The sequence below is a fragment of the Pantoea sp. SGAir0184 genome (assembly GCF_043544755.1).
Window position 1 is genome coordinate 3,365,534 of the sequence record NZ_CP028050.1, and the last position, 230,686, is coordinate 3,596,219.

Annotated in this window: 201 protein-coding genes, 1 tRNA gene and 1 riboswitch (2 of these 203 cut by a window edge); of the genes, 93 read left to right on the forward strand and 109 right to left on the reverse strand. The window is 58.2% G+C overall.

Annotated elements, in window-relative coordinates; all coding sequences use genetic code 11:
- The 3 genes from tilS to C1N60_RS16090 form a co-directional block, all read right to left on the reverse strand.
- Positions 1 to 528, reverse strand: partial view of a tRNA lysidine(34) synthetase TilS gene (tilS, locus tag C1N60_RS16080; protein ID WP_394521087.1) — the 5' end (the start) only. 771 nt of this gene lie to the left of the window's left edge; the window shows 528 of its 1,299 coding nt (coding positions 1–528); it begins with the start codon at positions 526 to 528; its stop codon lies beyond the left edge, outside the window.
- 54 nt (positions 529 to 582) lie between these two features.
- Entirely contained in the window at positions 583 to 972 is a 390-nt protein-coding gene (locus tag C1N60_RS16085) for a VOC family protein (RefSeq protein WP_058770579.1), read from the reverse strand.
- A 75-nt stretch (positions 973 to 1,047) separates the two neighbouring features.
- A complete protein-coding gene (locus C1N60_RS16090; protein ID WP_394521088.1) occupies positions 1,048 to 3,198 on the reverse strand; it encodes a lysine decarboxylase LdcC in 2,151 nt (716 codons plus the stop codon).
- Between the two features lie 348 nt (positions 3,199 to 3,546).
- Here C1N60_RS16090 and C1N60_RS16095 point away from each other — a divergent pair, with 348 nt between their 5' ends.
- Complete coding sequence (locus C1N60_RS16095; RefSeq protein ID WP_394521089.1) at positions 3,547 to 4,509, forward strand: IS110 family RNA-guided transposase; 963 nt, start codon at positions 3,547 to 3,549, stop codon at positions 4,507 to 4,509.
- 163 nt (positions 4,510 to 4,672) lie between these two features.
- Here C1N60_RS16095 and accA read toward each other — a convergent pair whose 3' ends face one another.
- The 17 genes from accA to rpsB form a co-directional block, all read right to left on the reverse strand.
- Positions 4,673 to 5,632 carry an acetyl-CoA carboxylase carboxyl transferase subunit alpha gene (gene accA / locus C1N60_RS16100; protein WP_021507476.1) on the reverse strand — a complete coding sequence of 320 codons (960 nt, stop codon included), beginning with the start codon at positions 5,630 to 5,632 and terminating at the stop codon, positions 4,673 to 4,675.
- A gap of 12 nt (positions 5,633 to 5,644) precedes the next feature.
- Positions 5,645 to 9,127: a DNA polymerase III subunit alpha gene (gene dnaE, locus C1N60_RS16105; protein ID WP_058770581.1), complete on the reverse strand. Its 3,483-nt coding sequence runs from the start codon at positions 9,125 to 9,127 to the stop codon at positions 5,645 to 5,647.
- Between the two features lie 31 nt (positions 9,128 to 9,158).
- Positions 9,159 to 9,785, reverse strand: coding sequence for a ribonuclease HII (gene rnhB / locus C1N60_RS16110; RefSeq protein ID WP_058759533.1), 627 nt, complete (start codon positions 9,783 to 9,785; stop codon positions 9,159 to 9,161).
- Positions 9,778 to 10,926, reverse strand: a complete 1,149-nt coding sequence (gene lpxB, locus C1N60_RS16115; RefSeq protein WP_058759532.1) for a lipid-A-disaccharide synthase — start codon at positions 10,924 to 10,926, stop codon at positions 9,778 to 9,780. Before lpxB ends, rnhB begins: the two co-directional genes overlap by 8 nt.
- Before the next feature lie 3 nt (positions 10,927 to 10,929).
- On the reverse strand, positions 10,930 to 11,718 hold the full coding sequence (gene lpxA, locus C1N60_RS16120; protein WP_021507480.1) for an acyl-ACP--UDP-N-acetylglucosamine O-acyltransferase: 789 nt from the start codon (positions 11,716 to 11,718) through the stop codon (positions 10,930 to 10,932).
- A gap of 3 nt (positions 11,719 to 11,721) precedes the next feature.
- Positions 11,722 to 12,177 carry a 3-hydroxyacyl-ACP dehydratase FabZ gene (fabZ, locus tag C1N60_RS16125; RefSeq protein WP_013507953.1) on the reverse strand — a complete coding sequence of 152 codons (456 nt, stop codon included), beginning with the start codon at positions 12,175 to 12,177 and terminating at the stop codon, positions 11,722 to 11,724.
- Positions 12,178 to 12,371: 194 nt separating this feature from the next.
- Complete coding sequence (gene lpxD, locus C1N60_RS16130) at positions 12,372 to 13,397, reverse strand: UDP-3-O-(3-hydroxymyristoyl)glucosamine N-acyltransferase (protein ID WP_104188147.1); 1,026 nt, start codon at positions 13,395 to 13,397, stop codon at positions 12,372 to 12,374.
- Between the two features lie 3 nt (positions 13,398 to 13,400).
- Positions 13,401 to 13,898: a molecular chaperone Skp gene (skp, locus tag C1N60_RS16135; protein ID WP_021507482.1), complete on the reverse strand. Its 498-nt coding sequence runs from the start codon at positions 13,896 to 13,898 to the stop codon at positions 13,401 to 13,403.
- A gap of 113 nt (positions 13,899 to 14,011) precedes the next feature.
- Positions 14,012 to 16,423: an outer membrane protein assembly factor BamA gene (bamA, locus tag C1N60_RS16140; protein ID WP_021507483.1), complete on the reverse strand. Its 2,412-nt coding sequence runs from the start codon at positions 16,421 to 16,423 to the stop codon at positions 14,012 to 14,014.
- A gap of 51 nt (positions 16,424 to 16,474) precedes the next feature.
- Positions 16,475 to 17,824: a sigma E protease regulator RseP gene (rseP, locus tag C1N60_RS16145; protein WP_058759530.1), complete on the reverse strand. Its 1,350-nt coding sequence runs from the start codon at positions 17,822 to 17,824 to the stop codon at positions 16,475 to 16,477.
- A 12-nt stretch (positions 17,825 to 17,836) separates the two neighbouring features.
- Positions 17,837 to 18,694: a phosphatidate cytidylyltransferase gene (cdsA, locus tag C1N60_RS16150; protein ID WP_010616187.1), complete on the reverse strand. Its 858-nt coding sequence runs from the start codon at positions 18,692 to 18,694 to the stop codon at positions 17,837 to 17,839.
- Between the two features lie 18 nt (positions 18,695 to 18,712).
- On the reverse strand, positions 18,713 to 19,465 hold the full coding sequence (gene ispU, locus C1N60_RS16155; protein ID WP_021507486.1) for a (2E,6E)-farnesyl-diphosphate-specific ditrans,polycis-undecaprenyl-diphosphate synthase: 753 nt from the start codon (positions 19,463 to 19,465) through the stop codon (positions 18,713 to 18,715).
- A 165-nt stretch (positions 19,466 to 19,630) separates the two neighbouring features.
- Complete coding sequence (gene ispC / locus C1N60_RS16160; protein ID WP_058774798.1) at positions 19,631 to 20,833, reverse strand: 1-deoxy-D-xylulose-5-phosphate reductoisomerase; 1,203 nt, start codon at positions 20,831 to 20,833, stop codon at positions 19,631 to 19,633.
- A gap of 115 nt (positions 20,834 to 20,948) precedes the next feature.
- Positions 20,949 to 21,506 carry a ribosome recycling factor gene (frr, locus tag C1N60_RS16165; protein ID WP_021507488.1) on the reverse strand — a complete coding sequence of 186 codons (558 nt, stop codon included), beginning with the start codon at positions 21,504 to 21,506 and terminating at the stop codon, positions 20,949 to 20,951.
- Between the two features lie 148 nt (positions 21,507 to 21,654).
- Positions 21,655 to 22,380, reverse strand: coding sequence for a UMP kinase (gene pyrH / locus C1N60_RS16170; RefSeq protein ID WP_010616191.1), 726 nt, complete (start codon positions 22,378 to 22,380; stop codon positions 21,655 to 21,657).
- A 153-nt stretch (positions 22,381 to 22,533) separates the two neighbouring features.
- Positions 22,534 to 23,385 carry a translation elongation factor Ts gene (tsf, locus tag C1N60_RS16175; protein ID WP_058780470.1) on the reverse strand — a complete coding sequence of 284 codons (852 nt, stop codon included), beginning with the start codon at positions 23,383 to 23,385 and terminating at the stop codon, positions 22,534 to 22,536.
- 180 nt (positions 23,386 to 23,565) lie between these two features.
- Entirely contained in the window at positions 23,566 to 24,285 is a 720-nt protein-coding gene (rpsB, locus tag C1N60_RS16180; protein WP_031279692.1) for a 30S ribosomal protein S2, read from the reverse strand.
- A 317-nt stretch (positions 24,286 to 24,602) separates the two neighbouring features.
- On the opposite strand from rpsB, the gene map reads away from it, so the two are divergent.
- The 4 genes from map (at position 24,603) to C1N60_RS16200 (ending at position 29,933) form a co-directional block, all read left to right on the forward strand.
- Positions 24,603 to 25,397, forward strand: a complete 795-nt coding sequence (gene map, locus C1N60_RS16185) for a type I methionyl aminopeptidase (RefSeq protein ID WP_282954711.1) — start codon at positions 24,603 to 24,605, stop codon at positions 25,395 to 25,397.
- 197 nt (positions 25,398 to 25,594) lie between these two features.
- Positions 25,595 to 28,249: a bifunctional uridylyltransferase/uridylyl-removing protein GlnD gene (gene glnD / locus C1N60_RS16190; RefSeq protein ID WP_021507492.1), complete on the forward strand. Its 2,655-nt coding sequence runs from the start codon at positions 25,595 to 25,597 to the stop codon at positions 28,247 to 28,249.
- Between the two features lie 172 nt (positions 28,250 to 28,421).
- Complete coding sequence (gene dapD / locus C1N60_RS16195) at positions 28,422 to 29,246, forward strand: 2,3,4,5-tetrahydropyridine-2,6-dicarboxylate N-succinyltransferase (protein WP_021507493.1); 825 nt, start codon at positions 28,422 to 28,424, stop codon at positions 29,244 to 29,246.
- Between the two features lie 294 nt (positions 29,247 to 29,540).
- The gene (locus C1N60_RS16200; protein WP_010616197.1) at positions 29,541 to 29,933 is read left to right on the forward strand and encodes a DUF3461 family protein; all 393 of its coding nucleotides are present in this window, start codon (positions 29,541 to 29,543) and stop codon (positions 29,931 to 29,933) included.
- 38 nt (positions 29,934 to 29,971) lie between these two features.
- Here C1N60_RS16200 and C1N60_RS16205 read toward each other — a convergent pair whose 3' ends face one another.
- From C1N60_RS16205 to dgt, 3 genes are all read right to left on the reverse strand, one after another.
- Positions 29,972 to 31,129: a CdaR family transcriptional regulator gene (locus C1N60_RS16205; protein ID WP_021507495.1), complete on the reverse strand. Its 1,158-nt coding sequence runs from the start codon at positions 31,127 to 31,129 to the stop codon at positions 29,972 to 29,974.
- A 201-nt stretch (positions 31,130 to 31,330) separates the two neighbouring features.
- Positions 31,331 to 32,770, reverse strand: coding sequence for a serine endoprotease DegP (gene degP, locus C1N60_RS16210; RefSeq protein ID WP_058759526.1), 1,440 nt, complete (start codon positions 32,768 to 32,770; stop codon positions 31,331 to 31,333).
- A gap of 136 nt (positions 32,771 to 32,906) precedes the next feature.
- Positions 32,907 to 34,400, reverse strand: a complete 1,494-nt coding sequence (dgt, locus tag C1N60_RS16215) for a dGTPase (RefSeq protein ID WP_021507497.1) — start codon at positions 34,398 to 34,400, stop codon at positions 32,907 to 32,909.
- 98 nt (positions 34,401 to 34,498) lie between these two features.
- Between dgt and mtnN the strand changes: the two genes are divergently transcribed.
- The 3 genes from mtnN to C1N60_RS16230 all read left to right on the forward strand — a co-directional run bounded on the left by mtnN (position 34,499) and on the right by C1N60_RS16230 (position 36,354).
- Complete coding sequence (gene mtnN / locus C1N60_RS16220) at positions 34,499 to 35,197, forward strand: 5'-methylthioadenosine/S-adenosylhomocysteine nucleosidase (protein ID WP_021507498.1); 699 nt, start codon at positions 34,499 to 34,501, stop codon at positions 35,195 to 35,197.
- On the forward strand, positions 35,190 to 35,996 hold the full coding sequence (gene btuF, locus C1N60_RS16225; RefSeq protein WP_058774800.1) for a vitamin B12 ABC transporter substrate-binding protein BtuF: 807 nt from the start codon (positions 35,190 to 35,192) through the stop codon (positions 35,994 to 35,996). Before mtnN ends, btuF begins: the two co-directional genes overlap by 8 nt.
- 106 nt (positions 35,997 to 36,102) lie before the next feature.
- Positions 36,103 to 36,354, forward strand: coding sequence for a hypothetical protein (locus C1N60_RS16230; protein ID WP_058780468.1), 252 nt, complete (start codon positions 36,103 to 36,105; stop codon positions 36,352 to 36,354).
- A 33-nt stretch (positions 36,355 to 36,387) separates the two neighbouring features.
- On the opposite strand, the gene erpA is transcribed toward C1N60_RS16230, so the two are convergent.
- A complete protein-coding gene (gene erpA, locus C1N60_RS16235) occupies positions 36,388 to 36,735 on the reverse strand; it encodes an iron-sulfur cluster insertion protein ErpA (RefSeq protein ID WP_021507501.1) in 348 nt (115 codons plus the stop codon).
- Between the two features lie 221 nt (positions 36,736 to 36,956).
- Between erpA and hemL the strand changes: the two genes are divergently transcribed.
- Entirely contained in the window at positions 36,957 to 38,237 is a 1,281-nt protein-coding gene (gene hemL, locus C1N60_RS16240; protein WP_021507502.1) for a glutamate-1-semialdehyde 2,1-aminomutase, read from the forward strand.
- Positions 38,238 to 38,272: 35 nt separating this feature from the next.
- On the opposite strand, the gene fhuB is transcribed toward hemL, so the two are convergent.
- From fhuB to hrpB, 6 genes are all read right to left on the reverse strand, one after another.
- Complete coding sequence (gene fhuB, locus C1N60_RS16245; protein WP_166719870.1) at positions 38,273 to 40,249, reverse strand: Fe(3+)-hydroxamate ABC transporter permease FhuB; 1,977 nt, start codon at positions 40,247 to 40,249, stop codon at positions 38,273 to 38,275.
- Complete coding sequence (gene fhuD, locus C1N60_RS16250; RefSeq protein ID WP_394521090.1) at positions 40,249 to 41,127, reverse strand: Fe(3+)-hydroxamate ABC transporter substrate-binding protein FhuD; 879 nt, start codon at positions 41,125 to 41,127, stop codon at positions 40,249 to 40,251. The genes fhuB and fhuD overlap by 1 nt, the downstream gene beginning before the upstream one ends.
- Before the next feature lie 9 nt (positions 41,128 to 41,136).
- Positions 41,137 to 41,931, reverse strand: coding sequence for a Fe3+-hydroxamate ABC transporter ATP-binding protein FhuC (gene fhuC, locus C1N60_RS16255; RefSeq protein WP_088516628.1), 795 nt, complete (start codon positions 41,929 to 41,931; stop codon positions 41,137 to 41,139).
- A 43-nt stretch (positions 41,932 to 41,974) separates the two neighbouring features.
- Entirely contained in the window at positions 41,975 to 44,188 is a 2,214-nt protein-coding gene (fhuA, locus tag C1N60_RS16260) for a ferrichrome porin FhuA (protein WP_394521091.1), read from the reverse strand.
- A gap of 328 nt (positions 44,189 to 44,516) precedes the next feature.
- On the reverse strand, positions 44,517 to 47,042 hold the full coding sequence (gene mrcB, locus C1N60_RS16265; RefSeq protein WP_394521092.1) for a bifunctional glycosyl transferase/transpeptidase: 2,526 nt from the start codon (positions 47,040 to 47,042) through the stop codon (positions 44,517 to 44,519).
- 98 nt (positions 47,043 to 47,140) lie between these two features.
- A complete protein-coding gene (gene hrpB / locus C1N60_RS16270) occupies positions 47,141 to 49,618 on the reverse strand; it encodes an ATP-dependent helicase HrpB (protein ID WP_394521093.1) in 2,478 nt (825 codons plus the stop codon).
- 35 nt (positions 49,619 to 49,653) lie between these two features.
- On the opposite strand from hrpB, the gene thpR reads away from it, so the two are divergent.
- The 9 genes from thpR to panD all read left to right on the forward strand — a co-directional run bounded on the left by thpR (position 49,654) and on the right by panD (position 56,760).
- A complete protein-coding gene (gene thpR / locus C1N60_RS16275; protein WP_058780461.1) occupies positions 49,654 to 50,193 on the forward strand; it encodes an RNA 2',3'-cyclic phosphodiesterase in 540 nt (179 codons plus the stop codon).
- The gene (gene sfsA / locus C1N60_RS16280) at positions 50,194 to 50,910 is read left to right on the forward strand and encodes a DNA/RNA nuclease SfsA (RefSeq protein ID WP_021507511.1); all 717 of its coding nucleotides are present in this window, start codon (positions 50,194 to 50,196) and stop codon (positions 50,908 to 50,910) included. It begins immediately after the preceding gene.
- Positions 50,911 to 51,149: 239 nt separating this feature from the next.
- Entirely contained in the window at positions 51,150 to 51,605 is a 456-nt protein-coding gene (dksA, locus tag C1N60_RS16285; protein ID WP_021507512.1) for an RNA polymerase-binding protein DksA, read from the forward strand.
- 70 nt (positions 51,606 to 51,675) lie between these two features.
- Positions 51,676 to 52,611 (forward strand): tRNA glutamyl-Q(34) synthetase GluQRS, encoded by a 936-nt coding sequence (gene gluQRS / locus C1N60_RS16290; RefSeq protein ID WP_394521094.1) that lies wholly within the window; start codon positions 51,676 to 51,678, stop codon positions 52,609 to 52,611.
- A 38-nt stretch (positions 52,612 to 52,649) separates the two neighbouring features.
- Positions 52,650 to 54,065, forward strand: a complete 1,416-nt coding sequence (gene pcnB, locus C1N60_RS16295) for a polynucleotide adenylyltransferase PcnB (RefSeq protein WP_206099480.1) — start codon at positions 52,650 to 52,652, stop codon at positions 54,063 to 54,065.
- The gene (folK, locus tag C1N60_RS16300) at positions 54,062 to 54,547 is read left to right on the forward strand and encodes a 2-amino-4-hydroxy-6-hydroxymethyldihydropteridine diphosphokinase (RefSeq protein WP_058780459.1); all 486 of its coding nucleotides are present in this window, start codon (positions 54,062 to 54,064) and stop codon (positions 54,545 to 54,547) included. Before pcnB ends, folK begins: the two co-directional genes overlap by 4 nt.
- Before the next feature lie 82 nt (positions 54,548 to 54,629).
- Positions 54,630 to 55,424, forward strand: coding sequence for a 3-methyl-2-oxobutanoate hydroxymethyltransferase (gene panB, locus C1N60_RS16305; RefSeq protein WP_088516660.1), 795 nt, complete (start codon positions 54,630 to 54,632; stop codon positions 55,422 to 55,424).
- A 15-nt stretch (positions 55,425 to 55,439) separates the two neighbouring features.
- Entirely contained in the window at positions 55,440 to 56,294 is an 855-nt protein-coding gene (gene panC / locus C1N60_RS16310; protein WP_021507517.1) for a pantoate--beta-alanine ligase, read from the forward strand.
- Positions 56,295 to 56,379: 85 nt separating this feature from the next.
- Positions 56,380 to 56,760: an aspartate 1-decarboxylase gene (panD, locus tag C1N60_RS16315; protein WP_021507518.1), complete on the forward strand. Its 381-nt coding sequence runs from the start codon at positions 56,380 to 56,382 to the stop codon at positions 56,758 to 56,760.
- A gap of 36 nt (positions 56,761 to 56,796) precedes the next feature.
- Here panD and C1N60_RS16320 read toward each other — a convergent pair whose 3' ends face one another.
- The 4 genes from C1N60_RS16320 to hpt form a co-directional block, all read right to left on the reverse strand.
- On the reverse strand, positions 56,797 to 57,804 hold the full coding sequence (locus C1N60_RS16320; protein ID WP_058780458.1) for an acyltransferase family protein: 1,008 nt from the start codon (positions 57,802 to 57,804) through the stop codon (positions 56,797 to 56,799).
- A gap of 150 nt (positions 57,805 to 57,954) precedes the next feature.
- Positions 57,955 to 58,725, reverse strand: coding sequence for an ABC transporter permease (locus C1N60_RS16325; protein ID WP_021507520.1), 771 nt, complete (start codon positions 58,723 to 58,725; stop codon positions 57,955 to 57,957).
- The gene (locus tag C1N60_RS16330; RefSeq protein ID WP_021507521.1) at positions 58,722 to 59,648 is read right to left on the reverse strand and encodes an ABC transporter ATP-binding protein; all 927 of its coding nucleotides are present in this window, start codon (positions 59,646 to 59,648) and stop codon (positions 58,722 to 58,724) included. Before C1N60_RS16330 ends, C1N60_RS16325 begins: the two co-directional genes overlap by 4 nt.
- 245 nt (positions 59,649 to 59,893) lie before the next feature.
- Positions 59,894 to 60,430: a hypoxanthine phosphoribosyltransferase gene (hpt, locus tag C1N60_RS16335; RefSeq protein WP_021507522.1), complete on the reverse strand. Its 537-nt coding sequence runs from the start codon at positions 60,428 to 60,430 to the stop codon at positions 59,894 to 59,896.
- Between the two features lie 154 nt (positions 60,431 to 60,584).
- On the opposite strand from hpt, the gene C1N60_RS16340 reads away from it, so the two are divergent.
- Positions 60,585 to 61,880, forward strand: coding sequence for a cystathionine gamma-synthase family protein (locus tag C1N60_RS16340; RefSeq protein WP_394521095.1), 1,296 nt, complete (start codon positions 60,585 to 60,587; stop codon positions 61,878 to 61,880).
- Here C1N60_RS16340 and cueO read toward each other — a convergent pair.
- Positions 61,867 to 63,480: a multicopper oxidase CueO gene (gene cueO, locus C1N60_RS16345; RefSeq protein ID WP_394521096.1), complete on the reverse strand. Its 1,614-nt coding sequence runs from the start codon at positions 63,478 to 63,480 to the stop codon at positions 61,867 to 61,869. The genes C1N60_RS16340 and cueO overlap by 14 nt on opposite strands.
- A 177-nt stretch (positions 63,481 to 63,657) precedes the next feature.
- Between cueO and C1N60_RS16350 the strand changes: the two genes are divergently transcribed.
- The 3 genes from C1N60_RS16350 to speD all read left to right on the forward strand — a co-directional run bounded on the left by C1N60_RS16350 (position 63,658) and on the right by speD (position 65,798).
- The gene (locus tag C1N60_RS16350) at positions 63,658 to 64,005 is read left to right on the forward strand and encodes a YacC family pilotin-like protein (protein WP_021507525.1); all 348 of its coding nucleotides are present in this window, start codon (positions 63,658 to 63,660) and stop codon (positions 64,003 to 64,005) included.
- A 109-nt stretch (positions 64,006 to 64,114) separates the two neighbouring features.
- A complete protein-coding gene (gene speE / locus C1N60_RS16355; RefSeq protein ID WP_394521097.1) occupies positions 64,115 to 64,969 on the forward strand; it encodes a polyamine aminopropyltransferase in 855 nt (284 codons plus the stop codon).
- Between the two features lie 19 nt (positions 64,970 to 64,988).
- Entirely contained in the window at positions 64,989 to 65,798 is an 810-nt protein-coding gene (speD, locus tag C1N60_RS16360; RefSeq protein WP_394521098.1) for an adenosylmethionine decarboxylase, read from the forward strand.
- A 78-nt stretch (positions 65,799 to 65,876) separates the two neighbouring features.
- Here the strand turns inward: speD and C1N60_RS16365 are convergent, their stop codons facing one another.
- Genes C1N60_RS16365 through C1N60_RS16375 form a run of 3 tightly spaced genes read right to left on the reverse strand, consistent with a single transcriptional unit; the run spans position 65,877 to position 68,889 of the window.
- Entirely contained in the window at positions 65,877 to 66,638 is a 762-nt protein-coding gene (locus C1N60_RS16365; RefSeq protein WP_022547144.1) for a DeoR/GlpR family DNA-binding transcription regulator, read from the reverse strand.
- A gap of 6 nt (positions 66,639 to 66,644) precedes the next feature.
- Positions 66,645 to 67,673 (reverse strand): D-threonate 4-phosphate dehydrogenase, encoded by a 1,029-nt coding sequence (locus C1N60_RS16370; protein ID WP_394521099.1) that lies wholly within the window; start codon positions 67,671 to 67,673, stop codon positions 66,645 to 66,647.
- The gene (locus tag C1N60_RS16375) at positions 67,618 to 68,889 is read right to left on the reverse strand and encodes a D-threonate kinase (RefSeq protein WP_394521100.1); all 1,272 of its coding nucleotides are present in this window, start codon (positions 68,887 to 68,889) and stop codon (positions 67,618 to 67,620) included. Before C1N60_RS16375 ends, C1N60_RS16370 begins: the two co-directional genes overlap by 56 nt.
- 188 nt (positions 68,890 to 69,077) lie before the next feature.
- On the opposite strand from C1N60_RS16375, the gene C1N60_RS16380 reads away from it, so the two are divergent.
- The 4 genes from C1N60_RS16380 (at position 69,078) to C1N60_RS16395 (ending at position 73,614) form a co-directional block, all read left to right on the forward strand.
- A complete protein-coding gene (locus C1N60_RS16380; protein WP_262264616.1) occupies positions 69,078 to 70,232 on the forward strand; it encodes an iron-containing alcohol dehydrogenase in 1,155 nt (384 codons plus the stop codon).
- An 11-nt stretch (positions 70,233 to 70,243) separates the two neighbouring features.
- Positions 70,244 to 71,128 (forward strand): dihydrodipicolinate synthase family protein, encoded by an 885-nt coding sequence (locus C1N60_RS16385; protein ID WP_394521101.1) that lies wholly within the window; start codon positions 70,244 to 70,246, stop codon positions 71,126 to 71,128.
- 171 nt (positions 71,129 to 71,299) lie between these two features.
- Positions 71,300 to 72,253 carry a phosphoglycerate dehydrogenase gene (locus C1N60_RS16390; RefSeq protein WP_141496258.1) on the forward strand — a complete coding sequence of 318 codons (954 nt, stop codon included), beginning with the start codon at positions 71,300 to 71,302 and terminating at the stop codon, positions 72,251 to 72,253.
- Between the two features lie 41 nt (positions 72,254 to 72,294).
- Positions 72,295 to 73,614 (forward strand): MFS transporter, encoded by a 1,320-nt coding sequence (locus C1N60_RS16395; RefSeq protein WP_058780450.1) that lies wholly within the window; start codon positions 72,295 to 72,297, stop codon positions 73,612 to 73,614.
- A gap of 39 nt (positions 73,615 to 73,653) precedes the next feature.
- On the opposite strand, the gene yacL is transcribed toward C1N60_RS16395, so the two are convergent.
- A complete protein-coding gene (yacL, locus tag C1N60_RS16400) occupies positions 73,654 to 74,016 on the reverse strand; it encodes a protein YacL (protein ID WP_058774816.1) in 363 nt (120 codons plus the stop codon).
- 168 nt (positions 74,017 to 74,184) lie between these two features.
- On the reverse strand, positions 74,185 to 76,782 hold the full coding sequence (gene acnB / locus C1N60_RS16405; RefSeq protein ID WP_088516643.1) for a bifunctional aconitate hydratase 2/2-methylisocitrate dehydratase: 2,598 nt from the start codon (positions 76,780 to 76,782) through the stop codon (positions 74,185 to 74,187).
- 766 nt (positions 76,783 to 77,548) lie between these two features.
- On the opposite strand from acnB, the gene C1N60_RS16410 reads away from it, so the two are divergent.
- Positions 77,549 to 77,695 (forward strand): Hok/Gef family protein, encoded by a 147-nt coding sequence (locus tag C1N60_RS16410; protein ID WP_021314460.1) that lies wholly within the window; start codon positions 77,549 to 77,551, stop codon positions 77,693 to 77,695.
- A gap of 148 nt (positions 77,696 to 77,843) precedes the next feature.
- On the opposite strand, the gene lpdA is transcribed toward C1N60_RS16410, so the two are convergent.
- From lpdA to pdhR, 4 genes are all read right to left on the reverse strand, one after another.
- A complete protein-coding gene (gene lpdA / locus C1N60_RS16415) occupies positions 77,844 to 79,268 on the reverse strand; it encodes a dihydrolipoyl dehydrogenase (RefSeq protein WP_021507536.1) in 1,425 nt (474 codons plus the stop codon).
- Positions 79,269 to 79,442: 174 nt separating this feature from the next.
- The gene (gene aceF, locus C1N60_RS16420; RefSeq protein WP_058770609.1) at positions 79,443 to 81,335 is read right to left on the reverse strand and encodes a pyruvate dehydrogenase complex dihydrolipoyllysine-residue acetyltransferase; all 1,893 of its coding nucleotides are present in this window, start codon (positions 81,333 to 81,335) and stop codon (positions 79,443 to 79,445) included.
- A 14-nt stretch (positions 81,336 to 81,349) separates the two neighbouring features.
- Positions 81,350 to 84,016, reverse strand: coding sequence for a pyruvate dehydrogenase (acetyl-transferring), homodimeric type (aceE, locus tag C1N60_RS16425; protein WP_021507538.1), 2,667 nt, complete (start codon positions 84,014 to 84,016; stop codon positions 81,350 to 81,352).
- 126 nt (positions 84,017 to 84,142) lie between these two features.
- The gene (gene pdhR / locus C1N60_RS16430) at positions 84,143 to 84,907 is read right to left on the reverse strand and encodes a pyruvate dehydrogenase complex transcriptional repressor PdhR (RefSeq protein ID WP_021507539.1); all 765 of its coding nucleotides are present in this window, start codon (positions 84,905 to 84,907) and stop codon (positions 84,143 to 84,145) included.
- A gap of 512 nt (positions 84,908 to 85,419) precedes the next feature.
- Here pdhR and aroP point away from each other — a divergent pair.
- From aroP to C1N60_RS16445, 3 genes are all read left to right on the forward strand, one after another.
- Positions 85,420 to 86,775, forward strand: coding sequence for an aromatic amino acid transporter AroP (aroP, locus tag C1N60_RS16435; protein WP_021507540.1), 1,356 nt, complete (start codon positions 85,420 to 85,422; stop codon positions 86,773 to 86,775).
- A gap of 154 nt (positions 86,776 to 86,929) precedes the next feature.
- Complete coding sequence (locus C1N60_RS16440) at positions 86,930 to 88,336, forward strand: glycoside-pentoside-hexuronide (GPH):cation symporter (protein WP_031279699.1); 1,407 nt, start codon at positions 86,930 to 86,932, stop codon at positions 88,334 to 88,336.
- Positions 88,333 to 89,286 (forward strand): glycoside hydrolase family 43 protein, encoded by a 954-nt coding sequence (locus tag C1N60_RS16445; RefSeq protein ID WP_211726681.1) that lies wholly within the window; start codon positions 88,333 to 88,335, stop codon positions 89,284 to 89,286. Before C1N60_RS16440 ends, C1N60_RS16445 begins: the two co-directional genes overlap by 4 nt.
- On the opposite strand, the gene ampE is transcribed toward C1N60_RS16445, so the two are convergent.
- Positions 89,268 to 90,122: a beta-lactamase regulator AmpE gene (gene ampE, locus C1N60_RS16450; protein WP_031279700.1), complete on the reverse strand. Its 855-nt coding sequence runs from the start codon at positions 90,120 to 90,122 to the stop codon at positions 89,268 to 89,270. The two genes, C1N60_RS16445 and ampE, sit on opposite strands and share 19 nt — an antisense overlap.
- A gap of 16 nt (positions 90,123 to 90,138) precedes the next feature.
- Positions 90,139 to 90,690 carry a 1,6-anhydro-N-acetylmuramyl-L-alanine amidase AmpD gene (gene ampD / locus C1N60_RS16455; RefSeq protein ID WP_394521102.1) on the reverse strand — a complete coding sequence of 184 codons (552 nt, stop codon included), beginning with the start codon at positions 90,688 to 90,690 and terminating at the stop codon, positions 90,139 to 90,141.
- A gap of 182 nt (positions 90,691 to 90,872) precedes the next feature.
- On the opposite strand from ampD, the gene nadC reads away from it, so the two are divergent.
- The 4 genes from nadC (at position 90,873) to hofC (ending at position 94,968) form a co-directional block, all read left to right on the forward strand.
- Complete coding sequence (gene nadC / locus C1N60_RS16460) at positions 90,873 to 91,769, forward strand: carboxylating nicotinate-nucleotide diphosphorylase (protein ID WP_021507544.1); 897 nt, start codon at positions 90,873 to 90,875, stop codon at positions 91,767 to 91,769.
- Between the two features lie 176 nt (positions 91,770 to 91,945).
- The gene (ppdD, locus tag C1N60_RS16465) at positions 91,946 to 92,395 is read left to right on the forward strand and encodes a prepilin peptidase-dependent pilin (protein WP_021507545.1); all 450 of its coding nucleotides are present in this window, start codon (positions 91,946 to 91,948) and stop codon (positions 92,393 to 92,395) included.
- Positions 92,388 to 93,776 carry a type II secretion system protein GspE gene (gene gspE / locus C1N60_RS16470; protein WP_394521103.1) on the forward strand — a complete coding sequence of 463 codons (1,389 nt, stop codon included), beginning with the start codon at positions 92,388 to 92,390 and terminating at the stop codon, positions 93,774 to 93,776. The genes ppdD and gspE overlap by 8 nt, the downstream gene beginning before the upstream one ends.
- Positions 93,769 to 94,968, forward strand: a complete 1,200-nt coding sequence (gene hofC / locus C1N60_RS16475; RefSeq protein WP_394521104.1) for a protein transport protein HofC — start codon at positions 93,769 to 93,771, stop codon at positions 94,966 to 94,968. The genes gspE and hofC overlap by 8 nt, the downstream gene beginning before the upstream one ends.
- A gap of 30 nt (positions 94,969 to 94,998) precedes the next feature.
- On the opposite strand, the gene C1N60_RS16480 is transcribed toward hofC, so the two are convergent.
- Positions 94,999 to 96,039 carry a GMP reductase gene (locus tag C1N60_RS16480; RefSeq protein WP_262256407.1) on the reverse strand — a complete coding sequence of 347 codons (1,041 nt, stop codon included), beginning with the start codon at positions 96,037 to 96,039 and terminating at the stop codon, positions 94,999 to 95,001.
- Between the two features lie 208 nt (positions 96,040 to 96,247).
- Here C1N60_RS16480 and coaE point away from each other — a divergent pair, with 208 nt between their 5' ends.
- The 3 genes from coaE to yacG are packed head-to-tail and all read left to right on the forward strand — an operon-like array spanning position 96,248 to position 97,810.
- On the forward strand, positions 96,248 to 96,856 hold the full coding sequence (gene coaE / locus C1N60_RS16485; RefSeq protein WP_058780442.1) for a dephospho-CoA kinase: 609 nt from the start codon (positions 96,248 to 96,250) through the stop codon (positions 96,854 to 96,856).
- 4 nt (positions 96,857 to 96,860) lie between these two features.
- Positions 96,861 to 97,604 (forward strand): cell division protein ZapD, encoded by a 744-nt coding sequence (zapD, locus tag C1N60_RS16490; protein WP_058759493.1) that lies wholly within the window; start codon positions 96,861 to 96,863, stop codon positions 97,602 to 97,604.
- A gap of 8 nt (positions 97,605 to 97,612) precedes the next feature.
- Complete coding sequence (yacG, locus tag C1N60_RS16495) at positions 97,613 to 97,810, forward strand: DNA gyrase inhibitor YacG (RefSeq protein WP_058770616.1); 198 nt, start codon at positions 97,613 to 97,615, stop codon at positions 97,808 to 97,810.
- Between the two features lie 26 nt (positions 97,811 to 97,836).
- On the opposite strand, the gene mutT is transcribed toward yacG, so the two are convergent.
- Positions 97,837 to 98,232, reverse strand: a complete 396-nt coding sequence (gene mutT / locus C1N60_RS16500; RefSeq protein ID WP_058774821.1) for an 8-oxo-dGTP diphosphatase MutT — start codon at positions 98,230 to 98,232, stop codon at positions 97,837 to 97,839.
- A 185-nt stretch (positions 98,233 to 98,417) separates the two neighbouring features.
- Here mutT and C1N60_RS16505 point away from each other — a divergent pair, with 185 nt between their 5' ends.
- Positions 98,418 to 98,804 carry a winged helix-turn-helix domain-containing protein gene (locus C1N60_RS16505; protein WP_021507552.1) on the forward strand — a complete coding sequence of 129 codons (387 nt, stop codon included), beginning with the start codon at positions 98,418 to 98,420 and terminating at the stop codon, positions 98,802 to 98,804.
- Between the two features lie 40 nt (positions 98,805 to 98,844).
- Here the strand turns inward: C1N60_RS16505 and secA are convergent, their stop codons facing one another.
- From secA to C1N60_RS16615, 22 genes are all read right to left on the reverse strand, one after another.
- Entirely contained in the window at positions 98,845 to 101,550 is a 2,706-nt protein-coding gene (gene secA, locus C1N60_RS16510) for a preprotein translocase subunit SecA (protein ID WP_059010287.1), read from the reverse strand.
- 77 nt (positions 101,551 to 101,627) lie between these two features.
- Positions 101,628 to 102,128, reverse strand: a complete 501-nt coding sequence (secM, locus tag C1N60_RS16515) for a secA translation cis-regulator SecM (RefSeq protein ID WP_041387019.1) — start codon at positions 102,126 to 102,128, stop codon at positions 101,628 to 101,630.
- 270 nt (positions 102,129 to 102,398) lie between these two features.
- Complete coding sequence (lpxC, locus tag C1N60_RS16520) at positions 102,399 to 103,316, reverse strand: UDP-3-O-acyl-N-acetylglucosamine deacetylase (RefSeq protein WP_127833677.1); 918 nt, start codon at positions 103,314 to 103,316, stop codon at positions 102,399 to 102,401.
- A 101-nt stretch (positions 103,317 to 103,417) separates the two neighbouring features.
- A complete protein-coding gene (gene ftsZ / locus C1N60_RS16525) occupies positions 103,418 to 104,572 on the reverse strand; it encodes a cell division protein FtsZ (RefSeq protein ID WP_021507556.1) in 1,155 nt (384 codons plus the stop codon).
- Positions 104,573 to 104,643: 71 nt separating this feature from the next.
- Positions 104,644 to 105,900 (reverse strand): cell division protein FtsA, encoded by a 1,257-nt coding sequence (gene ftsA, locus C1N60_RS16530; RefSeq protein ID WP_013507861.1) that lies wholly within the window; start codon positions 105,898 to 105,900, stop codon positions 104,644 to 104,646.
- On the reverse strand, positions 105,897 to 106,736 hold the full coding sequence (ftsQ, locus tag C1N60_RS16535) for a cell division protein FtsQ (RefSeq protein ID WP_058780440.1): 840 nt from the start codon (positions 106,734 to 106,736) through the stop codon (positions 105,897 to 105,899). Before ftsQ ends, ftsA begins: the two co-directional genes overlap by 4 nt.
- A gap of 1 nt (position 106,737) precedes the next feature.
- A complete protein-coding gene (locus C1N60_RS16540; protein ID WP_104188113.1) occupies positions 106,738 to 107,658 on the reverse strand; it encodes a D-alanine--D-alanine ligase in 921 nt (306 codons plus the stop codon).
- Positions 107,651 to 109,126 carry a UDP-N-acetylmuramate--L-alanine ligase gene (gene murC / locus C1N60_RS16545; RefSeq protein WP_031279704.1) on the reverse strand — a complete coding sequence of 492 codons (1,476 nt, stop codon included), beginning with the start codon at positions 109,124 to 109,126 and terminating at the stop codon, positions 107,651 to 107,653. Before murC ends, C1N60_RS16540 begins: the two co-directional genes overlap by 8 nt.
- Positions 109,127 to 109,196: 70 nt before the next feature.
- Positions 109,197 to 110,255 (reverse strand): undecaprenyldiphospho-muramoylpentapeptide beta-N-acetylglucosaminyltransferase, encoded by a 1,059-nt coding sequence (gene murG / locus C1N60_RS16550; protein WP_059010288.1) that lies wholly within the window; start codon positions 110,253 to 110,255, stop codon positions 109,197 to 109,199.
- Entirely contained in the window at positions 110,252 to 111,466 is a 1,215-nt protein-coding gene (ftsW, locus tag C1N60_RS16555; RefSeq protein ID WP_021507561.1) for a cell division protein FtsW, read from the reverse strand. Before ftsW ends, murG begins: the two co-directional genes overlap by 4 nt.
- Complete coding sequence (gene murD, locus C1N60_RS16560) at positions 111,466 to 112,782, reverse strand: UDP-N-acetylmuramoyl-L-alanine--D-glutamate ligase (RefSeq protein ID WP_059010290.1); 1,317 nt, start codon at positions 112,780 to 112,782, stop codon at positions 111,466 to 111,468. The genes ftsW and murD overlap by 1 nt, the downstream gene beginning before the upstream one ends.
- A 2-nt stretch (positions 112,783 to 112,784) precedes the next feature.
- Complete coding sequence (gene mraY, locus C1N60_RS16565; RefSeq protein ID WP_021507563.1) at positions 112,785 to 113,867, reverse strand: phospho-N-acetylmuramoyl-pentapeptide-transferase; 1,083 nt, start codon at positions 113,865 to 113,867, stop codon at positions 112,785 to 112,787.
- On the reverse strand, positions 113,861 to 115,222 hold the full coding sequence (gene murF, locus C1N60_RS16570) for a UDP-N-acetylmuramoyl-tripeptide--D-alanyl-D-alanine ligase (protein WP_394521105.1): 1,362 nt from the start codon (positions 115,220 to 115,222) through the stop codon (positions 113,861 to 113,863). The genes mraY and murF overlap by 7 nt, the downstream gene beginning before the upstream one ends.
- On the reverse strand, positions 115,219 to 116,706 hold the full coding sequence (gene murE, locus C1N60_RS16575) for a UDP-N-acetylmuramoyl-L-alanyl-D-glutamate--2,6-diaminopimelate ligase (RefSeq protein ID WP_394521106.1): 1,488 nt from the start codon (positions 116,704 to 116,706) through the stop codon (positions 115,219 to 115,221). Before murE ends, murF begins: the two co-directional genes overlap by 4 nt.
- The gene (locus C1N60_RS16580) at positions 116,693 to 118,462 is read right to left on the reverse strand and encodes a peptidoglycan glycosyltransferase FtsI (protein WP_088516656.1); all 1,770 of its coding nucleotides are present in this window, start codon (positions 118,460 to 118,462) and stop codon (positions 116,693 to 116,695) included. Before C1N60_RS16580 ends, murE begins: the two co-directional genes overlap by 14 nt.
- A gap of 16 nt (positions 118,463 to 118,478) precedes the next feature.
- Entirely contained in the window at positions 118,479 to 118,799 is a 321-nt protein-coding gene (gene ftsL, locus C1N60_RS16585; protein ID WP_021507567.1) for a cell division protein FtsL, read from the reverse strand.
- Positions 118,796 to 119,737 carry a 16S rRNA (cytosine(1402)-N(4))-methyltransferase RsmH gene (gene rsmH, locus C1N60_RS16590; protein ID WP_211724840.1) on the reverse strand — a complete coding sequence of 314 codons (942 nt, stop codon included), beginning with the start codon at positions 119,735 to 119,737 and terminating at the stop codon, positions 118,796 to 118,798. The genes ftsL and rsmH overlap by 4 nt, the downstream gene beginning before the upstream one ends.
- A 2-nt stretch (positions 119,738 to 119,739) precedes the next feature.
- The gene (gene mraZ / locus C1N60_RS16595) at positions 119,740 to 120,198 is read right to left on the reverse strand and encodes a division/cell wall cluster transcriptional repressor MraZ (RefSeq protein ID WP_021507569.1); all 459 of its coding nucleotides are present in this window, start codon (positions 120,196 to 120,198) and stop codon (positions 119,740 to 119,742) included.
- A 492-nt stretch (positions 120,199 to 120,690) separates the two neighbouring features.
- The gene (gene cra, locus C1N60_RS16600) at positions 120,691 to 121,701 is read right to left on the reverse strand and encodes a catabolite repressor/activator (RefSeq protein ID WP_010615604.1); all 1,011 of its coding nucleotides are present in this window, start codon (positions 121,699 to 121,701) and stop codon (positions 120,691 to 120,693) included.
- 197 nt (positions 121,702 to 121,898) lie between these two features.
- Positions 121,899 to 122,390 carry an acetolactate synthase small subunit gene (ilvN, locus tag C1N60_RS16605; RefSeq protein WP_010615603.1) on the reverse strand — a complete coding sequence of 164 codons (492 nt, stop codon included), beginning with the start codon at positions 122,388 to 122,390 and terminating at the stop codon, positions 121,899 to 121,901.
- A 2-nt stretch (positions 122,391 to 122,392) separates the two neighbouring features.
- Positions 122,393 to 124,117, reverse strand: coding sequence for an acetolactate synthase 3 large subunit (gene ilvI, locus C1N60_RS16610; protein WP_031279705.1), 1,725 nt, complete (start codon positions 124,115 to 124,117; stop codon positions 122,393 to 122,395).
- 419 nt (positions 124,118 to 124,536) lie between these two features.
- Complete coding sequence (locus C1N60_RS16615) at positions 124,537 to 124,776, reverse strand: hypothetical protein (protein WP_282954734.1); 240 nt, start codon at positions 124,774 to 124,776, stop codon at positions 124,537 to 124,539.
- Between the two features lie 72 nt (positions 124,777 to 124,848).
- Between C1N60_RS16615 and leuL the strand changes: the two genes are divergently transcribed.
- The 5 genes from leuL (at position 124,849) to leuD (ending at position 129,702) form a co-directional block, all read left to right on the forward strand.
- Positions 124,849 to 124,932 (forward strand): leu operon leader peptide, encoded by an 84-nt coding sequence (leuL, locus tag C1N60_RS16620; protein WP_125308910.1) that lies wholly within the window; start codon positions 124,849 to 124,851, stop codon positions 124,930 to 124,932.
- A gap of 93 nt (positions 124,933 to 125,025) precedes the next feature.
- Complete coding sequence (gene leuA, locus C1N60_RS16625) at positions 125,026 to 126,588, forward strand: 2-isopropylmalate synthase (RefSeq protein WP_021507571.1); 1,563 nt, start codon at positions 125,026 to 125,028, stop codon at positions 126,586 to 126,588.
- 2 nt (positions 126,589 to 126,590) lie between these two features.
- A complete protein-coding gene (gene leuB / locus C1N60_RS16630) occupies positions 126,591 to 127,682 on the forward strand; it encodes a 3-isopropylmalate dehydrogenase (protein WP_058759633.1) in 1,092 nt (363 codons plus the stop codon).
- A 4-nt stretch (positions 127,683 to 127,686) separates the two neighbouring features.
- On the forward strand, positions 127,687 to 129,093 hold the full coding sequence (gene leuC, locus C1N60_RS16635) for a 3-isopropylmalate dehydratase large subunit (RefSeq protein ID WP_127833668.1): 1,407 nt from the start codon (positions 127,687 to 127,689) through the stop codon (positions 129,091 to 129,093).
- 3 nt (positions 129,094 to 129,096) lie between these two features.
- Positions 129,097 to 129,702 carry a 3-isopropylmalate dehydratase small subunit gene (leuD, locus tag C1N60_RS16640; protein WP_058759635.1) on the forward strand — a complete coding sequence of 202 codons (606 nt, stop codon included), beginning with the start codon at positions 129,097 to 129,099 and terminating at the stop codon, positions 129,700 to 129,702.
- A 92-nt stretch (positions 129,703 to 129,794) separates the two neighbouring features.
- Here the strand turns inward: leuD and C1N60_RS16645 are convergent, their stop codons facing one another.
- A complete protein-coding gene (locus tag C1N60_RS16645; protein ID WP_394521107.1) occupies positions 129,795 to 130,976 on the reverse strand; it encodes an MFS transporter in 1,182 nt (393 codons plus the stop codon).
- 254 nt (positions 130,977 to 131,230) lie between these two features.
- Here C1N60_RS16645 and sgrR point away from each other — a divergent pair, with 254 nt between their 5' ends.
- The 4 genes from sgrR to thiQ all read left to right on the forward strand — a co-directional run bounded on the left by sgrR (position 131,231) and on the right by thiQ (position 136,360).
- On the forward strand, positions 131,231 to 132,892 hold the full coding sequence (gene sgrR, locus C1N60_RS16650; protein ID WP_394521108.1) for an HTH-type transcriptional regulator SgrR: 1,662 nt from the start codon (positions 131,231 to 131,233) through the stop codon (positions 132,890 to 132,892).
- A 70-nt stretch (positions 132,893 to 132,962) separates the two neighbouring features.
- A riboswitch (TPP riboswitch) is annotated at positions 132,963 to 133,056 on the forward strand.
- A 46-nt stretch (positions 133,057 to 133,102) separates the two neighbouring features.
- Positions 133,103 to 134,089, forward strand: a complete 987-nt coding sequence (gene thiB / locus C1N60_RS16655; RefSeq protein WP_394521109.1) for a thiamine ABC transporter substrate binding subunit — start codon at positions 133,103 to 133,105, stop codon at positions 134,087 to 134,089.
- Positions 134,065 to 135,675 (forward strand): thiamine/thiamine pyrophosphate ABC transporter permease ThiP, encoded by a 1,611-nt coding sequence (thiP, locus tag C1N60_RS16660; protein ID WP_394521110.1) that lies wholly within the window; start codon positions 134,065 to 134,067, stop codon positions 135,673 to 135,675. Before thiB ends, thiP begins: the two co-directional genes overlap by 25 nt.
- The gene (thiQ, locus tag C1N60_RS16665; protein WP_394521111.1) at positions 135,659 to 136,360 is read left to right on the forward strand and encodes a thiamine ABC transporter ATP-binding protein ThiQ; all 702 of its coding nucleotides are present in this window, start codon (positions 135,659 to 135,661) and stop codon (positions 136,358 to 136,360) included. Before thiP ends, thiQ begins: the two co-directional genes overlap by 17 nt.
- On the opposite strand, the gene C1N60_RS16670 is transcribed toward thiQ, so the two are convergent.
- Positions 136,357 to 137,121: a DedA family protein gene (locus tag C1N60_RS16670; RefSeq protein ID WP_021507580.1), complete on the reverse strand. Its 765-nt coding sequence runs from the start codon at positions 137,119 to 137,121 to the stop codon at positions 136,357 to 136,359. The genes thiQ and C1N60_RS16670 overlap by 4 nt on opposite strands.
- 169 nt (positions 137,122 to 137,290) lie before the next feature.
- On the opposite strand from C1N60_RS16670, the gene polB reads away from it, so the two are divergent.
- The 3 genes from polB to rluA all read left to right on the forward strand — a co-directional run bounded on the left by polB (position 137,291) and on the right by rluA (position 143,390).
- A complete protein-coding gene (polB, locus tag C1N60_RS16675; protein ID WP_088517914.1) occupies positions 137,291 to 139,651 on the forward strand; it encodes a DNA polymerase II in 2,361 nt (786 codons plus the stop codon).
- 151 nt (positions 139,652 to 139,802) lie between these two features.
- Positions 139,803 to 142,709 carry an RNA polymerase-associated protein RapA gene (gene rapA / locus C1N60_RS16680; protein ID WP_394521112.1) on the forward strand — a complete coding sequence of 969 codons (2,907 nt, stop codon included), beginning with the start codon at positions 139,803 to 139,805 and terminating at the stop codon, positions 142,707 to 142,709.
- Between the two features lie 21 nt (positions 142,710 to 142,730).
- On the forward strand, positions 142,731 to 143,390 hold the full coding sequence (rluA, locus tag C1N60_RS16685) for a bifunctional tRNA pseudouridine(32) synthase/23S rRNA pseudouridine(746) synthase RluA (protein ID WP_150059238.1): 660 nt from the start codon (positions 142,731 to 142,733) through the stop codon (positions 143,388 to 143,390).
- 14 nt (positions 143,391 to 143,404) lie between these two features.
- Here rluA and djlA read toward each other — a convergent pair whose 3' ends face one another.
- Positions 143,405 to 144,217: a co-chaperone DjlA gene (gene djlA / locus C1N60_RS16690; RefSeq protein ID WP_021312869.1), complete on the reverse strand. Its 813-nt coding sequence runs from the start codon at positions 144,215 to 144,217 to the stop codon at positions 143,405 to 143,407.
- Positions 144,218 to 144,399: 182 nt separating this feature from the next.
- Between djlA and lptD the strand changes: the two genes are divergently transcribed.
- The 6 genes from lptD to apaH are packed head-to-tail and all read left to right on the forward strand — an operon-like array spanning position 144,400 to position 151,225.
- Positions 144,400 to 146,772, forward strand: a complete 2,373-nt coding sequence (gene lptD / locus C1N60_RS16695) for an LPS assembly protein LptD (protein WP_230857095.1) — start codon at positions 144,400 to 144,402, stop codon at positions 146,770 to 146,772.
- A 54-nt stretch (positions 146,773 to 146,826) separates the two neighbouring features.
- Complete coding sequence (surA, locus tag C1N60_RS16700; protein WP_031279707.1) at positions 146,827 to 148,122, forward strand: peptidylprolyl isomerase SurA; 1,296 nt, start codon at positions 146,827 to 146,829, stop codon at positions 148,120 to 148,122.
- Complete coding sequence (gene pdxA / locus C1N60_RS16705) at positions 148,112 to 149,104, forward strand: 4-hydroxythreonine-4-phosphate dehydrogenase PdxA (RefSeq protein ID WP_394521113.1); 993 nt, start codon at positions 148,112 to 148,114, stop codon at positions 149,102 to 149,104. Before surA ends, pdxA begins: the two co-directional genes overlap by 11 nt.
- Positions 149,097 to 149,921 carry a 16S rRNA (adenine(1518)-N(6)/adenine(1519)-N(6))-dimethyltransferase RsmA gene (gene rsmA / locus C1N60_RS16710; protein ID WP_021507587.1) on the forward strand — a complete coding sequence of 275 codons (825 nt, stop codon included), beginning with the start codon at positions 149,097 to 149,099 and terminating at the stop codon, positions 149,919 to 149,921. Before pdxA ends, rsmA begins: the two co-directional genes overlap by 8 nt.
- A 4-nt stretch (positions 149,922 to 149,925) precedes the next feature.
- Complete coding sequence (gene apaG / locus C1N60_RS16715; RefSeq protein WP_021507588.1) at positions 149,926 to 150,303, forward strand: Co2+/Mg2+ efflux protein ApaG; 378 nt, start codon at positions 149,926 to 149,928, stop codon at positions 150,301 to 150,303.
- Between the two features lie 52 nt (positions 150,304 to 150,355).
- Positions 150,356 to 151,225, forward strand: coding sequence for a bis(5'-nucleosyl)-tetraphosphatase (symmetrical) ApaH (apaH, locus tag C1N60_RS16720; RefSeq protein WP_394521114.1), 870 nt, complete (start codon positions 150,356 to 150,358; stop codon positions 151,223 to 151,225).
- A 234-nt stretch (positions 151,226 to 151,459) separates the two neighbouring features.
- On the opposite strand, the gene folA is transcribed toward apaH, so the two are convergent.
- The 10 genes from folA to ribF all read right to left on the reverse strand — a co-directional run bounded on the left by folA (position 151,460) and on the right by ribF (position 165,202).
- Complete coding sequence (gene folA / locus C1N60_RS16725; protein ID WP_031279709.1) at positions 151,460 to 151,942, reverse strand: type 3 dihydrofolate reductase; 483 nt, start codon at positions 151,940 to 151,942, stop codon at positions 151,460 to 151,462.
- A gap of 286 nt (positions 151,943 to 152,228) precedes the next feature.
- Positions 152,229 to 153,371 carry a porin gene (locus tag C1N60_RS16730; RefSeq protein ID WP_058774843.1) on the reverse strand — a complete coding sequence of 381 codons (1,143 nt, stop codon included), beginning with the start codon at positions 153,369 to 153,371 and terminating at the stop codon, positions 152,229 to 152,231.
- A 235-nt stretch (positions 153,372 to 153,606) separates the two neighbouring features.
- Positions 153,607 to 156,831 (reverse strand): carbamoyl-phosphate synthase large subunit, encoded by a 3,225-nt coding sequence (carB, locus tag C1N60_RS16735; RefSeq protein ID WP_021507592.1) that lies wholly within the window; start codon positions 156,829 to 156,831, stop codon positions 153,607 to 153,609.
- A gap of 13 nt (positions 156,832 to 156,844) precedes the next feature.
- Entirely contained in the window at positions 156,845 to 157,993 is a 1,149-nt protein-coding gene (gene carA / locus C1N60_RS16740; RefSeq protein WP_394521115.1) for a glutamine-hydrolyzing carbamoyl-phosphate synthase small subunit, read from the reverse strand.
- A 470-nt stretch (positions 157,994 to 158,463) separates the two neighbouring features.
- Positions 158,464 to 159,279 carry a 4-hydroxy-tetrahydrodipicolinate reductase gene (gene dapB / locus C1N60_RS16745; RefSeq protein ID WP_021507594.1) on the reverse strand — a complete coding sequence of 272 codons (816 nt, stop codon included), beginning with the start codon at positions 159,277 to 159,279 and terminating at the stop codon, positions 158,464 to 158,466.
- A 223-nt stretch (positions 159,280 to 159,502) separates the two neighbouring features.
- Positions 159,503 to 160,456, reverse strand: a complete 954-nt coding sequence (gene ispH, locus C1N60_RS16750; RefSeq protein ID WP_021507596.1) for a 4-hydroxy-3-methylbut-2-enyl diphosphate reductase — start codon at positions 160,454 to 160,456, stop codon at positions 159,503 to 159,505.
- Positions 160,437 to 160,907, reverse strand: a complete 471-nt coding sequence (gene fkpB / locus C1N60_RS16755; RefSeq protein ID WP_021507597.1) for an FKBP-type peptidyl-prolyl cis-trans isomerase — start codon at positions 160,905 to 160,907, stop codon at positions 160,437 to 160,439. Before fkpB ends, ispH begins: the two co-directional genes overlap by 20 nt.
- A gap of 9 nt (positions 160,908 to 160,916) precedes the next feature.
- Positions 160,917 to 161,417 carry a signal peptidase II gene (gene lspA, locus C1N60_RS16760; protein ID WP_021507598.1) on the reverse strand — a complete coding sequence of 167 codons (501 nt, stop codon included), beginning with the start codon at positions 161,415 to 161,417 and terminating at the stop codon, positions 160,917 to 160,919.
- Positions 161,417 to 164,236, reverse strand: a complete 2,820-nt coding sequence (gene ileS, locus C1N60_RS16765; RefSeq protein ID WP_088516070.1) for an isoleucine--tRNA ligase — start codon at positions 164,234 to 164,236, stop codon at positions 161,417 to 161,419. Before ileS ends, lspA begins: the two co-directional genes overlap by 1 nt.
- 27 nt (positions 164,237 to 164,263) lie before the next feature.
- Positions 164,264 to 165,202, reverse strand: a complete 939-nt coding sequence (ribF, locus tag C1N60_RS16770) for a bifunctional riboflavin kinase/FAD synthetase (RefSeq protein WP_058774845.1) — start codon at positions 165,200 to 165,202, stop codon at positions 164,264 to 164,266.
- A 319-nt stretch (positions 165,203 to 165,521) separates the two neighbouring features.
- On the opposite strand from ribF, the gene rpsT reads away from it, so the two are divergent.
- Entirely contained in the window at positions 165,522 to 165,785 is a 264-nt protein-coding gene (gene rpsT, locus C1N60_RS16775; protein WP_013507813.1) for a 30S ribosomal protein S20, read from the forward strand.
- A 51-nt stretch (positions 165,786 to 165,836) separates the two neighbouring features.
- Here rpsT and nhaR read toward each other — a convergent pair whose 3' ends face one another.
- The 7 genes from nhaR to C1N60_RS16810 all read right to left on the reverse strand — a co-directional run bounded on the left by nhaR (position 165,837) and on the right by C1N60_RS16810 (position 172,294).
- Positions 165,837 to 166,739: a transcriptional activator NhaR gene (nhaR, locus tag C1N60_RS16780; protein ID WP_104188083.1), complete on the reverse strand. Its 903-nt coding sequence runs from the start codon at positions 166,737 to 166,739 to the stop codon at positions 165,837 to 165,839.
- Positions 166,740 to 166,768: 29 nt separating this feature from the next.
- The gene (gene nhaA / locus C1N60_RS16785; protein ID WP_031279712.1) at positions 166,769 to 167,947 is read right to left on the reverse strand and encodes a Na+/H+ antiporter NhaA; all 1,179 of its coding nucleotides are present in this window, start codon (positions 167,945 to 167,947) and stop codon (positions 166,769 to 166,771) included.
- A gap of 189 nt (positions 167,948 to 168,136) precedes the next feature.
- Complete coding sequence (locus tag C1N60_RS16790; RefSeq protein ID WP_164861030.1) at positions 168,137 to 168,280, reverse strand: hypothetical protein; 144 nt, start codon at positions 168,278 to 168,280, stop codon at positions 168,137 to 168,139.
- Between the two features lie 251 nt (positions 168,281 to 168,531).
- The gene (locus C1N60_RS16795) at positions 168,532 to 169,398 is read right to left on the reverse strand and encodes a helix-turn-helix domain-containing protein (protein WP_394521116.1); all 867 of its coding nucleotides are present in this window, start codon (positions 169,396 to 169,398) and stop codon (positions 168,532 to 168,534) included.
- Positions 169,399 to 169,695: 297 nt separating this feature from the next.
- Entirely contained in the window at positions 169,696 to 169,863 is a 168-nt protein-coding gene (locus tag C1N60_RS16800) for a DUF2474 domain-containing protein (protein ID WP_064511421.1), read from the reverse strand.
- Between the two features lies 1 nt (position 169,864).
- Positions 169,865 to 170,869, reverse strand: coding sequence for a cytochrome d ubiquinol oxidase subunit II (gene cydB, locus C1N60_RS16805; RefSeq protein ID WP_058759654.1), 1,005 nt, complete (start codon positions 170,867 to 170,869; stop codon positions 169,865 to 169,867).
- On the reverse strand, positions 170,870 to 172,294 hold the full coding sequence (locus C1N60_RS16810; protein ID WP_058759655.1) for a cytochrome ubiquinol oxidase subunit I: 1,425 nt from the start codon (positions 172,292 to 172,294) through the stop codon (positions 170,870 to 170,872).
- A 568-nt stretch (positions 172,295 to 172,862) separates the two neighbouring features.
- Here C1N60_RS16810 and yghX point away from each other — a divergent pair.
- Positions 172,863 to 173,753: a YghX family hydrolase gene (yghX, locus tag C1N60_RS16815; RefSeq protein ID WP_058759656.1), complete on the forward strand. Its 891-nt coding sequence runs from the start codon at positions 172,863 to 172,865 to the stop codon at positions 173,751 to 173,753.
- Between the two features lie 22 nt (positions 173,754 to 173,775).
- On the opposite strand, the gene C1N60_RS16820 is transcribed toward yghX, so the two are convergent.
- Positions 173,776 to 174,147 (reverse strand): winged helix-turn-helix transcriptional regulator, encoded by a 372-nt coding sequence (locus C1N60_RS16820; protein WP_021507610.1) that lies wholly within the window; start codon positions 174,145 to 174,147, stop codon positions 173,776 to 173,778.
- Between the two features lie 101 nt (positions 174,148 to 174,248).
- On the opposite strand from C1N60_RS16820, the gene C1N60_RS16825 reads away from it, so the two are divergent.
- Together C1N60_RS16825 and treF are read left to right on the forward strand one after the other, a co-directional pair.
- Entirely contained in the window at positions 174,249 to 175,103 is an 855-nt protein-coding gene (locus tag C1N60_RS16825; RefSeq protein WP_058770640.1) for an SDR family oxidoreductase, read from the forward strand.
- 348 nt (positions 175,104 to 175,451) lie between these two features.
- Positions 175,452 to 177,110: an alpha,alpha-trehalase TreF gene (treF, locus tag C1N60_RS16830; protein ID WP_394521763.1), complete on the forward strand. Its 1,659-nt coding sequence runs from the start codon at positions 175,452 to 175,454 to the stop codon at positions 177,108 to 177,110.
- A 199-nt stretch (positions 177,111 to 177,309) separates the two neighbouring features.
- Here the strand turns inward: treF and C1N60_RS16835 are convergent, their stop codons facing one another.
- A complete protein-coding gene (locus tag C1N60_RS16835) occupies positions 177,310 to 178,131 on the reverse strand; it encodes an alpha/beta fold hydrolase (protein ID WP_059012169.1) in 822 nt (273 codons plus the stop codon).
- Between the two features lie 215 nt (positions 178,132 to 178,346).
- On the opposite strand from C1N60_RS16835, the gene C1N60_RS16840 reads away from it, so the two are divergent.
- Positions 178,347 to 179,936, forward strand: coding sequence for an MFS transporter (locus tag C1N60_RS16840; RefSeq protein WP_104188077.1), 1,590 nt, complete (start codon positions 178,347 to 178,349; stop codon positions 179,934 to 179,936).
- Here C1N60_RS16840 and C1N60_RS16845 read toward each other — a convergent pair whose 3' ends face one another.
- Positions 179,937 to 180,845 (reverse strand): LysR family transcriptional regulator, encoded by a 909-nt coding sequence (locus C1N60_RS16845; protein WP_021507614.1) that lies wholly within the window; start codon positions 180,843 to 180,845, stop codon positions 179,937 to 179,939.
- 162 nt (positions 180,846 to 181,007) lie between these two features.
- Here C1N60_RS16845 and C1N60_RS16850 point away from each other — a divergent pair, with 162 nt between their 5' ends.
- Positions 181,008 to 182,876: an amidohydrolase gene (locus tag C1N60_RS16850; protein WP_021507615.1), complete on the forward strand. Its 1,869-nt coding sequence runs from the start codon at positions 181,008 to 181,010 to the stop codon at positions 182,874 to 182,876.
- A 27-nt stretch (positions 182,877 to 182,903) separates the two neighbouring features.
- On the opposite strand, the gene C1N60_RS16855 is transcribed toward C1N60_RS16850, so the two are convergent.
- The gene (locus C1N60_RS16855; RefSeq protein WP_394521117.1) at positions 182,904 to 183,866 is read right to left on the reverse strand and encodes a diguanylate cyclase domain-containing protein; all 963 of its coding nucleotides are present in this window, start codon (positions 183,864 to 183,866) and stop codon (positions 182,904 to 182,906) included.
- 370 nt (positions 183,867 to 184,236) lie between these two features.
- On the opposite strand from C1N60_RS16855, the gene C1N60_RS16860 reads away from it, so the two are divergent.
- The 3 genes from C1N60_RS16860 (at position 184,237) to uxuA (ending at position 189,389) form a co-directional block, all read left to right on the forward strand.
- A complete protein-coding gene (locus tag C1N60_RS16860; protein WP_394521118.1) occupies positions 184,237 to 187,488 on the forward strand; it encodes a transporter substrate-binding domain-containing protein in 3,252 nt (1,083 codons plus the stop codon).
- Entirely contained in the window at positions 187,488 to 188,192 is a 705-nt protein-coding gene (locus C1N60_RS16865) for a response regulator (RefSeq protein WP_394521119.1), read from the forward strand. Before C1N60_RS16860 ends, C1N60_RS16865 begins: the two co-directional genes overlap by 1 nt.
- A gap of 132 nt (positions 188,193 to 188,324) precedes the next feature.
- On the forward strand, positions 188,325 to 189,389 hold the full coding sequence (gene uxuA, locus C1N60_RS16870; protein WP_166719824.1) for a mannonate dehydratase: 1,065 nt from the start codon (positions 188,325 to 188,327) through the stop codon (positions 189,387 to 189,389).
- Positions 189,390 to 189,407: 18 nt separating this feature from the next.
- Here the strand turns inward: uxuA and C1N60_RS16875 are convergent, their stop codons facing one another.
- From C1N60_RS16875 to C1N60_RS16890, 4 genes are all read right to left on the reverse strand, one after another.
- The gene (locus C1N60_RS16875) at positions 189,408 to 190,964 is read right to left on the reverse strand and encodes a DHA2 family efflux MFS transporter permease subunit (protein ID WP_394521120.1); all 1,557 of its coding nucleotides are present in this window, start codon (positions 190,962 to 190,964) and stop codon (positions 189,408 to 189,410) included.
- Positions 190,961 to 192,001: an HlyD family secretion protein gene (locus C1N60_RS16880; protein ID WP_394521121.1), complete on the reverse strand. Its 1,041-nt coding sequence runs from the start codon at positions 191,999 to 192,001 to the stop codon at positions 190,961 to 190,963. The genes C1N60_RS16875 and C1N60_RS16880 overlap by 4 nt, the downstream gene beginning before the upstream one ends.
- Complete coding sequence (locus C1N60_RS16885) at positions 191,998 to 192,543, reverse strand: winged helix-turn-helix transcriptional regulator (RefSeq protein ID WP_058780409.1); 546 nt, start codon at positions 192,541 to 192,543, stop codon at positions 191,998 to 192,000. The genes C1N60_RS16880 and C1N60_RS16885 overlap by 4 nt, the downstream gene beginning before the upstream one ends.
- Positions 192,544 to 192,661: 118 nt before the next feature.
- Positions 192,662 to 193,570 (reverse strand): LysR family transcriptional regulator, encoded by a 909-nt coding sequence (locus tag C1N60_RS16890; RefSeq protein WP_125311508.1) that lies wholly within the window; start codon positions 193,568 to 193,570, stop codon positions 192,662 to 192,664.
- A gap of 130 nt (positions 193,571 to 193,700) precedes the next feature.
- On the opposite strand from C1N60_RS16890, the gene C1N60_RS16895 reads away from it, so the two are divergent.
- Both C1N60_RS16895 and C1N60_RS16900 read left to right on the forward strand, forming a co-directional pair.
- The gene (locus C1N60_RS16895) at positions 193,701 to 195,011 is read left to right on the forward strand and encodes an MFS transporter (RefSeq protein ID WP_394521122.1); all 1,311 of its coding nucleotides are present in this window, start codon (positions 193,701 to 193,703) and stop codon (positions 195,009 to 195,011) included.
- A 16-nt stretch (positions 195,012 to 195,027) separates the two neighbouring features.
- Complete coding sequence (locus C1N60_RS16900) at positions 195,028 to 196,116, forward strand: tartrate dehydrogenase (protein ID WP_125311512.1); 1,089 nt, start codon at positions 195,028 to 195,030, stop codon at positions 196,114 to 196,116.
- 16 nt (positions 196,117 to 196,132) lie between these two features.
- On the opposite strand, the gene C1N60_RS16905 is transcribed toward C1N60_RS16900, so the two are convergent.
- Positions 196,133 to 197,077 (reverse strand): MurR/RpiR family transcriptional regulator, encoded by a 945-nt coding sequence (locus C1N60_RS16905; protein WP_282995918.1) that lies wholly within the window; start codon positions 197,075 to 197,077, stop codon positions 196,133 to 196,135.
- Positions 197,078 to 197,368: 291 nt separating this feature from the next.
- Between C1N60_RS16905 and C1N60_RS16910 the strand changes: the two genes are divergently transcribed.
- From C1N60_RS16910 to C1N60_RS16935, 6 genes are all read left to right on the forward strand, one after another.
- On the forward strand, positions 197,369 to 197,674 hold the full coding sequence (locus tag C1N60_RS16910) for a PTS sugar transporter subunit IIB (protein ID WP_021507627.1): 306 nt from the start codon (positions 197,369 to 197,371) through the stop codon (positions 197,672 to 197,674).
- A gap of 59 nt (positions 197,675 to 197,733) precedes the next feature.
- Positions 197,734 to 198,078: a PTS lactose/cellobiose transporter subunit IIA gene (locus C1N60_RS16915; RefSeq protein ID WP_223815702.1), complete on the forward strand. Its 345-nt coding sequence runs from the start codon at positions 197,734 to 197,736 to the stop codon at positions 198,076 to 198,078.
- Complete coding sequence (locus C1N60_RS16920) at positions 198,071 to 199,378, forward strand: 6-phospho-beta-glucosidase (protein ID WP_104188061.1); 1,308 nt, start codon at positions 198,071 to 198,073, stop codon at positions 199,376 to 199,378. Before C1N60_RS16915 ends, C1N60_RS16920 begins: the two co-directional genes overlap by 8 nt.
- A 153-nt stretch (positions 199,379 to 199,531) precedes the next feature.
- Positions 199,532 to 200,887, forward strand: a complete 1,356-nt coding sequence (gene celB / locus C1N60_RS16925; RefSeq protein WP_275026443.1) for a PTS cellobiose transporter subunit IIC — start codon at positions 199,532 to 199,534, stop codon at positions 200,885 to 200,887.
- A gap of 162 nt (positions 200,888 to 201,049) precedes the next feature.
- Positions 201,050 to 201,661 carry a glutathione S-transferase family protein gene (locus C1N60_RS16930; RefSeq protein ID WP_058759678.1) on the forward strand — a complete coding sequence of 204 codons (612 nt, stop codon included), beginning with the start codon at positions 201,050 to 201,052 and terminating at the stop codon, positions 201,659 to 201,661.
- A gap of 14 nt (positions 201,662 to 201,675) precedes the next feature.
- A complete protein-coding gene (locus tag C1N60_RS16935; RefSeq protein ID WP_394521123.1) occupies positions 201,676 to 203,733 on the forward strand; it encodes a 2Fe-2S iron-sulfur cluster-binding protein in 2,058 nt (685 codons plus the stop codon).
- 27 nt (positions 203,734 to 203,760) lie between these two features.
- Here the strand turns inward: C1N60_RS16935 and C1N60_RS16940 are convergent, their stop codons facing one another.
- A complete protein-coding gene (locus C1N60_RS16940) occupies positions 203,761 to 203,979 on the reverse strand; it encodes a hypothetical protein (RefSeq protein ID WP_348879964.1) in 219 nt (72 codons plus the stop codon).
- Between the two features lie 29 nt (positions 203,980 to 204,008).
- Between C1N60_RS16940 and C1N60_RS16945 the strand changes: the two genes are divergently transcribed.
- The 14 genes from C1N60_RS16945 to C1N60_RS17010 all read left to right on the forward strand — a co-directional run bounded on the left by C1N60_RS16945 (position 204,009) and on the right by C1N60_RS17010 (position 216,374).
- Positions 204,009 to 204,809 carry a winged helix-turn-helix domain-containing protein gene (locus C1N60_RS16945; protein WP_394521124.1) on the forward strand — a complete coding sequence of 267 codons (801 nt, stop codon included), beginning with the start codon at positions 204,009 to 204,011 and terminating at the stop codon, positions 204,807 to 204,809.
- Positions 204,806 to 205,306, forward strand: coding sequence for a FidL-like protein (locus tag C1N60_RS16950; RefSeq protein ID WP_348879961.1), 501 nt, complete (start codon positions 204,806 to 204,808; stop codon positions 205,304 to 205,306). Before C1N60_RS16945 ends, C1N60_RS16950 begins: the two co-directional genes overlap by 4 nt.
- A gap of 438 nt (positions 205,307 to 205,744) precedes the next feature.
- Positions 205,745 to 206,029: a BMC domain-containing protein gene (locus tag C1N60_RS16955; protein WP_041143877.1), complete on the forward strand. Its 285-nt coding sequence runs from the start codon at positions 205,745 to 205,747 to the stop codon at positions 206,027 to 206,029.
- Positions 206,030 to 206,043: 14 nt separating this feature from the next.
- Entirely contained in the window at positions 206,044 to 206,322 is a 279-nt protein-coding gene (locus tag C1N60_RS16960; RefSeq protein WP_034933889.1) for a BMC domain-containing protein, read from the forward strand.
- A 53-nt stretch (positions 206,323 to 206,375) separates the two neighbouring features.
- Entirely contained in the window at positions 206,376 to 207,965 is a 1,590-nt protein-coding gene (locus tag C1N60_RS16965; protein WP_394521125.1) for an acetaldehyde dehydrogenase (acetylating), read from the forward strand.
- 23 nt (positions 207,966 to 207,988) lie between these two features.
- Positions 207,989 to 208,246 carry a EutN/CcmL family microcompartment protein gene (locus tag C1N60_RS16970; RefSeq protein WP_127833643.1) on the forward strand — a complete coding sequence of 86 codons (258 nt, stop codon included), beginning with the start codon at positions 207,989 to 207,991 and terminating at the stop codon, positions 208,244 to 208,246.
- A gap of 14 nt (positions 208,247 to 208,260) precedes the next feature.
- Positions 208,261 to 209,415 carry a 1-propanol dehydrogenase PduQ gene (locus C1N60_RS16975; protein ID WP_394521126.1) on the forward strand — a complete coding sequence of 385 codons (1,155 nt, stop codon included), beginning with the start codon at positions 208,261 to 208,263 and terminating at the stop codon, positions 209,413 to 209,415.
- Positions 209,416 to 209,440: 25 nt separating this feature from the next.
- The gene (cutC, locus tag C1N60_RS16980) at positions 209,441 to 212,827 is read left to right on the forward strand and encodes a choline trimethylamine-lyase (protein ID WP_394521127.1); all 3,387 of its coding nucleotides are present in this window, start codon (positions 209,441 to 209,443) and stop codon (positions 212,825 to 212,827) included.
- A gap of 54 nt (positions 212,828 to 212,881) precedes the next feature.
- Positions 212,882 to 213,829 carry a choline TMA-lyase-activating enzyme gene (gene cutD / locus C1N60_RS16985; RefSeq protein WP_394521128.1) on the forward strand — a complete coding sequence of 316 codons (948 nt, stop codon included), beginning with the start codon at positions 212,882 to 212,884 and terminating at the stop codon, positions 213,827 to 213,829.
- A gap of 12 nt (positions 213,830 to 213,841) precedes the next feature.
- Positions 213,842 to 214,279: a BMC domain-containing protein gene (locus tag C1N60_RS16990; protein ID WP_394521129.1), complete on the forward strand. Its 438-nt coding sequence runs from the start codon at positions 213,842 to 213,844 to the stop codon at positions 214,277 to 214,279.
- Positions 214,276 to 214,896 carry a phosphate propanoyltransferase gene (locus C1N60_RS16995; protein WP_394521130.1) on the forward strand — a complete coding sequence of 207 codons (621 nt, stop codon included), beginning with the start codon at positions 214,276 to 214,278 and terminating at the stop codon, positions 214,894 to 214,896. Before C1N60_RS16990 ends, C1N60_RS16995 begins: the two co-directional genes overlap by 4 nt.
- A 12-nt stretch (positions 214,897 to 214,908) precedes the next feature.
- Positions 214,909 to 215,610, forward strand: a complete 702-nt coding sequence (locus tag C1N60_RS17000; RefSeq protein ID WP_394521131.1) for a hypothetical protein — start codon at positions 214,909 to 214,911, stop codon at positions 215,608 to 215,610.
- Between the two features lie 3 nt (positions 215,611 to 215,613).
- Positions 215,614 to 216,027, forward strand: a complete 414-nt coding sequence (locus tag C1N60_RS17005; RefSeq protein WP_394521132.1) for a DMT family transporter — start codon at positions 215,614 to 215,616, stop codon at positions 216,025 to 216,027.
- A gap of 17 nt (positions 216,028 to 216,044) precedes the next feature.
- Complete coding sequence (locus tag C1N60_RS17010; protein ID WP_127833635.1) at positions 216,045 to 216,374, forward strand: DMT family transporter; 330 nt, start codon at positions 216,045 to 216,047, stop codon at positions 216,372 to 216,374.
- A gap of 169 nt (positions 216,375 to 216,543) precedes the next feature.
- Here the strand turns inward: C1N60_RS17010 and C1N60_RS17015 are convergent, their stop codons facing one another.
- From C1N60_RS17015 to C1N60_RS17035, 5 genes are all read right to left on the reverse strand, one after another.
- The gene (locus C1N60_RS17015; protein ID WP_394521133.1) at positions 216,544 to 217,197 is read right to left on the reverse strand and encodes an RES family NAD+ phosphorylase; all 654 of its coding nucleotides are present in this window, start codon (positions 217,195 to 217,197) and stop codon (positions 216,544 to 216,546) included.
- The gene (locus tag C1N60_RS17020; protein ID WP_394521134.1) at positions 217,190 to 217,903 is read right to left on the reverse strand and encodes a hypothetical protein; all 714 of its coding nucleotides are present in this window, start codon (positions 217,901 to 217,903) and stop codon (positions 217,190 to 217,192) included. The genes C1N60_RS17015 and C1N60_RS17020 overlap by 8 nt, the downstream gene beginning before the upstream one ends.
- 584 nt (positions 217,904 to 218,487) lie before the next feature.
- Positions 218,488 to 218,907 (reverse strand): hypothetical protein, encoded by a 420-nt coding sequence (locus C1N60_RS17025; protein WP_159377333.1) that lies wholly within the window; start codon positions 218,905 to 218,907, stop codon positions 218,488 to 218,490.
- A 14-nt stretch (positions 218,908 to 218,921) separates the two neighbouring features.
- Positions 218,922 to 219,641, reverse strand: coding sequence for a hypothetical protein (locus C1N60_RS17030; RefSeq protein WP_394521135.1), 720 nt, complete (start codon positions 219,639 to 219,641; stop codon positions 218,922 to 218,924).
- 504 nt (positions 219,642 to 220,145) lie between these two features.
- Positions 220,146 to 220,221 (reverse strand) — tRNA-Phe (locus C1N60_RS17035).
- Positions 220,222 to 220,414: 193 nt separating this feature from the next.
- Between C1N60_RS17035 and C1N60_RS17040 the strand changes: the two genes are divergently transcribed.
- From C1N60_RS17040 to C1N60_RS17060, 5 genes are all read left to right on the forward strand, one after another.
- On the forward strand, positions 220,415 to 221,740 hold the full coding sequence (locus C1N60_RS17040; RefSeq protein WP_058759546.1) for a methyl-accepting chemotaxis protein: 1,326 nt from the start codon (positions 220,415 to 220,417) through the stop codon (positions 221,738 to 221,740).
- 93 nt (positions 221,741 to 221,833) lie between these two features.
- On the forward strand, positions 221,834 to 223,057 hold the full coding sequence (locus tag C1N60_RS17045) for a SpoIIE family protein phosphatase (RefSeq protein ID WP_262256433.1): 1,224 nt from the start codon (positions 221,834 to 221,836) through the stop codon (positions 223,055 to 223,057).
- Positions 223,058 to 223,067: 10 nt separating this feature from the next.
- Positions 223,068 to 223,619, forward strand: coding sequence for a SiaB family protein kinase (locus C1N60_RS17050; RefSeq protein WP_394521136.1), 552 nt, complete (start codon positions 223,068 to 223,070; stop codon positions 223,617 to 223,619).
- 6 nt (positions 223,620 to 223,625) lie between these two features.
- Positions 223,626 to 224,012: a DUF1987 domain-containing protein gene (locus tag C1N60_RS17055; protein WP_278707850.1), complete on the forward strand. Its 387-nt coding sequence runs from the start codon at positions 223,626 to 223,628 to the stop codon at positions 224,010 to 224,012.
- Positions 224,009 to 224,719 (forward strand): GGDEF domain-containing protein, encoded by a 711-nt coding sequence (locus C1N60_RS17060; RefSeq protein ID WP_394521137.1) that lies wholly within the window; start codon positions 224,009 to 224,011, stop codon positions 224,717 to 224,719. Before C1N60_RS17055 ends, C1N60_RS17060 begins: the two co-directional genes overlap by 4 nt.
- Here C1N60_RS17060 and mrdA read toward each other — a convergent pair whose 3' ends face one another.
- Entirely contained in the window at positions 224,720 to 226,609 is a 1,890-nt protein-coding gene (gene mrdA, locus C1N60_RS17065; RefSeq protein ID WP_394521138.1) for a penicillin-binding protein 2, read from the reverse strand.
- Between the two features lie 262 nt (positions 226,610 to 226,871).
- Here mrdA and C1N60_RS17070 point away from each other — a divergent pair, with 262 nt between their 5' ends.
- The gene (locus C1N60_RS17070) at positions 226,872 to 228,026 is read left to right on the forward strand and encodes an IS481 family transposase (protein ID WP_082678720.1); all 1,155 of its coding nucleotides are present in this window, start codon (positions 226,872 to 226,874) and stop codon (positions 228,024 to 228,026) included.
- A 99-nt stretch (positions 228,027 to 228,125) separates the two neighbouring features.
- Here the strand turns inward: C1N60_RS17070 and deoD are convergent, their stop codons facing one another.
- The 3 genes from deoD to deoA form a co-directional block, all read right to left on the reverse strand.
- Positions 228,126 to 228,839, reverse strand: a complete 714-nt coding sequence (gene deoD / locus C1N60_RS17075; protein ID WP_021507654.1) for a purine-nucleoside phosphorylase — start codon at positions 228,837 to 228,839, stop codon at positions 228,126 to 228,128.
- 34 nt (positions 228,840 to 228,873) lie between these two features.
- Positions 228,874 to 230,097, reverse strand: coding sequence for a phosphopentomutase (deoB, locus tag C1N60_RS17080; RefSeq protein ID WP_021507655.1), 1,224 nt, complete (start codon positions 230,095 to 230,097; stop codon positions 228,874 to 228,876).
- A gap of 94 nt (positions 230,098 to 230,191) precedes the next feature.
- Positions 230,192 to 230,686: the 3' portion of a thymidine phosphorylase gene (deoA, locus tag C1N60_RS17085; RefSeq protein WP_394521139.1), read on the reverse strand. The gene runs 828 nt beyond the window's last position; 495 of the gene's 1,323 nt are visible here — the last part of the coding sequence; the start codon falls outside the window, past its right edge — the gene reads right to left on this strand; the stop codon is at positions 230,192 to 230,194.

A 230,686-nucleotide genomic window follows, 5' to 3' on the forward strand; every position in this document is an offset into this window, starting at 1 on the left:
AATCCAGTCCAGCTGGTGCCCGACAGCGTAAGCTTCCAGCTGCTGACGGCTGAGGTTAAGCAACGGGCGCAGATGCCAGTGGCCGTTAACCTGCCGCTGCTGCGGCATCGCCGCCAGACCAGCCGGACCACTGCCGCGTTTCAGCGCCAGCAGCAGCGTTTCAGCCTGGTCATCGAGGTGCTGAGCAGTAAGTAAGTACTCACCGGGTTGCAGGTGAGTGAATAACGCCTGATAGCGCGCCGTGCGGGCTGCGGCTTCGATACCGCCGGCGCGAGCGTCCACCTGAACGCACAGCACATCGCAGGGAATGTGCCACTGCTGACACTGCTGCTGGCAGTGCGCCGCCCAGCGATCGGCGTTGGGGCTTAAACCATGATGCACATGTAATGCGCGCACGCGCAGCTGCGGCTGCTGGCGTTGCCAGCTCACTAACTGATGCAGCAGGACGCTGGAATCGAGCCCGCCGCTGAATGCCAGCACGCAGCGGGCATCGGCTGGCAGCAGCGCAGCAAGATGAGAAAAGGACATGCACGCATTCCGTTGAGGTGAACCGCCGGATTGCGGCTCACTGCGCGCGCTATTTTACGCCTGATACAGCTCCAGCGGCAAACCGTCCGGATCGGGGAAGAAGGTGCAGGCTTTACCGGTGAGAGCATCGATGCGGATCGGCTCGCACACCACGCCCTTTTCTGCCAGCGCGGCAACCGACTGTTCGACATCATCCACACAAAACGCCAGATGGCGCAGCCCGCACGCTTCCGGCCCGCTGACGCGCGGCGGCGGCGCAGGAAACGAGAACAGCTCAATGGTATAGACGCCATTAAGGCCAAGGTCGCCTTTCCATGAGTCGCGCTCAGCGCGATAGTATTCGCCCAGCAGCTCAAAGCCCAGCACGTCGCAGTAAAACGCCTTACTGCGCTGATAATCGGTGGCAATAATGGCGATGTGGTGGATCTGTTTTATCTGCAGCATAGCGGCTCCGAAAGTATTCTGAGCCGCTTAGCCTACGTGCCCGGCGCGGCGCTGAAAAGAGGCAATTATCTGAAGTTAGCGCGCAGGCTCGTCGCGCAGCACGCGCACCAGATAGCGACCGTCGTCGGTGAGCGTGGCACCGTGAATATCCGTTTCAAAGCCGGGATAGTGCCGCCCGATGGTACAGAGCATCAGCAGGAAATCCAGCACCGCCCGGCTCTGTTCGGTAATCATCTCGCCCGGCATCACCAGCGGCACGCCTGGCGGATAAGGCAGGATCATGTTGGCTGAAATCCGCCCGACCAGCTCGCGAATGTCCACGGTTTCCACCTGTCCCTGCACCTGCCGCTGAAACGCCTGGTGCGGCGTCATCTTCATCTCCGGCAGAACGTCAAATGCCCGCAGCATCAGACGCGGCAAATCGTGCTGCAGGATCAGCTGATGAATGCCCTGCGCCAGCGTCTGGATGCGCATATTACGGTAGAAGTCAGGATCTTCAGCATACAGATCCGGCAGCATGTTTTTTACCCGCAGGTTGAGATCGTAGGCGCGTTTGAACTCCGTCAGTCCGCGCAGCACGCTCATCGCTTTGGTTTTATCAATGCCTATGCTGAACAGGAACAGCAGGTTATACGGTCCGGTCTTCTCCACCACGATGCCACGCTGGTCGAGAAATTTCGCCACCAGCGCGGCCGGAATGCCCTCTTCCGCCATCTGGCCCAGTTCGCTCATGCCCGGCGTGAGAATGGTGACTTTGATGGGATCGAGATACATATGATCGCGATCGGCGTGGGTAAAGCCGTGCCACGCCTCGTCGCCCGGCTGAATCGGCCAGCATTCGGCTTCATCCACCTGCTCCGGCTGCCAGATATCAAAGAACCAGCCGTCAGACTCTTCGCGCAGCCGCTGGATCTCGCGGCGAAAATGCAGCGCGCGCTCCACCGAGCGATTAATCAGCCGCCGGCCCGGATTACCGCGCAGCATCGCCGCCGCGGTCTCAATCGAAGAGACGATCGCGTAGCCCGGCGAGGTGGTGGTGTGCATCATGTAGGCTTCGTTGAAGGTGTCGTGATCGTAATCGCCCTTGATGTGAATCAGCGACGCCTGTGAGAACGCCGCCAGCAGTTTGTGGGTCGACTGGGTTTCATAGATCACTTTGCCGGGAATGCGCTCGCCGCTCATGCCGCTTTTGCCGCTGTAGATAGGGTGAAAATTGGTGTACGGCACCCAGGCGGAATCGAAATGGATGGACGGCACGTCCAGCGTCTGTTTGATGTACTGCGTGTTATACAGCAGACCGTCGTAGGTTGAGTTGGTGATCACCGCATGCACCGGCCAGCGGGCGCGCGGGGTAGCGTTAACTTTCTGCTGGATGCTGTCGCGGGTGAATTCGCGCTGAGGGATGCCACCCAAAATGCCCAGCGCGTTGCGCGTCGGTTTGAGCCAGATGGGGATGATGTCGCTCATCATCAGCAGATGGGTCAGCGATTTGTGGCAGTTGCGGTCAATCAGCACCGTGCTGCCGGCCGGTGCGGCGTACATTCCGACGATTTTATTCGAGGTCGACGTGCCGTTGGTGACCATATAGCTCTGTTCAGCGCCAAAGGTGCGCGCCACATACTCTTCTGCTTCGAGGTGCGGACCGGTGTGATCGAGCAGCGAGCCCAGTTCAGTGACCGAGATCGAAACATCCGCTTTCAGCGTGTTGGCGCCGAAGAAATCATAGAACAGGCTGCCGACCGGGCTTTTCTGAAACGCCGTGCCGCCCATGTGGCCCGGCGTGCAGAAGGTGTATTTCCCCTCTTTGACGTAGGTGAACAGCGCTTTGGTCAGCGGCGGCATAATTTTGTCGATGTACTCATCGGTGTACTGCCGGATATGCAGTGCGATATCGTCAGCGGCGTTGAGCGCGTATTCGAAGAAGTGCAGCGCCATGCGCATTTCATTAATGCTGACATCCATCTGCGAATGGGTGTTGATGAAGGCATACAGCGGCAGTGATTCGTTAAGCTGATTGATGTCGCTGCACAGCGCCAGGCTGTAGTCGTCCCAGTCAAATATCACCCCGCAGACGCGCGGGTTGTGTTCAATCAGTTTCAGCAGGTCGCTGGCATTGTTGGGATAAACGGTCTGGAAACCCTGCAGCTTCAGCGCCGCGTCCAGTTCGCGAATCGGTTCATCTTTGTAGAACGCGCCGTGCGGTCCCATGATCGCAATAATATTCAATGCTCACCTCCTGTGGTGTTGTGGCACGGAATAAGGATAGCGAAAAGTGGCGGGTGAATGTTCCGGAATAGCGCCATTGTTGGCCTGATGTTTGCCAGCGATGCATCTCAGGTCGCCATGAATGGCGCCCCTTATATCCCGATCATTCTCCTCCGGGTATGATGATCCCCGACTGATCATCGGGAAGTTGCTGGTGAGATGGGGGCGCCCCCTGGGCATAAAGCCTGCTTCGTAGATTTATCCCCGGCAACTTAACTCCCGCCTTCAAGACCGGACGGTATCCTGTGCCCCGAGCACGCATCCATAAGGATGGTCATGGCGGTTTCCCTGTGCTGTTAAGGAGAATCTATGCAAACCCGTATGCCTGTCGGCATTGATATTGCCTCCGGAAAGTTTGATGTGGCCGTCTGGAAAGGCGACACGTCTTACAAAACCAAAGTCTTTCCCAACACCCCTAAGGGCTTTATCGCCCTGAAAAAATGGCTGGAGCCGTTCGGCTGCTGCCATATCTGCATGGAGGCTACCGGCGCGTACAGTGAGCCGCTGGCCACCTTCCTGCACGACGAAGGCTATGATGTCAGCGTGGAAAATCCCGCGCGCATCAGGCGCTTCGGACAGGCGGAGCTGAGCCGTAACAAGACGGATAAAGACGATGCGCGCATGATAGCGCGCTACTGTAAACTGCACGGCCCGTCGCTGTGGCAGCCGGCGCCGCTGAATGAACGCAGGCTGAAGGCGCTGGTGAAGCGCCTGACGAATCTTCAGGAAATGCGGCAGATGGAAGAGAACCGGCTGGAGGTCTCGGATGCGGTGGTGCAGCCCTCAATCCGCGTGGTCATTGCGGCGCTGGATGCGCAGATAGACGAAACGAAGCGGGCAATAAACGACCATATCGACAATGACCCGGGCCTTAAAAAGAACAGGGAACTGCTGGAGTCCATCCCGGGCATCGCGGGCGTGCTGAGCAGCACGATGCTGGCGTATCTGGGGGACATGTCGAGGTTCAGCAGCAGCAAGGCGCTTGTGGCGTGGGTGGGTCTGAATCCGATGCGGCAGGAGTCCGGTGAGTGGAAGGGCAAAAGCAGGATATTGAAGATGGGCAACAGCGCGATGCGCAAGGCCCTGTACATGCCTGCGATAGTGGCGATGAAGTGGAATCCGGCGGTGAGTGCGCTGAAGAAACGGCTGGATGCGGGTAAGAAAACGGGAAAAGTCGTGGTGTGCGCGGCGATGAAGAAGCTGCTGCAGCTGGCTTATGGCGTGCTGAAATCGGGTCGTCCGTTCGATGCCGAAATATGTCTTGCCAGGTAACCGGCAAGACGGTATCTACAGGATTACTGCCCGGTTTTTCCCAGGGTGCGCATTAATGCGCACCGCCATAATTGGCTACCCAGCGAGGAACTCAAGCCTGATCGTGGAAAACAGGCATAAAAAAAGCGGACCGGGGTCCGCTTCTGTGAAGGCTTTTCGGCGCTTACGCGTAGCCGTAGCTCATCAGACGCTGATAGCGGCGGTTAAGCAGCTCTTCCGTGCTCAGCACATCGAGATCGGCCAGATCGGCCAGCAGCTGCTGCTTGAGCGCTGCCGCCATGTCCACCGGATGACGGTGCGCGCCGCCCAGCGGTTCCGGGATGATCGAATCGATCAGCTTCAGCTCTTTCAGACGCCCGGCGGTGATGCCCATCGCTTCTGCGGCCAGTGGCGCTTTGTCGGCGCTTTTCCACAGAATCGACGCACAGCCTTCCGGTGAGATCACCGAATAGGTGCTGTACTGCAGCATATTCACTTTATCGCCAACGCCAATCGCCAGCGCGCCGCCGGAGCCGCCTTCGCCGATCACGGTACAGATCACCGGGATCTTCAAACCGGACATCTCGCGCAGGTTGCGGGCAATCGCTTCAGACTGACCGCGCTCTTCCGCGCCCACGCCCGGATATGCACCCGGCGTGTCGATGAAGGTGATCAGTGGCATCTTAAAGCGCTCGGCCATCTCCATCAGACGCAGCGCTTTACGGTAGCCCTCGGGTGCTGGCATACCAAAGTTACGCCGGATTTTCTCTTTGGTTTCGCGGCCTTTCTGATGGCCAATGACCATCACCGGACGCCCATCCAGACGAGCGATGCCGCCGACAATGGCTTTATCATCGGCATAGGCGCGGTCACCGGCCAGCTCGTCAAAATCGTCAAACGCATTGCGGACATAGTCCAGCGTATAAGGACGCAGTGGATGGCGCGCCAGCTGCGCAACCTGCCATGCACCCAAATCGGAGAAGATTTTACGGGTCAGCTCGACGCTTTTCTCGCGCAGACGCTGCACTTCTTCATCCAGATTAATATCGTGTTTCTCATCCGAACGACCAATCGATTTCAGCGAGTCGATTTTCGCTTCCAGTTCAGCGATTGGCTGTTCAAAATCCAGGTAATTAAGACTCATAATGTTCCTGTTTTAGTCAAACTCCAGTTCCACCTGCTCCGACCCTACTAACGACCGCAAATCGTTGAGTAAACGATCGCTGGGCGAAATACGCCACGCTGCACCAAAGCGCAGCTTCGCCCGCGCATCTGCTCTCTGATAATAGAGATGCACCGGAATGGTCCCGGAGCGATGAGGCTCCAGAGACTGGCGGAGACGGTTTAAAAGCTGGTCATCAATTTGCCTGTCCGTCAGCGAGATAGCAAGTCCGCGCGCGTATTTTTCCCGCGCTTCGTCGATGTCCATGACTTCCCGGGCGGTCATTTTAAGCCCACCGCTAAAGTCATCAAAGCTGACCTGTCCGCTGACGATCAGGATACGGTCCTTCTCCAGCAGCTGCTGGTATTTATCTAACGCATCGGTAAATAACATCACCTCGAGACGGCCAGAGCGGTCGTCAAGAGTACAGATACCAATTCGGTTGCCGCGCTTGGTGACCATGACGCGGGCGGCAATCACCAGCCCGGCCGCAACGGTCACTTTACCACGTTCTGTTGGATGCATGTCTTTCAGGCGCATGCCGCCAACGTAGCGCTCAATTTCTTTCAGATACTGATTGATCGGATGACCGGTGAGATACAGACCGAGCGTCTCACGCTCGCCATCCAGCTGCACCTGCTCCGGCCACGGCGTAATGGCCGCGTAAGATTGCTCAACCTGCTCGGGCTCTTCCGCCAGCACGCCGAACATATCCGCCTGTCCCGTCGCTTCGGCTTTGGCATGCTGATCCGCCGCTTTCAGGGCGTCACCCAGCGCGCTCATCAGCGCCGCGCGGTGCGGGCCAAGACGATCAAACGCGCCGGACATGATCAGTTTTTCCATCACGCGACGGTTGATCTTTTTGGTGTCGGTGCGGGCGCAGAGATCAAACAGCTCTTTAAAGTAGCCGCCCTGATTACGCGCTTCGAGGATCGCTTCGATCGGCCCCTCACCCACGCCTTTGATGGCGCCGATGCCGTACACGATCTCCCCGTCATCGTTGACGTGGAACGGATAGAGCCCGGAGTTAATGTCTGGCGGCAGCACTTTCAGCCCCATGCGCCAGCACTCATCCACCAGTCCAACCACCTTCTCGGTGTTATCCATATCGGCAGTCATCACCGCCGCCATGAACTCGGCCGGATAGTGCGCTTTCAGCCACAGCGTCTGATAGGAGACCAGCGCATAAGCAGCAGAGTGCGACTTGTTAAAGCCGTAGCCTGCGAACTTCTCCACCAGATCGAAGATTTTCATCGACAGTTCGCCGTTGATGCCCATCTTCTCAGCACCGTCCTGGAACACCGAACGCTGCTTGGCCATCTCCTCCGGCTTCTTTTTACCCATGGCACGACGCAGCATATCCGCGCCGCCCAGCGTATAGCCGGACAGCACCTGGGCAATCTGCATCACCTGTTCCTGATAGAGGATGATGCCGTAGGTCGGCTCCAGCACCGGCTTCAGGCTCTCATGCTGCCACTGAATGTCCGGGTAGGAGATGGCTTCACGGCCGTGCTTACGGTCAATAAAGTTATCGACCATGCCCGACTGCAGAGGCCCCGGACGGAACAGAGCCACCAGTGCGATCATATCTTCGAAGCAGTCCGGCTTCAGGCGCTTGATCAGATCTTTCATGCCGCGCGATTCAAGCTGGAACACCGCGGTGGTTTCCGAGCGCTGCAGCATGTCGAAGCTTTTTTTGTCATCCAGCGGGATGGCGGCGATATCGATCGGCGGTAAACCCTGCTTTTCGCGCCGCGGGTTGATCATCTTCAGCGCCCAGTCGATGATGGTCAGCGTGCGCAGGCCGAGGAAGTCAAACTTCACCAGTCCGGCGTATTCCACGTCGTTTTTATCGAACTGGGTGACCGGGAACTGGCCGTTCTCATCGCAGTACAGCGGCGCAAAATCGGTGATTTTGGTCGGCGCAATGACCACGCCACCGGCGTGCTTGCCGGCGTTACGCGTGACCCCTTCCAGCTTGCGCGCCATGTCGATCAGCGCTTTGACCTCTTCGTCAGCTTCGTAGATCTCCGGCAGCTGCGGTTCCGCCTGGAACGCTTTTTCCAGCGTCATGCCGGGATCCGGCGGAATCAGTTTCGAGATGCGATCAACAAAGCCGTACGGATGCCCCAGCACCCGGCCGACGTCGCGAATCACCGCTTTCGCCGCCATGGTACCAAAGGTGATAATCTGCGACACCGCATCGCGGCCGTACATCTCAGCCACGTGATCGATCACCTGGTCACGTTTTTCCATGCAGAAGTCGACGTCAAAGTCGGGCATCGAGACACGTTCCGGGTTAAGGAAACGTTCGAACAGCAGGTCAAACTCCAGCGGATCGAGATCGGTAATTTTCAGCGCATAGGCCACCAGTGAACCGGCACCGGAACCACGCCCCGGCCCGACCGGAATGCCGTTGTCCTTCGACCACTGGATAAACTCCATCACGATCAGGAAGTAGCCGGGGAAGCCCATCTGGTTAATGACGTTGAGCTCGATGTCGAGACGCTCGTCATACTCCGGCCGGCGTTCGGCACGTACCTGCTCATCCGGGAAGAGAAACGCCAGGCGCTCCTCCAGCCCTTCGCGCGACTTCATCACCAGGAAATCTTCGGTCGACATGTCGCCGGTCGGGAACTGCGGCAGGAAATATTCGCCGAGGCGCACCGTGACGTTACAACGCTTAGCAATCTCTACGCTGTTTTCCAGCGCTTCCGGGATGTCCGAGAACAGCTCGCACATCTCCTCTTCGCTGCGCATATATTGCTGAGGACTGTAGTTGCGCGGACGTTTAGGATCGTCCAGCGTGTAGCCGTCGTGAATCGCCACGCGGATTTCATGGGCATCAAAATCTTCTTCGTTGAGGAAGCAGACTTCATTGGTGGCCACCACCGGCACCGATTCAGCAATCGCCAGCTCAACCGCGGCGTGCAGATAGGCCTCTTCATCTGGCCGGCCGGTACGCGTCAGTTCCAGATAGTAGCGGTTAGGGAAATGCTGCTGATAGAAGCTCAGGCACTGCGCCACCAGCGCGTTATTGCCGCGCAGCAGGCTGCGACCGACGTCGCCGCGCCGTCCGCCCGACAGCAGAATCAACCCTTCGCCCAGCTCCAGGAGCCAGTCGCGATCGATAATCGGTCCGGCGATACCGTAACCGCGCTGGTAAGCGCGCGAAATCAGCAGCGTCAGATTCTGGTAACCGGTGTTATTAGCGGCCAGCACGGTGAGCTGCGTCAGCTCATCGCCCATCAAATCGCTGGCCACCTGGAAGTCGGCCCCGACGATCGGTTTAATACCGGCGCTGTGCGCGCTGCCATAAAAGCGCACCAGCCCGCACAGGTTGATGTAGTCGGTGATGGCAATGGCTGGCATGCCGAGCGCGGCCGCCTTTTTTACCAGCGGCCCGGTCTTGGCCAGACCATCGACCATGGAGTAATCGCTGTGTACGCGCAGATGTATAAAACGAGGTTCAGCCATATCAGTTTCCGGTTAAAACAGCGTCAGGCTATTAAAGCGTAGTCGGCTGGCGCGCGGCCAGCACATCAGCATCAATCAGGGCGTTACGCACCGGCGCAAAGCTGCGGCGGTGGTGAGGTGTGGCACCAAACTGCGTCAGTTTTTCCATGTGCAGCGCGGTCGGATAGCCTTTGTGCTGGGCGAAACCGTACTGCGGAAACAGCAGGTCCAGCTCGGCCATTTCGCGGTCGCGCGTGACTTTGGCGATGATCGAGGCGGCGCTGATTTCCCGCACCAGACTATCGCCCTTCACCACCGCCTGCGACGGCATCGGCAGCGCCGGACAGCGGTTGCCATCAATCAGGACAAAATCCGGTGCAATATGCAGACCGGCAACCGCGCGCTGCATCGCCAGCATGGTGGCGTGCAGGATGTTCAGCTGATCAATCTCTTCCGGTTCAGCGCGGCCCAGGCTCCACGCCAGCGCTTTCTCTTTGATTTCATCAAACAGCGCAAGGCGGCGCTTTTCAGACAGCTTTTTGGAATCTGCCAGGCCGGCAATCGGCCGCGCCGGATCGAGGATCACGGCGGCGGTCACCACGGCACCGACCAGCGGGCCACGTCCGACTTCATCAACGCCGGCAATCAGCCGGGCGTCAGGATAGATAAATTCAGCCATTGGCAATCTCCAGTACCGCATCCGCCGCCTGTTCGTCGGCGTTCCAGCGAATCTGCTGATGCAATTGGGTGAAAGTGGCCAGCAGCGCGTCACGCTCCGGACCGGCATGCAGCAGCGGCTCCAGCGCCGCGGCTAACGCTGCAGGCTGGCACTCCTCCTGCAGCAGCTCCTGCACCAGCTCACGGCCGGCCAGCAGGTTAGGCAGCGAAACGTACGGGGTTTTCACCAGCCGCTTCGCCAGCCAGAAGGTGAACGGCTTCATACGATAGCCCACCACCATCGGGCATTTCGCCAGCATGCACTCCAGCGCTGCAGTGCCGGAAGCCAGAATCGCTGCGTCGCTGGCGATCATCGCCTGGCGCCCTTTGCCATCCAGCAGGTGCATTGGCAATTCCGGCGCGACGCTGGCTTTGATCTGCTCGAACTGCGCGCGCCGCTTCGCGTTAACCAGCGGCACCACGATCTCCAGCGCCGGATAGCGCTGGCGCAGCAGCTGTGCAGCGCGCAGGAAATCGGCGCTGAGCATCTCCACTTCCGCGCCGCGGCTGCCCGGCAGCAGGCCAAGGCACAGCGCATCGTCAGCGATGCCTAGTTCACGGCGCGCGGCCAGTTTGTCCGGCTGCAGCGGCATCGCATCGGCCATGGTGTGCCCGATGAAGCGGCACGGCACGTTGTAGCGATCGTAAAACGCTTTTTCAAAAGGCAGAAACGCCAGCACCAGATCGGTGTTGCGGCCAATTTTGAACACGCGCTTTTGTCGCCAGGCCCACACGGAGGGACTGACGTAATGAATGGTGCGAATGCCGGCACGCTTGAGGTTGCCTTCCAGCGTGATGTTGAAATCCGGGGCATCGATGCCGACGAAGACATCCGGCCGCAGCTCGGTAAAGCGCTGGGTTAAATCCTTGCGGATGTGCAGCAAACGGCGCAGGCGGCCAAGCACCTCAACGATGCCCATTACCGCCAGCTCTTCCATCTCGTACCAGGCTTCGCAGCCTTCGGCCTGCATCAGCGGACCGGCAACGCCAACGAAGCGCGCGTCAGGATGGCGCGCTTTCAGCGCACGAATCAATCCGGCACCAAGAATATCGCCGGAGGTTTCTCCGGCGACCAGGGCAATCGTTAAGGGACGCACTGACATGAATTAACGAATCAATCCACGGGTAGAACGGGCAAAGAAGTCGTAGAAAGGCTGCACTTCGCTATGAAGTTTGGCCAGTTCTTCAATCTCCGGCTTCACTTCATCCAGCGTTTTACCGCTGCGGTACAGCAGCTTGTACGCGTTACGAATGGCGTGCAGTGCTTCTTTGCTGAAGCCACGACGCTTCAGGCCTTCGATATTGACACCGAACGGCGTGGCATGGTTGCCCTGCGCAATCACGTACGGCGGCACGTCCTGCGCGACGCCGGAACAACCGCCTACCATCACGTGGGCACCAATGGTGCACCACTGGTGCACCGCCGTCACGCCGCCGATGATGGCAAAATCATCCACGGTAACGTGGCCGCCCAGCGTTACGTTGTTGGCCAGAATACAGCGATTGCCGATCACGCAGTCATGGGCAATGTGCGCATTGACCATCAGCAGGTTGTCGCTGCCGACTTTGGTCAGGCCGCCACCCTGCGTGGTGCCACGATGAATGGTGACGCTCTCGCGGATGCGGTTGCGATCGCCGACTTCAACGCGGGTCGGTTCACCGGCATATTTCAGATCCTGATTCACTTCGCCAATCGAAACGAACTGGTAGATCTGGTTATCTTTACCGATACGCGTGTGGCCATTCACCACCACGTGCGATTTCAGCACCGTGCCTTCGCCAATTTCCACGTTCGCTCCGACAACACAAAACGGACCGATTTGGACGTTGGCGCCGATCACCGCACCTTCTTCAATGATGGACGTTGGATGGATGCTGGCGGTTGAATCAATCACTAATTATGCCTCCCGGCTACGGGCACACATCATGGTCGCTTCACAGACAATCTTACCGTCTACGGTTGCCACGCCTTTGAAGCGCGTCAGGCCACGGCGGGTCTTCTCGAAGGTAACTTCCATGATCATCTGGTCGCCCGGCACTACCGGACGCTTGAAACGGGCTTCGTCGATACCGGCGAAATAGTACAGCTCGCCCGGTTCCAGTTTTCCAACGCTTTTAAACGCCAGAATACCGGTCGCCTGCGCCATCGCTTCCAGGATCAGAACGCCTGGGAAAATCGGTTTACCAGGGAAGTGTCCCTGGAAAAACGGTTCATTAACAGAAACGTTCTTTACCGCACGCAGATATTTATGCTCTTCAAATTCCAGCACGCGGTCAACCAGCAAAAACGGATAGCGGTGCGGCAGCAGTTCTAAAATCTCTTCAATTTTCAGAGTATGCGTTTCAGTTGTCAAAATACTCTTCCTGTCCTAAAAAATCTGATGGCAACAATAACACGGCCTGCACCGATCAAAATGATCTTTCGCAGGCCGCAAATCAGTTCAGTGGCGTTTCGCTTACCATGATACCTGCTGCCGCACTCTGGTTAACCCCGAGGTGAAAGAAGGTACGCTGCTTTATTATGAAAGCGGGTAGAGCCGGGATGTGCTCAGTCGTCTTTGCCGACCTTGCGTTCGATGGCTTTTAAGCGTTTGCTCATGTCATCGATGTTCATCACCAGCGCTGCCGTTTTACGCCAGGTTTTGTTGGGTTGCAGCGGGATACCCGATGAGTATACCCCAGGCTCTGTGATGGGACGCATGACCATGCCCATGCCGGTTACCGTCACTTTGTCACAGATTTCCATATGGCCGTTAATGACGCTGGCTCCGCCAATCATACAGTAACGCCCAATCTTCAGACTACCCGCCATGATCACACCACCGGCAACCGCGGTGTTATCACCAATCACGACGTTATGCGCAATCTGACACTGGTTGTCTATGATAACACCATTGCCGATCAGAGTGTTATCCAGCGCACCGCGATCGATCGTAGTACAGGCACCAATTTCTACCCGATCGCCAATCACCACGGTGCCCAGCTGAGGAATTTTCACCCAGTTGCCGCGGTCGTTAGCATAACCGAAACCATCGGCACCAATCACGGTGCCAGACTGAATCAGACAATCCTGACCAATCTGAATCTCATGATAAATCGTAACGTTGGCCCACAGACGGGAACCACGGCCAATGCGCGAGCGCTTGCCGACAAAGCAGCCGGCGCCAATCACCACGTCATCACCCAACTCAACGCCGGACTCGATGACCGCGTTAGCGCCCACCGAGACATTGTTCCCCAGCTTCGCGCTCGGATCGATCACGGCGCTGGGCGCGATATTTTGCGCGGGCTGCGGCGTGGTGTCCAGCAGTTGTGCCATGCGGGCATAAGTCAGGTAAGGGTTTTTCACCACCAGCGCGGCGGTTTTACACCACTCCAGATCCGCTTCCGTCAGCACCACGGCTGAGGCCTGAACCTGTGCGAGCTGCTCGCGGTAGCGGCTGTTGGCAAGAAAAGTGATTTGACCAGGGGTGGCGGATTGCATAGAAGCAATGCCGGAGATGGCGATATCGCCATCTCCGTGCAATTCTGCATCCAACTGCTGGGCTAAATCAGCCAGTCGAATTGATGACATCGATTATTTAACCTGTTTCAGCACGTCAGCAGTAATGTCTTTCGCGTTAGAAGCATAGGCAACGGCATTGGCGTCGATTACCACGTCATACCCTTCGCTGTCCGCCACTTTCTTCACTGCGTCCTGAATACGGCTCAGCAGTTTGTTACGCTCTTCCATCTGACGACGGCGGTTATCCTGATCGAAAGCCTGCGCTTTCGTCGAGAACGCTTCGCGCTGTGACATGATGTCTTTTTCCATGCGGCTGCGGTCGCTGGCCTTCATGGTTGAACCATCACGCTGCAGTTTCTGCATTTTAGTCTGCAGATCGCGCTCCTGGCTCTGCAGTTCAGTAGCACGGCCCTTGAATTCGTTTTCCAGCTGTTTAGCAACGGTCGCACGTTGCGGTAACTGTTGGAAAATGCTGGACACGTTTACCACTGCAATTTTGTCAGCAGCCTGAACGCCCGCGGAAACCGCTAAAGCAAGACCCAGACCTGCGGCACACAACAACTTTTTCACTATAAACTCCTTACCATCAACGTTTGTGTCAGCGACACAGTGTTGGCATCGTCCGGCTCCCGTCTGGCGCCGGCGCGATGCCGTACTACGACTCTGCTTCCGTGCTCAGAACCTTACCAGGTTTTACCGATGTTAAACTGGAACTGTTCTGCTTTGTCTCCCTCGACTTTCTTCACTGGCTGTGCGTAGGAGAACACCAGTGGTCCAAGTGGCGACATCCACTGCAGCGCAAGACCGGCAGAGACGCGAATGTTGTTCGGGTCGCTGTAGTCCGGAATGCCTGCCGCGCGGGTTTCCGCGGTGTTCTGCCACTTGGTATCCCAGACGGTACCGGCATCCATAAATACCGAGGTACGTACTGAGTTTGCATATTTCTCGCTCAGGAACGGCGTTGGCGTAATCAGCTCAAGGCTGGCGATCGCCATGGCGTTACCGCCCACCGCATCGTCAGACTTACAGATGCCGTCCGGATCGGTCAGATTACAGCTCGACGAACGATCGTTCAGGTAAGCGGCTTTCGGACCAATGGTGTTGGACTGGAAGCCACGCACGGTGCTGGAACCGCCGGCGTAGAAGTTCTCATAGAACGGCATCTCTTTGCCACCGAGTCCGTCACCGTAGCCAACACGGCCACGACCCAGCACCACCCAGGTGCCATCACGGTTCAGCGGCACGTACTGCTGGGTGTCCAGCGTCGCTTTGTAGAACGAGTTATCAGAGCCCGGGATGGTCACTTTACCGTTCAGGTTGGTACGGTTACCGCGCGTCGGGAAGAAACCACGATCGAGCGTGTTGTACGTCCAGCCGTAGTTGAAGGTGAAGTCATCCGCAGAGAAATCACCGTCATCATTCAGCCCCTGATGACGACCCACCGAGTCAAGGTAACGCCACATCGCCACCTGCGGACGCATGTTGGACAGGTCGTTGTGCACATAACCTAAGCCGACGCGCAGCGTGTTGTTTTCGTTAACCGGGAAGCCGAGCGTACCGTCCACACCGTAACTTTTGTTGGTGTAGTCGGAGAGATCAGCATCATCCGCTTTAAAGTCGTTGTAGAAGAGGCGACCGCCGAGGCTCACACCGTCCACCGTGAAGTATGGATCGGTGAGTGAGAATTCTGCGTAGGTCTGGTAGTCGTTCTTGGTACCGCTGATGCCGACGGTATTACCGGTGCCGAGCCAGTTCTCCTGGGTCACGCCGACCTGGAAGCTGACGCCACTCTCCGTACCGTAACCCACACCAAAGTTGAAGGTACCGGTGTTACGCTCTTTGACTTTGTAAACCACGTCAACCTGGTCTGGCGAGCCCGGAACGCGCTGGGTATCAACGTCCACGGTTTCGAAGTAACCGGTACGGTTCAGGCGCTCTTTGCCCTGATCGACGAGGTCGCTGCCCAGCCATGCGCCTTCCATCTGACGCATTTCGCGGCGCAGTACGGCATCTTTCGAGGTGTCGTTACCTTCAAAACGCACTTTACGCACGTAATAACGGTTACCGGCATCAACGTTGATGTGCAGCTTAACGGTTTTATCCGCATCGTTGATTTCCGGCTGCGTCACCACGCGAGGATAGGCGTAGCCATAACGGCCCAGCAGCTTCTTGATGTCATCTTCCATCTGGGTGACTTTGGTGCCGTTATACAGCTCACCGTTAGGAATCTGCGTCAGGTGCTCAATTTCCGCCGAGTGGCCCGCCATACTGCCGTTGACGATCACGCCGGCAATCTTGTACTGATCGCCTTCAGTGATGTTGACGGTGATGTAGATGCCTTTCTTGTCCGGCGTCAGGCTCACCTGCGTGGAATCAATATTGAAACGCGCATAACCGCGATCCAGATAGAAGCTGCGCAGGGTTTCGAGATCGCCCGCCAGTTTCTGCTTCTGGTATTTACGATCGCCCACCACGTTCCACCACGGCACTTCATCGCGCAGCTGGAAGCGGGAGATCAGTTCGTCTGAGCTGAACGCTTTGTTGCCGACAATGTTGATCTGCTGGATCTTGGCCGAGACGCCTTCCTGGAAGACGAATTTCAGATCGACACGGTTACGCGGCAGCGGCGTCGCGATGGCTTTGACGCTGGCGGTATATTTACCGACGCTGTAGTAAAAGTCCTCCAGCCCCTTCTCGATGGAAGAGAGCGTGGTGCGGTCAAGCGCTTCGCCAACGCGCACACCGGAGGCCTCAAGGTTCTCCTTCAGCTGATCCTCTTTCACCGCTTTGTTACCGGAGAAGGTGATGCTGGCAATGGTCGGACGTTCCTTCACCTGAACAATCAGGGTGGTGCCGTCACGCAGAACCTGGACATCTTCAAAGTTACCGGTAGCGAACAGTGAGCGAATGGTGTTTCTGATGTCATCATCATTCACCGTATCACCGACGCGTACCGGCATGCTGAGCAGAGCCGCGCCGACGGCGACTCGCTGTAGACCTTCGAAATGAATGTCCTTCACTACGAAATCGTCTGCACCGTAAACGGTGGCGCTGCTAAACAGCAGCGACGCTATGAGCAACTTTTTCATCGCCATCGTTGTTATGCGTTTTCCTAACACATCCCGCGCCTGTCTGCGTTCCAGCGATTACAGGCGAGAGAAATCATTGAAAAGTGCAAGCCCCATTAAAAGCACCAGCAAAATTGAGCCGATGCGATAACTGAAGTCCTGAACTCGCTCGGACACCGGTCCACCTTTGATCTTTTCGATCGCCAGAAAGAGCAGATGTCCACCATCTAAAACCGGCAGAGGGAACAGATTGATGATCCCTAAGTTGACGCTAATCAGCGCGAGGAACATCAGGTAATAAATCACCCCATATTCAGCTGATAATCCGGCACCCTGCGCAATCGAAATTGGCCCGCTCAGGTTATTCAGCTTGACGTCCCCGGTTATCAACTTGCCCAGCATCGAAACCGTCAGCTTCATCAGTTGCCAGGTTTTGACACCGGCTTCACCAATCGCGGCGAAAGGTCCGTACTGTTTTACCGTTTTGTACTCATCCGGCAGCGGGATCACACGCGGGATCACCCCGGCAAAACCTTCCGCTGCGTTACCCGGTTTCGCTTCCGGCGTTAGCGTCAGCGTTAACGGTTCACCGTTACGCTCAACCTCCAGCGCCATGTTTTTGCCGGGATTATCCCGAACCTGAGCCGCAAAAACCTGCCATTGCGTTAATGGCTGACCATCGACTTTAACGATCCTGTCGCCGGCTTGCAAACCGGCAGCACTTGCCGGTGAACGCGCCTGCACTTCTGCCAGCGTGGTTTCGATTTGCGGCCCGCGCGGTCGAATACCTAAAGCGACCACCGGGTCCTGTTTGTCCGGTTCAAATTGCCAGTCACGCAGATTGAGCTGCTTCTGCTGCGTCGCCTGCTGACCAAACTGTGACACGGTCAGCGTGGCACTGCTGTCGCCGATTTTACCGATCAGCGCCAGGCGCACAGCATCCCAGTCAGGCGTTTCGATACCGTCAACCGCTTTAAGTTCCATGCCGGAGGTAATTTGCGCTTCTGCCGCGACGGAACCGCTCATAATTTCGCCGACCACCGGGCGAACACCCGGCACCCCATGGATGAACACCACCCAGTAGGCAAACACGGCAAAAATGAAATTTGCGATGGGACCGGCGGCAATGATTGAGGCACGCTGCAGCACGGTTTTATTGTTGAAGGCCTGATGACGCAGCTCAGCGGGCACGCTCTCTACGCGCTCGTCGAGCATTTTGACGTAGCCACCGAGCGGAATCAGCGCGATCACGTATTCCGTGCCCTGGCGGTCAGTGCGACGCCACAGGGCTTTGCCGAAACCGATCGAGAAGCGTTCTACTTTGACACCGCAGCGACGCGCCACCCAGAAGTGGCCGAACTCGTGCACCGTAATCAGCACGCCGAGCGCCACGATAAAGGCGACAAAACTCCAGAGTATGCTCAACATCGTCGCTTATCCTCAGAGGGTGCGGAACACCAGCAGCAGCAGGCAGGCAAATACCGGCACCGCGGCTGTCAGGCTATCAATGCGATCGAGGATACCACCGTGCCCCGGAATCAGGTTACCGCTGTCTTTGATACCGGCTTCACGTTTGAACATACTTTCCGTGAGATCGCCCAGCACGGAGGCCAGCGTGGCAATCACGGCGCAGATAATCAGCGTGCCCGGCGCCACCGATAGCGGGGCCAGCAGCGCAAACAGCCAGGCGATAATCGCCGATGACAGCAGTCCGCCAAAGAAGCCTTCCCAGGTTTTGCCCGGCGAGACTTTCGGCGCCAGCTTATGCTTGCCGAACAGACGACCAAACATGTAAGCACCGGAATCCGCGCCCCAGACGAGGAACATCACGAACAGCAGCCACCAGGCGCCGGCGAAATGGTCGGTGTCATAGTGATACTGGCGCAGCGCCATCATGCCCCAGAAGAACGGCACCACGGTCAGCACGCCAAACAGCAGGCGCAGCGGACGCGATGCGCGCCACAGCGCAGCGGAGGCCGGATAAAACAGCACGAGAAACAGCGCGACAATCCACCAGCCCAGCGAGGCCCAGAGCGAGCTCTCCATCTGGAACTGGTGCAGATTACGTTGATAGGGTTGCAGGGTGAACAGCATCACCGCCAGCAGCAGGCCGCATAGCACCGCCAGCCAGATACGCTGCTGACGCGTTGCCATCCCCGCCAGCTGCCCCCACTCCCAGGCGGCAAGCATGCAGATGATGATGGTGGTAATCGCAAAACCGGACAGCGGCAACCAAAACAGAGCAGCGATCACCAGCGGAATCAGAATAAACGCGGTGATCAGACGAGACTTCAGCAAAGGTTACCCCCAGGTTGCTCAGGCGCCGCCTGGTGCAGCGCCGCCATAGCGTCGCTCCCGCAGAGAGAATGCATTCAGTGCACCTTCAAAAACGTGTTCATCAAAATCAGGCCAGAGAACATCGGTAAACCAAAACTCAGCATAGGCGATCTGCCACAGCAGGAAGTTGCTGATCCGATGCTCTCCCCCGGTCCTTATCACTAAATCCACCGGCGCTTGCTCCTGCATACACAGATGCGGAGCCAGACTTTCTTCAGTTATCTGGTCAGGACGTAGCAGTCCTTCCTGAACCTGTTCAGCCAGTTTTTTTACACCCTGGATAATATCCCAACGGCCGCCATAGTTGGCAGCAATGTTGAGGGTGAGTCCATCATTTTGCTGAGTCAGTTCCTCGGCGCGGCGAATGCGTTCCTGAATGCGGTTATTGAAACGGCTGATATCACCAATAATGCGCAGACGCACATTGTGCTTGTGCAGGCTTTTGACTTCGCTGTCGAGCGCCCAGACAAACAATTCCATTAAGGCCGTCACTTCCTGTACCGGTCGGCTCCAGTTTTCACTGCTGAACGCATAGAGCGTGAGCGCTTCCAGCTTGTTGCTGACCGCAAAGCTGACGGCCCGGCGTACTGATTTTACCCCGGCTTTGTGGCCTGAAATACGCAGTTTGCCCTGATTTTTTGCCCAGCGACCATTACCATCCATAATGATGGCCACGTGACGTGGCGTGCAGTACGACCCGTCATCGATTGTATTGTGATTGTTGGACGACATAACGCGTAATAATTCCTTTCATCAGAAATGCTGTGGTTTCTGAATACATTGCGCCTGCGGCAAACGCCGGAAACTTCACCGGATGACATCGAAACAATGTCGGGCCGTAAAACGCGAGCGAGCGACTATACCATTTTCACCCTGAGCGAACAAATAGCGCCACCATCAACCGGCTAAACGAAAGCGCGGCAGCAACGCCGTGGCCCGCACGCGTGCAATCCGATCAATCTCCATCACGTCATCCACGCTGCCCGGCTCCTGACACTGCAGGGTTGCCAGCACTTCACTGTTGATGGCCGCGATATCGGTAAAGCGAATCTGATGCTGCAGAAATGCCGCTACCGCGACTTCATTGGCTGCGTTCAGCGTGGTGGTGGCCGCCTGTCCGGTTGCGCATGCATCGATTGCCAGCTTCAGGCAGGGATAGCGTGCGTAGTCCGGCTCAGCAAACGTCAGCGCCTTCATTCGGGTGAAATCAAGCGGCGTTACGCCTGCGGTAATACGTGCCGGCCAGGCCATGCTGTGGGCGATTGGCGTGCGCATATCGGGTGAACCCAGCTGTGCCAGCACGCTACCGTCGCAGTATCGCACCATGGAGTGAATCACCGACTGCGGATGCAGGATGACCTCCATTTGTGCGTCGGTGGCGTTAAACAGCCAGCGGGCTTCAATGTATTCAAGACCTTTATTCATCATGGTGGCCGAATCAACGGAGATTTTACGCCCCATTGACCAGTTCGGATGCGCACAGGCCTGATCTGGCGACATAGCGGCCAGCTCGGCTAATGGCGTGTCACGAAAAGGACCACCCGATCCCGTAAGGAGAATCGACTCGATGCCATTCTCCCGCAGATCAGCGTACCCCAACTGATGCTGTATGGAAGCGGGCAAACTCTGAAAAATGGCGTTGTGCTCGCTGTCAACCGGCAGCAACTGCGCCTGATGCTGGCGCACCGCCTCCATAAACAAACGGCCGCATGTGACAAGCGATTCTTTATTGGCAAGCAGGACGGTTTTGCCGGCGCGAATGGCGGCCAGCGTCGGTTGTAAACCGGAAGCGCCCACAATGGCGGCCATCACCTGATCGACCTCATCCAGCGCGGCCAGTTCGCAGGCGGCCTGAACGCCGGAGAGCACTTCCGTATCTATGTTGAGTGCTTTCAGTCGTTCACGCAGCGCCGCAGCGGAAGCGTCATCGGACATCGCCGCGTAGCGCGGTTTAAATTGCTGACACTGTTCGGCCATCAGCGCCACATTCTGACCTGCCACCAGCGCAGTCACCTGATAGCGCTCAGGATGCGCCGCCACTACCGCCAGCGTGCTGGTGCCAATTGAGCCGGTCGAACCCAGCAGAGTTAATCGCTTCATGGTGCTGTCCCTGTGAAGTCGTGGTGCGCGCCCGCGCGTACGCCGGGCACAATGTAAAACGCCGCCAGAGTCGTACTACGTCTCTGAACGGCGTTTTGTCAGGCAAATGACGGAATCAGAATTCCATCAGTTCCTTCTCTTTCTCGGCCAGCGCCGCATCAACGTGCTTGATGCGAACGTCGGTCATTTTCTGGATCTCGTCCTGCGAGCGACGTTCGTCGTCTTCGCTGATCTCTTTGTCTTTCAGCAGCGCCTTGATCTTGTCGTTCGCGTCACGGCGCACGTTGCGCACGGAAACACGGCCCTGCTCGGCTTCGCCACGCACAACCTTGATCAGATCTTTACGACGCTCTTCGGTCAGCGCAGGCAGTGGAACACGAATGTCGCTACCGGCTGAGCTTGGGTTGAGGCCGAGGTCAGAAGCCATGATAGCTTTCTCGACTGCCGGACCCATTGAGCGATCGAACACGTTGATTTTCAGCGTGCGTGAATCTTCAACGGTGACGCTGGCCAGCTGACGCAGCGGCGTTGGCGTACCGTAATATTCCACAACGATGCCGTCGAGCAGTGAAGGCGAAGCACGACCGGTGCGCACTTTGCTGATGGTGTTTTTGAATGCTTCCACGCATTTGTCCATGCGCGTTTCAGCATCTTTTTTAATATCGTTAATCACGTTGAAACCCTTGGATTCGGTTTGACCTGGCCACTTCCGGACGCAGCGGAACGGAAACGGTATCGATAAACATCGATCATCCTGAATGCTGCGCGACAGCAGTGCAGCGCGCCAACAGAATATACCTTATTTTATCCTGCGTCGGGTATTAATGCGTAATCAGGGTGCCTTCTTTTTCACCCATCACCACGCGACGCAGCGCGCCAGGCTTGTTCATATTGAAGACGCGGATCGGCAGTTGATGGTCGCGCGCCAGCGTAAAGGCGGCCAGATCCATCACTTTCAGCTCTTTTTCCAGCACTTCACCGTAGGTCAGCTGTTCGTACAGCGTGGCATCCGGATTTTTCACCGGGTCGGCTGAGTAGACGCCGTCGACCTTGGTGGCTTTCAGTACCACGTCCGCTTCGATTTCGATGCCGCGCAGGCAGGCCGCTGAGTCGGTGGTAAAGAACGGGTTGCCGGTACCGGCAGAGAAGATCACCACGCGGTTATTGCGCAGCAGGCTGATGGCTTCTGCCCAGCTGTAGTTATCACACACGCCGTTCAGCGGAATCGCCGACATCAGGCGCGCGTTAACGTACGCACGATGCAGTGCGTCACGCATTGCCAGGCCGTTCATCACGGTCGCCAGCATCCCCATGTGGTCGCCGACCACGCGGTTCATACCTGCCTGCGCCAGACCCGCGCCACGGAACAGGTTACCGCCACCAATTACCACACCCACCTGAATGCCCAGCTCAACCAGCTCTTTCACCTCTTGCGCCATACGGTCAAGTACGCTCGCGTCGATACCAAAACCTTCGGCACCCTGCAGTGCTTCGCCGCTCAGTTTCAGTAAGATACGTTGATATACAGGTTTTGCGTTGGTCGCCATGGTCAATTCTTCCTGGAAGATAAGATGAATGAGAAGTTAAATCTGATCGATCATCCGCTTAGCGCGTGAGAAAAGCTATTGGGATGAGACTGAAAATTGCTGCGCCAAAACGCAGACAAAAAAGAACCGCCTCTCGGCGGTTCCTGCAAACCATTAAGACTGTTTGGACATGGCAGCAACTTCGGCTGCAAAGTCAGATTCGACTTTCTCAATGCCTTCGCCCACTTCGAAGCGGATGAAGTTGATCACGTCAGCGCCTTTCTCTTTCAGCGCCTGGCCAACAGTTTTGCTCGGATCGATAACGAAAGCCTGACCGGTCAGAGAGACTTCGCCGGTGAATTTCTTCATACGGCCTTCAACCATCTTCTCTGCGATCTCTTTTGGCTTGCCAGACTGCATCGCGATGTCCAGCTGAACCTGGTACTCTTTCTCAACCACGTCAGCAGAAACGTCTTCTGGCTTCACGAACTCTGGCTTGCTGGCAGCAACGTGCATCGCAATCTGCTTGCTCAGCTCTTCATCAGCGCCGGTGGTAGAAACCAGTACGCCGATGCGCGCGCCGTGCAGATAGCCGTTCAGCTCAGCACCTTCGAGGACAGCAACACGACGGATGTTGATGTTCTCACCGATTTTCGCAACCAGTGCCACGCGCTCTTCTTCGAACTGCGCTTTCAGAACTTCCACATCAGTCACTTTACCGGCAGCAGCAGCGTCCAGCACTTTGTCAGCAAAGGCCTGGAAACCGGCATCTTTTGCCACGAAGTCAGTCTGGCAGTTCACTTCCAGAATCACGGCGTAGCCGTCAGCGATTTTGGTTTTGATCACGCCGTCAGCAGCCACGTTGCCTGCTTTCTTAGCAGCTTTGATTGCACCAGACTTACGCATGTTCTCGATCGCCAGCTCAATGTCGCCGTTCGCTTCGGTCAGCGCTTTTTTGCAGTCCATCATGCCTGCGCCAGTACGCTCGCGCAGTTCTTTTACCAGTGCAGCGGTAATTTCAGCCATTCCAGAATCCTCGATTCGTCTCGCAGTGCTTTCACACTGTCAGAAACTTGTTGCGGAAAATTTACTTGCCCCGCCAGCCCGAACAGGGTGCGTGACTAAGTGAGATAAATAAAGGGGCCTTCACGGCCCCTTAACAGATCACATCTGATGTCTAAGGGCTCTCAGAAAGAGCGAACCTTATTAAGCTTCAGCAGCTTCTTCAGCCTGCTCAGCCAGGTCCTGTGAACGGCCTTCGCGCACGGTAGTGGCAACGGCAGTCAGGTACAGGCTTACAGCACGGATCGCATCGTCGTTACCTGGGATAACGAAATCAACGCCGTCTGGATCAGAGTTAGTATCAACGATAGCAAATACCGGGATACCCAGGTTGTTTGCTTCTTTGATTGCGATGTGTTCGTGGTCAGCGTCAACAACGAACAGTGCATCCGGCAGACCGCCCATATCTTTGATACCGCCCAGGCTGTTTTCCAGCTTGGCCAGCTCACGAGCACGCATCAGTGCTTCTTTCTTGGTCAGTTTGTCGAAAGTACCGTCCTGAGACTGAGTTTCCAGATCTTTCAGGCGTTTGATTGACTGACGAACGGTTTTCCAGTTGGTCAGCATACCACCCAGCCAGCGGTGGTTAACGAAGAACTGGTCGCAGCTCAGTGCAGACTCTTTTACCGCTTCGGCAGCAGCGCGCTTGGTACCAACAAACAGAATCTTACCTTTACGGGAAGAGATCTTGTTCAGCTCAGCCAGGGCTTCGTTGAACATTGGTACGGTTTTCTCAAGGTTGATGATGTGAACTTTGTTACGCGCACCGAAAATGAATGGCTTCATTTTTGGGTTCCAGTAACGGGTCTGGTGACCGAAGTGAACACCAGCCTTGAGCATGTCGCGCATGGAAACAGTTGCCATGATTACCTCTAAAAGTTTGTTTGGGGTTGGGCCTCCATGTATCCCATACAACCGACCTCTTACGAGGCACCCCGGCGTACGTGTCGATACATGTGTGTTTTAGTACACATAATGAGATTTATGCGTTTCCTGCCCTCTCATACGAGGTGACAGAGAATCGTCGGCGCGCTTTATACCACAATGCGCAGGAATACGCCAACAGTTGTTAGCATGAGCGGCAGGCTGTAATCCCGATTTGGCAGCCCATTTGCTGACTGCTAACATGACTGCCACAGAACTCATTATTGTCGAAAATTGCGGCGATTGCGGATTATTTAATGGCCATTTCAATCAAAACCCCAGAAGAAATCGAAAAAATGCGCGTGGCGGGCCGTCTGGCTGCAGAAGTGCTGGAGATGATCGCTCAACACGTCGTGCCAGGCGTCACCACCGGCGAGCTTGACCGTCTGTGCCACCAGCACATCACCGAAAAGCAGCAGGCCATTTCAGCCTGTCTCGGCTACCACGGCTTCCCGAAATCGGTGTGTATTTCGGTCAACGAAGTGGTATGTCACGGTATTCCCAGCGACGATCGCGTGCTGAAAGACGGGGATATCGTTAACGTCGACGTTACGGTGATCAAAGATGAGTACCATGGTGATACGTCAAAGATGTTCATCGTCGGCAAACCGACGATTCAGGGCGAGCGCCTGTGCCGGGTTACGCAGGAGAGCCTGTACATTGCGCTGCGTCTGGTGAAGCCGGGCATTCGCCTGCGTGAACTGGGCCGGGCGATTCAGAAATACGTGGAAGCACAGGATTTTTCCGTGGTCCGCGAGTATTGCGGACACGGCATCGGTAAAGGCTTCCATGAAGAGCCACAGGTGCTGCATTACGATGCCGACGACAGCGGCGTGGTGCTGCAGGCTGGCATGACATTTACCGTCGAACCGATGGTAAACGCCGGTGATTATCGCATCCGCACCATGAAAGATGGCTGGACGGTGAAAACCAAAGATCGCAGCTTGTCCGCACAGTATGAGCATACTATTGTGGTGACGGAAAACGGCTGTGAAATCCTGACGCTGCGCGCCGACGACACTATTCCAGCGGTGCTGGAAAACAACGCGTAACGCTCGTCATCAGGATAACAGGCCGGCTCAAAACGAACGCCTGTCAGTTTAGGTTCACCCATCCCTGCACCTCCCGTAGCGGCGCCATCAGTTGCGCGTTAACCCGCGCCGCTACTGCGGTGATGTCACGGACGGTGGCTAACTGAACGGCATCACGGCGTTAAGCCCGCTTTTTATGGCGCAGAAGAGGCATGTTGATGAGTGGTAGCGTGACCGAAGCAGTACACAAAGGCCTGACCGATTCCCCCGCCAGCTGGCCAGACGACGCGCTGACGCGCGACAAACTCAAACAGTATCTTGAACAGTTCCAGCAGCATCTGGGCAGCGCTTTTGACGCTGGCAGCGATATCGAATCACTGATTGATGCGCGCACGCTGTTTATCGATCGCCTGCTGCGCCGGCTATGGCGACTGTTTGGCTTTGACCAGATGAAAGAGATTGCGCTGGTGGCGGTGGGCGGCTATGGCCGCGGTGAGCTGCATCCGCTGTCGGACATCGACGTGCTGATCCTGAGCCGTCAGCCACTGGACGAAGCTGCCGCGCAGCGCACCTCAGAATTACTGACGCTGATGTGGGATCTCAAGCTGGAGGTCGGCCACAGCGTACGCACGCTGGAAGAGTGTTTGCTGGAGGGCTTGTCGGATCTCACCGTCGCCACCAACCTGATTGAGTCGCGCATGCTGACCGGCGACGTGGCGCTGTTTCTCGAACTGCAAAAGAATATCTTCAGCGACGGTTTCTGGCCGTCATCACGCTTCTTCGCTGCCAAAATTGAGGAGCAGCTGGAACGCCACCAGCGCTATCATGGCACCAGCTACAACCTCGAACCGGATATCAAAAGCAGCCCGGGCGGGCTGCGCGACATTCATACTCTGCAGTGGGTCGCGCGCCGCCACTTTGGCGCCACCACCATGGATGAGATGGTCGGCTTTGGCTTTCTCACTGAAGCCGAACGCAATGAGATCAATGAGTGCCAGGAATTTCTCTGGCGCATCCGTTTCGCGCTGCACCTGACGCTGCCGCGCTACGATAACCGCTTACTGTTCGATCGCCAGCTCAACGTGGCACAGCGCCTCAACTATGGCGGCGAAGGCAATGAGCCGGTTGAGCGCATGATGAAAGATTTCTATCGCGTCACGCGCCGTATCGGCGAGCTGAACCAGATGCTGCTGCAGCTGTTTGACGAAGCCATTCTGGCGCTGTCGACCACCGAGAAGCCGCGCAGCATCGATGAAGATTTTCAGCTGCGCGGTAATCTGATCGACCTGCGCGATCCCACGCTGTTTGAGCGCGAGCCGCAGGCGATTCTGCGCATGTTTTACGTGATGGTGCGTAACGAAACCATCACCGGCATCTATTCCACCACGCTACGCCAGCTGCGCTACGCCCGCCGTCATCTGCAACAGCCGCTGTGTCAGATCCCCGAAGCGCGCCGCACTTTTATGGCGATTCTGCGCCATCCTGGCGCGGTAAAGCGCGCGCTGCTGCCGATGCACCGCCATAGCGTACTGTGGGCTTATACGCCGCTGTGGGGCAACATTGTCGGTCAGATGCAGTTCGACCTGTTCCACGCCTACACCGTGGATGAGCACACCATCCGCGTGTTGCAGAAGCTGGAAAGTTTTGCCGACGAAGCCACGCGCCCGATGCACCCGCTGTGCGTCGAGCTGTGGCCGCGTCTGCCGCAGCCGGAGTTGCTGCTGATGGCCGCGCTGCTGCACGATATCGCCAAAGGGCGCGGCGGCGACCACTCGATTCTCGGCGCGCAGGACGCGCTGGACTTTGCTGAGCTGCACGGCCTCAATTCGCGCGAAATGCAGCTGGTGGCGTGGCTGGTGCGTCATCACCTGCTGATGTCGGTGACTGCTCAGCGTCGCGACATTCAGGACCCCACGGTGATTCAGCAGTTTGCTGAAGTGATGCAAAATGAAAACCGGCTGCGCTATCTGGCCTGCCTGACAGTTGCCGACATCTGCGCTACCAATGAAAGCCTGTGGAACAGCTGGAAACAGAGCCTGCTACGTGAACTGTTCTTCGCCACCGAAAAACAGCTGCGCCGCGGTATGGAGAACAGCCCGGATCTGCGCGAGCGCGTGCGTCATCACCGGCTGCAGGCGCTGGCGCTGCTGCGCATGGAAAATCTCAACGAAGAGCGACTGCACCATATCTGGAGCCGCTGCCGCGCCGACTACTTCCTGCGCCATACGCCCAACCAGCTGGCGTGGCACGCGCGGCATCTGATCAACCATGACCTCAGCAAACCGCTGGTGCTGGTAAGCCCGCAAGCCACGCGCGGCGGCACCGAGATCTTCATCTGGAGCCCGGATCGCCCTTACCTGTTTGCCGCCGTAGCCGGAGAACTCGATCGCCGTAATCTGAGCGTGCACGATGCGCAGATCTTTACCAGCCGCGACGGCATGGCCATGGACACCTTTATTGTGCTGGAGCCGGACGGCAGTCCGCTGGCAGCAGATCGCCATCCGCTGATTATCCAGGCGCTGGAGCAGGCGATCACGCAAACGCAGTGGGTGCCACCGCGTACGCGCCGGCCGTCGTCACGTCTGAAACACTTCAGCGTCGATACCGAAGTCAACTTTTTGCCCACCCATACCGACCGCCGCAGCTATCTGGAGCTGGTGGCGCTGGACCAGCCGGGTTTGCTGGCGCGCGTCGGCGAAGTGTTTGCTGACCTCGGTGTTTCGCTGCACGGCGCCCGCATCAGTACCATCGGCGAACGGGTGGAGGATTTGTTCATCCTTGCCAACAGCGAACGACGTGCGCTGGATGCCGAAATGCGTTCCGTGCTGCAACAACGGTTGACAGAGGTACTTAATCCAAACGATAAAATGTGACCCGGCTTCCATTCTTCACGTTGCCGATGCATTGGCCTGGTGACCCGGCCCATCCGTGGATCTCGCTCCGATAGGCGCGCCACCGTTCTGCAGCATGAAGGATGTTTGCCCGATAATTTTACTCTGCACGCCAGCTGGCGTGCATCCGCAATGACAGACTCAGGAATTAAATATGCAACAGTTACAGAGCGTTATCGAATCTGCCTTTGAACGCCGCGCCGACATTACGCCGACCAGCGTAGACAGCGCCACCCGTGAAGCGATCAACCAGGTGATTGGCCTGCTGGACAGCGGTGAACTGCGCGTGTCAGAAAAGATCAACGGCGAATGGGTAACGCATCAGTGGCTGAAAAAAGCGGTACTGCTGTCGTTCCGTATCAACGACAACCAGGTGATCGACGGGGCAGAAACCCGCTTCTACGACAAAGTGCCGATGAAATTTGCCGGCTGGGATGAAGCGCGCTTCAAAAGCGCCGGCTTCCGCGTCGTGCCACCGGCAGCGGTGCGTCAGGGTGCATTCATCGCGCGCAACACCGTGCTGATGCCGTCCTATGTCAACATCGGTGCGTATGTCGATGAAGGCACCATGGTAGACACCTGGGCCACTGTCGGCTCCTGTGCGCAGATTGGTAAAAACGTGCACCTGTCCGGCGGCGTCGGCATCGGCGGCGTACTGGAACCGCTGCAGGCCAACCCAACCATCATCGAAGATAACTGCTTTATCGGTGCCCGTTCCGAGATCGTTGAAGGCGTGATCGTCGAAGAAGGTTCGGTGATCTCTATGGGCGTTTACATCGGCCAGAGCACCAAAATTTATGACCGCGAAACCGGTGAAGTGCACTACGGCCGCGTACCGGCAGGTTCGGTGGTGGTTTCCGGTAATCTGCCGTCTAAAGATGGCAGCTACAGCCTGTACTGTGCGGTAATCGTGAAGAAAGTCGACGCGAAAACGCTGGCAAAAACCGGCATCAACGAACTGCTGCGTACCATCGATTAAGTTTTTTCTTCCCGCTTATTTTTATGCCCACGGGCCTGTATTCAGGCCCGTCATTTTTTCTTTACACTCCTGCCGCTATTACCTGTTTCGCGCCGCGAATTAACAGGTGCGTTTGTTTTTCAAACAGGTCATAATCCGCGCCAGTTAACTCCGGTCGCGCACTGTTCATCCCGGTTTTTGTGTCTACAGTTGATTAAGTATGCCGTAAGCGTTCGGTTCGTTGCGCTTATTACGCAGCCGAATGATGATGATAATCCTGCGCGCTCACTCACTCTCAGATGGAATATAAACGCTATGTACGACAACCTGAAAAGCTTAGGTATCAGCAATCCTGAAGACATTGACCGCTACAGCCTGCGTCAGGAAGCCAACAATGACATCCTGAAAATCTACTTCCGCAAAGACAAGGGCGAGTTCTTCGCCAAAAGCGTGAAGTTTAAATACCCGCGTCAGCGCAAAACCGTGGTGGCCGATCACACCACCCAGGGTTATAAAGAGATTCAGGAAATCAGCCCTAATCTGCGTTACGTGATCGACGAACTGGATCAGATCTGCCAGCGCGATCAGGTAGAAGTGGATCTGAAGCGCAAAATCCTCGCCGATCTGCGCCATCTGGAGAACGTGGTGTCGAACAAAATCGCGGAAATCGAATCCGATCTCGATCAGCTGACCCGCAACGGTCGCTAATTCCCGCCGCTTCTCAGGCCAGCTGCTGCTGGCCTTTTTTATGCCTGCTCATCAAGCTGCAGCGCCACATACAGCAGCAGCCGATCGTCAAAGTTCGCCAGATTAAGGCCGGTCAGTTCCGAGATGCGGTTCAGGCGGTACTCCAGCGTATTGCGATGAATAAACAGCGCGCGCGCTGTGGCGCTCGGCTGCACGTTATGACTGAACCACGCAACCAGCGTGCGCCGCAGCAAACCGTTATTGTCCATACTCTTCAGCTTTGCCAGCGGACGTGCCAGCTCGCTGGCCTGCCAGCCGCCGCGCAGGCTATCCAGCAGCACTGGCAGCACCAGATCCTGATAGAAGAAGCTCCGCTGCTGCGGCATGCGCTGTTTGCCCACCATCATGGTGGTGCGGGCGGTGCGGTAAGAGCGCGCAATGCTGCCGGGCCCGGTAAAGAAATTGCCGAGCGCGATACGCATCCGCACCTGACCGCTCTCTTTCATGCGCTGCAGCAGTTGATCGACGCGGCGGCGGTGATCGTCCTGATCGTAACGGCCATGGGCATTCAGCGCTGGCTTCAGCACCACCATTTCGGTGAGCGAAACAATGGCGATCAGGTTATCGCGATCGGGCGTGGTCAGCAGCGTCTGTAATTGCTGCAGCTCCGACATTGCGCTGTCGACCCCCAGCTGTCCGCTGTCCACTTCCACCACCGCCACCACGCGCGGCTGATTGAGATCGATGCCCAGTCGCTGCGCCCATTCGTTCAGCGCCGGCGACAGCGTATCGCTGCGGATCAGGTTCAGCACCAGCTCCTCGCGCAGGCGGCTGTCCTGCGCCAGCATATGCAGCAGGCGCGCCTGTTCCAGCATCATCTCTGCCGTCATGCACACCAGCTCGCCGTAGTGGCGTAACGTGCTGGGCTGGCCGGTCAGGCCAATCACGCCGACGATGTCGCCGTCAATGCGCAGCGGCAAATTGATGCCCGGCCGCACGCCGTGCAGGTGTTTAGCCACCGCTTCGTCAATATCAACCACCCTGCCCTGTGACAGCACCAGCAGCGCGCCCTCGTGCAATTCGCCAATACGCTCGCGATCGCCACTGCCAATAATGCGGCCGCGCGCATCCATCACATTGACATTACTGTCGATAATTTTCATGGTGCGGGCAACGATATCCTGAGCCAGTCGCGCATCAAGATGATAGGTGGCCATCAAACACTCCAGAATTCGGGACGAACCGACAGAATACGCATCCCGATTGCCCCTGGCATTGTGCAACTGCACATAGCCGCAGGGCGATTACCGGAATTGCGGCAGCGGTCACACTGGGAAGGCACAGATGACTGAGGGCGCAGCAGCATACAGGCAATAAAAAAGGCGAGCCGGAGCTCGCCTGAGAGACCAATAAAAGGATCACTGCATCAGCAGATAGAGGCTGCTGTCGCCGCGCTTGACGTTGAGCGCCAGCACCGACGGTTTGGTGTCGAGGATTTTACGCAGCTCGCCAAGGTTGCTTACCGCCTGCTGGTTCACACCGAGGATCACATCGCCTTTCTTCAGGCCGATACGTGCCGCAGCGCTGCCGGCTTTCACGCTGTCAACGCGCACGCCCTTCTGGCCGTTGCTGTCGACGTTGCTGAGATCGGCGCCTTCAATGCCGGTGTAAATCGTCGCGGACTGCACTTTATCCTGTGAGCTCTGCTGCAGCTCAACCGTCACGTTGAGCGGTTTGCCGTCGCGCAGCAGGCCCAGCTGCAGTTTGGTGCCGACCGGCAGCGAGCCGACTTCTGCACGCAGCGCCGCAAAGCTGGTCAGCGCTTTACCGTTCATAGAGACCACCACATCGCCCGCTTTCACGCCGGCTTTCGCCGCCGCGGAGTTTGGCAGCACCTGGCTGACAAACGCGCCGCGCTGCGCATCCACTTTCATCGCTTTAGCCAGCTCGGAGTTGAGCTCGGTGCCCATAATGCCCAGCTCGCCGCGTTTCACCTGGCCATACTCCACCATCTGCGCGGTCAGGTTTTTCACCATGGAACTCGGGATGGCAAAGCCGATACCGATGTTGCCACCGTCCGGTGCGAGGATCGCGGTGTTAATACCGATCAGCTCGCCGTTCAGGTTAACCAGCGCACCGCCGGAGTTGCCGCGGTTGATGGCGGCATCGGTCTGGATAAAGTTTTCGTAATTTTCGACGTTAAGGCCGCTGCGCCCCAGCGCCGAGACGATGCCGGACGTGACCGTTTCGCCCAGGCCGTACGGGTTACCGATGGCCACGGTGTAATCACCGACGCGCAGATTGTCGGAGTCTGCGATCTTAATTGCCGTCAGGTTTTTCGCATCCTGCAGCTGGATCAGCGCGATGTCAGACTGCGGATCTTTGCCGATGACCTTAGCATCGTAGCGACGGCCATCGCTCAGCTGTACCTGAATTTTGGTGGCGTTATCTACCACGTGGTTGTTGGTAACCACATAGCCTTTGTCGGCGTTGATGATTACCCCAGAACCCAGCGCGCGGAACTGCTGCTTCTGCGCGTTGGCGCCATCGTCGCTACCGTCACCGCCGCCGCCCTGGCACATGGGTGAACCCTGGAACGGCGATCCGTCCTGACAGAACGGGGAATTATCGCCAAAGAATTGCTGGAACTGCTGCGGCATGCGCGGGGTTTTCACCGTGGTGCTGCCTTCCACGCTGATACTGACCACGGAAGGCATCACTTTTTCCAGCATGGGTGCCAGGCTGGGCAATTGCTGACTGGAGGAAGACGCTGTCTCCGCCGCGAAAACACTGACAGGGCTTAACGCCATGCCCAGACTAAGCGCCAGCGCACTTAACATTAATGTGCTTTTTTTCATTCGTCTGTGTCTCTCTGAAATTAACGTGCAGACCATTGCTGTGGTCGTGATGATGAGATTAAGTTTTTAGCGCGAAGTTCCTGATAAAGTATTGGGCAAAGGTAAAAATTTATTCTTCGTCTTTACAAAACTGCGCTTATTCCACCGCCATCAACCGACGATACTCATCCCAGGCGTAATTGTCCGTCATCCCGCTGATATAGTCCTGAATCAGCCGCGAGCGATAATAACGTTCCCATAACAATCGCTGATATTTATGCTGCACCACCAGGTTACGCATCTGTTGCTGATAAGCTTTACGATGTTTACCGGAAAGTTTATGAAACAGTCGGGTTTCGATCGGATGTTTCGCGAGAAAATCCTCATTCATTAACGTGGTAAACTGTTCATAATCGAGCTGCATCAGCGACTGATAAATTTCCAGTAATCCTTTAATGACCCGATAACCCTGTAATTCCAGCTGCTCAACTTCAGGGTGATTAAACACCTGCTGGCGCGCCACGGTTTTAAATAATTTTAACAGGCGCCCTTCATCACCGTCGTCTTCCAGCAGCGCATGGTTAAAGTTGCCGGCAAAAATGGCAGGTAAATTATCAACAAAGCGGCGCACCGCATGGCTGACCAGCACGCTCTGGACGTTAACCCGCAGCGACATGAAAAATTGATCGCTAATACTGCGACGCTTTTTCTGATTGGCCTCTTTCCACGCTTCATTAATGGTGCGGCTGAACGCGTCGCCAGGTTTCACCGGGCCCCAGGCGTTGAGCAAAGAATGATAGAGCGTATCGACGGTGAAGATGTCTTTTTCTACGGCGTCATCAAGGTCGGCAATACAATAGGAGATATCGTCAGCCGCTTCCATTATCCAGGTCAGCGGATAACGGTGGTGCTCAGGTATATCCGTTGCCGCGCGAAGATCGGCCACATATTCACGTTCGGATAAATAGAAACCCGGCTTTTTCATTAACACGCTGAACTCCGCCGGCTTATCGCCCTGCCACCACGCCGGCGCGGTGTATTTTAAAATACACGCTACCTGCGCATAGCTAAGATTTAGCTGCAGCAGGGTATGCACCAGCCGAATGGCCTGCGCATTCCCTTCGAAATGGCACAAATCCTGACGAATCATTGCATTTAACCGGTCGAAATCGGCACGCTGCGCGTCATCCGCCACGCCCGCCACCAGCGGATCCACCAGTTCGGCCGGCAGGTTGTCATCAAACCAGTCATTGATCGCCGCTTCACCAAAATGGCCAAACGGCGGGTTGCCGACGTCGTGCAGCAGGCAGGCCATCTCCACCAGGCTCTCGACCGCGCCCTCAAAGCCATCGAGGCCGTATGCTGCCAGCCCGCCGCCCTGGGTTTTCAGCGTATGCAGAATCTCTTTGGTGATGTAACGTCCGGTTTGCTGCACCTCAAGCGAATGGGTCAGGCGCGAGCGCACGGCCGCATTCCGCTCCAGCGGAAACACCTGGGTTTTTTGTTGCAGACGGCGAATCGCGGCAGAATTAATAATGCGTCCACGATCGCTTTCAAAGTGGCGGGTAATAAAGTATTCGCCTTCGGGATCTTTGCGGCTGGTATAAGGGCGGGTGAAACTGATCTTCTTCCTGAAATTGATCGTCGCCATTGTTACCCCTTATTTTTTCCTGAATTGATCCCCATTGAGCCATGTTAGACTATGCCTCACTTTAGCCTTATACATCCATAACTACAGCGAGATTCTTTATGAAAGCAGGCATTATTGGCGCGATGGAGCAGGAAGTCACACTGCTGCGTGACAAAATTGAAAACCGTCAGACGCTGACGCTGGCCGGCTGCGAAATTTACACCGGTACGCTCAACGGCGTTGAGGTGGCTCTGCTGAAATCGGGCATCGGCAAAACCGCGGCGGCGCTGGGTACCACGCTGCTGCTGGAGCTGTGCAAACCAGATCTGGTGATCAACACCGGTTCCGCAGGCGGTCTGGCACCAACCCTGCAGGTGGGCGATATCGTGGTGTCCGATGAAGTGCGTTATCACGATGCCGATGTCACCGCTTTTGGCTATGAGCCTGGTCAGATGGCGGGCTGCCCGGCGGCGTTTGTCGCGGACAGCGCGCTGATTGCCGCCGCAGAGCAGGTGATCAAACAGCTGGATCTCAACGCGGTGCGCGGTCTGGTGGTCAGCGGTGACGCCTTTATTAATGGCGCCGCACCGCTGGAGCGTATCCGCAGCACCTTCCCGCAGGCGATTGCGGTAGAGATGGAAGCCACGGCGATTGGTCACGTTTGCCATCAGTTTAAGGTGCCGTTCGTGGTGGTACGCGCTATTTCTGACGTGGCCGATAAAGCGTCGCATCTGAGTTTCGAAGAGTTCCTCAGCGTGGCGGCTAAACAGTCGTCGCTGATGGTGGAAAACCTGCTGGCTCAGCTGGCGCGTGGCTAAATATCTGCTGCTCGGGCTGTGGCTGCTGTGCCACAGTCTGCTGGCCGCACCGCGCGTCATTACCCTGTCGCCGCATCTCACTGAACTGGCGTTTGCCGCCGGCATCACGCCGGTGGCGGTGAGCGCGTGGTCAGACTATCCCGCTGCTGCTCGCCAGCTGGAGCAGGTGGCGAACTGGCAGGGCATTCGCGTTGAACGCATTGTGCAGCTCAGGCCGGATGTGGTGCTGGCCTGGCGCGGTGGCAATCCGCTGCGCCAGGTGGAGCAGCTGCAGCGTCTGGGCATCCATGTGGAATGGATCGATCCGCAATCACTCGACCAGATGATTGATGCACTGGCGGCGCTGCAGCGCTGGAGCCCACAGCCCCAGCGGGCCACAGCGGCCGCGCAGGCGTTACACCAGCAGCTGCAGACGCTGCGTCAGCGCTATCAGCAGCAAACGCCGGTGCCGCTGTTTCTGCAGTTTGGCCAGCAGCCGCTGTTTACCGCCGCACGCAGCACGCTGCAGAATGAGGTCATCACCCTGTGCGGCGGTCGCAATATCTTTGCTGACAGCAGCGTGAGCTGGCCTCAGGTGAGCCGGGAGCAGGTGCTGACGCGGCACCCGCAAGCGATTGTCACTGGCGGTGATGCCAGCCGCGCCGCCAGCGTCGCGCGCTTCTGGCAGCCGCAGCTTAACGTGCCGGTGATTGCGCTTAACGATGACTGGCTGAGCCGGCCGGGTCCACGCCTGCTGCTGGCGGCAAAACAATTGTGCGAAGCTTTACATCCGACGAAAAATAAAGCATTACCAGACTAAAGATTCGACGATTCATGTCGAAAATCAAATGACAAGGCACAGCGGCCACGTATGCTCTGTGCCCTTTTAGCGCGTAGCGCACTTTTGACATCACCAGGATTTCACCATGACCAGAGCGCTGCTGCTGGCCATAGGGCTGATCGTGGCTGCACCGATCGGTGCGGCAACCACCACGGGCTCTATCGCCGTCTCGCTAACGATTTTCTCCCGCTGCGATATCTCACGCCCGAGTGAGCAGACGCTGCCGTCTGTTGACTGTGGCCGGCATTTCAGCGCGCAACCGCGCGTGACACAAAGCGTATTGAACCGCGATGCGATGCGCCGTGAAACGGCACGCCTGGTGACGATTGAGTGGTAAATCATGGCTGCCAGAACGGCAGCCAGCCCAGCATCAGATGCTGAAAGAGGAGCCGCAGCCGCAGGTGGTTTTGGCGTTGGGATTGGTTACGATAAAGCGGGAACCTTCCAGACCTTCGGTGTAGTCAACCGATCCGCCCACCAGATACTGCAGGCTCATCGGGTCAACCACCAGCGCCACACCCTGCTTCTCGATGGTCATGTCGCCGTCATTCATTTGATCGTCAAAAGTAAAACCATACTGGAAGCCACTGCAGCCCCCGCCGGTGATATATACGCGCAGTTTCAGCGCCGGATTCTCTTCATCCGCAATCAGGTTTTTTACTTTTTTCGCTGCTGCATCGGTGAACTGCAGAGGCAGCGCGGCTACGTCGTCACTCATCTTTTACTCCGGGTAAACGTCCAGGTCATAAAACGACCTCAATTTCGCTATTATCTGCCAGCCGTCCAGTGCAATCAAGTAGCGCCCTTGACACTGTGTGCCGCCAGTTATGGCATAAAGTATAGCAATGTCGCAGGCGCAAGCGGCCGCGCGCCTTTCTTCACCGGCCGCTCTTCCGTAGAATGGCGCCAGATTTTTTCCAGAACAGCAGGAGCCGAACCATGAGTAAGTCAGAAAACCTGTATGCCGAAGCACAACGCCTGATCCCGGGCGGCGTGAACTCCCCGGTGCGTGCCTTTACCGGCGTGGGCGGCGTGCCGCTGTTCATCGAACGCGCCGACGGTGCCTATCTGTATGATGCCGATGGCAAAGCCTATATCGATTACGTCGGCTCCTGGGGACCGATGGTGCTGGGCCACAATAACGCCACCATTCGCAATGCGGTGATCGAAGCCGCCGCGCGCGGCCTGAGTTTTGGCGCGCCGACCGAGATGGAAGTGAAGATGGCCGAGCTGGTGTGCGAGCTGGTGCCGAGCATGGACATGGTGCGTATGGTTAACTCCGGCACCGAAGCCACCATGAGCGCCATCCGCCTGGCGCGCGGTTTCACCCAGCGTGACAAAATCATCAAATTTGAGGGCTGCTACCACGGCCACGCTGACTGCCTGCTGGTGAAAGCCGGTTCCGGTGCGCTGACGCTCGGCCAGCCCAACTCGCCGGGCGTGCCGGCGGATTTCGCCCGTCACACCCTGACCTGCACCTATAACGATCTCGACTCGGTGCGCGCGGCGTTTGAGCAGTATCCGCAAGAGATCGCCTGTATTATCGTCGAACCAGTGGCGGGCAACATGAACTGCATTCCGCCGCAGCCGGAATTCCTGCCGGGCCTGCGTGCGCTGTGCGATGAGTTTGGCGCGCTGCTGATTATTGATGAAGTGATGACCGGCTTCCGCGTGGCGCTGGGCGGTGCCCAGGCGTATTACGACGTTACGCCAGACCTGACCTGCCTCGGCAAGATCATCGGCGGCGGTATGCCGGTTGGTGCCTTTGGCGGCCGCCGCGAAGTGATGGCCGCGCTGGCTCCCACCGGCCCGGTGTATCAGGCGGGCACGCTGTCCGGCAACCCGATTGCCATGGCTGCCGGTTTTGCCTGCCTGTCGCAGATTGCGCAGCCTGGCACCCATGCGACCTTAACCGCACTCACCGACCAGCTGTGTGCTGGCCTGCTGGCGGCGGCGGAGGCGGAAAATATCCCGCTGGTGGTGAACCACGTCGGTGGCATGTTCGGTATTTTCTTCACCGACGCCGACAGCGTGACCTGCTACGCCGACGTGACAAAGTGCGATGTGGAGCGCTTTAAGCGTTTCTTCCATCTGATGCTGCAGGAAGGTGTTTACCTCGCGCCATCGGCCTATGAGGCCGGCTTTATGTCACTGGCGCACAGCCAGGAAGATATTCAGCGCACCGTCGATGCCGCACGCCGCTGCTTCGCGCAGCTGTAAACCTGCCGGGGCGCCATTCATAGCGCCCCGCTTCACTAAGCGCGCCTTAGCAGCCAGATAAAATACGGCGCGCCGAAGAAGGTCGCCATCAGGCCTGCCGGGATTTGATCCGGGAAGGCCAGCATGCGGCCGCACCAGTCGGCGAACACCAGCAGGCACCCGCCGAGCAGGCCAGCCATCAGCAATTGCGGCAGCGCGCGACGGAAGCCGAGCATGCGCACAATATGTGGTGCCATCAGGCCAATAAAACTCAGCGGACCGATAGTGAGCGTCGCGGTGGCGGTCAGCGCAGCCGCCAGCAACAGCAGGCTGAAGCGCGATCGGTTCAGCGCCATGCCGGCTGAGCGCGCCGTGGCACTGCCGAGCGGCAGCAGCGTCAGCCAGCGGCTGGCCAGCGGTGCCAGCGCCACCAGTATCATGCCCACGACAGCACTCTGCAGCGCCTGCGTCATTGAGATGTTGTACGTCGAACCGGAAATCCAGCTCAGCAGCCCGGCCATGCGCGGATCGCCGCTCGCCAGCAACACCATCAGTAACGTGACAAACGCACTGTTCAGCGCCATTCCGGCCAGCAACATGCGTTCCGGTGCAAAACCGCCGCGGCTGGCCACCAGCATAATCACCAGCAGCGTCAGCGCGGCGCCCAGCACGCCGGCCGGCAGCAGCCAGGCGACCGCGTTGCCGGGCACAAAGAACAGCATAACCACTACCCCGCAGGCCGCCCCGGAGCTGATGCCCAGCACTTCCGGACTGGCCATCGGATTACCGGTCAGGCGCTGAATCAGCACCCCGGCGACGCCCAGCATCGTGCCGACTACCAGCGCCGCCAGCACGCGCGGCACGCGCCACGGCAGCAGCTGTTGCAGCATGTCGCCGCTGACCCACGTCCAGCCGTGTGCGTCGCGCCCAAACGCGATGCCCGCCAGACTGCACAGCGCCAGAATCATCACGCCCGCCAGGCACCAGCGCAGCACGGCCTGCCGCTCCTGCGGCACTGTGTCGCCGGCATTCATCGCCGGCGGCAGCGAGCCTGTGCGCAGACGCGGCAGCAGCCACAGCAGAATCGGCACGCCAATCAGCGCAGTAGCCGTCCCGGTTGACACTTCACGCCAGTGCGCGGTTAGCCACAGCACGCACTGATCGGCCAGCCACAGCAGCAGTGCGCCAATCAGCGGCGCCAGCAGCAAGCGGCTCAGCAGACGACGCGCCCCCAGCATCTTCGCCAGCAGCGGCGCGAACAGCCCGATAAAGCCGATGATACCGGCGACGTTAACCAGCTGCGCACTGAGCAGGATCGCCAGCGCCAGCGCGGCAATGCGCGCCGCCGACAGCGCCAGACCGAGGTTTTTTGCCACGCCATCATCCAGCCCCATCAACGTCAGCGGACGCAACAGCGCCAGCGCCAGTGCGAACGCCAGCAGCAGGCGCGGCCACAGCAGCGCCACGTTGTGGCCGTCGAGCTGGTTCAGCGCGCCGGTGCTCCACAGAAACATGTTTTGCAGCTGATCGTGATTGAAGATGGCAAAGATTTGATTAACCGCGCCGGCATACAGGCTCAGTACCAGACCGGCCAGGATCAGCGTCACCGGCGACAGACGCTTGCCCCAGGCGATGCCAAACACCAGCACGCCGACCAGCACCGCCCCGCCCATCGCGGCAAACTGCTGCGTCAGCTCCCCGCCCGGCAGCTGCCACAGAGTGGCGACGGTCAGGCCAAGCTGCGCGCCGGAAGAGACGCCCAGCGTGGTCGGCTCCGCCAGCGGATTGCGCAGCACCTGCTGAAACAGCAGGCCCGCAAGGCCAAGTCCGGCCCCAACCAGCAGCGCCAGCGCCAGCCGCGACAGCAGGCTGTAGTGGAACACCACCTGACGGATGTTATCGATATCCGGCGCGAACATCGCCTGCTGCCACTGCGCCAATGGCAGCGCCTGGCGCAGGTTGATAAACGTGAGCGCCAGCGCCAGTAAACTGAGCACGCTGAGCAGCGCGACGGGAAACAGACGGTTGCGCATCAGTGCGACTCCAGCGCGCGTTCCAGCACGCGAATAAATTTGATGGCTGAGTAAGTGGCGCCGTAGTACCACACCGCCGGCACCCGCCGGAAACGGCCGGAACGGACAAACGGCAGCGCCTGCCACAGTGCGCTTTGCGTCACCTGCTGCATATCGCGTTCGTTATCGTGATCGAAGCAGATCACCTCAACGTCACCGACCTCCGCCAGCCGCTCCAGCCCGACCACCGCACTGCCCCAGAAGTTGGTTTCGCCCCGCCAGGCATTGCGCAGGCCAAGCTGCTCCATCACTTCGAGGAACAGGCTGCCTTTACCGAAGGTAATGGCGTGACGCGGATCCATCAGCGACATCAGCAGCAGCGGACGCTGCGCCCACGGACGTAACCGCTCACGCGCGGCCGCCACTTCACCATCCACCCATTGCAAATGGGCCTGTGCCTGCGCTTCAAGACCAAGCCGGGCACCCAGCGCATGCAGCGATGTGCGCGCGGTGGTGAACGGTTTGCCATCGCCGCTGTTGAGGTCAAAGCCCATCGTCGGCGCAATGCGCTCCAGCTTGTCGACCGCCGGGCCGTAACCGTTGGAGTGCAGGATCAGCGACGGTGCCAGCTGGGTCATCAGTTCCAGATTGGGTTCGGTGCGTAAGCCGAGATCGAGGGTGCCGGCCGGCAAGACCGGGTCACCCACCCAGATGGCGTAGTTGTGCAGATCGGCCACGCCGAGCGGGGCGACGCCGAGCGCCATCAGCAACTCCACCGGCAGCCACTCCAGCGCCAGGATGCGCTGGTTGTCCGGCGGCGCGGCGCGCAGCGGTGCAAGGTTCATCAGCGGTGAGAGCGCCAGCGCGGTCAGCAGACGGCGACGGGAAATGTCGAACATCACGAGGCCTCAGTAGACAAAACTGACGGGCGCGCCGCCCTGTGGATGCGGCAGAATGCCCATCGGAATGCCATAAATATCACCCAGCACCCCGGCCTGCATAATCGCTTCCGGTCCGCCTTGCGCGATCACTTCGCCCGCGCGCAGCGCCACCAGCCGGTCACAGTAGCGAGCCGCCATGTTGAGATCGTGCAGTACCGCTATCACCGTCAGGCCGCGTTCGTGGCTGAGGCGCTGAATCAGCGCCAGCACATCAACCTGATGGGCGATATCCAGCGCCGAGGTGGGTTCGTCCAGCAGCAGACAGCGGCTGTTCTGCGCCACCAGCATCGCCAGCCACGCACGCTGCCGCTCGCCGCCGGACAGGCTGTCCACCAGCCGCCCGGCGAAGGGTTTCAGTCCAACCAGCGCAATCGCCTCGTCTACCCGATCGCGATCTTCCTGGCCGTAGCGCCCCAGCGCACCGTGCCACGGATAGCGACCAATCGCCACCAGCTCGCGCACCGTCATGCCCTCCGCCGCGGGCAGCTGCTGCGGCAGATAGGCTACCTGACGTGCAAAAGCTTTACTGCTCCAGGTATCAACCGCTTCACCGTTCAGCATCACGCGCCCTTCGCTGGCGGCATGGTGACGGCCGAGCATCTTCAGCAGCGTGGATTTACCGGAACCGTTATGCCCGATCAGCGCGGTGACTTTGCCCGGGGCGAAAGTCAGCGACAGCGGATGCAGCAGCGTGCGGCCGGGCACACGGAAGCTGACGTTTTCCAGTGAAAAGGTGGTTTCTGCGTGGTGCGGATGCTGCATGATAATCCCTGTTAACGGGCGCCGCAGCGCCCTGTGTTCAGTATCAGAAGCGGAAGGTGGCGGTACCGACGATCCGGCGCTCTGCGCCCCAGTAGCAGGCGTAGTCGCGGTAGCAGCTGGCAACGTATTCGCGATCGAACAGGTTGTTGATGTTGACGCCCACGGTTGAGCCCGGCAAGCCGAAGCGGCCCAGATCGTACTTCAGTGCGGCATCTACAGTGGTGTAAGCAGCGACGTCAAAGTTCTGGTTGGATTTCGCTCCGTTCTGGATTGACTCTTCATACAATCCTTTGCTTTCACCGGTATAGCGAACACCAGCACCGATGGTAAATCCAGACAGCGCCGTTTCATGGAAGGTATAATCTGTCCAAAGCGATGCCATATGCTTCGGCACCTGAACCGGTGTTCTGCCTTTTAAAGTCGTATCATGCGTATATTCTGCATCTGTGTACGCATATGCAGCTGTCACATTAACATTCGCGTTGACCGCCGCTTTCGCTTCGAATTCAATACCACGCGATCGAATTTCACCGCTCTGCACGCTAAATGACGAATTAGACGGATCGACAGTTAAATTCTTATCCTTGGTGATTTGATAAACCGAAGCAGTAATGACAATTGGCCGATCTTTAGGTACGTATTTTACGCCAGCTTCATACTGCTTAGCGCGGGAAGGATCGAAAGCCTTACCGGTTGAGGTCGTTCCGGACGTTGGAATAAAGGACTCGCTGTAACTGAAATAAGGTGCAATACCATTATCAAACACATAGTTCAGACCACCACGCCAGGTAAATGCCTGATCGTGATTCTTATCCTCGACATCACCGTTACGATTTAACGCTGATGTCATTGCGTAGTCATAGCGGCCTCCCAGCGTCAGGACCCACCTATTCCACTCCATTTGATCCTGCGTGTATAAGCCAGTCTGTTCCTGTTTATTCAGATATTGATATAAGTAAGGTGCACCAACCAGACTATCGTTACCGTACTGTGGATTGACTATGCTTATTGGCGTTGCGCCCGTAAATATTGCATCAATATCATTTCGGGTACGCTGGTAATCAACACCAACTAAAACAGTATGTTCAACAGCGCCAGTGGCAAATTTTGCCTGCGCCTGAGTATCAACAGCAAACTGGTTAAGTTTCTCTTTCGAACCAGCATACATCCTATTGATTTCCAGCGTTGCTGGATTAAAAGTTCGGCCATAAATACTGCGATAATCGGTCTGCATTTCGGCATAGCGCAGATTCTGGCGCACCGTCCAGGTATCGTTAAAGCTGTGCTCAAAGTTGTAGCCAACCATTTTGGTGTTGCGCGAGATCTTATTGCTGTCTTCGCCTTCATCAAAATTGGTGGGCAGCTTATAGCTGCTGCCGTCCGGCCGGGTGATGCCCACCACGGTGCCTTCACGCGGCAGCCAGCCGTAATAGCCGGTTTCCGGTTCGTTCTGGAAGTAGGTCAGCAGGTCAAAGCGGGTATTGGCATCGGGACGCCAGCTGAACGAAGGCGCAAGGGTATAGCGCTTCTCTTTGTTCATCTCCTGTTGCGCATCGGCGCTGCGCGCCAGGCCGGTCAGGCGATAGCTGTAAACGCCGTCATCATCCAGTGAGCCGCCAAAATCGAAGCCGGTGGAGAACAGGTTGTCGGTGCCCATCTGGAACTGGACTTCACGCAGCGTCTCCTGGGTCGGCCGCTTGCTCACCAGTGACACCACACCGCCCGGGTTGCTCTTACCGTACAGCACCGAAACCGGACCGCGCAGCAGCTCCGCGCGCTCGAGGAAATAAGGATCGATAGCGAATTCGGAGTAGTTGTCACCCTGCAGCTTCAGGCCATCCAGATACTGGTTGGTGTTGGTTTCGCTGAAGCCGCGAATCGACAGCGCGTCGATAACGTCCGAGCTGCCGCGGTTACCGGTCAGCACGCCTGGCGTGTAATTGAACGCACCTTTGACGCTGGTCACCGCATGCATTGACATCTCTTCCTGCGTCACCACCGATACCGACTGCGGATTCTTCTCGATTGGCGTATCGGTTTTGGTGCCGGTCGCGCTGTGTTTAGCGGCGATGGTCGGCGACGGTCCCCATGCGCTCTCCTGCGCGACGCCGCTGCCGCCATCAGCCGTCACCACCACGGTATCTTCGGCCAGCGCCTGCATGCTGAGTGTGCCCAGAGTCAGGGAAATCAATAACGCGAGCGGTCGACGGGTGGTCACCGCGCGCAGAGAACAAGGAAAAGTGTTTCGCGCATTCATAGTGGGATCTCATGAAAATAGAACAATGCAGGCGAATGGAAACGAGAATGATTATTAGACGCACGGATTTTAGGCGAAACCCGGCAAGCACCGCAAGATGTAATGCCTGCTGGCGGTGAGTTTGCCAGCGGATCGCACATATCCATGATCGCGGCTAAAAAAATGGCGGGCAAAGAAAAAGGCGCCGCAGCGCCAGAGGGAGTTAAATTCAGCTTACAGGTAAGACTCAGGCTGGAGCGCCGCCATGTATCTGGCACCGCTACGTGGTGGTAAAACGCCGGCACTGCATAGGCTCTGAAGGTATAAAGCCGGTGCAGTGCCGGATGGCTTATTTACTGCCAAACATATCTTTAATCCAGCCCGCGACGCCGTCAGAGTCTTTCTGCTCGCCCTGCGGCTGTTGCTGTTGCTGCTGTTGCTGTTGCTGCTCTTGCTGCTGCTGCTGAATCTGCTGCTGTTGCTGCTGGCACAGCGCGTTCGGATCCAGCGCCCACACCGGCAGCGAACGCCAGGTGCTGCTGCCGCTGCCGCAGACAAAGTTACCGGCCGAATCGATATTCATCTGAGTGATATCTTCCGGTGGCGTCAGGACCAGTGGCATCGGCGCCTGGTTGTCGAGGTAGCGACGATAGATCTGCATCGCACCACTGGCACCGTACAGCTTCGAAGTCTGGTTGTTGTCGCGGCCAACCCAGGTGATCGCCACTTCTTTGCCATCAATACCGGCAAACCAGCTGTCGATCAGGTCATTGGTGGTACCGGTTTTCGCCGCCAGATGCGCACCCGGGAAGCGTGCGCCCAGCGCCCGCGCCGTACCGTGATCGGCCACCTGCTGCATGGTATACAGCGTCAGATACGCCGCCTGCGCCGGCTCAACGCGCTGCGCCTGCGGGAAGCTCTGATACAGCACCGTGCCATCTTCCGCGATCACCGAGCGCACCGCCGACAGCGCAGCGCGGTTACCGCCGCTGGCAATTGACTGGAATGCCTGCGCCACTTCAATCGGCGTCAGATTAAGCGCCCCCAGCAGCATGGCCGGTACCGGATGCAGCTGATCTTTTGGCACGCCCAGTTTGGTCCAGGTATCCACTACCGCGTCGAGTCCCAGCGTCATCCCGAGGTTAACGGTTGGTACGTTCATCGAGTTAGTCAGCGCATCCACCAGCATCACTTTACCGCTGAAGCGACGATCGTCGTTCATCGGCTTCCACACCGACCCGTTTGGCTGTTTCAGCGCAATCGGCTCGTCGGCGATCCAGCTGTTGAGGCGATAGCTGTTTGGCTGGCTGAGCGCGGTCAGATAGGTCGCCGGCTTGGCCAGTGAACCGATAGAGCGCCGCGCCTGCAGCGCGCGGTTATAGCCGGCGAACAGTGGATCGGCACCGCCGACCATGGCGCGCACTTCACCGCTGAAGCGGTCAACCACCACCATCGCGGTTTCCAGATCTTTCAGCCCGCGCTGTTTCTTCAGCGTGGGAATGCCGTCTTCAACCGCTTTTTCCGCCGCATCCTGCGAAATCGGATCGAGCGTGGTGAAGATCTTCACGCCGGAGAGGTCTTTGACCTTATCGCCCAGCTTCGCCTGCAGCTCATTACGCACCATCTGCATAAACGCCGGCTGCGGCGTGATCACCCCACCTTTCGGCTGGACACCAAGCGGCCGCGCCGACAGCATGTCGTACAGCTCCTGGTCGATCACCTTCTGCTGTTGCAGCAGACGCAGCACCAGGTTACGACGCTCCAGCGCCAGCTGCGGATTACGCCACGGATTGTACAGCGACGCACCTTTAACCATGCCGACCAGCATCGCCTGCTGATCAAGGCTCAGTTCGTCCACCGGGCGGCCAAAGTAGTACAGGCTGGCCAGCGGGAAACCGCGGATTTGGTCATTGCCCGCCTGGCCGAGATACACCTCGTTCAGGTACAGCTCAAGAATGCGATCTTTGCTGTAGCGCGCATCCATGATCACCGCCATATAAGCTTCACGCGCTTTACGCCACAGCGAGCGTTCGTTGGTGAGGAACAGGTTTTTCACCAGTTGCTGCGTCAGCGTACTGCCGCCCTGCACCGCTTTACCGGCGGTGATATTGGCGAGGAAGGCGCGACCAATCGAGTACGGGCTGATGCCGTCATGCTCGTAGAAGTGGCGGTCTTCGGTGGCGATCAGCGTATCGACCAGCAGATCCGGGAACCCGGCGCGCGGCACAAACAGACGCTGCTCGCCGTTTGGCGACTGCAACATGGTGATCAGCCGCGGATCGAGGCGGAAGAAGCCAAAGTCGCGTCCGGTATCGAGATTTTTAATCTCGCTCAGCTCGTTGTTGCTGAAGGTGAGACGCGCGTTAATCTGGCCCTCTTTGCTGTCCGGAAAATCAAACGGACGGCGCAGCAGGTCGATGGTGTTGCCTTTCACGCTGAACTCACCCGGACGGGTAATGCGCGACACTTCGCGATACTGCGTGCCTTCCAGCAGCGCAATCATCTCTTTCTTGTCGTAAGCCATGCCCGGTTCGAGGCTGACCATGCGCCCGTACACGGCCGCTGGCAGCTGCCACACTTTACCGTCAATGCGGCTGCGGATTTCCGAATCGAGATAGACGCCCCAGGCGGCCATCACCACGACAAACACCAGGAAGAGTTTAATCAACCAGCCTAACCAGCGGCGTTTGCCACGCGCGGGTCGTTTTCCTTTACCTTTGGGTGGCACCGGCGCACTCTCCTCATCATCTTCGTCAAAATCGTCCTGATCGATATCATCTTCAGGCTCCCTGCGGCGACCCCGGCGCGTAACGTTACGCGGCGGCTTTGGCGCTTTTCCTTTGCGCCCAATAGGTTCGCGATCGTTCCCAGACATGCTTTGTTTTCTCCAGGCATAGCTACGGCAGCGCCGCTACTCTAACTGCTTTCTCGTGCCGCGCATGGCAGAACCCTCTGAATTCGATCCACTGCGGGCTACGAGGAATATTTTTTGGTGCGCCTCGTCGGCAAGGCGCTGGCCGGATCGTCCGGCCACGGATGTTTGGGATAGCGCCCTTTCATCTCTTTCTGCACTTCAGGATACGCACCGCGCCAGAACGCCGCGAGGTCGCGGGTGATCTGCAGCGGACGGTGCGCCGGCGAAAGCAGCTCCAGCACCAGCGGAACGCGTCCATCGGCAACCGCCGGGTTCTGTGCCTCGCCAAACATCTCCTGCATACGTACCGCCAGCGCGGGGGGCTTTTCCGCGTCGTAGCGAATCGGCATGCGACTTCCGGTCGGCACAGTGTAATGAGTTGGCAGCACAGTATCCAGCCGCTGCCGCTGTGACCATGTCAGCAAATGTAATAAAGCGCTGACAAGATTAACGCTCTGCAGCCCTTTTAAATCGCGTACTTTGCCCATCTCCGGCAGCAGCCAGTGCTCCAGCGAGGCCAGCAGCGTGTCATCATCCAGCGTCGGCCACGCCTCTTCCGGCAGCCACTGCGCGGCGCACTGCAGGCGCACACGCAGCTGCTCTGCCTCTGGCGTCCAGCCGAGCACCGCCAGCCCTTTTTCGCGGATCCAGCGCAGCATCGCCGGATGCAGGATCTCCGGCTCGGGCCGCGCCTGCGGCTGGGCCCGCAGGATCAGGGCGCCAATCGCTTCCCGCTTCCACGCGCGCAGCGTGCCTTTGTCGTCATCCCAGTCCACATCGGTGCGCTGCTCAACCAGCTGCGGGCACTGCTGGCGTAACGCATCCATCTCTACCGGCAGCGCCAGCAGCATGCGCGCATCGGCGCTGCTGGCCCCCTGCAGCAGGCTCGGTGCAATCAGCCACTCATAGCGGCTCAGGCCGTCGTGCTCATCCAGCATTGCGCCGATACCATTGGCGAGCTGATAGCGCGCGCTGTGACCGCGACGCTGCGCCAGCCGGTCAGCAAATCCGGCGGCCAGCAGCGCCGGGAAGCGATCGGCGTCAACGCGCCCCTGACCTGCATTCAGGCGCTGCTGCCAGTGGCGCGCGCGCCGCAGCCACTGCGGCTGTGGCTGGTTGAGCGCATCACGCAGATCGACACTGCCGCTGCGCGGCGGATCCTCCAGAATCGCCACCAGCAGCGCCGCGCTGGCGATGGCGTGCACATCATCGCCGGCGGCGCACAGCATCGCCGTGAGACGCGGATCGCTGCCGAGCTGCGCCATTTTACGGCCGCGCGCGCTGAGCCGCCCTTCGCTATCCAGCGCGCCGAGCCGCTGCAGCTGTTGACGTGCCGCCTGCAGGCTGCGCGCCGGTGGACTATCCAGCCATTGCAGCTGAGCCGCGTCCTGACAGCCCCACTGCAGTAAATCCAGCTGCAGCGAGGCCAGATCGCTGGTGAGTATCTCCGGCTCACTCTGCGCCGCCGCACGCAGCGCCTGCTCCTGCGGCAGCAGATGCAGACAGATCCCCGGCGCCAGGCGACCGGCGCGGCCAGCGCGCTGCGTCATTGATGCCTGGCTGATGCGCTGGGTCAGCAAACGCGTCACGCCGCTGCGCACGTCAAACTGCGCCGCGCGCTCCAGCGCGCTGTCCACCACCAGGCGAATGCCTTCAATCGTCAGGCTGGTCTCGGCGATATTGGTGGCGAGCACCACTTTACGCCGGCCCGGCGCGGCCGGCAGGATGGCTCGCCGCTGTGCCTCCAGCGACAGCGCACCATATAAAGGAGATAAATCCACCTCATCACTGACGCGCGACGCCAGTTCACGCTTCACCCGTTCAATCTCCGCCACGCCGGGCAGAAACAGCAGCAGCGAACCGGGCTCATCCCGCAGCAACTGTGCCACCTCGCGCGCCACTGCCTCTTCAAACCGCTGCTGCGGATTGAGCGAGGCGTAACGTCGAATCACCGGAAAGCTGCGCCCCTGTGACGCAATAAACGGCGCGTCGGGCAGCAGCGTGCGTAGCTGCTGATTATCCAGCGTTGCCGACATCAGCAGAATTTTCAGGTCGTCGCGCAATCCCTGCTGCACATCAAGCAGCAGCGCCAGCGCCAGGTCAGCCTGCAAGCTGCGCTCATGGAATTCGTCGAGGATCACCAGCGATACGCCCTCCAGCAGCGGATCGCGCTGCAGCATACGCGTCAGAATGCCTTCGGTGACCACCAGCAGACGCGTCGCTGCGCTGCTGCAGTTTTCCCCGCGCAGCCGATAACCTACCGTCCCGCCCGGCTGTTCGCCCAGCTGTTCCGCCAGCCGCTGTGCCACGTTGCGTGCCGCCAGCCGGCGCGGCTCCAGCATGATGATTTGCCCCGGCAGCTGCGCCTGTTGCAGCAGCTGTAGCGGCAGCCAGGTGGATTTCCCGGCGCCGGTCGGGGCCGCCAGCAGCACCTGTGGCGACTGCGCCAGCGCGGCCAGCAATGCAGGCAGCACCTCGCTTACCGGTAACTCACTCACACTCAACTCCCACTCTGCCTGTGCTAAGATGGCGCGCATTGTACACCACCCGGCGCCAATTACCGGAGTTCAGCATGGCCACGCAACGACTGTTTTTTGCCCTCGAATTGCCTGATGCCCTCCAGCAACAGCTGGTGCAATGGCGGGCCGATTGCTTCGCCGCAGACGCGGGTAAACCGGTGGCGGCGGCGAATCTGCACCTGACGCTGGCGTTTCTTGGTGAGGTCAGCACGGAAACGGCGGGCCAGCTGCAGCAGCTGGCGGCACGCATCCGCCAGCCGGGCTTTACGCTGGATCTCGATGACGCCGGTCACTGGCCGCGTCCCGGCGTGGTGTGGCTTGGCTGCCAGCGCGCGCCGCGCGGTTTACTGCAGCTGGCCAACCTGCTGCGCGCCCAGGCCGCGCGCCATGGTTGTGCGCAGAGTACGCAGCCGTTCCATCCCCACATTACCCTGCTGCGCCACGCTGCGCAGGCCGTGGCGCTGCCGCCGCGCGGTTTTCACTGGCGCGTTGAGGTGAGCCATTTTGCGCTGTTTGCGTCCAGCTTCACGCAGGGACGCACGCGCTATCGCCGGCTGGCGCGCTGGCCACTGTTATCTGCCGCAGGAGCATAAATGCAGTTCGATCCGCCGTTACAATCAGCCCGCTTAATCACCCGCTATAAACGTTTTTTAGCCGATGTCATTACGCCGGAAGGTGACACCTTTACCCTGCACTGCGCCAATACCGGCGCGATGACCGGCTGCGCCACGCCAGGCGACACCGTGTGGTACTCCACCTCGGCCAGCGCGACGCGCAAATATCCGCACAGCTGGGAAATAACGCAAACCGCGCAGGGTCACTGGATTTGCGTCAATACTCTGCGCGCCAACCAACTGGTGCGCGAGGCGCTGCTGCGCGACGCAATTCCGGAATTATCCGCTTATAGCCACTGCCAGGCTGAGGTGAAATACGGCACGGAAAAAAGCCGAATTGACTTCCTGTTGCAAGCGGAGGGCAAAGCCAACTGCTATATTGAAGTCAAGTCCGTCACCCTTTTACAAAATGGTAAAGGCTATTTTCCGGATGCGGTGACGGCTCGTGGACAGAAACATCTGCGCGAATTAAGCACTATCGCGGCAGAAGGCCACCGGGCCGTTTTGTTGTTTGCTGTTCTGCACACGGGGATTGAGGACGTTTCCCCGGCGCACCATATCGATGCGCAATACGCAGAACTACTGGTACAGGCGCAGCGCTGCGGTGTGGAAGTGTTGGCGTATCAGGCTCAGATTTCACCGGCAGAAATGTTACTTACCCGGCCGTTAACGGTAACGATTAACGCACAGTTGTAATATTTAACGTTATTTGCTGTGATAAGAATGTTCTGAGCGGTGCGCTAAATACGCTGTTCCTCACAGGCTTGTCAAGGTGCGTTCATGAATAATTGCCAACCTTGATTGCTTCTGCTATTTATAGCGGCCTGTTTTTTTCCCTGATGGGAATCGATATGCCCCGCATGCGTCGGGTTGCAGGCAAAGGCTTTCGCAATCTGAAACAGAACGGGTAGTGCGTGTTATCCAGGAGAAACAACATGCAAGAAGGGCAAAACCGTAAAACATCGTCCCTGAGTATCCTCGCCATCGCTGGGGTGGAGCCGTATCAGGAGAAACCGGGCGAAGAGTATATGAATGACGCCCAGCTGAGCCATTTCCGCAAGATTCTGGAAGCCTGGCGCAACCAACTCAGGGATGAAGTAGACCGTACTGTGTCGCATATGCAGGACGAAGCTGCCAACTTCCCGGATCCGGTTGACCGTGCCGCCCAGGAAGAGGAATTCAGCCTGGAGCTGCGTAACCGCGATCGTGAGCGCAAACTCATTAAAAAGATTGAGAAAACGCTCAAGAAAGTGGAAGACGACGACTTTGGCTACTGCGAATCCTGTGGGGTCGAAATTGGTATCCGCCGTCTCGAAGCGCGTCCGACCGCCGATCTCTGCATTGACTGCAAAACGCTGGCAGAAATCCGCGAGAAGCAGATGGCAGGTTAATGGCCGTTAACAGACTGTCGCCGCACAGCCGGGAAAACCACTGTTTTCCCGCCGTGCGGTGTACCACAGCATGATGTCCGTCACGCTTCCCTGCATCGGGCGTTTCGCCCCCTCTCCTTCCGGTGATCTTCATTTCGGTTCGCTGATAGCCGCATTAGGCAGCTACCTGAGCGCGCGCGCGCAGCAGGGCCGCTGGCTGGTGCGCATTGAAGATATTGATCCGCCGCGTGAAGTCGCCGGTGCCGCAACGCGCATCCTGCGTCAGCTGACCCATTATGGGCTGCACTGGGACGGCGACGTGCTGTGGCAGTCGCAGCGCCACGAGGCCTATCGCGCGGCGCTGAGCTGGCTGCGCGAACATCGTCGAAGCTACTTCTGTACCTGCCCGCGCAGCCGCATTCAGCAGCTGGGCGGCTTTTACGACGGTCACTGCCGCGATTTACATCTGCCGCCGGCCGGCGCCGCGCTGCGGCTGCGTCAGCATGCGCCGGTGTACGGTTTCGACGATCGCCTGCGCGGCCATCTGCAGGCGGAGCCGCGTCTGGCGCAGGAAGACTTTATTATTCACCGTCGTGATGGACTGTTCGCCTATAACCTTGCGGTGGTGGTCGATGACCATTTTCAGGGCGTGACGGAGATTGTGCGCGGTGCGGATTTGATTGAGCCAACGGTGCGTCAGATTGCGCTGTATCAGCAGTTTGGCTGGCCGGAGCCGGCTTATCTGCATCTGCCGCTGGCAATTAATCCGGACGGTAATAAATTGTCGAAGCAGAACCACGCGCCGGCCTTACCGGACGGCGATCCGCGACCGGTGCTGGTGCAGGCGCTGAGCTTCCTGGGGCAGTGGGTTTTGCCAGGCTGGCAGGACCATGGGCTGGAGGCGTTGCTGGAGCATGCCGTTACACACTGGGATAGCGCATCGATTCCGCGGCATGATGCGCAACAACCGGATGAGGCGACAACGCCATTCCTAAATGGTTCGCAACAGGCTATGATTAGCCGCTGATTTTATTCACACCCATTTTCTCACTGTCGAGGTGTCCCATTTTTACCCGAGTCGCTAATTTTTGCCGGAGAGTCCTCAAGCGTGATGAGGAGGCCCCTGAAGAGGTGGAAACCGTAAGTCTGATGACCGTTATCCCCCGGGAAAGCCACAATATCTCACGCAAAGATATCAGCGAAAACGCTCTCAAAGTGCTGTATCGCCTGAACAAAGCCGGATACGAAGCCTATCTGGTCGGCGGCGGCGTGCGCGATTTGCTGCTGGGTAAAAAGCCGAAAGACTTTGACGTGACCACCAACGCCACGCCGGAGCAGATGCGTAAGCTATTCCGCAACTGTCGCCTGGTCGGGCGTCGCTTCCGTCTGGCGCATGTGATGTTCGGTCCGGAAGTGATCGAAGTCGCTACGTTCCGCGGCCATCATCAGGAAGAGAGCGTCGACGATCGCAACGGTTCGCAGCGCGGTCAGAACGGCATGCTGCTGCGCGACAACATTTTTGGCAACATTGAAGATGATGCGCAGCGCCGCGATTTAACCATCAATAGCCTCTATTACAGCGTGGCTGATTTCACCGTACGCGATTACGTCGGTGGCCTGCAGGATCTGCAGGAAGGCATCATCCGCATGATTGGCGATCCGGAAACGCGCTACCGCGAAGATCCGGTGCGTATGCTGCGCGTGGTGCGCTTCGCCGCCAAGCTGGACATGAGCATTGCGGCGGAAACCGCCGAGCCGATTCCCCGCCTTGCCACGCTGCTGAATGACATTCCGCCGGCGCGCCTGTTTGAGGAGTCGCTGAAGCTGCTGCAGGCCGGTTACGGTTATCGCACCTATCTGATGATGCGCGAATACCAGCTGTTCCAGCCGCTGTTCCCGACGCTGGCGCGCAACTTCACCGAACAGGGCGACAGCCCGATGGAGCGCATGCTGGCCCAGGTGCTGAAAAACACCGATACCCGCCTGCACAACGATATGCGCGTGAATCCGGCGTTCCTGTTTGCGGCGATGTTCTGGTATCCGCAGCTGGAGTCAGCCGAGCAGATTGCGCAGGAGAGCGGCCTGACCTATTTCGACGCTTTTGCGCTGTCCATGAACGAAACGCTGGATGAAGCCTGCCGTGCGCTGGCGATCCCGAAACGTATCACCACGCTGATTCGCGATATCTGGCAGTTGCAGCTGCGCATGTCGCGCCGTCACGGTAAGCGCGCATGGAAGCTGATGGAGCATCCTAAATTCCGCGCCGCCTACGACCTGCTGGCGCTGCGCGCAGAAGTCGAGAACAACGCCGAGCTGCTGCGCCTCAGCCAGTGGTGGGGCGAGTTCCAGTCGGCGGTGCCGACACAGCAGAAGACCATGCTCAACACCCTGGGTGACGATCCGGCTCCGCGCCGTAAACCACGCCGTCCGCGCCGTCGTCCAGCTGGCCCGCGCCGCGACAGCAACCACAGCGCGTCATGACGCGGGTCTATCTCGCCTTAGGCAGTAATCTCGCCGATCCGCTGCATCAGGTTGATGCAGCGCTGGCCGCGCTGGATGCCATTCCCGATACCCACCGCGTAGCCACCTCCGCGTTTTATCGCACGCCACCGTACGGCCCGCCGGATCAGCCGGATTACCTCAACGCCGTGGTGGCACTGGAGACCACACTGGCCGCGGAAACGCTGCTCGATCACACCCAGCGCATTGAGCTGGAGCATGGCCGGGTGCGCAAAGCTGAACGCTGGGGACCGCGCACGCTGGACCTCGATATCATGCTGTTCGGCAATGCAGTGATCCACACGCCGCGCCTGACGGTGCCGCACTACGATATGCACAACCGCGCCTTCATGCTGGTGCCACTGCTGGAAATCGCGCCGACGCTGCGCCTGCCGAACGGCCAGCCGCTGGCCGGCATTCTGGCGACGCTGGACCGCAGCAGCATCCGCTTGTGGTCCGCCTGACGCGGCAGAATCGCACGCCCGTCGTATCGCCTTTGCAATCAATCCAGTACACTGCGCGCATCAGAAAATGCTGGAGATTGCGATGAAACCCACCACCCTCTCTCACTTACGCCAGCTGAAAGCCAGCGGCCGCAAGTTCGCCACGCTGACCGCCTACGATTTCAGCTTCGCGCGCCTGTTTGCCGACCAGGGCATTCCGCTGCTGCTGATTGGCGATTCGCTCGGCATGACCGTGCAGGGCCATGATTCCACGCTGCCGGTGACGGTCGACGATATTGCTTATCACACCGCCGCCGTGCGGCGCGGTGCGCCTAACGCGCTGGTGATGGCCGACCTGCCGTTTATGAGTTACGCCACGCCGCAGCAAACCTTTGACAGTGCCGCGCAGCTGATGCGCGCCGGTGCCAACCTGGTAAAACTGGAAGGCGGCGCCTGGCTGGCAGAGACCGTGCGCATGCTGACCGAGCGCGCCGTGCCGGTGTGTGGTCATCTGGGATTGACGCCGCAGTCGGTTAACATCTTCGGTGGCTACAAGGTGCAGGGGCGCGATGAAGCGGCAGCCGAGCGCCTGCTGGCGGATGCGCTGGCGCTGGAAGCGGCCGGCATGCAGCTGCTGGTGCTGGAGTGCGTGCCGGTCGCGCTGGCTGAGCGCGTCACAAAAGCGTTATCGGTACCGGTGATCGGCATCGGTGCCGGTAACGTCACCGACGGCCAGATTCTGGTGATGCACGACGCGTTTGGTATTACCGGCGGCCACATTCCAAAATTTGCCAAAAATTTCCTTGCGGAAACCGGCGACATTCGTGCGGCAATTCGCCAGTATATGGCCGACGTTGAGGCAGGCACCTACCCTGCTGCCGAACACAGTTTCCAGTAAATCAGGAGATTTGCAGTGCTGATCATTGAAACGCTGCCGCTGCTGCGCCGTGAGATTCGACGCTGGCGCCAGGCAGGTAAACGCATCGCGCTGGTGCCCACTATGGGCAACCTGCATGAGGGGCATCTGACGCTGGTGGATGAAGCACGCCAGCGCGCAGATATCGTGGTGGTATCGATCTTCGTTAACCCGATGCAGTTTGATCGCGCCGACGACCTGGCGCGCTATCCGCGCACGTTGCAGGACGATTGTGAAAAACTCAATCGCCACAGCGTCGACCTGGTCTTTGCCCCGGCGCCGGCCGATGTCTATCCGCAGGGTCTCGACAGCCAGACGTTTGTTGAAGTCCCGGGCCTCTCCTCGCTGCTGGAGGGCGCCAGCCGTCCCGGTCATTTCCGCGGCGTGGCCACCATCGTCAGTAAGCTGTTTAATCTGGTGCAGCCGGATATCGCCTGTTTTGGCGAGAAGGATTTTCAGCAGCTGGCGATTATCCGCAAGATGGTGGCGGACATGGGCTTTGACATTGACATCGTTGGCGTGCCGACGGTGCGCGCCAAAGACGGTCTCGCGCTCAGCTCACGTAACGGCTATCTTACTGCCGATGAACGCAAGCTGGCGCCAGTGCTCAGCCAGGTGATGAACAGCATGGCGCAGCGCCTCAGCAACGGCGAGCGGCACGTGGATGAGATTATTGAGCACGCCGAACAGACGCTGCGCGATCAGGGCCTGCGCCCCGACGGCCTGGCCATCTGCGATGCCGATACGCTGCAGCCGCTGACGGTCGACAGCCAGCGCGCAGTGATTCTGATGGCCGCCTGGCTCGGCAATGCGCGTTTGATTGATAATCAGCAAGTGGATCTGACGGTTTAACGCCGTCGTTTATGGGCAGCATGTACCCGCTACACACTGCGCGGTAGAAACCGGCCGCGCACGGGTATAACAAAGGTATCACGCTATGATTCGTACCGTATTACAAGGCAAACTGCACCGCGTAAAAGTGACACAGGCGGATTTGCATTATGAAGGCTCCTGCGCCATCGATCAGGATTTTCTTGATGCCTCCGGCATTCTGCAATACGAAGCCATCGACATCTATAACGTCACCAACGGCCAGCGCTTCTCTACCTATGCCATTGCCGCCGAGCGTGGCTCGAAAATCATTTCGGTCAACGGTGCGGCCGCGCGCTGCGCCTGTCAGGGCGATCTGCTGATCATCTGTTCTTATGTGCAGGTGGAAGATGAAGTGGCGCGCAGCTGGCAGCCGAAAGTGGCCTACTTCGACGGCGATAACGAGATGAAACGTATCGCTAAAGCGCTGCCGGTGCAGGTGGCCTGATCATCCCGCGCGCTGTACGGACAGCGCGCCTTTCCCTTATACGCCCGCCAGCTGCGGCTGCCCTTTGCGCTTCAGCGTAAACAACCAGTCAAACCACCCTTTTGCCCGCAGTACGCACAGCGCCGTTGGCAACGCCAGCGCGACGCTGAACGCCAGCACAAAATGCAGGTCAGCCAGCCACGCAGAGTGGCCGTCATGGCGCAGCAATTTACTGCACACCTGAATCGCCAGATAGTGCGACAGATAAAACACAATCGAATGGCGGCCAACGTAGTTAACCGCCCGCAGATTGATACGGCAGGCCAGCGCAACGAACAGCGGGATTGAGGGCAGCGCCAGCGGCAGCAGCCATGGCGAATGCTGACGCAGCCCGCCCCACAGGCTGAACGCCGCAAGCAACATAAAGGCGATCAGCGACAGCAGCAGCGGCGTACGACGCTGCGCAAACGCGGCAATATCAATATCCTGGCGCACCAGCCAGTCGGCGCTGTAGAAGAAGGCAAACAGCACCAGCGACTTGTTCAGATGCAGGTTGTCGAAACTGGCAAACAGCGAGTCAGGCGGCACCGGCGGCAGCAGCACCGCACCGGCAACGCACAGTGTCAGCACCAGCGCCGCAGGCAGGCGGCGCGCCGGGATAATCAGCACAAAAAACAGAAACAGCGAGTGCAGAAACCAGGTGATATCGCCGCCGCTCAGATGGCCGAGCGCGATAGCCAGCGGCGACTGTGGGTGATTGGCCATCGCGCTGAAGGTCCACTTCAGACCGCCGTAGATCAGCGCCCAGACGGCAAACGGATAGAGAATGCTGCTGACTTTGTTTCGCAGATAGCGCGCCTGCCCGTGGCGTAAACCGCTGGCGACGAACAGTCCGGAGACGAAGCACATCAGCCCCATACGCACCGGCGCCAGCAGCTGATTTACCAGCTCGTTAAAGGCAGTGAAGTGCCCGGCCTGCTGGTTCACTGCAATCATGCAGTGCAAAAAAATCACCGCCAGAATGCTCATGCCGCGTAAATTATCAATCCATGATACCCGATTCACTCTTCGCTTCCCCGCTGCTTTTTTGGTCAGCGGCCACTATGGGGAAAGCCACAGACTGAAAGCGCAAGACGCGTCTGGAATTGCGAAGAGTGGGTAAAAAAAGCCGCCGCCGGACGACGCCGGCAGCGGCTTCTTATTCGGAGCTGCGCCTCAGGTGCGCAAGCCGCGTCCGCGCTGAATCAGCGCATACACCAGCACGTAAAACACCACAATAAACGCCACCAGCACTGACAGCGTCAACACCAGCGGAACATCGTTGATGCCAAGGAAGCCATAGCGGAACCCGCTGATCATGTACACCACCGGATTGAGCTTCGACACCGCCTGCCAGAACGGCGGCAGCAGCGCCAGCGAGTAGAATACGCCACCGAGGTAAGTTAACGGCGTCAGCACGAAGGTCGGGATCAGGCTGATATCGTCAAAGGTGCGCGCAAACACCGCATTCAGCAGGCCCGCCAGCGAGAACAGAATCGCCGTCAGCAGCAGCGTGATTGCCACCATCGGCCACGAGAATACGTGGAACGGCACAAAAAACAGCGACACCGCCGTCACCAGCACGCCCACGCACACGCCGCGCGCTACGCCGCCGCCGACATAACCGGCGATAATAATGTGCGTCGGCACCGGCGCCACCAGCAGCTCTTCAATGTTGCGCTGGAACTTGGCGCTGAAGAATGACGAGGCGACGTTGGCGTAAGCGTTGGTGATCACCGCCATCATAATCAGGCCCGGCACGATAAACTGCATGTAGCTGAAGCCGTGCATATCGCCGATGCGTGAGCCGATCAGATTGCCAAAGATAATGAAGTACAGCGTCATGGTGATCACCGGCGGCACCAGCGTCTGAATCCAGATGCGGGCAAAACGGTTGATCTCTTTGCTCCAGATACTCTTGAGCGCCACCCAGTACAGATGCGTCATGCGGTTACTCCTGTTTTTCCCTGCGTCAGGCTGACGAACAGCTCTTCCAGACGATTCGCTTTATTGCGCATGCTGAGCACCTGCACGCCCTGCGCGCTCAGCTGGCTGAATACGCTATTCAGCCCCTGTTCACGCATCACTTCCACTTCCAGCGTTGAGGTATCAACCAGACGATACTGGAAGCCCTCCAGCTGCGGCAGCGGGCTGCGCGGCGCCAGGTCGAGGATAAAGGTTTCCGACTGCAGCTTGGACAGCAGCCCTTTCATTGAGGTGTTCTCCACCAGCTCGCCGCTCTGGATGATGCCGATGTTACGGCACAGCATTTCTGCCTCTTCCAGATAGTGGGTGGTCAGGATGATAGTGGTGCCTTTGGCGTTCAGCTCTTTCAGGAACACCCACATCGAGCGGCGCAGTTCGATATCCACACCAGCCGTCGGCTCATCAAGAATCAGCAGTTTCGGTTCATGCATCAGCGCCCGGGCAATCATCAGCCGGCGCTTCATGCCACCGGACAACATGCGCGCCCGTTCGTTACGCTTGCCCCACAGGTCGAGCTGATTGAGGTATTTTTCCGCGCGCTTGTTCGCTTCGGCACGTTCCACACCGTAATAGCCGGCCTGATTAACCACAATCTGCATTACGGTTTCAAACGGGTTAAAGTTGAATTCCTGTGGCACCAGCCCAAGCTGCCGCTTGGCGTTGACCACATCTTTCTGCAGGTCATAGCCAAACACGCGCACGCTGCCGCTGGATTTGTTCACCAGCGAGCTGATAATGCCAATGGTGGTGGACTTACCGGCACCGTTAGGGCCCAGTAAGGCATAAAAGTCGCCTGCTTCCACGTTGAGATCGAGGCCTTTCAGCGCCTGTACGCCGCCGGGATAGGTCTTGGTCAGCCCGGAAAGTTCCAGTGCATAAGTCATTGCGAGTCCGTACCCTGTTGTAGTGACATCATAGCCATATGAAATGATAGTGCGCTCGCGTCGAGCGTGCGGGGTTATTCAGCGATAACGGTTGTGAAATCAAAGGAATTGCGCAGAGTGATAACCCACCACACTCTACCACTCTGCGTGCCGCAGGAAAACGCGTGCCGAGCCCGTAAGTCATTGAGTTACGGGCTGCGCATCTTATCGCAGGCGGAGGGAATCAGCCTTGGAAGATTGTGCGGTTATTCGTCCAGCAGCGTAACTTTGCCGATATACGGCAAATGACGGTAGCGCTGTGCGTAATCAATACCGAAGCCGACCACGAACTCATCCGGAATGGTAAAGCCGACAAACTCGACCGGCACCTCAACTTCACGACGCTCCGGCTTATCCAGCAGCGTGCAGATCGCCAGCGATTTTGGCTCACGCAGCTGCAGAATTTCACGCACTTTGCTCAGGGTGTTACCGGAGTCGATGATGTCCTCGACGATCAGCACGTCTTTGCCGCGAATGTCTTCATCGAGATCTTTGAGGATTTTCACGTCGCGCGTGGAGGACATGCCGCTGCCGTAGCTGGAGGCGGTCATGAAGTCGACTTCGTGCGCGACATCAATGGCGCGGCACAGGTCAGCCATAAACATGAAGGAGCCGCGCAGCAGGCCGACCAGCACCATTTCGCTGCCGCTGTTGCGGTAGTGCTCGCTGATCTGCTTGCCCAGTTCGGCAATACGGGTTGCGATCTCCTGCTCAGAGATCATCACGTCGACGGTGTGTTTCATTGCATTCGCCTAAGAAGGTTTTCAGAAAGCCGCGCATTCTATCATAGTCGACGCACAGGCTAACGCCGCGCACAGAACGCAAACGTTATCGTGGCGAAATTTATTGCGCTGGCGTTAACTGTAAGCATCCTGCCCGCTCTCTCTGGAGATCCCTATGGCCGCTTCATCAGGTAAAAAAACGCAGATCGGCACGCGTGAACTGCATCCGGAAACGCAGATGCTCAACTACGGTTACGATCCGCGCCTGTCAGAAGGTGCGGTGAAGCCGCCGGTGTTTCTGACGTCAACCTTTGTGTTTAACAGCGCCGAAGAGGGCAAAGAATTTTTCGATTTCGTTGCCGGCCGCCAGCAACCGCCGGCGGGCAAAAGCGGTGGGCTGGTCTATTCCCGCTTCAACCACCCTAACAGCGAGATCGTCGAAGATCGGCTGGCCATTTATGAAGGTGCCGAAAGCGCCGCGCTATTCTCTTCCGGCATGTCGGCGATTGCCACCACGCTGCTGACCTTTTCCCGTCCCGGCGAAGTGATCCTGCACTCGCAGCCGCTGTACGGCGGCACCGAAACGCTGCTGAGCAAAACGCTGCACGATCTGGAGATCAAAGCGGTGGGATTCAGCGACGGCACCGACGAAGATAAAGTGTATGAAGCCGCGAAGCTGGCGTGGCAGCGCGGGCGCGTCGCAATGATTCTGATTGAAACACCGGCCAACCCCACCAACAGTCTGGTGGACATCCAACTGATGCGTCAGGTGGCGGAGGTGATTACACAGCAGCAGGGCTCCCGGCCGATTCTCGCCTGCGACAACACCCTGCTCGGCCCGCTGTTTCAGCGTCCGCTGCAGCACGGCGCGGATATCTCGCTCTACTCGCTGACCAAATATGTCGGCGGTCATTCCGATTTGATTGCCGGCGCCGCGCTGGGCAGCCGGGCATTAATCAACAAAGTGCGTTCGCTGCGCAGCGCGATTGGCACCCAGCTCGATCCGCACTCCAGCTGGATGATTGGCCGCTCGCTGGAAACGCTGTCGCTGCGCATGGAGAAAGCCGCCAGCAACGCGGAACAGGTCGCGGCATTTTTACGCGATCACGCGCAGGTGGCGAAACTGCACTGGCTGCCCTATCTCGACGCCAGCAGTCCGGCAGGCGAAACCTGGCAGCGCCAGTGCAGCGGCGCCGGTTCCACCTTCTCCTTTGATATCGAGGGCGGCCAGGCTGCGGCATTCCGCTTTCTCAACGCGCTGACGCTGTTCAAACTGGCGGTGAGCCTCGGCGGCACCGAGTCGCTCGCCAGCCATCCCGCCAGCACCACCCATTCCGGCGTGCCGCAGGAGGTGCGGGAGCGCATCGGCATCACCGACGCGACGGTGCGCCTGTCGATCGGCATCGAACATGCCGATGATTTGATTGAAGATATTCGCCTGGCGCTGGAAGCGGCCGTCAGCTCACCGTAAAGCCCAGCATCATGCCGGTATCTTCATGCTCCAGCAGATGGCAGTGCGCCATATAGGCATTTTCAGTATCGGCGACGTAGTTGAAGCGCACCAGCACTTCACTGCGCCAGCCGTTGACGCTGACCATGTCTTTCCAGCCGGCGCGATGCGCCGCAGGCGGCTTGCCGTTTTCGGACAGAATGCGGAACTGCGTGCCGTGAATGTGGAACGGGTGCAGCATGGCGTCGCCTTCGCCGGAGATGGTCCATTTTTCATATTTGCCCAGCGGCACGGCAAACATGGGCTTTTCCATGTTGAAGGCCTGGCCGTTGATTTTGTTGCCGTTGTGGAAATCATATGCGGCGCTGCTGGCGTGGTTACCCTGATCCATCGCCATATCGCCGTGATCCATGTTGCCATGCTCCATCGCGCCATGGTCCATGTTCATGCTGCCGTGATCCATCGGTTTGCCCGCGCCGTGCTGGCTGCCCATCGCTTTGGCACCGTAGCGCTGCTGCAGCGCCTGCATGCCCTGCTGATCCAGCTGCGAATCCATCATCAGCTGCAGCCAGCGGCTCTGCAGCCCTTCCGTTGCCGGCAGCGGCGGCACATCCACCAGCTGGTCTGGCAGCGTACCGCTGGCCATCACGCGCAGCGGCAGAATCTGCACCAGCGGCAGCGGCTGATCGAACGGCGCCAGCGTCATGCCCATCTGCGTGACCGGCAGCGTTACGATATCGAAGGTTTTGCCGTCTGAAGTATCCACCAGCACTTCAAAGCGCTCGCCCGGCAGCAGCGGCAGGCTCTCCACCTTCACCGGTTCAGCCAGCAGGCCACCGTCGCTCGCCACCACGTACAGCGGACGTTTATCGCTGGCGGCGATGTGCAGCGAGCGCGCGTTGCAGCCATTGAGCAGGCGCAGCCGCAGCCAGCCGCGCGGCACCGCGTGCTGCGGATACGGCACGCCATTGGTCAGCATCAAATCGCCAAACCAGCCCACGGCGGCGCGCATGATATCCAGCTGATAATCGATACGCGTGCCGTCCTGAGTGAGCTGCTTATCCTGGAAAATCAGCGGCACATCATCTTCGCCCCACTGCATCGGCAGCCGCAGCTTGCCGGACGCCTCATCTTCCAGCAGTACCAGCCCTGCCAGCCCCTGCGCCACCTGATAGCCGGTTTTGCCGTGCTGATGCGGATGGAACCAGCAGGTCGCCGCCGGTTGATCGGGGGTAAAACTCACCTGACGCGTGGCGCCGGGCGCAATCAGCGCCTGCGGACCGCCATCCACCGCGCCGGGAATTTCCAGCCCGTGCCAGTGCAGCGTGGTGGCTTCCGGCAGGCGATTATGAATATTGACGGTGACGCTTTTCTCACGCTGCAGGCGCAGCGCCGGGCCGAGCAGGCTACCGTTGTAACCCCAGGTTGGGACGGATTTGCCGTTCCACTGGCTGCTGCCGGTCATGGCGGTCAGCGTGTACTGGCCGTGTGCATCGGGCTCCAGCAGCGACGGGATGGGCAACAGCGGGCGCGTAGCGGCCATCAGCGAGCGGCTCCACAAGGGCAGCGCGCCGGCTGCACTGAGGGCGGCGGTCAGCTTGAGAAAATGACGACGTTGCATATTCATATCCTTATCGTGAATAGGGGCACAGCGTAAACCTTTCCCCTGCGGGAGGGTCAAGCGATGAAAGCGCCCGCCGGGATAAAAAGCGCGCCAGTGGCCCATTTAGCCAAATTTAGCGGAATCCCGGCAATAACTGTGCTAACGTCATTAAATTGTCCCTTGTTGAGAACGATTATGACGAAAAGCATCAAGATCCTGCTGCTGGCGGGACTCCTTGGCTTCTCCTCCACCAGTTTTGCCCTGAGCGAATCCGAAGCAGAAGATCTGGCTGACCTCACCGCGGTGTTTGTCTATCTGAAAAATGATTGCGGCTATCAGGATCTGCCCGACGCGCAGATTCGTAAAGCACTGGTGTTTTTTGCCCAGCAAAACCGCTGGGATCTGAGCAATTACAGCGCTTACAACATGAAATCCCTCGGTGAAGAGAGCTACAAAGATTTGAGCGGTATCGCCATCACCAACGACAAAAAGTGTAAGTCGCTGGCGCGCGATTCCCTCAGCCTGCTTGCCTACGTGAAATAATCCTCCGCCCTGCGCTGCTGTTAACGCCCTGACCGTGCAAGCACGGTCATAATTCGTTATGCTTTTTTCTGGCATTATTGCGCGTTAACAGCATAAGGAGCGCTCCGGCATGGCCGAAAAAGAGACCTGGCATGAGACGCTGCATAGCGGCTTTGGCCAATATTTCAGCGTAGACAATCTGCTTTACCGCGATAAAACCGCGCATCAGGATCTGGTGATCTTTGAGAACGCCGCGTTTGGCCGCGTGATGGCGCTGGACGGCGTGGTGCAAACCACCGAGCGCGATGAGTTTATCTATCACGAAATGATGACGCACGTGCCGATTCTGGCGCACGGCAATGCCCGGCGCGTATTGATTATCGGCGGCGGTGACGGCGCGATGCTGCGCGAGGTCGCCCGGCATCAGCGCGTTGAGCACATCACCATGGTGGAAATTGATGCCGGCGTGGTGAATTTCTGTCAAACCTATCTGCCTAACCACAGCGCCGGCGCTTACGACGATCCGCGTCTGCAGCTGGTGATCGACGATGGCGTTAACTTCGTCAGCCAGACGCAGGAACGGTTTGATGTGATCATCTCCGACTGTACCGATCCAATCGGTCCCGGCGAGAGTCTGTTCACCTCGGCGTTTTATGCCGGCTGCAAACAGGCGCTCAATCCCGGTGGCGTGTTTGTCGCGCAGAACGGCGTCTGCTTCCTGCAGCAGGATGAAGCGGTCAACAGCCACCGCAAACTCAGCCACTATTTCGCTGACGTCAGCTTTTATCAGGCGGCGATTCCGACTTACTACGGCGGCATCATGACCTTCGCCTGGGCGAGCGACGATCCGGCGCTGCGCCAGCCGGACCTTGCGACGCTGCAGTCACGTTTTGCCGCGGCCGGACTGCCCTGCCGTTACTACACGCCACAGCTGCACATCGGCAGCTTTGCCCTGCCGCAATACCTTTTAAACGCGCTCAGCTGATCTCAGGAGGTGAACCCAATTGCAAAAGCTAAAACTACATGGCTTCAATAATCTGACCAAAAGCCTGAGTTTTTGTATCTACGACATTTGCTATGCCAATAGCGAAGCCGAACGTGATGGCTATATCGCCTATATTGATGAGCAATATAACGCCAACCGCCTGACGGAAATCCTCACCGAGACCTGCTCGATTATCGGTGCTAACGTGCTGAATATCGCGCGCCAGGATTATGAGCCGCAGGGTGCCAGCGTGACGATTCTGGTCAGCGAGGAGCCGATCAATCCGCAGGATATCGATAATTCCGAGCATCCCGGCCCGCTGCCCAATTCGGTGGTCGCGCACCTCGACAAGAGTCACATCTGCGTGCACACCTATCCGGAAAGTCACCCGGAAGGCGGTTTATGTACCTTCCGCGCCGACATTGAAGTCTCGACCTGCGGCGTGATTTCGCCCCTGAAGGCGCTGAATTATCTCATCCACCAGCTGGAGTCGGATATCGTGACCGTGGATTACCGCGTGCGCGGCTTCACCCGCGACGTCAATGGCGTGAAGCATTTCATCGACCATGAGATCAATTCCATTCAGAACTTCATGTCCGAGGATATGAAAGCGATGTACGACATGGTGGACGTTAACGTTTTTCAGGAAAACATCTTTCATACCAAGATGTTGCTGAAGGAATTTGATCTGAAGTATTACCTGTTCAACACCAAACCTGAAGAGCTGAGCCCGCAGGAGCACAAGCGCATTACCAATCTGCTGTGGAAGGAGATGCGTGAGATTTATTACGGGCGCAATATTCCGGCGACGGGATTGAAGTTGTTATAACTCAGCGCCAGCAGTGGGTGAAGGCTGCGCCGCGGTAGCGCAGCGCACGGCATTCACCCGCTGATGCGGGCGGCACATTTACGCGGTCAGCTGCAGGCCAATGCCGCGCTCGCGCAAATCACGGCATACCGCTTCATCAAGGCGGGAATCTGTCACCACATCGGTCAGGCTATCAATCGGTGCCGCGCAGTACAGCGACCATGAGCCATATTTACTGCTGTCGGCCAGCAGAATGCGCCGGCGCGCGTTGGCCAGCAGATCCATCTTCAGCCCGGCTTTGTCTTCCGTCGGCGTGGTAATACCGCGCTCAATGCTCCATGAGTTACAGCTGACAAACGCAATGTCCGGATTGATACTGCGCAGCAGGCGCCGGCCGTGCTCACCAATGCACGACTGGCTGGAGTCGTCGATGCGGCCGCCGATGATGGTGGTCTCAATCTGTTTAAACTCCGACAAAAACAACGCAATGTGCAGATCGGCGGTGATCACCCGCAGCTGCAAATGGGTCAGCTGTCGTGCCAGTTCCAGCATGGTGGTGCCGGCATCCAGCACCACCGCATCGCCGGACTGCACATAGCTGGCGGCGAACTGGGCGATGGCCTGCTTCTCCGCCAGGTTACGCTGCATCTTCTCCAGCGTGGTCGGCTGCGTCGGGATAAAGCGGTTCAGCGTGACGCCGCCGTGGCTGCGGCTAATCACCCCTTCCTTGTCCAGCTTAATCAGATCGCGGCGAATGGTGGCTGGCGAAGCAGAAATGGCGCTCACCAGCTGTTCAACAGTGACCAGATTATGACTTTTGAGATAGTCCATAATCTGGTCGAGACGGCTTTGTCCCTTCATATTTCCCTATGCAAGCTGCATCGCGAGTTTTATCGAGATCGCCATGCTCGCAGAGTTCGCTTTACCTGTCCAGGCGATATCAAATGCCGTGCCGTGGTCGGCGGAAGTGCGGATAAACGGCAGTCCCGCCGTGATGTTGACGCCATCGTAAAAGCCAAGCAGTTTCAACGGGATATGTCCCTGATCGTGGTACATCGCCACCACCATATCGTACTGCCCCTGCTGGCACTGTAAAAACACCGTATCCGGCGGGCACGGGCCATGGACATCAATGCCCTGCTGCTTCATTGCCTGGATCGCTGGCGTCACCGTGGTGATCTCTTCATCCCCAAACAGGCCATTCTCGCCCGCGTGCGGATTGACCCCGGCGACGGCGATGCGCGGTTGGTCATAGCCCACGCGGCGCAGGAAGCTGTCAGCCATGCCGATCACCGTCTGAATACGTTCGCCGTTCAGCGTGTCGAGGAACTTACGCAGCGCGATGTGCGTGGTCACGTGGATCACTTTCAGATGGTCGGTATACAGCACCATGGCGTAATTTTTGGTTTGGGTCAGCTGTGCCAGCAGTTCAGTGTGACCGGGATAAAGGTGGCCCGCCGCGTGCAGCGCCTCTTTGTTCAGCGGGGCGGTGGCAATCGCCTGCACGTCGCCCGCCAGCGCCAGTTCGGTGGCGCGCTTCACGCAGCGCCAGGCCAGATCGCCGGCCTGCTTCTGTACCTTGCCCGGCTGCAGCGCGTCAGGATCGGCCAGCGGCTCATCGATGACGTTAATGATGCCCGGTGCGAAATGCGCATCCTGCACGCTGTCCAGCACGCGCAGATCGGCCTGCGGCGTAATGTTCAGCGCCAGCACCCGACGCAGCGTCGCGGCACAGCCGACCACCACCGCCGGAATGCCCGCCAGCTCCCCTTCCGCCAGCGCTTTAATGATGATTTCCGGGCTGATGCCCGCCGGATCGCCCATGGTCACCGCAATAGTGTTATTCACTCGACTTCTCCTCAATAAAACGAATGGCTTCTGCCAGGGTGTTTTCATCACCAAAGCCACCCGCTTTGGTCATCACCGACAGGTGTAATTCACTGTTAAGCAGAACCCCGTGCGGCACACAGCCCGCCACCTGGCCCTGAATCTGAAAGCCGCTGGCCCCGAATGCCTGCGCCACTGCGATGGCCACGTCACCGCCGGAAAGAAACAGGCCGGCAGGCTGAATGTGTGCGCAGACGGCGCGCGTCAGCTGCGCCAGAAACTGGCAGATGCGCTCGCCGAGCTGCTGGCGCGTAATCTGCTGCTGCTGACACAGCTGCGCAATCGCGTGGCGCTGATCAGCCTGTTGCGTGGTGCGCACCACACAGTGCACGCCCTCGCGCAGCGCCTGGACCATCGCCTGCTGCCAGGCCGCCGCCTGCGGCCATGCCGGTGTGGCAAACAGCTGGCAAATATCAATATCAATCAAGCAGATGTCACGCTGGCTGGCGAGCCGGGCGATTTGCTGCTGCGCCATGGCGCTCATCGAACCGACTATCGCCAGCACCGGGCGAGAGGGTCGCGCAGCAAGATGCGCACCCAGCGCATCGCTTAACCCGGACGCGCCGACCAGCAGCGGACGTTCCGGCAGCGTCGCGGCAGCCGCGATAATGGCGTCGATATCCGCCTGCTGTTCCGCGTCCAGTACCAGCAGGCCCTGACTGGTCGTCAGCCGTGCGGCCAGCGTGCCGCTGCGTACCGTGGCAAGATCGATCTGCTCGCCCGGCAGGTCGCATTGCATCTGCAGCCGCGTCAGCACGTTACTGCTGGTCACCGGGGTTTTAGGATCGCTGGCAAATTCGGTATCAGTCAGGCGCTGTTGATGGATCCACACTTCCCCGCCGCGCGTGATGCGGCCCAGCTTAGGCACCGCCGGCACCACCAGCGCCAGCCGTTTCGCGCTGACCTGCAGCGCGGCAGCCACCTCAGCGCCTGGATTGCCGCGCAGCGTTGAGTCAATCTTCTTAAACAGCCAGTCGTGTTGCGCTATCTGCTGATGCGGCTGAATGGCGGCATGCGTGCGGCTGGCGGCTTCCGCTGCGCTGACCGCGCGGCTATCGGTGCTGATCACCAGCACATCCGCAGCGCCGGCCTCCGGGGGTGTCAGGTTATTGAACAGCACGTGGACGCGCGCGCCGGCCAGCGCGAAGCCGCTGCCTGCGTCGTTGGCGCCGGTAAAATCGTCGGCAATCACCAGAACGGGCGTTTTCCATGGCGATGAAGTCATTCTCTCTCCTGTCACGGCCCCTTGCCGTGCTGCATTTGATTATATTCAATCATGATTGATTATATGTGAGCAAGATCAAATTAATTGAAATCGATATCGCCTATAAATTTAGCCTCAGAAAGGGATACACCCCGCACAGCATTGAGCAAACCTAATCATAATGTGCAAAACCGTTATAAGGGCATGACATGAATATCAACAGCACCGTGATCAGTGGCTATCAGGCTCTGAACGATCTCAGCTATTTACTGCAGGATAAGCAGAAGGCGTTGCTGGTCACTGACAAAAACATTCTGGGCATTCCGGCGGTGCAGGCGCTTATCGCCCGGCTGCAGCAGCAGATCGCCAGCCTGAGCCTGGTTGATACGGTGCCGCCCGAGCCGAGCCAGCATGATGTGGCGGCGATTGTTGCGGCGCTGCCGCACGGCGACGTCGATCTGGTGATAGGCATTGGCGGCGGCAGCGTGCTGGATGTGGCGAAGCTGCTGTCCGTGTTGTGCGTGGCCGATGCGCCAACCCTGACGGCGCTGCTGGCCGATGAGAAGCCGCACACGCGTACCGCTTCTTTACTGATCCCGACCACGGCCGGCACCGGCTCGGAAGCCACGCCCAATGCCATCCTTGCCATTCCGGAGAAGGAGACCAAGGTCGGTATTATTTCGCCGGTGATGCTGCCGGACTACGTGGCGCTGATTCCGGAACTGACCACCAGCATGCCGGCGCACATCGCCTCGTCGACCGGGATTGATGCGCTGTGCCACCTGATTGAGTGCTTTACCGCCACCGTGGCCAATCCGGTGAGTGATAACTATGCGCTGATCGGCATGAAAAAGCTGTTCGCCAGCCTCGAAAAGACCCTTGCCGAACCGGACAACCTGGAAGCACGGCTGAATATGTTGTGGGCGTCCTACTACGGCGGAGCGGCGATCGCCCATGCCGGGACACACCTGGTGCACGCCATGTCGTATCCGCTGGGCGGCAAGTATCATCTGCCGCACGGCGTGGCCAACGCCATTCTGCTGGCGCCGTGCATGCAGTTTGTGCGTCCGGCGGCGGTGAGCAAGTTCGCGCAGGCCTACGATCTGCTGCCGGATGCCGATAGCGCACTGGATGAAGAGGCCAAATCGCACGCACTGGTGGCCTATTTCGCCGCGCTGGTGCAGCGCCTTAAACTGCCGGCCAGCCTGGAAGCGCTGGGTATCGGGCCGGATCATCTGCCGTATCTGGTCGAAGCCGCGCTGGATGTGCAGCGCCTGATGAAGAATGTACCGATGAAAGTCAGCGCCGACGATGTGCGCAACGTCTACCTGACGCTGTTTCCGGCGTTAAATCACTCAGCATGAGCGGGGAAATCATGAGCAACACCATTCAGGGCGTACTGACCGCCATCGTCACCACTTTTGATCGCGACGGAGCCTACAATCCTGCCGCGCAGCGTGAACAGATTCGGCGTCAGCTGAGCGCCGGTAACGGTATTTTCTGCGGCGGCACCAACGGGGAATTTTTCGTGCTGAACGAGCAGGAGAAGCTGGCGGTGACCGAGACCTGCGTCGACGAAGTAAACGGCAGCGCACCGGTGGTGGCGCACATTGGCGAGATCTCGACGCGTGACACTATACGGCTGGGCAGGCAGGTGGCAAAGCTGGGCGTGGATGCCGTCTCGGTGATCACCCCTTACTTTGTCCCGCTTAAACAGGAAGAGCTGATTGATCACTACCGTGCCGTGGCCGACGCTATCGACGTCCCGCTGTTTCTCTACAACATTCCGGCGCGCACCGGTAATACGCTGCTGCCGGAAACCGTGCGCACGCTGGCAGCGCATCCCAACATCATTGGCATCAAAGACAGCGCCGGCAGCTACGAAAGCCTGAGCGGCTTTCTGCAGGCAGCGGCAGGTATTGCGCATTTCAACGTGCTGAACGGGCCGGATTCACTGATTCATCAGGGCTTCGTCGATGGCTGTTCCGCCTGTATTTCCGGGCTGGCTAACGTGGCGCCGAAAGAGATTAACGCCATCTGGGCGCGCTTCCATGCCGGTGACATCGCCGGATCGCGCGCCGCTCAGGAGAACGTCACCGGCCTGCGTACCGATCTCTACAGCATTGGTTTTTCCCCGGCGGCGGTGAAAAAAGCCGTGGCGCTGCTCGGCTATGAGGTCGGCGACAGCCGCTATGCGGTGCGCTTCTCTGCCGCAGAGGAGCAGAAAATCCGCCAGATCGTGAATCAGTATTTGCAGTAAAGCCAGTAAATTCAAAGCACTTACCGCACGTAGCTGTGGTAGCGGCGCGATTCATCGCGCAACATAGGCGCCGCTTCCCCCTGCCGCCATCAGGCTTATGGTTAATCTGACGGTGGCGGGTCGGATTCAGGCAGCGATGGCTGCTGTTATTAACACCGGGACGCATTTGCTATGAAAGTCATCTGTACTTCACCTTCGTTCGCCCGCTACGACGCCGCGCCGATCGACACACTGCGCCGGCAGGGCTTTGAGCTGATTACGCTGCCCGCCGACGCGCCGCTCAGCGCGCTGGCGCCGCATCTCGCCGACACCGTCGCCCTGATCGTGGCCTTTACCGAGGTCAACGATGCGCTGCTGTCGCTGGCACCGCAGCTGAAAATTGTCTGCAAGCACGGCGTGGGCGTCGATAACATCGACCTCGACGCAACCCGTGCGCGCGGTATTTACGTGACGAACGTGCCGGACGCGAACAAACACGCGGTTGCCGATTTCGCCTTTGCGCTGATTCTCAATAGCGCGCGCCAGATCACCACCGCCGCAATAGAGACCCGCGCCGGCCACTGGCCGCGCATTTTTGCCACCGACGTCTACGGCAAAACGCTCGGCATCATCGGCCTGGGCAATATCGGTAAGCAGGTGGCACTGCGCGCTAAAGGCTTCAATATGCGCATCCTCGCCTTCGATTTTTATCCCGATGACGCCTTCGCCGCCGAACACGGCGTGACGTTTGTCAGCCTCGATCAGCTGACGGAGCACAGCGACTTCATCACCTTACATATGCCGCTCACGGACCAGACACAAAACCTGTTCGACGCTGCGCGCCTGAAGCGCATGAAGAAGAGCGCGTTTCTCATCAACGCGTCACGCGGTGGCGTGGTGAATGAGCAGGATCTCTACCAGGCGTTGCAGGATAACGTGATTGCCGGTGCGGCGGCGGATGTCTTTGTGCAGGAACCGCTGGCGCAGCATCCGCTGTTCACCCTGAGCAACTTTATCCCCACGGCGCACCTTGCCGGATATACCGACGGTGCTATCAGCGCCATCGGCGAACGCTGCGTGACGCAGATTGTGCAGTGTATAAAACAGGGCGAACGCCCGATGAATGTCATGAACGGGCTGGCCTGACGCCGCCCTCCTCTGTCACCCTTTTCGCGTGGATAATGATTATGACCAACACCGCACGCTCAACACGCATCAGATGGTGGATCGCCGGCCTGATGTGGCTGGCCATTGCCATTAACTATATTGATCGTACCGTACTCTCTGCCGCCGCACCGCACCTGATTACCGAGCTCGACATCAATCCAGAGATGATGGGCTTTATCATGGCGGCATTTTTCTGGTCCTACGCGCTGTTGCAGATCCCGGCAGGCTGGTTTGCCGACCGCTTCGGCCAGAAAAAAGGCCTCGGCATCGCTGTCGGCTGGTGGTCGATCGCCACCATGGCGATGGGGCTCGCCACCGGCTTTAAATCGCTGCTGGCGCTGCGTCTGGCGCTCGGCGTGGGTGAAGCAGCGGCTTATCCCAGCAACGCCGGTATTACCGCGCGCTGGTTCCCGGATCGCGAGCGCGCCACCGTCTCCGGCCTGTTCGACAGCGCATCAAAATTTGGCGGGGCCGTCGCCATGCCGCTGATCGTCTTTATGATCGCGCTGTTCGACTGGCGTCTGACCTTTCTGGCGATTGGTGCCGTCGGGCTGATCTGGGTCATCGCCTGGTACTTCATTTATGCCGAGAACCCGGAAGACCACAAAGCGATCAGCACCGATGAAGTGCGCCTGATCCGCGATGGCCAGGCGCAGAAGCACGGCGATAAGAACGTGCGGCCGATGAAGTGGTACAAGCTGCTGCGCTACCGCAACATCTGGGCGATGTGTATTGGCTTCTTCACCATCAATTACACTTCCTACTTCTTTATCACCTGGCTGCCAACCTACCTGGTGAAAGACAAAGGGATGGATTTCCTGAAAATGGGCATGGTGGCGGCGCTGCCGCTGATCTGCGGTATGGTGATTGAGGTGCTGGCGGGCTGGGCGTCGGACCGTATGGTGCACAAAAAAGTGCTGTCGCTGACCGCCACGCGCAAGCTGTTTCTGACGATTGGCCTGCTGATGGCGCTGTGCATCGGGTTCGCGCCGTTCACCGATTCCGTGTTCATGACGGTACTGCTGCTATGTATTGCTAAGTCCGGCACCACCGTCGCGGCCTCTCAGGTGTGGGCGCTGCCGGGCGATGTTGCGCCCACCAACAGCGTGTCAATTGTTGCCGGGCTGCAGAATACCGTCTCCAATATGGGCGGCGCGGTCGGACCAATCATTACCGGCGCTATCGTCGGTGCCACCGGCCACTTTACCTGGGCGCTGGTGTTCTCGGCGGTGCTGGTAGTGATCGGAATCCTTAACTACCTGTTCCTGCTCGGCAAGGTCGAACCGATTGTGGATGAGGAACCTTTATCCCACGCCCGTTCCGCCATTAACGGCGTGTAACCTGCGCAACGACAGTGGCGCCCCGGCTGCGGGCGCCCGTTAACGGCCGGCCATAAACCGGCGATAAGCAGCAATCACCGCGAGAAAATCCTCCACGCCGCAGAACGACAGGCTCTCCTCATCGTAATAAGTCATGCCCTCTTCCAGGCCGTCATCCTCTAACGCCAGCTGATTGGCGCGGATCATCACCTCTTCTTCATCCAGCCACAGCGTATATTCGTGCCCGACGCGCTGCCACTGCTGCTGCGTGCCTTTGACTGTACGCACCGCGGCTTCGACTTCATCCAGCAGCGCAAAGTTCTCTTTCACCTCTTCATTGAACCAGTGCCCCACCGCTTCGTGGTCCATCGACATGCGTACCCGGACCTGACCGGTCACGTCACGCAGAAATTCATATTCCATGTTGGCCTCATACCTGTGGCGCGCCAGACGGCACGCTTTCGTGCATTTTGTGCGCAGCGCGCGCAAGAAAGTGGGATCGCGCTCGCATTATGCCTGGAGACGGCGAGGGAAAAAAGCGCATAAAAAAAGGGACGATGCGCTCGTCCCTTTTTCACTGGCAGGCGTATTTTACACCGCGGTCTGGAAAATCACTCCATCCGCTTTTTCGGTGTACTGGCCCAGCTGATCGAAGTTCAGGTAGCGGTAGGTGTCGGCAGCGGTTTTATCCACCTGCACCATAAACTGCTGATACTCGTCCGGCGTAGGCAGTTTACCCAGCAGGGAAGCGACCGCGGCCAGCTCGGCTGATGCCAGGAACACATTGGCACCGGTACCCAGACGGTTCGGGAAGTTACGGGTCGAGGTGGAAACCACCGTCGCGCCGTCTTTCACGCGCGCCTGGTTACCCATGCACAGTGAACAGCCCGGAATCTCGATACGCGCACCGCTCTTACCAAAGACGCTGTAGTAGCCCTCTTCTGTCAGCTGCGCGGCATCCATCTTGGTTGGCGGCGCTACCCACAGGCGGGTTGGCAGCTGGCCTTTGTGTGCGTCCAGCAGTTTACCTGCCGCACGGAAGTGACCGATGTTGGTCATGCACGAACCGATGAACACTTCGTCGATCTTCTCGCCCTGCACGTCAGACAGCCAGCGCGCGTCGTCCGGATCGTTCGGCGCACACAGGATTGGCTCTTTGATTTCCGCCAGATCGATTTCGATTACCGCTGCGTATTCCGCATCGGCATCGGCTTCCAGCAGTTGCGGATCGGCCAGCCATTTTTCCATGCCCTGAATACGGCGCTCCAGCGTACGACGGTCGCCGTAGCCTTCGGAGATCATCCACTTCAGCAGTACGATGTTGGAGTTCAGATACTCGATGATCGGCTCTTTATCCAGCTTGATGGTACAACCCGCCGCAGAACGCTCGGCCGAGGCATCGGTCAGCTCAAATGCCTGCTCAACTTTCAGCTTCGGCAGACCTTCGATTTCCAGCACGCGACCGGAGAAGATGTTTTTCTTGCCTTTCTTCTCAACGGTCAGCAGACCCTGCTTGATGGCGTACAGCGGAATCGCATGCACCAGATCGCGCAGCGTGATGCCCGGCTGCATTTCGCCTTTGAAGCGCACCAGCACTGACTCCGGCATATCCAGAGGCATTACGCCCGTCGCTGCGGCAAACGCCACCAGACCAGAACCGGCCGGGAACGAGATGCCAATCGGGAAGCGGGTGTGTGAGTCACCGCCGGTGCCGACGGTATCCGGCAGCAGCATACGGTTCAGCCAGCTGTGAATCACGCCATCGCCCGGACGCAGCGAAACACCGCCACGGTTCATGATGAAGTCCGGCAGCGTGTGGTGTGTAGTGACATCGACCGGCTTCGGATAAGCGGCGGTGTGACAGAAGGACTGCATCACCAGATCGGAGGAGAAGCCCAGACACGCCAGATCTTTCAGTTCATCACGGGTCATTGGACCGGTGGTGTCCTGAGAGCCGACCGAGGTCATTTTCGGTTCACAGTAGGCACCAGGACGAATCCCTGCCACGCCGCAGGCACGGCCCACCATTTTCTGCGCCAGCGAGTAACCACGGTTGCTTTCGGCCACATCTTTGGCTTTGGTGAACACATCGCTGTGCGGCAGACCCAGCGACTCACGCGCTTTGGTGGTCAGGCCGCGACCGATAATCAGTGGAATACGGCCACCGGCGCGCACTTCATCCAGCAGCACGTCAGTTTTCAGCGCAAAGGTCGCCAGCAGTTCATTGGTCTCGTGATTGCGTACTTCACCCTTGTAAGGGTAAACGTCAATCACATCGCCCATGTTCAGGCGCTCAACGTCGAGTTCGATCGGCAGCGCGCCGGCATCTTCCATGGTGTTGAAGAAGATCGGCGCGATTTTACCGCCGAGGCACAGACCGCCGCCTTTTTTGTTCGGCACATACGGAATGTCGTCACCCATGAACCACAGCACTGAGTTGGTCGCGGACTTACGTGAAGAACCGGTACCAACCACGTCACCGACGTAGGTCAGCGGGAAGCCTTTCTGCTGCAAAGCTTCAATCTGTTTGATCGGGCCAACGTTGCCAACATCGTCGGGTTCGATGCCGTCACGTGGGTTTTTCAGCATCGCCAGCGCGTGCAGTGGAATATCCGGACGTGACCATGCATCCGGCGCCGGAGAGAGGTCGTCGGTGTTGGTTTCGCCGGTCACTTTGAACACGGTGGTGGTGATTTTTTCTGCCAGCTTAGGACGCTTGAGGAACCATTCTGCATCAGCCCAGGACTGGAGGATTTTCTTCGCGTGGGGATTACCCGCTTTGGCTTTCTCTTCGACGTCGTAGAAGTTATCGAACATCAGCAGCGTGTGGGACAGTGCTTCAGCGGCAATCGGTGCCAGGGCCTCATCGTCAAGCGCCTCGATCAGCGCATGGATGTTGTAGCCGCCCTGCATGGTGCCCAGCAGTTCGACTGCTTTTTCACGAGTGACCAGAGGAGAGTGGGCTTCGCCCTTTGCGATAGCTGCCAGGAATCCGGCTTTTACATACGCCGCTTCATCAACACCCGGCGGGACACGGTTGACCAGCAGGTCAGTCAGGAATTCTTCTTCACCCGCTGGCGGGTTTTTCAGCAGTTCAACCAGCGCGGCCATCTGGGAAGCATCTAACGGCTTAGGTACGATTCCCTGGGCAGCACGCTCGGCAACGTGCTTACGGTATTCTTCTAGCACGACGTTCTCCTCGCTCTCATTGTATAGCTTTCCGGTGCACCTGTTGATGCTGTCAAACAGTAGGGTGAGGTGCCCGGTTCTGCGTCGGCCAGCATAGCAGGATTTCGGCTGATTGTTAATCCGTTTACAAAAAAGCAACATCCGCGCGTTATTTAGCAGATTTGTCTGCGCTTTGCGCCAGGAGAGACGCCAGAATGGCCGTGACAGCAGCTGTTCGCGCCTGTGCCGGTAGCCAGTGGAGCCAGGTTTTAGCGCGTAATTTGTTGCATCCGGCCTTCACGCAGCGAATCCATAACCTGCAATCCCCTTTCAGGCCGGTTCATTCACTTTTGGTTATGTGCTGATGCGCTTGCACTAAACGGATACCCTTCAGCTTCCAACACACGTTTCCCTGAGGAAAAATTAATACTACATCACCTGATAAATATTGAACGTGATGCCTTGCGCGCATTTAATTAATTATCAACGCAGTGCATGGTTAAATTAAACTTTAAATTTAGTTATTCAATTAAAACACATCCTTAAAAAAATAACTGCGATTTAAAAAAGAGATAAAAAATAAAAGAGGAAATGATAAATAAATAGCGTAGACTGCCTGCGGGCGCTTGAGGCTATCTGCCTTAAGATCTGCAAAAGAAATTGGGGTGGATGGTGGAGGGTGAACCGTGCGATTAATTTTCATTAACCGCACGGGTGAGCCACTACCCAACACCCAGACAGTGTCAGGGTAGTGGCTTGCTCGTGCTAATGCAAGGAGTAAGTGATTATGAAGGTGAAATTCAGCACGCTGATTATCAGCGGGCTCATCCTGTTAGGTTTATGCCTGGCAAATCGCAGTTCACTGTGTGAATTACGATTGCGGATATTCGCGGCTGAATTATCGGCTGTCATGGCTTACGAAGCACAACAGTAAACTTCAATAGCGGAGGGTTTCCTCCGCTATTCCGGCATCGTTAAGGTGATGCTCCTGCGCCCGCTTTTATCTATTCAACTTACGTTTTCAATTAATAAAAAAACGGCTCCTTACAGGAGCCGTTAATTAACCTAAGCCTCAGGCGAAATTATTTCTTTTTCGCTTTCGGATTTGGCAGGTCAGTAATGCTACCTTCAAACACTTCCGCCGCCAGGCCAACCGATTCGTGCAGGGTTGGGTGCGCGTGGATGGTCAGCGCGATATCTTCGGCATCACAACCCATCTCGATAGCCAGACCGATTTCACCCAGCAGCTCGCCGCCGTTAGTACCGACAATCGCGCCACCAATAACACGGTGCGTCTCTTTGTCGAAGATCAGTTTGGTCATACCGTCTGCACAGTCAGACGCGATAGCACGGCCCGATGCCGCCCACGGGAAGGTGGACACTTCGTAGCTGATGCCTTTCTCTTTGGCTTCTTTCTCGGTCAGACCCACCCAGGCCACTTCTGGCTCGGTATAAGCGATAGAAGGGATCACTTTCGGGTCGAAGTAGTGCTTCAGACCGGAAATCACTTCTGCCGCCACGTGACCTTCGTGCACGCCTTTGTGCGCCAGCATTGGCTGACCGACGATGTCACCGATAGCATAGATGTGTGGCACGTTGGTGCGCATCTGTTTGTCGACGCGGATAAAGCCGCGATCGTCCACTTCCACGCCTGCTTTGCCAGCATCCAGACCTTTACCGTTCGGTACACGGCCAATCGCCACCAGCACTGCGTCGTAACGCTGTGGTTCAGCCGGCGCTTTTTTACCTTCCATTGATACGTAGATACCGTCGTCTTTCGCTTCTACCGCGGTGACTTTGGTTTCCAGCATCAGGTTGAATTTCTTACTGATACGCTTGGTGAATACTTTCACTACATCTTTATCGGCGGCCGGGATCACCTGGTCAAACATCTCGACCACGTCGATCTCTGAACCCAGCGCATGGTAGACGGTACCCATCTCCAGACCGATGATGCCACCGCCCATAACCAGCAGACGCTTCGGAACTTCTTTCAGCTCCAGCGCATCGGTAGAGTCCCACACGCGCGGATCGTTATGTGGAATGAAAGGCAGCTCGATTGGACGTGAGCCAGCAGCAATAATGGCGTTGTCGAAGTTGATGGTGGTTGCGCCGCCCTCTCCTTCCACTACCAGCGTGTTAGCACCGGTGAATTTACCCAGACCGTTGACCACTTTCACTTTGCGGCCTTTTGCCATGCCAGCCAGACCACCGGTCAGCTGAGTGATGACTTTCTCTTTCCAGGTACGGATTTTGTTGATGTCAGTCTGCGGCTGGCCAAACACGATACCGTGCTCTTCCAGAGCCTTAGCTTCTTCGATGACTTTCGCCACGTGCAGCAGCGCTTTTGACGGGATACAGCCGACGTTCAGACAGACACCGCCGAGGGTGCTGTAGCGCTCTACCAGTACGGTTTCCAGACCTAAATCAGCGCAACGGAAGGCTGCAGAGTAACCTGCAGGACCTGCCCCAAGTACCACGACTTGAGTTTTAATCTCTGTACTCATCATGACCTCTTGTTAGATTGCCGGCGGTCAAAAGCGACCCTTTCCCAGGCTCTTGATGCCCTATCTCCACCGGGACATTTCACCGCGAGAGTTTACAGAATTGTTAACAAACTGCCAACCGCGGCAACTCCGAATGCTTACAACAAGGCCGGCATTTGCCGGCCTTGATTAACGTCACATCACCAGACGGCGAATATCAGACAGCATATTGTTAATGATGGTGATGAAGCGCGCACCATCCGCACCGTCGATGACGCGGTGGTCGAACGACAGTGAAATCGGCATCATCAGGCGCGGAGCGAACTCTTTGCCGTTCCACACCGGCTCCATCGCCGACTTAGACACCCCGAGGATAGCCACTTCCGGCGCGTTAACAATTGGCGCGAAGTGCGTGGTGCCCAGGCCGCCAAGGCTGGAGATGGTGAAGCAGCCGCCCTGCATATCGCTGGCGGTCAGTTTGCCATCACGCGCTTTCTTCGACGTCGCCATCAGCTCACGCGACAGCTCAGTGATGCCTTTCTTGTTCACGTCTTTGAACACCGGAACCACCAGACCGTTTGGCGTATCGACCGCCACACCGATGTTGATGTACTTTTTCAGCGTCAGCTTCTGGCCATCTTCCGACAGCGAGCTGTTGAAACGTGGCATCTGCTCCAGTGCCGCGGCGACCGCTTTCATGATGAACACCACCGGGGTGAACTTCACATCCAGCTTGCGCTTCTCGGCTTCCGCATTCTGCTGCTTACGGAACGCTTCCAGATCGGTGATATCGGTTTTGTCGAAGTGGGTCACATGCGGAATCATTACCCAGTTACGGCTCAGGTTAGCGCCCGAGATTTTCTGGATACGACCCAGTTCCACTTCTTCGATTTCACCGAACTTGCTGAAGTCCACTTTCGGCCATGGCAGCATGCCCGGAATACCGCCGCCTGCGGCCGCAGCCGGGGCCGCTTCAGCGCGCTTCACCGCGTCTTTCACGTAAGCCTGCACGTCCTCTTTGAGGATGCGACCTTTACGGCCAGTGCCTTTGACTTTCGCCAGGTTAACACCGAACTCGCGCGCCAGGCGACGAATCACCGGCGTGGCGTGCACGTAAGCGTCGTTTTCAGCAAATTCGCTCTTCGCATCGGCTTTCGCCGCTGCTGGCGCAGGTGCAGCAGCCGGTTTGGCTTCTGCAGCGGGTGCGGCTTCCTGTTTCGCTGCCGGTGCCGCAGCAGCCGGCGCAGCGCCTTCTACTTCGAACACCATGATAAGCGAACCGGTGCTGACTTTATCGCCGGTAGCCACTTTCAGCGCTTTAACCGTACCGGCAAACGGCGCCGGAACTTCCATTGACGCTTTATCGCCTTCCACCACGATCAGTGACTGCTCAGCCTCAACTTTATCGCCTACTTTGACCAGCACTTCGGTGACTTCCACTTCGTCGCCGCCGATATCCGGGACGTTAACGTCTTTGGCACCCGCAGCCGCGGCTGGCGCGGAGGCCGCCGCTTCTTTCACGGCAGGTTTGGCAGCCGCTGCTGGCGCCGCGCCTTCGGCTTCAAAGATCATGATCAGTGAACCGGTGTTCACCTTGTCGCCCGTGGCGATTTTGATCTCTTTCACCACACCGGCAAACGGTGCAGGCACTTCCATGGAGGCTTTGTCGCCTTCGACGGTGATCAGCGATTGTTCTGCCGCCACTTTGTCGCCCACTTTAACCAGAATTTCGGTGACTTCGACTTCGTCGCCGCCGATATCCGGTACGTTAACGTCTTTCGCTTCGCTGGCGGCAGCCGCAGCAGGTGCGGCTTCCGCTGGTTTCTCTTCGGCGGCCGGTGCCGCAGCAGCTGCACCTTCGGCGTCGAAAATCATGATCAGTGAACCGGTATTCACTTTGTCACCGGTCGCGATTTTGATCTCTTTAACCACGCCGGCCTGCGGCGAAGGTACTTCCATCGAGGCTTTATCGCCTTCCACGGTGATCAGCGACTGTTCGGCTTCAACCTTGTCGCCCACCTTGACCAGAATCTCGGTGACTTCAACTTCGTCTGACCCGATATCCGGTACGTTAATTTCGATAGCCATTACTCTCTTACCTCTTAAGCCAGACGCGGGTTAACTTTATCGGCATCGATGTTGAATTTCGCGATCGCATCCGCCACCACTTTCTTCTCGATTTCGCCGCGTTTAGCCAGTTCACCCAGGGCTGCAACCACTACGTATGACGCATCCACTTCGAAGTGGTGACGCAGGTTTTCGCGGCTGTCTGAACGGCCGAAACCATCGGTACCCAGCACGCGATAATCGCTGGCTGGCACGTAGCTGCGAACCTGCTCTGCGAACAGCTTCATGTAGTCGGTCGATGCCACCGCCGGCGCGTCGTTCATCACCTGAGCGATGTACGGTACGCGTGGAGTTTCCGTTGGGTGCAGCATGTTCCAGCGCTCACAATCCTGACCGTCGCGTGCCAGCTCGGTGAACGAGGTTACGCTGTAGACGTCAGAACCGATGCCGTAATCCTTCGCCAGGATCTGTGCCGCTTCGCGCACGTGACGCAGGATAGAACCTGAGCCCAGCAGCTGCACTTTGCCTTTGCTGCCTTCTACCGTCTCCAGCTTGTAGATACCCTTACGGATGCCCTCTTCCGCACCCTGCGGCATCGCAGGCATGTGGTAGTTTTCGTTCAGCGTGGTGATGTAGTAGTAAATATTTTCCTGCGCTTCGCCGTACATACGTACCAGACCGTCATGCATGATGACTGCCACTTCGTACGCGTAAGACGGATCGTAAGAGATACAGTTCGGGATAGTCAGCGACTGAATGTGGCTGTGACCATCTTCGTGCTGCAGACCTTCACCGTTCAGCGTGGTACGACCGGACGTGCCGCCCACCAGGAAGCCGCGCGCCTGCTGGTCGCCTGCCAGCCACATCAGATCGCCGATGCGCTGGAAACCAAACATCGAATAGTAGATGTAGAACGGAATCATCGGCAGGTTGTTGGTGCTGTAAGAGGTCGCCGCCGCCAGCCAGGAAGACCCTGCGCCGAGCTCGTTGATCCCTTCCTGCAGAATCTGGCCTTTCTCGTCTTCTTTATAGTACGCAACCTGCTCACGGTCCTGCGGCGTATACTGCTGGCCGTTCGGGCTGTAAATACCAATCTGACGGAACAGACCTTCCATACCAAAGGTACGCGCTTCGTCTGCGAGGATCGGCACCAGACGATCTTTGATCGACTTGTTCTTCAGCATCACGTTGAGCGCACGCACGAAGGCGATGGTGGTAGAGATCTCTTTGCTCTGCTCTTCCAGCAGCGCACTGAACTCTTCCAGCGCCGGCATTTCCAGCTTTTCGCTGAACTCAGCCTGACGGGTTGGCAGATAGCCACCCAGCTTCTCGCGCTGGCCGTGCAGGTAGTTGTACTCTTCTGAGCCTTTTTCGAAGGTCACATACGGCAGCTGTTCGATCTTGTCGTCAGCCACTGGCACGTTGAAGCGATCGCGGATGTAGCGAACGCCATCCATGTTCATCTTCTTAACCTGGTGCGCGATGTTTTTACCTTCCGCGGTGTCACCCATACCATAGCCTTTGATGGTATGCGCCAGGATCAGCGTAGGCTGACCTTTGGTCTCCTGCGCTTTCTTCAGGGCCGCGTAGATTTTCTTCGGATCGTGACCACCACGGTTCAGGGCGAAGATCTCTTCGTCTGACCAGTCTTTCACCAGCGCTGCAGTCTCCGGGTATTTACCGAAGAAGTGCTCGCGCACGTACGCACCGTCGCGTGATTTGAAGGTCTGATAGTCGCCGTCAACGGTTTCGTTCATCAGCTGAATCAGCTTGCCGCTGGTGTCTTTCTTCAGCAGCTCGTCCCAGCGTCCGCCCCAGATCACTTTGATCACGTTCCAGCCAGCACCGGCAAAGATGCCTTCCAGCTCGTTGATGATCTTACCGTTACCGGTGACCGGACCGTCGAGACGCTGCAGGTTACAGTTGATGATGAACACCAGGTTATCCAGCTTCTCACGGGTAGCGATGGTGATCGCCCCTTTGGATTCTGGTTCGTCCATCTCGCCATCGCCAAGGAAGGCGTAAACGGTCTGCTTAGAGGTATCTTTCAGGCCGCGGTGTTCCAGATATTTCAGGAACTTCGCCTGATAGATGGCGTTCAGTGGGCCGAGACCCATCGACACGGTCGGGAACTGCCAGAAGTCCGGCATCAGTTTTGGATGCGGATAGGAAGAGAGACCGTTGCCGTGGACTTCCTGACGGAAGTTGTTCATCTGCTCTTCAGTCAGGCGTCCTTCAAGGAACGCACGCGAGTAGATGCCCGGAGAAATGTGGCCCTGGAAATAGACCAGATCGCCGCCATCCTGCTCGCTACGCGCGCGGAAGAAGTGGTTGAAGCACACTTCATAAATGGTGGCAGAAGACTGGAAAGACGACAGGTGACCACCCAGCTCCAGATCTTTCTTCGACGCACGCAGAACCGACATAATGGCGTTCCAGCGGATTGCGGAACGGATACGACGTTCAAGAGAGGTGTTCCCCGGATATTCCGGCTCATCTTCGACCGCAATGGAGTTGATGTAGTTGCTGACGGCGTTGCCGCCCGCTGCCACTTTCACACCGCCTTTGCGTGCAGCACTCAATACCTGATCAATCAGATACTGCGCGCGCTCAACACCTTCTTCACGGATGACCGATTCGATCGCCTGTAGCCAGTCACGAGTTTCGATCGGATCCACGTCATTCTGTAAACGTTCTGACATGGGGTGTATTCCTTATCTGTGTCTAATACGTTGAATTATCAGGAGCCTGTCTGCTTGTGCTTTGCTTCTGATTCACAGCACAAGAAGACAGGCCCGTCGTTTATGTCGCACGTTCATTGCCGTGCGTTATTCCTTACGTTGCTGTAAACGACGCAGGGAGCGTTCACGACGGCTCTGCTCCCGACTTCTGTCCAGCAAGATTTCCTCAATGAACGCCAGGTGACGATGGGATGCCTCGCGTGCTTGTTCTGGCTCACGAGCCACAATCGCCTCAAAGATACTGGCGCGGTGACCGCTCACTTTCGCCAGCATTTCGCGGCGAGCGTAGAGCAATTCGAAATTCTGACGGACGTTCTGTTCCAGCATAGGGCCCATCGAACGCAGCAAATGCAGCAGCACCACATTATGGGCGGCTTCTGTGACAGCGATCTGATACTTCATGACCGCATCGGCCTCAGCATCTAAATCGCCGCTGTCCTGCGCCTGCTGGATGTTGACGTGACAGTCGCGAATACGCTGCAGGTCTTCATCGGTGCCGCGCAGCGCAGCGTAGTAGGCCGCAACGCCTTCCAGCGCATGGCGGGTTTCCAGCAGGTCAAACTGGGATTCAGGATGTTCAGCAAGCAGGCCGACCAGCGGGTCGCTCAGGCTTTGCCAGAGATTCTGCTGTACGAAGGTGCCACCACCCTGACGGCGCAGCAGCAGGCCTTTAGCTTCCAGACTCTGGATCGCTTCGCGCAGCGATGGACGTGAGACATCAAACTGTTTGGCCAGTTCACGCTCGGGAAGCAGTTTTTCACCCGGCTGGAGCGTCCCTTCCATAATCAGGGATTCCAGCTGCTGCTCGATTGCATCGGAGAGCTTGGGTTGGCGAATTTTACTGTAGGCCATCATCCCTTCTTATGAGCCAAACGTCCGGAGTAAATTGGTAATACCAATTGAAAAATGGTGCCCGTAAAGTAACAAAGTATTCACCTTGTGTCTATATGGCCCCCCGCACACTTTCACCGCAGACACCGGTTACCGTGCGCTAACTTACCGGGATCTGGCAGAAAAGCGTCTCAGCGCGGCAAATGTTAACAGATTTCACTTTTACCAAACCTTACACTGCATTAGCGCGCACCAGGCTGCGTAGCCATAAGCGAATGCTATTCGTGTTTAAGCCTTATTCATGGCAGAAATAGCGCAAGGGAAGCGCAGAGGATGCTGCTGCTTTTTCAGCCATCTCTCAGCACAAAAAGCAAAAGCAGGTGCAAAGCGGCGCGCTTATCACTATTCTGGTCGCCAGGGTAGCTCAGGCTTGCACACAGCCCGCCGGATACCGTAAAGAAAAGCGTACACAGATAGAACAGCCTTACAGTGCGCGCACTGCAGGTGCACAATAACAACATCATGAGGTTTGTATGGAACAACAGCATGGCGAAACGCTGCATCGCGGCCTGAAAAATCGCCATATTCAGCTGATTGCGCTGGGCGGTGCCGTCGGTACCGGTCTGTTTCTGGGCAGCGCATCAGTGATTAAATCGGCCGGTCCGGCCGTGATTCTCGGCTATGCCATCGCCGGTTTTATTGCCTTCCTGATCATGCGCCAGCTCGGCGAAATGGTGGTGGAAGAGCCGGTGGCCGGCAGCTTTAGCCACTTCGCCTATAAATACTGGGGCAACTTTGCCGGCTTTGCCTCCGGCTGGAACTACTGGGTGCTGTATGTGCTGGTGGCGATGGCTGAACTCACCGCTGTGGGCAAATATATTCAGTTCTGGTGGCCGGAATTCCCCACCTGGGCCACTGCGGCTATCTTCTTTGTGGTGATCAACGCCATCAACCTGACCAACGTTAAAGTGTTCGGTGAGATGGAGTTCTGGTTCGCGATTATCAAAGTGGTGGCGGTCATCGGCATGATCCTGTTTGGCGGCTGGCTGCTGTTTAGCGGCAACGGCGGCCCTCAGGCCAGCGTCAGCAACCTGTGGAACCAGGGCGGTTTCCTGCCGCACGGCGTCAGCGGGCTGGTGATGATGATGGCGATCATCATGTTCTCCTTCGGCGGCCTTGAACTGGTGGGTATCACCGCCGCAGAAGCCGACAATCCACAAGAGAGCATCCCTAAAGCCACCAACCAGGTGCTGTGGCGTATCCTGATTTTCTACATCGGCTCACTGGCGGTGCTGCTCTCGCTGCTGCCATGGACGCGCGTCACCGAAGAGACCAGCCCGTTTGTGCTGATCTTCCACGAACTGGGTGATGCGCTGGTGGCGAATGCGCTCAACGTGGTGATCCTGACCGCCGCGCTGTCGGTGTATAACAGCTGTGTTTACTGTAACAGCCGCATGCTGTTCGGCCTCGCGCAGCAGGGCAACGCGCCAAAAGCGCTGCTGAAAGTGGACCGTCGTGGTGTGCCGGTGGCGACCATTCTGGTCTCGGCGGTCGCCACTGCGCTGTGCGTGCTGATCAACTACCTGATGCCAGGTGAAGCCTTCGGCCTGCTGATGTCGCTGGTGGTCTCCGCGCTGGTCATCAACTGGGCGATGATCAGTCTCGCGCACCTGAAATTCCGTAAGAAGAAAGATCAGCAGGGCGTGACCACCCGTTTCAAAGCGGTGCTGTATCCGCTGGGTAACTGGATCTGCCTGCTGTTCCTGGCGGCCATTCTGGTGATCATGCTAATGACGCCGGGCATGGCGATTTCAGTGTGGCTGATTCCGGTGTGGCTGCTGGTGCTGGCCGTGGGTTATACCGTTAAAAATCGGGTACAGAAAGCCTGATGCTTCACCGGGCCCGGCACGCTGCTGCCGGGCCGATCCGCTTCACACTTTTCCCCGCCCGCGTATTTTGTCCATCATCCTGACCGATTGTTCCCCACCAGGTTACTGATTTAACGCTGATAATTTTTGCTCCACTTGTCGCAGGAGACGACTGATGAAAGGAGCAGCCCTCTCGTTCAGAGAAAAACTGGGATACGGCATGGGTGACGCCGGATGCAACATGATCGGCGGTGCCATCATGCTGTTCCTCAACTACTTCTACACCGACGTATTTGGCCTCGCCCCGGCGCTGGTCGGCACGCTGTTACTGTCAGTACGGGTGCTGGATGCGGTGACCGACCCGATAATGGGCGCAATTGCCGACCGCACACAGAGCCGCTGGGGACGCTTTCGCCCATGGCTGCTGTGGATATCGCTGCCCTACGTGCTGTTCAGCGTGCTGATGTTTACCACCCCGGACTGGAGCTACGACAACAAGGTGATCTGGGCATTTGTCACCTATTTCCTGATGTCGCTGACCTACACCGCCATCAATATTCCTTACTGCTCGCTGGGCGGCGTCATCACTAACGATCCCGGTGAACGCGTCTCCTGCCAGTCATACCGCTTTGTCATGGTGGGCATCGCCACGCTGATCCTCTCGCTGTCGCTGCTGCCGATGGCCGAGTGGTTTGGCGGCGACAACAAAGCGCGCGGCTATCAGCTGGCAATGAGCGTGCTGGCGCTGATTGGCCTGGTGATGTTTCTGTTCTGTTTTGCCACGGTGCGCGAGCGTATTCGCCCGGCGGTACCGAGCAACGATGATCTGAAGAAAGATTTGCGCGATGTATGGAAGAACGATCAGTGGGTGCGCATTCTGCTGCTGACGTTCTGTAATGTCTGTCCCGGTTTTATTCGCATGGCCGCCACCATGTATTACGTCACCTGGGTGATGGGCCAGTCGACGCACTTTGCGACGCTGTTTATCAGCCTGGGCGTCATCGGCATGATGCTGGGCAGCACACTGGCGAAAGTCCTCACCGATCGCTGGTGCAAGCTCAAGGTGTTTTTCTGGACCAACATTGCGCTGGCGCTGTTCTCCAGCGGCTTTTACTGGATCGATCCGCACGCCACCGTCACCGTGGTGATCGCTTATTTCCTGCTGAACATCCTGCACCAAATCCCGTCGCCGCTGCACTGGTCACTGATGGCTGATGTCGATGACTACGGCGAATGGAAAACCGGTAAACGCATCACCGGGATCAGCTTCTCCGGCAACCTGTTTTTCCTCAAGGTCGGACTGGCGGTAGCGGGTGCCATGGTCGGGTTTTTATTGTCGATGTATGGCTATGACGCAGCGGCGAAACAGCAGTCTGCCAGCGCGCTTAACGGCATTGTGCTGCTGTTTACCCTGATCCCCGGCGTCGGCTATCTGATCACCGCCGGCGTGGTGCGCCTGCTGAAAGTGGACCGCGCGCTGATGCGCACTATCCAGCAGGATCTCGCCCTGCGTCGCGCCAACTTCCATGACCTGTCTGCCCCCGTTCGCCGCGCAACCTCACAACCAGGAGAAATTAAATGAGCTGGCCTAACCCGTTTATTACGCAACGTGCCGATCCGTTTATTTTGCGCCACGGCGATGGCTACTACTTTATCGCTTCGGTGCCCGAGTACGATCGACTGGAACTGCGCTATGCCAGCACGCTTAACGGCCTGATTACCGCCCCGGCCACAACCGTGTGGCGTAAACCGGACAGCGGTCCCTGCAGCGCCCTGATCTGGGCACCGGAACTGCACGTGATCAATGGCCAGTGGGTGATTTACTTTGCCGCCGCGCCGTCCCGCGAAATCAAAGAGGGGCTGTTTCAGCACCGTATGTACGCGCTGGTATGTGATGATGCTGATCCACTCAGCGGTCACTGGCAGCCGTGCCGCCGCGTGCAAACCCACCTCGATACCTTCGCCCTCGACGCCACCCACTTCGTGCATCAGGGTAAAAACTGGTATCTGTGGGCGCAAAAAGACCCGGCGATTCCCGGTAACTCCAACCTTTATCTGGCGGAATTACTGAATCCGTGGACGCTGAAAACCCAGCCGCTGATGCTCAGCCGGCCGGAGTATGAGTGGGAGTGTGCCGGCTTTAGCGTTAATGAGGGACCGGCGGTGATTCGTCATGGCGAGCGGCTGTTTGTCACCTACTCAGCCAGCGCCACGGATGAAAATTACTGCCTCGGCATACTGAGTATTGACGCGCAGGCCGATCCGCTCGACATCAGCGCATGGCATAAATCGGCGCGGCCGGTATTTGCCACCAGCTGGGATAATCACCAGTACGGTCCGGGGCATAACAGTTTCACCGTGGATGAAGCAGGACGGGATGTGCTGGTGTATCACGCACGGAATTACACCGAAATTGAGGGCGATCCGCTGTGGGATCCCAACCGCCATACGCGGCTTAAATATTTTGCCTGGCGCGAAGACGGCACACCGGATTTCGGCGTGCCGCCTGCCGATCATACTAACGTGCCGTAGATAGTCAGCAGCGCCACTACCACGACCAGCACCAGCGAAACGCGTTTGGCCAGCGCCACGGCAACCCGTGGCGTTTCCACTTTATCCAGATGCGGATCGCGCGCCAGCGAGAACTGCGCCAGGCTGGTCAGCACCTGATACTGTGGACGATGCACATCGCTGAGCGCGGCAAACCATGCCGGCAGCGCACGCTCGCCGTGACCGAGCAGCGCATAAGCCACACCGGCCAGCCGCACCGGAATCCAGTCCAGCACGTGCAGAATGCGATCGATGCCGGACTGTGCGCGTTCCAGCGGGGAACGGTGTTTTGCCAGCCAGCTCTGCCAGGCACGCAGAAACGCATACCCCACCAGCAACACTGGCCCGTAAGGGCCACCGACCACAAACCAGAACAGCGGCGCAAGATAGAAGCGGAAGTTAATCCAGATCAGCGCGTTTTGCAGCGCCTGCAGAAATTCGCGCTCGCTACAGTCAACCGGCACGCCGTGAATCAGCGTCAGCTCTGCCGCCATCGCCTGATGGGCCGCTTCATCATCGTGGCTCGCCGCTTTAAGATACTGATGATAATGCAGCCGCACCGAGCCGGCACCAATGCACAGCAAACCGACCACAATCCAGAACAGCAGCTGCGCCACGCCAAACAGAATGCCCTTCAGGCTCCACACCACCAGCCAGACCAGCAGCATGGCGATCACGGTCATCAGCAGCGTACGCAGCAACGAGAAGCGCTGGCGACCGCGAAACAGCGGCTCAAGCCGATGATCCAGCTGCCAGTGTTCACCTAATTTAAAAAGGCGTTCCCAACCCAAAACTAACAACAAACTAAACAACGTCATACCTGCTCCTGCGGTGTCAGGGGTGCTCCTGCCCGATAGCCTGTTTATAGCGTATCCAGTCAAATGCCGGACCGGGATCGGTCTTGCGTTCCGGCGCAACATCGCTGTGACCGGTGATACGCTGCGGCGTCAGCGGATAATGCTGCATCAACAGGCGGGTAACCTGCTGCAGCATAGCGTACTGGGCATCGGTGTAGGGCAGCGTGTCAGTGCCTTCCAGCTCAATGCCCATGGAAAAATCGTTGCAGTTTTCCCGTCCGGCAAACTGCGAAATGCCGGCATGCCAGGCGCGCTGGTCAAAGGAAACATACTGTACCAGCTCACCGTCACGGCGAATCAGACAGTGCGCCGCCACGCGTAACTGGGCGATATCCGCAAAATAGGGATGCGCATCAGCCGGTAGCGTACCGGTGAACAGCCGGTCAATCCACGGACCGCCAAATTCGCCCGGCGGCAGACTGATGTTATGAATGATCAGCAGCGACGGCGCTTCGTTATCCGGCCGCGCATTGAAGTGCGGCGACGGCACCTTGCGTGCGCTCGTGATCCAGCCGTGTTCCAGTTTCATGCCTGTTATCCTGAACAAAATCTGGCTGAGAATACCATGATTCCACCTCGCTGCTTGTGACTTAATGCGTTATGGCATCAGCAAGTTAAGGATACTAAACATTTCACCTGCCGTGTCTGGCAATAGCTGCAAAATCAGGCTAAGGTGAGCGCACGTAATCCGTAGGGTGGAGCCGCAAAATCATGGTGTCGCGTCGTTATAATCCCGAACATCGTCGTCAGGAACTGCTTAAACGTATTCAGCTGGATATCCCGGAAACCGTGGCGCGCGCGCTTCAGGAGGATTTAGGCGGTGACGTTGACGCTGACCGCGACATCACCGCTCAGCTGTTGCCGCAGGCGGCGCAGGCTGAAGCGCGCGTTATCACCCGCGAAGCCGGTGTTTTCTGTGGTAAACGCTGGGTGGAAGAGGTATTTATCCAGCTGGGCAATAACGTTTCCATTACCTGGCACGTCGAAGACGGCCAACCGCTGGTGGCCGATCAGCTACTGTTTGAATTACAGGGACCGGCACGGTTGCTGCTGACCGCAGAACGCACCGCGTTAAACTTTGTGCAGACGCTCTCCGGCGTAGCGACAGCCGTGAACCGCTATGTGGCGCTCTTGTCTGGCAGCAATACCCAGCTGCTGGATACGCGCAAAACCCTGCCCGGCCTGCGCACCGCGCTCAAGTATGCGGTGCTGTGCGGCGGCGGGCAGAATCATCGTCTGGGATTGTCCGACGCTTTCCTGATCAAAGAAAACCACATCATTGCCAGCGGTTCGGTCAGTAAAGCGGTAGAGAAAGCCCTGTGGCTGCACCCGGATGTGCCGGTCGAGGTGGAAGTGGAAAGTCTCAGCGAACTGCAGCTGGCGCTGGCGGCCGGTGCCGACATCATCATGCTGGATAACTTCACGCTGGCGATGATGCAGCAGGCGGTTACGCTGACGGCGAAGCGCGCGCTGCTGGAGGTGTCCGGCAACGTGACGGAGACGACGCTGCCGCAGATCGCCGCCACCGGAGTGGATTATGTCTCGGTGGGCGCGCTGACTAAGCACGTGCAGGCGCTCGATCTGTCGATGCGTTTTCGCGAAGTCTGACGTAAGGCCATGCCGCCGGTGCTGGCGGCAAATTGCGAGCCGGCTTCCATCATCATGTGGCTTCGCCTGTAACGCGCCAGATTGTCTGCGCGCCCCTTTCCGCGATTGAAACGCGCCCCCTTCCGCTTTTCCCTGCCCTTTCTTACCGTTGCGGCTCCACAACAAGGAGCCTCATTATGGATAAACAACGCGGTTTTACCCTGATCGAGCTGATGATTGTCATCGGTATCGTCGCCATCCTCAGCGCTATTGGCCTGCCCGCTTACCAAAATTATCTGCAACGTGCCGCGCTGACCGACATGCTGCAAACCATGGTGCCCTATAAGACTGCCGTGGAGCTGTGCGCCATCGAGCGCGGCGGACCGGCGCAGTGTCAGGCCGGCGAGCGCGGTATTCCCGCCGCCAAAGGCTCGCGCTATGTGGCGAACCTGAGCGTGGTCAATGGTGCCATTACGCTGACCGGCCAGGAGAGCCTGACGGGGTTAACCGTTGCAATGTTGCCGATATGGAATGCGGCGGAAGGCGCACTCAGCTGGCAACGCAGCTGCACCAGCGACAACGCCAGCCTGCGCGACAGCTGCCTTGAGCAGTTCCGCTTTGCCGACAAGGAAGAAAACAATGGATAAGCCGGATAGCGCCCTGCAGGCGCTGTGTGCCCGCTATCAGGCCGTGATACTGCACCATGACGCCATGCACTTGCGCGTGGCGGTCGCGGACGCGCCAGACCCGCTGTTGTTAGAGGCGCTGCAGTTTGCCAGCCAGTGCGCAGTCGAGATCGAGTGCTGGCCCGCCGCACGGCTGGAGCAGCTGCTGCACCAGCCCGAAAGCAGTGCGGCACCGCGCGAACAGGCCAGCGCCGAGTCCGCCATTCACGCGGTGGATCAGATTCTGCGCCAGGCCATACAGCGACGCGCCTCCGATGTGCACTTTGAACCGCAGCGTCACGGGCTGCGCGTGCGGCTGCGGATTGACGGCGTGCTGCATCCGCTGCCGCAGTTACCGGATGCCCCACCCGCCGCCGTGCTGGCACGCTTGAAAATCCTCGGCGGTCTGGATATCGCGGAGCGTCGGCTGCCGCAGGATGGCCAGTTCAGTCTGGAGATGGATGACAAACCGGCGGCGTTCCGCCTGTCGACCCTGCCGGTCAGCCAGGGTGAAAAAGCGGTGGTACGCCTGCTGCAAAGCGAAAACAGCGCCATTGCGCTCGATAAGCTGGGCATGCCGGTACCACAGCTGCGCCTGCTGAAAAACGCGCTGGCCAAACCGCAGGGGCTGATTCTGGTCACCGGCCCAACCGGCAGCGGCAAAACCTTTACGCTGTACAGCAGCTTGAGCGCCCTCAACGTGCCAGAGAAAAACGTCTGCAGCGTGGAGGACCCGCTGGAAATTCCGCTACAGGGGATTAACCAGACGCAGGTACAGCCACGGAGCGGTCTCGACTTTAACCGCGTCCTGCGCGCGCTGCTGCGGCAGGATCCGGACGTCATTATGATCGGCGAAATCCGTGATGCTGAAACCGCCAGCATCGCCGTAAAAGCGGCGCAGACCGGACATCTGGTGCTCTCAACCTTGCATACCAACTCGACGGCCGAAACCCTGACCCGCTTACGGCAGATGGACATTCCCGGCTATCTGCTTGGCCCGGCGCTACAGCTGGTGGTGGCGCAGCGGCTGGTGCGCCGTTTGTGCGTGCACTGCCGTCAGCCGGGTCAGGCGATTGCCCATCTGCCCGGCGACATGTGGCCCGGCACGCTGCAAACCTGGCGTGCCCCCGGCTGCGATCACTGCTTCTCTGGTTACTATGGCCGCCTGGCGCTGTTTGAAATCCTGCCGATGAGCAGCAGGTTGCAGAACGCCATCTCGGCTGATATGCCGCTGGAGCACCTGCTGACGCTGGCCGCGGAGCAGGGAATGAAAACGCTGCTGACCGCCGGGCTGGAGGCGGTGAGCCGCGGCGACACCTCTTTCGAGGAGATGCAGCGCGTGGTGGGCCTTGGCAATGGCTAATCGCTACCAGTTTCACTGGCAGGCACTGGACAGCATGGGCCTGCTGCAGGAGGGCGAGTCGCTGCAGCCCACGCAGGATGCCCTGCTCGGCCAGCTGGGCGATCGCGGCATGCTGGTGGTGAGCTGGCAGCGCGGCAAGTGCTGGCGCGCGCGCGACTGGAAGTGGCAGCAGAAAATTGACCTGATGCGCCAGCTGGCGACGTTGCTGAAAGCCGGGCTGCCGCTGGCGGAGAGTCTGACATTGCTGGCCAGCGGCCATCCCCATGCAGGCTGGCGCGTGCTGCTGAGCCTTCTGCAACAGCAGGTCATGGCCGGAGAGCCGTTTTCTCAGGCGCTGCGCGCCTGGCCGGATATCTTCCCGCCGCTGTTTCCGGCACTGATGCAGGTAGGTGAGCTGACCGGGCAACTGGACGAGTGTTGCCGCCAGTTGGCACTACAGCAGAGCAGGCAACAGTTTCTGCGCCAAAAGGTGGTGAAAGCGTTGCGCTATCCGCTGTTTATCCTGCTGGTGGCGCTGGCGGTCAGCGCCGGGATGCTGCTGTTTGTACTGCCGGAATTTGTTGCGGTGTACGCCAGCTTTGACGCACCGCTGCCGGCCTTTACCGCCGGCGTGATGGCGCTGTCGGCACTGTTGCAGCAGGCGGCGCTGCCGCTGCTGTTGTGCGGTGTGGCGTCCGGGTGGCTGGCGCGTCTGACCTACCGACGATCCGTTGCGTGGCAAAAGCGCTGCCAGCAGTGGCTGCTGCGGCTTCCGCTGCTGGCCCCGTTGTGGCGCGGCGGTCAGCTCAGCCAGATATATGCGATTCTGCAACTGACGCAGCAGGCCGGACTGACGCTGCTGCAAAGCCTGCAGGCGGTGGAAGTGACGCTGGCCGCGCGACTGTGGCGCGATGCCATCGTGGCGTTACAGCAGCACATTGCCGCTGGCGCGCCGCTGCATCAGGCGCTACAGGGACATCCGCTGTTTACGCCGCTGTGCGCTCAGCTGATCCGCGTCGGTGAAGAGGCCGGTGCGCTGGATGTGATGCTGGCGCGGCTGGCGGAGTGGCACGAAGCGCAAACGCTGGCGCGCGCAGACAGCCTCGCCGCTTCGCTGGAGCCGCTGATGATGGTGGTGATTGGCGGCATTGTCGGCACGCTGGTGATTGCCATGTATCTGCCGGTATTTGGTCTGGGAGACGCCATACGTTAAACGGGCGCACGCGGCGCCCGTTGCGGCACATCAGCGGTTAAAGACGCGGTTTTCCTGTTCTGCCACACGAATAAAGGTGGTGCGTTTGGTCAGCTCTTTCAGGCGCTCTGCGCCGACGTAAGTACAGGCCGAACGCAGCCCGCCGAGGATATCTTTCACCGTCTCCGCGACCGGTCCACGCAGCGGCAGACGAACGGTTTTACCTTCTGCGGCGCGGTAGCCCGCCACACCGCCCACATGACGTTTCATCGCGGATTCGGAGCTCATGCCGTAGAACAGCATAAACTGCTCGCCCTGCTCTTCAACAAGAGTGCCTTCGCACTCATCGTGTGCCGCCAGCATGCCGCCGAGCATCACGAAGTCAGCGCCGCCGCCGAACGCCTTGGCGATATCGCCCGGCACGGCGCAACCGCCATCGCTGACAATCTGCCCACCGAGGCCGTGCGCCGCATCAGCACACTCAATCACCGCGGAGAGTTGCGGGTAGCCAACGCCGGTTTTGACGCGCGTGGTGCAGACCGATCCCGGGCCGATTCCCACCTTCACAATGTCGGCACCGGACAGAATCAGCTCTTCGACCATTTCACCGGTCACCACATTCCCGGCACAAATGGTTTTCCCCGGAAAGCTTTCCCGCGCGCGCTGCAGGAAGGCAACAAAGTGCTCGGAGTAGCCGTTTGCCACATCAATACAGATAAAATTGAGTTGGGGCGACAGCGCGAGGATCGCGCTTAACTTTGTGAAATCTGCTTCTGAGGTCCCGGTGGAGACCATCACGTGGCTGAGCACCGTGGCCGGTACACGCTGGATAAAGGACTGCCACGCTTCAACACTGTAGTGCTTGTGAACGGCAGTCAGCACGTTAAAGCCAGCCAGCGCTTCGGCCATGGTAAAGGTGCCGACGGTATCCATGTTGGCGGCAATCACCGGAACGCCGGACCAGGCGAGGCCTGAATGTTTGAAGGTGAACGTGCGTTCCAGCTCAACCTCGGAACGGCTTTTCAGCGTGGAGCGTTTCGGGCGGATCAATACATCTTTAAAGCCCAGTTTTACATCTTCTTCGATACGCATAGCAGAGTGTCCTGGTTAGTGACGACGAACCGCAGTTCGGGTAGCGCTCACGGCTCCAGTGTCGTTATCATACGCGCCATTCGTTCCGCGACAAGACTGCGAATTTCACTTTATTTAAGCTACAATCCGTTAAATTTAGCTGAGAAAACCGATTGTGATCGGGCTCTCATCACGCTGCGGCAGATGAGAAAAATGTTGAGAGAACGCTATGCCTTTTACCGTTGCACTGACCGGCGGCATTGGTAGTGGTAAAAGCACCATTGCTAACGCTTTTGCCGCGCTGAACGTCGACATCATTGATGCCGATGTGATTGCCCGCGAGGTGGTTGAACCGGGCACACCTGCGCTCAATGCGATTGTGAAACGCCACGGAGAATCGATTCTGACCGCAGAAGGCACGCTTTATCGCGCGCGTTTGCGGGAAATTATTTTCCAGCAGCCGCAAGAGAAAAACTGGCTCAATCAACTGCTGCATCCGCTGATTAACGCCCGTACCCAGCAGCTGAAGGCGCAGGCGACTTCGCCTTACGTCATGTGGGTAGTGCCGCTGCTGGTAGAAAATGGTCTGCAGCATCAGGCTGATCGGGTATTAGTCGTGGATGTCGATGAGGCCACGCAGCTGCAGCGCACCCGCCAGCGTGATGGTATCTCTCTCAGCCAGGCGCAACGGATTCTTGCCGCGCAGGCCAGCCGTCAGCAGCGTTTAGCCTGCGCGGATGACATCATTGATAACAGTGGCACGCCGGAACAGGCTTTGCCGCGCGTTGCTGAACTTCACCAGCGCTATTTGCGCCTGGCAGCAACCGGACGGGATTAATATCATGAGCACAGTGGTTCTGTTTGAACACCCATTGAATGAGAAAATGCGCACCTGGCTGCGCGTGGAGTTTTTGATCAACCAGCTGCACGAAACGCTGCCGGTCAACAGCTCGGTTGCGGCATTGGGTGTGTTTCGTATTATTGGCGACCTGCTGGATATCTTCGAACGCGGCGATATGCGCACCGAGCTGTTAAAAGAGCTGGAGCGTCAGCAGCAAAAACTGCGTGCCTGGCTGGATGTGCCGGGTGTCGATGAACACACCGTCAGCCAGCTGCGCGAACAGCTGAAGCAGCAATCCAGCGAGCTGATGGCCGCGCCGCGCATGGGTCAGCAGCTGCGCGAAGACCGGTTGATTGCCTCCGTACGTCAGCGCCTGAGCATTCCCGGCGGCTGCTGCAGTTTTGATCTGCCGGGTTTACACATCTGGCTGCACCAGCCACAGGCGCTGCGCGATACCCTGGTGAATAGCTGGCTGGCCTCGCTCGATCCGCTGCGCAACAGCCTGACGATGATCCTCAACCTGATTCGTCAGTCAGGCGTGTTTCGCCATCAGACCAGCCTCAACGGCTTTTATCAGGATAACGCCGAAGGGTCCGACCTGCTGCGCCTGCAGCTGACGCTGGAAGATGCGCTCTATCCGCAGGTCTCTGGTCATAAAAGCCGCTATGCCATCCGCTTTTTACCGCTCGATAGCGAACGCGGTGAAGTGCCGGCGCGACTGAATTTTGAATTAGCCTGTTGTTAGAGGATGTTATGCAGGAAGAGATGATTACCGTACCTTGCCCTAACTGCGGTAAAGCCGTGATGTGGGATGAACTCAGCCCGTGGCGCCCGTTTTGCAGCAAACGCTGTCAGTTGATCGATCTGGGTGAGTGGGCCGCTGAAGAGAAACGCATTCCCAGCAGCGGAGACATGACGGAGAGTGACGACTGGAGTGAAGAGCAGCCGTAATCGGCAGGGGCACGCAGCCCCTGAGTTTAAATCTCGCCCGCCACTAAGCGGGCAATCAGGGCGTGGTTGGCAGGTGGAAATTCATCGGCCAGCAAATCACGCTGCTCGACCCAACGCTGCGGCTGACCTTCGCGTCCCCACGGCTCACCCTGCCAGCCCTCCACCAGGAAGAAATGCAGCGTAACACGCAGGTCATCGTAACTGTGGTCGGCCTGACCAATCGCTTTCGCCGCCGTCACTTCAATACCGGTTTCTTCCATCAGCTCACGTTTTAACGCCTGTTCTGCGCTTTCGTGCTGTTCAATTTTTCCGCCCGGGAACTCCCATTTGTTGGCCATGTGGGAGCTTGCTGCGCGCTGGGCAAGAAAGATCTGACGACTGGCATTGCGAATGATGCCCACCGCAACCTGCAGGTGTTTCATAAGCTGGATTCCGCTTGTAGTGAGTGAGCGCTGATTTTAAAGCAGACGCCGGACGATGTTAACTGCTGTCGGCTTCACCGCGATCCTGTCGCACAGATTCCAGTTATTAAGACAGGTCGTAATGATCGCACGGCGCCATGTTGGGAATACTCGCAGCCACTTTACTCTAGCCAGGCCGACTACACATGGAACGCAAACTAACAACGTTTCTGGCGCAAGACGCACAGAAACAGATGAATACCTTACGCCATTTAGTTTTTCACGACATCCTGACGCTCGACAGCGCGCAAAACACTTTAACCTGGTGGCCAGAACAGAAGACCATCCCGCTTAATGAAGCGCAGAAGCGCTTCTTCTCCTGCCTGCTGCTGCGCATCACCTCGAAACGGCAGATCATTGCCACGGTATGGAATGAGAGCTATCCGGGGATCAGCGACAACAACTATCACCAGCTGCTGTTTCAGAGCCGGGCGTTGCTGAAACGCTATGGTTTGCCGGATGGGCTGCTGGTTACGCTGCCCTATCATGGCGTGCGGCTGAATGAGGAGAAGCTGATGGCGATTACCCGCTAATCAGCCAAAGAAAAAGGAGCCCGCGGGCTCCTTTTTGTTATCAGGCCAGACGACCGTGACACTGTTTGTATTTTTTACCTGAGCCGCATGGGCACGGATCGTTACGTCCCACTTTCCGCTCACCGCCCTGTGCCGCCAGTGCAGCGGCCGCTGCGGTGTCGTCATCGACGTGACTGAGCTGCTGCTGCTGTGCCAGGCGCTCTGCTTCTTCACGACGCTGCTGCTCCATCGCTTCCACTTCTTCCGGCATCCGCACCTGCACTTTGCTCAGGGTGCTGATCACTTCGTACTTCAGCGACTCCAGCATCGCGGCAAACATGGCGAAAGATTCACGTTTGTACTCCTGCTTCGGATCCTTCTGCGCATAGCCACGCAGATGGATACCCTGACGCAGATAGTCCATCGCCGCCAGATGCTCTTTCCACAGCGAGTCGAGCGTTTGCAGCATCACGCCTTTTTCGAAGTTGCGCATCATTTCTGCGCCGACCACTTCTTCTTTCGCCGCATAGTTTTCACTGGCGCGGCTCATAATGCGCTCACGCAGCGTCTCTTCATGCAGATCCGGCTCTTTATCCAGCCACTCGGCAATGGGCAGATCCAGATCGAAATCATTGCGCAGACGCTCTTCCAGCCCCGGGACGTCCCACATCTCTTCCAGCGACTGCGGCGGAATGTAAGTGTCGATAGTGGCTTTGAACACATCTTCGCGGATGCTGTTAATGGTGTCCGAAACGTCAGAGACATCCAGCAGTTCGTTACGCTGGCTGTAAATGGCGCGGCGCTGATCGTTAGCGACGTCATCGTATTCCAGCAGCTGTTTACGGATATCGAAGTTGCGGCTTTCTACTTTGCGCTGCGCATTAGCAATTGCTTTGGTTACCCACGGATGCTCAATCGCTTCACCCGGCTTCATACCCAGCTTACGCATCATGTTGGACACACGATCGGAGGCAAAAATACGCATCAGCGCATCTTCCATCGACAGATAGAAGCGCGAAGAACCGGCGTCACCCTGACGGCCCGCACGGCCGCGCAGCTGGTTATCGATACGGCGTGATTCGTGGCGTTCGGTACCGATAATGTGCAGACCGCCTGCCGCCAGCACCGCATCATGGCGCAGTTTCCACGCTGCCTTGATGGCTTCAATCTGCTCTTCAGTCGGGTTTTCCAGCGCGGCCACTTCCGCCTGCCAGCTACCGCCGAGCATGATGTCCGTACCACGACCGGCCATGTTGGTCGCGATGGTTACCGCGGCTGGCTGACCTGCCTGCGCCACGATATCCGCTTCGCTGGCGTGGAACTTGGCGTTCAGTACGCTGTGCTTAATACCCGCGCGCGTCAGCTCCTGAGATACCACTTCCGATTTTTCAATCGAGATGGTGCCCACCAGTACCGGCTGCCCGTTAGCCGTACAGGTGCGAATATCTTCGATAATGGCGTCGATCTTCTCTTTCTCGGTCATGTAGACCAGATCGGCCATATCTTTACGCACCATCGGACGGTTGGTCGGCACCACGATGGTATCGAGTTTATAGATGGAGCTGAATTCAAACGCTTCAGTATCAGCGGTACCGGTCATACCGGCCAGTTTCTCGTAGATACGGAAGTAGTTCTGGAAGGTGATGGAAGCCAGCGTCTGGTTTTCATTCTGGATCTCCACACCTTCTTTGGCTTCGACCGCCTGGTGCAGGCCATCAGACCAGCGACGTCCCTGCATGGTACGGCCGGTGTGTTCATCAACAATGATCACCTCGCCGTCCTTCACGATGTAGTCAACGTCGCGGGTGAACAGTGCATGGGCGCGCAGTGCTGCCGTCACGTGGTGCATCAGCATGATGTTGGTCGGCGAGTAGAGTGACTCGCCCTCATCCATGATGCCCTGGCTGACCAGCAGCTCTTCCACTTTCACCAGACCGCGTTCGGTCATGTGCGCCTGACGGGCTTTTTCATCCACCCAGAAGTCACCTTCGCCCTGGAAGTTATCCGAGTCTTCTTTTTCCTGGCGCACCAGGTGTGGAATGATTTTGTTGACCTTGATGTAGAGATCGGAGCTGTCTTCGGCCGGGCCCGAGATAATCAGCGGGGTACGCGCTTCATCGATCAGGATCGAGTCCACCTCATCCACCAGCGCATAGTGCAGTTTACGCTGTACGCGCTCTTCCGGACTGAAGGCCATGTTATCGCGCAGATAATCGAAGCCGTATTCGTTGTTGGTGCCGTAGGTGATATCGGCTGCATAGGCAGCGCGCTTAGCCACTGCCGGCATGCCCGGCAGGTTGATACCGACTGTCAGACCAAGGAACTCAAACAGCGGACGGTTGTTTTCGGCGTCACGCTGCGCCAGATAGTCGTTGACGGTCACAACGTGGACGCCCTTGCCGCTCAGCGCGTTCAGGTAGGCCGGCAGCGTCGCAGTCAGGGTTTTACCCTCACCGGTGCGCATCTCCGCGATGCAGCGTTCGTTGAGCACCATGCCGCCGATCAGCTGCACGTCAAAGTGGCGCATGCCAAACACGCGCTTACTGGCTTCACGCACGGTGGCGAAGGCTTCGGGAATCAGGCTCTCCAGCGTTTCACCTTTTTTCAGGCGCTCGCGGAATTGATCGGTTTTCGCTTTCAGTTCGTCGTCAGACAGTTTGACGAACTCCGGCTCCATCTTGTTGATGACATCGACCACTTTACGCATGCGGCGCAGAGTACGATCATTGCTGCTACCAAAAACTTTCGTTAACAATTTGATTAACATAATAAATTTATCTCAATTCAGCCGTGACAATACGGGCTGCAAAGGCAAAAAACAGAAAAAGGAAAATAACGTTAGCGTTAAGCAATGAAAGGTCCGGCGCGGATGCCATGAATAGCAGCCTGCCAGTCAGCAGAAGAGTGAACGTTGGGCAAAACATGATGCGCTCGCGACGGCGGTGCCATCGCGGCTAAAGGTTGCGCGGGTGAAGTCAGCAGCGCCTGCAGCGAGTCAATCAGCGCCAGCTTTTGCGCCGCCAGCGGCAATGCATGTTCCGCTTCCGCTGTTGCGGGCGGCGTCATGCTGAATGAGAGATGGCGAATGACGGTGCGGATGGCGTGCTGATGCCAGTAATCAACGTTGAAACTGGGGCGACGCGCGCTTTCCTGCAGGCGAATCAGGTGATCAAACCGCACCACCTTGCCGGTAAACAGGCTGCTGACCGGCGAATCGCTGCTGGTGGGCTCTGCGCTTTGTGCACAGGCAGGCAGGCCGAGACTGGCCGCCACCATCCCCAACAGGAGATGAGGCCAGAAATAGCGTCTGCCGAGTTGTCGCCAGCGTGAGAAAATCCCGATCACCTTTCGTCCATCATGCCAGTCATTAAGCGCTAAGCCAGAGTTGCGTTACGCACCCTGCTTACATGAGCGCCAGATAATAGCACTTATGTGGGGCTTCGACATCAGGGATTAAAGGGCTTACGGCGGATTTCACGTTTTTTTGCGCAGGGTTTGGTCGCTGGCAACAGGGTTTTGCGAGCGGGATTACAGCTTAGCGGCGGGCAATAAAAAACGGCGGGTTCCACTGACCGGAGAGGGTGTCAGGGAAGCCCGCCGTTTATGGCTGACTAATTAAGCCAGCACTAAATTTGGCGCTTTGAAGGCCAGTGGCAGTTCAGCTTCGTCTTCGAAGGTCGCCCATTCCCAGGCTTCCTGCTTCGCCAGTACCGCCTGCAACAGTTTGTTGTTCAGCGCATGGCCGGACTTGAACGCAGAGAATGCGCCAATCACGTTATGACCACACATGAACAGGTCGCCGATGGCGTCCAGCATTTTGTGACGCACGAACTCATCTTCAAAGCGCAGGCCATCTTCATTCAATACGCGGAAGTCATCGAGGCCAATCGCACAATCTAAACTACCGCCCAGGCACAGGCCTTTAGACTGCAGATATTCGATTTCACGCATAAAGCCGAAGGTGCGCGCACGGCTAATCTGACGCACAAAGGATTCAGCCGAGAAATTGAGCTGGTAACGCTGCGAGCTTGAGTCGATCGCCGGATGTTTGAAGTCGATGGTGAAGTCGAGTGAAAAACCATTGTACGGTTTGATCTCGGCCCACTTATCGCCATCTTCTACCCGTACCGCTTGCTTCACGCGCACGAATTTCTTCGCGCTGTTCAGCTCTTCGACACCGGCATCCATCAGCAAATAAACAAAAGGCGCGGCACTGCCATCCATGATCGGAATTTCTGGCGCATCGACTTCAACAATAATGTTGTCGATACCCAGACCTGCCAATGCAGCATTCAGGTGTTCAACCGTCGAAATACGCACGCCTTCATCATTCACCAGGCAGGTACTCAGCATGGTGTCGCGCACGTATTTTGCATCAGCCGGGAAATCAACCGGTGGATTCAAGTCAGTGCGACGATAGATGACCCCGGTATTAGCCGACGCAGGGCGTAAAGTCAGCGTGACTTTTTTGCCGGTATGCAAACCGACGCCAGTCGCCTGAACAATACGTTTTAATGTCCTTTGTTTGATCATCGCATTATCTCGCAATATTACCCATCCGACCGCCAGTATAAATTACCGGCGGGCGAATACTTTAGCACAAAGAGCGGAGAATCCCAATTCTCAGGATATTCTTAGTCTGCCTGTTTACGCAGGAAGGCTGGAATATCAAGATAGTCAGGCTCTTTGCTGGATGACGCTGGCTGGTCATTCACCACTTTCGCGGCCGGTTTCTGCTCCTGCGGCAGCGGCGCCATGCCGTGCTGCTGGTAGCGATGATCCATGACCGGCTGAGTCGCAGGTTTGTTAGTCACCAGGGTGATTTCCGGACGCTTGTCCATGCCGATACCGGTCGCCACCACGGTGACGCGCAGCTCGTCGTTCATCTCTGGATCCAGCGAGGTACCGATAACCACGGTCGCGTTGTCCGAGGCGAAGGCGCGGATGGTGTTACCCACGGTTTCGAACTCATCCAGGCGCAGGTCGAAGCCCGCCGTGATGTTGACCAGCACGCCACGCGCACCCGACAGATCGATATCTTCCAGCAGCGGGCTAGAGATCGCCATTTCGGCCGCTTCTTCGGCACGGTCTTCACCACAGGCAACGCCAGAACCCATCATCGCGTAACCCATTTCTGACATCACGGTACGCACGTCGGCGAAGTCGACGTTCATCAGACCCGGACGGGTAATCAGTTCTGCGATACCCTGCACCGCACCTTTCAGCACGTCGTTAGCCGCACCGAAGGCATCCAGCAGAGAGATACCACGGCCCAGCACTTTCAGCAGCTTGTCGTTAGGAATGGTGATCAGTGAATCAACATGCTTGGACAGCTCAGCGATACCCTGCTCAGCAAACGCCATGCGTTTTTTCCCTTCGAAGTTGAAGGGCTTCGTCACCACTGCAACCGTCAGGATACCTAAATCTTTGGCTACTTCAGCCACCACAGGAGCTGCACCGGTACCAGTACCGCCACCCATGCCCGCGGCGATAAACACCATGTCTGCCCCTTCCAGCGCAGAACGCAGTGCTTCGCGATCCTCTTCCGCCGAGGTACGACCGACTTCCGGGTTAGCACCCGCACCGAGACCTTTGGTGATATTGGTCCCGATCTGAATCGTCTGGCCGACCGCCGTTTTACGCAACGCCTGTGCGTCGGTATTCACAGCGAAGAATTCCACACCTTCGATACGCTCGCGTACCATGTGCTCTACGGCGTTGCCACCGCCACCGCCGACGCCGATGACTTTAATCACCGCGTCATTGGTTAATTCCATAGGTTCAAACATGATTTCTCTCCGTTATGTGCCTGTCGCCTGGAGATCATAAACATTGCCTGATGATCTCCTTTTTCAAAAAATTAAAACTCTTTCTTCAGCCAGCTGTTGATGCGTTTAAACCAATTGCCCACTGAAGCACGTTTTTCCGTTTCTGCATCACCGTTCATGTGTGACTCTTTGCCGTAATGCAGCAGGCCAACCGCCGTCGAGTAGTACGGCTCCTGTGCATAATCCGTCAGGCCGGTGATGTTAAGCGGCTGACCGATGCGCACCTGGGTGTGGAACACCCGCTGTGCACAGGCCGCCAGACCTTCAATCTGCGCCGCACCGCCGGTCAGCACAATACCGGCTGCCAGATGATGCTTCACGCCCTGCTGGCGCAGTTGCTCCTGCAGTTGCAGAATCTCGTCGTTCACCAGATTCAGCAGTTCGGTGTAACGCGGCTCAATCACTTCTGCCAGCGTCTGGCGCTGCAGGCTGCGCGGTGGACGTCCACCCACGCTCGGCACCTCGACGTTTTCGTCTTTGCCGACAATCGAACCCAGCGCACAACCATGACGCACTTTAATCGCTTCGGCGTCGGTTGGCGGTGTGCCAAAGGCATAGGCGATATCGCTGGTCACCACGTTCCCGGCATAGGGAATCACTTTGGTATGACGCAGCGCGCCGCCGGTGTACACCGCGATATCCATTGTACCGCCACCGATGTCAACAACACAGACTCCCAGCTCACGTTCATCTTCGGTCAGCACCGAAAAACTGGATGCCAGTCCGGCAAAAATCAGTTGGTCAACTTTCAGGCCACAACGTTCAACGGCTTTCACGATATTTTTTGCCATATCGTTGTGGCAGGTGATGAGATGCACCTTGGCCTGCATACGCACGCCGGAAAGGCCAACCGGATTTTTGATGCCTTCCTGATAATCGATGGCGTATTCCTGTGGAATCACATGCAGAATACGATGTTCGTCGCGCACGCGAACGGATTTCGCCGTATGCACCACGTTTTCCACATCATCCTGAGTGACTTCCTCTTCGGAAATCGGAACCATCCCGATTTCGTTCTGACAACTAATATGTTTGCCCGATAAAGCAAGGTATACCGACGAAATCTGGCAGTCTGCCATCAATTCCGCCTGGTCGATGGCGCGCTGAACGCACTTCACCACCGACTCCAGATCGTTCACGCCGCCTTTGTCCATACCGCGGGACGGGCAGCTGCCGACGCCAATAATGTTGACCATACCATCGGGCAGAATTTCCCCAACCAGGGCGGCGACCTTCGCAGTGCCGATTTCAAGTCCTACTACCAGTTTTCTGTCCGTTGCCTTGATCATTGTGGTTTAGCCTGTGCCTGGTTTTGTTGCTGATTACTGTCCTGTGGCTCAATCGGTGCCGGTGCCCAGCCTACTGCGGCGCCGGAGTCATAGCGTAGATCAACATAGCTGATGCGCTGGTTCTGACTCTGGCCCTGCTGCTGCAACTCCGGATAGAGCTCAATAAAACGGTTCAGACGCTTCATGGTATCGCTGCGCCCCAGTTCGATGCGCACATCGTCGCTGGTCACCAGCTGCCACGAGCGCCGCGCCGTCATCGACGCGACCTTCAGGGTAAACTTACTGGCCCGCAGCACATCACTCATGGTGTGATAGCCGGCCAATACCTCTTTCTCACTGCCTTCCGGCCCATACAGCATCGGCAACGTCTCTTTGCCGATGTGGCTGGCCGGGACGCTGAAGGAGACGCCATCGGCGTCCACCATGTGCGAGTCATTCCAGCGTGCCACCGGGACAAACTCCACCAGGTTTATCTTCAGCTCATCAGGCCACTGCTTGCGCACGCTAACCTGTTTAATCCACGGTAACCGCTCGATCTGCTGCTGGATAATGTCCACGTTCTGCGACATGAACGTTCCCGGCGCGCCGAGCGATAAAATCGCCTGACGAATATCATCGTGCGTGGTGTAGTGGGTTTCGCCCGTCACCACCAGCTTCGACAGCGGCAGACGCGACGCATCATTCATCCACTTCAGCACCACGAGGCCGCCAGCCACCATGATGCCCATCACCAGCAGCAGGAACACGATGCCAAACAGCCGTGCTCCGTTGCTCCGTCCGGAGCGCGCACGCTCCTGAGGTTCGCGATTTCTAACGCGCAGTGCCGCCTGAGACATATCAGTCAGCCAGCTCCAGAATGCGCGCCACCAGTTGCGGGAAGCTGTATCCCGCCTGCTTTGCCGCCATCGGCACCAGGCTGTGGCTGGTCATGCCAGGCGAGGTGTTCACTTCCAGCAGCTGGAAGTTGCCGTCGCCGTCGACCATCACATCAACCCGTCCCCAGCCGCTGCAGCCTAACGCGCGCCACGCGGCCAGCACTAATGTCTGCAGTTCCGCCTCTTTCTCCGCACTCAGGCCGCTCGGGCAGAAGTATTGAGTATCGTCAGAAATGTATTTTGCTTCATAGTCATAGAACTCGCTGGCGGTCTGAATTCTGATTGACGGCAGAATTTCGTCGCCGACGATGCCCACGGTGTATTCGGCACCGCTGAGAAAAGCTTCCACCAGCACGTCATCATCATGGCGAAACGCCTCCTGCAGCGCGGCTGGCAGCGCCTCCGCCTGGTTCACGCGGCTGATGCCAACGCTGGAACCTTCACAGCTTGGCTTCACAAACAGCGGCAGTCCGAGCGCGGCGATCGACGCCTGCGCTGCAGCATCCAGCCCCTGCTCATACTGCTGGCGCGTCAGCCAGACAAATTTGCCCGCCGGCAATCCCCTGCCCTGCCACAGCAGTTTGCTGCGCAGTTTATCCATGGTGATGGCCGACGCCATGACGCCGCTGCCGGTATAGGGCAGTTGCAGAAACTCCAGCAGCGCCTGCAGCGTGCCATCTTCGCCACCGCGACCGTGCAGCGCGATAAACGCTTTGGCAAAGCCCTGCTGCCGGAGGTCCAGCACCGAGACGTCACGGGTGTCGACACCGTGCGCATCAATGCCCATCTCGCGCAGTCCCGCCAGCACCGCGCTGCCGGACATCAGTGACACCTCACGCTCGGCGGAGGTACCGCCCATCAATACCGCGACTTTCTCAGCCATGGCGCGCCTCCGTGTTCAGAGCCGGCTGCAGCTGAATCTCAGCCAGCTTGCGGGCAATTTTGCCGATGTTGCCGGCGCCCTGCACAATCACCAGATCGTCGCCGGACAGCAGCGGTGCCAGCGCATCCGGCAGCGCTTCGTGCTCGGAGACCAGAATCGGATCGACCTTGCCGCGATTGCGGATGGCACGGCACAGTGAACGACTGTCCGCGCCCGGAATGGCGGCTTCGCCCGCCGGGTAGACATCCAGCATCAGTAACACATCCACCTGCGACAGCACATTGGCGAAATCATCGAACAGGTCGCGGGTGCGCGTGTAGCGATGCGGCTGAAACACCATCACCAGCTTTTTCTCTGGCCAGCCGGCGCGCGCCGCTTTGATGGTGACATCCACTTCGGTCGGATGATGGCCATAATCGTCGACCAGCATCGCGCTGCCTGGCTTACCGTTAACGGCAGCGGTGTCAAACTCGCCCAGCACGTCGAAACGTCGACCGGTGCCCTGGAAACTCTCCAGCGCCGCCAGAATGGCGTTGTCGTCAATGCCCTCTTCGCTGGCAACCGCTACGGCTGCCGCGGCGTTCAGCGCGTTATGGCGGCCCGGCGCATTCAGCGTCACGTGCAGCACCGGCTTGTCCTGACGAATCAGGGTGAAGTGGCCCTGCGCGCCGCGCTGTTCGTAATTTTCGACCCGCACATCCGCATCGTCGCTGAAACCATAGGTGGTGACCTGACGGCCCACGCGCGGAATCAGGTCGCGAATCACCACATCGTCCACGCACATCACCGCGCGCCCGTAGAACGGCAGGTTGTGCAGGAAGTTAATAAACGTCTGCTTCAGGTTCTCAAAATCGCCCTGATAGGTATCCATGTGATCCGCTTCGATGTTAGTGACAATCGCCACCATCGGTTGCAGATGCAGGAAAGACGCGTCGCTTTCGTCTGCTTCCGCAATCAGATAACGGCTGCTGCCGAGGCGCGCGTGCGTACCCGCCGCTTTGACCAGACCGCCATTGACGAACGTCGGATCGAGACCGCCTTCCGCATAAATACTGGTCACCATCGCGGTGGTGGTGGTTTTGCCGTGCGTGCCGGCAATCGCGATGCCGTGACGGAAACGCATCAGCTCAGCCAGCATCTCCGCCCGGCGGATCACCGGGATACGCTGCTCACGCGCCGCCACCAGCTCCGGGTTGTCCTGCGCCACGGCGGTGGAAACCACGACGACGCTGGCGTCGGTAACATTTTCCGGGCGATGGTTGAAGTAAATGGTCGCGCCCAGCGAGGCCAGATGCTGCGTAACCGGATTGGGCGCCAGATCGGAGCCGCTAATGTGATAGCCTTCGTTCGCCAACACCTCGGCAATACCGCCCATGCCGGCACCGCCGATGCCGACAAAGTGGATGTGCCGGACGCGACGCATCTCGGGCACAATAGAACGCAGTTTTGCCAATTGTTGTGTATTCATCTGTCTCTGTTACCTGTTTTCCCGTTTGCACCTGCATTCAGATGCGGGCCAGTCAAACTGACCGGTTAACTTACTTCGCGACGCGCGCAACCTCTTGTGCCACCCGTTCGGTCGCATCAGGAATCGCCACCTGGCGGGCTTTTTCCGCCATCGCCAGCAGCGTGGCGCGATCCCAGTGGCGCAGCGTGTCTGCGACGGCCGCAGCAGTAAACTGCGGCTGCTCGAAAATTTTGGCCGCGCCGGCTTTTTCCAGCGGCAGCGCATTCCAGTATTGCTGACGATCTTTGTGCTGGAACGGCACGAAAATCGCCGGTAAACCCGCCGCCGCCACTTCACTGACGGTCAGCGCGCCGGAGCGGCACACCACCACATCGGCCCACGCATAGGCTTGCGCCATGTCATCGATGAACTCGGTGACCTTGTGCTGCGGCTGGCCAGCGGCCTGATACGCCTGCTGCACGGTCTCCCGTGCGCCTTTGCCGGTCTGATGCCACAGCGTGATGGCGTCACCCAGTTCGGCGGCGACCTGCGGCACGATCTGATTGAGGATGCGCGCGCCCTGACTACCGCCAATCACCAGCACGCGAATCGGCCCGCTGCGGTGTGCCAGACGCTGCGCCGGCAGCGGCAGCGCCAGCACATCATTACGTACCGGGTTGCCCACCACCTCGGCAGTGGGGAACGCGCCCGGAAAGGCCTGCATCACTGTGGTGGCGATTTTCGCCAGCCACTTATTGGTCAGGCCGGCAATGCCGTTCTGCTCGTGCAGCACCACCGGGATGCCGCAACTCCACGCCGCAAGGCCGCCCGGCCCGGAAACATAACCGCCCATGCCCAGCACCACATCCGGCTGCCAGTTTTTCATGATGCGGCGCGCCTGGCGCCACGCATTGAAAATGCGCACCGGTGCCAGCAGCAGGGCCTTTACGCCTTTACCGCGCAGTCCGCTGATGCGGATGAAGTCGATATCGATGCCATGCTTTGGCACCAGATCGGCTTCCATCCGGTCTGCGGTTCCCAGCCAGCGCACCTGCCAGCCTTGTTCGATCAGATGATGCGCCACGGCCAGTCCGGGGAACACATGTCCGCCGGTACCCCCTGCCATGACCATCAGCCGTTTACCACTCATCGGGCACCTCGGGTAAACGCCTGGGCTTTTGCCAGACGCGTTTCATAATCTATGCGCAATAAAAACACGATGGCGGTCGACATAATGATCAGACTCGATCCACCGTAACTGATCAGCGGCAGCGTCAGGCCCTTGGTCGGCAGCATACCCGCCGCCGCACCAACGTTAACCAGCGCCTGGAAGCTAAACCACACGCCAATGGAACAGGCGAGGAAGCCGGAAAAACGCTGGTCGATCTCCAGCGCGCGACGGCCAATCGACATTGCGCGAAAAGCGACGAAGAATACCATCAACAGCGCCAAAACCACACCGACATAACCCAACTCTTCACCGATAATTGAGAAGATAAAGTCGGTATGCGCTTCCGGCAGATACTCCAGTTTCTGCACCGAGTTGCCCAGGCCCTGCCCCCAGAACTCACCGCGGCCAAACGCCATCAGCGACTGAGTCAGCTGGTAGCCGCTGCCGAACGGATCTTCCCACGGGTTCCAGAAGGAGGTCACGCGGCGCATACGGTAAGGTTCCGCGATAATCAGCAGCACCACGGCGAAAATGCCGGAGCCGATAATCGCCAGGAACTGCCACAGTTTGGCGCCCGCCAGGAACAGCATCGCCAGCGTGGTAACAAACAGCACCACCACGGTGCCGAGGTCCGGCTGGGCCAGCAGCAGCACCGCCAGCACCACCATCACGCCCATCGGCTTACAGAAGCCCCAGAAGTTGTTCCGCACCTCTTCCACTTTGCGCACCAGATAGCTGGCGAGATAGCAGAACAGCGACAGCTTGGATAACTCCGCCGGCTGAATACGCAGCGGCCCGAGCGCGATCCAGCGCGATGCGCCGTTAACCGAGCTACCGACCACCAGTACGATCAGCAGCATCGCCACCGAAGCCATCAGCATCGCGTTACTGTAGCGCTGCCAGAAATCCATCGGTACGCGCAGCGTCACTAACGCCATCCCCAGCGCCAGTGCGATATAAAAGGCATCACGCTTGGCAAAGTAGAACGGATCGTCGTTAAGACGCTGTCCAACCGGCATCGACGCCGAGGTGACCATGACAAAACCGATAATCGCCAGGCCAAATGTCAGCCACAGCAGCGTGCGGTCATATAGCACCACCGGCGCGTCGTCGTTGTCGCGCGCGCCCATCACCCAATCACGCAGGCGCAGCGAAATAAAACTGGCGATACTGGCTCCGGGAATACGCATCAGCTCAGCTCCTTCGCCAGTTGCGCGAAGCGATCGCCGCGCTGTTCAAAATTACGGAACTGGTCGAGGCTGGCGCACGCCGGTGACAGCAGCACCAGGTCGCCCGCCTGCACCTGCGCGGCAATCTGCGTCATCGCCTGTTCGAGCGTGTCGGTGCGCGTCGCCACTGCCGGACGCAGCGCGGCCAGCGCGTCGCCGTCGCGGCCAAAGCAGAACAGCCGCACGTTGTCGCCCTGCAGATAGCGCGCCAGCGGCGTAAAGTCCGCCCCTTTGCCATCGCCACCCAGCAGCAGCCACAGCGTGCCTTTCACCTGCAGGCCGTTAAGCGCGGCTTCGGTGCTGCCCACGTTGGTGGCTTTCGAATCATTAATCCAGCGCACGCCATGCGCTTCGTGCACCAGCTGGAAGCGATGCGGCAGGCCGCTGTAGGTGGTTAACGCTTTCAGGCTGGAGGCGCGCGGGATATTCACCGCATCGGCCAGCGCCAGCGCGGCCAGCGCATTGGTGTAATTGTGCTGCCCGACCAGCTTCATCTCGTCGGTATTAAGGACTTTCTCGCCCTTCACCCGCAGCCAGGTACTGCCCTGCTGCTGGTTGAGGTGATAATCGCCCACGTCGATGCCAAAGCTGACGCAGCGGCGATCGGCGCCGCGCACCGGCATGGTCATGCCATCGTCGGCATTCACCACGCAGATATCCGCGTTTTCATAGATGCGTAATTTAGCGGCGCGGTACTGCTGCATGCCGAGCGGATAGCGATCCATATGATCCTCAGTGACGTTAAGGATGGTTGCCGCCGCCGCTTTCAGGCTGTAGGTGGTTTCCAGCTGGAAGCTGGAGAGCTCCAGCACATACAGCTGCGCCGGCGATTTGAGCAGTGTCAGCGCTGGCAGCCCAATGTTGCCGCCTACGCCCACCTGCCAGCCCGCGGCGCGCGCCATTTCGCCCACCAGCGTGGTGACGGTACTTTTGCCATTGGAACCGGTGATCGCCACAATCGGCGCCTGCGCTTCACGGCAGAACAGTTCGATATCGCCGACAATTTCAATGCCGGCGTCAGCCGCTTCGCTCAGCGCCGGGTGCGCCAGCGCGATGCCCGGGCTGGCGATGATCAGATCGCATGCCAGCAGCCAGTCGCTGTTGATACCGCCAACGTGGCGCTCCACCTGCTCTGGCAGTTTGTCCAGCCCCGGCGGTGACACACGGGTATCCATCACGCGGGGCGTCACGCCCTGCGCGAGGAAGAAATCAACACAGGACAGGCCGGTAATGCCTAATCCAATGATGACGACTTTTCTGCCCCGATAGTCAGCCATGATTAACGTACCTTGAGCGTTGCCAGGCCAATCAGCACCAGCATCAGCGAAATAATCCAGAAGCGCACGATCACGCGCGGCTCCGGCCAGCCTTTCAGTTCATAGTGGTGGTGAATCGGTGCCATGCGGAAAATACGCTGACCGCGCAGCTTGAACGAACCCACCTGCAGAATCACCGACAGCGTCTCGACCACAAATACGCCGCCCATGATCACCAGCAAAAATTCCTGACGCAGCAGCACTGCCAGCGTACCCAGTGCGCCGCCCAGCGCCAGCGAACCCACGTCGCCCATAAAGACCTGCGCCGGATAGGTGTTGAACCACAGGAAGCCGAGACCGGCCCCGACAATCGCGGTACAGACAATCACCAGCTCACCGGCGTGGCGCAGATACGGGATGTGCAGATACTCGGCAAATTTCACGTTACCGGTCGCCCAGGCCACCAGCGCAAATCCCGCCGCGACAAACACCGTTGGCATGATGGCCAGACCATCCAGACCGTCTGTCAGGTTTACCGCATTACCGGTTCCGACAATCACAAAGTAGGCCAGCACCACGTAGAACAGGCCGAGCTGCGGCATAACATCTTTGAAGAACGGCACCACCAGCTGTGTGGCAGGCGTATCTTTACCGGCGATGAACAGCGCGAACGCCACGCCGAGCGAAATCACCGACATCCAGAAATATTTCCAGCGCGCGATCAGGCCCTTAGTGTCTTTACGCACCACTTTGCGATAGTCATCAACAAAGCCAATTACGCCAAAACCGACCAGCACCACCAGCACGCACCAGACGTAAGGATTGGACGGATAAGCCCACATCAGCACCGAAACCGTGATGGAGGTCAGAATCATTATGCCGCCCATGGTCGGCGTGCCGCGCTTGCTGAAGTGCGACTCCGGACCATCGTTACGTACCACCTGGCCAATCTGCAGTTTCTGCAGCCAGGCGATCAGGCGCGGGCCCATCCATAAAGAGATGAACAGAGCGGTCAGCAGGCTGACAATGGCGCGAAACGTCAGATAGGAAAAGACGTTAAAGCCGGAATAAAATGCGACCAGATGTTCGGCCAGCCAGACTAGCATGTTCCTTTCTCCTGTAAGCTCTGTACTACCTGCTCCATGGCGGCACTACGTGAACCTTTAACCAAAATAGTGATGTCCGCATGTTGGGACAGCAGCGTGCGTAAACGTTCAGTCAGTTCAGCTTTACTGGCGAAATGTTCGCCCCGGCCGCTGCTTTCACTAATCAAATGGCTGAAGCTGCCGGTGCTCAGCACACAATCAATACCAGCGGCTTTCGCCGCTTCGCCCACCTGACGATGACAGGCTTCGGCTTCGTCGCCCAGCTCGCCCATGTCGCCGACCACCATGACGCGGAAGCCCGGCATATCGCCCAGCACCTGCGCAGCGGCGGTCATCGAACCGACGTTGGCGTTGTAGCTGTCATCCAGCAGCAGCTGATTACCGGCGAGGCGAATCGGGAACAGGCGCCCAGGAACGGGCTGTAAGGTTTTAAGGCCAGACTGGATAGCGGTTAACGGCGCGTCAACCGACAGCGCCAGCGCGGCAGCAGCCAGCGCATTAGCGATATTGTGCCGGCCCGGCAGCGGCAGTTCGACGGCGATGTCGCCGCGCGGCGTGTGCAGGGTAAACAGCGTGGCGTCAGCGCGCAGTACGATATCGCTGGCGCGGAACTCCGCGTCTGCCATCGGCTGCGGCGAAAAGCGCCACAGGGTTTTGTCAGCGAACTGCGGCTGCCAGTTGGGCAGATCGTTGCTGTCGGCGTTGATGATTGCGGTGCCGTGCACCGGTAAGCCGCCAAAGATTTCGCCTTTGGCTTTTGCCACGCCCGCCAGTGAACCGAAGCCTTCCAGATGCGCCGCCGCCAGATTGTTAACCAGCGCGGTTTCCGGACGCACCAGATTGGTGGTGTAGGCGATTTCACCCTGATGGTTCGCGCCCATTTCAATCACGGCATACGCGTGTTGCGGGGTAAGACGCAGCAGCGTCATCGGCACGCCGTAATCGTTGTTGAGATTGCCGGCGGTATACAGCGTTTCACCGCACTGGCGCAGAATCGCCGCGGTCATCTCTTTTACTGAGGTTTTACCGGAGGAGCCGGTCAGCCCCACCACGCGCGCTTTCGACTGCTGACGCACCCAGGCGCCGAGCTGACCAAAGGCGATACGCGTGTCAGCAACCACCACCTGCGGCACGTCAACCGCTAAACGACGATTCACCAGCAGCGCCTGTGCGCCACTGGCGATAGCGTCGGCGGCAAAATCGTGCGCATCAAAACGTTCGCCCACCAGCGCCACAAACAGGCTGCCTGGGGTAACTTTACGGGTATCCGTGGTGACTTCCGCAATAGTGAGATCGCTGCCGTGCAGCTGCCCACCGCTAATCTCTGCCAGGGTTTTCAGCGTAACCGGAATCATGCCATTACCCCCAGCAAACGGGCGACGGTGTCGCGGTCAGAGTAGTCAAGGCGGCGGTTGCCGATGATTTGATAATCTTCATGGCCTTTACCGGCCACCAGCACGATGTCGTCGGCGCTGGCCTGCATCACCGCATGGGTGACCGCCTGCGCTCGTCCTGCAATAACGCGGGCGCGGCCCGGATCGAGCAGGCCGGTGAGAATGTCGTTAACAATCGCCGTCGGCTCTTCGCTCCGCGGATTGTCATCGGTGATCACCACGATATCGGCAAACTGTTCGGCAATCGCGCCCATCAGTGGACGTTTGCCTTTGTCACGGTCGCCACCGCAGCCAAATACGCACCACAGCTGACCCATGCAGTGCAGCCGGGCCGCTTCCAGCGCTTTTTCCAGCGCGTCTGGCGTATGTGCGTAATCCACCACCACCGTCGGCTTGTGCGCGGCGGTGAACACTTCCATACGACCGCACACCGGCTGCAGCTGGCTGGCACTGGCCACCAGCGTGTCGAGCGGATAATCCAGCGTCAGCAGTGTCGCCAGCGCCAGCAGCAGATTGCTGACGTTAAAGGCGCCCATCAGGCGGCTGTCAAACTCGCCTTTGCCCCAGCTCGAACTGAACTGCACGTGTGCGCCGCCGTCGTGATAATCGATCGCCGTCGCCTGCAGCCAGCGGCCACGACAGCCGGGCTGCAGGTTGTTGCCCAGCGTGACAGCCACGGCATCCGGTAATTTTTCCAGCCAGCGGCGGCCCACTTCATCATCAGCGTTGATGATGGCCTCGCCTACCTGATGCTCAGAGAACAGCAGCCACTTGGCCGATTCGTAGCCCTGCATGTCACCGTGATAATCAAGGTGATCGCGACTCAGATTGGTAAATACCGCGGCGGCAAACGGCAGCGCGGCCACGCGATGCTGCACCAGACCGTGCGAAGAAACTTCCATCGCTGCCACGGTAGCCCCCTGCCCGACCAGGTCGTGCAGAATATGCTGTACATCTACCGCCGAACCGGTGGTGTTTTCACTCAGCACCAGCTGACCGTACAGGCCATTGCCCACCGTGCCCATCACCGCGCCGGTTTCGCCCAGCAGGTTGGCCCACTGCGCAATCAGCTGCGTGGTGGTGGTTTTGCCGTTAGTGCCGGTCACACCAATCAGCTTTAATTTTTCAGCCGGCTGCTGGTAGAAACGCCCGGCCAGCGCGGAAAGGCGCTGCGGCAGCTGGGCCAGATAGATAACCGGGACGCCGTGCATCTCGCGGATATCCCCATCGCTGGCTTCGCCTTCAGCCTCGGCAATGACCGCCGCCACACCCTGGGCGATGGCCTGTGGAATAAATCGACGTCCATCAGCATGATGGCCCGCCACGGCGATAAACAGATCGCCAGCAGCCGCAGCGCGGCTGTCCAGTGTCATGTCACGGAGTGGACGCGCCGGCGCGCCAGGCACCCACGGGGCCAGCAAGTCGCGCAGGTTACGATCTGTCACTTGATTCCTCACTTCTCTTATTCTTCACCAACTCGTTTTTATCCACCGTTGGCAGCGCATCCGGTTCAATGTTCATGGTGCGCAGCACACCGCCCATGATGGCGCCAAATACCGGTGCAGAAACCGCACCACCATAATATTTACCGGCCTGGGGATCGTTGATTACCACCACCAGCGCAAAACGCGGGTGACTGGCAGGCGCAACGCCCGCGGTGTAAGCAATGTATTTATTGACGTAGCGTCCGTCCGGCCCGACTTTTTTCGCGGTACCGGTTTTGATCGCGATGCGATAGCCCTTGATGGCGGCTTTAACACCACCGCCACCCGGCAGCGCCACGCTTTCCATCATGTGCATCACGGTTTTCACCAGGTCTTCCGGGAAAACACGCTCGCCCGCCACCGGCGGGTCAACTTTGGTAATCGACAGCGGGCGATTGATGCCGTAGCTGCCAATGGTTGCGTAGACTCGCGCTAACTGTAACGGCGTTACCATTAGCCCATAGCCGAAAGAGAAGGTGGCCCTCTCTATGTCAGACCACCGTTGTTTTTGAGGGTATAAGCCACTACTTTCCCCGACCAGCCCCAAATTGGTCGGTTTACCCAGGCCAAAGCGCGCGTAAGTTTCTACCAGCGCTGAGGAGGGCATCGCTAACGCGAGGCGCGAAACCCCGACGTTACTCGACTTCTGCAGAACCCCGGTAAGGGTCAATTCGTTGTAGCGCGCCACGTCTTTGATCTCATGGCCATTGACGCGATACGGCACGGTGTTCAGAACGCTGTTCTCTTTCACCACGCCGCGCTGCAGTGCGGTCATCACCACCATTGGCTTCACGGTGGAACCTGGCTCGAAGATGTCGGTAATAGCGCGGTTACGCATGACGTCTTTCGGCGTGTTGCTGAGATTATTGGGGTTGTAAGCCGGGCTGTTGGCCATCGCCAGCACTTCGCCGGTGTTCACGTCCACCAGCACCGCAGTGCCCGATTCGGCTTTGTTGAAGGCAACGGCATTGTTCAGTTCGCGGTACACCAGCGCCTGCAGGCGCTCGTCGATGCTCAGCGTCAGGTTGTGCGCGGCGCGACTGTCGACCGAGGAGATATCTTCAATCACCCGCCCGTAGCGGTCTTTGCGCACGGTACGTTCGCCCGGCTCGCCGGTCAGCCATTTATCAAAGCTCTTCTCGATGCCTTCAATGCCCTGGCCGTCAATGTTGGTGAAGCCAATCAGGTGGGCAGTGACCTGGCCGGCGGGATAGTAGCGGCGCGACTCCTGGCGCAGGTAAATACCGGGCAGCTTGAGCTTTTTCACGTATTCGCCAATCGCCGGGTTAACCTGACGGGCGAGGTAAATAAAGCGCCCTTTTGGGTTGGCGTTGACGCGCGCCGCCAGCTGATCCAGCGGGATCGACAGCGCATCCGACAAGGCTTTCCAGCGGCTATCAACGGTGACGCCGCCGTGCTCGGTCAGCTCTTTGGGATCGGCCCAGATGGCGTTAACCGGCACGCTTACTGCCAGCGGGCGTCCGGCGCGATCGCTGATCATGCCGCGTGCGGTAGGCACTTCCTGCACGCGCAGCGAACGTAAATCGCCTTCCTTCACCAGCTTATCCGGGCTAATGACCTGCAGCCACGCCACGCGCGACAGCAATCCGCCCAGCGCCAGAAGAATACAGCCGCACAGCAACGCAAAACGCCAGCTTACAAAGCTGGCCTTATCTTCCTGTTTTCTTAACTTCAGCGTTTTGCCTGCGCCGCTCATTGAGGTCTGCGATTCCTTATTTCTGCACCACAATATTTTCCTGTGAAGGATCAACATGCTGCAACTGCAGCTTATCGGTTGCTATCCGTTCTACCCGGCTGTGATCGCCCAGCGCATTCTCTTCGAGGATCAGGTTGCGCCATTCGATATCCAGCGCATCACGCTCCAGCACCAGCTGCTCACGCTGCGCCGTCAGCAGACGGGTCTTATGCGTGGTGGTCACCACCAGCACCGAAGAAACCAGCACGGCGATCAGCAGCAGCAGCGGGATCTTGCCAAAACGCAGCAGATCGCCACCAATGACGCCGGGCAGGCTGTGACGCTCATTGCCAATCACGATGCGGTTCTCTCAGCGATACGCAGGACCGAACTGCGCGCGCGCGGGTTGTCTTGGACTTCCGCTTCGCCAGGAATCAGCTTGCCGAGGGTTTTTAGTTCACGTCCGCCCAGCGCTTTCAGCTGGCTCTCGGTCATCGGAATCCCGGCCGGCACCTGCGGTCCGCGGCTCTGGTCACGCATAAAGCGCTTCACCAGCCGATCCTCCAGCGAGTGGAAGCTGATGATGGATAAACGCCCGCCCGGTGCCAGCACCGTTAATGCCCCTTTCAGCGCGATATCGATCTCTTCCAGCTCACTGTTGATCCAGATGCGTATCGCCTGGAAGCTGCGCGTCGCCGGATGCTTAAACTTATCTTTTACCGGCGTTGCCGCCGCAATCAGATCGGCCAGCTCTTTGGTGCGCGTCATCGGCTGTTCCCGGTTGCGCTCGACAATGGCGCGGGCGATGCGTTTCGCGAAGCGCTCTTCGCCGTAGGTTTTCAGCACAAACGCAATATCTGCCTCTTCCGCGCTCTGCAACCACTCGGCTGCCGACTGACCGCGCGTCGGATCCATACGCATATCCAGTGGCCCGTCGCGCATAAAGGAGAAACCGCGCTCGGCGTCGTCCAGCTGAGGCGAAGAGACGCCCAAATCCAGCAGTACGCCGTCGATTTTTCCGGTCAGCCCGCGCTCTTCGACATACTCAGCCAGCGCTGAAAACGGCCCGTGCACAATCGAGAAACGTGGATCTTTTATCTCAGCGGCTGCGGCTATGGCTTGCGGATCGCGGTCGATCGCCAGTAACTGTCCGTGCGCGCCAAGCTGCGACAGGATCAGGCGTGAGTGACCGCCGCGACCAAAGGTGCCGTCAATATAAATGCCGTCTTCCCTGATATTAAGGCCGTTAACCGCCTCATCCAGCAGCACCGTGGTGTGTTTAAAATTTTCCTGCATAGCTATAGCGACAAGTCCTGCAACCGCTCAGATAAAGGCTCCTGAGCTGACTGTTCTGCGTCAATATCGTCCTTAACTTGTTGATACCAGGTCTGTTCATCCCACAGCTCAAACTTGTTGAACTGTCCAACCAGCATCACTTCTTTGGTCAGGCTCGCATGCTGGCGCAACGTATTCGCCAGCAGTAAACGGCCTGCGTTATCCATCTGGCACTCGCTGGCATGTCCTAACAGCAGACGCTGCACGCGACGCTCGTTCGGATTCATACTGGATAACCGGGCCAGTTTTTTCTCAATAATTTCCCATTCGGGCAGGGTATAAAGCAGCAGGCAGGGCTGATGGAGGTCAATGGTGCAAACCATTTGACCCTGAGACTCTGCGAGCAGCAATTCGCGATAACGCGTCGGCACCGCCAGGCGCCCTTTGCTGTCGAGATTGACTAACGTTGCTCCACGGAACATGCCAGCCCTACCCCTCAGTTACCCGTTTTCACCACTTTATCCCACTTTTTACCACGAAACGAGTTTACGGAGCCGATGAAATCCTTGTCAAGCCGCAACGGCAAGTGAATATCACTCTTTACACCGAATGAAATTAACCGGAGAGAAGAATAAGAGGAGAATGAATGGTCAATTTAAAATTAACCTGATGAATAACAGTATAAAAAAAATTTGCGTCAGATTTATCGGTGAAAATTAGCGCAATTTTACCGCTGCGATTATTCTGCCCCAATCTGCGACGGCGGCGGCATTTTAGGGGATTTCTGAAAGGAAGCCCAGCACCATCGCGTCAGCTCTGCTATGCGCGATTGCTGAAGATGTAAACAAATAAGAAAATCCAGCGCCGATAATTCGTTAGCCGGGGCGATGATAATTTACGCTTTTTTACGCCCGTGCGCGTCTGGTTAAATATGGATGAGAGAAATTAGCGCGGGCGACGTCTCGCCCGACGCTTCATTTAGCGCGACGACTTAATTGTCCGCGGCGGAATAAATTACGGCGAATACGGGTTAAACCTGGCTTCGGTTTGCGTGGCTCATCCAGCGAAGCCAGCACCAGCTCCAGCACACGCTCAGCAACATCGCGATGGCGCTGCCCTACCGCCAGCACCGGGCACTCAAGAAAGTCTAATAATTCGTGGTCGCCGAAAGTTGCAATAGCCAGGTCAGTTGGCAAGCGGCCGTCACGCTTCAGCGTCACGTCCATCACCCCCTGCAACAGGCCAAACGAGGTGGTAAACAGCGCTTCGGGCATCGCGTGGTCTTCAAGGTATTTTTCAAACAGCGTCGCCGCAGCGGCGCGGTCGAAGCTGTTGCAATAGATGAAATCGATCGGGCGCTCATCGCCCTGCCACGCCTCGCGGAAACCCATTTCACGCAGGAAGCTGACCGACAGCTCCGGCAGCGCGCCGAGAAACAACACATTTTTTACCGGCAGCTGACGCAATTCAGCCGCCAGCGCCTGCGCGTCATCCTGATCGGCACCGACCACGCTGGTGAAGTGTTCACGATCCAGCGCGCGGTCCAGCGCGATAATCGGCAGCGGATCGTTGACCCAGCGCTGATAGAACGGATGTTCCGGCGGCAGCGACGTGGAGACAATGATCGCATCCACCTGACGCTGCAGCAGGTGCTCAATGCAGCGCATTTCGTTATCCGGCTGATCTTCGGAACAGGCAATCAGCAGCTGATAGCCGCGCTGACGCGCCTGGCGTTCAAGATAGTTGGCGATGCGGGTATAACTGGTGTTTTCCAGATCGGGGATCACCAGACCAATCGAACGGGTGCGTCCGGCGCGCAGGCCCGCAGCCACCGCGTTGGGGTGATAGTTGTACTCACGCACCACCGCCATGACTTTCTCAACGGTTTTGTCGCTGACACGATACTGCCGCGCTTTGCCATTGATGACATAGCTCGCCGTGGTGCGCGACACGCCCGCCAGGCGCGCAATTTCATCCAGTTTCACGATGACACCTTAATTCTGATAAGCCAGGGCTGGCGAAAATGTCCGCAGAGTAGCTAAGGGTAAAACATTTGTAACATCTAACCGCAGAACAGTACGCTGAGCAACCGCTTTTCATGCACAAGCGGCCGAAGCGCATAAAATAAAAAAACCCGGCATTCCGCCGGGTTAGCTTGAAAACCGATGATAACTTTGCGGTATTAACGCATTACGCGATCGCCGCGTGATACCCCGACGATGCCGGAACGCGCCACTTCAACGATTTCCGCCACTTCACGCACGGTGTTGAGGAACGCGTCGAGTTTATCGCTGGTGCCGGCCAGCTGAACCGTGTACAGCGTCGGCGTCACATCAATGATCTGCCCACGGAAAATTTCCGCGCTGCGTTTTACCTCTTCGCGACCGTACCCGCTGGCCTGAATCTTCACCAGCATGATTTCACGCTCGACGTAAGCGCCCTGCCCCAGTTCGCTGACGCGTAACACGTCCACCAGCTTGTGCAGCTGCTTTTCGATCTGCTCCAGCACTTTCTGGTCGCCCACGGTCTGAATGGTCATGCGCGACAGGGTAGGATCGTCGGTCGGCGCGACGGTCAGGCTCTCAATGTTATAGCCGCGCTGGGAAAACAGCCCCACCACGCGCGACAATGCGCCGGATTCGTTCTCCAGCAGAACTGATAAAATACGACGCATAATTAAGTCCTCTCCGTTTTGCTCAACCACATCTCATCCATCGCGCCACCGCGAATCTGCATCGGGTAGACGTGCTCGCTGCCGTCCACCGTGACATCCACAAACACCAGACGCCCTTTCGCCAGCGTGTCGAGCGCCAGCTGCAGCTTCTCTTCCAGCTCAGCCGGATGCTGAATCGCGATGCCCACGTGGCCATAGGCTTCCGCCAGGCGCACGAAGTCCGGCAGCGACTCCATATAAGATTGTGAATGGCGGCCGGAGTAAATCATGTCCTGCCACTGTTTCACCATGCCGAGGAAGCGGTTGTTCAGGTTCAGCACCAGCACCGGCAGGTCGTACTGCAGCGCGGTCGACAGCTCCTGAATGTTCATCTGGATACTGCCGTCGCCGGTCACGCAAATTACGGTCTCCTGCGGCAGCGCCATCTTCACGCCGAGTGCCGCCGGCAGGCCAAAGCCCATAGTGCCGAGGCCGCCGGAGTTGATCCAGCGGCGCGGTTTATCGAACTGATAGTAAAGCGCGGCGAACATCTGGTGCTGGCCGACGTCCGAGGTCACATACGCCTCACCGTGCGTCAGACGACAAATGGTTTCGATCACCGCCTGCGGTTTGATTTTGTCGCTGGTACGGTCAAACTCCAGGCACTTGCGGCTGCGCCAGCCTTCAATGCTCTGCCACCAGTCACGCAGGCTGTCGAGCTCCTGCTTCGCCTCACTCTGCGCCAGCAGCTCCAGCATCTGCGTCAGCGTCTGTCTGGCATCGCCGACAATCGGAATATCGGCGCTGACGGTTTTGGAGATCGAGGTCGGATCGACGTCAATGTGCATCACGGTGGCATTCGGGCAATACTTCGCCAGATTGTTGGTGGTGCGGTCGTCAAAGCGTACGCCGATACCAAAGATCAGATCGGCATTGTGCATGGTCATGTTGGCTTCATAGGTGCCGTGCATACCGAGCATGCCCACGCACTGGCGATGCGTGCCCGGGAACGCGCCCAGCCCCATCAGCGAGGTGGTGACCGGAATATTCAGCTGCTCTGCCAGTTGCAGCAGTTCCGCCTCGCAGCCTGAAGTAATGGCCCCGCCGCCGACATAAATTACCGGCTTGTGCGCCGCCAGCAGCGTCTGCAGCGCGCGCTTGATCTGGCCTTTGTGGCCCTGCAGCGTCGGATTGTAAGAGCGCATGCTGACGGTTTCCGGCCACACGTACGGCAGCTTATTGGCCGGATTCAGAATATCTTTTGGCAGATCGATCACCACTGGTCCCGGACGACCGCTGGCCGCCAGCCAGAAGGCTTTTTTCAGCACTGTCGGAATCTCTTCGGTGCTTTTCACCAGGAAGCTGTGCTTCACCACCGGACGCGAAATCCCCACCATGTCGCACTCCTGGAAGGCGTCATAGCCAATCAGCGAGGACGGCACCTGACCGGAGAGGATCACCAGCGGAATGGAATCCATATAAGCGGTCGCAATGCCGGTGATGGCGTTGGTAGCGCCAGGACCTGAGGTGACCAGCACCACGCCGACTTCGCCGGTCGCGCGCGCCAGGCCATCCGCCATATGTACGGCGCCCTGCTCGTGACGCACCAGCACGTGGTCAATACCACCGACCGTTTGCAGCGCATCATAAATATCGAGCACCGCACCGCCCGGATAACCGAATACCTGCTTAACGCCCTGATCGATTAACGAACGGACGACCATTTCGGCTCCTGACAACATCTCCATTTTCTGCCTCCAGGCTTGAGAGCCAGCTGCGCCAGCAAACGCTATCCTGCGTGCCGCTCGCATCTGTCCCTTTATTGCCAATTAAGATCAAAACCTTATGTTTATGCTCAGAAGACGCTATGCATTCCGTCTTCCAGGTACAGGGAATCTACCTGCGTGGATTCTTTTGAGAGTAGGTCGATTACCATAACCGCAGAAAACCCGGGCTGCAAACGTCATAAGGCGGCACGGCGCTGTCAGTGGCAAAAAAGGCACTGACGCGTGATTATCGCCCGGGAGGAATAAACTAATGCGATGGCATATGGACAGAGGAAAATGCTGGTTTGCAGATTATTTACAGCGTGTTGTAAGAAATATGATTTTCATATTGCCAGCGTGTTTAGCCCACAATTTTTTCCATTACCGCGTTTCTGGCGTGATTAACTCTTAAATCCCTCTTCCACATCACAATCTGCTAAGCAACAAGCTTTATCTTGTTTTTCCACCTGACGAATAAGCCTGACTAAAAACATATAATTCAGCAACTTAAAATTATCCGCTTTTTTTAAAAGATTTTTTAAAGTGGCATAACGCGCTAAGCCACCGTTTATTAATGGCAATGCTCTGTGATGGCCGATAATCCCAGCACATCGCCCTTTTCCGGCCAGAGAAATACCCATTCACTTAGGGTTGACATCGCCAGGCGAATCCAGTACCAATATGTGCAGCACTCATTTTACGAGGTTTGATTCATGTCACGTTCTTTTCGTCTACTCGGTCTACTACTTAACGCATCCAGTTTGCGCGGTAGACTCGTGGGCGAAATCAACAACTGATTCGAACCTGCTGAAAGTTAAAAAACCCGCGCCACTGCGCGGGTTTTTTTATGCTCGTAGCACCGGCGAAGTCAATGCAAAAGGAAGATGACCATGAGCCAGCAAGTAATAATTTTCGATACCACTCTGCGCGACGGCGAACAGGCATTACAGGCCAGCCTGAGTGTTAAAGAAAAACTGCAGATCGCCCTGGCGCTGGAACGGATGGGCGTGGATGTAATGGAAGTCGGTTTTCCGGTCTCTTCGCCGGGTGATTTCGAATCCGTGCAGACTATTGCCCGGACCATCAAAAACAGCCGCGTGTGTGGTCTGGCGCGCTGTGTCGAGAAAGATATCGACGCGGCTTACGAATCGCTGCGCGTGGCCGACGCCTTCCGTATTCACACCTTTATCGCCACTTCGCCGATGCACATCGCCACTAAACTGCGCAGCACGCTGCCGGAAGTGATTGAACGCGCGGTGCACATGATTAAGCGGGCGCGCAACTATACCGATGACGTTGAGTTCTCCTGCGAAGACGGTGGCCGTACGCCGATTGACGACCTGTGCCGCATGGTAGAAGCCGCAATCAACGCCGGCGCCACCACCATCAATATTCCGGACACCGTGGGCTACACCCTGCCGGGCGAGTACGCCAACATTATTGGTCAGCTGGTACAGCGCGTACCCAACATCGACAAAGCGATTCTGTCGGTACACACCCATGACGATCTGGGCATGGCGACCGGTAACGCCATTGCGGCAGTGCTGGCCGGTGCGCGTCAGGTCGAAGGCACGCTGAACGGCCTGGGCGAGCGCGCCGGTAACTGTGCGCTGGAAGAGGTGATCATGGCGATTAAAACCCGTCAGCAGATCATGAACGTGCACACCAATATCAATCATCAGGAAATCTACCGCACCAGCCAGATTGTCAGCCAGATCTGCAACATGCCGATCCCGGCCAACAAAGCGGTGGTCGGTTCCAACGCCTTCGCCCACTCCTCCGGCATTCATCAGGATGGCGTGCTGAAGAACCGCGAAAACTACGAAATCCTGACGCCAGAATCGATTGGCCTGCACAAAATTCAGCTGAACCTGACCTCCCGCTCCGGCCGTGCCGCCGTGAAGCACCGTATGGAAGAGATGGGTTACAAAGAGTCCGATTACAACCTGGATACGCTGTACGACGCCTTCCTGAAGCTGGCGGACAAAAAAGGCCAGGTGTTCGATTACGACCTGGAAGCGCTGGCCTTCATTAATAAGCAGAATGAAGAGCCGGAGTACTTCCAGCTGAACGAATTCAACGTGCAGACAGGCTCCAGCGTCACTGCGACGGCGTCGGTGCAGCTGGGCTGCGGCGAAGAGGCCAAAGCCGACGCCGCCACCGGTAACGGTCCGGTTGATGCTGTTTATCAGGCTATTAACCGTATCACCGGCTTCGATGCTGAGCTGGTGAACTACAAGCTGACCGCGAAAGGCCACGGCGAAAACGCGCTGGGTCAGGTCGATATCGTGGTCAACTACAACGGGCGTAAATTCCACGGCGTGGGCCTGGCGACCGATATCGTCGAATCCTCGGCGAAAGCGATGGTGAATGCCCTGAACAACATCTGGCGGGCAAAGCAGGTCGAAAAAGAATTGCAGCGTAAATTTAAAGATCAGAAGGAAACGGTGTAACTATGACTCAGTCTTATCATATTGCGGTAATGCCAGGCGACGGAATCGGTCCGGAAGTGATGGCGCAGGCCATGAAAGTTCTCGACGCGATTCGCGCGCGCTTCGATATGCGCATCACCACCAGCGAATATGATGTCGGCGGTATCGCCATCGATCGTCACGGTGAACCTTTACCCGCCGCCACCGTGGCCGGTGCTGAGCAGGCCGATGCCATTCTGTTCGGCTCGGTCGGCGGTCCAAAATGGGAACACCTGCCGCCGGCTGGCCAGCCTGAGCGCGGTGCGCTGCTGCCGCTGCGTAAACACTTCAAACTGTTCAGCAACCTGCGCCCGGCGGCACTGTACAAAGGTCTGGAAGCATTTTGCCCGCTGCGCAGTGACATCGCCGCCCGCGGCTTCGATATCCTGTGCGTGCGTGAGCTGACCGGTGGCATCTATTTCGGCCAGCCGAAAGGCCGCGAAGGCAGCGGCGCGCATGAACGCGCTTTTGATACCGAGGTCTATCACCGTTTTGAAATCGAACGTATTGCCCGCAACGCCTTTGAAGCTGCGCGCAAGCGTCGTAACAAAGTGACTTCCGTTGATAAAGCTAACGTGCTGGCGACCTCGGTGATGTGGCGTGAAATCGTCAACGAAGTGGCAAAAGATTATCCGGATGTGCAGCTGAGCCATATGTACATCGACAACGCCACCATGCAGCTGATTAAGGATCCGTCGCAGTTTGACGTTTTACTCTGCTCGAATCTGTTTGGTGACATTCTGTCGGACGAGTGCGCGATGATTACCGGCTCGATGGGCATGCTGCCTTCGGCCAGCCTGAATGAAGAGGGATTCGGCCTGTTCGAACCGGCGGGCGGTTCCGCACCGGATATCGCCGGCCAGAACATTGCTAACCCGATTGCGCAGATTCTGTCGCTGGCGATGCTGCTGCGTTTCAGCCTGAACGCTGACGCCGCTGCGGATAGCATTGAGCGCGCGGTAAGCCGTGCGCTGGAAGCGGGCCATCGCACCCGTGATTTGGCCGGTGACGGCCCTGCCGTGAGCACCGATGAAATGGGCAGCATCATTGCCGGTTACATCAGCGAGGAAAAATAACAAAATGAAAAGCTTATACCAGAAGTTATTTGATGCACATGTCGTTCACGAAGCGCCAGACGAAACGCCGTTACTGTATATCGATCGTCACCTGATTCACGAAGTCACCTCGCCGCAGGCGTTTGACGGTCTGCGTGCGCACGGCCGCAAAGTGCGCCAGCCGTCGAAGACCTTTGCCACCATGGACCACAACGTTTCCACCCAGACCAAAGACATCAACGCCTCGGGTGAAATGGCGCGTATCCAGATGCAGGAGCTGATGAAGAACTGTGCTGAGTTCGGCATTCAGCTGTATGACCTGAACCACCCGTTCCAGGGCATTGTGCACGTGATCGGTCCTGAGCAGGGCATGACGCTGCCGGGCATGACCATCGTTTGCGGCGACTCGCACACCGCCACGCACGGCGCCTTCGGTTCCCTGGCGTTCGGTATCGGCACCTCCGAAGTGGAGCACGTGTTCGCCACCCAGACCCTGAAACAGGGCCGGGCGAAAACCATGAAGATTGAAGTGCTGGGCGAAGCTGCGCCGGGCATCACCGCCAAAGACATCGTACTGGCGATCATCGGTAAAACCGGCAGCGCCGGCGGCACCGGTCACGTGGTTGAATTCTGTGGCCCGGCGATTGAAGCGCTGAGCATGGAAGGCCGCATGACGCTGTGCAACATGGCGATTGAGATGGGCGCCAAAGCGGGACTGGTGGCACCGGATGACACCACGTTTGCCTATCTGAAAGACAAGCAGTTTGCGCCGAAGGGCGAGCAGTGGGAACAGGCGGTGGCTTACTGGCGCACCCTGAAGTCCGACAGCGACGCGAAGTTTGACGCCGTTGTGACCCTGAATGCTGCCGATATCGCGCCGCAGGTCACCTGGGGCACCAATCCGGGCCAGGTGATGGCCGTGGATCAGGCCATCCCGAATCCGGCCTCGTTTGCCGATCCGGTTGAACGTGCTTCCGCCGAGAAAGCGCTGGCCTATATGGATCTGCAGCCGGGCATCAAACTGACTGAGGTAGCGATCGATAAAGTGTTTATCGGTTCCTGCACCAACTCACGTATCGAAGATCTGCGCGCGGCTGCCGCGATCGCCAAAGGCCGCAAAGTGGCGCCGGGCGTAGTTGCGATGGTGGTGCCGGGTTCTGGTCCGGTGAAAGCGCAGGCTGAAGCCGAAGGCCTGGACAAAATCTTCCTCGAAGCCGGTTTTGAATGGCGTCTGCCGGGCTGTTCGATGTGCCTGGCGATGAACAACGATCGTCTGAATCCGGGCGAGCGCTGTGCCTCAACCAGTAACCGTAACTTTGAAGGTCGCCAGGGTCGCGGCGGTCGCACCCATCTGGTGAGCCCGGCGATGGCTGCTGCGGCGGCGGTAACCGGTCGTTTTGCCGACATTCGTGAATTGACTCAGGGAGCTTAAGCCATGGCGAACAAATTTACCCAACACACCGGGATTGTGGCCCCACTGGATGCCGCAAACGTCGACACCGATGCCATCATCCCGAAGCAGTTTTTGCAGAAAGTGACGCGCACCGGCTTTGGCGCGCACCTGTTCCACGACTGGCGTTTTGATGATGATGCCGGCACCCAGCCGACCGCCAGCTTCGTGCTGAATAAGCCGGAGTTCAAAGGCACCAGCATCCTGCTGGCGCGCGAGAACTTTGGCTGCGGCTCCTCGCGTGAACACGCGCCGTGGGCGCTGACCGACTTCGGTTTTCACGTGGTGATTGCGCCGAGTTTCGCCGACATCTTCTACGGTAACAGCTTCAACAACCAGCTGCTGCCGGTGAAGCTGAGCGAAGAGCAGGTCGATGAAATGTTCAAACTGGTGGCCGCGCAGCCGGGCATCCGCTTCACCGTCGATCTCGAAGCGCAGACCGTCACCGCCGGCGACAAGGTTTATAGCTTTGAAATCGACAGCTTCCGCCGTCACTGCATGATCAACGGCCTCGACAGCATTGGCCTGACGCTGCAGCATGAAGCGTCCATCGCCAGCTACGAATCCAGCCAGCCAGCGTTTCTGCGTTAAGGTTTACCCGGTGCGCAGCAAGGCGCACCCTACAGCAAACGCGTCAGTAATTTGGTCGCCATTGATGGCGACCTTCAATCTCCACACCGCCCTCACCGCGCATCCCGTACCCGCGCCGCCAGCACCAGCGCCACCACCGCCATCACCAGCGCCAGCCAGTACACCGACTCATGACCAAAGCGCTCACTCAGTATCCCCTGGATCAGGCCGGCGATAATCAACCCGGTTGAAATCGAGGTGGTGAACATGGTGGTCGCCGCACCGGCACGGCCCGGCATCAAATCCTGAAACCACAGCATACCTATGCCGGCGATGATGCCGATAAACGCGGCGTTAAATAGCTGCAGCACCATCAGCGCGGTTTGAGAACGGAACAGCACCAGCCCGAGATAAAACACAATCGCTGCCACCAGCGCCAGCAGCATCAGCTTGCGCTTGCCGTAGCGCTTCGCGTAATGGCCGGCCAGCAGCATGATCGGGATCTCCAGCCCGGCGGCTGTGCCCATCAGCAGACCCGCCAGCTTCTCCGGCAGGCCAAGGGTTGCGCTAATATACAGCGGCATATCAATGATATACATGGTATTACACGCCCACATCACCACCGAGGCGATAAACAGCAGCCGCACCTGGCTGTCTTTCCACGGGCTGAGCTGCATCAGCACCTGCTCCGGCGTGGCGGCGATGCGCGGCACCGAGGGCAGCGTGCGCCAGATCAGCAGCATACTCAGCAGAAAAATCACCGCCGCCACGCAGAACAGCGTGATGAAGCCGTAGTTGAGCGCCAGCGCGAACGACAGCGGCGGCCCAATCACCCACGCCAGCGACAGCTGCGCGCGCATCACCGAACTGAACATCACTACTTCACGCGCCGACTGATCGGCATATTCCCGCGCCAGCGCGAAGATCTGCGGAATCGCCACGCTGGCCAGCGCCGACAGCAGCACGCCGAGGGTGATGAGCGTCAGATAGTGACGGTTAAAGGCAAACAGTAGCGCGTTGGCCACCGCCATCAGGCAGCAAAACAGGATCAGATGACGGCGATCGCCACGGTTATCCGAACGCTTCGCCATCAGCAGGCTGATCACGATCCCGGCGACGGCGTTGATGGTAAAGAACAGGCCGACCCAGAACGGCCGCACCTGCACCTCGCGCGTCAAAAACAGGCTGAGCGTCGGCGCCTGTAACGCCCCCGCCACGCCGACCATAAACGACACCGCCATAAAGGAGAGGTAAACCGGATTCAGGCGGCGCGGCCGCGGTAACAGCGATTTCATGCAGAAATCCCTTTGAGGAAAAAGACCGGGAAAAAAACAGCGTAGAAGATTCCACAGCAAAACGAAAAAAGCCAGCAGAGAAAAACTCCGCTGGCGGTGAAATTGCACCCTACTCAGAAAAGGTTCCACGTCGGCGGAACCGCTGGCAGAGCGCCATTCATTGCTGAATGCCTCCCGCTCTTCCATTGCCCGCCAGTATGCCTCTAATATGGGGCAGGAAAAACTGAGCGAAGTCGAGAAGGAGTTCCCCTTTTATGTCCTCTGCGCGTCTGCAACAGCAGTTCATTCGCCTGTGGCAACACTGTCAGGGCCAGGATCAGGAAACCACGCTGAGCGAGCTGGCTGAACTGCTGCACTGCTCACGCCGCCACATGCGTAACCTGCTGAACGCCATGCAGGCGGCGGGCTGGCTGATCTGGCAGGCTGAAGCCGGTCGCGGTAAACGCTCGCTGCTGAGTTTCTGCTACACCGGACTGGCGCTACAGCAGCAGCGCGCCGAAGACCTGCTGGAGCATGATCGCATCGACCAGCTGGTGCAACTGGTGGGCGATAAAAACCAGGTGCGGCAGATGATTGCCGCGCACCTTGGCCGCAGCTTTCGCCAGGGCAAGCATATATTGCGCGTGCTCTACTACCGGCCCCTGCCTAACCTGCTGCCCGGCTCGCCGCTGCGCCGTTCAGAAACCCATCTGGCGCGACAGATATTCAGCGGCCTGACGCGTATAAATGAGGAAAAGGGGGAAATCGCCGCCGACATTGCCCATCACTGGCAGCAAACCTCTCCGCTGCACTGGCGCTTCTTCCTGCGGCCGGCAATCCGCTTTCATCATGGTCGCGAGCTGGAGATGGAGGATGTCATCGCCTCGCTGGAGCGGGTGCGCAGCCAGCCGCTGTTTTCGCACATCGACCAACTGCACTCGCCGGCGCCGTGGACGCTGGATATCCATCTCAGCCAGCCGGACTGCTGGCTGCCGTGGCTGCTGGCCAGCGTCAGCGCCATGATTCTGCCGCGTGAGTGGCCGACGCTGCGCCACTTCGCCCGTCAGCCCATTGGCACCGGTCCGTACAGCGTGGTGCGCAATCAGCAAACCCAGCTGAAAATCGCCGCGTTTGATGACTACTTCGGCTACCGCGCGCTGATTGATGATGTCTCGATCTGGGTGCTGCCGGAGATCAGCGATGAGCTGGTCTACGCCGGTGTAAAACTGGAAGGCGAAAACGACGACGAAAAATCGGAAGAGAGTCGCCTCGAAGAGGGCTGCTATTTTCTTTTGTTCGATCAGCGCTCTGAACGCGGGCGCGATGCCGGTTTCCGCCGCTGGGTGAGCGATCTGCTTAACCCTATCGCGCTGCTCAATCATGCCGGCGTCGGCTATCAGCGATACTGGTTCCCGGCTTATGGCCTGCTGCCGCGCTGGCACCATCGGCGCGATATCACCCCAGCCCACAAGCCCGACGGCGTGACCCAGCTGACGCTCAGCTGGTACAGCCACCACGTCGAACACGAGGGCATCGCCAATGCGCTGCGGCCACTGCTGGCGCAGCAGGGCGTTGAGCTGATTACCCGTGAAGTGAGCTACGAAAGCTGGTTCGACGGCGCGGGCGAGAGTGACATCTGGCTGGGCAGCGTCAACTTTACCCTGCCGCTCGACTACGCCCTGTTCGCTCAGCTCTACGAGCTACCGCTGATGCATCACTGTATCCCGCTCGACTGGCAGGCCGACGCCGCGCGCTGGCGAGAGAAAGCGCTGCCGCTGGCGGAGTGGAGCAAACAGCTGGTAAACAGCGACTATCTGCATCCGCTGTTTCATCACTGGCTGCTGCTGGAGGGCCAGCGCAGCATGCGTGGCGTGCGGCTGAACACGCTCGGCTGGTTTGACTTCAAGTCTGCCTGGTTCGCCCCGCCGGAGCTGTAAAAAGGGCAGCATCGGACAACACGACCGGCAGGTGAACCTTTCGCGTTGTCCTGTAAATGTCTAGAATATGTCGTTCTCAACGGGGTGCCGGTTAACTGGCTGAGAGAGACCCGTCGAACCTGATCCGGCTCGTACCGGCGTAGGGATTTGAGATGCTCCGCCCTCAGATCCTTTGCGACGCAACCTTACCTTCTCCTTAAGGAACGCAAAGTGTTAAATAAAGTTCTGCCCCTGTTGCTGCTGATCGCTGCGCCAGCTCTGGCGGCCAAACCCGTCCTCACCGTGTATACCTACGACTCGTTCGCCGCCGACTGGGGCCCCGGTCCGGCAGTGAAAAAAGCCTTTGAGGCCCGCTGCGGCTGTGAGCTGAACTATGTGGCGCTGGAGGATGGCGTATCGCTGCTTAATCGCCTGCGTATGGAAGGAAAGAACAGCAAGGCCGACGTGGTACTGGGGCTGGACAATAACCTGATTCAGGCGGCGGAAAAAACCGGCCTGTTCAGCAAAAGCACGGTGGATACCCGCGGGCTACAACTGCCGGACGGCTGGAACAATGACACTTTTATCCCGTTTGATTACGGCTACTTCGCGTTCGTTTATGACAAAAACAAGCTGAAGAATCCGCCGCACAGCCTGAAGGAGCTGGTCGAAAGCCCGAAAAAATGGCGGGTGATTTATGAAGATCCGCGCACCAGCACGCCGGGACTCGGTCTGCTGCTGTGGATGCAGAAAGTGTACGGCGATGACGCGCCGGCGGCCTGGCAGAAGCTGGCCAGCAAAACCGTGACCGTCACCAAAGGCTGGAGCGAAGCTTATGGTCTGTTCCTCAAAGGCGAAAGCGATCTGGTACTGAGCTACACCACCTCGCCGGCTTATCACCTTATTGAAGAAAAAAAGGATAACTACGCCGCCGCGCCGTTCAGCGAAGGTCACTATCTGCAGGTAGAAGTGGGCGCGCAGCTCGCCAGCAGCAAACAGCCGCAGCTGGCGCAGCAATTCATGCAGTTTATGGTGTCGCCAGCGTTTCAGAGCACCATTCCCACCGGCAACTGGATGTATCCGGTGATCAAAAGCGATTTACCCGCCGGTTATCAGGCGTTACCGGTGCCCGCGAATGCGCTGCAATACACCCCGACAGAGGTGGCCGACCATCGCGCGGCGTGGATTAGCGCGTGGCAGCGCGCCGTCAGCCGCTGATGCCCGGCTGGCTGCTGCCCGGAGCGCTTAGCGCACTGCTATTGTGTGCGGTCGCGCTGCTGGCGCTCGGTGCCCTGCTGCTCGCCGCGCCGGCCACCGACTGGCGCGCGCTGCTCAGCGATAGCTATCTGCACCATGTGCTGGCGTTCTCCTTTGAACAGGCGCTGCTGTCAGCGCTGCTTTCGGTGCTGCCAGCCATTCTGCTGGCCCGCGCGCTCTATCGCCGCCGTTTTACCGGCCGCACCCTGCTGCTGCGCCTGTGCGCCATGACGCTGGTGCTGCCGGTGCTGGTCGCCGTATTCGGTCTGCTGAGCGTCTATGGGCGCAGCGGCTGGCTGGCGCAGCTGTGCGCTGCCGTCGGTATCGACTATCACTTCTCGCCTTACGGCCTGCAGGGCATTTTGCTGGCGCACGTGTTCTTTAATCTGCCGCTGGCGACGCGCATGCTGCTGCAGGCGCTGGAGAGCATTCCCGGCGAGCAGCGCCAGCTGGCGGCGCAGCTCGGTCTGCGCGGCTGGTCGCTGTTTCGCCTGCTGGAGTGGCCGTGGCTGCGGCGTCCGCTGCTGCCAACGGCGGCGCTGATCTTTATGCTGTGCTTCGCCAGTTTTGCCACCGTGCTGGCACTGGGTGGCGGTCCGCAGGCTACCACGCTGGAGCTGGCCATTTATCAGGCACTTAGCTTTGATTACGATCCCGGCCGCGCCGCGCTGCTGGCATTGTTGCAGCTTGGCTGCTGTCTGCTGCTGGTGCTGCTCAGTCAGCGCTTCAGTAAAGCGATTCCGGCCGGTAGCCAGACGGTGCGCGGCTGGCGCGATCCGCAGGATTCCTGGCGCGCACGCGTCGCGGATACGCTGCTGATTACGCTGGCGCTGCTGTTACTGCTGCCACCGCTGGCGGCGGTGCTGGTCGACGGCTTACGCGGCGGCATTGCCGGCGCGCTGCAACAGCCCGCGCTGTGGCAGGCGACGTGGACGTCGCTGCGCATCGCACTCGGTGCCGGTGTGCTGTGCGTGCTGCTGACCATGATGCTGCTGTGGAGCAGCCGCGAACTGCGTCAGCGCCAGCATCGCTGTGCCGCGCAGGCGATGGAACTGAGCGGGATGCTGATTCTGGCAATGCCGGGCATTGTGCTGGCGAGTGGGTTCTTCCTGCTGTTCAACGCCACCGTTGGCCTGCCGCAGCGCGCCGATGCGCTGGTGATCTTCACCAACGCGCTGATCGCCATCCCCTACGCGATGAAAGTGCTGGAAAATCCGATGCGCGACCTCAGCGCGCGCTACGCTCAGCTGTGCGCCTCGCTGGGTATTAGCGGGTTTACTCGCCTGCGGCTGATTGAACTGCGGGCGCTGAAACGTCCGCTGGCACAGGCGCTGGCCTTTGCCTGCGTGCTGTCGATTGGCGATTTCGGCGTGGTGGCGCTGTTCGGCAGCGCCGATTTCCGCACCCTGCCGTTTTATCTGTTCCAGCAGATTGGCGCCTATCGCGGTGCCGATGGCGCGGTGACCGCGCTGCTACTGCTGCTGTTATGCCTGCTGCTGTTTACGCTGATGGAAAAATTACCGGGTCGCCATGCTGACACTGAATAACCTTACTTATCTCTACCAGCATCTGCCGATGCGCTTCAGCTTTAGCGCACAGGCCGGTGAACGTCTCGCCATTCTCGGCCCGAGCGGCGCGGGCAAAAGTACCCTGCTGAGCCTGCTCGGCGGCTTTCTGCCGGTGAGCCAGGGCAGCCTGCTGATCGATGGCGTCGACCACACCCGCAGCGTGCCTGCCGCGCGGCCGGTATCGATGCTGTTTCAGGAGAACAATCTGTTTCCGCACCTGACGGTGCAGCAAAATCTGGGGCTGGGCCTGCATCCCGGCCTGAAGCTGACGCGCCAACAGCAGAAGCAGGTAGAGCAGATTGCGGCGCAAACCGGGCTGGAATCGATGCTGACGCGTCTGCCCGGCCAGCTCTCCGGCGGCCAGCGGCAGCGTGTGGCGCTGGCGCGCTGCCTGCTGCGCAATCAGCCGGTGCTGCTGCTCGACGAACCGTTTTCGGCACTCGATCCGGCGCTGCGCAGTGAGATGCTGCAGCTGGTGCGCGCGGTGTGCGAGGCGCGCGCTATTACGCTGCTGATGGTGTCACACAGTCTGGAAGATGCGCAGCAGATTGCGTCACGCAGCCTGGTGATTGTTGACGGTCGGGTGTACTGGGATGGCAGCACCGCCAGCCTGCTGCGCGGTGAAAGCCCGGCGGCCGCCATCCTTGGCGTTCAGCCGCGTTAAGCGAAGAACACTTTCCACAGCAGCTGCAGAAAAATCGGCATCATCGGGTGGAACAGCAGCGCAATAAAGGCACCGACGCCGATGAGCGCCATCAGCGGAGCCAGCCAGCGCAGCCGCGCCAGTGGCAGATAAGGCGTGGCCCAGTCGACGCTTTTGCCGCTGCGCCACCAGCGCCACAGCAGCCAGCCGCCGATCCACAGCAGCAGCGCCACCGCCAGCAGCAGCCATTTGAAGCTGTCGCCCTGCGCCGCCTGCGGCACGTCGATCGCCACGCCCGCCAGAATGCCCGGCATCAGGTAAGCCGGCGGCCACAGGATGCAGCCGATAATGTTCGGCGGCAGAAATTTACGCACCGGCAGCTCCAGCATGCCGGCCGCCAGCGGAATCAGCGGACGCGTCGGTCCGACAAAGCGCCCCACGAGGATGGTGAACATGCTGTGCTGATGCAGCGCGTGCTCGGTTTTATCCAGCAGCCCTTTGTATTTTTGCAGGTATTTCCAGCGGTGCAGCGGTCCCTGGAATTTCCAGCCAATGCCGTACGACACCCAGTCGCCAATCAGACAGCCGGCCAGCCCGGCGGCCCACGCCGGATAGAGCCCGATTTGTCCGCTGCCCACCAGCGCGCCGAGGCTGGCCATCAGGACCGTTCCCGGCAGCAGCAGGCCGACAAACGCCAGCGACTCAAGAAAGGTCACCAGCGCCACGGCAATCAGCGCGTACTCCAGCGATTGCGTAAACAGGTGTTGGATCCAGGCTTCCATAACTATCCTCTGCGGAATATAGAGGCTGGATTGTCCTGAGACAGCCCCACAGCGTCAAGCAATTCCCCGCGCTGCCGCACGCCCGCGCCGCGCAGACGACGGCACCACCGGCAGTACACTGTATAAACATCCATGATATACTGAAATGAATTCATTCTCCGGAGTTAACGTGACCGAACCGCGCGCAGGATTTTTGCTGACTCGCCACTGGCGGGATACCCCGACCGGCAGCGAAGTAGTGCTGTGGCTGGCCACCGACCAGGGCCCGCAGCGCCTGGTGCTGCCTGCGCAGGAGTCGGTGGCGTTTATTCCCCGGGAGTTCCAGGCGCAAACCGAAGCGCTGATTCGCGACGAGCGCCATACGCGCCTGCAACCGCTGGATCTGAAAGATTTCCGGCGCCGACCGGTGCTGGGACTCTATTGCCGCAGCCACCGACAGCTGCAAAGCATCGAAAAACGCCTGCGTGAAAACGGCATTGCGGTTTATGAAGCAGATATCCGCCCGCCGGAACGCTACCTGATGGAGCGCTTTATCACGGCACCGGTGTGGTTCAGCGGCGAGCCGCGCGGCGACAGCCTCGTCAACGCGCGCCTCAAGCCGCATCCCGATTACCGTCCGCAGCTGAAATGGGTGTCGCTCGACATCGAAACCACCGAGCACGGCGAGCTGTACTGCATCGGGCTGGAGGGCTGCGGCCAGCGCCAGGTGTATATGCTCGGCCCGCCGAACGGTGATGCCAGCCAGCTGGATTTTGAGCTGATCTACCTCGACAGCCGGCCACAGCTGCTGGAGCAGCTTAACGCCTGGTTCGCCCGTCACGATCCCGATGTCATCATCGGCTGGAACGTGGTGCAGTTCGACCTGCGCGTGCTGCAAAAACATGCCGACCGCTACGGTATTCCGCTGCGTCTTGGCCGTCAGCAGCAGCCGCTGGAGTGGCGCGAGCACGGCTTTAAGCCCGGCGTGTTCTTCGCTCAGGCCAGCGGCCGGCTGGTGATTGACGGTATCGAGGCGCTGAAATCGGCGTTCTGGGACTTCGCCTCATTTAGCCTGGAGGCGGTGTCGCGCGAGCTGCTGGGCGAAGGCAAAGCCATCAACAATCCGTGGCAGCGCATGGAAGAGATCAACTGGCGCTTTGCCCACGACAAACCGGCGCTGGCCACCTACAACCTGAAGGATTGCGAGCTGGTTACGCGTATTTTCCAGCACACCGCCATCATGCCGTTTTTGCTGGAGCGCGCCACCGTCAATGGCCTGGCGGTGGATCGCCACGGCGGATCGGTGGCGGCGTTCAGCCACCTGTATATTCCGCGAATGCACCGCGCCGGCTTTGTCGCGCCCAATCTCGGCGAAGTGGCACCGGAAGCCAGCCCTGGCGGCTACGTGATGGATTCGCGCCCCGGACTGTATGATTCGGTGCTGGTGCTGGATTATAAAAGCCTCTATCCGTCGATCATCCGCACCTTTCTGATCGATCCGGTCGGGCTGGTCGAAGGCCTGGCGCATCCGGACGACGCCGATTCGGTTCCCGGTTTTCGCCACGCGCGCTTTTCGCGCCGCACCCACTGTTTACCGGCGATTGTCGGGCAGATCTGGCAGGGGCGCGAGGCCGCCAAACGCGATGGCAACCAGCCGCTGTCGCAGGCGCTGAAGATCATCATGAACGCTTTTTATGGCGTACTTGGCACCAGCGCCTGTCGCTTTTTCGATCCGCGCCTCGCCTCATCGATCACCCTGCGCGGTCACGCCATCATGCAGCAAACGCGTGAGCTGATTGAAGCCGAAGGTTTTGACGTGATTTACGGTGACACCGATTCTACTTTTGTCTGGCTGAAAAGCGCCCACAGCGAAGCCGATGCCGCCGCGATCGGCCAGCGGCTGGCCGGGCACGTCAATCGCTGGTGGCAACAGCATCTGCAGCAGACTTACGGTCTCGACAGCGCGCTGGAGCTGGAGTATGAAACCCACTTCAGCCGCTTCCTGATGCCAACCATACGCGGGGCCGAACAGGGCAGTAAAAAGCGCTATGCCGGACTGATTCGCCGCGACGGCGACGAACGGCTGGTGTTTAAGGGACTAGAATCGGTGCGCACCGACTGGACGCCGCTGGCGCAGCAGTTCCAGCAGACGCTATATGGCCGCATCTTCCGCGGTGAACCCTGGCAGGATTACATTCGCGACACCGTGGCACAGCTGCTGGCCGGTGAGCTGGACGATCTGCTGGTATATAAAAAGCGCCTGCGCCGGCCGCTGAAAGATTACGAACGCAACGTGCCGCCCCACGTGCGTGCCGCGCGCCTCGCCGATGAACATAACCGTAAACTGCAGCGTCCGCTGCAGTATCAGAACGGCGGATCGATCCGCTACGTCATGGCCACCGCCGGGCCGGAGCCGCTGGAAGCGCGCAGCACGCCGCTGGATTACGATCACTACGTCAGCAAACAGCTGCAGCCGATCGCCGAAGGGATTTTACCGTTTGTCGGCGATGACTTTGCTACACTGATCACCGGGCAACTGGGGCTTTTTTGACAGGTGACGAATGCCCTGCCATCCAGTACCATAGCGCCCTTCCTGATTCTCACCGCGTGCACCAGCTGACCAGATAACTGTCTGGCGGTGGGGTATTGTCTGAGAGCAGGCGAACGTCTTTCTATCTTTTAGAGAATCGAGCAAAAAATATATGGTTTTTACACTGGGTCAACGCTGGATTAGTGATACGGAAAGTGAGCTGGGACTGGGGACAGTCGTGGCGCTGGATACGCGCATGGTCACACTGATGTTTCCCGCCACCGGCGAAAACCGCCTCTATGCCCGTAATGATTCTCCGGTCACCCGCGTGATTTTTAATCCGGGTGATACCGTCACCAGCCACGAAGGCTGGCAGATGCAGGTTGATGAAGTCCGCAACGAAAACGATTTAGTGACTTACATCGGCACGCGTCTTGATACCGACGAAAGCAACGTGGTGCTGCGCGAAGTGATGCTCGACAGCAAACTGGTGTTCAGCAAACCACAGGATCGCCTGTTTGCCGGCCAGCTGGACCGCATGGATCGCTTTGCCCTGCGCTTCCGTGCACGCAAATACCAGAGCGAACAGTATCGCCTGCCGATTAGCGGCCTGCGCGGCATGCGCACCAACCTGATTCCGCACCAGCTGCACATCGCACATGACGTCGGTCGCCGTCACGCACCGCGCGTGCTGCTGGCCGATGAAGTCGGCCTGGGTAAAACCATTGAAGCCGGGATGATTATCCAGCAGCTGCTGCTGGCCGGACGCGCCGAGCGCGTGCTGATCGTGGTGCCGGAAACCCTCCAGCACCAGTGGCTGGTGGAAATGCTGCGCCGCTTCAACCTGCGCTTTGCCCTGTTTGACGACGATCGCTACACCGAAGCGCAGCACGACAGCGACAACCCGTTTGATACCGAGCAGCTGATTATCTGCTCGCTGGATTTTGTCCGCCGCAATAAGCAGCGGCTGGAGCTGCTGGCCGAAGCTGACTGGGACCTGCTGGTGGTCGATGAAGCGCACCATCTGGCGTGGAGCGAAGCCGCGCCGAGCCGCGAATATCAGGTTATCGAACAGCTGGCGGAAAAGACCGCCGGCGTGCTGCTGCTGACCGCGACGCCGGAACAGCTCGGCATGGAGAGCCACTTTGCCCGCCTGCGTCTGCTGGACCCGAATCGTTTCCACGATTTCGCGCAGTTCGTGGCCGAACAGCAGCACTACCGCCCGGTGGCTGACGCCGTCAGTACGCTGCTGGCCGATCACGCCATCAGCAAAGAGGAGATTAACCTGATCAACGACCTGGTCGGCGAGCAGGACATCGAGCCGCTGCTGCAGGTGGCGAACAGCGATCGCGACGGCAAAGACGACGCGCGCAAAGAGCTGATTTCGATGCTGATGGATCGCCACGGCACCAGCCGCGTGCTGTTCCGTAACACGCGTAACGGCGTGAAGGGTTTCCCGAAACGCGAACTGCATCAGATTCGCCTGCCGCTGCCGGCGCAGTATCAGACGGCGATTAAAGTCTCCGGCATTATGGCGGCGCGCAAAACGGCGGAAGAGCGCGCGCGCGACATGCTGTATCCCGAGCAGATTTATCAGGAATTTGAAGGCGACAGCGGCACCTGGTGGAACTTCGACCCGCGCGTTGAGTGGCTGATGGGCTACCTCACCAGCAACCGTAAAGAGAAAGTGCTGGTGATTTGCGCCAAAGCGGCCACTGCGCTGCAGCTGGAGCAGGTGCTGCGCGAGCGTGAAGGCATCCGCGCCGCGGTGTTCCATGAAGGGCTATCGATTATCGAACGCGACCGCGCGGCCGCCTTCTTCGCTTCGCAGGAAGATGGCGCCCAGGTGCTGCTGTGTTCGGAGATCGGCTCGGAAGGGCGTAACTTCCAGTTCGCCAGCCGGCTGGTGATGTTCGATTTACCGTTTAACCCGGATCTGCTCGAGCAGCGTATCGGCCGTCTCGATCGTATCGGCCAGCTGCATGACATCCAGATTCTGGTGCCATGGCTGGAGAAAACCGCCCAGGCGGTGCTGCTGCGCTGGTACCACGAAGGGCTGGACGCGTTTGAGCACACCTGCCCGACCGGCCGCACCATCTACGACAGCGCCTACCCGCAGCTGATTGAGTATCTGGCCGAGCCGGACAACCCGCAGGGGCTGGACGACTTTATCGCCCAGAGCCGCAAACAGCATGATACGCTGAAGGCGCAGCTGGAGCAGGGGCGCGACCGTCTGCTGGAGCTGAACTCGAACGGCGGCGAAGCCGCGCAGGCGCTGGCTGATGCCATCGGCGAGCAGGATAACGACACCGAGCTGGTGAACTTTGCGCTCAACCTGTTTGATATCGTCGGGATCAACCAGGAAGATCGCAGCGATAACCTGATCGTCCTGACGCCGTCGGACCACATGCTGGTGCCGGATTTCCCCGGCCTGCCGGAAGATGGCTGCACCGTAACCTTTAACCGTAACCAGGCGCTGTCACGCGAAGATACCCAGTTCATTACCTGGGAACATCCGCTGATTCGCAACGGTCTCGACCTGATTCTCTCCGGCGATACCGGCAGCTGTGCGCTGTCGCTGCTGAAGAACAAGGCGCTGCCGGTGGGCACGCTGCTGGTAGAGATGATCTATGTGGTCGAAGCACAGGCGCCGAAGCACCTGCAGCTTACCCGCTTCCTGCCGCCCACGCCGGTCCGCCTGCTGATGGATCGCGCCGGAAATAACCTCGCCGGCAAGGTGGAGTTCGAAAGCTTTAACCGTCAGCTCAACGCAGTCAACCGCCATACCGGCAGCAAGCTGGTGAACGCGGTGCAGCAGGATGTGCATCACATCCTGACGCAGGCGGAAAAAGTCATCGTGCCGGAAGCGCAGGCGCTAATTGCGGCGGCCAAAGCCGAAGCCGATGAGAAGCTGAGCGCCGAGCTGTCGCGCCTTGAAGCGCTGAAAGCGGTCAACCCCAACATCCGTGATGATGAGGTTGATGCGCTGGAGAGCAACCGCGAGCAGGTGCTGGCCAGCCTCGGTGAAGCCGGCTGGCGGCTGGATGCGCTGCGTCTGATCGTTGTGACACACCAATAATCGCTGAGGCCGCGCTGAATCATGCTGATGGAACCCTACAATCCGCCGCTCGACCCCTGGCTGCATATTCTGTATCAGGACGAGCACATCATGGTGGTTAACAAGCCAAGCGGTTTGCTGTCGGTGCCCGGCCGCCTTGAGGAGCACAAGGACAGCGTGATGACGCGCATCCAGCGTGATTTTCCGCAGGCGGAGTCAGTGCACCGGCTCGATATGGCTACCAGCGGTGTGATTGTGGTGGCGCTGACCAAGGCGGCTGAGCGCGAGCTGAAGCGGCAGTTTCGCGAGCGCGAGCCCGCGAAGCAGTACGTGGCGCGCGTCTGGGGACATCCGGCGGCGGAAAAGGGCATGATCGATCTGCCGCTGATTTGCGACTGGCCTAACCGGCCGAAGCAGATGGTGAGTGTGGAACTGGGTAAACCGGCGCAGACGGAGTATCAGGTGCTGGCGTATGACGCCGATAACAGCGCGCGGGTGCAGCTGAAGCCGATCACCGGCCGTTCCCACCAGCTGCGCGTGCATCTGCTGGCGCTGGGGCATCCGATTCTCGGCGATCGCTTCTATGCCCATCCCGAGGCGTTAGCCATGGCGCCACGCCTGCAGCTGCACGCCGAATCGCTGACCATTACCCATCCGGCGTTTGGCAACAGCATGACGTTTCGCCAGCCGGCCGATTTTTAAGGGGCCGCCGCCCCTTATTTAAAGCCCTTCTCTTTGCGAATCAGGTCGTACGCGGCCTGAATTTCCTGCGCTTTCTGCTTCGCCATCTCCATCATCTCCGGCGGCAGACCTTTCGCCACCAGCTTATCCGGATGGTGCTCGGCCATCAGCTTGCGGTAAGCGCGCTTGATGGTGGTGCTGTCGTCGCTGCTTTTCACCCCCAGCACGCTGCAGGCATCTTCCAGCGTCGGGCCACGTTTCGCCTGCTGATAAGCGCCGCCGCCGTACGACGAACCGCCACCAAACTGCTGGCCGCCCTCCATCATGCGCAGGAACTGGTCGAACTGCGCGCGGGAAATCCCCAGCTCTTCCGCGATGACGTATAGCACCTGACGCTCGTTGGGATGCAGCGAACCATCAGCAAACGCCGCCTGGATTTGAATTTCCAGAAACATCCGAATCAGGTCGAAACGGCCAAAGCAGGCGCTGCGCAGCTCGCGCAGCTTGTTACGTAACGGATATTCGCTCTGCTTACCTTCACGAAACGCACGCTGTGCCGCGGTACGCGCCTCGCCATGCAACTGCATGCGGTCCATAAATAAAGAGGCAATCTGGATATCCGCTTCGGTGACGCGCCCTTTTGACTTGGTCAGATGGCCCATCACCTGGAACGTGGTGCTGAAGAACAGCGTCTGACGCGCCTGATTATTGGCGAAGTAGCCCTGTCCTTTTACGCTGCGCACTTTGTCAAACAGATGACCAATGATCAGACCCAGTACGATGCCCCAAAAGCCTGCTCCGGAAAGTAAGCCGAGAGCCAGACCAATAACTTTTCCCCAGTAGCGCATAAACTCCTCAATTCGCCATGCTTGCGGCTGAAAATTGCATTATCATACCTGTCATTTATCTCCGCGCCTAACGGCAACGCAGGCAGAGCAGGATTAACACTGGCGCAACGCCGGGCGGTACGTTAGTCTCTGTCCGGATTGTCGGCATGATGCCAGTTTTCATGGAATTATCGAAACCGCGTATGAAAAAACGTATACCTACCCTGCTGGCTACCATGATTGGTGCAGCGCTTTATAGTCAGCATGCACTGGCCGACGATCTGATGTCGCAGTGTATGCTGGGCGTGCCGAGCTACAACCGTCCGCTGGTCAGTGGCGACGCGAATTCGCTGCCGGTAACCATCAACTCTGACTCAGCAAAAGGGAACTATCCGAACGACGCGGTGTTCACCGGTAATGTTGATGTGCAGCAGGGGAACAGCCGTCTGGTTGCCGACGAGATGCAGCTGCATCAGCGTCAGCAGGACGGACAAACGACGCCGGTGCGTACCGTCGATGCGCTGGGTAATGTGCACTATGACGACAACCAGGTCATCCTGAAAGGTCCGAAAGCCTGGTCCAATCTGAACACCAAAGACACCAACGTGTGGAACGGTAATTATCAGATGGTCGGCCGTCAGGGTCGCGGTGATGCTGACCAGATGAAACTGCGCGGTAATAACCGCTATACCATTCTGGAAAACGGCAGCTTTACCTCCTGTCTGCCGGGTTCCAACAGCTGGAGCGTGGTCGGTTCGGAAGTGATTCAGGACCGTGAAGAAGAAGTGGCGGAGATCTGGAATGCGCGCTTCAAGCTCGGCAACGTGCCGGTGTTTTACAGCCCGTATCTGCAGCTGCCGATTGGCGACCGCCGCCGCTCCGGCTTCCTGATCCCCAACGCGAAATACGGCAGCAACAACGGCTTCGAATTCATGCTGCCGTACTACTGGAACATCGCGCCTCAAGCCGATGCCACTATTACGCCGCACTACATGAGCAAGCGCGGTCTGCAATTGCAGAACGAGTTCCGCTACCTGACGCAGTTTGGTGCCGGCCTGTTAGAGCTGGACTATCTGCCGTCTGACAATCAGTACAACAAAGATAAAGCCGCGCGACCGTCGGTGCAGAACGACAGCAACGACGACCGCTGGCTGTTCTACTGGCGTCACTCCGGCGTCTACGATCAGCACTGGCGCTTCAACGCCGACTACACCAAAGTCAGCGATCCTTATTACTTCAACGATCTTGATTCGAAGTACTACAGCTCGACTGACGGCTACGCCACGCAGAAATTCAGCGTAGGCTACGCTGACACCAACTGGGATGCGACGCTGTCCAGCAAAGACTTCCAGGTGTTTGGTAATACCAGCAGCCAGAACGTGTATCGGGCGATGCCGCAGCTGGATGTCAATCTGTACCAGAACGATATCGGGCCGTTTGACGGTCGCATCTATGCGCAGGCGGTGAAGTTCACTAACGTCAGTAACCGAATGCCGGAAGCGACGCGTTTGCACATCGAGCCAACGCTCAACCTGCCGCTGTCCAACGGCTGGGCCAGTCTGGATACCGAGGCAAAGCTGCTGGCGACGCATTACCAGCAGGATAACGTTAACTACTACAACGAAAATATCGATACCACCCGCACCAATCAGCTGAAAGAGTCGGTCAACCGCACCCTGCCGCAGTTCAAGGTAGATGGTCGCCTGGTATTTGACCGCAATATGGACTGGGCCGAAGGCTACACCCAGACGCTGGAACCGCGCGTGCAGTACCTGTATATCCCGTACCGCAACCAGAGCAACATCTATCCGTACGACTCCACGCTGCTGCAGACCGACTACACCGGCCTGTTCCGCGATCGCACCTACAGCGGCCTCGATCGTATCGCTTCGTCTAACGAAGTGGCGACCGGCGTGACCACGCGTATTTATGATAACGATCTGGTTGAACGTTTTAACGTTTCCGTGGGTCAAATCTACTCGTTTACCCCGTCTCGTACCGGCGTAAACCAGACGAATAAAGAAGATGATACCGGTAGCCTGGTGTGGGCGGGTGATACTTACTGGAAAGTCAGCGATCGCTGGGGCGTACGCGGTGGCTTGCAATACGATACGCGGCTGGACAACGTTTCCCAGGGCAATGCCATTGTGGAATACCGTCGTGATGCCGACCGTATGGTGCAGCTGAGCTATCGCTACAGCAGCCCGGAGTATGTGGCGCAGGCGTTGAATAACCCCAGCTATGTCACTAACCCGATCTACAAAAACGGTATTTCGCAGGTGGGCGCCACGGCCAGCTGGCCGATTGCCGATGCCTGGTCGCTGGTGGGGGGTTACTACTATGACACCCGCAACAGCCGTCCGGCCGAGCAGCTAGTCGGTCTGCAGTACAGCTCCTGCTGCTACGCCATTCGTCTGGGTTACGAACGCAAGATCAACGGTTGGGAAAACAACGACAGCAAGTATGACAACCAAATCTCATTCAACATTGAGCTGCGTGGTCTGAGTTCTAACTATGGCTTAGGCACCAATGAAATGCTGCGTCAGGGCATCATCCCTTATCAGCGCGCTTTCTGATGTTGTGATATTTGACAGGCTATCCCGCAGTGCGGAAACAACAATGGATAAAGTATGAAGAACTGGAGAATGCTGATTCTTGGTGTGGCGATCACCGCTAACACTGCGTTCGCAGCCCCACAGATGGTCGATAAAGTTGCCGCAGTCGTGAACAACGGCGTGGTGCTGGAAAGTGACGTAGACAACATGCTGCGCACGGTGAAGTCACAGGCGCAGCAGGCTGGTCAGCAGCTGCCGGATGACAAAACCCTGCGTCATCAGATCCTTGAACGCCAGGTCATGGATGCCATCATTCTGCAGATGGGCGAAAAAGCCGGTCTGCAGGTGAGCGATCAGCAACTGGATCAGGCGATCCAGAACATCGCCGCGCAGAACCGCATGAGCGTTGATCAGCTGCGCAGCCGTCTGGCCTATGACGGGATGAACTACAACGATTATCGCGCGCAGATCCGCAAAGAGATGCTGATCTCTGAAGTGCGTAACAATGAAGTGCGTCGTCGCGTCACCATTCTGCCGCAGGAAGTGGATACGCTGGCTAAGCAGATTGGCTCGCAGAATACCCAGGGCACCGAACTTAACATCAGTCAGATTCTGCTGCCGCTGCCGGAAAATCCAACCCAGCAGCAGGTTGATGACCAGGAAGCGCTGGCGCGTCAGCTGGTGGGTGAACTGAAAGGCGGTGCCGATTTCGGTAAACTGGCCGTGACCTACTCTGCCGATCCACAGGCGCTGAAAGGCGGCAACATGGGCTGGGGCAAAATTGAAGAGCTGCCAACGCTGTTCTCGCAGGCGCTGAGCAGCGCGAAGAAAGGCGACATCGTCGGCCCGATCCGCTCTGGCGTTGGCTTCCATATCCTGAAAGTGAACGACCTGCGCGGTGAGAGCAAAAACATTTCGGTCACCGAAGTGCATGCCCGCCACATTCTGCTGAAGCCGTCACCGATCCTTACCGACGATCAGGCACGCCAGAAGATTGAACAGATCGCCGCAGACATCAAGAGTGGCAAAACCACCTTCGCCGCTGCCGCGAAACAGTTCTCCGACGATCCGGGTTCAGCGAACCAGGGCGGCGACCTCGGCTGGGCGTCACCGGAAATCTACGATCCGGCGTTCCGTGATGCGCTGCTGAAGCTGCAGAAAGGCCAGGTCAGTGCGCCGGTTCACTCCTCCTTCGGCTGGCACCTGATTCAGCTGCTGGATACCCGTCAGGTGGATAAAACCGATGCCGCGCAGAAAGAGCGCGCTTACCGTCTGCTGTTCAACCGTAAGTTTGCCGAAGAAGCGCAAACCTGGATGCAGGAACAGCGCGCCAGTGCTTACGTGAAGATTCTGGATGGCAATGGTCAGTAATTATCGTGTGGCGATCACGCCCGGCGAACCCGCCGGGATTGGTCCCGATCTCGCCGTTGCGCTGGCTCAGCGTGACTGGCCGGTTGAGCTGGTGGTGTGCGCAGACGGCGACGTGCTGCGCCAGCGCGCGGCGCAACTGGGTTTGCCGCTGACGCTGCGTGACTATCAGCCCGGCGTGGCACCGCAGCCGCAGCAGGCCGGTACGCTGACGCTGCTGCCCATCGCGACGGCGCAGCCGGTGACCGCCGGCGAACTGACGGTCGCCAACGGTCATTACGTACTGGAGACGCTGGCCCGCGCCTGCGACGGCTGCCTCAGCGGCGAGTTTGCCGCGCTGGTAACCGGTCCGGTGCACAAAGGCGTGATCAATGACGCCGGCATCCCCTTCACCGGCCACACCGAGTTCTTGGCTGAGCGCGCCGGTGGCGATCGCGTGGTGATGATGCTGGCGACCGAAGCGTTGCGCGTGGCGCTGGCCACCACGCATCTGCCGCTGAAAGATGTCGCGGACGCCATCACCCGTGACAGCCTGCATGAAGTGATCACCATCCTGCATCAGGATTTGCAGCGTAAGTTTGGCATTCCGCAGCCGCATATCTTTGTCTGCGGCCTCAACCCGCATGCTGGCGAAAGCGGTCACATGGGCCGGGAAGAAATCGATACCATCATTCCGGCGCTCGACGAATTGCGCCAGCAGGGCCTGCAGCTCACCGGTCCGTTACCGGCCGATACGCTGTTTCAGCCGAAATATCTGCAGCACGCTGATGCGGTGCTGGCGATGTATCATGACCAGGGCCTGCCGGTGCTAAAATTTCAGGGATTTGGTCGCGCGGTGAATATCACCCTCGGCCTGCCATTTATCCGTACCTCTGTTGACCACGGCACCGCGCTGGAACTCGCCGGTCTGGGCAGCGCAGAGCCGGGCAGCTTTATTACGGCGCTTAACCTCGCCATCACTATGATCAAGAGCAGTAATGAATAATCGCGTCCATCAGGGGCACTACGCCCGTAAACGTTTCGGGCAGAACTTCCTGAACGATCAGTACATTATCGACAGCATCGTCTCCGCTATTCATCCGCAAAAGGGTGAAGCCATGGTGGAGATTGGCCCAGGGCTGGGTGCGTTAACCGAGCCGGTGGGCGAGCGTCTTGATGCGCTGACTGTCGTCGAGCTGGACCGCGACCTTGCCGCGCGTTTGCAGACGCACCCGTTCCTCGGTCCTAAGCTGACGATTTATCAGCAGGATGCGATGACCTTCGACTTCTCCGCGCTGTCAAAGGAGCAGGGTCAGCCGTTGCGCGTGTTTGGCAACCTGCCGTACAACATCTCGACGCCGCTGATGTTCCACCTTTTCAGCTATACTGGTTCGATTAAAGATATGCACTTCATGCTGCAGAAAGAGGTGGTTAACCGTCTGGTAGCCGGCCCGGGCAGCAAAGCTTACGGGCGTCTCAGCGTGATGGCGCAATATTATTGTCAGGTGATTCCGGTGCTGGAAGTGCCACCACAATCGTTCACCCCGCCACCGAAAGTGGATTCGGCGGTAGTGCGTCTGGTGCCCTTTACCCAGCCACCGTATCCGGTCAGCGATGTGCGTTTACTGAGCCGTATCACCACCGAAGCGTTTGGTCAGCGACGCAAAACCCTGCGTAACAGCCTGGGACACCTGTTCACGGCCGGTGCGCTGGATGAACTCAACATCGACGCCTCGCTGCGGGCAGAAAATGTCACCGTGGCGCAGTATTGCCAGCTGGCAAACTGGCTGGGCAATCATCAGGCTGAATCTGCGGAGAACTGAGTGCATGAGTGAACTGGCCCGCGTTTGTGTTCAGGTACTGAGTCAGTATGTGGAATCGCAATCCTCTCCCGATGAGGATCGTTACGTGTTTGCCTACACCATCACTATTCGTAATCTCGGGCGCAACAGCGTGCAGTTGCGCAGCCGCTACTGGCTGATCACCAATGGCAACGGGCGCGAAACCGAAGTGCAGGGTGAAGGCGTGGTCGGTGAGCAGCCGCATATCGCGCCCGGCAATGAGTTTCAGTACACCAGCGGTGCGGTTCTGGAAACGCCGATGGGCACCATGCAGGGACACTATGTGATGATCGACGAAGAGGGCGAGACCTTCCACGTAGAGATTCCGGTGTTCCGCCTCGCGGTGCAAACCCACATTCACTAATTCCTCCTCCGCCCGGCCAGTCCGGGCGGCGCGTTTTCATCGGACTGACTTAATGAGTACATACCTGATTGGCGATATTCACGGCTGTTATGACGAATTACGTGCGCTGCTGGCGCAGGTCAATTTTGATGCGCAGCAGGACGAGCTATGGCTGACCGGCGACCTGGTGGCGCGCGGTCCGGGTTCGCTTGAGGTACTGCGCTACGTCAGGTCGCTCGGAGACTGTGTGCGCATGGTGCTGGGCAACCATGACCTGCATTTGCTGGCAGTGTATGCCGGTATCAGCCGTAACAAGCCCAAGGATCGCCTGACGCCCCTGCTGGAAGCGGACGATGCCGACGAGCTGATTAACTGGCTGCGTCGCCAGCCGCTGCTGCAGGTGGATGAAGAGAAAAAGCTGCTGATGGCGCATGCTGGCATTACGCCGCAGTGGGATCTGGAGACGGCACAGCAGTGCGCGCGCGAAGTTGAGGCGGTCTTGTCCAGCGACAGCTATCCGCTGTTTCTCGATGCCATGTATGGCGACATGCCGAACAACTGGACATCGGAGCTGAGCGGACTGGCGCGCCTGCGTTTCAGCACCAATGCGCTGACGCGCATGCGATTCTGTTTCCCCAATGGTCAGCTCGATATGATCTGCAAAGAGGCACCCGCCTCAGCGCCGCCGCCGCTGAAACCGTGGTTCCAGGTGCCCGGCAAAATCGGCAGCGATTATACGCAAATCTTTGGTCACTGGGCTTCGCTGGAAGGAAAAGGCACGCCAGAGCATGTGATCGGGCTCGACACCGGCTGCTGCTGGGGCGGAACGCTGACCCTGCTGCACTGGGAGAGCGGCCAGTATTACACCCAGGTCTCGAACCGTGACCAGGCCATGGCGGAAAGCGCGGTGAATGCGCCCTCCCCCCTGAGCGATATGCAGTAAATAAAAAGCCCCGCGACGTTAGCGGGGCTTTTTTTTGGTCACCATAAATGGCGACCCTACAAAGACCATCTGTACCGTGACAGCCATCAGCCTGATATCGCACAGGTTTATCGCGTCATAAACAGCGATTGATCCCTGCCATTGTAGGGTGCGCATTTATGCGCACCTGGAATGTATAAACAGCGATTGATCCCTGTCGTTGTAAGGTGCGCATTCATGCGCACCTGGCCACAATCAACGGCGGCGATCCAGAATCTCAAAGCAGTAACTGTGCGAATTCTGCGCATCGGCATCGTGGAACTCACTGAACGTCGACTGCCACTCGTCCGGCTCGTAATCCGGGAACTGGGTGTCGCCTTCCACTTCCGCATCGATATGCGTCAGATAGAGACGATCGGCGCGCGCCAGCATCTGCGCATAAATCCGGCCACCGCCAATCACCATGATCTCTTCTGCCTCACCTGCTGCGGCAATCGCTTCTTCCGGCGACGTCACCCAGGTCACGCCGTCATGGTTGCCGGGCTGGCTGCTGACCACAATATTCAGGCGTCCCGGTAACGGGCGACCAATCGATTCAAAGGTCAGACGGCCCATAATCACCGGTTTGTTCAGCGTGTTGCGCTTGAACCACGCGAGGTCGGCAGGCAGGTGCCATGGCATGGCGTTTTCCATGCCAATAATACGATCTGCTGCCAGTGCCGCGATCAAACTAATCATGTTAAAAGACCTACAGGAAAAAAATTGGCGCAATGATACGTAAAGGTGAAACTTTCGTCGATAGGACGACCGTGCTATTTACGTAAAGCCCGCTTGGCTCGGCGTTTTGTCTGACCGACAGAGTTTTACTCCGGCTTTGCGGCCGTTAGCGGAAAGAGCCGCCAGAATTCGCGGTGAAGGCGCTACAACTCAGGGTGATGCTCCACGCTGCCCGCGCGCTGTGTAAAGAAAAGCGCACTGTGCCCACCCAAAAAAACGGCTCCCGCAGGAGCCGTTGATTTACGTATCAGAAATCGTAGCGCAGGCGCACCAGATTAACGTTGCCCAGTGATTTATCGGTACTGGAGGTGATCACGTACTCGTAGTCGACGCGGAAACCGTAGTCGAGCTGCGCACTGACGCCCACGCCGTTATCGATACGCTTGTAGTTACGTCCGTTGACGAACTCCAGACGATCGCCCATGAAGTAAGGCTGGATGCTCTTCACAGCATACTGGCCGATCGGGAATTTATAACCGGCGAAGTATTCAACGCCCCACGCATCATCCGCGAAGTAATTGTTAACGGTGTTGCGTTTGGTTGGCGAGAAGTTCTCATACCAGCCCGCACCGGCCGACAGCGTCCAGTTGTCCGGCGTCCAGCTCAGCGCGGTGCCGTAGATATTCTGGTCGTAACGCTTGCTGTCACCATTGCCCGGATTGCGGATATCTGCGCGAGTGTAGTTCCACGCGGTGCCCCACGCCAGATCTTTGGTGATGTGATAGTTCACGCCCAGCGAACCGCCGCCCTTGCGCTTGTAGCGCAGGCCGTTACCCGGCAGATAATCGTCATCTTCAAACAGATAAGCGGCATAGACATCCGCATCGCCAAAGGTGTTTTTATACTTCAGCATCTTGCGCGAGCGGTAAGATCCGTCGTAGTCACCGTTGATGCCGTTACCCGGCGCCTGGGCCAGCATATCGTAGTCCCAGATATCGGTTTTAGCGCCGACGACATCATAATAAACGCTGTTCTGCTGGCCAAAATAGAGCTCGCCCAGCGATGCGCTTTTGAAACCGGTATACAGCTGGCGACGCGTGGTGTTATGGGCACCGTCCGCATAGTGGTTATCCCAGCCCCACCAGGCCGGGAAGTTAACGCCCAGCTCGTAGTAACCCACCCAGCTGACATCGTCAAACAGGTAGTAGTTGGCGCTGAAGCGGAAACGTGAACCGCCGTCGTAGCCGTTACGCTTATACGATTTATCGTTAACCCCGTTCTGATGCAGATACTGCGGACGAATACTGCCGCCCACTTTGAAATCAAGACGGCTAAGCGGATCGCCGGCCTGCGGATCCTGCTTCAGCAGGGTGATTTCCGCCTGACTGGCGAGAGGTGCAGCAACAAGTAACGCAGCCACTGCGCTGAGAGTGAAAGCACGCATTTTCATTTTTATATCCCGTTAAGGTGAGCGCTCTATGAGTGAGCAGCGAAATAGTACGGTGCGCTTAGCGGGGAGGTATTTATAATTTTGTGCGGATACGCCTGAATGTAACTGGTTTCGCATCAACTGATAAAAATTATGTCAAATCAATAGATTTGTAACGTATAACCTTATGCAGCACAGGCAAAACAGGCCAAAAAAAACGGCCCGCGCGGGGCCGTTTAGTCACAGAGCAGGCGGTTTAGCCTTTGATCTGCGCGTGCATTTCCTGCACCGAAATCACTTTTTCGGTCGGATCCGCATTCAGCGCCATCGCGGTAGCAAAACCACCGTTCAGCGTGGTGTCGTAATGCACTTTGTACTGCAGCGCGCTGCGGCGAATCAGTTTCGAATCCTCAATCGCCTGGCGTCCTGCGGTGGTGTTGACGATGTAGGTGTACTCACCGTTCTTCAGGCGATCCTGAATGTGCGGACGCCCTTCGTGCACCTTGTTCACCAGGCGCGGATTGATGCCGGCTTCACCCAGCACCACGGCGGTACCGTGCGTCGCATCCAGCTCGAAGCCAAACTTCTGCAGCTTCGCGGCCAGGTCAACAATACGTTTCTTGTCGCCTTCACGCACCGACAACAGCGCACGCCCCTGCTTCTTCATATTGCTCTGCGCGCCCAGCATAGCTTTGCTGAATGCTTCCGCGAAGGTGCGGCCCACGCCCATCACTTCACCGGTCGAACGCATTTCCGGACCAAGAATCGGGTCCACGCCCGGGAATTTGTTGAACGGCAGCACCACTTCTTTCACCGAGTAGTACGGCGGAATCACCTCTTCGGTCACGCCCTGTTCAGCCAGGGTTTTACCAGCCATCACGCGCGCAGCCACTTTCGCCAGCGGCACGCCGGTGGCTTTGGAGACAAACGGCACGGTACGCGCGGCACGTGGGTTCACCTCAATCAGGTAAACTTCGTTGTCCTTGACCGCAAACTGCACGTTCATCAGGCCACGTACGTTGAGTTCGAACGCCAGCTTTTCCACCTGCTGGCGCATCACGTTCTGAATCTCAGTGCTCAGGGTGTACGCTGGCAGCGAACAGGCCGAGTCACCGGAGTGCACGCCCGCCTGCTCAATGTGTTCCATGATGCCGCCAATCAGCACGCGTTCGCCATCGCAAATCGCATCGACGTCCACTTCCACCGCGTCATCGAGGAAGCGATCCAGCAGCACTGGCGCATCGTTGGACACGGACACCGCAGTCTGGAAGTAGCGCTTAAGATCCACTTCGTCATAGACGATTTCCATCGCCCGGCCGCCCAGCACGTATGAAGGACGCACCACCAGCGGATAGCCAATCCCTGCGGCTTTCTCTACCGCCTGTTCCAGCGTCGCCACCGTGGCGTTAGCCGGCTGTTTCAGTTTCAGGCGATCCACCGCCTGCTGGAAACGCTCACGGTCTTCCGCGCGGTCAATGGCATCCGGGCTGGTACCAATCACCGGCACGCCAGCCGCTTCCAGCGCGCGCGCCAGCTTCAGCGGCGTCTGGCCACCGTACTGCACGATAACGCCTTTTGGCTGCTCGATGCGCACGATCTCCAGCACGTCTTCCAGCGTTACCGGCTCGAAGTAGAGACGATCTGAGGTGTCGTAATCGGTTGACACGGTTTCCGGGTTACAGTTGACCATGATGGTTTCGTAACCGTCTTCACGCAGCGCCAGCGCCGCATGCACGCAGCAGTAATCGAACTCAATGCCCTGGCCGATACGGTTTGGCCCGCCGCCCAGAATCATGATTTTGTCGCGATCCTGATTAGGATTGGCTTCGCACTCTTCTTCATAGGTGGAGTACATGTAGGCGGTGTCCGTGGCGAACTCTGCCGCACAGGTATCCACGCGCTTGTAAACCGGATGCAGGTTGAACTGATGACGCAGCTTGCGGATTTCACTCTCCGCCACGCCCGCCAGCGTTGCCAGGCGCACATCGGCAAAGCCTTTACGCTTCAGCGCACGCAGGAAATCCGCGCTCAGCGAGTTGACACCTTCGCGCGCCACCTGCTCTTCCAGGCGCACCAGTTCTTCAATCTGCACCAGGAACCAGCGGTCAACATTGGTCAGGTTGAACACGCCGTCGACTGACATGCCGGCACGGAACGCATCAGCGATATACCAGATGCGGTCAGAACCGGCATCTTTCAACTCGCGGCGGATACGGGTCAGGGCTTCGCCATCATCCAGATCCACTTTCGGGTCGAAGCCGCTGGCGCCCACTTCCAGACCGCGCAGCGCTTTCTGCATCGACTCCTGGAACGTGCGGCCAATCGCCATCACTTCACCGACCGATTTCATCTGCGTGGTCAGACGGTCATTGGCACCGGCAAACTTCTCGAAGTTGAAGCGGGGAATCTTGGTGACGACGTAGTCGATGGACGGCTCGAACGAGGCCGGCGTACGGCCACCGGTGATGTCGTTCATCAGTTCATCGAGGGTAAAGCCCACCGCCAGCTTGGCCGCAACTTTGGCAATCGGGAAGCCGGTCGCTTTCGAGGCCAGCGCGGAGGAGCGCGACACACGCGGGTTCATCTCAATGACGATCAGGCGGCCATCTTTCGGGTTCACCGAGAACTGGACGTTGGAACCGCCGGTTTCGACACCGATTTCACGCAGTACCGCCAGCGAGGCGTTACGCATGATTTGATACTCTTTATCCGTCAGCGTTTGGGCAGGTGCCACGGTGATGGAGTCACCGGTGTGAATTCCCATGGCGTCAAAGTTTTCGATCGAGCAGACGATGATGCAGTTGTCGTTTTTATCACGCACCACTTCCATCTCGTACTCTTTCCAGCCAATCAGCGACTCATCAATCAGCAGCTCATTGGTTGGCGACAGATCGAGGCCGCGCTCGCAAATCTCTTCAAACTCTTCGCGGTTGTAAGCGATACCGCCACCGGTGCCGCCCATGGTAAATGACGGACGAATGATGCACGGGAAACCGACCTCTTCCGCTACCGCCAGCGCTTCTTCCATGGTGTGCGCGATACCGGAACGTGCGGTATCAAGGCCGATGCTCTTCATCGCCACGTCGAAGCGGCGACGGTCTTCGGCTTTATCAATCGCATCGGCGGTGGCACCAATCATGGTCACGCCAAACTCGGCCAGCACACCCTGGCGCTCCAGCTCCAGCGCACAGTTTAGCGCGGTCTGGCCACCCATGGTCGGCAGCACCGCATCCGGGCGCTCTTTTTCAATGATTTTACGCACCACTTCCCAGTGGATAGGCTCGATGTAGGTCGCATCCGCCATTTCCGGGTCAGTCATGATGGTGGCCGGGTTGGAGTTCACCAGAATGACGCGGTAACCCTCTTCACGCAGCGCTTTACACGCCTGCGCACCTGAATAGTCGAATTCACATGCCTGGCCAATCACAATCGGGCCAGCGCCAAGGATCAGGATAGATTTTATGTCAGTACGTTTTGGCATCGTGGGCTCCTGATTACTTCGCGTTAGAACGGTAAGCTTCGATCAGTTCGATAAAGTGATCGAACAGCGGCGCCGCATCGTGCGGGCCTGGGCTGGCTTCCGGATGTCCCTGGAAGCTGAACGCCGGTTTGTCGGTGCGGTGAATACCCTGTACGGTCTGGTCAAACAGGGAAACATGGGTCACGCGCAGGTTAACCGGCAGGTTGGTTTCATCGACGGCAAAACCGTGGTTCTGCGCGGTGATCATCACGGTGTTGTTATCGAGGTCTTTCACCGGATGGTTGCCACCGTGATGGCCAAGTTTCATCTTCACGGTTTTCGCACCGCTGGCCAGCGCCAGCAGCTGATGGCCAAGACAGATACCAAACACCGGAATGTCGGTTTTCAGGAAAGCCTGAATCGCGCTGATGGCGTAGTCGCACGGCTCCGGGTCGCCAGGGCCATTTGACAGGAAAATCCCGTCCGGATTCAGCGCCAGCACCTCATCAGCCGGCGTTTGCGCCGGGACAACCGTCAGGCGACAGCCGCGATCCACCAGCATGCGCAGGATGTTGCGCTTGGCGCCGTAGTCATAAGCCACCACGTGGAACGGCAGCGCGTCGGCACTTTGCTGCTCGGGCAGGCCGCCTTTCAGCGCCCAGCTCCCCTGCTGCCACGCATAGGTTTCCGCCGTGGTCACTTCTTTCGCCAGGTCCATGCCTTTCAGGCCCGGGAACGCCTGGGCTTTCTGCAGCGCCAGCGCCGCATCCGGGCTGTCGCCGGCGATGATGCAGCCGTTCAGCGCTCCTTTCTCACGCAGCAGGCGCGTCAGTTTGCGCGTATCGATATCGGCGATACCGACAATATTGTTGCGCTGCAGATAGGCTGACAGGCTCTCTTCGCTACGGAAGTTGCTGGTAATCAGCGGCAGATCGCGGATGACGAGGCCCTGAGCATGGATTTGACTGGATTCTTCATCGGCGGCATTGGCACCAACGTTGCCGATATGAGGATAAGTGAGGGTGACGATCTGGCGGGAATAGGAAGGATCAGTGAGGATTTCTTGATAACCGGTCATTGACGTATTGAAAACGACCTCCCCCACTGCCGATCCCGTTGCCCCGATGGCCCGACCGTGGAATTGGGTTCCGTCTTCCAGAACCAAGAGCGCTGACTTAATCAAAACATCCTCCAGGGAATAAACAGTCACAATATCTGCATATTAATTCAAAATGATGCGCTGAATCAATGCAAAAACCGCCTGACCGCTCGATTTTTGGCAAATTGCGCGCATTCTAATGATCGACCTGGTGATTGTCTACCCTGAGTGGTTATTTTTTTGTATATTTCGGGCTACTGAATGTTAAAAGTGAAGCAAGGCGACAAAATAGTGAGAGATCTCCGATAAATAATCGGTTGCCTGACGCAATTAATGGCAAAACACCAGCTGACTGCGTAAATTTTTGACCAAATGGTCAAAAAAAGCCATCCGACACGAGAAAACGCGCAGATAAATCATAAAAATAAGAACCACAAACAAAAATGACAATCAGATCGCCATTTTACAGACAAAATAAAGGGCAATGAAAACATTGCCCTGTTCAATCAATATCTTACCGATTGAAATAACCACATCACGATGGTTCACAACACTCACAACATCGATAAATCCAGCACATCACGCATATCATAAAGGCCAGATTTCTTATCTTTTAGCCATGCAGCAGCCTTAACGGCCCCATTGGCGAAGGTCATGCGGCTGGAAGCCTTGTGCGTAATCTCTACGCGCTCGCCGATATCCGCAAACATCGCGGTGTGCTCACCGACAATATCGCCCGCGCGCACGGTGGCAAAGCCGATGGTTTGCGCCTTGCGCTCGCCGGTATGGCCTTCGCGCGCGTAAACCGCGTGCTCATCCAGCTTCCAGTGCATGGCGTCGGCAATCGCCTCTCCCATCGCCAGCGCTGTGCCTGATGGCGCATCCACTTTGTGGCGGTGATGCGCTTCCACAATTTCGATATCCGCATAGTCGCCCATCACTTTTGCCGCCTGCTGTAACAGGTTAAGCACCAGATTGACGCCTACGCTGAAGTTAGCGGCAAACACGATGCCAATCTCTTCAGCTGCTTCTCGGATGGCTGCCTTACCGGCTTCATCAAAACCGGTGGTGCCAATCACCATCGCTTTTTGATGCTGACGGCAGAACGCCAGATATTCCAGCGTGCCTTCCGGACGGGTGAAATCGATCAGCACATCGAAATCATTCACCACCTGCCGCAGATCGTCAGTCACCCGTACGCCGGTTTTGCCGATTCCCGCCAGTTCACCGGCATCCGCCCCCAGCAGCGAGGAACCGCTGCGCGCCAGCGCCGCGCCTAACACCACGCCTTCCGCCTGCTGTGCGGCCTGAATCAGATTGCGTCCCATGCGACCCGGCGCACCAACAATAGCAATGCGGATTTCACTCATATTTATTCATTCCTGATACAAAACTATGCATGCAAAGCGTAAACAGGTTAACGGTCAGATAACAGTCACGCCACAATAATAACGGGATAATAAGAATTTTAGGCCAGCCGCGATAGATTATCAGTAAAAGCAATCCCGCCCGCTGGAAGTCACGGCTGAGGTGACAAAGGATAAAGAAAAGGCCGAACATTGTCGGCCTGTTTCTGTCAGCAAATTGAAGTGCTTACTGCACGTTGCGTACGTCGACGCGCAGCTCTTTCGGCACTTCAAACACGATATTCTCTTCACGGCCAATCAGCTCGATCGCCGCTTCGCCGCCCAGCTCACGCAGGCGCTGAATCACCTGCTGCACCAGAATATCCGGAGCTGAAGCGCCGGCGGTAACGCCGATACACTGCACACCTTTGACCCACTCTTCCTGAATATCATCCGCAGAATCAATCAGCTTCGCCAGCTTGCCGGCACGCTGCGCCAGCTCCGCCAGACGATTCGAGTTGGAGGAGTTTTTCGAGCCGACCACCAGAACCACCTCCGCATCCTGCGCCAGCACGCGCACCGCTTCCTGGCGGTTGGTGGTGGCGTAGCAGATATCATCCTTACGCGGTCCGATGATTGCCGGGAAGCGCTGACGCAGCGCATCGATCACGTCCGAGGTATCATCCACCGACAGCGTGGTCTGCGTCATAAAGCACAGGTTGTTTTCATCTTTTACCTGCAGCTTAAACACATCCTCTGGCGACTCCACCAGATACATGCCGCCGTTCGGATTGCTGTACTGACCCATGGTGCCTTCCACTTCCGGATGGCCGGCGTGGCCGATGAGAATCGCTTCCACACCTTTACGGCTGGCACGCGCCACTTCCATATGTACCTTGGTCACCAGCGGACAGGTGGCGTCAAACAGCATAGTGAGGCTGCGCGCTTTCGCTTCGGCGCGTACCGCCTGGGAAACGCCGTGTGCCGAGAAAATCAGGATGGCGTTGTCCGGTACTTCACTGATCTCTTCAATGAAGATCGCACCGCGCTCGCGCAGGCTGCTGACCACGTAGCGGTTATGCACCACTTCATGACGCACGTAGATTGGCGCGCCATACATCTCCAGCGCCCGCTCGACAATGCTGATGGCGCGGTCGACGCCTGCACAGAAACCGCGTGGGTTAGCTAACAGGATTTGCATCGCTGGCCTCCAGCACCGGATCGATCTCCAGCACTTCAATCTCGAATTTAATGCGCTGACCCGCCAGCGGATGGTTGAAATCGACGGTAATCGAGTCACCGGAAATTTCACGAATCACGCCCGGCATTTCGCTACCGCCCATGCCGCTGAACAGCATGATGGCACCGACTTCCGGCTCGCCCGCGTCGATGAAATCACGGCGCGAGAAGTACTGGATCAGATCCGGGCTGGCAGCGCCAAAGGCGTCTTCCGGCTCCAGCGTAAAGGCGTGCTGATCGCCCACTTTACGCCCGACCAGCTCCTGCTCCAGCGCCGCCGACAGGCTGCCATCTCCCAGACGGAACAGCGCAGGCTTGCCGTTGGCGCGCGTGGATTCAGCCGTCGAGCCATCCTCCAGCTTCAGTGTAAAATGCACCAGCAGCGCGCTGTCGCGCTGAACGATGTCTGTCATCTGTTACCCTTATTTATTCGTGACCTGTTTGCCTTTCGGGCTGAGAAAGCCTTCCAGCACCACCAGCGCCGCACCGATGCAGATTCCGCAGTCGGCAATGTTAAAGGTGGCGAAGTGCCAGTCACCGACATAGAAGTCGATAAAGTCGACCACAAAGCCGTGCCAGGCACGATCAAACAGGTTACCCAGCGCCCCGCCGATAATCAGCGCGTAGGCAATGTTGGTTAATTTATTGCTGGCGCGATTGCGATACATCATCACCAGCAGCGACACCACAATGGCGATGGCGATACCGGCAAAGAACCAGCGCTGCCAGCCGCCTTTGTCTGCCAGGAAGCTGAACGCCGCGCCATAGTTGTGCGCGTAGAACAGGTTCAGGAACGGCATCAGCGGCTGGGTTTCATGCAGCATCATGTTGTTCATGACCCACTGCTTGCTGGCAAAATCGACCACGATCACCACCAGCACCAGCCATACCCAGCGCAGTCCGGTTGAGCACAGTTTACTCATCAGGCAAATTTCCGCACTTCACCGTTTCCGGCTACGTTGGTGTAGCAACGTCCACACACCGCAGCATGCTCCGGATTCTGGCCGACGTCAGTAGTGTAATGCCAGCAGCGCGGACATTTCTCGCCTTCTGCTTTGTGCAGCGCGATTTTCAGACCTTTTAACAGCTCGCTCTGCTGCGCTTCGTCGCTGGCCGTCACGTAATCCGCCACGGTCGCGCCCGAAGTCAGCAGCACGAAACGCAGCTCATCGCCCAGCGCCTGCAGCTTCGCCGCCAGTTCCGGATCGGCGTACAGCGTGACGGTGGCTTCGAGTGCGCCGCCGATGCGTTTGTCGCTGCGCGCCTGCTCGATCACCTTGTTCACTTCACCGCGCACTTTCAGCAGTTCTGCCCAGTAAGCATCATTCAGCGCTTCATCCTGCGCCAGACCAAACAGGCCCTGATACCACTCTTCGGTGAACACGTACTGTGGACGCTCGCCAGGCAGATAGCCCCAGATCTCATCCGCGGTGAACGACATGATCGGCGCCATCCAGCGCACCAGCGCTTCAGCGATATGCCACAGCGCGGTCTGACAGCTGCGACGCGCCAGGCTGTCGCCCTTCGCGGTGTACTGACGATCTTTGATCACGTCGAGGTAGAACGAGCCCATCTCGATGGAGCAGAAGTGCATCAGACGCTGCACCACTTCGTGGAAATCGTAGTTCTCGTACGACTGCACAATGTCCTGCTGCGCCGCCAGCGCACGGCCTACGGCCCAGCGATCCACCACTACCATCTCTTCCGGACTGACGCAGTCGGTCGCCGGGTTGAAGCCTGCAAGGTTCGCCAGCAGGAAGCGCGCGGTGTTACGGATACGGCGATAGCTGTCGGCAGCCCGTTTCAGGATTTCGTCAGATACCGCCATCTCACCGGAGTAGTCGGTTGAGGCCACCCACAGACGCAGAATATCCGCGCCCAGCTTGTCCATCACATCCTGCGGTGCCACGGTGTTGCCGATTGATTTCGACATTTTGCGGCCCTGACCGTCGACGGTGAAGCCGTGGGTCAGTACCTGACGGTAAGGCGCTTTGCCTTTCATCGCCGTGGAGATCATCAGCGACGACATGAACCAGCCGCGATGCTGATCCGAGCCTTCCAGATACATATCCGGTGCGTGCCCGTCAAATTCCGGACGCGCATCCACCACCGAGAAGCTGGTCGATCCGGAGTCAAACCAGACGTCGAGGGTATCCGGCACTTTGACGTAGTGATCGGCGTCATCGCCCATCAGATCGCGCGGATCGAGATCCCACCACGCCTGAATACCGTCCTGCTCGACGCGCTGCGCCACTTTCTCCATCAGCTCCAGCGTATCCGGGTGCAGCTGCTCGCTCTCTTTATGGACGAACAGCGCCATCGGCACGCCCCAGGTGCGCTGACGTGAGATGCACCAGTCCGGACGGTTAGCGACCATCGCTTCGATACGCGCCTGGCCCCAGTCCGGGATCCACTGCACGCCTTTGATCTCTTTCAGCGACTGCGCACGCAGGCCTTTCTGATCCATGCTGATAAACCACTGCGGCGTCGCACGGAAGATGATTGGCGTTTTATGACGCCAGCAGTGCGGATAGCTGTGCAGCAGTTTTTCCACGTGCAGCAGCGCGCCTTTCTCCTGCAGCAGCGCAACGATCATGTCGTTGGCTTTAAATACGTTAACGCCATCCAGGGTTGGATAGGTGCCCGGCAGATACGCGCCGTCCGGCCCGACCGGGTTAGCGGTTTCGATGCCGTATTTCTGGCCGATCACATAGTCATCCGGACCGTGGCCTGGCGCGGTGTGCACCGCACCGGTACCGGCGTCCAGCGTGACGTGCTCGCCCAGCACCACTTTCGACTGGATCTGCTCAAGGAACGGATGCTGGAACAGCTGCAGCTCCAGCGCGGCGCCTTTGCACTCGCCCAGCACCTGCCACTCACTGATGCCTGCGCGTTTCAGCACCGATTCCACCAGATCTTTCGCGAGGATCAGACTGCGGCCGGCAATCTGCACCAGCTGGTAGTCGAATTCCGGATGCAGCGAGATGGCGCGGTTTGCCGGCATGGTCCACGGCGTGGTAGTCCAGATAACCAGTGAAACCGGGCCTTCCGACGCCGCAACGCCAAACTTCGCGCGAACCGCATCGGCGTCCAGCGCGTTAAACATCACGTCGATAGAAGGTGAGGTTTTGTCGTAATACTCCACTTCCGCTTCCGCCAGCGCGGAACGGCAGTCCATGCACCAGTGCACCGGCTTGGCGCCTTTGTGCAGGTGGCCATTACCGATGATTTTGCCCAGCGCGCGAATGATGTTGGCTTCGGTCTGGAAATTCATGGTCAGATAAGGACGATCCCAGTCACCGAGCACGCCAAGGCGGATAAAGTCCTTCTTCTGGCCTTCAACCTGCTCCGCCGCGTAGTTGCGGCAGGCAGCGCGGAATTCAGCGGCGCTGACTTTCTCGCCCGGCTTGCCGATCATCTGCTCAACTTTGTGCTCAATCGGTAAGCCGTGGCAGTCCCAGCCCGGAACGTACGGCGAGTCAAAGCCCGCCATGCCTTTCGACTTAACGATAATATCTTTCAGAATCTTGTTAACTGAGTGACCAATATGAATGCTGCCGTTCGCATACGGAGGGCCATCATGCAGGATAAAGGTTTTTTTCCCTTTTTTGGCTGCGCGGATGATGCCGTACAGGTTGTCATCATACCAACGTTGCAGCATTCCCGGTTCGCGTTTGGCCAGATCGCCACGCATCGGGAACCCCGTTTCCGGCAAATTCAGGGTAGATTTATAGTCACTCATCAGATTCTCGGTTCCGTATTTCGGTCATTAAACCGGTGTTTTTAGCCCAAAAAATTGGCGGGCCGTCACCACATCTTTCGCAATTTGTTCTTTCAGCGCGTCCAGCGAAGCGAAACGCTGTTCGTCGCGAATCTTTTGCTTCAGCACCACCTCAATGTGGCGCCCATAAAGATTCATATGTGTGTCGAGCAGGTGAACTTCAAGCTGCTGACGCAGACCTTTTACCGTCGGGCGCGTACCAATGTTTGCCACGCCGGGAATCGGCTGCTCGCCCAGCCCCAGCACTTCTACCGCAAAGACACCTTTTACCGGCGTCACGGTGCGACGAAGCGGGAGATTGGCGGTCGGGAAACCAATGGTGCGTCCCAGTGCATCACCGTGCACCACGCGGCCAGAAATACTGAACGGATGACCGAGCAGCTGCTGCGCCTGAGCAAAATCGTCCTGCGCCAGCGCCTGACGTACCGCCGTACTGCTGATACGTTTGCCGCCATCACAATAGGTCTGGGTGCTGATGACCTCAAAGCCATACTCCGCACCGGCTTTCTGTAATAACAGGAAATCCCCCTGGCGACCAGCGCCAAAGCGGAAATCATCCCCCACTGCGAGGAATTTCACATTGAGCTTGTCGACCAGCAGTTCGCTGATAAAGCTTTGTGCTGAGTGTGCCGCAAAACGGCGATCGAAGCGCACGCACACCACGGCATCAACGCCCGCCAGTGCGAGGTATTTGAGCTTTTCACGCAGACGCGTCAGGCGCGCCGGCGCTTTGTCGCCGGCAAACAGCTCCAGCGGCTGTGGCTCAAACAGCATCACCACCACCGGCAGGTTGCGTTTACGTCCTTCGGCAATTAACTCCGCCATCAGCGCCTGGTGGCCGCGATGCACGCCGTCAAAATTACCAATGGTCAGGACGCAGCCGCGATGCTGCTCTTTCAGATTGTAAATACCGCGGATAAACTTCATGGCTGACTCAAACCGGTGGAAATCGGCGGATTATACCCTTGAATAGCGTTCAGGTTAACCCGTCTGCGTGCCTTTCCTGCGCCTGATTCAGCGTCAGGCGCCCGCTGGCTGGCGGCTCCGGCCCCATCACAACAATTTTGTTGCGAAATACTGTATTCAGCGCGGTGTTGCTGGTAGAATCTTGCGCCATCAATTACGTAAGCGGGTGTCGTGGTTAAAACGACGCTTTATTGCACAAATCCATTGACAAAAGAAGGCGCAAAAGGCATAGTCCTCGGCCTTTGATTTGTCCATATAGAACACATTTGGGAGTTGGACCTTGGCTAATATCAAATCAGCTAAGAAACGCGCCGTAACATCTGAGAAACGTCGCAAGCATAACGCGAGCAATCGTTCTATGATGCGTACTTTCATCAAGAAAGTATACGCGGCTATCGCAACCGGCGACAAAGCTGCTGCGCAGAACGCATTCAACGAAATGCAACCAATCGTGGACCGTCAGGCTGCTAAAGGTCTGATCCACAAAAACAAAGCTGCACGTCATAAAGCAAACCTGACTGCTCAGATCAACAAACTGGCTTAATCGCCGTCTGTTTATCGCTTTGTTAAAAGAACCGGCGCTTCGCCGGTTTTTTTATGCCTGCGATCCGTGGCTGAACAGCGCGCTGAAGTCGCGATGGCAAATGCGCTGCACCGCCGGATGCTGAATCATCCGCCCGGCAAAAATAACGTGATACTCCTCCATCACCGTCTCCAGCCTGCCGATCTCGCGCACGCTATCGTCACGATAGACATCATCCCCGTACAGCGTCGGTGCGACAAAGATCGCATTATTCTGCGCGCCAAACGCCTTCATCAGCGCCGCATCATCAAATTCACCGAGAATCTCAACCTGTAACCCCTGGCTGTGGATCCAGTTCAGCAGCTTGCGCCCCAGCATCGAACGCCGGCCGGGCAACAGCAGGCGCCGCTGCTCCAGACAGGCCGGAAACGGCAGCTCAGGCAGTGGCGCATTACACCAGAAGCTAACCGGACATTCGCCGAGCTTGACCGAAAACAGCCCGGCCTGCTGGGTTGAATCTATCGGGCAGTCGGAGAGGATCATATCCAGCTTATGCTGGCTGAGCTGCTCCAGCAGCATTTCATGCGTTGATTCAAAGCAGCGCAGCTGAATTTTCTCGCCGGCCATCACCACCGTTTCCAGCACCTTGCTCACCAGCTGTTTTGACAGCGCATCCGCCACGCCAACATCAAACAGCAGATGCGACTCCTTGCGGTAGTTAACGATATCGAGCATTTCCTGGCTGAGCATAAACATGCGATCGGCATAGCGGAACACCAGCTGCCCCAGCTCGGTGGGCACCAGACCACGCCCCTGACGGCGAAACAGCACGCCATCCAGCTGCTCTTCCAGCGCTTTGATCTGGCCGGTTACGGTCTGCGGCGTGAGGCACAGCACTTCAGCGGCGCGCACCACCGAACCGGTTTTGCACACCTGCCAGAAGTAGTAGAGATGATTAAAATTGAGCTGATTCATACCATAAAGGAGGCTTGCGCCTCTCCTTATTAGCGCAGTTTGATGCGCAGCAGCGTATAACCTATCACCGCCGACAGCAGTGAACCGCTAAGAATGCCCAGCTTCGAGAACGTCACCAGCTGTTCATGCGCGGCGTCAAACGCCAGCGAACTGATGAAGATCGACATGGTAAAGCCGATACCGCACAGCACGCCGATTGCCATAATGTCGCGAATGGTGGTACTGCCTGGCAACGCCGCCAGCCGCAGCTTCACCGCCAGCCAGCAGAACAGCGTGATACCTAACGGTTTACCAATCAGCAGACCGAGGATAATGCCAAGCGGCTCCGGCGACAGCACATCGCCAAAGGTGATGCCGCTGAGCGAGATGCCGGCGTTGGCGAACGCGAACAGCGGCAGGATCAGCCAGTTCACCCACGGCATCAGTCCGTGCGCCAGGTGCTCAGCCGGTGAGTGTCCCTCTTTCTCCTCCAGCGGCACAAAGAAGCCCACCACGACGCCCGCCAGCGTGGCATGCACGCCGGACTTCAGTACCGCGGTCCACAGCACCACGCCCACCAGCATATACACCGCGATGTTGCGCACACCGCAGCGATTGAGGATTGCCAGCAGCACGATAGCGCCGCCCGCCACGCTCAGCGACAGCACTGACAGGTCGCTGGTGTAGAACAGCGCAATTATCACGATGGCACCGAGGTCATCAATGATCGCCAGCGCCATCAGGAACACTTTCAGCGCCGCCGGTACCCGGCTGCCGAGCAGCGCCAGCACGCCGAGCGCAAAGGCGATATCGGTGGCCGTGGGAATTGCCCAGCCGTTGCGGGCAACCTCGTTATCATGATTGAACAGCAGGAAAATGAGCGCCGGCGCAACCATGCCGCCCAGCGCAGCAATCACCGGGAAGATCGCGCGATCGCGGCTGGCCAGCTCGCCGCTGATCAGTTCGCGCTTCACTTCGAGGCCAATCAGCAGAAAGAACAGCGCCATTAGCGCATCGTTAATCCACAGCAGCAGGTTTTTGCTGATATCCAGCGCGCCGAAGCGAATCTGTACCGGCTCCGCCAGCAGGTTTTGATAGCCCTGCGCGGTGGCGGCATTATTGGCCAGCACCATCGCCGCCACCGCCGCCAGAATCAGCACCATGCCGTTGCTGGCGTCACTTTCGATAAAGCTTTTCAGCAAGCTTCGAATACTACGGGGTTTGTTCACAACTCCTCCTGAGCAGAGACATTTGGTGGAGAAGTTTAGCCGCTGTAACACCTCGTTAAAAGCAGCTTATGTCTCGTTTATTGCTCGGGATTTTCGAGTTATTCGCCAGGCCGGGCGTATTGCAGCGGTGGGAGGGCTAAAAGCGGACGGACGCAATACGGCGCTGGTCGTTAAGCAGGTAGCGCGCCGTCAGGCCTGGTGGTTCGTGCAGGTCAGCAGCGTCACGTCATCCGTACGCTGCTGTGGCAGCGCATTATCGCCGGCAATCTCATGCTGGGCGCAGTGAGGCTGATGCGGATGCAGACCGCCTGGCGGTGAGAAAGGCTCAGCCATCTGGGCACTTGCCAGCGCGGAAAACGCCACAAGCGCTGTTGAAAGTAACAACGGTAGAAGTCGCATAATTTTTTGTCTTTTCACTATAACGGTCCGGAATGGACCAGGCATGCAGGTGATGATCCAGCCTGAGAGGTGGCAAACAGTGTTTTCCACGGTCAGTCAGGTTTCAGTGAAGGATTTTACGCCACTCAGGCGCAGGAATTTATAAAATCGTGCGGTTTATCACAGTTTACCGCACGATTTATGCATTATCCGACTTTGACCGGAATGTAAAAGGTGCCCTGCAGCAGATCCGGCGTGCTGTAGCGGAGATCGAGCTTAATCAGGTCCTTGCCCGGCCGCCGCGCCACGCCGAGCGCAGGCAGATGGTTGTAGTACACCTCTGCGGTGAACGCATTGATCTCTTCCGGCGCGCCGTGCCAGTCAATCTCCGCATACAGTCCGCTTTCACCAGTCCAGTTCTGTACATTGCCGGTCAGCACGTCGGCGTACTGGCTCTCCAGCGCCTGGAACAGGCTGATATGCTGCTGATCGCTGGAGTTAACCCCCGGGCTGAACTGGAAACCCAGCCAGCCGCGCTGCACATGCTGGCCGGCGAAGGCGATGAAATCACGCGTATGCTGCGCCACCACGTGATTGTGGTGGTCAATGTATTCGCCGAAGCGGCACTCCCACTCAATCACTTCTCCGCACAGCTTCAGCTCCGGCTTCTCTGCCAGGCGCGCACTCACCCACTGCCGCTGGGTTGAGATGCGGCTGTGGAAGTCTTTCATCTGCATCTCAGGAATGCGGCGATAAGCGCCTGGCGTCATGGCGAAGTGGCTTTTAAACACCCGGGTAAAGTTTTGCTGATTATCAAAGCCAAACCGCACGGCGATATCGATAAGCGGCATGCTGGTCAGGCGCAGCGCCATGGCAGCGAGCGTCAGGCGACGTTTGCGCGTGTACGAGGCCAGCGTCTGGCCGGTCATCTCTTTAAACATACGCTGCATGTGCCACTTGGAGTAACCGGATTTCAGGGTAATCAGATCGATGTTGAGCTCGTCGGTCAGATTGGCCTCGATCCAGTTCACCAGATCGTTGATGTACTGTTTTTTCAGATTCAGGCTGAGCATTTTTTTTAATTGAATGGGTTGGGAAAGGCGGTGCTTTTGCGTAATCCGTCACATAAATATAACAAAATCGTATGGATAACGTAAGGAAGAGTAAAGACAGCGAGACGGGAAAAGCATTAATTGCTTAGGTAACTAACCTTTTATCGTCTTAACGGCATCGCATCGTTGAGCAGTGATGTGCCTGCGCGTAGCGGTGCGCATTAATGCGCACCCTGTGAAAATCGTGCATCGCCTTGCAGGGTCGCCATTAATGGCGACCGATAACACCGGGCAGGCGTGCCTGCCCTCTTCGACCACTCAGTGCGAACGCATGCCCGCTGCCGTCATCATCATACGAAACAGTGATGCCACCACGCCCAGTGCCAGCACGCTTGCGCCGTAGATGATTACTAACCACAGCACGCGCTTCCACCAGGGGGCTTTCGTTTCAGTGGGGTTGCTCATATTGCTGACCTCGGTTTGCATCTCAGTGGTATCCTTCGTCGGCTTTGATTTTTCCGCGGAACACGTAGTAACTCCAGAAGGTGTAACCCAGAATCACCGGAATAATCAGTAAGCTACCGACCAGCATAAAGGCCTGACTCTGCGGCGGTGACGCGGCGTCCCAGATGGTGATCGACGGCGGAATGATGTGCGGCCATACGCTGATACCGAGGCCGGAGAAGCCGAGAAACACCAGCGCCAGCGTCAGCAGGAACGGCGAGTAGTGCGCCTCACGCTTGATAGCGCGCACGATGCCCCACGAACACAGCAGCACCAGCACCGGCACCGGCAGGAACCAGAACAGGTTAGGACGGCTGAACCAGCGGTGCGCAATCGCATCGTGGGTGAACGGCGTCCACAGGCTGATAATGCCGACAATCAGCAGCAGCGCGATTACCAGCGGCGTCGCCAGCGCGGACATCTTACGGTGCAGCTCATGCTCGGTTTTCATGATCAGCCAGGTACAGCCCAGCAGTGCGTACGCCACCACCAGACCGACACCGCAGAACAGCGGGAACGGCGCCAGCCAGTCCATCGCCGAGCCGGCAAACTCGCGCCCTTTCACCGGGAAGCCGTCGATAATCGCACCGACCGCAACGCCCTGACTGAAGGTCGCCAGCAGTGAACCGGCGATAAATGATTTATCCCAGAACGCACGGTGCTCTTCCGTGGCCTTAAAGCGGAACTCAAACGCCACGCCACGGAAAATCAGGCCAATCAGCATCGCGGTGAGCGGAATAGCCAGCGCATCGGCAATCACCGAATAGGCCAGCGGGAACGCACCGTACAGACCGGCACCGCCCAGCACCAGCCAGGTTTCGTTACCATCCCAGACCGGCGCAACGGTATTCACCATCATGTCGCGCTCAACCGCATCTTTATTGAACGGGAACAGGATACCGATGCCAAGATCGAAGCCATCCATCACGATATACATCAGGGTGGCGAACACGATAATGGCGAACCAGATAATGGAGAAATCAATCATTTATTTACCCTCCTGCGGTTCGTTCAGACTCTCATGGGCCGCAGAAAGCGGACGCGCAGGTGTTTTATCCTGCCCCGGACCACCGTGGCGCACATCTTTACCCTCGCCGGTCAGCGGACCTTTCTTGATCAGGCGCATCATGTAAACGTAGCCGACACCAAACACCGATGAATAGACGAGGATGAAGGCCAGCAGGCTGATGCTCATATGCAAATCACCATGCGCCGACACCGCATCAATGGTGCGCTGCACGCCGTACACCACCCATGGCTGACGACCAATTTCCGTGGTAAACCAGCCGGCAAGAATGGCGATCAGGCCGGACGGGCCCATCAGCAGGGCGAACCACAGGAACGGCCGGGAGTTATACAGCCGCTTTTTGTAACGCAGCCACAGGCTCAGCACGCCGAGGGTGATCATCAGCAGGCCCATCGCCACCATGACGCGGAACGACCAGAAAATCACCAGCGAATTCGGGCGGTCCTCTTTCGGGAAGCTCTTCAGCGCCGGGACCTGTTTGTCCAGGCTGTGGGTCAAAATCAGGCTGCCGAGGTACGGCACTTCCAGCGCATATTTGGTGCGCTCTTCATCCATATCCGGAATACCGAACAGAATCAGCGGCGTCGCTTCTCCCGGCGGGTTTTCCCAGTGGCCTTCAATCGCCGCAATTTTTGCCGGCTGATGCTCAAGGGTATTCAGGCCGTGCGCATCGCCGATCATCGCCTGAATCGGCGCTACGATCAGTGCCATCCACAGTGCCATGGAGAACATTTTGCGGATTGCCGGGTTATCGTTACCGCGCAGCAGATGCCACGCGCCAGACGCGCCAACAAAGAAGGCGCTGGCGAGGAAGGCCGCCACCGACATATGGAACAGGCGGTACGGGAACGACGGGTTGAAGACAATCCTGAACCAGTCCTGCGGCACCACGATGCCATTCTCAATGATGTAGCCCTGCGGGGTATGCATCCAGCTATTGGACGCGAGGATCCAGAAGGTCGAGATGATGGTACCGAGCGCGACCATGCAGGTGGCAAAGAAGTGCAGGCCCGGCCCAACGCGGTTCCAGCCAAACAGCATCACGCCGAGGAAGCCCGCTTCAAGGAAGAAGGCGGTGAGTACTTCATAGGTCAGCAGCGGACCGGTAATACTGCCGGCAAACTGCGAGAAGCCACTCCAGTTGGTACCAAACTGATACGCCATCACCAGTCCGGACACCACGCCCATACCGAAGTTAACGGCAAAGACTTTGGACCAGAAGTGGTAGAGATCGCGATAGGTCTCGTTACGGGTTTTCAGCCACATGCCTTCGAGCACCGCCAGGAAACTGGCGAGACCGATGGTGATGGCCGGGAAAATAATATGGAAGGAAACAGTAAAGGCGAACTGAATCCTGGCCAGGTGGAAGGCATCTAATCCAAACATTGCTTACCTCTTTGCCACAAGATTACACCGAATTTTTACTTATAATTAACAAGTTTGACGCACAAAATTATTATTTCGTGACGTCGGAAGAGATTCACGCCAATTGTAAGGCAAGCGGCGAGAACAAAAAGAAACAGTGGGAATGGCTAAAACTATAACAGTATTTTTTGATTTCGATCATTGTTTTCACCAGAAACTACTTGTTTAAAATCACTAAGTTAAGGTTAAAGCCCGTGATTTATTGTGACAATCTTGTTATTAAGCAGAGCGAGAGGAAAAGGCGTTAATCTGGTAACTGGCTAATTTAGCTGTTAATTACTGCGCAAGACAAAACGGCACAGGACCGCACCGTCACGTTACGCTGTAAAATTTCCTGCACAGTCGCCAGAAAGAAAGTTTGTTAATTAAAAGATAATTTTTATAGACCAAAAAGAAATTAATTTGCTGCTTTTCGGTGACATTCTGTGAGCCATCGCGCATTAACCCGCTGGGGCATGGCATTTGCCAGCGGCGTCAGGCTGTGCTTTGTTAAAGCAGCACAGTCCGGTTAATCAGCGAAGGAGAGGTTATGACCCGTCTTACCGCCCAGGATTTTCCCCAGGAACTGCTTGAGCTTTATGACTACTATGCGCACGGTCGCATCAGCAAGCGCGAGTTTCTCTCGCTGGCCGCGAAGTTCACCATCGCCGGCATGACCGGAGCCACCCTGCTCAGCGCCATGAGCCCCAATTATGCGCTGGCAGAGCAGGTGTCGTTTACCGATCCTGATATCAACGCCGAATACATTCACTACCCGTCGCCCCAGGGACATGGCGAGGTACGCGCTTATCGGGTGCGCCCGACTCACGCCAGCGGCAAGCTGGGTGCCGTGGTGGTGGTACACGAGAATCGCGGCCTGAACCCTTACATTGAAGACGTGGCGAGACGGGTCGCCAAAGCGGGCTATGTTGCGCTGGCGCCGGATGGCTTAAGCTCGCTGGGCGGCTATCCGGGCAATGATGAAGAGGGCCGTGCGATGCAGGCCAAAGTCGACCCGACCAAACTGATGAACGATTTCTTCGCGGCGGTCGATTTCCTGATGCAGCATCCCGAGGGGAACGGCAAGGTCGGCATCACCGGCTTCTGTTATGGCGGCGGCGTGGCCAATGCGGCGGCAGTGGTGTTTCCTGAGCTGGCCTGCGCCGTGCCGTTCTATGGCCGCCAGCCAAAAGCGGAAGATGTGGCGCGCATTCAGGCGCCGCTGCTGCTGCACTATGCCGCGCTGGATAAAGGCATCAACGAAGGCTGGCCGGCTTATGAAGCCGCCCTGCAAGCCAGCCACAAAACCTATGAAGCGTATATTTATCCCGGCGTGAATCACGGCTTTCACAACGACTCAACGCCACGCTATGACAAAGCCGCCGCCGACCTGGCATGGGGTCGCACACTCGGCTGGTTTGAGAAATATTTGCACGCCTGAGCCTGGCGCGCCGCGACGGCACTCACGCCGTCTGCGGCGCTTTAATGATGCGGTGGACATTGCTTTCCAGCCAGTCGGCGAGGCCGATGACCTGCCCTTCCACCTCATGGCCCAGCGCCGTCAGCCGGTACTCCACGTGCGGCGGCACCACTTCATAGGCGATACGCTCAATGAAGCCATCCTCTTCCATGTAGCGCAGCGTCTGCGCCAGCATGCGTTCACTGATGCCACCAATCCGGCGGCGCAGTTCGCTGAAGCGCAGCGTCTCAGCGCGCAGCGCCAGTAACACCAGCACACTCCAGCGGCTGGTAATCCGTTTTAACACTTCACGCGACGGGCAGTTCACATTGAGTAATTCACCACGGGAAAATTTATCACTCAGGTTTTCAGCCATTTACATCACTCCGCTCAAACTAACAAATCTGTAAGTACTTACTAAAAGTTAGTTTATCCCGTAGGCTGTTTCCATACCAGTTCAACCTGAGGAAAAACACCATGATTGCGATTACCGGAGCCACTGGCCAACTGGGCCGTTTAGTGATTAATGCTTTGCTGAAGAAAGTACCGGCCAGCGAGATCATCGCGGTGGTACGTTCACCGGAAAAGGCGCAGGACCTGCAGGCGCTCGGCGTCGCGCTGCGTACCGCGGATTACAACCAGCCACAGACGCTACAGGGCGCCTTTGCCGGCGTGCAGAAAGTGCTGCTGATCTCCTCCAGCGAAGTGGGCCAGCGCGAGGCCCAGCACCGGGCGGTGATTGATGCCGCCAAAGCGGCAGGCGTGTCATTTATCGCGTACACCAGCCTGCTGCACGCGGATACTTCACCGCTGGGTCTCGGCGTGGAGCATCGCGCCACCGAAGCGCTGCTGCAGGCTTCAGGCATCCCTTATGCCCTGCTGCGTAACGGCTGGTACAGCGAAAACTATGCGGCCAGCATCGCACCGGCGTTAGCGCATCATGCCTTTATCGGCGCGGCGGGCAACGGGCGCATCGCGTCGGCGGCGCGCGAGGATTATGCTGCCGCGGCGGCAGAGGTGATCAGCCGTGACGATCAGGCCGGCAAAGTGTACGAACTGGCCGGCGATGACAGCTATACGCTGGCAGAATTCAGTGCGGAGATCGCCCGCCAGTCCGGCGAACAGGTGGAGTACGTTAACCTGCCGCCTGCGGAATTCAGCGCGGCGCTGATCGGAGCCGGCTTACCCGCGCCGCTGGCCGAACTGCTGGCGGATTCCGACGCCGGTGCCGCTCAGGGCGCCCTGTTCGACGACAGCCACACGCTAAGCAAACTCATTGGCCGCCCGACCACACCGTTCGCCGCGGTAATTAAGGCCACGCTGGCAAAGTAAGGCGCTGATGGCGCCCTCACCTGCGGTGAAATCCGGGGTGAGGGCGGCGAGAAACCCTCTTTTCCCCGTCTCGTTTGCCATCAAATGATCAACCTCTTCCCGCTTTTTTGCCGTCATCACTGACGATTTTCTTATTTACAGATAAATCTGTTCATTTATTTAAAGCTTCATCTGAAACACTGCTTTCAATTCCTGAAATATAGGGCGTTGTATTCGCTGAAAAAAGCCTAAAATAGCCGATCAATCGACAAGATTTATTACGTTCATAGATATTTCGCATTGTTGTCTCATCGGGTCAGAGATCTATAATTTGTCCTTTGAGCAACCAGGCAATTTCAGGAGGCCGCTATTAATACTAACCACCAGCAACGTCAAGCTTTCGGAGAACACGAAGCCCATGCTGATCTGGGGTATCAATACGATCCTCACGAGTTTATCCGCGAAGGTATGCAGGATTCGGAGCCGGAACCCGAGCTGATCGAAGGCCTGCCTGCGCCTGATGCGCTGACGCCTGCCGATCGCTATCTGGAGCTGTTTGAGCACGTGCAGACGTCACATATTTTTGCCGACAGCAAAACGTTTCCGGACTGCGCGCCTAAATTCGATCCGCTGGATATTTTAATCCGCTATCGCCGCCGCAAACGCTCGGCGGAGTTCGACCTGGAAAAATTTGTCCACGAGCATTTTTATTTACCGCAGGTCAATGAGAGTTTTTATGTTTCCAATCCGGATAAAACCCTGACGGAACATATTGACGATCTGTGGCCAGTGTTAACCAAAATGCCGCAGCAGCATTTACCGCATTCGTCGCTGCTGCCGCTGCCGAAGCCTTACGTGGTGCCCGGCGGGCGTTTTGGTGAAACGTATTACTGGGACTCCTACTTCAGCATGCTGGGACTGGCCGAAGCGGGCCGCGACGATCTGCTGCGTCATATGGCGGACAACTTCGCCTGGCTGATTGATAACTACGGTCACGTGCCGAATGGCAACCGTACCTATTACCTCAGCCGCTCGCAGCCGCCGGTGTTCGCGCTGATGGTCGAGCTGTTTGAAGAGGACGGCATTCGCGGCGCGAAGCGCTACCTTGACCAGCTGATGAAAGAGTATCAGTTCTGGATGGACGGGGCCGGCGAGCTGATGCCGCATCAGGCCTATCGCCACGTGGTGCGCATGCCGGATGGTTCGCTGCTCAACCGCTACTGGGACGATCGCGACACGCCGCGCGATGAGTCGTGGATGGAAGATGTGGAAACCGCCAGCAAATCGCGTCGTCCGGCCAGCGAGGTTTATCGCGATCTGCGCGCCGGTGCCGCTTCCGGCTGGGATTACTCCTCGCGCTGGTTGCGCGATCCGCAACGTCTGGCCAGCATTCGCACCACCCAGTTTATTCCGGTGGATCTGAATGCGTTTCTCTACAAGCTGGAGCTGATGATCTCGACGCTGGCGCACGCGAAGGGCGAAGAACTCACCGGCCTGGCGTGGCAGAAGAAAGCGGATGCGCGCAAGCAGGCGATCCATCGCTATCTGTGGGACAACACTGCAGGCGTGTACCGCGACTACGACTGGCGTCGTGAACGCTTTGGTGCCTTTACCGCAGCGGCGGTGGTACCGCTGTTCCTGGGGCTGGCATCACCCGAACAGGCGCATCTGCAGGCGGTGGCGCTGCGCCAGCTGCTGCTGACGCAGGGCGGCCTTGTCACCTCCATGGTGGAGAGCGGGGAGCAGTGGGATAAACCCAACGGCTGGGCACCGCTACAGTGGATGGCGGTGGTCGGACTGAATAACTACGGTGAAGAGACGCTGGCAACGGAGATTGCGGTCAACTGGCTGACCACGGTGAAGAATTTCTATTCGCTGCACCATAAGCTGGTAGAGAAGTACGATATCAGCGGCGATCGCGCCCGCCCGGGCGGCGGCGGTGAGTATCCGCTACAGGACGGCTTCGGCTGGACCAACGGCGTCACCCGCCGCCTGCTGGCGATGTACGGGCATTTGCTGGCGGATTGACGGCGTAGTTGGGTGGGTGGCAGGCAGGATGCGGCGGTCTGATGTGGGATGCTGCGGCCTGATGCCCTCACCCTGTCCCTCTCCCACCGGGAGAGGGAAACGCTGCCACATGTAACGAAAGAATCCACTGCTCGCTCGATCGGTCCCCTCTCCCGCGTGCGGGAGAGGGTTAGGGTGAGGGGAAAAAACGCACTCCCCCTTAATTCCCCTGCAAAAACGCCAGCAGATCCGCATTCAGCTGGTCCTGATGCGTCACCGCAAAACCGTGCGGGCCATTCTCATACACTTTCAGCTGTGAACCCGCAATCATCTCGTGCACCAGCTTACCGGTGGCTTCAAACGGCACCACCTGGTCGTTACTGCCGTGGATCACCAGCGTCGGCACATCCACTTTGGCAATATCCGCACGGAAATCCGTCTCAGAGAACGCGGTCACGCAATCCAGCGTACCTTTCAGCGACGCCAGCAGCGCAATGTTCAGCGTCTGCGTCAGCACCCCATCGGAAACCGTCTGGCCCGCGTTGGTGCCGTAAAACGGCGTGGCGAACTCTTTGATAAACTGCGCACGATCCTTCAGCAAACCCGCTTTGATCCCGTCAAACACCGCTGATTCCACCCCTTCCGGGTGATCGTCGGTTTTACCAAAAATCGGGGTGACGGCGCCCAGCAGCACCAGTCCTTTCACTTTCGCGGTACCATAACGACCAATGTAGCGCGACACATCCCCGCCGCCCATCGAGAAGCCCACCAGCGTCACCTCATTCAGCTGAAGGTGCTCGATCAGGCCGTGAATATCGTCGGCAAAAGTGTCGTAATCGTAGCCTTCCCACGGCTGATCGGAGCGACCAAAGCCGCGGCGGTCAAACGCGATGACGCGATAGCCGCGCTCGGCGAGGAAATTGAGCTGGCTGTCCCACATATCGGCATCCAGCGGCCAGCCGTGGCTGAACAGCACCGGCTGCCCCTTGCCCCAGTCTTTGAAGTACAGGTTTACGCCGTCTTTAGTCTTGAATGTGCTCATGTTTTTTCTCCGTTAGTCAGTGATGTTGTGTCTGGCAATCAAACTAGCGCGGGATGCTGGAAAAACCTAAAGCAGAGATTTTGACAACTTGTGCAAAGATTTTTGCTAAGCCCTGCCGTCAAAAATCCTTGTACAAGTTGGCCGATTTTTTCCGCTATCTCCTGACGGGCGAGCTTCGTATCGTGCTCTCATCGCACACTGACAGGAACAGCCTGATGAACCAGCCAAATCCACAAACAGCGCGCAGCGGCGCGTTTTCCCCTTTCGCCTACGGGCTTTTCGCCGTGATCTGGACCGCTTCGGTGCTCGGCAATACCGGTAGCTTTATCCGTGACGTCGCCAGCGCCTGGCTGATTACCGGACTGTCGGATAACCCAACCGCCGTCGCGCTGATGCAAACCGCCGCCACCCTGCCAGTGTTCCTGTTGGCGCTGCCGGCCGGCGTGCTGTCGGATATTGTTGACCGCCGCCGCCTGCTAATTGTGGTGCAGCTGCTGATGGCCAGCGTCAGCGGCACGCTACTGCTGCTGTCGCACAACCACTGGCTCACCGTTGAATGGCTGATCGGCCTGACCTTTGTCGGCGGCGTCGGCGCGGCGCTGTTCGGTCCGGCATGGCAGGCCATCGTGCCGGAGCTGGTACCCCGCCATGAGCTGAAAAATGCCGTGGCGCTCAACTCGCTGGGCATCAATATCGCCCGGGCGATTGGACCGGCTACCGGTGGCCTGCTGCTGGCAAGTTTAGGTGCTATGGCCGCTTACGGTGCCGATGTCGCCAGTTATTTTTTCGTCATCGCCGCGCTGCTGTGGTGGAAACGTCCGGCGAAGGCCGCTACCGCGCTGAATGAGCACTTCTTTGGCGCTTTCCGCGCCGGACTGCGCTATGTGAAAGCCAGCCGCGAACTGCACCGCGTGCTGTTGCGCGCCGCGCTGTATTTTGCCTTCGCCAGTGCCATCTGGGCGCTGCTGCCGCTGGTGGCGCGCACCATGCTGCACGGCAGCGCGGGCTTTTACGGCTTGCTGCTCGGGGCCGTCGGTGCCGGTGCTATTGCCGGCGCGCTGCTGCTGCCGCGCCTGCGTGCCCGGCTGAGCCATGATGGACTGATGCTGCTCTCCGCCGTGCTCAGCGCGCTGGTCATGGTAGCGCTGGCGCTCAGTCCGCCGCAGTGGCTGGCGCTGCTGCTGATGCTGGTACTGGGCACCGGCTGGATCATCGCGCTGACGACCCTCAACGGCGTGGCGCAGGCGGTGCTGCCCGACTGGGTGCGCGGTCGCGGGCTGGCGGTCTATCTGATGGTGTTCAACGGCACGCTGGCGGGTGGCAGTCTGGCCTGGGGTCTGATCGCCCAGCACATGGGTCTGGCGCCAACGCTGATGCTGGCCGGTGCGGCGCTGCTCATCACGGCGCTGCTGGCAAAACGGCTGGCACTGCCGGCGGGCGAAGCGGATCTGCAGCCGGCGCAGCACTGGGCTGAACCGGTGGTGAGCGATGCGGTGGATATCCGCCGTGGCGCCGTACTGATCCAGATTCGCTACCGTGTTCCCCAGGCCGATCGCGCCGCTTTCCAGCACGCCATGCACAAACTGGCGCAGGCGCGACGCCGTGACGGTGCCTATGCGTGGGGATTAATGGAGCAGACCGACGATGCCGGAGCGCTGCTGGAGTGGTTTATGGTGGAGTCATGGCAGGAGCATTTGCGTCAGCACCAGCGCGTCTCGCGCGCCGATGCTGAGTTACAGCAGGCGGTACTGCAGTTCCATCAGGGTGATGAACCCCCGCAGGTCAGCCATCATATTGCGCTGTGATCAGGCTGGCGCGTAGATGTCACTCAGGCCGGGCAGCGTCGGCAGGCGCTCGCGCCACCAGATAGCCGCGTTGCCGCAGGCGCTCTCATTCCACGCCAGATAGGCGATATCGCGCCGGCACTCGCTGTCCAGCTGGCGCGCCACCAGCGCACCGCTCGCCAGGTGCGGGCGCGCCAGATAAAGCGGCAGATAACCACAGCCGAGCCCGGCGAGATGCGCCTGCAGTTTGGCCGGGAAATCATGCACGCTCAGCGTCTTCTGCTCATCCAGCACGCGTAAATCCATCCCGGCACCGTGGCGGGATGAATCATGCACCGTGACCGCGCGATACTGGCGAATCTGTTCACGCAGCAGCGGTTCGGGCTCCGCCGCCAGCGGATGGTCAGGAGCGACAGCGAACACATACTCCAGCCAGCCCAGCGGCTGGCAGACAATCTCTTTGCGCGTGGCGGGTTCCTGAACCGCGCCAAAGACAATGTCCGCTTCGCCGTAGTGCAGCGCTTCCCAGCAGCCGGCCAGCACATCCTGACGGAACTGCAGCTGGGTGTGCGGGTGCTGCTGATAAAATTCGTCAATCAGCGGCGTGAGGATGCTGAACGGCAGCGAAGCATCCACGCTGATGGTCAGCAGACTCTCCCAGCCGCTCTCCACGTAGCGCGCCTGCTGCTCCAGCTCGTTCACCGCACGCAGCAGCGTCCGCCCTTTTTCCAGCATCAGACGGCCGGTCGGCGTGAACGTGGCGCGATGGCCGGAGCGATCGAGCAGCGTGATTTTTAAATCGCTCTCCATCTTCTGCACGGTATAGCTCAACGCCGACGCAGTTTTGAACAGTCGCGCGGCCGCAGCGGCAAAGGTGCCATGACGATCGAGCGCATCCAGAATCAGCAGCGCCTCCAGATTTAAACGCATTCCCTACCCTCCGTAAAAAAAGTTGAACGACAACGTAAAAACAATCCGTTATCAATAACTGCTGTCATTTCGTATTTTTTTCCTCATCGGCGCAAGCATTTTTAACCGCGCATTAACACGGTGGCTGAGGGCCGCTACGCTTAATTTAACGGAGAGAACAGAATGACGACCGCATCCCTGATTTTTACCAACGGTAAGTTTCACACCGTCGATCGCGCAAACCCGCTGGCCACCGCCGTAGCCATCAAAGACGGCAAGTTTCTCGCCGTAGGTAGCGAAGCGGACGTCATGCGCTTTGCCGGCAGCGACACGCAAATCATCGACGCCAAAGGGCATACCGGCATTCCCGGCCTGAACGATTCCCACCTGCATCTGATTCGCGGTGGCCTCAACTACAACCTTGAGCTGCGTTGGGAAGGCGTTCCGTCGCTGGCCGATGCGCTGCGTATGCTGCGCGAACAGGCACTGCGTACGCCGTCACCGCAGTGGGTGCGCGTGGTCGGGGGCTGGAGCGAGTTCCAGTTTGCTGAGCGCCGCATGCCGACGCTGGACGAAATCAACGCCGCCGCGCCCGATACGCCGGTCTTCATTCTGCATCTGTATGACCGCGCGCTGCTCAATCGCGCCGCGCTGAAAGTGGTGGGCTACACCAAAGAGACCCCCAACCCGCCGGGCGGCGAAATCCAGCGCGACAGCAATGGCAATCCGACCGGCATGCTGATCGCCCGTCCTAATGCCATGCTGCTGTACGCCACGCTGGCGAAAGGGCCCAAACTGCCGCTGGAACAGCAGGTTAACTCGACGCGTCAGTTTATGCGTGAACTGAACCGCCTCGGTCTGACCAGCGCCATTGACGCCGGCGGCGGCTTCCAGAATTACCCGGACGATTACGACGTGATCGCCGAACTGCACGCGAAAAAGCAGCTGACGGTACGCATCGCCTATAACCTGTTCACCCAGCGTCCCGGCCACGAGCTGGAAGACTTTGAGAAGTGGACCGATATGCTGAAGCCGGGCCAGGGCACCAATTTCCTGCGCCACAACGGTGCCGGTGAAATGCTGGTGTTTTCGGCGGCGGACTTCGAAGATTTCCTTGAACCGCGCCCGGATCTGGCCCCCGGCATGGAAGATGAGCTGGAGCGCGTGGTGCGCCACCTGGTGGAGCATCGCTGGCCGTTCCGCCTGCACGCCACCTATAACGAATCGATCAGCCGCATGCTGGATGTGTTTGAGAAGGTGAACCGCGACATTCCGTTCAATGGCCTGCACTGGTTCTTTGACCATGCGGAAACCATCACTGAAGCCAATATTGAGCGGGTAAAAGCGCTCGGCGGCGGGCTGGCGGTGCAGCATCGCATGGCTTTCCAGGGGGAATACTTTGTTGATCGCTACGGTAAAGAGGCCGCGAAGCAGACGCCGCCGGTGGCGCGCATGCTGGAGGCCGGCGTGCCGGTCGGCCTCGGTACCGATGCCACCCGCGTTGCCAGCTATAACCCGTGGACCGCACTGTACTGGCTGGTTTCAGGCCGTACCGTCGGCGGGATGCAGCTGTACGATGACAACGCACGCATCGACCGTGAAACCGCGCTGATGCTGTGGACCAAAGGCAGTGCCTGGTTCTCCAGCGAGCAGAGCGCCAAAGGTGAGATCAAAGTCGGCCAGCTGGCGGATCTGGTGCTGCTGTCGAAAGATTTCTTCAGCGTGCCGGAAGAGGAGATCAAAGGCATTGAATCAGTGCTGACGCTGGTGGATGGCAACGTGGTGTATGCCGCCGGCAGCTTCACGCCGCTGGCACCGCCGCCGGTGCCGGTGTTGCCGGAGTGGTCGCCGGTGGTTACCGTGCCTGGCCACTACCGCAGCGCCCCGCCGCAGACCAGCGGCCGCGCCGCGCGGATGCCGCAGGTACACCAGTGCAGCGGCCCCTGTGGCGTGCACAGCCACGCTCATGATGTCGCGCGCCAGTCATCGGTGCCGGTGTCAGACAATAACGCGTTCTGGGGTGCGCTGGGCTGTTCCTGTTTTGCGTTTTAAGTGATCAAGGGGTGCGGGCGCTGGCCCTCACCCCGCCGATATATTGCCTGCCAGGCCAAAGCCCTGCTTACCGTTTCTCTTAATCTGGTACATCGCGCCATCCGCCCGGGTCAGCGCGTCGTCGAAGCTGTCGCGCCGGTGTACCGGGGCGATACCGATCGAAGCACCAATCCGCGCATGACCATTGTCGACATCAAACGGCGTCAGTGCCGCATCCAGCACCGCCTGCGCCAGAATGCGCACCTTGGGGTAATCAATCAAAAACGGCAGCAGCAGCACGAACTCATCGCCGCCAAGCCGCCCGACGATGGCCTCTGACGGCAGCAAATCACGGATGCGCTGGCTGAGCTGAATCAGCACCTCGTCACCGCTGCGATGGCCGAGCGTGTCATTGACGTGCTTGAAATTGTCGAGATCGATAAACGCCACGCACAGCGGCCCGGCGCGTTGCAGCTGACTAAAATGCGCCTGCAGCGCGTGGCGGTTGGGTAACGCGGTTAACGGGTCGTGATGCGCCAGCAGGGAGAGCTGGGCTTCATAATTCTTCTCTTTGGTCATGTCGATATGGGTGCCGGTCACTTTGAGCGGATTACCCTGCTCGTCCCACTCGCTGACGCGGCCGCGATCCAGCACCCAGGTGATTTTGCCGTTCTTGCCGATCATACGGTGCAGCGCCTCGTAATAGGGCGCGCGTCCTTCAATATGATCGTAAAAGGCGCGCAGCACCTCATCGGCATCTTCCGGATGCAGGCACTCGCGCCAGGCATCAAAGCGCGCTTTGGTCTCTTTCGCCTGAAAGCCGAGCATCGCGCCCCAGCGCCGGTTAAAAATCACCAGCTTGCCGCTGGGAATATCCAGTTGCCACAGGCACAAGCCGGTGCCGTCCAGCGCCGCGTTCAGCTTATTACGCGCGTCGTGCGCCAGGCGCTTGAGGCGCGCATTGTGCTTTTTCAGGTTCTGAATCTGCTGGTGCAGCGCTTCTTCGGACATAGTTGATCGCTGGAGAGAAAATAAGGGCTATTTTGCCTGCACGATAGATTCTGTAAATAAAACAAATGAAAAGGCGATTAGCGTCGGAAAATTGCGCCGGGTTCAGCAGGAATGGCGAAGCAACGCGGTAATTTCAGCAAACAAAACTTACACTTACTAAAAATAGCAGCGCGCTTCGCTTCGTCGCGCCGGCGAAACCTGCCTTTCACCAGGAATTTTCTCTCCTGTTTTTAAGAAATTTCTTAAGCGCGATTTAAGTCCACTTGTATTAAGTCGCTGTTGAAGGATGCCTGACGCGCAACGTGCCGTCAGAGAAGAAGCGCCGTCATGGTGGCAGCGCGCGCAACCGGTCCAGCGAGTGAAATCATCCGTGAGTAAACGCATCCTCAGCCTCCTTCTGTTACTGGGCTTTTGCCTGTCTGCCTGGGGTGCAACCACGTTAAATTTCTCGCCGCGCTATGGTCTGGTAGCACCGGAAGTCACGCTGTCGCCGCAGAGCCAGCAGTGGCTGAAACAGCACTCTGTACTGCGCGTCGGCGTGTGGAACAACCCGCTGCCGCCCTATTCCGTGTCGTTTGAAGCCAATACCTACGAAGGACTCTCGGCCGATTATCTGGCCATTGTGGCGAAGGCGTTAAATCTGCCGGTGAAAATTAAGGTGTATAAAACCCGGCTGGAGCTGGTGGATGCGCTTAACGACGGTGAAGTCGATCTGATTCCTTACTACACGCTGGCCGCCAATCAGGATACGCAGCTGGCGCTGAGCCTGCCGTATTCACTGGCGCGCAGCGTGTTAATCAGCAAACGTAACGCGACCTTCGACAGTGAGCTGAAAAATAGCCGCTATCGTCTGCTCTATTACGGTGATGCGGAACTTAAAGCACTGCTGCACAAGCGCTATCCGCGCGCCACGCTGGCGCCGGCCGCGCCGCCGCTGTGGGCCTACACCGACACCGCGTTCAGCGAAAACACCCTGTTCTGGAGCAACAGCGCCACTCAGCGCTTTCTTTCGCATCGCGGCCTGCAGAATGTGATTGAAGCGCACAGCACGCCGTACACTAACGATGTCGACGCGCGCTTTGCCAGCAACCACGCCAATCTGCCGCTGATCGCAGCCATCGATGAAATTCTGAAAAACATTCCGCTGCGCAACGCGGTACAGATTGCGGAAGCCTGGAGCCTGGATTATCAGTCGGTGGTTAAAAACCATCCGCTGGATCTCAGCGACAAAGAGGCCGCGTGGCTGGCAGAACACCGCGAGATCACCGTTAACTACGATCCTTCGCATACGCCGTTTACCTTTACTGATAACCGCCAGCGCGTGGTCGGCCTGAGCGTGGACCTGCTGAAAATGATTTCCCAGCGTACCGGCATTCGCTTTCGCTACAATCCGATTCAGGGGTTGAGCAACATGCGCGATACGCTCAACCGCCAGCGCGATGCGATTATCGCCGTCAGCGACGCCACCGCGCAGCAGGACGACAAAATCCGCTACACCCGCTCCTACATCTACTCGTCATGGGTAGTGGTGACGCGCAAAGACAGCCCGTGGAAAAGCTTTGATGAGATGGCGGGCAAGCGCGTCGGAATCTATGAGCGCGCCTACTATCGTTACGATTTACGTGAGCGCTGGCCGGGCATCAACTTCGTCGAAAACGGCGTATCGATTGATTCGCTCGGTCAGCTACTCGATAAGCAGCTGGATGGCTTTATCGTGCCGTACGAGTCGTCGCTGTTTCTGCTCAACAATCACTTCAATGACAGCTTCAAAGTGGCGTTTGTCGCGCCGCTACCGATGTTCCGCATGGCGATGGCAGTCAATGGTCAGGATCAGGTGCTGCTGTCGATCCTTAACAAAGCGCTGTCCGATATTCCGCAGCCGACCATGCAGTCGCTGATGGAGCGCTGGATCAAATACACGCCGCCCGCCACCAGCACCTCGTGGCAAAGCTATCGCAGCTATATATTGCGCATCGTCGCCGTGGCCGGGCTGGGCCTGCTGTTTTTCCTGTGGCGTAACCATCTGCTGAAAGCCTCGCTGGCCAAACAGCGCGAGCACGAGCGTGAAATCAGCGAGCAGCTGGCGCATATCGAAGCGCTGATGGCCGACCTGCGCAAAGCCAACGAAGTCGCGGTGCGCGCCAGCGAAGCGAAAAGCACCTTCCTGTCGCACATGAGTCATGAAATCCGCACACCGCTGGCGGCGCTGATTGGCCTGCTGGAAATTGAGCATCTCGGCCAGAGTAATGAACAGCAGCGGCAGAAGAACATTGATGTCGCCTGGGAGTCGTCGCGTTCGCTGCTGTCGCTGGTGGGCGATATTCTCGACCTGGCCAAAATCGAATCCGGGCATTTCAGCGTGCAGCTGCAGCCGATGTCGCTCAGTGAAGTGGTGCGTGATTGCGAAGCGCTGTTCCGCCAGGTGGCGCTCAACAAGGGGCTGGCGCTGAATATCGTGCTGGAGCTGGAGCAGGATCAGGTGCTGTTTGACCCGGTAGCGCTGAAGCAAATTCTCTCCAATCTGGTGAGCAACGCCATCAAGTTTACCTCGCAGGGCGCAGTGGAAGTGGCACTGTATCAGGCAGAGAGCACGCGACCGGAATATGTGCTGGAGGTGAGCGACAGCGGAGTTGGCCTGTCAGAAGAGCAGCAGCAGGCGATCTTCGAACCGTTTATCCAGGTCGGTCAGGGCAGCAATCGCGCCAGCGGCACCGGTCTGGGCCTGAATATCTGCCGCCGGCTGGCGGTAATGCTCGGCACCGAGCTGCACGTCGAGAGCGAACCGGGTGACGGCAGCGTGTTTATGCTGCGCTTCCGCGCGGAAGCGGCGCGTATTGAGCATGAGCAACCCGTTCTGCCGCAGCCGGTGGAGCCCGCTAAGCAGGCTGCGCTGCGCATTCTGATTGTCGATGACAACGCCACCAACCGCCTGCTGCTGGCCCAGCAGCTGCGCTACGCCGGGCATCATGTGCTGGTGGCCGACAGCGGTGCAGCCGCGCTGGCGCTGTGGCGCGAGAATCAGCCCGATCGCGTGATTACCGACTGCAACATGCCGGAGATGGACGGCTTCGAATTCACCCGCCAGCTGCGCGCCGAAGAGAAGCGCCTGGTGCGACGCGCGGTGCCGGTTTACGGCCTGACGGCGATGGCGGAGGAGCGCGTGGCGCAGCTGGCGCAGGACGCCGGCATGAACGGTTGTCTGTTTAAACCGCTGGAGCGCGCGCAGCTGCTGCAGGTGATCACCGGCGCACCGATGAACCCGACGCGCGACGATACCCTGCTGACGCTGGAGAATCTGGCGGCAAACAACCCGCAGGCGTGGCGCGACCTGGTGACCACCGCGCGCCAGCAGAACAGTTACGATCTCGCCCAGCTGACGCAGGCGGTGGCTGCGAACAATTTTGCTTCGGCGCGTCACGCCGCGCATCAGCTACTCGGCAGTGCCCGAATGCTGCGCGCCGACGCGCTGCAACATCGCTGCCGCGCCGCCGAACAGGCGGCGGAGCATGAAGATGGTGCGCTATTACAGCAGCTGCTGCCGGAGGTCGCCGGGGCGGTGGCCGAGCTGGACGCACTGTTCCTGCGTGCCCTGGAAACACCTATTCCTGAAGAGGTGATGTAATGAAAGAGAGCGCAATCTGGCAGATTGCCGTGCTGGACGATCATCCGCTGATTGGTAAAGCCATGCAGTACCGTTTAGCGCAGGAGCCGCAGCTCGATCTGGCCGGGGCCTTTGCCCAGCGCCAGCAGCTGATGGCCTTCCTGCAGCGCCACCCGCTCGATATCCTGGTGCTGGATTACATGCTGGGTGAAGACCAGCTCGACGGGCTGCAAATGGTGAAACAGCTGCGCCTGCACTATCCGCAGCTGAAGATTCTGGTGTCGTCCGCGGTGGAGAAACCAGCGATTGTCCAGCTGTTGCTGAAAGCCGGCGTGCAGGGATTTGTCGGCAAAAGCCACGATCAGGAGGTGCTGATCGATGCCATCCATCAAATCTGTCGCGGCAAGCGCTTCCTGACGCCGGACATGATGCTGGAGCTGGATAAATTCCAGGAGAGCGATCGCGAGATGCACGACTACCTGGCGCCGCGCCAGGCGGGCGAAGACATCACGCTGCTGCTGCGCGAGCTGAGCCCGCGCGAAATCGAGGTGATTCGCTGTTATCTCGACGGGTTGAGCATTACGCAGATCGCCGGTAAATACGCGCGCAGCCGCAAAACCATCAGCGGTCAGAAGCAGACCGCGCTGCGCAAACTGGGGCTGCGCTCGGATCTCGAACTGTTTAAGTACAAGCAGTATTTCACCGAGCTGGTGACCACCCAGTAAGCGGCTGCGCTGCGGATAAAACCGGTTCTGTGACGCGGATCAAGGCTTAATCGCCGCACAATGCTGCCTTCATGAATTCTAGTATGGTAGTTTAGCCATTATCATACAGACACGATGACGGTGGATGACATAATGCAGCTGACAATGCGGTGGTTTGGGCCGAAGGAAGACAAGGTTTCGCTGGAATATATTCGCCAGGTACCGGGCGTACGCGGCGTGGTGGGCGCACTCTACGATGTGCCGGTGGGCGAAACCTGGCCGCAGGAGAAGATCCAGGCGCTGGTCGATCAGGTGCACGCAGCCGGACTGACGGTTGAAGTGATTGAGAGTGTTAATATTCACGACGACATCAAGATCGGCCTGCCGAGCCGCGATCGCTACATCGCCAATTATCAGCAAAGTATCCGCAACCTGGCGGCCGCCGGGGTAAAAGTGATCTGCTACAACTTCATGCCGGTGTTCGACTGGATGAAGACGGATATGCATTACGTGCTGCCGGATGGCTCCATCACCATGGCCTTCGAGAAACAGGGCATTGATAAAAGCCTCGACGAGGTGGTGAAAGAGGTGCTGGGCAGCGCCAACGGCTTCGCGCTGCCGGGCTGGGAGCCGGAACGGCTGGCAAAAGTTCAGGAGCTGTTTGCCAAATATCAGGACGTTGATGACGCGAAGCTGCGGGAAAACCTCGCCTATTTCCTCAAAGCGGTGATCCCGGTGTGCGAAGAGGTGGGCGTGAAGATGGCGATCCACCCGGACGATCCGCCGTATTCGATCTTCGGTCTGCCGCGCGTGGTGAAAAACCGCGATGATCTCGACTGGATCTGTAACGTCGTCGATTCTGAAGCCAACGGTATCACGCTGTGCACCGGATCGATTGCCGAGGATCCGCAGAACGATGTCTATGCCATTCTGGCCGAATTCTCGCGCCGCAAGCGCATCCCGTTTGCCCACGTGCGCAACATCAAGATCATTCGCGATAAAGATTTCTACGAGTGCGCGCATCCGACGGAGTATGGCTCGCTGGATATGTATAAAGTGCTGCAGTCGATGTATGACAACGGCTTTGACGGCTATATCCGTTCGGATCACGGCCGCTTTATCTGGGGCGAAACCGGAAGGCCCGGCTACGGTTTGTACGACCGCGCGCTGGGCACCACTTATCTGCTGGGCCTGTGGGAAGCGCTGAGTAAACGTTAATGGGCTGCGATCTGGCGCTCACCCTTGCGGCTTTTTCAATAACGGTACCAGCAGCGCCGCGACGAAAAATCCTGTCATGATCAGCCAGAACGCGTCGGAAAAGGCCTGGGTGCGCGCTTCACGCAGCGTCAGCGCCGCCAGCGACTGCAGCGCGGCCGTATGCGCGGCATCCGGGCTCAGGCCGCTGGTCATCAGCGCCTGAGCGCGCCCCTGCAGAAAATCACCCAGCGTCAGGCTGGCGCTGTTGAGATGATCCGCCAGCCGGCTAAAGTGCAGGTTGGTGCGGTCGTTGAGCACCGTACCGCACAGGGCAATGCCAATCGCGCCGCCAAGGTTGCGCATCAGATTAAACAGGCCAGACGCGAGCTTCAGGCGTGCCGGTGGCAAACTGCCCAGCGTCAGCGTTACCGTGGGCGCCACGGCAAACTGCTGCGCCATACCGCGAAACGCTTGCGGGAACAGCAGCTCCTTCGCCCCCCAGTCATGGGTAATCGGCACGAAGAAATGCATCGACAGCGCAAAACAGATCAGCCCCGCCGCCAGCAAAATACGCAGATCGACGCGGTTCGCCAGCCAGGCATACAGCGGGATCGACAGAATCTGAAACACCCCGGTGGAGAAGATCGCCAGTCCAGTCTCCAGTGCGCTGAAGCCGCGCACCTGGCTGAGAAACAGTGGCGTAAGGTAAATGGTGGCGAAGATCCCTACGCCCGCCATAAACGAGAAGTAGCAGCCGAGGCTAAAGTCGCGGTCCTTGAGCGCGCGTAAATCGACGATCGGTTTGGCATGCCGCAGCGTGCGGATCACAAACAACACGCCCGCCGCCAGCGCAATCCAGCCGGTGGTGGCAATGGTGTCATCATCAAACCAGCCCCAGCGCGGCCCCTCTTCCAGCGTATATTCCAGACAGCCGAGCGACAGCGCCAGCAGCACGATGCTGAGATAATCCGCGCCGCGCAGCAGTTCGCGGTTGGGCGCGTCAATGTTCACCAGCAGAGGAACCGCAATGGTAATGTAAATACCGGGAATGATGTTGATAAAAAACAGCCAGTGCCAGCTGAAGTTATCGGTGATCCAGCCGCCAACGGTCGGGCCGAGCGTCGGCGCCAGCGATGCCAGCGCGCCGACGGTCGCGGCAGCAATCACCCGCTGCCGGCCCTGGAAAAAGGCGAAGGCGGTAGTGAACACCAGCGGGATCATTGAGCCGCCCGCCAGCCCCTGCAGCGCACGGAACGCGATCATGCTCTGAATGTTCCACGCCCAGCCGCACAGCAGGCTCATCAGCGTAAAGCCGCAGGCCGAAGCGGCGAACAGCCAGCGCGTAGACAGCACGCTGGCCAGCCAGCCGGAGAGCGGAATAATGATGATTTCGGCGATCAGGTAGCTGGTCTGCACCCACACGGTTTCATCATCGCCCGCCGACAGGCCACCGCCAATGTCGCGCAGCGAAGCTGAGACAATCTGGATATCCAGCAGCGCGATAAACATACCGATGCACAGGGTGGAAAAGGCGAAGACTTTCCGGCTGACCGGCATCTGCGCGGGCGCGATCGGCGCGGCGACCACACGGCTCATTGCGCGCTGCGCTCATCGACGGTAACAGTCACCGACAGTCCCGGACGCAACAGCCCGAGCGTGGCCGCATCGCCGTCCAGCGCAATGCGCACCGGCACGCGCTGGACAATTTTGGTGAAGTTACCGGTGGCGTTTTCCGCCGGCAGAATGCTGAAGCGCGAACCGGTCGCAGGCGACAGGCTGGCGACATGCCCGCTGAAGGTGCGGCCTGGCAGCACGTCCGCCACAATCGTTGCCGTCTGACCTGGCCGCATGTGTGCCAGCTGGCTCTCTTTAAAGTTGGCGTCAATCCACAGCCCCTGCGCCGGCACCAGCGACAGCAGCTGCGTGCCGCTGCTGACATACGAACCAGCCCAGGCGCGGCGATTGCCGATTACGCCATCAAACGGCGCGCGGATAGCGGTGTATTCCAGATTGAGCTGTGCCAGTGCCAGGTCGGCCTGCGCCTGTGCCAGCGCGGCGTGCGTCTGCTGCTCACGCGCATCCAGCACCTGCAACTGACGTTCGGCGACCGCGCGATCGGCACGGGTTTTGCCCTCCTGCGCCAGCGCCTGATGGTAATCGGCCTGCGCATGATCGCGAATCTGCTGCGACACCGCAGCGCTGCTCACCAGCGCGTCATAGCGGCGCTGGTCGGCGGTGGTTTTCTGCGTTACCGCCTGCGTCGCCAGCAGCGCAGCACGCGCGCCGTCGATGGTGGCCAGCTGGAGCTGGCGCGTGGCGGCAATATCCTGCAGCGCCGCCTGCTGCGCGGCGACTTCGCCCGCCGCACGGTCAACCGCCGCCCGATAGTCGCGGTTATCCAGCTGTACCAGCAGGTCGCCCTTTTTAACCGCCGCATTATCCTGCACCGCCAGGGTCTGAACATAGCCGGACACTTTGGCCGAAATCGCACTGATATCCGCGCCGACGTAAGCATCATCGGTCGAAGGCATAAAGCGCGCGCTGTGCCACCAGTAATAGCCATAGCCGGCCAGCGCCACGCCGCCGCAGGCCAGCATCAGCAGCAGTGCCGCTTTTTTCCGCGTCAGGCTCATGGTTCGTTCCCGGCCACCGTCTGCGGGGCGAATTTTTGCGCCGTATCGCCTGCGCGCTTTCTCGCCAGATACTGCTGGCGGTAGTGCATCATCGGGCTGGCCGCCGGGCCAGGCACCATCTGGTATTTGTCACTGGAGAGCGGCTGGCCGGTGGCGCTGTCGACCATTTGCGGCGTCACCGGGCGCTGAGTGGCGCTTTCAACCAGCTGCATCTGCCGCCCTTCCGGTGAAAAGTGGGTGCTGCCCCACTCGGCCAGCGCCAGTATTACCGTGCGAAAATCGCGGCCCGCCGCAGTGAGCTGGTACTCGTAGCGTGCCGGAGCGTCGCTGTAACACACCTTTTCCAGCAATCCATCCTCCACCAGCTCTTTCAGCCGGCGCGACAGAATATTAGGTGCCACGCCGCTGCTTTTCTGAAATTCATCAAAGCGGGTAAAGCCGGCCAGCGCATCGCGCATGATCAGCATGCTCCAGCCATCGCCGACGCGTCCAAGGCTGCGTGCGATAGGGCACGGCATATTACACAGAGGTTGGTTTTTCATGGGCCAGTTCCCGATGTGAAGTCGATGCGGGATACTGTGGCAGGGTAACTTTCATTTTGCAAGTCACTTGCAGAATGAAAGTAATAAACAGAACGTCAGCGCGCGTTCTGGCGCAGCCTCACAGCCTGTCGATCAATTCCTGCCGGTGGTCATGCAGCAGACGCAGCATTTCACGCAACAGCGGATCTTCGTTGCCCTTCTGCCACGCAATACTCAGCGGCAAGCCTTTGATCTGCTCAGGTAACGTCAGCGCGATATAGCGCACGCTGTCGCTGTTCATGGTGCGATAAGAGGCAGGCACCACCGCCAGACCGAGGCCGGCAGACACCAGGCTGAGAATGGTTTGCTTCTCTTCGGCATATTGCGCGATATGCGGCGTCAGGCCGGCCTGCTTAAACAGACTGATGGTGAGATCGTGGCTGTGCGGCCGGGTGCGGCGGTCGGGAATGATCATGGCTTCATGCTGAAAATCTGCCACCGTCACCTGCGCTTTTTCCGCCAGCGGATGCGTCAGCGGCACTGCCAGCACGCAACTTTCGCGGGTAATAAAACGCAGCGCCAGTGACGCATCCATGCGCTGCGGCGCGCGGATAATAATCATATCCAGCCAGCCGGATTTTAATTTAGGAATCAGGTTAAGGGTTTTATCTTCGATAATATGGATATCGCTCAGCGGATGACGCGGCACAAATAAATTCAGCAGTGCCGGAACTAAACCGCGCGCGGCGCTATCGATAGCGCCAATGCGTAATGTCCGGCGTTCATCTTTTAATCCGCCTTTAAAACGCAGCGCCAGCGCATCAAACTGATCGATCAGTTTTCCCGCTTCGTCAAAAAAAAGCGCTCCCTCGGCGGTTAATGAAACATTGCGCGTTGAGCGGTTTAACAGGCGCACGCCGAGATCCTCTTCCAGCAGGCGAATAAAGCGGGAAAGTGATGCAGGCATCATTTCCATACTTTGTGCCGCCCGACCGAAATGCAGTTCTTTACCCACCGCGACAAAACAACGCAATTGATTTATATCCACATTTCCCTCACCGCACGATTATTCAAATAGTTTATATAATCCACGCCTGATGATCGCGCAATACAAACCTGCATACTGCATTCGACAACCAGAAAATAATACTACCCTACACAATCTGGAGCACTTTAATATGAACTCTCACCTCGAAAAAAGGGTGATGCGTAAAGTGACGTTGCGCATTGTGCCCTTCATCATGCTGCTCTATTTCATCGCGTTTCTCGATCGCGTCAATATTGGTTTTGCCGCGTTAACCATGAATCAGGATTTAGGTTTCTCGCCCACGGTATTTGGTTTTGGCGCCGGGATCTTTTTCCTCGGCTATTTTCTGTTTGAAGTCCCGTCGAATTTAATTTTGCACAAAGTGGGCGCACGCATCTGGATCGCCCGCGTGATGATCAGCTGGGGATTGGTCTCCGGCTGCATGGCGCTGGTGCAGGGCACCACCAGCTTCTACATCCTGCGCTTTCTGCTCGGCGTGGCGGAAGCCGGTTTCTTCCCTGGCATCATTCTCTACCTCAGCTACTGGTTCCCGGCGGCGAAGCGCGCGCAGGTTACCGCCATCTTCATGGCCGCCGCCCCGCTCTCTACCGCGCTCGGCTCGCCGGTCTCTGCGGCGCTGCTGGAGATGCACGGTCTGCTGGGCTACGCCGGCTGGCAGTGGATGTTCGTGTTAGAGGCAATTCCGGCGTTGCTGCTGGGCATCGTGGTGCTGTTTTTCCTCACCGATCGTCCGGCGCAGGCTAAATGGCTGAACGCAGAAGAGCGGCGCTGGCTGCAGGAGACCATGCAGGCTGAAGAGCAGGCGCGGTCGACGCAGCACGGCCACAGCAGCGCCTGGCGCGGGCTGGCGGACAAGCGCGTACTGGCCCTGGCGCTGGTGTACTTCGGCACGTCGGCCGGGCTGTACACGCTGGGGATCTGGTCACCGCAAATTATTCGCAGCTTCGGCGCCTCCTCGCTGGAAATCGGCTTCCTCAACGCTTTCCCGGCGGTGATCGGCGTGATCGGCATGATCCTGTGGGCACGTCACTCCGATCGTCGCGGCGAGCGCAGCTGGCACGTCATTGGCGCCTGTTTACTGGCTGCCGCCGGGCTGATTTACGCCGGTAACGTCAGCACGCTGCTGGCGGTGATGATTGCGCTGACGCTGGTCACGGTCGGCATCAGCGCCTCCAAACCGCCGCTGTGGAGCATGCCGACGCTGTTTCTCAGCGGGCCGGCCGCGGCCGCCGGCATCGCCACCATTAATTCCATCGGCAATCTCGGCGGTTTTGTCGGCCCGATGATGATTGGCGTGATCCGCCAGCAAACCGGCAGCTACACCTGGGGACTCTATTTCGTCGCCGCGCTGCTGGCGTTGTCCGCGCTCATCGTGCTGATTCTCGCCGCGCACACGCCAAAACCGCAAAGCGCCGATCTGCCTCATCCTCATACCCATTAATTGACTGGAGAAAACTATGCGTAACTACAAAATTGCCGCGATTCCGGCAGACGGTATTGGCCCGGAAGTGATTTCGGCTGGCGTTGAGGTGCTGCAGGCGCTGACGCAGCACGATGAACAGCTAAAGTTTGACGTGCAGACCTTTGACTGGGGCTCGGATTACTACAAACAGCACGGCGTGATGATGCCGGAAGATGGCCTGCAGACGCTGAAGCAGTTTGATGCCATCTACTTTGGCGCGGTGGGCGCGCCGGACGTGCCGGATCACATCACGCTGTGGGGGCTGCGCCTGCCGATTTGTCAGGGCTTCGATCAGTACGCCAACGTGCGGCCAACTAAAATTCTGCCGGGCGTGACCTCGCCGCTACGCAACCGTGGACCGGGCGATCTTGACTGGGTCATCGTGCGCGAGAACTCGGAAGGGGAATACTCCGGCAACGGTGGCCGTGCGCACCGCGGCCTGCCAGAAGAGGTGGGCACTGAAGTGGCGATTTTTACCCGCGTCGGCGTGACGCGCATCATGCGCTACGCCTTTAAACTGGCGCAGTCGCGGCCGCGCAAACTGCTGACGGTGGTGACCAAATCCAATGCCCAGCGGCACGGCATGGTGATGTGGGATGAAATTGCGGCGGAAGTGGCGCAGGAGTTTCCGGATGTGCAGTGGGACAAGATGCTGGTGGATGCCATGACGCACCGCATGACGCTGCACCCGCAATCGCTGGATACCATTGTCGCCACGAACCTGCATGCGGATATTCTCTCCGACCTTGCCGGCGCGCTGGCCGGCAGTCTCGGCGTCGCGCCGACCGCCAATATCGATCCGGAGCGGCGTTTTCCGTCGATGTTCGAACCGATTCACGGCTCGGCGTTTGATATCACCGGCAAAGGCATCGCTAACCCGATCGCCACCTTCTGGACCGCGGTACAGATGCTGGAGCATCTGGGCGAACGCAACGCGGCCGCGCTGATTATGCAGGGCATTGAGCACGTGTGCGCGGCGGGCATTCTGACGCCGGACGTCGGCGGCAGCGCCACCACCGCTGACGTGACGCGCGCGCTGGTGCAATTTATTGAAGCCAAATCTCAGGTGGCGGCAACCGCCTGAGTCGAAAGGCGGGGTGTTACAGCGCCGCCGCCAGCCGGTCCAGCGCCAGCAGGATGCCGTAGCGCCGCGCCGGTGCTGCATCCGGCAGCGGCAGCCAGTAGTTGGCCTGGCTGGCGAGATCCAGCGCCGCCGGGCACAGCGCCATCACTGGGGTCTGCTGGATGTGAGCGTGATGCACCGCGCTGAGCACGCTGCTGTTGATGGTGTCCGGCGCGAGGATCAGCAGCAGATCGTCCGGCTGCAAACGGCTGAGCGTCAGGCGCAGCAGGTTGTCGTCCTGGATCCACGCCAGCGCCAGCCCGGCTTCACTCAACCGCTGCTGCACTTCCGCCACCAGCGGCGTGTGCTGGCCAGCGGCACCGATCAGCAACACGCTGCGTGCCTGACGCAGCGCCTGTGCCGCCTGCTCCCAGCGGCTGTCATCCAGCTGCTGCCACTGCCGGGTCAGCGCCTGATGCAGACTCACCAGCTGCGGCACCGCACCGTGGCTGGCGCTGGCCGGTTCGGCGCTGGCGCGTGCCAGCCGCATACGCAGATCGCGAATATCGTCGCAGCCGACCGAACGGGCAAAGCGGGTAATGGTCGCCGCACTGACTTCCGCCCGGCTGGCCAGTTGTTCAATGGTGGCCGAGGCCGCGAACGCGGCGTCACGCAGGATGGCGCGCGCCACCCGCTGCTCCTGCTGGCTGAGCGAAGCCTGCCGCTGACGAATCACCGTCATAAACGCACTTTCCTGCTGGCCGGCCTGGCGCACCTGGTGCAGAAAATCATCCAGATCGCGGTAGCCCGCCGAGGCAGCAAAGCGCTGGAGTACAGCCGGGCTGACACCCGCCTGCGTCGCCAGACTCTCCATGGTGGCCTGCGCGCTGGCGTGCAGGTTATCCAGAATAAATCGCGCCAGCTTTGATTCCTGCGCATCAAAACGCGCCGACTGCTGCTGCAGTTGCCAGACAATATCCATTAGCTCATCACATCCTCAGTAACGAACCCTCATGATGCATGAAAATATTTTTCATGGTGAGATTTTTTTCAGCTGAGCGCACTGAATTTTCCTGGGATTAAAGCACTCGTAACAGAAAATCATCGTGCCGATCACACCAATGAAAATTATTTTCATGGCAGTTTAATGATTAAGCTATTGATAAATAATACTTTAAATAACTTTCATCACAAAATCATCTGGCCGCAGGGTATTTACAGTGCGGCCGAGACAGGTCTTAAATGCCGGAGTCAATTCACAGGAGGATAAATTATGCGCATTGTTCTTTGCTGTGCCGCCGGCATGTCTACCAGCATGCTGGTGAATAAAATGCAGCACGCCGCACAAGCGCGCGGGCTGGCGATCAACATTCAGGCCGTCCCGGTGGCCGATTTCGAACGTATCCTGCCGGACGCAGACGTGGTGCTGCTCGGCCCGCAGGTGCAGTTTGAAGCTGCCCGCCTCACCGCCATCGCGGCCCCGCAGGGCAAGGCGGTCGCCGTTATCGACATGATGGATTACGGCATGATGCGCGGCGAACAGGTGCTGGATAAAGCGCTGGCGCTGCGCGCTTCCTGATTCTTCGTTTCCCCCAATCTGACTGATAACACACGGCGTTGCGCTGTGGGAGATTCTGCATGCCTGAAGATGACGTGATGGTGGTTCCGGAAGAGGAGATCATGCTGCTGCTGGTGCAGGCCGGTGCCGCGCGCAGCGCCGCTCTCAGCGCCCTGCGGCTGGCGCGCGCCGGCCAGTTTGAGGCGGCACAGCAGCAGCTGGCGGCGGCGCGGGAAAACGTGAGCAGCGCGCACCAGCAGCAGACGGCACTAATTAGCCTGGACGAAGGCAGCGGCCGGTTGCCGGTTACCCTGATTCTGGTTCATGCCCAGGATCACCTGATGAACGCCATGCTGATTCAGGATTTAGCGGGCGAAATCATTGAACTCTATCGCCGTACCACGGCAGGAGAAAACGATGCTTAAGATAGCAATCATTGGCGGCGGCAGCAGCTATTCGCCGGAGCTGGTGGAGGGAATCATCAACCGTTATGCGCAGCTGCCGGTAACCGAACTGGCGCTGGTGGATGTGGCGGCAGGACGCGAAAAGGTACAGATCATCGCCGATCTCACGCGCCGTATGCTGCAAAAGAACGGGCTGGAGCAGGTTAAGGTCAGCGTGCATTTCGCGCTGGATGAGGCGATTCGCGGTGCGCGCTTTGTGCTGACACAGCTGCGCGTCGGCCAGCTGGCGGCACGCGCCGCCGATGAACGGCTGGGCCTGAAGTATGGCCGTCTCGGCCAGGAAACCACCGGTGTCGGCGGCTTCGCCAAAGCGCTGCGCACCATTCCGGTGATGCTGGAGATTGCGCGCAAAGTAGAACAGCTGGCACCCGACGCCTTCATCATCAACTTCACCAATCCGGCGGGCATCGTTACCGAAGCCGTGGCGCGCTACAGCAACGCGAAGATCATCGGCCTGTGTAACGTGCCGGTGAATATGCACCATATGATCGCCGGCATGTTACAGGCGCCGTTTGACGAGGTGGCGCTGCGCTTTGCCGGGCTGAATCATCTGGTGTGGGTGCATCAGGTGCTGTGCCGCGGCGAGGACGTGACCGCCGGGGTGATCGAACAGCTGTGCGAAGGCCAGGCGCTGACCATGAATAACATCAAAGAGATGCCGTGGTCGCCGGCGTTTCTGCGCGCGCTGCAGGCGATTCCCTGCCCGTATCACCGCTACTACTGGCAAACACCGCAGATGCTGGCCGAAGAGCAGGAGAAAGCGCAGCACGGCCAGGCCGGAACGCGCGCCGAACAGGTGATGAAAGTGGAAGCCGAGCTGTTCACGCTGTATGCCGATCCGCAGCTGACGCACAAGCCGGAGCAGCTGAGTTTTCGCGGCGGCGCATATTACTCCGAAGTGGCCGTTGAGCTCATCAGCGCCATCCATAACAATAGCGGGCAAAATCTGGTGGTGAACTGCCAGAACCGTGGGGCGATTCACGGTCTGCCGGACGACGCAGTGGTGGAAGTGAACTGTGTGGTCGATGCGCAGGGCGCGCACCCGCTGGTGTTTGGCGCGCTGCCACCGCTGATGCACGGGCTGACGCAGCAGATCAAAGCCTTCGAGCGATTGACCATCGACGCGGCGGTGCACGGCGATCGCGGTGCCGCGCTGCTGGCGCTGGTCGGCAATCCGCTGGTCGGCGATGTCGCCAGCGCCGAAGCGCTGCTGGACGAAGTGCTGACGCTGAATCAACCGTGGCTGCCGCAGTTTGCGTGATATCCCTGTCGCAAACCGCACCCAGGCCGTCGCGGCGCGCTTCATCGCGCAATAAATTGCGCCGCGACGGCCGGGTGCAGGTATCCGCTGCCGCGCCGAAATGACACGCATTGACCTGTTAATTTGTTGCGCCATTGTGCCCGAGGAGGCCCTATGTCCAACCGTAATATCATCGAACGTTATGTGCTGCCCGCCGCGCTCAAGGTGGCCGGGCAGAAGCATGTGCTGTCCGTGCGGGACGGCATCATTCTCAACATGCCGTTCATGCTGATCGGCAGCTTTTTTCTGATCTTCGCCTACCTGCCGATCCCGGCCTGGGGCCATCTGATGGCCGACCTGTTCGGCGACAGCTGGCGCAATAAACTGCTCTATCCGGTGCGTGCCACCTACGACATCATGGCGCTGATCTCCAGCTTCGGTATCGCTTACAGGCTGGCGGAGAAATATCGCACGCTCGACCCGCTGACCAGCGGCGCGATGGCGCTGGTGGCGTTTGTGATGACCATTCCGCAGCAGACGCTGTTCGCCCCGGTTGAAGGCGCGCCCGCGCAGCTGGTCACCGGCGTGCTGCCGATTTCGCTGATCGGCAGTCAGGGCCTGTTCGTGGCGATTGTGATTGCGCTGCTCTCCACCGAAATCTACCGCTTTGTGCACAGCCGTAACCTGGTGATCAAGATGCCGGAAGGCGTGCCGCCGGCGGTGGCGAAATCGTTCCTCGCGCTGGTTCCCGGCTTCTGCGTGCTGGCCGTGGTGCTGCTGCTGCGCCTGGCCGTTGAAGCCTCACCGTTCCACGACATCAACAACCTGATTGCCACGGTGATTGGTTTGCCGATGCACCACGTCGGCGGCACGCTGCCGGGGATGATTTTCTCGGTGCTGCTGATTGGCATTCTTTGGACGCTCGGCCTGCACGGCGATGCCATCGTACTGGTGTTCATTCAGCCGGTATGGCTGTCGAACATGAGTGAAAACCTCGAAGCCTTTCAGCATAATCAGCCGATTCCGCACATCTTTACCCAGCAGTTTTACGATTTATGGATTGCGCCCGGCGGCACCGGCGCGCTGCTTGGGCTGGTGATCTTTATGCTGATCCGCGCACGCAGCCGCCAGATGAAACAGCTGGGGAAAATCGCTGCGCCGGCGGCGCTGTTCAACATCAGCGAGCCGCTGGTGTTCGGCATTCCGCTGGTGATGAACCCGTACCTGTTCCTGCCGTTTATCCTGACGCCAGTGCTGCTGGTGATTGTTTCGTGGGCGGCAATGAGCAGCGGTCTGGTGGCGCCGCCAGCCGGCATCGCCCTGCCCTTTACCACGCCGATCTTCGTCAGCGGCTATCTCGCCACCGGCGGCCATATCTCCGGCACGGTGTTGCAGGTGGTCAACCTGACGATTTCGCTGGTGGTCTACTATCCATTTTTCCGCGTGTGGGATCGCCTGAAGCTGCGCGAAGAGCAGCAGAATGAACAGCAGGCGAAGGCCGCCAGCAGTAGTGCCGTCGTGCCTTCCTGAACCACTTCCTCTGCCGGGTGCGCTCTGCTGCGCACCCGGCCGCATCCTTCCACTTTTTGCAATAATGACTTCGCAGATCTGGCTATTCTGCCAGCAATACGGCTGTGCGAACCTTAGGCCACGGCTCGGGATCACCCCGGCCACTACCTGAGGAATCGCATGATGAAACTGTACAATTTAGCGCTCTCCGGCCACGCTCACCGCGCACTGCTGGCGCTGTCACTGCTCGGCATAGCGCATGAAACGGTCGAAGTCGACCTGCCTGGCGGCGAACATAAAACCCCGGCGTTTCTCGCCATCAACCCGTTCGGTCAGGTGCCGGTGCTGGAAGACGAAGGCGTTTACATCGCGGATTCCAACGCCATTCTGGTGTACCTGGCGAAGAAATTTAACCGCAGTGACTGGCTGCCGGAAGATGCGCTGGGTGCCGCCCAGGTGCAGCGCTGGCTGTCGGTAGCGGCCGGTGAACTGGCTTACGGCCCCGCGGCGGCGCGCCTGATTACCGTATTTGGCGCCAAATTTAATGCTGAAGAGGTGCTGGCGCGCGCGCATCTGATTCTTTCACGGCTGGAAAGCCATCTCAGCCAGCGTGAGTGGCTGGTGGGCGACCATCCCACCATTGCTGACATCGCTTTATATAGCTACCTGGCCGGTGCCCCGGAAGGCAATGTCGAGATGTCCGGTTACCCTGCGGTGAACCAGCTGCTGCGTCGGATTGAAGCGCTGCCCGGCTTTGTGCCTTTTCCGCAGACCGCCGCCGGCCTGCGCGCCTGACAGGAGCCAGCATCATGGGCGAGAAACTGATTACGCTGCCGGTATGGCATGACGGTGAAATTGCGCTGCAGCAGCAGGCGGGGGTGGCGGAACGTATGGCCGATGTCGGGCAGCGCGTGATTCGCGATTACATGCCCGATCAGCATCGTGACTTTTACGCGCAGCTGCCGTTTATCGTTGCCGGCAGCGTTGATGCACAGGGCGATGCCTGGGCCACGCTGCTGGAAGGCCAGCCCGGTTTTATCTTCTCGCCCAACGCCACCACACTGGATATCGCGGCCCGCTCTGACGCCAGCGATCCGGCGGCCGGCGGGATGACCGATGGCGCGCCGGTGGGCCTGCTCGGCATCGAGCTGCACACGCGGCGGCGCAACCGCATGAACGGCGTGCTGACGGCAATTGGCGGCGGCCTGCGCGTGCAGGTTGACCAGAGCTTCGGCAACTGCCCGCGCTATATTCAGCTGCGCGATTTCCGCTTCGCCCATGCGCCCGGCAGGGCTTATCAGGGCGAAGTTGAGACGCTCAGCGCGCTGGATGACGCCGCGCGCGCCGCCATCCGGCAAGCCGACACGTTTTATGTCACCACTTATGCCGACCAGGCGCGCCGTCAGGTGGACGTTTCGCATCGCGGCGGCAAAGCCGGTTTTGTGCGCATCGCTGCCGATGATGTGCTGACCATTCCGGACTTCAACGGCAACCTGTTCTTCTCCACCCTCGGCAATATCGTGCTCAACGGCAAGGCCGGGCTGCTGTTTATCGACTACGCCAGCGGCGATGTATTGCAAATGAGCGGCGATGCCACGGTGATAACCGATTCCGCCGAAATCGCGGCCTTTCAGGGCGCCGAGCGCCTGTGGCGCTTTAGCGCGCGCCGCATCGTGCGCCGGCGCGCTGCCCTCGCCCTGCGCTGGACCGATCAACCAGACGGCGTATCGCCCGCCTCGCTGATGACCGGCGACTGGCCGTCCGCCAGCGAACGCCTGCAGGCACAGCAGCTGGCGGCGCAGTGGCGACCATTCCGCATCACGCAGATCGTCGATGAGAGCGCGCAGATTCGCTCGTTTCATCTTATGCCGGATGATGGCGCTGGCGTGCTGCCGCATCTGGCGGGCCAGCATCTGCCAATCCGCCTGACGCTGCCGGGCAGCGCTAAGCCGCTGATTCGGCAATACACGCTGTCAGTTGCACCGTCGGATGGTTATTACCGCATCAGCGTGAAGCGTGAAGGCGCCGTCTCACAGTATCTGCACGATGCCCTGCGCGTCGACGATCGGCTGGAGGTGCGCGCACCGGCCGGTGATTTCACTATTGATGCACACGAAACGCGGCCAGCGGTGCTGCTGGCGGCAGGCGTCGGCATCACGCCGCTGCTGGCGATGCTGCGTCATCTGATTTACGAAGGACGACGCAAACGCCGGATGCGCCCGGTGTATTTGCTGCAGTCGGCGCGTAACGTCGCCGAACGCCCGTTTGCGCGTGAGCTTGATGCGCTGCTGGCGGCCAGTGAAGGTGCGTTGAAACTGGTGCGCGTGCTCAGCCAGCCGGGCGAAGCCGAAGCGGGCGTGGATTACGACGTTGCCGGACGCATCGATATGGCGCTGCTGTCGCAGGTGCTGCCGTTCAACGATTACGATTTCTATCTGTGCGGTCCGCCGTCATTTACCCAGGCAATGTATGACGGACTGCGCGGCCTGAATATTGCCGACGCGCGTATTCACGCCGAAGCGTTTGGTCCGTCGTCGCTGCAGCGTCAGCAGGAGGATGCGCCAGAGCCCGCCGCGCTGCCGCCAGTGGCGACCGAAGCGGTGCCGGTGGTGTTTACAGAGTCGCTGAAAGAAGCGCGCTGGACGCCGCAGTCCGGCACGCTGCTGGAGCTGGCCGAAGCGCGCGGCCTGAGCCCGGCCTACAGCTGTCGCGCCGGACATTGCGGCAGTTGTAAGACAAAACTGGTGAAAGGTGCGGTGACTTACCCTATCCGGCCAGACATCACGCTGGCGCAGGATGAGGTGCTGATCTGCTGCGCGGTGCCGGCGCAGCAGGATGAAACCACGGATATTCAGCTGGCATTATGACATGCATGAAGCGGCGGCTGGCGTTACTCACCACGCCAGCAGCGCGATGCACGCAGGATACGTTCTGTTCCTGTTTACCGTGCAATGAACTGTGAGCCTTCGCGCAATAACGCCATCCCGCTGCAGCACGCCTCGTCGCAGCTTGATAGCGATCAAAAATAGTGATGCCATCTGGTCGATATGATTCGCAGCACCAACAGGAAAACCAATAATAATAACCAGCTCCGGTGCTTCTCTGTCAGCCATGGCTGGAAAACCTATAGATTGAGGCCGCGATGCGCTACAACATCAATGGCCGTCTTATTTATGATGCAACGGACGGCACATTAACTTTACCGGGAAGCCATGAAGCCGACAGTCAGCTGTCGATTACTGCCAGCGCGCTGCTGTGGTTTTTTCTGCGTCATAGCGAAGTGGTCAGTCGCGAGGAAGTCTTAAAAAAAGTCTGGGATGACAATGGATTAACCTCATCCATCAACAATCTTAACCAGTATCTGAGCATGCTGCGAAAGACCTTTCGCCACTATGACATCGACAATATTATTGTCACCCTGTCGCGCGGCCTGCTGCAGCTCAATCCCGACATTACCGTCGATGTGCTGGACGCGCCGCCAGCATGTACGCCCGCACCAGAAACGGTACCTGAACCGCAGGCCAGCGCTCCGGTGCAGCGCGAAACGGCGCAGGCAAACGTTCTGTCACCTGAAACCTGCTGGTATCTGGCCGCAAGCTGTCTGCTCACCCTCGCCCTGCTCCTGATCGTGTACAGTTTTTCAGGCAGTAACCGACTCCGCCCGCTTTCCCTGCGGCAAATCAGCCACAGCGAGTGTGAGCTACTGGCCAGCGATGACATGCTGCGCTCGGTTAGCGAATCTGCCTATGTGAAGAATTTTGATGCCGTACGCCAGCGCCTGAAGCTGCAATGTAAACCCGGTGAACGCTTCCTCTATTATTATGGCGACCGACTGCAAACCAACGGTCTGGGCCGCGTATTCCTCGCCCACTGCGCGATGCATGGAGACAATCCCTTCAGCTATTGCGATAACTATTTTTATTATTCATGGAAGCCGCAATGAGACTCGCGCCGCGCCCGTTTTTTGCTCTTTCCAGCCTGGTAGTTATCCTTGCTGCCGGCTATGCTGCCGGGCAACTGCTACCGACAAAAAACACTGCCGCGCTTCGCTGTTCGACCAAAGCGATTAAGCGCTTTGAGAACATGGAAAAAGAGAACATTAACGGCAACGTACATTTCAATTTTGCCGCTAATGGATCAGGATCCCTGGTGGTTGAAGGCTACACCGACTCTGCCGCTGGCTGGCTCTACCTGCAGCGCTACGTCAAATTTAGCTATACCAGTAAGCGCATCTCCGCCAGCGAGCGCCACTATCGCATCAGCCAGTGGGAATCCAGCGCCTCGTCGATTGATGAATCGCCAGACGTCATCTTCGATTACTTCATGCGTGAGATGTCGGACAGTCACGATGGCCTGTTCCTTAACGTCCAAAAGCTGAATGATCAGGCGATCCTGCTCAGTTCGATTAACTCTCCTCTCTACGTCTGCACGCTGAAATAGCATTCCTGCCCGACTGCCGGCATCGCCACTTCTATCCCCGCGCTGACTCTGCACAAAAAACCGCACTTTTTGTATTTAGCTATCTGTCGCAAACCCGATCTGCTCCACACTTAACGACACCTGCTGTTACCCACCCTCTGCATTAAATCAGCAACTGTTTAACATCTCTCTGCCGCGCCGCAAACGGTGAAAAAATCGCCATTAGCTTCAGTAAATCCATGCTCACCTTATAGCACAAAACCACTAAATGATCTCTAAATACCCTCCATTAACAGAGTAAAAACCTATATGTCGTGAAAAGGCGGATTTAAATTCCGTTCAGTTCCCTTATCCCTATAGTGATTTCCGAACGCCGCAGCTGTGAGTAAACGCGCTTTCGGCAAACGGCTTTCCCAACATCGTCATTAAACACAGGGCCAAAAGGCCAGGAGAACGCAAATGGGTGATGCATTAGGTCTGATTGAAACCAAAGGGTTAGTGGCCTGCATTGAAGCGGCGGACGCAATGTGTAAAGCCGCCAACGTCGAGCTGATTGGCTATGAAAACGTCGGCTCGGGTCTCGTCACCGCCATGGTGAAAGGCGATGTCGGCGCGGTGAAAGCGGCGGTGGATTCCGGGGTGGAATCAGCACAGCGCATCGGCGAAGTGGTGACCTCACTGGTGATTGCCCGGCCACACAATGACATCAACAAAATCGTCGCGCATTACAAAGTCGCGGAATAACGGGAGAGAAACGCATGAAAGAAGCACTGGGTCTGATTGAAACCAAAGGGTTGGTGGCTTGCATTGAAGCGGCAGATGCGATGTGCAAAGCCGCCAACGTCGAACTGATCGGCTATGAAAATGTCGGCTCCGGCCTCGTCACCGCCATGGTGAAAGGTGACGTCGGTGCAGTGAATGCCGCCGTCGATTCCGGGGTGGAAGCCGCGAAACGTATCGGTGAGGTCGTCACCTCACGCGTCATTGCCCGGCCTCATAACGATATCGAAAAAATCGCGGCTAAGCATAAAGCATGACCTGACAGGGCGCGCCCCGTCTCCACTCTTTTAGTCTGATGAAGGATAGACGCATGATTGAACTGGACAACGATTTGCAGTCCCGGCAGCACGCCCGGGAACAGGTACGCAAAGCGAAACAGGCGCAGGCGCTCCTGGCCACCTTTTCGCAGCAGCAAATCGACGCCATCGTGAAGCGCGTGGCCGGAGAAGCGGCGCAACATGCCGAAGTACTGGCCAAAATGGCGGCAGAAGAAACCGGTTTTGGCAACTGGCAGGACAAGGTGCTGAAGAACCGTTTCGCCTCGCTACGCGTTTACGACGCGATCAAAGATATGAAGACCGTCGGCATCATTCATGACGATCCGGTACAAAAAGTGATGGACGTGGGCGTGCCGCTGGGGGTGATTTGTGCGCTGGTGCCCTCGACCAATCCGACTTCAACGGTTATCTACAAAACGCTGATCGCGCTAAAAGCAGGTAACGCCATTATCTTCTCGCCACATCCGGGTGCGCGCCAGTGTAGCTGGAAAGCGATTGAGATCGTGAAGCGCGCCGCTGAAGCGGCGGGTGCACCACCGGGCTGTGTCGATGCGATTCATCAGCTGACGCTCGACGCCACGTCAGAGCTGATGCACAGCAAAGACGTTTCCCTGATTCTCGCGACCGGAGGTGAAGCGATGGTGCGCGCAGCCTATGCATCCGGCACGCCAACCATCAGCGGCGGGCCGGGTAACGGTCCGGCATTTATCGAGCGCAGCGCCAATATCCCGCGCGCGGTGCAGGACATTATCACCAGCAAAACCTTCGATAACGGCGTGATCTGCGCATCTGAGCAGTCAATTATCGTCGAACGCTGCATTTATGACGAAGTACAACGCGAACTGGAAATTCAGGGCGCCTATTTCATGAATGAAAGCGAAGCGGAGAAAATGGCGGGCCTGCTGCTGCGTCCGAACGGCACTATCAATCCGAAAACGGTGGGTAAAACCGCGCTGTCTCTGAGCCAGATGGCCGGCTTTAGCGTCCCGGCCAGCACCCGGGTGCTGATTGCCCGGCAGAGCACCGTTTCCCCACAAAACCCCTACTCGCGGGAAAAACTGTGCCCGGTGCTCGGTCTGTATGTCGAAGAGGACTGGAAAGCCGCCTGCCATCGCGTTGTTGAGCTACTCACCAACGAAGGTCTTGGCCACACGCTGGTGATCCACACCAGCAATCAGGACGTCATTCGTCAGTTCTGCCTCGAAAAACCGGTTAACCGCATTCTGATTAACACCCCGGCAGCGCTGGGTGGCATCGGTGCCACGACCAATATCGCGCCGGCGCTGACGCTTGGTTGCGGTGCGCAAGGTGGCGGCTCCAGCTCTGACAACGTTGGGCCGATGAACCTGCTGAATATCCGCAAGGTCGGCTATGGCGTGCGCACGATTGACGAACTGCGTATCCCGGCCAGCCAGTCAGCACCTCAGCCCGACAGCGTCGCTCCCGAGCCTCATCTGAACCGCAGCATCCTCGAGGATGTGCGCTTCAATGCCGCAACCCCCGCCGTTGAAAGTGCCAGCGCCGATGACCGCTTTGCCCCTGCCACAGGCGGAGAGCGTGACATCAACGAGCAAAACGTGGAACGCGTCATCCGTCAGGTGCTGCAGCGCCTGGGTAAGTAACTGACTGATATAAGGCGGAAAACATGATTCTCGCAAAGGTGACTGGACATGTCGTCGCCACACAGAAGTGCGATGAGCTCCGCGGCAGCAATCTGCTGCTGATCACCAAATTAGATGATGACCAGCAGCCGATGAAAAATCAGACCTGGGTTGCCGTCGACAGTGTTGGTGCCGGAATGCACGACATCGTGCTGGCTGAAGCATACCTGGCACTGAGCAAAGAGCGCTACAAGGCGATGTCGGTCATTGCCATTGTCGAGAGCGTAATGCGGGATCGCTGAGGAGTAACCCACCCATGAGTGAATTTTTGCTAAAACCCCGGATTCGCTTTGGTCAGGATGCGCTGTCCATCCTGAACCAGCTACCCGCCCGCCAGGTTCTGCTGGTCACCGACCAGGCGATGCTCCGGCTTGGCCTTGCGGATCGCGTCACCCGGATCCTGCAGGCCCGCGGTCTCACCTTTCAGATCTGGGATGACGTGATCGCCGATCCGGATATCGCCACGGTGGTGCGCGGCATGAAACTGATGGACCGCAGCTACCCGGATCTGGTGATCGCGCTGGGCGGCGGTTCGGTAATCGATGCGGCCAAAGCGGTAATTTTCGCCCTGGCGCAAACCCGCCCGGATACGCAGCGCCAGCCACCTTGCTTTGTGGCGATCCCGACCACCAGCGGGACGGGCTCGGAGGTCACCGCGTTTTCCGTGGTGAAGGCGCACGCTGAAAAGCTGGTGCTGGTCGATGCCTCGCTGCTGCCGGATATCGCCATTCTTGACCCGACGCTGGTGGTCTCGGTGCCGCCGGCTATCACCGCAGACACCGGTATGGATGTGCTGTGCCACGCGCTGGAAGCCTATGTTTCCTGCAACGCCAGTGATTTTTCCGATGCGCTGGCAGAGAAAGTGGTGCAGCAGGTATTTAGCTACCTGCCCACCTGCTGGCGTAACGGTCACGACCTGCTGGCGCGGGAAAAGCTGCACAACGCCTCGTGTATGGCGGGAATGGCCTTCACTAACGCTTCGCTCGGAATCACTCATAGCCTGGCTCATGCGCTCGGCGGCGTGTTCCACGTGCCTCATGGTCGCGCCAATGCCCTGCTGATGGCGGAAGTGGTGGCCTGGAACGCGGATTATCACGGCCTTTGCGATAGCCCGGCTGCCGGTAAATACGCCCGATTAGCCCGTCTGCTGGCGCTGCCTGCGACTACCACGCGCGAGGGCGTGGCCAGCCTGCTAATCGCCATCCAGGCATTAAAAGAGGAGATGGCGATGCCGGAGGGCATCCGCGATCTCGGCATCGACGCGGTGGATTTTACACGACGACTGCCGGAGATGGTCGATCAGGCACTGCGCGACAGTTGCACGCCAGCGAACCCGCGCACGCCGGAAGCTCAGGCCTTAACCGAAATTTATCGCCGGGCGTGGAGCGGTAATGCCCTGCAGAATTCCTGATAACAAGATTTGGAGAACCTTCCCCATGGCACATTACAGTTTAACGCCGCGCGTCAGCGTGCTGGCAGAACGTTTCCACGCACAGGCCAGTATGCTGTGCACTGAACATGCCAGCGCACTGAACGCGCTTGAAGACGATATCGCTGGTGTTCCCGCCGCCGTCAAACCGGCACGCCGCGTTTATGAGCTGATGCGCCAGCTGCCGCTGTCCATCAGCGCTGACGAACTGATTGTCGGCAACCAGACGCGTAAACCGCACGGGGCGATCTTTCACGATGTAAGCACGACTCAGCGTCCGTCCGCGTTCCAGTTTTTAAATCTGAATAGCAATCTCGATTCACCTGATTACAGGCTGGTGATCGACAAAGGCGTGCTGGCAATTAAACACCAGTTTGAAGAAAAAAGTCGCATGCTGGGCAGCGCGGTCAGCCGCAGCGGCATGGATGAAGTAAACGGCTGCCGTGCGGCGATTTATGCCTGCGACGCCCTGCTCACGCTGGCACAGAAACTGGCGGATAACGCAGCTCAGCTCGCCGCAGCGGAAGGCAATGTCCATCGTCAGCAGGAAATGCAGGCGAGCGCGGCTATTTTGCGCCAGGTTCCGGCACAGCCGGCGCGTAATTTTAAAGAAGCCTGCCAGGCCTTCTATCTGTTCCAGCTGGCATTGCATCTGGACAACGGCAGTTATGCGGTCAATCCGGAAGGGGCGGACAAAGCGCTATTGCCCTACTATCAGCGGGATATCGCCAGCGGCACGCTGACCGTTCAGCAGGCTTATGAAATCGTTGAGTGTCTGTGGTTCAAACTGGCGCAACTGAGTGAAGTGCATACGCCCTGTAACCTCGACGGTTATCCGATGTTCGATGCCCTGCTGCATGGCGCGAACCTCGACCAGGCACACACCAACGAACTCTCTGACCTGTTCCTCAGTGCTCAGCACAACCTCAGTGCGCTCAACCTGCCGGTACGTCTGTTCCGGGGAACGCAGAGTTCTGCCACCGCACCGTTTGTTGCGACCAGCGAAACAGTCACAACAGAGGGACTGACCCCACGCCTGCAGCGCTTGCGTAATCATTACCTCACCGTGCGTCCGAGCGTCTCTATTTACCGCGCGCTGGCCTTTACTGAAGTCGTGAAAGCCAATCCGGGTATGCCCACCATCCTGCTGCGTGCCAAAGCCTTTCGTCACGCCTGCGAAACTGCGCCGATTTTGATTCAGGATGATGAGTTAATTGTCGGCCATCCGTGCGGTAAGCCGCGTGCCGGCGCCTTTTCACCGGATATTGCCTGGCGCTGGGTGCGTGATGAACTCGATACCATGAGTACCCGTCCGCAGGATCCCTTCGAGATCAGCGAAGAGGATAAGCGCGTGATCCGCGAAGAGATCGTGCCGTTCTGGCAAGGCCGTTCGCTGGATGAGATTTGCGAAGCCCAGTATCGCGAAGCTGGCGTATGGGCATTCAGCGGAGAAACCTTTGTCAGTGACCTCTCCTACCACCAGATCAACGGCGGCGGCGACACCTGTCCAGGCTACGACGTACTGCTGTTCACCAAAGGAATGAACGGTATTAAAGCGGATGCGCTGGCGCATCTCGACCAGTTGAGCATGGAAAATCCGGAGGATATCGACCGCATCTACTACTACAAAGCCGCGATTGAAACCTGTGAAGGGGTAATGAATTACGCACAGCGCATTGCTCATCACGCCCGCGAACTGGCCGCTAAAGAGCAGAATGCCCAGCGTCGTGCTGAACTGCTGACCATCGCCGAGGTGAATCAGAATGTGCCCGCCAATCCTCCGAAAACGCTGCAGGAAGCACTGCAAAGTATCTGGACGGTTGAGTCGCTGTTCGAAATTGAAGAGAACCAGACGGGTCTGTCACTGGGTCGTGTTGATCAGTACTGCTACCCGATGTTTGAAGCCGATATCCGCGAAGGGCGCCTGACTCACGACAGCGCGCTGGAGATGATGCAGGCGTTCATTATCAAATGCGCCGAACTGATGTGGATGTCCAGCGAGTTGGGAGCGAAATACTTTGCCGGTTATCAGCCGTTTATCAATCTGACGGTGGGTGGTCAGAAACGATCCGGCGGCGATGCCTGTAATGACCTGACCTATCTGATCATGGATGCCGTGCGCTTTGTGAAGGTTTACCAACCGTCGCTGGCGTGCCGTATCCACAACCAGTCACCGCAAAAATACATGGAGAAAATCGTTGATGTGGTGAAAGCCGGCATGGGCTTCCCGGCCTGTCACTTCGATGACTCACACATCAAGATGATGCTGCGCAAAGGCTTCAGTTTTGAAGATGCGCGCGACTACTGCCTGATGGGCTGTGTCGAGCCACAGAAATCAGGTCGTATCTACCAGTGGACCTCCACCGGCTATACGCAATGGCCGATCGCCATCGAGTTTGTGCTCAACCGCGGCCGCATGGTGCTGTTCGATAGCTATCAGGGGCTGGATACCGGTGACCTGCGCGATTTGCGTACCTTCGACGAGTTCGACGCAGCGGTGAAAAAGCAGATTGCACATATTGTCCGGCTGTCAGCGATTGGCACCGTGATTAGCCAGCGCGTCCACCGCGATGTGGCACCGAAGCCGCTGATGTCTTTGCTGGTGGAAGGCTGCATGGAGAGCGGCAAAGATGTCGCTGCCGGTGGCGCGATGATCAATCACGGGCCAGGACTGATTTTTTCCGGGCTGGCAACCTACGTCGACTCGCTGGCTGCGATACGTAAGCTGGTATACGAAGATAAAAAGTACACGCTTGAGCAGATGCGTGACGCGCTGCTGGCCAATTTCGCAGGCTATGAGGGCATGCGCCGTGACTGCCTGAACGCGCCCAAGTACGGCAACGATGATAACTATGTTGACCAGTACGCGCTGGACATTACTGAGTGGACCGAGCGCGAGTGCCAAAAGTACAGCATGCTCTACTCCAGACTCAGCCACGGCACCCTGTCGATCTCCAATAATACCCCGATTGGCGAGCTGACAAATGCCACACCAAACGGCCGCCTGGCGTGGATGCCGCTCTCGGACGGGATCAGCCCAACCCAGGGCGCAGACAAGCAAGGCCCAACGGCCATCATCAAGTCAGTCAGTAAAATGAACGTGGAGACCATGAACATCGGCATGGTGCACAACTTCAAGTTCCTTAAGGGGCTGCTCGACACGCCGGAAGGCCGCCATGGCCTGATTACGCTACTGCGCACCGCGTCAATTCTGGGTAACGGTCAGATGCAGTTCAGCTACATCGATAATGAAGTGCTGAAAAAAGCCCAGCAGGAACCCGAAAAATACCGCGATCTGATTGTCCGCGTCGCGGGCTATAGCGCTTATTTCGTCGAACTGTGTAAAGAAGTACAGGACGAAATTATCAGCCGTACCGTAATTGAAAAATTCTGATAATGCCAGGATGTGCTGGAACAAGGATGTTCACCTTATTCTCTGGAGGACAGTGTGATTGCAACACAACAACTAACCGGACGAATCTTCAATATTCAGAAATATTCGATCTATGACGGTGAAGGTATTCGCACGCTGATTTTTTTTAAAGGCTGTAATATTCGTTGCCCGTGGTGCGCTAACCTGGAAGGGCTTAACAGTCAGTTTCAGGTGATGTTCTCGCAGGATAAATGTATTAACTGTGGCGACTGCGTCAACGTCTGTCCAGCGGGCGTTCATTATCGGGCGGAGGAAAATGGCGAATTAAAACATTTCGTTGACCGCAATAAAGCATGCATCGGATGTCGCAAATGCGAAGCCATTTGCACCCGTAATGCGCTGGATATTATGGGCAGAGATGTCACCGTCAATGAACTGATGGAAATTATTATGCAGGATTATGATTTTTATCTCTCGTCCGGTGGCGGTGTCACTATCGGCGGCGGGGAAATGAGCCTGCAAACGGATTTTGCCGTCGCCCTATTTCGTGAATGCAAAAAGATGATGCTGAATACCGCCGTTGAAACCCAGGGCACGACTTCACTGGAGAATTATCAAAAGCTGGCTCCGGTGACCGATACGTTCTTATTTGATATTAAGCAAATCAACAGCGAACAGCATAAAGCGTTATTTGGCATAGGTAATGAAGGTATTCGCCGCAATCTGGAGTGGCTGGTGGATTCCGGTGCCGAAGTCATCATTCGCATGCCGCTGGTCCGGGGCTATAACGATTCGTTCGATGCCATTACCGGAGCGATTGCTTACGTACAGAAACTGGCCCGGCGCGGCAATATCCGCCGCATCGATATGCTGCCCTACCACCAGCTGGGACGGAAAAAATATGAGCGGCTTGATATGCCCTATCCCATTACCCGTGACCCCACATATTCCGCAGATGAGTTAGATCAGCTGGAAGCTTTTTTCTCGCAGTTTGATTTTGATATTCGCTTAGTGCGCCATTAACAGGAGCCAGCAATGAAAAGCTTAGGCGTAATTGAAACACAAGGATGGGTGGCCGCGATTCAGGCAGTGGATGCCGCCTGTAAAAGTGCCGGCGTGAGCTGCACCGGCTACCGCAAGGTGGGCAGCGGGCTGGTGAGCGTCTGTTTTGCTGGAGAGATCAGCGCGATTCACAGCGCTATCGATCGCGGTGTTGCCGCCGCCAGCGCGCTCGGCCTGCCGGTCAACGCCCTGATCATCGCGCGCCCGGAACCCAGCGTGGTGATGGCGTTAAGCACGCTGAAAGGCCGGACGCCCTGCAGCGAAGATAACGTCAGTGCGCCAGCCGCCAGCGTTGCCTTTCAGCCAGTCAGCAGTGACACCGATACAATCGCGACACCACAGGGAATGCAGTCAGAACAAGTTCTGACGGAAGAGAAAAGCGCCGCCGGGAAAAGAGGGAGAAAGGCATGATTGACACCCTGTTACACGCCAAAATTGCCACCCGCCTGCGTCAAAATGCGCCGGCCATCCCGGTCGGTATCTCCAACCGCCACGTCCATCTGTCCCGGCAGGATGTCGAAACGCTGTTTGGCAAAAGCTATGCCCTGACGCCGTTCAAACCGCTGCGTCAGCCCGGACAGTTTGCCGCCCAGGAGTGCATCACCGTGGTCGGCCCCAAAGGTTCATTAAGCAATGTGCGTGTGCTTGGTCCAGCTCGTGCAGTTTCACAGCTGGAAATCTCTCGCGCCGACTGCTTTACCCTCGGTATCAAAGCGCCAGTGCGCGAATCCGGCCAGCTGGAAAACAGCGGTAGTGCGTTGCTGATCGGCCCGGCAGGCCATATTGAGCTGCACTCTCAGGTGATTTGCGCCTGGCGGCATATTCACATGTCGCCTGAGGATGCCCGTCAGTTCAACGTCACGCATGGCCAGAAGGTCAGCGTGCGCAGTCCGGGTGAGCGTCAGCTGACTTTCGATGAAGTCGTGGTGCGGGTGCGTGACGATTTCGCGCTCGAACTGCATATCGACACCGAAGAGGCCAACGCTGCCGGGTTAAAGAACGGCGCGCAGGTCACGCTCATCGGTTAGCGGAGGTTCACCATGACCGATGAACAGATCGCCGGCCTCGCTGAACGCGTTATGCAGCACCTGCAACCGCCAGTCCTGGTGATGGTCACCGCAGCCACAGGCTATCGGGATGCCATTCGCCGCCGTCTGGCTGCAGGCGGACATCGTCTGCATCTCGCTTTAGCTGAAGCATCAGACGATGCCCGACAGTGGCAGGAGCTTGGCGAAATAGTGCCAGCGCACAGATGGCAGGATGCGCTGCAGTTAGCGCCTTATCGTGCGCTGCTGCTGCCGTTTCTTGACTATGCGCAGGCGGCGGATCTGGTGAATGGCACGCTGTATAGCCCGCTGAACCGATGCGTACACAATGCGCTGTTAAGCGGCCTGCCGGTGCTGGCGTTGCGCTATCACTGCGATCCAGCGAGTGAGCTCAGCCAGCTACTGGGCGCAAAAGCTGGCACTGCCTATGCCGGTCACATGCAGGCCACGCTTGCCCGTCTGGCCGACTGTGGCGTCACGCTGTGCACCATGAATGAAATGCTGGAGAGGCTGAACGGGAATCACCAGGTCGACGCCCAGCCGGCGAGCACTTTACGGCGCTATCTCACAGTCGCAGATGTCATGAATCACCCACAACTGGCCTTAGCACCCACGGCACAGTTCACCGATGCTGCCAGCGATTTTTTAAAGAAAACAAATAAGAACCTTACCTCAACTATCAAACCAGGAGTTTAACGTATGTCTTCCAAAACAAAATGTTGGCTTTGGATGCTGTTAGTCATCATTTCCGAGACCTCAGCCACATCCACCCTGAAAATGTTTGGCAGCAGCGAAGGTGTTAGCAAAATGCTGCTGCTCGGACTGCTGGTGCTGCTGTATGCCACCTGCTACTACTCGCTATCCCGGGCGGTCAAAGATATCCCTGTCGGCCTGGCTTACGCGACCTGGTCCGGTACCGGTATTCTGGTGGTTTCCAGTCTGGGCATAGCGTTTTACGGACAACATCCGGACATCGCCGCCATCATCGGCATGGTGATTATTGCCAGCGGCATCGTGATCATGAACCTGTTTTCCAAAATGGGCAGCGAAGAGAGCGACGTCACGCCTGTGGCCCCTGTCGCTCACGCTATGGACAAGAAAGTCACTCACTAACAGAGAAGGAACGGCATATGTTTAATCTGGGATTTTTATGGCTGGCGCTGTCCATTGGCTCCGAAATCACCGGTACATCGATGATCAAAAAGACCAACGGCTTTAGCAAACTGATGCCTTCGGTACTGGTGATCTGCGCTTATGCGCTTTGCTATTTCGCCTTAACCCGCGCGATGAGTACGATTCCCGTTGGCGTCGCCTATTCGCTGTGGTGTGGCTTTGGCATCGTTGGCGTCACAATTTGCTCAATGATCCTATACAAACAAAAACCCGATCTGCCGGCGATACTGGCCATGGTGCTGATTATTACCGGCGGCGTGATCATGAACGTCTTCTCCAACATGTAGAGACGAGAGACTATCGGGATATAGCTGCCGGATAAGAGAGCCGTTTTTCGGAATCGCAAAAGCAAAAACCCAGCCATAAAGGCTGGGTTTTCAGAATGTAGGTTCCCGTCAGGTTGGTTTGTCGGGGCATCGCTTTTCTTATTTAGCCAGTCATAACATGAACGTACCGTTACGTCAGATTTTTCGGGATTAGCACCAGAGCCATTTCGTCGGCCAGCGTTTCCAGTTCATGATTAACATCTGACGATGCAGATGCCGGTTCGGCATTGATGGTGAGATCAAAATCATCGGTGCCGATACGATCGCCATAAAGCATCATGGCTTTATCGCCATGTTGTTTCGATGCCCACTGAATGCCCTGAGCGTCTGGATTATCCTCATGGACCTTTTCTGCCCACTTACGTGTTTCAGCATAATGATTGGCAGCGGAGCCCAGTAATTCACTTTGTGAAATGCCATGCTTCTTCATAAAGCGTGGATTGAGATCGACCAGCCGAATTTCTTTTTTTGGAGAGAGCTGGCTGCGGGCAAGCTTATCCAGTACCGTCAGTTCAACAGGTGTATCCGCACATGGCACAGGCAGGTCATGCAAAACGGTTTCCATCAGTGCAACTGACAAATTCTCACCACCATATAACGTTGGAATGGTTTTTCCGGTGTTATCGGTGATCGGACTAAATCTGCTTTGCCCTTTTCCGGGATTAAACTCAGCCGCGCCAAATTGTGAAGCGTGGATCCGCTCAAATGTTTTGCCTTTCGGCCAGATCACCATTCTGGCCGTAAGATCGTCATTCACCGCTGGCGTTTTTATTTTCTCATCCATGTACCGGTCCCTCTTTTGCCCGCGCGGCCGCTTCCAGCACCCGTTCAGGCGCAGAGGCGAGAAGATCTTTCGGTTTTTGATTTCCCAGCCAGCTATTCGGTGAACCAAACCAGAGCGCCAGTGACCAGGGGGTTTTTGTTTCACCAAACAGCTGAATAATTTTCTTCAACTGCGGCAACGGTTGCCCGCCTACGTCCAGTGCATAAGCAGGATAAAGATCTTTGCCTTCAGAAGTAATGGCAAATATTTTATCGGCCCGCTTCCAGCGGTTCGGTAGACCGCTGGGATTTTTGATATCCTCGGCAGAGCCGCTGCGACGAGAGACTTCCTGAGCAGGCAACCATTCAGCATCATCAAGAATGGTTTGCTTCAGCTTCTCAAGTCGTGCCGTGTTAGAACTGCTTGCCGGTTTGCTTCTGACTGCGCTTTTCATCTTTGCAGTTGAAAGATTTTCGTCCCGTTTTTTAGCCGTGAGCTTTTCCAGCCCCGCTACCGCACGAAAGGCAGCCTCCAGCGCGACCTGAAATGCGACCTCGTCGATGTAAGCTGGACGCTTCAGGACATAATAAAGCTCTTCCTGCGCGCCGCTGAAAGCCGGAATGGAGATAGTGATGTCGGCCTGCCCGTCGCTGCTCTTCGAGTAAGAAACATTGCCAGAAGGCACCGCAATCACTTCAAATTCAGTCGATTTAACCGCACTGACCATAGCTGACTCCTGATTTCGGCATATACCTCATATCTACAATATAGACAAAATACCGGCCTCAGGCTATCGATTGTTGGTTGGGATTTCTGGCAGCGAGGGAAGGGTTGTGATTATCACCGATTTCTAAATTATTCCTATATTACAGTAGATTAAATCTACTCCGCATACATGAAACAGGGTTGAATGCATGCAAGGTATCTCTCAATTGACAAAGTATGTCAAGCCGAGCGAAGCATTATAAGCTGATGAAAGTATTTAAAATTGAGTGGGCAATCCGCTATCTGCTACGGGATCAGTTTGCTGCTGGGATTCTTTGCACTTACCAGTCAGCGCGGCGAAGTTATCTATGCTTTATGAAGGTAAACCTTCATCGCAGCGATCAGAAACTCCGTAACTGGGCGCAACAGCATCGCGTTCCCGCTTAAGCAAGTTAATGCGCCAGAACCACTCGCGCTGGCGCAGAGCGGAGTGCTGATTTGCTGTACGGTGCCGGCGCAAAGTGAATCCAGGGATGCTGGGGTGCAACTGACATTATCTGGGTCTGCAATTAAACGCCGGACTGCAGGGCGGCATTTAAACCGCGCTCAGTTGGTCAGAATCGATTCGATTCCCTTTATCAACGCAGGGAAATAGGATTGATCAATAGCGATCCCGCCGGTCAGTTGCCAGCTATCATATATAGCGGGAGTCGCAGTGAAGTTGAAACCGATTAAATCACTTCCCTCGACAGCATTGAATTCGCAGGTGAACGCTTTCATTCTTGGTGCGAAATTTACCGGCTTAGGCCGTCCATTTTTATACAGGGATGCATAAAACTCCGATAACATTTCCTTCAGGCTTTCAAGGTCGAAAATCGTCAGTTCGCACTGACATTGCAGTTTTATACTGCAACCAGCAATTTCCAGCCAGCACATGATCAAATCCAGCCTGCGATCTTCAGGCTCCTCAATTCTTTCGATAAATGAGAAGCGAAATAACGTATCTTCATTTTTGATCTCAAACATTTCTGCCCCGCCACTCAGTCGACATGGAAGTGTGAAATTGTCCAGTCCCGTTCCCTGACCACAACATGTAACGTGTACTCTTTGTGGACATACCTGATTTTATCATGCTCCACGATCTTTTTCAGACGGGTCATTTTTATACGATATAAAAACATGCCGGGCATTTTTTGAGCATCAGGGCTTCGTGAACCATAGCGGATAGCTTTTTCCAGTATATTGACCGGAATATATCTGCCTGATTCGGCCATATGCGCGGCCGTGGTACGCGTAAATTTAAGATTTCGCACGGACAGGCCAACCTTCAGGCGACCCCGCAGCATATTCAGCGTTGCTTCGCTTAACACACTGCTTATGCTTTTACCTGCAGCGACATCCAGCACCGCCCGACCACTGCTTAACAGGCGAAAAACACCAAATGCAATCAGCGCAATATCTAGCGGATCAATGAGCGGGGGTTGCAACGGGGCTTCTTCAAGCGTGGTAAAACGCCCATCCGCATCATAAACCTGCCACAGTCCGGGAGCCTGCGCGACCGTGTAACCAATACACAGCCCTGTAGCATCATCCACAATTGGACGCGCACCATGTGGAGGCATGAACTGAGGTTTTACAGCATAATACTCATTATGAGGCAGGAGGTTCCTGAAGTTGAAAAAGTACCCCGGCTCATCGGGATCCAGCATCCGTATATCCATCACACCTTCTCCATTCTTCCATAAATCAAATTCCCGCATACAAGAATCGCGAATTATTTAATGAAGTCAAGAGCCGAATTATACTTATAACTAATTTTTCTCAATGAATTAGCTTTGCAACTTATGCATGAGGCCGGTTTTTCAGTTCATCATTAGCCATAAGTTACCTGTTCCCCTATCAAGTTGCTGAACTCGCCGTTGTCCTGTCTTTTAGGGAATTCACTAACAGTTTCTGGTAATTTTCTGGTTATTCGTTATCTGAATCGCTGACGAGCAGGCTTTCACCGCGAAGTTAAATAAATACGGCAGAAGATGATGGACGATATTTTAAATGATCGCAGCAGCTGGAAAGAATTATGGATGAATGAAGGCGAACATCAATCAACGCCAATAAAAAAAGGGTATCAGCGCTAACTGATACCCTTTCAGAAGGTTGGCTTAAAACCAGGATGATGCATTTACTCTGCACTCACCGTTGCTGGAACGCCACCTTCTTTCAGACACCCGTCAGAAATGTGTTTCTGACCAGTGCCTTGATGTGAGTGGTGCCCGGACGCGGAATCGAACCACGGACACGGGGATTTTCAATCCCCTGCTCTACCGACTGAGCTATCCGGGCAACGGGGCGCATTAAACCTTACTCGCGCCGTACCGTCAAACGCTTTTCGGTAAAAATCAGCTGACTGCTGCCTTTTGCAGCAACCGCCGGACCCGATGGTAAAAACCTGGGCAACCGGGTTATTTAGTGGTGAATTTTTAGCCACCCACGCCGATAACCGTGCTGACATCCCATAACCATAATAAGGTCCACCATGTTCAGCACGATTACATCGGGAATCCTGTCGCGTCTCGCGTGGCAGAAACGCAGTCACAGCAGCGCAACGCTCAGTTCGCTGCAGGAGGCCATCGCTATGGTTGAGTTTACGCCTGATGGTCACATCCTCACCGCCAACGCGCTGTTTCTGGAGCGCATGGGCTACACGCTGGCAGAAATTGTCGGCCAGCATCACAGCCTGTTCTGCACGCCGGATATGGTGCAGTCACCGCAGTATCGCGAGTTCTGGCAGCGTCTGAATCGCGGCGAAGGCTTCAGCGATAAGTTTTTGCGCGTGGCGAAGCACAGCCGTCCGATCTGGCTGGAAGCCAACTACGTACCGGTGCAGGATCGTCACGGCCGGGTGATTAAAATCGTTAAGCTGGCGAGTGATATCACCGCGCGCATCATGGATGCGCAGGAGCAGCGCGCCATGACCACCGCCATTGAGCGCTCGATGGCGGTGATTGCCTTCAACCTCAAAGGTGAAGTGCTGATGGCCAACGATAATTTCTTCAATACCATGGGCTATCGCGCTGATGAGATCATCGGTCGCCATCACAGCCTGTTCTGTCCGCCCGAAATGCGCACCAGCGAGGCCTATCGCCGCTTCTGGCACAAGCTCAATCAGGGTGAATATATCTCCGGCCAGTTCGAGCGCGTCAATAAGCAGGGCAACACCGTCTGGCTGCGCGCCACCTATAATCCGGTGTTTAACAGCGCCGGCGAGCTGTACAAAGTGGTGAAGTTCGCCACCGACGTTACCGCGCAGGTGGAAAAAAACCAGCTGGAGCGCGAAGCAGCGCAGCAGGCATGGCAAACCGCGCTGCATACCAGTGAAAGTACGCAACAGGGAGCGGCGGTCATTGAAAACAGCGTGCAGAATATCAATGCGCTGGCCAGCGAACTGCACGGTATTTCTGGTGATATCAATGATCTGAGCGACTCTTCCGATCGCATCGGCGCCATCGTGGAGAGCATCCGCCGCATTGCCGACCAAACCAATCTGCTGGCACTCAATGCGGCAGTGGAAGCCGCGCGCGCCGGTCAGCACGGCCGCAGCTTTGCGGTGGTCGCCAGTGAAGTGCGCACCCTCGCGGCAAACATCAATCGCGCCACCAGCGAAATCGAGAATCGGGTGAGGCATAACCATCTGCTGGCGGATAAGGCGCAGAAAGGCATCGCGTCGAACCTGAAACGTGCCGATCAGGGCGTAGTGCTCGCGCAGCAGGCGGGCGGCGTGATTGCCGAAATTCGCGGCAGCTCCAGTGAGGTGGTGCGCGCCATCAGCCACGTCGCCGATACACTAAAAGCCCCGCAGTAAGCGCAGCAGCGAGCGCTGGCCGGCGGTGACATAAAAGTGTCATCGCCGTGCCGTAACCTAAGATTATTCCTAATCAACGCCAGACTCTTTCTCATGCAGCAGCCTGATTTCCGCACCGGGCTTAGCGCCCTGACGGGTCGTGCCCGCGCGCGTTCGCTGTGTATTGCGGTGCCGTTCGTCACGCCAGCGATGGACAACACGGCGGTAATGGCGCTGTTTAGCGAACACAAAGATTTGATTGGCCTGCCGGTGGTGGAAAACGGCACGCCGTTCGGCATGATTAACCGCCACATCTTTCTGTCGCAAATGACGCGCCCGTTCTTCCGCGAGCTGTACGATCGTAAAAGCTGTATCGCCTTTATGGACAAACAACCGCTGGTGATCGATGCCGAAACCGAACTCGATCGGGTCGCGCAGCAGGTGGTCGCCAGCGGGGATAAATCAGTAACCGATGGCTTTATCGTGACTGAACAGGGCCGCTATATTGGCATCGGTCTGGGTATCGACCTGATTCGTACCGTCTCCGATTTGCAGGCGCAGCAGCATCAGCAAATTTTACAGAGCATCGATTACGCGCGGGTGATTCAGGACGCGATGCTGGACCGCTCGCGGCAGCAGATGGCGCAGCAACTAAGCGACTGGTGCCTGCACTGGCAGCCGCGCGATGGCGTGGGCGGCGACTATTACGCCTTTCACCGCGACGAGCACGGCTGGCTGGCGCTGATTGCCGACTGCACCGGTCACGGCATTCCCGGCGCGTTTATGACGGTGATTCTGCATGCGGCGCTGGAGCGTGCGCTGCAGCACAACCATCGTACGCCGTCTGCCCTGCTGCAGGCGCTTAACCGCCACATCAAACAAACCCTGGGCCAGCTTAACGCCTCGCAGCAGACTTCGCTGTCCAACGACGGCTGCGATGCGATTGCGCTGCGGCTGGAGACGGCCAGCCATCAACTGAGCTGGGCCAGCGCGCGCATGCACGCGGTGCTGCAGCCGGTTCAGGGTGAAGCAGCCACGCTGCAGGCCGATCGCGTCGGCGTTGGCTACACCGATACGCCGCACGACTATTGCTGGCCGCAGCAGCAGCGCAGGCTGCAGCCCGGCGATGTGCTGCTGGTGATGAGCGACGGCGTGACCGATCAACCCGGCGGCGCGCGGCAGATCATGTTCGGTAGAAAGCGGATTCAGACGGTCATTGCACAACATAAAACCCTGCCGATGGCCGAGCTCTCCATGGCGTTTGCGCAGGCATTTCTTCACTGGCAGGGCAACCAGCCGCGACGCGATGACGTCACCTGGTTTGGCCTGCGTTATTAACGAGCTTCTTATGCATCCAGCTTCCACCGGCACGCACCTGCCGCCCGACAGCGTTGCGCTGCACTATACCGGCTTCTTTTCGCCGCAGAACATCACCGCGATGGGTGAAGTGATCAAAGTGTTTCTGGAAAACCAGCAGGCCCCGCTGAAAGTGCGCCGCCGGCTGTTCTCCAGCTTTGTCGAGATTGTGCAGAACATCCTGCGCTATTCGCAGGACAGCCGTACCCTGAGCCACGCCGAACAGCACTTTCGCTTTGGCACCGTAACGCTGCACGTGGACGGCGATAGCTATGTGCTGGAGAGCAGTAATCAGGTCGAACAGGCCGCCTGCGAGCAGCTGCGCGACTGGCTCGATCTGCTGCGTACCATGAGTAACGACGAAATTAAGCAGGCCTACCGTGTCGGTCTGCGCACCGAGAGCCCCGCCACCAGCAAAGGGGCCAATATCGGTTTGCTGACGCTTGCCCGTGATGTCAGTGAACCGCTGGAGTATGAACTGCGTCCGATGCCCGCCAGCGGCTACGCCACGTTTTGGCTTAAAGCCACCATTCACCAGGATTGAGGTTGTATGCAAAACCTGATTATCGCTGCCACTGAGAGCACGCCCGAAGTGAGTTTTGATTTTGCCACCCGCCAGTTTGCGCTGCGCGGCGAGTCGTGGCCGGAGAACGCGGCGGCGTTTTATCGCCCACTGCTGGATGCCCTTGAGCAGTGGCAACCCACCGACAACGACGCGGTGGTCGTGACTATCGCGCTGCGCTACTTCAACAGCTCCAGCACCAAAATGCTGTTCAGCCTGTTCGATCAGTTCAACCAGCTGGCGCAGCGCGGTCAGCGCGTCACGCTGAACTGGCTGTTTGATGCGGAAGATGACATCGCGGAAGAGTTTGGTCAGGAACTGGCGCTGGATTTTACCGATCTGCAGGTTAATCTGCAGGCGGAACTGGCGTCATGATGGACCTCAACGAGCTGTTCCGTGAAGAGAGCGAGGTGCTGAATCGCTCACAGCATGTGGCGGCGCAAAACACGCTGAGCGCGCAGGATTACCGCGAGGCGCTGCTGCACCTGAATCGCCACTATCAGCGCCTGATGCGCGAAACCTGGCGGCTGATCTCCCGCAGCGATCGCGCGGAGCGCGAGCTGAACCGCGTGAATGAGCAGTTAAATCAGCTGGCGCAGGAGCTGGAGTACAAAGCCAGCCACGATCCGCTGACGGCGGTGTGGAATCGCGGCGCGATTATTCAGCGCATCAGCCAGACGCTGGAGAGCGGCCCGGCGGCGCTGATCATTCTGGATATCGACCACTTCAAGAAGATCAATGACGAATACGGCCATCCGATGGGCGATAATGTGATTTGCGGGCTGGTGACGCGCATTCAGGCGCACTGCCCGGCCGGCGCCAGCATTGGCCGCATCGGCGGCGAAGAGTTTACCGTGCTGCTGCCGCACTATCGTCTGTCCGACGCGGTGATTGTCGCCGGTGCGATCCACGCCTCGCTTAACGCCTCGCCGCTGGCGGTGCTGCCGCAGCAACTGGTGACCGCCAGCCTCGGCGTGAGCTACGGTAAGCCGGGCTCCGATTTCGACACGCTGTACAGCAATGCCGATGCTGCGCTCTACGATGCCAAACACCACGGCCGCAACCGGGTATTTTTCCGCTGATCAGCGCGCCTGCGCGGTGCTGGCCGTCTGCATCGGCACGCTGCTATCCGGCGGCGGCAGGAAGATGTGGTCGAGGATATTGCGCATCACCGGCGCGGCCGTAATGCCTTCGTTACCGCCGTTTTCCAGAATCAGCGCCACCGCCACCTGCGGGTTGTTAAACGGCGCAAAGGCGGTATAGAAAATGTGGTCGCGCAGGCGCACCGGGATCATCTTCGCGTTGTAAGTCTGGTTCTGCTTCAGGCTAAACACCTGCGACGTACCGGACTTGGCGGCGATGCCGTACGGCGCGGTATGGAAATATTTATAACCGGTGCCGTTAGGCGCGTTAGCCATACCAAACATGGCGTGGCGCACCAGCGACCAGTACGGTGATTTCGCATCGCCAATCTGCGGCTGGGGCGCGGTCGGCTGGTAAACCTGCTGCCAGGTGCCGCGCTGTGCTTTGGCCAGCAGGTGCGGATTAATCACCCGGCCGTTATTGATCAGCGCCACCATGGCTTTCACCATCTGAATCGGCGTGGCAATCCAGTAGCCCTGGCCGATGCCCACCGACACCGTATCGCCCTGATACCACACGTGTTTATGCACTTTCTGCTTCCATTCGCGGCTTGGCAGCAGCCCGGCGTACTCTTCATTCAAATCGATACCGGTAGGTTTGCCGTAGCCGAACTGGCTGAGCATGCTGTGGATGCGGTCGATGCCCATCATGAACGCCACCTGATAGAAGAAGGTATCGGCGGACTCTTCAATCGCTTTGGTGACGTCGAGCATGCCGTGGCCGGACTTTTTCCAGTCGCGGTATTTGCGATCGGTGCCCGGCAGCGTCCAGGTAGGCGCGCCAAAGAAGGTGGTGCCCGGCGTAATCACTTTGCTCAGCAGCGCCGACATCGCCATGTAGGGTTTTACCGTTGATGCCGGTGGATACAGCCCCTGGGTGACGCGATTGATCAGCGGCAGGTTTTTATCCTGCAGCAGCGTTTTATAGGCTTTGTAGCTGATGCCCTTCACGAACGGGTTGGGATCGTAGCTTGGGCTGGAAACCATCGCCAGCACGCCGCCATCGTGCGGATCCTCAATCAGCACCGCCGCACGCTGCCCGGCCAGCTGGCTCTCCACATACTGCTGCAGATGCAGATCCAGCGTCAGCCAGATGTTTTTGCCTGCTACCGGCGGCACCTCTTTCAGCACGCGCACGATGCGGCCGTGGTTATCCACTTCCACTTCCTGATAGCCGGTTTTGCCGTGCAGCAGAGATTCGTAGTAGCCCTCAATGCCCTGCTTACCGATGTTGTGGTCGGCGGCGTAATTCTCCCCGACGCCCTCGGCATTGAGCCGCTTGTAATCGTTATCGTTTATCTTCGACACGTAGCCGACCACGTGCGCCAGATCGGCGCCGTACGGGTATTCCCGATCCTGATAGGTATCAATGGTGACGCCGGTGAAGCGGAACTGATTGACCGAGAAGCGCGCCACCTCCTCGTCGGTGAGCTCGGCTTTCAGCTCCACCGGTTTATAGCGGCTGCTCTGCTTAAGTTCGTGCTCAAAGGTTTCGATATCATCCGGTGTCAGATCGACGATAGGCGTCAGCGCCTTCAGCGTCGCCTGCATGTTGTCGATTTTGTAGGGCGTGACGAGGATGTCGTACCAGGTAACGTTGCGCACCAGCGGGATGCCGTTGCGATCGAAGATCAGCCCGCGCGTCGGCGCGATGGGGATCATTTTGATGTCGTTCTCGTTGGAACGTGTCTGGTAATAGCTGTGCTGCTCCACCTGTAAGCGATACAGGTTGATGCCAAGAATGGTGAAGCAGATAACAACCAGGGCAAACGCCACCAGCGCGCGGCGCACAAACAGTTTCTCTTCGGCTTCGAAATTGCGGAAATTCATCAGGGGCTTAGTCTCTTCATTATCACGCTAATGATAGGGAGAGATCGCCGCAGAGCCAGCAGGAAGATGCACAAGCCTGGGTAAAAGTGTGTCAGATGTTTACGGTGGAGCGGCTACGTCAGGAATGCGGGACAGGGCGTTGACCGGCTAATAAACGTTGCCCGATCGGTCCCCTCTCCCGCGCGTGTACAGTCCGGGGACATCGTGAACACTTGTTCGGGGACATGGTAGACACCTACAACTAAGGCATAAGAACCCGTTTATGGAGTCGCTTATGCCCTGGGATGCGAGAGATACCATGTCATTACGTACTGAGTTTGTTCTGCTCGCCTCGCAAGACGGGGCGAACATCCGCGAGCTGTGCCGCCGCTACGGCATATCTCCCGCCACCGGCTACAAGTGGCTTCGCCGCTGGGAGGAGGAAGGACCGTCCGGCCTTCAGGACCGCTCCCGCGCGCCCTGTCACTCACCCAACCGCTCACCTGACGACATCACTGACCTGCTGCGTATGGCGCATGAGCTTCATCAGCACTGGGGGGCCCGCAAGATTAAGCGCTGGCTCGAAGACTGCGGGCACCGCATGCCGGCCTTCAGCACCGTCCACAACCTGATGGCCCGCCACGGCCTGTTGCCGGGCGCAGCGCCGGGCGTCCCGGCCACCGGCCGGTTTGAGCATGCGGCCCCGAACCGGCTCTGGCAGATGGATTTCAAGGGCCACTTTCCCTTTGGCGGCGGCCGCTGCCACCCGCTCACCCTGCTGGACGACCACTCCCGGTTCTCGCTGTGCCTGGTGCACTGCGCTGACGAACGGCGTGAGACGGTACAGGAGCAGCTGGTCAGCGTCTTTGAGCGCTACGGCCTGCCGGACCGGATGACGATGGACAACGGCTCGCCGTGGGGCGACACCACCGGCACCTGGACGGCAGTGGAGCTGTGGCTGATGCGCCACGGCATCCGGGTGGGGCACTCGCGGCCGTATCATCCGCAGACGCAGGGGAAGCTGGAGCGCTTTCACCGCAGCCTGAAGGCGGAAGTGCTGCAGGGGAAGTGGTTCGTGGACAGCGGTGAGCTGCAGCGCGCCTTCGACCACTGGCGGACGGTCTACAACCTCGAGCGCCCGCATGAGGCGCTGGAGATGGCGGTGCCGGCGTCGCGCTATCAGCCCTCATCGCGGCAGTACAGCGCCCGCGTAGCGCCACCGGAATACGACGAGGGCGTGATGGTCAGGAAGGTGGATATCAGCGGGAAGCTGAGCGTAAAAGGGCTCAGCCTGAAGGCGGGCAAGGCGTTCAGGGGAGAGCGTGTCGGGCTGAAGGAGACGGGGGAAGACGGTTATTACGAGGTGTGGTGGTACAGCACAAAAGTGGGGGTGATCGACCTGAAGAAAAAGTCGATCACCATGGGTAAAGGATGTTAAAAAGTGTTCACTATGTCCCCGAACACCTGTCTGCCATGTCCCCGGACCGTACACGCGCGGGAGAGGGTTAGGGTGAGGGCGAAGGAAAACCGAGGAAAATCAATCCCCCAGCAGCACCGACTCCAGCGCGATCTTAATCATATCGTTGAACGTCGTCTGACGCTCTGCCGCGGTGGTTTGCTCGTGCGTACGGATGTGATCCGACACGGTACAGATGGTCAGCGCTTTGGCACCAAACTCTGCCGCCACACCGTAGATGCCGGCGGCTTCCATCTCCACGCCGAGGATGCCGTACTTCTCCATCACGTCGAACATCTGCGGGTCCGGCGTATAGAACAAATCAGCGGAGAAGATGTTACCAACGCGCGCGTCCACGCCCAGCGCTTTAGCCGCGTCAACCGCGTTACGCACCATGTCGAAATCCGCGATGGCGGCAAAATCGTGATCCTTGAAACGCATGCGGTTAACTTTTGAATCGGTGCAGGCACCCATACCAATCACCACATCACGCAGTTTCACGTCTGCACGCACGGCACCGCAGGAACCGACACGAATGATCTTCTTCACGCCGAAATCGGTGATCAGCTCTTTGGTGTAGATCGAGCAGGATGGAATACCCATACCGTGGCCCATCACGGAGATTTTGCGGCCTTTGTAAGTCCCGGTGAAGCCCAGCATGCCGCGTACGTTATTCACTTCGACCACATCGTCGAGGAAAGTCTCGGCAATGTGTTTTGCACGCAGCGGATCGCCTGGCATCAGCACCACGTCCGCGAAATCGCCCATTTCGGCATTAATATGAGGAGTTGCCATTGTTGTTCTTCCTTATGAAAAAGTGGTGGCTGTTTTACAGCAAGCTTTTGCCGTAGTCCATGCTGGACAGGCCAAAATAGCTGGCGATAGTCTGGCCGATATCGGCGAAGGTATCGCGGTAACCCAGCGAGCCCGGTTTTACTTCTGGACCGTAGATCAGAATCGGGATGTGCTCGCGCGTGTGCTCAGTGCCATGCCAGCTCGGATCGCAGCCGTGGTCAGCGGTGAGAATCAGGATATCACCCTCTTTCACCAACGCCATCAGCTCCGGCAGACGGCGGTCAAACAGCTCCAGCCCACCGGCATAACCGGCGATATCGCGGCGATGGCCCCAGGTCGAGTCAAAATCGACGAAGTTGGTGAACACAATTGAGTTGTCCGGCGCCTTCTTCATCTGCTCAATGGTAGCATCAAACAGCGCATCCAGACCGGTGGCTTTGACCTTTTGCGTGATGCCCTGCTCCGCGTAGATATCAGCGATTTTACCCACTGAAATCACTTCGCCGCCCTTCTCATCCACCAGCTTTTTCAGCATGGTTGGTGCCGGTGGTTCGACCGCCAGATCGTGACGGTTACCGGTGCGCTGGAAGTTACCGGCTTTATCGCCGACAAACGGACGCGCGATTACGCGGCCAATGTTATAGCCGCCGTTGGTCAGCTCTTCACGCGCAATTTCACACAGCGCGTACAGGCGATCGAGGCCAAAGGTCTCTTCATGACAGGCAATCTGGAACACCGAATCTGCCGAGGTATAGAAAATCGGCTTGCCGCTTTTCATGTGCTCCTCGCCCAGCTGGTCAAGAATTACCGTGCCGGAGGAGTGGCAGTTGCCGAGGTAGCCCGGCAGATCGGCGCGTTTTACCAGCGTATCCAGCAGCTCCTGCGGGAAGCTGTTCTCTTTGTCGCTGAAGTAGCCCCAGTCAAACAGCACCGGCACCCCGGCGATTTCCCAGTGGCCGGACGGCGTATCTTTGCCCGAAGAGAGTTCGCTGGCGTAAGCGTAAGCGCCGATAATTTCCGCCTGCGGATCCAGTCCCGGCGGGAAGCGGCCGGTAGAGAGTTCCGCCGCTTTGCCAAGGCCGAGCGCGGTCATGTTGGGCAGATGCAGCGGACCTTCGCGGCCTTCATTGGCGCGGCCTTCAAAGCACGCTTCGGCGATATGGCCGAGCGTATCCGATCCTTCATCACCGAATTTATCGGCGTCTTTGCTGGAACCAATCCCGAAGGAGTCGAGAACCATAATAAAAGCACGTTTCATGCAAGTCTCCTGCGCCATAGCGCGATGACAAGTCAAAAAAAAGCGATCAGATCAGTATACCCGAACGGCCGCTGCCTGGCACGCAGTTACGCCACTATTCGCTGATGCGGCGATACACCACCGGCGTGGCCTCCGGGGCGTGGTCGCTGAGCGTTATCGCCGCTTTCACTGCCGCAGCGGCCTGCTGCCACTGTGCTTCCGACGCGGCATGAATCACCGCCAGCGGCTGCTGCGCATTGACCTCACTGCCCAGCGTGATCATGTCGCTGAGGCCCACGCTGTAATCAATGCTGTCGCTGGCGCGCTGACGGCCACCGCCCAGCGCCACCACCGCCATGCCCAGCGCCCGCGTGTCCATGGCGCTGACGATGCCGGGACGATCGGCGTACACCGCTTTGCTCAGCATCGGTGCCGGCAGGTAGCGGTCCATCTGCTCGATGAAATCCGTCGGGCCGTTCTGCGCCGCCACCATGCGTGCAAACACCTCAGCCGCTTTACCGTTATCCAGCACCTGCTGCAGTTTTTGCCGCGCTTCGGCTTCGTTCGCCGCCAGTTTGCCGGAGATCAGCATCTCAGCGCACAGCGCCAG

What these genes read in the sequence shown, in the direction of transcription:
- C1N60_RS16085 (WP_058770579.1), bottom strand. Translation starts at nt 972, where the DNA reads ATGCTGCAGATAAAACAGATCCACCACATCGCCATTATTGCCACCGAT.
- C1N60_RS16095 (WP_394521089.1), top strand. Translation starts at nt 3,547, where the DNA reads ATGCAAACCCGTATGCCTGTCGGCATTGATATTGCCTCCGGAAAGTTT.
- accA (WP_021507476.1), bottom strand. Translation starts at nt 5,632, where the DNA reads ATGAGTCTTAATTACCTGGATTTTGAACAGCCAATCGCTGAACTGGAA.
- dnaE (WP_058770581.1), bottom strand. Translation starts at nt 9,127, where the DNA reads ATGGCTGAACCTCGTTTTATACATCTGCGCGTACACAGCGATTACTCC.
- rnhB (WP_058759533.1), bottom strand. Translation starts at nt 9,785, where the DNA reads ATGGCTGAATTTATCTATCCTGACGCCCGGCTGATTGCCGGCGTTGAT.
- lpxB (WP_058759532.1), bottom strand. Translation starts at nt 10,926, where the DNA reads ATGTCAGTGCGTCCCTTAACGATTGCCCTGGTCGCCGGAGAAACCTCC.
- lpxD (WP_104188147.1), bottom strand. Translation starts at nt 13,397, where the DNA reads ATGTCATCAATTCGACTGGCTGATTTAGCCCAGCAGTTGGATGCAGAA.
- bamA (WP_021507483.1), bottom strand. Translation starts at nt 16,423, where the DNA reads ATGGCGATGAAAAAGTTGCTCATAGCGTCGCTGCTGTTTAGCAGCGCC.
- rseP (WP_058759530.1), bottom strand. Translation starts at nt 17,824, where the DNA reads ATGTTGAGCATACTCTGGAGTTTTGTCGCCTTTATCGTGGCGCTCGGC.
- ispU (WP_021507486.1), bottom strand. Translation starts at nt 19,465, where the DNA reads ATGTCGTCCAACAATCACAATACAATCGATGACGGGTCGTACTGCACG.
- ispC (WP_058774798.1), bottom strand. Translation starts at nt 20,833, where the DNA reads ATGAAGCGATTAACTCTGCTGGGTTCGACCGGCTCAATTGGCACCAGC.
- pyrH (WP_010616191.1), bottom strand. Translation starts at nt 22,380, where the DNA reads ATGGCGACCAACGCAAAACCTGTATATCAACGTATCTTACTGAAACTG.
- tsf (WP_058780470.1), bottom strand. Translation starts at nt 23,385, where the DNA reads ATGGCTGAAATTACCGCTGCACTGGTAAAAGAACTGCGCGAGCGTACT.
- rpsB (WP_031279692.1), bottom strand. Translation starts at nt 24,285, where the DNA reads ATGGCAACTGTTTCCATGCGCGACATGCTCAAGGCTGGTGTTCACTTC.
- map (WP_282954711.1), top strand. Translation starts at nt 24,603, where the DNA reads ATGGCCATTTCAATCAAAACCCCAGAAGAAATCGAAAAAATGCGCGTG.
- glnD (WP_021507492.1), top strand. Translation starts at nt 25,595, where the DNA reads ATGAGTGGTAGCGTGACCGAAGCAGTACACAAAGGCCTGACCGATTCC.
- dapD (WP_021507493.1), top strand. Translation starts at nt 28,422, where the DNA reads ATGCAACAGTTACAGAGCGTTATCGAATCTGCCTTTGAACGCCGCGCC.
- C1N60_RS16200 (WP_010616197.1), top strand. Translation starts at nt 29,541, where the DNA reads ATGTACGACAACCTGAAAAGCTTAGGTATCAGCAATCCTGAAGACATT.
- C1N60_RS16205 (WP_021507495.1), bottom strand. Translation starts at nt 31,129, where the DNA reads ATGGCCACCTATCATCTTGATGCGCGACTGGCTCAGGATATCGTTGCC.
- degP (WP_058759526.1), bottom strand. Translation starts at nt 32,770, where the DNA reads ATGAAAAAAAGCACATTAATGTTAAGTGCGCTGGCGCTTAGTCTGGGC.
- dgt (WP_021507497.1), bottom strand. Translation starts at nt 34,400, where the DNA reads ATGGCGACGATCAATTTCAGGAAGAAGATCAGTTTCACCCGCCCTTAT.
- mtnN (WP_021507498.1), top strand. Translation starts at nt 34,499, where the DNA reads ATGAAAGCAGGCATTATTGGCGCGATGGAGCAGGAAGTCACACTGCTG.
- C1N60_RS16230 (WP_058780468.1), top strand. Translation starts at nt 36,103, where the DNA reads ATGACCAGAGCGCTGCTGCTGGCCATAGGGCTGATCGTGGCTGCACCG.
- erpA (WP_021507501.1), bottom strand. Translation starts at nt 36,735, where the DNA reads ATGAGTGACGACGTAGCCGCGCTGCCTCTGCAGTTCACCGATGCAGCA.
- hemL (WP_021507502.1), top strand. Translation starts at nt 36,957, where the DNA reads ATGAGTAAGTCAGAAAACCTGTATGCCGAAGCACAACGCCTGATCCCG.
- fhuB (WP_166719870.1), bottom strand. Translation starts at nt 40,249, where the DNA reads ATGCGCAACCGTCTGTTTCCCGTCGCGCTGCTCAGCGTGCTCAGTTTA.
- fhuD (WP_394521090.1), bottom strand. Translation starts at nt 41,127, where the DNA reads ATGTTCGACATTTCCCGTCGCCGTCTGCTGACCGCGCTGGCGCTCTCA.
- fhuC (WP_088516628.1), bottom strand. Translation starts at nt 41,931, where the DNA reads ATGCAGCATCCGCACCACGCAGAAACCACCTTTTCACTGGAAAACGTC.
- fhuA (WP_394521091.1), bottom strand. Translation starts at nt 44,188, where the DNA reads ATGAATGCGCGAAACACTTTTCCTTGTTCTCTGCGCGCGGTGACCACC.
- mrcB (WP_394521092.1), bottom strand. Translation starts at nt 47,042, where the DNA reads ATGTCTGGGAACGATCGCGAACCTATTGGGCGCAAAGGAAAAGCGCCA.
- hrpB (WP_394521093.1), bottom strand. Translation starts at nt 49,618, where the DNA reads ATGCGCGCCATCTTAGCACAGGCAGAGTGGGAGTTGAGTGTGAGTGAG.
- thpR (WP_058780461.1), top strand. Translation starts at nt 49,654, where the DNA reads ATGGCCACGCAACGACTGTTTTTTGCCCTCGAATTGCCTGATGCCCTC.
- sfsA (WP_021507511.1), top strand. Translation starts at nt 50,194, where the DNA reads ATGCAGTTCGATCCGCCGTTACAATCAGCCCGCTTAATCACCCGCTAT.
- dksA (WP_021507512.1), top strand. Translation starts at nt 51,150, where the DNA reads ATGCAAGAAGGGCAAAACCGTAAAACATCGTCCCTGAGTATCCTCGCC.
- gluQRS (WP_394521094.1), top strand. Translation starts at nt 51,676, where the DNA reads ATGATGTCCGTCACGCTTCCCTGCATCGGGCGTTTCGCCCCCTCTCCT.
- folK (WP_058780459.1), top strand. Translation starts at nt 54,062, where the DNA reads ATGACGCGGGTCTATCTCGCCTTAGGCAGTAATCTCGCCGATCCGCTG.
- panB (WP_088516660.1), top strand. Translation starts at nt 54,630, where the DNA reads ATGAAACCCACCACCCTCTCTCACTTACGCCAGCTGAAAGCCAGCGGC.
- panD (WP_021507518.1), top strand. Translation starts at nt 56,380, where the DNA reads ATGATTCGTACCGTATTACAAGGCAAACTGCACCGCGTAAAAGTGACA.
- C1N60_RS16325 (WP_021507520.1), bottom strand. Translation starts at nt 58,725, where the DNA reads ATGACGCATCTGTACTGGGTGGCGCTCAAGAGTATCTGGAGCAAAGAG.
- C1N60_RS16330 (WP_021507521.1), bottom strand. Translation starts at nt 59,648, where the DNA reads ATGACTTATGCACTGGAACTTTCCGGGCTGACCAAGACCTATCCCGGC.
- hpt (WP_021507522.1), bottom strand. Translation starts at nt 60,430, where the DNA reads ATGAAACACACCGTCGACGTGATGATCTCTGAGCAGGAGATCGCAACC.
- C1N60_RS16340 (WP_394521095.1), top strand. Translation starts at nt 60,585, where the DNA reads ATGGCCGCTTCATCAGGTAAAAAAACGCAGATCGGCACGCGTGAACTG.
- cueO (WP_394521096.1), bottom strand. Translation starts at nt 63,480, where the DNA reads ATGCAACGTCGTCATTTTCTCAAGCTGACCGCCGCCCTCAGTGCAGCC.
- C1N60_RS16350 (WP_021507525.1), top strand. Translation starts at nt 63,658, where the DNA reads ATGACGAAAAGCATCAAGATCCTGCTGCTGGCGGGACTCCTTGGCTTC.
- speE (WP_394521097.1), top strand. Translation starts at nt 64,115, where the DNA reads ATGGCCGAAAAAGAGACCTGGCATGAGACGCTGCATAGCGGCTTTGGC.
- C1N60_RS16365 (WP_022547144.1), bottom strand. Translation starts at nt 66,638, where the DNA reads ATGAAGGGACAAAGCCGTCTCGACCAGATTATGGACTATCTCAAAAGT.
- C1N60_RS16370 (WP_394521099.1), bottom strand. Translation starts at nt 67,673, where the DNA reads ATGAAAACACCCTGGCAGAAGCCATTCGTTTTATTGAGGAGAAGTCGA.
- C1N60_RS16375 (WP_394521100.1), bottom strand. Translation starts at nt 68,889, where the DNA reads ATGACTTCATCGCCATGGAAAACGCCCGTTCTGGTGATTGCCGACGAT.
- C1N60_RS16380 (WP_262264616.1), top strand. Translation starts at nt 69,078, where the DNA reads ATGAATATCAACAGCACCGTGATCAGTGGCTATCAGGCTCTGAACGAT.
- C1N60_RS16385 (WP_394521101.1), top strand. Translation starts at nt 70,244, where the DNA reads ATGAGCAACACCATTCAGGGCGTACTGACCGCCATCGTCACCACTTTT.
- C1N60_RS16390 (WP_141496258.1), top strand. Translation starts at nt 71,300, where the DNA reads ATGAAAGTCATCTGTACTTCACCTTCGTTCGCCCGCTACGACGCCGCG.
- C1N60_RS16395 (WP_058780450.1), top strand. Translation starts at nt 72,295, where the DNA reads ATGACCAACACCGCACGCTCAACACGCATCAGATGGTGGATCGCCGGC.
- yacL (WP_058774816.1), bottom strand. Translation starts at nt 74,016, where the DNA reads ATGGAATATGAATTTCTGCGTGACGTGACCGGTCAGGTCCGGGTACGC.
- C1N60_RS16410 (WP_021314460.1), top strand. Translation starts at nt 77,549, where the DNA reads ATGAAGGTGAAATTCAGCACGCTGATTATCAGCGGGCTCATCCTGTTA.
- lpdA (WP_021507536.1), bottom strand. Translation starts at nt 79,268, where the DNA reads ATGAGTACAGAGATTAAAACTCAAGTCGTGGTACTTGGGGCAGGTCCT.
- aceF (WP_058770609.1), bottom strand. Translation starts at nt 81,335, where the DNA reads ATGGCTATCGAAATTAACGTACCGGATATCGGGTCAGACGAAGTTGAA.
- aceE (WP_021507538.1), bottom strand. Translation starts at nt 84,016, where the DNA reads ATGTCAGAACGTTTACAGAATGACGTGGATCCGATCGAAACTCGTGAC.
- pdhR (WP_021507539.1), bottom strand. Translation starts at nt 84,907, where the DNA reads ATGGCCTACAGTAAAATTCGCCAACCCAAGCTCTCCGATGCAATCGAG.
- aroP (WP_021507540.1), top strand. Translation starts at nt 85,420, where the DNA reads ATGGAACAACAGCATGGCGAAACGCTGCATCGCGGCCTGAAAAATCGC.
- C1N60_RS16440 (WP_031279699.1), top strand. Translation starts at nt 86,930, where the DNA reads ATGAAAGGAGCAGCCCTCTCGTTCAGAGAAAAACTGGGATACGGCATG.
- C1N60_RS16445 (WP_211726681.1), top strand. Translation starts at nt 88,333, where the DNA reads ATGAGCTGGCCTAACCCGTTTATTACGCAACGTGCCGATCCGTTTATT.
- ampE (WP_031279700.1), bottom strand. Translation starts at nt 90,122, where the DNA reads ATGACGTTGTTTAGTTTGTTGTTAGTTTTGGGTTGGGAACGCCTTTTT.
- ampD (WP_394521102.1), bottom strand. Translation starts at nt 90,690, where the DNA reads ATGAAACTGGAACACGGCTGGATCACGAGCGCACGCAAGGTGCCGTCG.
- nadC (WP_021507544.1), top strand. Translation starts at nt 90,873, where the DNA reads ATGGTGTCGCGTCGTTATAATCCCGAACATCGTCGTCAGGAACTGCTT.
- ppdD (WP_021507545.1), top strand. Translation starts at nt 91,946, where the DNA reads ATGGATAAACAACGCGGTTTTACCCTGATCGAGCTGATGATTGTCATC.
- gspE (WP_394521103.1), top strand. Translation starts at nt 92,388, where the DNA reads ATGGATAAGCCGGATAGCGCCCTGCAGGCGCTGTGTGCCCGCTATCAG.
- hofC (WP_394521104.1), top strand. Translation starts at nt 93,769, where the DNA reads ATGGCTAATCGCTACCAGTTTCACTGGCAGGCACTGGACAGCATGGGC.
- C1N60_RS16480 (WP_262256407.1), bottom strand. Translation starts at nt 96,039, where the DNA reads ATGCGTATCGAAGAAGATGTAAAACTGGGCTTTAAAGATGTATTGATC.
- coaE (WP_058780442.1), top strand. Translation starts at nt 96,248, where the DNA reads ATGCCTTTTACCGTTGCACTGACCGGCGGCATTGGTAGTGGTAAAAGC.
- zapD (WP_058759493.1), top strand. Translation starts at nt 96,861, where the DNA reads ATGAGCACAGTGGTTCTGTTTGAACACCCATTGAATGAGAAAATGCGC.
- yacG (WP_058770616.1), top strand. Translation starts at nt 97,613, where the DNA reads ATGCAGGAAGAGATGATTACCGTACCTTGCCCTAACTGCGGTAAAGCC.
- mutT (WP_058774821.1), bottom strand. Translation starts at nt 98,232, where the DNA reads ATGAAACACCTGCAGGTTGCGGTGGGCATCATTCGCAATGCCAGTCGT.
- C1N60_RS16505 (WP_021507552.1), top strand. Translation starts at nt 98,418, where the DNA reads ATGGAACGCAAACTAACAACGTTTCTGGCGCAAGACGCACAGAAACAG.
- secA (WP_059010287.1), bottom strand. Translation starts at nt 101,550, where the DNA reads ATGTTAATCAAATTGTTAACGAAAGTTTTTGGTAGCAGCAATGATCGT.
- lpxC (WP_127833677.1), bottom strand. Translation starts at nt 103,316, where the DNA reads ATGATCAAACAAAGGACATTAAAACGTATTGTTCAGGCGACTGGCGTC.
- ftsZ (WP_021507556.1), bottom strand. Translation starts at nt 104,572, where the DNA reads ATGTTTGAACCTATGGAATTAACCAATGACGCGGTGATTAAAGTCATC.
- ftsA (WP_013507861.1), bottom strand. Translation starts at nt 105,900, where the DNA reads ATGATCAAGGCAACGGACAGAAAACTGGTAGTAGGACTTGAAATCGGC.
- ftsQ (WP_058780440.1), bottom strand. Translation starts at nt 106,736, where the DNA reads ATGTCTCAGGCGGCACTGCGCGTTAGAAATCGCGAACCTCAGGAGCGT.
- C1N60_RS16540 (WP_104188113.1), bottom strand. Translation starts at nt 107,658, where the DNA reads ATGGCTGAGAAAGTCGCGGTATTGATGGGCGGTACCTCCGCCGAGCGT.
- murC (WP_031279704.1), bottom strand. Translation starts at nt 109,126, where the DNA reads ATGAATACACAACAATTGGCAAAACTGCGTTCTATTGTGCCCGAGATG.
- murG (WP_059010288.1), bottom strand. Translation starts at nt 110,255, where the DNA reads ATGAGTGGTAAACGGCTGATGGTCATGGCAGGGGGTACCGGCGGACAT.
- ftsW (WP_021507561.1), bottom strand. Translation starts at nt 111,466, where the DNA reads ATGCGTATTCCCGGAGCCAGTATCGCCAGTTTTATTTCGCTGCGCCTG.
- murD (WP_059010290.1), bottom strand. Translation starts at nt 112,782, where the DNA reads ATGGCTGACTATCGGGGCAGAAAAGTCGTCATCATTGGATTAGGCATT.
- mraY (WP_021507563.1), bottom strand. Translation starts at nt 113,867, where the DNA reads ATGCTAGTCTGGCTGGCCGAACATCTGGTCGCATTTTATTCCGGCTTT.
- murF (WP_394521105.1), bottom strand. Translation starts at nt 115,222, where the DNA reads ATGATTCCGGTTACGCTGAAAACCCTGGCAGAGATTAGCGGTGGGCAG.
- C1N60_RS16580 (WP_088516656.1), bottom strand. Translation starts at nt 118,462, where the DNA reads ATGAGCGGCGCAGGCAAAACGCTGAAGTTAAGAAAACAGGAAGATAAG.
- rsmH (WP_211724840.1), bottom strand. Translation starts at nt 119,737, where the DNA reads ATGCAGGAAAATTTTAAACACACCACGGTGCTGCTGGATGAGGCGGTT.
- mraZ (WP_021507569.1), bottom strand. Translation starts at nt 120,198, where the DNA reads ATGTTCCGTGGAGCAACGTTAGTCAATCTCGACAGCAAAGGGCGCCTG.
- ilvN (WP_010615603.1), bottom strand. Translation starts at nt 122,390, where the DNA reads ATGCGTCGTATTTTATCAGTTCTGCTGGAGAACGAATCCGGCGCATTG.
- ilvI (WP_031279705.1), bottom strand. Translation starts at nt 124,117, where the DNA reads ATGGAGATGTTGTCAGGAGCCGAAATGGTCGTCCGTTCGTTAATCGAT.
- C1N60_RS16615 (WP_282954734.1), bottom strand. Translation starts at nt 124,776, where the DNA reads ATGGGTATTTCTCTGGCCGGAAAAGGGCGATGTGCTGGGATTATCGGC.
- leuL (WP_125308910.1), top strand. Translation starts at nt 124,849, where the DNA reads ATGTCACGTTCTTTTCGTCTACTCGGTCTACTACTTAACGCATCCAGT.
- leuA (WP_021507571.1), top strand. Translation starts at nt 125,026, where the DNA reads ATGAGCCAGCAAGTAATAATTTTCGATACCACTCTGCGCGACGGCGAA.
- leuB (WP_058759633.1), top strand. Translation starts at nt 126,591, where the DNA reads ATGACTCAGTCTTATCATATTGCGGTAATGCCAGGCGACGGAATCGGT.
- leuC (WP_127833668.1), top strand. Translation starts at nt 127,687, where the DNA reads ATGAAAAGCTTATACCAGAAGTTATTTGATGCACATGTCGTTCACGAA.
- leuD (WP_058759635.1), top strand. Translation starts at nt 129,097, where the DNA reads ATGGCGAACAAATTTACCCAACACACCGGGATTGTGGCCCCACTGGAT.
- C1N60_RS16645 (WP_394521107.1), bottom strand. Translation starts at nt 130,976, where the DNA reads ATGAAATCGCTGTTACCGCGGCCGCGCCGCCTGAATCCGGTTTACCTC.
- sgrR (WP_394521108.1), top strand. Translation starts at nt 131,231, where the DNA reads ATGTCCTCTGCGCGTCTGCAACAGCAGTTCATTCGCCTGTGGCAACAC.
- thiQ (WP_394521111.1), top strand. Translation starts at nt 135,659, where the DNA reads ATGCTGACACTGAATAACCTTACTTATCTCTACCAGCATCTGCCGATG.
- C1N60_RS16670 (WP_021507580.1), bottom strand. Translation starts at nt 137,121, where the DNA reads ATGGAAGCCTGGATCCAACACCTGTTTACGCAATCGCTGGAGTACGCG.
- rapA (WP_394521112.1), top strand. Translation starts at nt 139,803, where the DNA reads ATGGTTTTTACACTGGGTCAACGCTGGATTAGTGATACGGAAAGTGAG.
- rluA (WP_150059238.1), top strand. Translation starts at nt 142,731, where the DNA reads ATGCTGATGGAACCCTACAATCCGCCGCTCGACCCCTGGCTGCATATT.
- djlA (WP_021312869.1), bottom strand. Translation starts at nt 144,217, where the DNA reads ATGCGCTACTGGGGAAAAGTTATTGGTCTGGCTCTCGGCTTACTTTCC.
- lptD (WP_230857095.1), top strand. Translation starts at nt 144,400, where the DNA reads ATGAAAAAACGTATACCTACCCTGCTGGCTACCATGATTGGTGCAGCG.
- surA (WP_031279707.1), top strand. Translation starts at nt 146,827, where the DNA reads ATGAAGAACTGGAGAATGCTGATTCTTGGTGTGGCGATCACCGCTAAC.
- pdxA (WP_394521113.1), top strand. Translation starts at nt 148,112, where the DNA reads ATGGTCAGTAATTATCGTGTGGCGATCACGCCCGGCGAACCCGCCGGG.
- rsmA (WP_021507587.1), top strand. Translation starts at nt 149,097, where the DNA reads ATGAATAATCGCGTCCATCAGGGGCACTACGCCCGTAAACGTTTCGGG.
- apaG (WP_021507588.1), top strand. Translation starts at nt 149,926, where the DNA reads ATGAGTGAACTGGCCCGCGTTTGTGTTCAGGTACTGAGTCAGTATGTG.
- apaH (WP_394521114.1), top strand. Translation starts at nt 150,356, where the DNA reads ATGAGTACATACCTGATTGGCGATATTCACGGCTGTTATGACGAATTA.
- folA (WP_031279709.1), bottom strand. Translation starts at nt 151,942, where the DNA reads ATGATTAGTTTGATCGCGGCACTGGCAGCAGATCGTATTATTGGCATG.
- C1N60_RS16730 (WP_058774843.1), bottom strand. Translation starts at nt 153,371, where the DNA reads ATGAAAATGCGTGCTTTCACTCTCAGCGCAGTGGCTGCGTTACTTGTT.
- carB (WP_021507592.1), bottom strand. Translation starts at nt 156,831, where the DNA reads ATGCCAAAACGTACTGACATAAAATCTATCCTGATCCTTGGCGCTGGC.
- dapB (WP_021507594.1), bottom strand. Translation starts at nt 159,279, where the DNA reads ATGAGTGAAATCCGCATTGCTATTGTTGGTGCGCCGGGTCGCATGGGA.
- ispH (WP_021507596.1), bottom strand. Translation starts at nt 160,456, where the DNA reads ATGCAAATCCTGTTAGCTAACCCACGCGGTTTCTGTGCAGGCGTCGAC.
- fkpB (WP_021507597.1), bottom strand. Translation starts at nt 160,907, where the DNA reads ATGACAGACATCGTTCAGCGCGACAGCGCGCTGCTGGTGCATTTTACA.
- lspA (WP_021507598.1), bottom strand. Translation starts at nt 161,417, where the DNA reads ATGAGTAAACTGTGCTCAACCGGACTGCGCTGGGTATGGCTGGTGCTG.
- ileS (WP_088516070.1), bottom strand. Translation starts at nt 164,236, where the DNA reads ATGAGTGACTATAAATCTACCCTGAATTTGCCGGAAACGGGGTTCCCG.
- ribF (WP_058774845.1), bottom strand. Translation starts at nt 165,202, where the DNA reads ATGAAGTTTATCCGCGGTATTTACAATCTGAAAGAGCAGCATCGCGGC.
- nhaR (WP_104188083.1), bottom strand. Translation starts at nt 166,739, where the DNA reads ATGAATCAGCTCAATTTTAATCATCTCTACTACTTCTGGCAGGTGTGC.
- C1N60_RS16790 (WP_164861030.1), bottom strand. Translation starts at nt 168,280, where the DNA reads ATGGCTGAGCCTTTCTCACCGCCAGGCGGTCTGCATCCGCATCAGCCT.
- C1N60_RS16795 (WP_394521116.1), bottom strand. Translation starts at nt 169,398, where the DNA reads ATGCTCAGCCTGAATCTGAAAAAACAGTACATCAACGATCTGGTGAAC.
- C1N60_RS16800 (WP_064511421.1), bottom strand. Translation starts at nt 169,863, where the DNA reads ATGCAAACCGAGGTCAGCAATATGAGCAACCCCACTGAAACGAAAGCC.
- cydB (WP_058759654.1), bottom strand. Translation starts at nt 170,869, where the DNA reads ATGATTGATTTCTCCATTATCTGGTTCGCCATTATCGTGTTCGCCACC.
- C1N60_RS16810 (WP_058759655.1), bottom strand. Translation starts at nt 172,294, where the DNA reads ATGTTTGGATTAGATGCCTTCCACCTGGCCAGGATTCAGTTCGCCTTT.
- yghX (WP_058759656.1), top strand. Translation starts at nt 172,863, where the DNA reads ATGACCCGTCTTACCGCCCAGGATTTTCCCCAGGAACTGCTTGAGCTT.
- C1N60_RS16820 (WP_021507610.1), bottom strand. Translation starts at nt 174,147, where the DNA reads ATGGCTGAAAACCTGAGTGATAAATTTTCCCGTGGTGAATTACTCAAT.
- C1N60_RS16825 (WP_058770640.1), top strand. Translation starts at nt 174,249, where the DNA reads ATGATTGCGATTACCGGAGCCACTGGCCAACTGGGCCGTTTAGTGATT.
- C1N60_RS16835 (WP_059012169.1), bottom strand. Translation starts at nt 178,131, where the DNA reads ATGAGCACATTCAAGACTAAAGACGGCGTAAACCTGTACTTCAAAGAC.
- C1N60_RS16840 (WP_104188077.1), top strand. Translation starts at nt 178,347, where the DNA reads ATGAACCAGCCAAATCCACAAACAGCGCGCAGCGGCGCGTTTTCCCCT.
- C1N60_RS16845 (WP_021507614.1), bottom strand. Translation starts at nt 180,845, where the DNA reads ATGCGTTTAAATCTGGAGGCGCTGCTGATTCTGGATGCGCTCGATCGT.
- C1N60_RS16850 (WP_021507615.1), top strand. Translation starts at nt 181,008, where the DNA reads ATGACGACCGCATCCCTGATTTTTACCAACGGTAAGTTTCACACCGTC.
- C1N60_RS16855 (WP_394521117.1), bottom strand. Translation starts at nt 183,866, where the DNA reads ATGTCCGAAGAAGCGCTGCACCAGCAGATTCAGAACCTGAAAAAGCAC.
- C1N60_RS16865 (WP_394521119.1), top strand. Translation starts at nt 187,488, where the DNA reads ATGAAAGAGAGCGCAATCTGGCAGATTGCCGTGCTGGACGATCATCCG.
- uxuA (WP_166719824.1), top strand. Translation starts at nt 188,325, where the DNA reads ATGCAGCTGACAATGCGGTGGTTTGGGCCGAAGGAAGACAAGGTTTCG.
- C1N60_RS16875 (WP_394521120.1), bottom strand. Translation starts at nt 190,964, where the DNA reads ATGAGCCGTGTGGTCGCCGCGCCGATCGCGCCCGCGCAGATGCCGGTC.
- C1N60_RS16880 (WP_394521121.1), bottom strand. Translation starts at nt 192,001, where the DNA reads ATGAGCCTGACGCGGAAAAAAGCGGCACTGCTGCTGATGCTGGCCTGC.
- C1N60_RS16885 (WP_058780409.1), bottom strand. Translation starts at nt 192,543, where the DNA reads ATGAAAAACCAACCTCTGTGTAATATGCCGTGCCCTATCGCACGCAGC.
- C1N60_RS16895 (WP_394521122.1), top strand. Translation starts at nt 193,701, where the DNA reads ATGAACTCTCACCTCGAAAAAAGGGTGATGCGTAAAGTGACGTTGCGC.
- C1N60_RS16900 (WP_125311512.1), top strand. Translation starts at nt 195,028, where the DNA reads ATGCGTAACTACAAAATTGCCGCGATTCCGGCAGACGGTATTGGCCCG.
- C1N60_RS16905 (WP_282995918.1), bottom strand. Translation starts at nt 197,077, where the DNA reads ATGGATATTGTCTGGCAACTGCAGCAGCAGTCGGCGCGTTTTGATGCG.
- C1N60_RS16910 (WP_021507627.1), top strand. Translation starts at nt 197,369, where the DNA reads ATGCGCATTGTTCTTTGCTGTGCCGCCGGCATGTCTACCAGCATGCTG.
- C1N60_RS16915 (WP_223815702.1), top strand. Translation starts at nt 197,734, where the DNA reads ATGCCTGAAGATGACGTGATGGTGGTTCCGGAAGAGGAGATCATGCTG.
- C1N60_RS16920 (WP_104188061.1), top strand. Translation starts at nt 198,071, where the DNA reads ATGCTTAAGATAGCAATCATTGGCGGCGGCAGCAGCTATTCGCCGGAG.
- celB (WP_275026443.1), top strand. Translation starts at nt 199,532, where the DNA reads ATGTCCAACCGTAATATCATCGAACGTTATGTGCTGCCCGCCGCGCTC.
- C1N60_RS16930 (WP_058759678.1), top strand. Translation starts at nt 201,050, where the DNA reads ATGAAACTGTACAATTTAGCGCTCTCCGGCCACGCTCACCGCGCACTG.
- C1N60_RS16935 (WP_394521123.1), top strand. Translation starts at nt 201,676, where the DNA reads ATGGGCGAGAAACTGATTACGCTGCCGGTATGGCATGACGGTGAAATT.
- C1N60_RS16940 (WP_348879964.1), bottom strand. Translation starts at nt 203,979, where the DNA reads ATGGCTGACAGAGAAGCACCGGAGCTGGTTATTATTATTGGTTTTCCT.
- C1N60_RS16945 (WP_394521124.1), top strand. Translation starts at nt 204,009, where the DNA reads ATGCGCTACAACATCAATGGCCGTCTTATTTATGATGCAACGGACGGC.
- C1N60_RS16950 (WP_348879961.1), top strand. Translation starts at nt 204,806, where the DNA reads ATGAGACTCGCGCCGCGCCCGTTTTTTGCTCTTTCCAGCCTGGTAGTT.
- C1N60_RS16955 (WP_041143877.1), top strand. Translation starts at nt 205,745, where the DNA reads ATGGGTGATGCATTAGGTCTGATTGAAACCAAAGGGTTAGTGGCCTGC.
- C1N60_RS16960 (WP_034933889.1), top strand. Translation starts at nt 206,044, where the DNA reads ATGAAAGAAGCACTGGGTCTGATTGAAACCAAAGGGTTGGTGGCTTGC.
- C1N60_RS16965 (WP_394521125.1), top strand. Translation starts at nt 206,376, where the DNA reads ATGATTGAACTGGACAACGATTTGCAGTCCCGGCAGCACGCCCGGGAA.
- C1N60_RS16970 (WP_127833643.1), top strand. Translation starts at nt 207,989, where the DNA reads ATGATTCTCGCAAAGGTGACTGGACATGTCGTCGCCACACAGAAGTGC.
- C1N60_RS16975 (WP_394521126.1), top strand. Translation starts at nt 208,261, where the DNA reads ATGAGTGAATTTTTGCTAAAACCCCGGATTCGCTTTGGTCAGGATGCG.
- cutC (WP_394521127.1), top strand. Translation starts at nt 209,441, where the DNA reads ATGGCACATTACAGTTTAACGCCGCGCGTCAGCGTGCTGGCAGAACGT.
- C1N60_RS16990 (WP_394521129.1), top strand. Translation starts at nt 213,842, where the DNA reads ATGAAAAGCTTAGGCGTAATTGAAACACAAGGATGGGTGGCCGCGATT.
- C1N60_RS16995 (WP_394521130.1), top strand. Translation starts at nt 214,276, where the DNA reads ATGATTGACACCCTGTTACACGCCAAAATTGCCACCCGCCTGCGTCAA.
- C1N60_RS17000 (WP_394521131.1), top strand. Translation starts at nt 214,909, where the DNA reads ATGACCGATGAACAGATCGCCGGCCTCGCTGAACGCGTTATGCAGCAC.
- C1N60_RS17005 (WP_394521132.1), top strand. Translation starts at nt 215,614, where the DNA reads ATGTCTTCCAAAACAAAATGTTGGCTTTGGATGCTGTTAGTCATCATT.
- C1N60_RS17010 (WP_127833635.1), top strand. Translation starts at nt 216,045, where the DNA reads ATGTTTAATCTGGGATTTTTATGGCTGGCGCTGTCCATTGGCTCCGAA.
- C1N60_RS17015 (WP_394521133.1), bottom strand. Translation starts at nt 217,197, where the DNA reads ATGGATGAGAAAATAAAAACGCCAGCGGTGAATGACGATCTTACGGCC.
- C1N60_RS17020 (WP_394521134.1), bottom strand. Translation starts at nt 217,903, where the DNA reads ATGGTCAGTGCGGTTAAATCGACTGAATTTGAAGTGATTGCGGTGCCT.
- C1N60_RS17025 (WP_159377333.1), bottom strand. Translation starts at nt 218,907, where the DNA reads ATGTTTGAGATCAAAAATGAAGATACGTTATTTCGCTTCTCATTTATC.
- C1N60_RS17030 (WP_394521135.1), bottom strand. Translation starts at nt 219,641, where the DNA reads ATGCGGGAATTTGATTTATGGAAGAATGGAGAAGGTGTGATGGATATA.
- C1N60_RS17040 (WP_058759546.1), top strand. Translation starts at nt 220,415, where the DNA reads ATGTTCAGCACGATTACATCGGGAATCCTGTCGCGTCTCGCGTGGCAG.
- C1N60_RS17045 (WP_262256433.1), top strand. Translation starts at nt 221,834, where the DNA reads ATGCAGCAGCCTGATTTCCGCACCGGGCTTAGCGCCCTGACGGGTCGT.
- C1N60_RS17050 (WP_394521136.1), top strand. Translation starts at nt 223,068, where the DNA reads ATGCATCCAGCTTCCACCGGCACGCACCTGCCGCCCGACAGCGTTGCG.
- C1N60_RS17055 (WP_278707850.1), top strand. Translation starts at nt 223,626, where the DNA reads ATGCAAAACCTGATTATCGCTGCCACTGAGAGCACGCCCGAAGTGAGT.
- C1N60_RS17060 (WP_394521137.1), top strand. Translation starts at nt 224,009, where the DNA reads ATGATGGACCTCAACGAGCTGTTCCGTGAAGAGAGCGAGGTGCTGAAT.
- mrdA (WP_394521138.1), bottom strand. Translation starts at nt 226,609, where the DNA reads ATGAATTTCCGCAATTTCGAAGCCGAAGAGAAACTGTTTGTGCGCCGC.
- C1N60_RS17070 (WP_082678720.1), top strand. Translation starts at nt 226,872, where the DNA reads ATGGAGTCGCTTATGCCCTGGGATGCGAGAGATACCATGTCATTACGT.
- deoD (WP_021507654.1), bottom strand. Translation starts at nt 228,839, where the DNA reads ATGGCAACTCCTCATATTAATGCCGAAATGGGCGATTTCGCGGACGTG.
- deoB (WP_021507655.1), bottom strand. Translation starts at nt 230,097, where the DNA reads ATGAAACGTGCTTTTATTATGGTTCTCGACTCCTTCGGGATTGGTTCC.